The sequence below is a fragment of the Bacteroides sp. PHL 2737 genome, assembly GCF_004115325.2.
GTDB lineage: Bacteria > Bacteroidota > Bacteroidia > Bacteroidales > Bacteroidaceae > Bacteroides > Bacteroides hominis.
This window is the reverse complement of the sequence record NZ_CP040630.1, coordinates 1,557,131-1,787,816: the sequence shown is the minus strand read 5'-3', so window position 1 is coordinate 1,787,816 and position 230,686 is coordinate 1,557,131. Positions and strand designations below refer to the sequence as shown.

Annotated in this window: 174 protein-coding genes, 6 tRNA genes, 8 pseudogenes and 1 riboswitch (2 of these 189 cut by a window edge); of the genes and pseudogenes, 102 read left to right on the top strand and 86 right to left on the bottom strand. The window is 45.5% G+C overall.

The window, feature by feature from the left end; genetic code table 11:
• The 3 genes and pseudogenes from DBK98_RS07425 to DBK98_RS07415 all read right to left on the bottom strand — a co-directional run.
• On the bottom strand, window positions 1–1,028 hold the 5' portion of the coding sequence (locus tag DBK98_RS07425; protein WP_032536617.1) for a RagB/SusD family nutrient uptake outer membrane protein. The gene continues 472 nt to the left of window position 1, outside the view; only the first 1,028 of its 1,500 coding nucleotides appear in the window; its start codon is at window positions 1,026–1,028; its stop codon lies off the left edge, out of view.
• Window positions 1,029–1,060: 32 nt separating this feature from the next.
• Window positions 1,061–3,895, bottom strand: a pseudogene (locus DBK98_RS07420) (SusC/RagA family TonB-linked outer membrane protein); the annotation flags it as partial.
• Window positions 3,896–4,488: 593 nt separating this feature from the next.
• Window positions 4,489–5,670 carry a Tsr0667 family tyrosine-type DNA invertase gene (locus DBK98_RS07415; protein ID WP_005783269.1) on the bottom strand — a complete coding sequence of 394 codons (1,182 nt, stop codon included), beginning with the start codon at window positions 5,668–5,670 and terminating at the stop codon, window positions 4,489–4,491.
• Window positions 5,671–6,122: 452 nt separating this feature from the next.
• Between DBK98_RS07415 and DBK98_RS07410 the strand changes: the two genes are divergently transcribed.
• Together DBK98_RS07410 and DBK98_RS07405 are read left to right on the top strand one after the other, a co-directional pair.
• Window positions 6,123–9,305, top strand: coding sequence for a SusC/RagA family TonB-linked outer membrane protein (locus DBK98_RS07410; protein ID WP_032531709.1), 3,183 nt, complete (start codon window positions 6,123–6,125; stop codon window positions 9,303–9,305).
• Between the two features lie 11 nt (window positions 9,306–9,316).
• Window positions 9,317–10,912 carry a SusD/RagB family nutrient-binding outer membrane lipoprotein gene (locus DBK98_RS07405; protein WP_005810596.1) on the top strand — a complete coding sequence of 532 codons (1,596 nt, stop codon included), beginning with the start codon at window positions 9,317–9,319 and terminating at the stop codon, window positions 10,910–10,912.
• A gap of 109 nt (window positions 10,913–11,021) precedes the next feature.
• On the opposite strand, the gene DBK98_RS07400 is transcribed toward DBK98_RS07405, so the two are convergent.
• The 5 genes from DBK98_RS07400 to DBK98_RS07380 form a co-directional block, all read right to left on the bottom strand.
• Window positions 11,022–11,666 (bottom strand): MarC family protein, encoded by a 645-nt coding sequence (locus DBK98_RS07400; protein WP_005778522.1) that lies wholly within the window; start codon window positions 11,664–11,666, stop codon window positions 11,022–11,024.
• A 56-nt stretch (window positions 11,667–11,722) separates the two neighbouring features.
• Window positions 11,723–12,415, bottom strand: coding sequence for a YjjG family noncanonical pyrimidine nucleotidase (locus tag DBK98_RS07395; protein ID WP_032535370.1), 693 nt, complete (start codon window positions 12,413–12,415; stop codon window positions 11,723–11,725).
• Window positions 12,416–12,505: 90 nt separating this feature from the next.
• The gene (locus DBK98_RS07390) at window positions 12,506–13,363 is read right to left on the bottom strand and encodes a hypothetical protein (protein WP_005810598.1); all 858 of its coding nucleotides are present in this window, start codon (window positions 13,361–13,363) and stop codon (window positions 12,506–12,508) included.
• Window positions 13,364–13,398: 35 nt separating this feature from the next.
• Entirely contained in the window at window positions 13,399–14,073 is a 675-nt protein-coding gene (rsmI, locus tag DBK98_RS07385; protein WP_005823261.1) for a 16S rRNA (cytidine(1402)-2'-O)-methyltransferase, read from the bottom strand.
• An 18-nt stretch (window positions 14,074–14,091) separates the two neighbouring features.
• The gene (locus tag DBK98_RS07380; RefSeq protein WP_187143821.1) at window positions 14,092–14,871 is read right to left on the bottom strand and encodes a hypothetical protein; all 780 of its coding nucleotides are present in this window, start codon (window positions 14,869–14,871) and stop codon (window positions 14,092–14,094) included.
• Between the two features lie 4 nt (window positions 14,872–14,875).
• Here DBK98_RS07380 and DBK98_RS07375 point away from each other — a divergent pair, with 4 nt between their 5' ends.
• The 6 genes and pseudogenes from DBK98_RS07375 to DBK98_RS07350 all read left to right on the top strand — a co-directional run bounded on the left by DBK98_RS07375 (window position 14,876) and on the right by DBK98_RS07350 (window position 19,800).
• Window positions 14,876–15,475, top strand: coding sequence for a thymidine kinase (locus DBK98_RS07375; protein ID WP_005778531.1), 600 nt, complete (start codon window positions 14,876–14,878; stop codon window positions 15,473–15,475).
• A gap of 63 nt (window positions 15,476–15,538) precedes the next feature.
• The gene (locus tag DBK98_RS07370) at window positions 15,539–16,678 is read left to right on the top strand and encodes an AI-2E family transporter (RefSeq protein ID WP_032535368.1); all 1,140 of its coding nucleotides are present in this window, start codon (window positions 15,539–15,541) and stop codon (window positions 16,676–16,678) included.
• 94 nt (window positions 16,679–16,772) lie between these two features.
• Window positions 16,773–16,845 (top strand) — tRNA-Lys (locus DBK98_RS07365).
• Between the two features lie 132 nt (window positions 16,846–16,977).
• Window positions 16,978–17,319, top strand: a complete 342-nt coding sequence (locus tag DBK98_RS07360; RefSeq protein WP_033572485.1) for a transposase family protein — start codon at window positions 16,978–16,980, stop codon at window positions 17,317–17,319.
• 25 nt (window positions 17,320–17,344) lie between these two features.
• Window positions 17,345–18,298 (top strand): transposase, encoded by a 954-nt coding sequence (locus tag DBK98_RS07355; protein ID WP_005811090.1) that lies wholly within the window; start codon window positions 17,345–17,347, stop codon window positions 18,296–18,298.
• A 767-nt stretch (window positions 18,299–19,065) separates the two neighbouring features.
• Window positions 19,066–19,800, top strand: a pseudogene (locus DBK98_RS07350) (class I SAM-dependent methyltransferase).
• A gap of 156 nt (window positions 19,801–19,956) precedes the next feature.
• On the opposite strand, the gene DBK98_RS07345 reads toward DBK98_RS07350, so the two are convergent.
• Window positions 19,957–20,964, bottom strand: coding sequence for a helix-turn-helix transcriptional regulator (locus DBK98_RS07345; protein ID WP_005823133.1), 1,008 nt, complete (start codon window positions 20,962–20,964; stop codon window positions 19,957–19,959).
• Between the two features lie 188 nt (window positions 20,965–21,152).
• On the opposite strand from DBK98_RS07345, the gene DBK98_RS07340 reads away from it, so the two are divergent.
• From DBK98_RS07340 to DBK98_RS07325, 4 genes are all read left to right on the top strand, one after another.
• Window positions 21,153–21,968: a class I SAM-dependent methyltransferase gene (locus DBK98_RS07340; protein WP_032536861.1), complete on the top strand. Its 816-nt coding sequence runs from the start codon at window positions 21,153–21,155 to the stop codon at window positions 21,966–21,968.
• 12 nt (window positions 21,969–21,980) lie between these two features.
• Window positions 21,981–24,320, top strand: coding sequence for a TonB-dependent receptor (locus DBK98_RS07335; RefSeq protein WP_032536860.1), 2,340 nt, complete (start codon window positions 21,981–21,983; stop codon window positions 24,318–24,320).
• 33 nt (window positions 24,321–24,353) lie between these two features.
• Window positions 24,354–25,577 carry a hypothetical protein gene (locus DBK98_RS07330; RefSeq protein WP_032536859.1) on the top strand — a complete coding sequence of 408 codons (1,224 nt, stop codon included), beginning with the start codon at window positions 24,354–24,356 and terminating at the stop codon, window positions 25,575–25,577.
• A gap of 95 nt (window positions 25,578–25,672) precedes the next feature.
• Window positions 25,673–25,849 carry a DUF4250 domain-containing protein gene (locus tag DBK98_RS07325; protein WP_032536866.1) on the top strand — a complete coding sequence of 59 codons (177 nt, stop codon included), beginning with the start codon at window positions 25,673–25,675 and terminating at the stop codon, window positions 25,847–25,849.
• A gap of 248 nt (window positions 25,850–26,097) precedes the next feature.
• On the opposite strand, the gene DBK98_RS07320 is transcribed toward DBK98_RS07325, so the two are convergent.
• From DBK98_RS07320 to DBK98_RS07275, 10 genes are all read right to left on the bottom strand, one after another.
• Window positions 26,098–27,678: a glycoside hydrolase 43 family protein gene (locus tag DBK98_RS07320; RefSeq protein WP_032536865.1), complete on the bottom strand. Its 1,581-nt coding sequence runs from the start codon at window positions 27,676–27,678 to the stop codon at window positions 26,098–26,100.
• A 13-nt stretch (window positions 27,679–27,691) separates the two neighbouring features.
• Window positions 27,692–30,475, bottom strand: coding sequence for a beta-galactosidase (locus DBK98_RS07315; RefSeq protein WP_032536858.1), 2,784 nt, complete (start codon window positions 30,473–30,475; stop codon window positions 27,692–27,694).
• Between the two features lie 7 nt (window positions 30,476–30,482).
• On the bottom strand, window positions 30,483–32,543 hold the full coding sequence (locus tag DBK98_RS07310; RefSeq protein WP_032531718.1) for a DUF5054 domain-containing protein: 2,061 nt from the start codon (window positions 32,541–32,543) through the stop codon (window positions 30,483–30,485).
• Window positions 32,544–32,577: 34 nt separating this feature from the next.
• A complete protein-coding gene (locus DBK98_RS07305; RefSeq protein ID WP_032536857.1) occupies window positions 32,578–35,496 on the bottom strand; it encodes a glycoside hydrolase family 2 TIM barrel-domain containing protein in 2,919 nt (972 codons plus the stop codon).
• Window positions 35,477–37,369 carry a right-handed parallel beta-helix repeat-containing protein gene (locus DBK98_RS07300; RefSeq protein WP_032536856.1) on the bottom strand — a complete coding sequence of 631 codons (1,893 nt, stop codon included), beginning with the start codon at window positions 37,367–37,369 and terminating at the stop codon, window positions 35,477–35,479. The genes DBK98_RS07305 and DBK98_RS07300 overlap by 20 nt, the downstream gene beginning before the upstream one ends.
• Window positions 37,370–37,374: 5 nt before the next feature.
• Window positions 37,375–38,943, bottom strand: a complete 1,569-nt coding sequence (locus DBK98_RS07295; RefSeq protein WP_005810627.1) for a RagB/SusD family nutrient uptake outer membrane protein — start codon at window positions 38,941–38,943, stop codon at window positions 37,375–37,377.
• 12 nt (window positions 38,944–38,955) lie between these two features.
• A complete protein-coding gene (locus DBK98_RS07290) occupies window positions 38,956–42,237 on the bottom strand; it encodes a TonB-dependent receptor (RefSeq protein ID WP_032536855.1) in 3,282 nt (1,093 codons plus the stop codon).
• 95 nt (window positions 42,238–42,332) lie between these two features.
• Window positions 42,333–44,735 (bottom strand): glycoside hydrolase N-terminal domain-containing protein, encoded by a 2,403-nt coding sequence (locus DBK98_RS07285; RefSeq protein WP_032536854.1) that lies wholly within the window; start codon window positions 44,733–44,735, stop codon window positions 42,333–42,335.
• 211 nt (window positions 44,736–44,946) lie between these two features.
• The gene (locus DBK98_RS07280) at window positions 44,947–45,945 is read right to left on the bottom strand and encodes a FecR family protein (RefSeq protein WP_032536853.1); all 999 of its coding nucleotides are present in this window, start codon (window positions 45,943–45,945) and stop codon (window positions 44,947–44,949) included.
• A gap of 61 nt (window positions 45,946–46,006) precedes the next feature.
• Entirely contained in the window at window positions 46,007–46,594 is a 588-nt protein-coding gene (locus DBK98_RS07275; protein ID WP_005778610.1) for an RNA polymerase sigma-70 factor, read from the bottom strand.
• Window positions 46,595–46,719: 125 nt separating this feature from the next.
• On the opposite strand from DBK98_RS07275, the gene DBK98_RS07270 reads away from it, so the two are divergent.
• Window positions 46,720–46,959 carry a hypothetical protein gene (locus DBK98_RS07270; protein WP_005778611.1) on the top strand — a complete coding sequence of 80 codons (240 nt, stop codon included), beginning with the start codon at window positions 46,720–46,722 and terminating at the stop codon, window positions 46,957–46,959.
• Window positions 46,960–47,029: 70 nt separating this feature from the next.
• Here DBK98_RS07270 and DBK98_RS07265 read toward each other — a convergent pair whose 3' ends face one another.
• Window positions 47,030–47,938: a mechanosensitive ion channel family protein gene (locus tag DBK98_RS07265; protein WP_032536852.1), complete on the bottom strand. Its 909-nt coding sequence runs from the start codon at window positions 47,936–47,938 to the stop codon at window positions 47,030–47,032.
• A gap of 117 nt (window positions 47,939–48,055) precedes the next feature.
• Window positions 48,056–48,152, top strand: a riboswitch (TPP riboswitch).
• Here DBK98_RS07265 and DBK98_RS07260 point away from each other — a divergent pair.
• The 3 genes from DBK98_RS07260 (at window position 48,151) to DBK98_RS07250 (ending at window position 51,556) form a co-directional block, all read left to right on the top strand.
• Window positions 48,151–50,370, top strand: a complete 2,220-nt coding sequence (locus tag DBK98_RS07260) for a TonB-dependent receptor (RefSeq protein ID WP_032536851.1) — start codon at window positions 48,151–48,153, stop codon at window positions 50,368–50,370. (Overlaps the previous riboswitch by 2 nt.)
• A 3-nt stretch (window positions 50,371–50,373) precedes the next feature.
• Window positions 50,374–50,946, top strand: coding sequence for a nicotinamide riboside transporter PnuC (gene pnuC, locus DBK98_RS07255; protein WP_005810632.1), 573 nt, complete (start codon window positions 50,374–50,376; stop codon window positions 50,944–50,946).
• Complete coding sequence (locus DBK98_RS07250; protein WP_005810634.1) at window positions 50,933–51,556, top strand: thiamine diphosphokinase; 624 nt, start codon at window positions 50,933–50,935, stop codon at window positions 51,554–51,556. Before pnuC ends, DBK98_RS07250 begins: the two co-directional genes overlap by 14 nt.
• Here the strand turns inward: DBK98_RS07250 and DBK98_RS07245 are convergent.
• The 4 genes from DBK98_RS07245 to thrA all read right to left on the bottom strand — a co-directional run bounded on the left by DBK98_RS07245 (window position 51,510) and on the right by thrA (window position 57,882).
• Window positions 51,510–52,457: a DMT family transporter gene (locus DBK98_RS07245; RefSeq protein ID WP_032531769.1), complete on the bottom strand. Its 948-nt coding sequence runs from the start codon at window positions 52,455–52,457 to the stop codon at window positions 51,510–51,512. The two genes, DBK98_RS07250 and DBK98_RS07245, sit on opposite strands and share 47 nt — an antisense overlap.
• Before the next feature lie 316 nt (window positions 52,458–52,773).
• The gene (gene thrC / locus DBK98_RS07240) at window positions 52,774–54,075 is read right to left on the bottom strand and encodes a threonine synthase (RefSeq protein WP_005810637.1); all 1,302 of its coding nucleotides are present in this window, start codon (window positions 54,073–54,075) and stop codon (window positions 52,774–52,776) included.
• A gap of 149 nt (window positions 54,076–54,224) precedes the next feature.
• Window positions 54,225–55,436, bottom strand: a complete 1,212-nt coding sequence (locus tag DBK98_RS07235) for a cofactor-independent phosphoglycerate mutase (protein ID WP_032536849.1) — start codon at window positions 55,434–55,436, stop codon at window positions 54,225–54,227.
• A 10-nt stretch (window positions 55,437–55,446) separates the two neighbouring features.
• The gene (gene thrA, locus DBK98_RS07230; protein ID WP_005823094.1) at window positions 55,447–57,882 is read right to left on the bottom strand and encodes a bifunctional aspartate kinase/homoserine dehydrogenase I; all 2,436 of its coding nucleotides are present in this window, start codon (window positions 57,880–57,882) and stop codon (window positions 55,447–55,449) included.
• A 666-nt stretch (window positions 57,883–58,548) separates the two neighbouring features.
• On the opposite strand from thrA, the gene DBK98_RS07225 reads away from it, so the two are divergent.
• Together DBK98_RS07225 and DBK98_RS07220 are read left to right on the top strand one after the other, a co-directional pair.
• Window positions 58,549–59,502: a polysaccharide biosynthesis/export family protein gene (locus DBK98_RS07225; protein WP_080546242.1), complete on the top strand. Its 954-nt coding sequence runs from the start codon at window positions 58,549–58,551 to the stop codon at window positions 59,500–59,502.
• 18 nt (window positions 59,503–59,520) lie between these two features.
• Entirely contained in the window at window positions 59,521–61,821 is a 2,301-nt protein-coding gene (locus tag DBK98_RS07220; protein ID WP_032536848.1) for a tyrosine-protein kinase, read from the top strand.
• Between the two features lie 94 nt (window positions 61,822–61,915).
• Here the strand turns inward: DBK98_RS07220 and DBK98_RS07215 are convergent, their stop codons facing one another.
• Window positions 61,916–62,323 carry a BT0820 family HAD-type phosphatase gene (locus DBK98_RS07215; protein WP_005778632.1) on the bottom strand — a complete coding sequence of 136 codons (408 nt, stop codon included), beginning with the start codon at window positions 62,321–62,323 and terminating at the stop codon, window positions 61,916–61,918.
• A gap of 823 nt (window positions 62,324–63,146) precedes the next feature.
• Here DBK98_RS07215 and radA point away from each other — a divergent pair.
• The 5 genes from radA to DBK98_RS07190 all read left to right on the top strand — a co-directional run bounded on the left by radA (window position 63,147) and on the right by DBK98_RS07190 (window position 69,854).
• Window positions 63,147–64,514: a DNA repair protein RadA gene (gene radA / locus DBK98_RS07210; RefSeq protein ID WP_005810649.1), complete on the top strand. Its 1,368-nt coding sequence runs from the start codon at window positions 63,147–63,149 to the stop codon at window positions 64,512–64,514.
• Window positions 64,515–64,569: 55 nt separating this feature from the next.
• Window positions 64,570–64,944: a GxxExxY protein gene (locus DBK98_RS07205; protein WP_005778635.1), complete on the top strand. Its 375-nt coding sequence runs from the start codon at window positions 64,570–64,572 to the stop codon at window positions 64,942–64,944.
• 43 nt (window positions 64,945–64,987) lie between these two features.
• Window positions 64,988–66,577 (top strand): NAD(P)/FAD-dependent oxidoreductase, encoded by a 1,590-nt coding sequence (locus tag DBK98_RS07200; RefSeq protein ID WP_032536847.1) that lies wholly within the window; start codon window positions 64,988–64,990, stop codon window positions 66,575–66,577.
• A gap of 8 nt (window positions 66,578–66,585) precedes the next feature.
• The gene (locus tag DBK98_RS07195) at window positions 66,586–67,185 is read left to right on the top strand and encodes a response regulator transcription factor (protein WP_032531771.1); all 600 of its coding nucleotides are present in this window, start codon (window positions 66,586–66,588) and stop codon (window positions 67,183–67,185) included.
• A 266-nt stretch (window positions 67,186–67,451) separates the two neighbouring features.
• The gene (locus DBK98_RS07190) at window positions 67,452–69,854 is read left to right on the top strand and encodes a TonB-dependent receptor (protein WP_032536846.1); all 2,403 of its coding nucleotides are present in this window, start codon (window positions 67,452–67,454) and stop codon (window positions 69,852–69,854) included.
• A 241-nt stretch (window positions 69,855–70,095) separates the two neighbouring features.
• Here DBK98_RS07190 and DBK98_RS07185 read toward each other — a convergent pair whose 3' ends face one another.
• Genes DBK98_RS07185 through metA form a run of 3 tightly spaced genes read right to left on the bottom strand, consistent with a single transcriptional unit; the run spans window position 70,096 to window position 73,807 of the window.
• Window positions 70,096–71,070 (bottom strand): zinc ribbon domain-containing protein, encoded by a 975-nt coding sequence (locus tag DBK98_RS07185; protein ID WP_022011547.1) that lies wholly within the window; start codon window positions 71,068–71,070, stop codon window positions 70,096–70,098.
• Window positions 71,067–72,893: a U32 family peptidase gene (locus tag DBK98_RS07180; RefSeq protein ID WP_032536845.1), complete on the bottom strand. Its 1,827-nt coding sequence runs from the start codon at window positions 72,891–72,893 to the stop codon at window positions 71,067–71,069. Before DBK98_RS07180 ends, DBK98_RS07185 begins: the two co-directional genes overlap by 4 nt.
• Window positions 72,890–73,807 carry a homoserine O-succinyltransferase gene (metA, locus tag DBK98_RS07175; protein ID WP_005810659.1) on the bottom strand — a complete coding sequence of 306 codons (918 nt, stop codon included), beginning with the start codon at window positions 73,805–73,807 and terminating at the stop codon, window positions 72,890–72,892. Before metA ends, DBK98_RS07180 begins: the two co-directional genes overlap by 4 nt.
• A gap of 159 nt (window positions 73,808–73,966) precedes the next feature.
• Between metA and DBK98_RS07170 the strand changes: the two genes are divergently transcribed.
• Entirely contained in the window at window positions 73,967–74,137 is a 171-nt protein-coding gene (locus DBK98_RS07170) for a DUF362 domain-containing protein (RefSeq protein WP_005810660.1), read from the top strand.
• A gap of 160 nt (window positions 74,138–74,297) precedes the next feature.
• On the opposite strand, the gene DBK98_RS07165 is transcribed toward DBK98_RS07170, so the two are convergent.
• From DBK98_RS07165 to DBK98_RS07150, 4 genes are all read right to left on the bottom strand, one after another.
• Window positions 74,298–75,491: a pyridoxal phosphate-dependent aminotransferase gene (locus tag DBK98_RS07165; RefSeq protein WP_005823072.1), complete on the bottom strand. Its 1,194-nt coding sequence runs from the start codon at window positions 75,489–75,491 to the stop codon at window positions 74,298–74,300.
• Between the two features lie 82 nt (window positions 75,492–75,573).
• On the bottom strand, window positions 75,574–76,788 hold the full coding sequence (locus tag DBK98_RS07160) for a bifunctional 3,4-dihydroxy-2-butanone-4-phosphate synthase/GTP cyclohydrolase II (protein ID WP_005778652.1): 1,215 nt from the start codon (window positions 76,786–76,788) through the stop codon (window positions 75,574–75,576).
• 11 nt (window positions 76,789–76,799) lie between these two features.
• Entirely contained in the window at window positions 76,800–78,704 is a 1,905-nt protein-coding gene (locus DBK98_RS07155) for an LptF/LptG family permease (RefSeq protein ID WP_032536844.1), read from the bottom strand.
• 76 nt (window positions 78,705–78,780) lie between these two features.
• Window positions 78,781–79,167, bottom strand: a complete 387-nt coding sequence (locus tag DBK98_RS07150) for an START-like domain-containing protein (protein WP_005778656.1) — start codon at window positions 79,165–79,167, stop codon at window positions 78,781–78,783.
• 220 nt (window positions 79,168–79,387) lie between these two features.
• Between DBK98_RS07150 and DBK98_RS07145 the strand changes: the two genes are divergently transcribed.
• Window positions 79,388–79,464, top strand: a tRNA-Met gene (locus DBK98_RS07145).
• 436 nt (window positions 79,465–79,900) lie between these two features.
• Here the strand turns inward: DBK98_RS07145 and DBK98_RS07140 are convergent.
• The 16 genes from DBK98_RS07140 to DBK98_RS07065 form a co-directional block, all read right to left on the bottom strand.
• Window positions 79,901–81,589 (bottom strand): IS1182 family transposase, encoded by a 1,689-nt coding sequence (locus tag DBK98_RS07140; RefSeq protein WP_187143820.1) that lies wholly within the window; start codon window positions 81,587–81,589, stop codon window positions 79,901–79,903.
• Between the two features lie 286 nt (window positions 81,590–81,875).
• The gene (locus tag DBK98_RS07135) at window positions 81,876–82,631 is read right to left on the bottom strand and encodes a NigD-like protein (RefSeq protein ID WP_005778786.1); all 756 of its coding nucleotides are present in this window, start codon (window positions 82,629–82,631) and stop codon (window positions 81,876–81,878) included.
• Between the two features lie 104 nt (window positions 82,632–82,735).
• Window positions 82,736–85,684: a glycosyl hydrolase 115 family protein gene (locus DBK98_RS07130; protein ID WP_032536843.1), complete on the bottom strand. Its 2,949-nt coding sequence runs from the start codon at window positions 85,682–85,684 to the stop codon at window positions 82,736–82,738.
• A 174-nt stretch (window positions 85,685–85,858) separates the two neighbouring features.
• Window positions 85,859–88,243 (bottom strand): hypothetical protein, encoded by a 2,385-nt coding sequence (locus DBK98_RS07125; protein ID WP_370539149.1) that lies wholly within the window; start codon window positions 88,241–88,243, stop codon window positions 85,859–85,861.
• A gap of 26 nt (window positions 88,244–88,269) precedes the next feature.
• Complete coding sequence (locus DBK98_RS07120; RefSeq protein WP_050503223.1) at window positions 88,270–89,697, bottom strand: RagB/SusD family nutrient uptake outer membrane protein; 1,428 nt, start codon at window positions 89,695–89,697, stop codon at window positions 88,270–88,272.
• 68 nt (window positions 89,698–89,765) lie between these two features.
• A complete protein-coding gene (locus DBK98_RS07115) occupies window positions 89,766–93,173 on the bottom strand; it encodes a TonB-dependent receptor (protein ID WP_032536841.1) in 3,408 nt (1,135 codons plus the stop codon).
• Window positions 93,174–93,289: 116 nt separating this feature from the next.
• Window positions 93,290–94,300: a FecR family protein gene (locus DBK98_RS07110; protein ID WP_032536840.1), complete on the bottom strand. Its 1,011-nt coding sequence runs from the start codon at window positions 94,298–94,300 to the stop codon at window positions 93,290–93,292.
• Between the two features lie 53 nt (window positions 94,301–94,353).
• Window positions 94,354–94,917 carry an RNA polymerase sigma-70 factor gene (locus tag DBK98_RS07105; RefSeq protein WP_022011483.1) on the bottom strand — a complete coding sequence of 188 codons (564 nt, stop codon included), beginning with the start codon at window positions 94,915–94,917 and terminating at the stop codon, window positions 94,354–94,356.
• A 163-nt stretch (window positions 94,918–95,080) separates the two neighbouring features.
• Window positions 95,081–96,520 carry an ATP-binding protein gene (locus DBK98_RS07100; protein WP_005810680.1) on the bottom strand — a complete coding sequence of 480 codons (1,440 nt, stop codon included), beginning with the start codon at window positions 96,518–96,520 and terminating at the stop codon, window positions 95,081–95,083.
• A gap of 26 nt (window positions 96,521–96,546) precedes the next feature.
• The gene (locus DBK98_RS07095; RefSeq protein ID WP_005778793.1) at window positions 96,547–97,674 is read right to left on the bottom strand and encodes a sensor protein KdpD; all 1,128 of its coding nucleotides are present in this window, start codon (window positions 97,672–97,674) and stop codon (window positions 96,547–96,549) included.
• 94 nt (window positions 97,675–97,768) lie between these two features.
• A complete protein-coding gene (locus DBK98_RS07090) occupies window positions 97,769–98,518 on the bottom strand; it encodes a hypothetical protein (protein ID WP_005823055.1) in 750 nt (249 codons plus the stop codon).
• Window positions 98,519–98,520: 2 nt separating this feature from the next.
• Complete coding sequence (locus tag DBK98_RS07085; RefSeq protein WP_005778797.1) at window positions 98,521–99,102, bottom strand: K(+)-transporting ATPase subunit C; 582 nt, start codon at window positions 99,100–99,102, stop codon at window positions 98,521–98,523.
• An 11-nt stretch (window positions 99,103–99,113) separates the two neighbouring features.
• The gene (gene kdpB, locus DBK98_RS07080; protein ID WP_032531738.1) at window positions 99,114–101,162 is read right to left on the bottom strand and encodes a potassium-transporting ATPase subunit KdpB; all 2,049 of its coding nucleotides are present in this window, start codon (window positions 101,160–101,162) and stop codon (window positions 99,114–99,116) included.
• 21 nt (window positions 101,163–101,183) lie between these two features.
• Window positions 101,184–102,890 (bottom strand): potassium-transporting ATPase subunit KdpA, encoded by a 1,707-nt coding sequence (gene kdpA / locus DBK98_RS07075; RefSeq protein ID WP_005823051.1) that lies wholly within the window; start codon window positions 102,888–102,890, stop codon window positions 101,184–101,186.
• Between the two features lie 14 nt (window positions 102,891–102,904).
• Window positions 102,905–102,985, bottom strand: coding sequence for a K(+)-transporting ATPase subunit F (kdpF, locus tag DBK98_RS23605; RefSeq protein ID WP_080546244.1), 81 nt, complete (start codon window positions 102,983–102,985; stop codon window positions 102,905–102,907).
• A 347-nt stretch (window positions 102,986–103,332) separates the two neighbouring features.
• Complete coding sequence (locus tag DBK98_RS07065; RefSeq protein ID WP_005810686.1) at window positions 103,333–104,682, bottom strand: sigma-54 dependent transcriptional regulator; 1,350 nt, start codon at window positions 104,680–104,682, stop codon at window positions 103,333–103,335.
• Window positions 104,683–105,560: 878 nt separating this feature from the next.
• Here DBK98_RS07065 and DBK98_RS07060 point away from each other — a divergent pair.
• The 4 genes and pseudogenes from DBK98_RS07060 (at window position 105,561) to DBK98_RS07050 (ending at window position 110,016) form a co-directional block, all read left to right on the top strand.
• Window positions 105,561–106,970, top strand: a complete 1,410-nt coding sequence (locus DBK98_RS07060; protein ID WP_032536145.1) for an aspartate kinase — start codon at window positions 105,561–105,563, stop codon at window positions 106,968–106,970.
• Between the two features lie 205 nt (window positions 106,971–107,175).
• Window positions 107,176–108,847: pseudogene (locus DBK98_RS07055) on the top strand (FAD-dependent oxidoreductase); the annotation flags it as partial.
• Between the two features lie 74 nt (window positions 108,848–108,921).
• A pseudogene (locus DBK98_RS23600) lies at window positions 108,922–109,656 on the top strand (DsrE/DsrF/DrsH-like family protein); the annotation flags it as partial.
• Between the two features lie 9 nt (window positions 109,657–109,665).
• Entirely contained in the window at window positions 109,666–110,016 is a 351-nt protein-coding gene (locus DBK98_RS07050) for a MarR family winged helix-turn-helix transcriptional regulator (RefSeq protein ID WP_005810690.1), read from the top strand.
• Between the two features lie 148 nt (window positions 110,017–110,164).
• Here the strand turns inward: DBK98_RS07050 and DBK98_RS07045 are convergent, their stop codons facing one another.
• On the bottom strand, window positions 110,165–111,463 hold the full coding sequence (locus tag DBK98_RS07045; protein WP_032536160.1) for a S28 family serine protease: 1,299 nt from the start codon (window positions 111,461–111,463) through the stop codon (window positions 110,165–110,167).
• 176 nt (window positions 111,464–111,639) lie between these two features.
• Here DBK98_RS07045 and DBK98_RS07040 point away from each other — a divergent pair, with 176 nt between their 5' ends.
• Together DBK98_RS07040 and DBK98_RS07035 are read left to right on the top strand one after the other, a co-directional pair.
• Window positions 111,640–112,272 (top strand): DUF4136 domain-containing protein, encoded by a 633-nt coding sequence (locus DBK98_RS07040; protein WP_005778812.1) that lies wholly within the window; start codon window positions 111,640–111,642, stop codon window positions 112,270–112,272.
• A 17-nt stretch (window positions 112,273–112,289) separates the two neighbouring features.
• Window positions 112,290–112,916, top strand: coding sequence for a porin family protein (locus DBK98_RS07035; RefSeq protein WP_005778814.1), 627 nt, complete (start codon window positions 112,290–112,292; stop codon window positions 112,914–112,916).
• A gap of 116 nt (window positions 112,917–113,032) precedes the next feature.
• Here DBK98_RS07035 and DBK98_RS07030 read toward each other — a convergent pair whose 3' ends face one another.
• From DBK98_RS07030 to DBK98_RS07000, 7 genes are all read right to left on the bottom strand, one after another.
• A complete protein-coding gene (locus DBK98_RS07030; RefSeq protein ID WP_022011475.1) occupies window positions 113,033–114,493 on the bottom strand; it encodes an arylsulfatase in 1,461 nt (486 codons plus the stop codon).
• Between the two features lie 108 nt (window positions 114,494–114,601).
• Window positions 114,602–116,566 (bottom strand): RagB/SusD family nutrient uptake outer membrane protein, encoded by a 1,965-nt coding sequence (locus DBK98_RS07025; protein ID WP_005810692.1) that lies wholly within the window; start codon window positions 116,564–116,566, stop codon window positions 114,602–114,604.
• Between the two features lie 21 nt (window positions 116,567–116,587).
• A complete protein-coding gene (locus DBK98_RS07020; RefSeq protein WP_032536147.1) occupies window positions 116,588–119,779 on the bottom strand; it encodes a TonB-dependent receptor in 3,192 nt (1,063 codons plus the stop codon).
• A 622-nt stretch (window positions 119,780–120,401) separates the two neighbouring features.
• Complete coding sequence (locus DBK98_RS07015) at window positions 120,402–123,449, bottom strand: glycoside hydrolase family 3 N-terminal domain-containing protein (RefSeq protein WP_032536148.1); 3,048 nt, start codon at window positions 123,447–123,449, stop codon at window positions 120,402–120,404.
• A gap of 23 nt (window positions 123,450–123,472) precedes the next feature.
• The gene (locus tag DBK98_RS07010) at window positions 123,473–126,460 is read right to left on the bottom strand and encodes a glycoside hydrolase family 3 N-terminal domain-containing protein (protein WP_032536149.1); all 2,988 of its coding nucleotides are present in this window, start codon (window positions 126,458–126,460) and stop codon (window positions 123,473–123,475) included.
• Window positions 126,461–126,497: 37 nt separating this feature from the next.
• On the bottom strand, window positions 126,498–127,370 hold the full coding sequence (locus DBK98_RS07005; protein WP_032536150.1) for a bifunctional UDP-sugar hydrolase/5'-nucleotidase: 873 nt from the start codon (window positions 127,368–127,370) through the stop codon (window positions 126,498–126,500).
• A 39-nt stretch (window positions 127,371–127,409) separates the two neighbouring features.
• Window positions 127,410–128,198, bottom strand: coding sequence for a 5'-nucleotidase C-terminal domain-containing protein (locus tag DBK98_RS07000; RefSeq protein WP_032536151.1), 789 nt, complete (start codon window positions 128,196–128,198; stop codon window positions 127,410–127,412).
• A 156-nt stretch (window positions 128,199–128,354) separates the two neighbouring features.
• Here DBK98_RS07000 and rplS point away from each other — a divergent pair, with 156 nt between their 5' ends.
• Window positions 128,355–128,708: a 50S ribosomal protein L19 gene (rplS, locus tag DBK98_RS06995; protein ID WP_005778830.1), complete on the top strand. Its 354-nt coding sequence runs from the start codon at window positions 128,355–128,357 to the stop codon at window positions 128,706–128,708.
• Between the two features lie 869 nt (window positions 128,709–129,577).
• On the opposite strand, the gene DBK98_RS06990 is transcribed toward rplS, so the two are convergent.
• On the bottom strand, window positions 129,578–130,558 hold the full coding sequence (locus DBK98_RS06990) for an ROK family protein (RefSeq protein ID WP_005810700.1): 981 nt from the start codon (window positions 130,556–130,558) through the stop codon (window positions 129,578–129,580).
• A 178-nt stretch (window positions 130,559–130,736) separates the two neighbouring features.
• Here DBK98_RS06990 and DBK98_RS06985 point away from each other — a divergent pair, with 178 nt between their 5' ends.
• From DBK98_RS06985 to DBK98_RS06955, 7 genes and pseudogenes are all read left to right on the top strand, one after another.
• On the top strand, window positions 130,737–131,453 hold the full coding sequence (locus tag DBK98_RS06985; protein WP_005778836.1) for an ABC transporter ATP-binding protein: 717 nt from the start codon (window positions 130,737–130,739) through the stop codon (window positions 131,451–131,453).
• A 14-nt stretch (window positions 131,454–131,467) separates the two neighbouring features.
• Window positions 131,468–132,727: an ABC transporter permease gene (locus tag DBK98_RS06980; RefSeq protein ID WP_005778838.1), complete on the top strand. Its 1,260-nt coding sequence runs from the start codon at window positions 131,468–131,470 to the stop codon at window positions 132,725–132,727.
• 2 nt (window positions 132,728–132,729) lie between these two features.
• Entirely contained in the window at window positions 132,730–133,974 is a 1,245-nt protein-coding gene (locus DBK98_RS06975) for an ABC transporter permease (RefSeq protein ID WP_005778840.1), read from the top strand.
• A gap of 79 nt (window positions 133,975–134,053) precedes the next feature.
• Window positions 134,054–135,154 (top strand): efflux RND transporter periplasmic adaptor subunit, encoded by a 1,101-nt coding sequence (locus tag DBK98_RS06970; RefSeq protein WP_005778842.1) that lies wholly within the window; start codon window positions 134,054–134,056, stop codon window positions 135,152–135,154.
• 55 nt (window positions 135,155–135,209) lie between these two features.
• Window positions 135,210–136,532 carry a TolC family protein gene (locus DBK98_RS06965; protein WP_005778845.1) on the top strand — a complete coding sequence of 441 codons (1,323 nt, stop codon included), beginning with the start codon at window positions 135,210–135,212 and terminating at the stop codon, window positions 136,530–136,532.
• Window positions 136,533–136,874: 342 nt separating this feature from the next.
• A pseudogene (locus DBK98_RS23595) lies at window positions 136,875–137,260 on the top strand (sigma factor); the annotation flags it as partial.
• Between the two features lie 114 nt (window positions 137,261–137,374).
• Window positions 137,375–139,612: pseudogene (locus DBK98_RS06955) on the top strand (TIM-barrel domain-containing protein).
• Between the two features lie 66 nt (window positions 139,613–139,678).
• Here the strand turns inward: DBK98_RS06955 and DBK98_RS06950 are convergent.
• Window positions 139,679–140,926 (bottom strand): MutS family DNA mismatch repair protein, encoded by a 1,248-nt coding sequence (locus DBK98_RS06950; protein WP_050503191.1) that lies wholly within the window; start codon window positions 140,924–140,926, stop codon window positions 139,679–139,681.
• A gap of 163 nt (window positions 140,927–141,089) precedes the next feature.
• Here DBK98_RS06950 and DBK98_RS06945 point away from each other — a divergent pair, with 163 nt between their 5' ends.
• Both DBK98_RS06945 and DBK98_RS06940 read left to right on the top strand, forming a co-directional pair.
• On the top strand, window positions 141,090–143,012 hold the full coding sequence (locus DBK98_RS06945; protein ID WP_032536154.1) for a biosynthetic peptidoglycan transglycosylase: 1,923 nt from the start codon (window positions 141,090–141,092) through the stop codon (window positions 143,010–143,012).
• A 550-nt stretch (window positions 143,013–143,562) separates the two neighbouring features.
• Window positions 143,563–143,916, top strand: a complete 354-nt coding sequence (locus DBK98_RS06940; protein WP_005778857.1) for a hypothetical protein — start codon at window positions 143,563–143,565, stop codon at window positions 143,914–143,916.
• Window positions 143,917–144,507: 591 nt separating this feature from the next.
• On the opposite strand, the gene DBK98_RS06935 is transcribed toward DBK98_RS06940, so the two are convergent.
• The 4 genes from DBK98_RS06935 to DBK98_RS06920 form a co-directional block, all read right to left on the bottom strand.
• Window positions 144,508–145,404 carry a hypothetical protein gene (locus tag DBK98_RS06935; protein ID WP_032536156.1) on the bottom strand — a complete coding sequence of 299 codons (897 nt, stop codon included), beginning with the start codon at window positions 145,402–145,404 and terminating at the stop codon, window positions 144,508–144,510.
• Window positions 145,405–145,413: 9 nt separating this feature from the next.
• On the bottom strand, window positions 145,414–146,082 hold the full coding sequence (locus DBK98_RS06930) for a DUF4476 domain-containing protein (protein WP_032536157.1): 669 nt from the start codon (window positions 146,080–146,082) through the stop codon (window positions 145,414–145,416).
• A 14-nt stretch (window positions 146,083–146,096) separates the two neighbouring features.
• Window positions 146,097–146,726 carry a DUF4476 domain-containing protein gene (locus tag DBK98_RS06925; RefSeq protein ID WP_005778861.1) on the bottom strand — a complete coding sequence of 210 codons (630 nt, stop codon included), beginning with the start codon at window positions 146,724–146,726 and terminating at the stop codon, window positions 146,097–146,099.
• Window positions 146,727–146,828: 102 nt separating this feature from the next.
• Window positions 146,829–147,668 carry a S1 RNA-binding domain-containing protein gene (locus DBK98_RS06920; RefSeq protein WP_005778864.1) on the bottom strand — a complete coding sequence of 280 codons (840 nt, stop codon included), beginning with the start codon at window positions 147,666–147,668 and terminating at the stop codon, window positions 146,829–146,831.
• A gap of 220 nt (window positions 147,669–147,888) precedes the next feature.
• On the opposite strand from DBK98_RS06920, the gene DBK98_RS06915 reads away from it, so the two are divergent.
• Window positions 147,889–148,890: a malate dehydrogenase gene (locus DBK98_RS06915; protein ID WP_005778865.1), complete on the top strand. Its 1,002-nt coding sequence runs from the start codon at window positions 147,889–147,891 to the stop codon at window positions 148,888–148,890.
• Window positions 148,891–149,314: 424 nt separating this feature from the next.
• On the opposite strand, the gene DBK98_RS06910 is transcribed toward DBK98_RS06915, so the two are convergent.
• Window positions 149,315–150,052: a potassium channel family protein gene (locus tag DBK98_RS06910; RefSeq protein ID WP_005810725.1), complete on the bottom strand. Its 738-nt coding sequence runs from the start codon at window positions 150,050–150,052 to the stop codon at window positions 149,315–149,317.
• A gap of 218 nt (window positions 150,053–150,270) precedes the next feature.
• Between DBK98_RS06910 and gadC the strand changes: the two genes are divergently transcribed.
• From gadC to DBK98_RS06845, 13 genes are all read left to right on the top strand, one after another.
• Complete coding sequence (gadC, locus tag DBK98_RS06905; RefSeq protein ID WP_032531757.1) at window positions 150,271–151,857, top strand: putative glutamine/gamma-aminobutyrate antiporter GadC; 1,587 nt, start codon at window positions 150,271–150,273, stop codon at window positions 151,855–151,857.
• 393 nt (window positions 151,858–152,250) lie between these two features.
• Window positions 152,251–152,323, top strand: a tRNA-Phe gene (locus tag DBK98_RS06900).
• A 12-nt stretch (window positions 152,324–152,335) separates the two neighbouring features.
• Window positions 152,336–152,408, top strand: a tRNA-Pro gene (locus DBK98_RS06895).
• 364 nt (window positions 152,409–152,772) lie between these two features.
• A complete protein-coding gene (locus DBK98_RS06890) occupies window positions 152,773–153,246 on the top strand; it encodes an arginine repressor (RefSeq protein ID WP_005778877.1) in 474 nt (157 codons plus the stop codon).
• 33 nt (window positions 153,247–153,279) lie between these two features.
• Window positions 153,280–153,858, top strand: coding sequence for a GNAT family N-acetyltransferase (locus DBK98_RS06885; RefSeq protein ID WP_005778879.1), 579 nt, complete (start codon window positions 153,280–153,282; stop codon window positions 153,856–153,858).
• 13 nt (window positions 153,859–153,871) lie between these two features.
• On the top strand, window positions 153,872–155,077 hold the full coding sequence (locus tag DBK98_RS06880) for an argininosuccinate synthase (protein WP_005778881.1): 1,206 nt from the start codon (window positions 153,872–153,874) through the stop codon (window positions 155,075–155,077).
• Window positions 155,074–156,042, top strand: coding sequence for an N-acetyl-gamma-glutamyl-phosphate reductase (argC, locus tag DBK98_RS06875; RefSeq protein WP_005778883.1), 969 nt, complete (start codon window positions 155,074–155,076; stop codon window positions 156,040–156,042). Before DBK98_RS06880 ends, argC begins: the two co-directional genes overlap by 4 nt.
• Window positions 156,043–156,048: 6 nt before the next feature.
• On the top strand, window positions 156,049–157,173 hold the full coding sequence (locus DBK98_RS06870) for an aspartate aminotransferase family protein (RefSeq protein WP_005778885.1): 1,125 nt from the start codon (window positions 156,049–156,051) through the stop codon (window positions 157,171–157,173).
• 112 nt (window positions 157,174–157,285) lie between these two features.
• The gene (gene proC / locus DBK98_RS06865; RefSeq protein ID WP_005810731.1) at window positions 157,286–158,059 is read left to right on the top strand and encodes a pyrroline-5-carboxylate reductase; all 774 of its coding nucleotides are present in this window, start codon (window positions 157,286–157,288) and stop codon (window positions 158,057–158,059) included.
• 59 nt (window positions 158,060–158,118) lie between these two features.
• Window positions 158,119–158,673 carry a helix-turn-helix domain-containing protein gene (locus DBK98_RS06860; RefSeq protein ID WP_005778890.1) on the top strand — a complete coding sequence of 185 codons (555 nt, stop codon included), beginning with the start codon at window positions 158,119–158,121 and terminating at the stop codon, window positions 158,671–158,673.
• Window positions 158,674–158,690: 17 nt separating this feature from the next.
• Complete coding sequence (locus DBK98_RS06855) at window positions 158,691–160,346, top strand: AMP-binding protein (RefSeq protein ID WP_032531776.1); 1,656 nt, start codon at window positions 158,691–158,693, stop codon at window positions 160,344–160,346.
• A 155-nt stretch (window positions 160,347–160,501) separates the two neighbouring features.
• The gene (locus DBK98_RS06850; protein WP_005778894.1) at window positions 160,502–160,702 is read left to right on the top strand and encodes a DUF2007-related protein; all 201 of its coding nucleotides are present in this window, start codon (window positions 160,502–160,504) and stop codon (window positions 160,700–160,702) included.
• A gap of 126 nt (window positions 160,703–160,828) precedes the next feature.
• Complete coding sequence (locus DBK98_RS06845; RefSeq protein ID WP_032536158.1) at window positions 160,829–161,974, top strand: glycerate kinase; 1,146 nt, start codon at window positions 160,829–160,831, stop codon at window positions 161,972–161,974.
• Window positions 161,975–162,056: 82 nt separating this feature from the next.
• Here DBK98_RS06845 and DBK98_RS06840 read toward each other — a convergent pair.
• The 7 genes from DBK98_RS06840 to prmC form a co-directional block, all read right to left on the bottom strand.
• Window positions 162,057–162,140, bottom strand: a tRNA-Leu gene (locus DBK98_RS06840).
• A gap of 14 nt (window positions 162,141–162,154) precedes the next feature.
• A tRNA-Gly gene (locus tag DBK98_RS06835) sits at window positions 162,155–162,227 on the bottom strand.
• A 144-nt stretch (window positions 162,228–162,371) separates the two neighbouring features.
• Window positions 162,372–163,715, bottom strand: a complete 1,344-nt coding sequence (gene argH / locus DBK98_RS06830) for an argininosuccinate lyase (protein ID WP_032531760.1) — start codon at window positions 163,713–163,715, stop codon at window positions 162,372–162,374.
• Between the two features lie 5 nt (window positions 163,716–163,720).
• Entirely contained in the window at window positions 163,721–164,131 is a 411-nt protein-coding gene (locus DBK98_RS06825; protein ID WP_005778931.1) for an SRPBCC family protein, read from the bottom strand.
• 100 nt (window positions 164,132–164,231) lie between these two features.
• Window positions 164,232–164,870 carry an orotate phosphoribosyltransferase gene (pyrE, locus tag DBK98_RS06820; protein ID WP_005810767.1) on the bottom strand — a complete coding sequence of 213 codons (639 nt, stop codon included), beginning with the start codon at window positions 164,868–164,870 and terminating at the stop codon, window positions 164,232–164,234.
• A gap of 95 nt (window positions 164,871–164,965) precedes the next feature.
• Window positions 164,966–165,430: a regulatory protein RecX gene (locus DBK98_RS06815; RefSeq protein WP_005778936.1), complete on the bottom strand. Its 465-nt coding sequence runs from the start codon at window positions 165,428–165,430 to the stop codon at window positions 164,966–164,968.
• Window positions 165,427–166,263, bottom strand: a complete 837-nt coding sequence (gene prmC, locus DBK98_RS06810) for a peptide chain release factor N(5)-glutamine methyltransferase (RefSeq protein ID WP_022011450.1) — start codon at window positions 166,261–166,263, stop codon at window positions 165,427–165,429. Before prmC ends, DBK98_RS06815 begins: the two co-directional genes overlap by 4 nt.
• Before the next feature lie 346 nt (window positions 166,264–166,609).
• On the opposite strand from prmC, the gene DBK98_RS06805 reads away from it, so the two are divergent.
• Together DBK98_RS06805 and DBK98_RS06800 are read left to right on the top strand one after the other, a co-directional pair.
• Window positions 166,610–167,845 carry a site-specific integrase gene (locus DBK98_RS06805; RefSeq protein WP_004291422.1) on the top strand — a complete coding sequence of 412 codons (1,236 nt, stop codon included), beginning with the start codon at window positions 166,610–166,612 and terminating at the stop codon, window positions 167,843–167,845.
• A gap of 11 nt (window positions 167,846–167,856) precedes the next feature.
• A complete protein-coding gene (locus tag DBK98_RS06800) occupies window positions 167,857–168,219 on the top strand; it encodes a hypothetical protein (RefSeq protein WP_004291423.1) in 363 nt (120 codons plus the stop codon).
• A 77-nt stretch (window positions 168,220–168,296) separates the two neighbouring features.
• Here the strand turns inward: DBK98_RS06800 and DBK98_RS06795 are convergent, their stop codons facing one another.
• Window positions 168,297–168,602 carry a helix-turn-helix domain-containing protein gene (locus DBK98_RS06795; RefSeq protein ID WP_004291424.1) on the bottom strand — a complete coding sequence of 102 codons (306 nt, stop codon included), beginning with the start codon at window positions 168,600–168,602 and terminating at the stop codon, window positions 168,297–168,299.
• Window positions 168,603–168,633: 31 nt separating this feature from the next.
• Entirely contained in the window at window positions 168,634–168,933 is a 300-nt protein-coding gene (locus DBK98_RS06790; RefSeq protein WP_004291426.1) for a helix-turn-helix domain-containing protein, read from the bottom strand.
• Window positions 168,934–169,134: 201 nt separating this feature from the next.
• On the opposite strand from DBK98_RS06790, the gene DBK98_RS06785 reads away from it, so the two are divergent.
• From DBK98_RS06785 to DBK98_RS06725, 13 genes are all read left to right on the top strand, one after another.
• Window positions 169,135–169,497 carry a helix-turn-helix domain-containing protein gene (locus DBK98_RS06785; protein WP_004304264.1) on the top strand — a complete coding sequence of 121 codons (363 nt, stop codon included), beginning with the start codon at window positions 169,135–169,137 and terminating at the stop codon, window positions 169,495–169,497.
• Window positions 169,498–169,500: 3 nt separating this feature from the next.
• Window positions 169,501–169,851 carry a helix-turn-helix domain-containing protein gene (locus DBK98_RS06780; RefSeq protein ID WP_004291454.1) on the top strand — a complete coding sequence of 117 codons (351 nt, stop codon included), beginning with the start codon at window positions 169,501–169,503 and terminating at the stop codon, window positions 169,849–169,851.
• Between the two features lie 20 nt (window positions 169,852–169,871).
• Window positions 169,872–171,443 carry a DUF3945 domain-containing protein gene (locus DBK98_RS06775; RefSeq protein ID WP_004291455.1) on the top strand — a complete coding sequence of 524 codons (1,572 nt, stop codon included), beginning with the start codon at window positions 169,872–169,874 and terminating at the stop codon, window positions 171,441–171,443.
• 60 nt (window positions 171,444–171,503) lie between these two features.
• Window positions 171,504–173,591: a type IA DNA topoisomerase gene (gene topB, locus DBK98_RS06770; RefSeq protein WP_004291456.1), complete on the top strand. Its 2,088-nt coding sequence runs from the start codon at window positions 171,504–171,506 to the stop codon at window positions 173,589–173,591.
• Between the two features lie 27 nt (window positions 173,592–173,618).
• Entirely contained in the window at window positions 173,619–174,206 is a 588-nt protein-coding gene (locus DBK98_RS06765; protein ID WP_004291461.1) for a DUF1896 domain-containing protein, read from the top strand.
• Window positions 174,196–180,012: an N-6 DNA methylase gene (locus tag DBK98_RS06760; RefSeq protein ID WP_004291462.1), complete on the top strand. Its 5,817-nt coding sequence runs from the start codon at window positions 174,196–174,198 to the stop codon at window positions 180,010–180,012. Before DBK98_RS06765 ends, DBK98_RS06760 begins: the two co-directional genes overlap by 11 nt.
• Window positions 180,013–180,669: 657 nt before the next feature.
• The gene (tet(Q), locus tag DBK98_RS06755; protein WP_004291466.1) at window positions 180,670–182,595 is read left to right on the top strand and encodes a tetracycline resistance ribosomal protection protein Tet(Q); all 1,926 of its coding nucleotides are present in this window, start codon (window positions 180,670–180,672) and stop codon (window positions 182,593–182,595) included.
• Window positions 182,595–184,913 (top strand): ATP-binding protein, encoded by a 2,319-nt coding sequence (locus tag DBK98_RS06750; RefSeq protein ID WP_004291467.1) that lies wholly within the window; start codon window positions 182,595–182,597, stop codon window positions 184,911–184,913. Before tet(Q) ends, DBK98_RS06750 begins: the two co-directional genes overlap by 1 nt.
• Window positions 184,906–186,228 (top strand): sigma-54 dependent transcriptional regulator, encoded by a 1,323-nt coding sequence (locus DBK98_RS06745; RefSeq protein ID WP_004291471.1) that lies wholly within the window; start codon window positions 184,906–184,908, stop codon window positions 186,226–186,228. The genes DBK98_RS06750 and DBK98_RS06745 overlap by 8 nt, the downstream gene beginning before the upstream one ends.
• Before the next feature lie 279 nt (window positions 186,229–186,507).
• Window positions 186,508–186,930 (top strand): dihydrofolate reductase family protein, encoded by a 423-nt coding sequence (locus tag DBK98_RS06740; RefSeq protein ID WP_004291474.1) that lies wholly within the window; start codon window positions 186,508–186,510, stop codon window positions 186,928–186,930.
• A gap of 238 nt (window positions 186,931–187,168) precedes the next feature.
• Window positions 187,169–187,774 (top strand): RteC domain-containing protein, encoded by a 606-nt coding sequence (locus DBK98_RS06735; RefSeq protein ID WP_004304269.1) that lies wholly within the window; start codon window positions 187,169–187,171, stop codon window positions 187,772–187,774.
• Between the two features lie 301 nt (window positions 187,775–188,075).
• Entirely contained in the window at window positions 188,076–189,206 is a 1,131-nt protein-coding gene (locus DBK98_RS06730; RefSeq protein WP_004291480.1) for an ATP-binding protein, read from the top strand.
• 16 nt (window positions 189,207–189,222) lie between these two features.
• The gene (locus tag DBK98_RS06725; RefSeq protein ID WP_004291481.1) at window positions 189,223–192,477 is read left to right on the top strand and encodes a P-loop NTPase fold protein; all 3,255 of its coding nucleotides are present in this window, start codon (window positions 189,223–189,225) and stop codon (window positions 192,475–192,477) included.
• A 131-nt stretch (window positions 192,478–192,608) separates the two neighbouring features.
• Here DBK98_RS06725 and DBK98_RS06720 read toward each other — a convergent pair.
• The 5 genes and pseudogenes from DBK98_RS06720 to mobA form a co-directional block, all read right to left on the bottom strand.
• A pseudogene (locus DBK98_RS06720) lies at window positions 192,609–193,919 on the bottom strand (TraM recognition domain-containing protein); the annotation flags it as partial.
• A 92-nt stretch (window positions 193,920–194,011) separates the two neighbouring features.
• Complete coding sequence (gene ltrA, locus DBK98_RS06715) at window positions 194,012–195,667, bottom strand: group II intron reverse transcriptase/maturase (protein ID WP_005815604.1); 1,656 nt, start codon at window positions 195,665–195,667, stop codon at window positions 194,012–194,014.
• Between the two features lie 626 nt (window positions 195,668–196,293).
• Window positions 196,294–197,013 (bottom strand): annotated as a pseudogene (locus DBK98_RS06710) (YWFCY domain-containing protein); the annotation flags it as partial.
• A 30-nt stretch (window positions 197,014–197,043) separates the two neighbouring features.
• Complete coding sequence (mobB, locus tag DBK98_RS06705) at window positions 197,044–198,291, bottom strand: conjugal transfer protein MobB (RefSeq protein ID WP_004291483.1); 1,248 nt, start codon at window positions 198,289–198,291, stop codon at window positions 197,044–197,046.
• Window positions 198,270–198,698, bottom strand: a complete 429-nt coding sequence (mobA, locus tag DBK98_RS06700; RefSeq protein ID WP_004291488.1) for a conjugal transfer protein MobA — start codon at window positions 198,696–198,698, stop codon at window positions 198,270–198,272. Before mobA ends, mobB begins: the two co-directional genes overlap by 22 nt.
• Window positions 198,699–199,119: 421 nt before the next feature.
• Between mobA and DBK98_RS06695 the strand changes: the two genes are divergently transcribed.
• From DBK98_RS06695 to DBK98_RS23590, 19 genes are all read left to right on the top strand, one after another.
• Window positions 199,120–200,169, top strand: a complete 1,050-nt coding sequence (locus DBK98_RS06695) for a ParA family protein (protein WP_004291492.1) — start codon at window positions 199,120–199,122, stop codon at window positions 200,167–200,169.
• Between the two features lie 2 nt (window positions 200,170–200,171).
• Entirely contained in the window at window positions 200,172–200,612 is a 441-nt protein-coding gene (locus tag DBK98_RS06690; RefSeq protein WP_004291503.1) for a DUF3408 domain-containing protein, read from the top strand.
• Window positions 200,613–200,614: 2 nt separating this feature from the next.
• Entirely contained in the window at window positions 200,615–200,968 is a 354-nt protein-coding gene (locus DBK98_RS06685; protein WP_004291505.1) for a DUF3408 domain-containing protein, read from the top strand.
• Window positions 200,969–200,984: 16 nt separating this feature from the next.
• A complete protein-coding gene (locus DBK98_RS06680) occupies window positions 200,985–201,713 on the top strand; it encodes a hypothetical protein (RefSeq protein WP_004304280.1) in 729 nt (242 codons plus the stop codon).
• A 201-nt stretch (window positions 201,714–201,914) separates the two neighbouring features.
• Complete coding sequence (locus tag DBK98_RS06675) at window positions 201,915–202,232, top strand: DUF4134 domain-containing protein (RefSeq protein WP_002560983.1); 318 nt, start codon at window positions 201,915–201,917, stop codon at window positions 202,230–202,232.
• A 10-nt stretch (window positions 202,233–202,242) separates the two neighbouring features.
• Window positions 202,243–202,575 carry a DUF4133 domain-containing protein gene (locus tag DBK98_RS06670; RefSeq protein ID WP_004291514.1) on the top strand — a complete coding sequence of 111 codons (333 nt, stop codon included), beginning with the start codon at window positions 202,243–202,245 and terminating at the stop codon, window positions 202,573–202,575.
• Window positions 202,572–205,076: a TraG family conjugative transposon ATPase gene (locus tag DBK98_RS06665; protein WP_004291515.1), complete on the top strand. Its 2,505-nt coding sequence runs from the start codon at window positions 202,572–202,574 to the stop codon at window positions 205,074–205,076. The genes DBK98_RS06670 and DBK98_RS06665 overlap by 4 nt, the downstream gene beginning before the upstream one ends.
• Before the next feature lie 40 nt (window positions 205,077–205,116).
• On the top strand, window positions 205,117–205,497 hold the full coding sequence (locus DBK98_RS06660; RefSeq protein ID WP_004291516.1) for a DUF3876 domain-containing protein: 381 nt from the start codon (window positions 205,117–205,119) through the stop codon (window positions 205,495–205,497).
• Between the two features lie 23 nt (window positions 205,498–205,520).
• A complete protein-coding gene (locus DBK98_RS06655) occupies window positions 205,521–206,150 on the top strand; it encodes a DUF4141 domain-containing protein (RefSeq protein ID WP_004304283.1) in 630 nt (209 codons plus the stop codon).
• A gap of 3 nt (window positions 206,151–206,153) precedes the next feature.
• Window positions 206,154–207,158 (top strand): conjugative transposon protein TraJ, encoded by a 1,005-nt coding sequence (gene traJ / locus DBK98_RS06650; RefSeq protein WP_004291518.1) that lies wholly within the window; start codon window positions 206,154–206,156, stop codon window positions 207,156–207,158.
• 31 nt (window positions 207,159–207,189) lie between these two features.
• Window positions 207,190–207,813 (top strand): conjugative transposon protein TraK, encoded by a 624-nt coding sequence (gene traK / locus DBK98_RS06645; RefSeq protein ID WP_004291519.1) that lies wholly within the window; start codon window positions 207,190–207,192, stop codon window positions 207,811–207,813.
• 6 nt (window positions 207,814–207,819) lie between these two features.
• Window positions 207,820–208,128: a TraL conjugative transposon family protein gene (locus DBK98_RS06640; protein ID WP_004291520.1), complete on the top strand. Its 309-nt coding sequence runs from the start codon at window positions 207,820–207,822 to the stop codon at window positions 208,126–208,128.
• Window positions 208,109–209,461: a conjugative transposon protein TraM gene (gene traM, locus DBK98_RS06635; protein WP_004291521.1), complete on the top strand. Its 1,353-nt coding sequence runs from the start codon at window positions 208,109–208,111 to the stop codon at window positions 209,459–209,461. The genes DBK98_RS06640 and traM overlap by 20 nt, the downstream gene beginning before the upstream one ends.
• A gap of 34 nt (window positions 209,462–209,495) precedes the next feature.
• A complete protein-coding gene (gene traN, locus DBK98_RS06630; protein WP_004291522.1) occupies window positions 209,496–210,482 on the top strand; it encodes a conjugative transposon protein TraN in 987 nt (328 codons plus the stop codon).
• Between the two features lie 2 nt (window positions 210,483–210,484).
• Window positions 210,485–211,060 (top strand): conjugal transfer protein TraO, encoded by a 576-nt coding sequence (locus tag DBK98_RS06625; protein WP_004291523.1) that lies wholly within the window; start codon window positions 210,485–210,487, stop codon window positions 211,058–211,060.
• A gap of 7 nt (window positions 211,061–211,067) precedes the next feature.
• Window positions 211,068–211,970 (top strand): toprim domain-containing protein, encoded by a 903-nt coding sequence (locus tag DBK98_RS06620; protein WP_004291524.1) that lies wholly within the window; start codon window positions 211,068–211,070, stop codon window positions 211,968–211,970.
• Window positions 211,967–212,470, top strand: a complete 504-nt coding sequence (locus tag DBK98_RS06615; protein ID WP_004291525.1) for a DUF3872 domain-containing protein — start codon at window positions 211,967–211,969, stop codon at window positions 212,468–212,470. The genes DBK98_RS06620 and DBK98_RS06615 overlap by 4 nt, the downstream gene beginning before the upstream one ends.
• The gene (locus tag DBK98_RS06610; protein ID WP_004291526.1) at window positions 212,467–212,994 is read left to right on the top strand and encodes a hypothetical protein; all 528 of its coding nucleotides are present in this window, start codon (window positions 212,467–212,469) and stop codon (window positions 212,992–212,994) included. Before DBK98_RS06615 ends, DBK98_RS06610 begins: the two co-directional genes overlap by 4 nt.
• A gap of 64 nt (window positions 212,995–213,058) precedes the next feature.
• The gene (locus DBK98_RS23590) at window positions 213,059–213,448 is read left to right on the top strand and encodes a hypothetical protein (RefSeq protein WP_004291527.1); all 390 of its coding nucleotides are present in this window, start codon (window positions 213,059–213,061) and stop codon (window positions 213,446–213,448) included.
• A gap of 33 nt (window positions 213,449–213,481) precedes the next feature.
• On the opposite strand, the gene DBK98_RS06595 is transcribed toward DBK98_RS23590, so the two are convergent.
• The 9 genes from DBK98_RS06595 to DBK98_RS23585 form a co-directional block, all read right to left on the bottom strand.
• Window positions 213,482–213,790, bottom strand: a complete 309-nt coding sequence (locus tag DBK98_RS06595) for a hypothetical protein (protein ID WP_004304290.1) — start codon at window positions 213,788–213,790, stop codon at window positions 213,482–213,484.
• 53 nt (window positions 213,791–213,843) lie between these two features.
• Window positions 213,844–214,146, bottom strand: coding sequence for a hypothetical protein (locus DBK98_RS06590; RefSeq protein WP_005783104.1), 303 nt, complete (start codon window positions 214,144–214,146; stop codon window positions 213,844–213,846).
• Complete coding sequence (locus DBK98_RS06585) at window positions 214,086–214,319, bottom strand: DUF3873 domain-containing protein (RefSeq protein WP_004304291.1); 234 nt, start codon at window positions 214,317–214,319, stop codon at window positions 214,086–214,088. Before DBK98_RS06585 ends, DBK98_RS06590 begins: the two co-directional genes overlap by 61 nt.
• A 19-nt stretch (window positions 214,320–214,338) precedes the next feature.
• Window positions 214,339–214,596, bottom strand: coding sequence for a hypothetical protein (locus tag DBK98_RS06580; RefSeq protein WP_004291531.1), 258 nt, complete (start codon window positions 214,594–214,596; stop codon window positions 214,339–214,341).
• A 24-nt stretch (window positions 214,597–214,620) separates the two neighbouring features.
• The gene (locus DBK98_RS06575) at window positions 214,621–215,952 is read right to left on the bottom strand and encodes a PcfJ domain-containing protein (protein ID WP_004291532.1); all 1,332 of its coding nucleotides are present in this window, start codon (window positions 215,950–215,952) and stop codon (window positions 214,621–214,623) included.
• Window positions 215,949–216,365 (bottom strand): PcfK-like family protein, encoded by a 417-nt coding sequence (locus DBK98_RS06570; RefSeq protein ID WP_004291533.1) that lies wholly within the window; start codon window positions 216,363–216,365, stop codon window positions 215,949–215,951. Before DBK98_RS06570 ends, DBK98_RS06575 begins: the two co-directional genes overlap by 4 nt.
• Before the next feature lie 13 nt (window positions 216,366–216,378).
• Entirely contained in the window at window positions 216,379–216,600 is a 222-nt protein-coding gene (locus DBK98_RS06565) for a hypothetical protein (RefSeq protein ID WP_004291534.1), read from the bottom strand.
• Between the two features lie 11 nt (window positions 216,601–216,611).
• Entirely contained in the window at window positions 216,612–216,827 is a 216-nt protein-coding gene (locus tag DBK98_RS06560; protein WP_004291535.1) for a hypothetical protein, read from the bottom strand.
• A 161-nt stretch (window positions 216,828–216,988) separates the two neighbouring features.
• Window positions 216,989–217,399: a hypothetical protein gene (locus DBK98_RS23585; protein ID WP_004291538.1), complete on the bottom strand. Its 411-nt coding sequence runs from the start codon at window positions 217,397–217,399 to the stop codon at window positions 216,989–216,991.
• Window positions 217,400–217,505: 106 nt separating this feature from the next.
• On the opposite strand from DBK98_RS23585, the gene DBK98_RS23580 reads away from it, so the two are divergent.
• From DBK98_RS23580 to DBK98_RS06495, 13 genes are all read left to right on the top strand, one after another.
• Window positions 217,506–217,718: a hypothetical protein gene (locus DBK98_RS23580; protein WP_007567577.1), complete on the top strand. Its 213-nt coding sequence runs from the start codon at window positions 217,506–217,508 to the stop codon at window positions 217,716–217,718.
• Window positions 217,719–217,878: 160 nt separating this feature from the next.
• Window positions 217,879–218,919, top strand: coding sequence for a bifunctional diaminohydroxyphosphoribosylaminopyrimidine deaminase/5-amino-6-(5-phosphoribosylamino)uracil reductase RibD (gene ribD, locus DBK98_RS06550; protein WP_032535394.1), 1,041 nt, complete (start codon window positions 217,879–217,881; stop codon window positions 218,917–218,919).
• Window positions 218,920–219,057: 138 nt separating this feature from the next.
• The gene (locus DBK98_RS06545; RefSeq protein ID WP_005810773.1) at window positions 219,058–220,410 is read left to right on the top strand and encodes a DUF6242 domain-containing protein; all 1,353 of its coding nucleotides are present in this window, start codon (window positions 219,058–219,060) and stop codon (window positions 220,408–220,410) included.
• Between the two features lie 8 nt (window positions 220,411–220,418).
• Window positions 220,419–221,153, top strand: coding sequence for an isoprenyl transferase (locus DBK98_RS06540; RefSeq protein WP_005778944.1), 735 nt, complete (start codon window positions 220,419–220,421; stop codon window positions 221,151–221,153).
• 23 nt (window positions 221,154–221,176) lie between these two features.
• Window positions 221,177–223,813: an outer membrane protein assembly factor BamA gene (gene bamA / locus DBK98_RS06535; RefSeq protein WP_005778946.1), complete on the top strand. Its 2,637-nt coding sequence runs from the start codon at window positions 221,177–221,179 to the stop codon at window positions 223,811–223,813.
• A gap of 24 nt (window positions 223,814–223,837) precedes the next feature.
• On the top strand, window positions 223,838–224,353 hold the full coding sequence (locus DBK98_RS06530; protein WP_005778948.1) for an OmpH family outer membrane protein: 516 nt from the start codon (window positions 223,838–223,840) through the stop codon (window positions 224,351–224,353).
• 57 nt (window positions 224,354–224,410) lie between these two features.
• Window positions 224,411–224,920, top strand: coding sequence for an OmpH family outer membrane protein (locus DBK98_RS06525; RefSeq protein WP_005810775.1), 510 nt, complete (start codon window positions 224,411–224,413; stop codon window positions 224,918–224,920).
• 104 nt (window positions 224,921–225,024) lie between these two features.
• Window positions 225,025–225,867, top strand: coding sequence for a glutamate racemase (gene murI, locus DBK98_RS06520; RefSeq protein ID WP_005778951.1), 843 nt, complete (start codon window positions 225,025–225,027; stop codon window positions 225,865–225,867).
• A 76-nt stretch (window positions 225,868–225,943) separates the two neighbouring features.
• Window positions 225,944–226,180, top strand: coding sequence for a DUF2007-related protein (locus DBK98_RS06515; RefSeq protein WP_005778954.1), 237 nt, complete (start codon window positions 225,944–225,946; stop codon window positions 226,178–226,180).
• Window positions 226,181–226,369: 189 nt separating this feature from the next.
• Complete coding sequence (gene proB, locus DBK98_RS06510; protein ID WP_032535393.1) at window positions 226,370–227,452, top strand: glutamate 5-kinase; 1,083 nt, start codon at window positions 226,370–226,372, stop codon at window positions 227,450–227,452.
• 11 nt (window positions 227,453–227,463) lie between these two features.
• The gene (locus tag DBK98_RS06505) at window positions 227,464–228,711 is read left to right on the top strand and encodes a glutamate-5-semialdehyde dehydrogenase (protein WP_032535392.1); all 1,248 of its coding nucleotides are present in this window, start codon (window positions 227,464–227,466) and stop codon (window positions 228,709–228,711) included.
• A 490-nt stretch (window positions 228,712–229,201) separates the two neighbouring features.
• Window positions 229,202–230,224, top strand: coding sequence for a L,D-transpeptidase (locus DBK98_RS06500; protein WP_022011448.1), 1,023 nt, complete (start codon window positions 229,202–229,204; stop codon window positions 230,222–230,224).
• Between the two features lie 39 nt (window positions 230,225–230,263).
• Window positions 230,264–230,686: the 5' portion of a murein L,D-transpeptidase catalytic domain family protein gene (locus DBK98_RS06495; protein WP_032535396.1), read on the top strand. Its footprint extends 306 nt past the window's final position; 423 of the gene's 729 nt are visible here — the first part of the coding sequence; its start codon is at window positions 230,264–230,266; its stop codon lies beyond the right edge, outside the window.

Sequence of the window (230,686 nt, the reverse complement as noted above, 5' to 3'; positions counted from 1 at the left end):
TATTCTTCTTTAAGATCCTTATCATACTGAGCCGGCAATACCATACCTATACGAACATCTTTAGGATCCTGACTCAGCATATTCATAAAGTTTTTTGTTACTATTGCATCCGCATATCCGTTCTCGTTCAGCAAATAAGCAATACCATTACGGTCAGTCCAGTCATCATTACTTGCATTTATAACTTCGAAAATCATTTCGTTCGTATGTGCTCCATTGCTTTTATACCATGCATTTACATATTCTTCATTAGTCCAAAGTTTATATGGAGAGTTGGTTATAATATCTTCAGCAACTTTGAGTGCATTCTCGTTATCACCTTTAGTCAGATAGACTCTGGTAAGCAAGGCTTTTGCTGCCCATTCATTGATATATCCCTGAGTCTTATCTTTAGCAAGATATCCAGAATTAATAGCGTCAGTCAAGTCTCTGATGACTTGTGTATAAACTTCTGCTACTGTATTTCTGGAAGGCAAATCATTTCGTTCCAAAGGTTTCAAGATAACCGGGACACCCAAAGAAGCTCCGTTATCGGCTGTATAAGGCATACCATAGATTCTCACTAAGTCAAAATGAACCAATGCCCTGACAACCAATGCTTCTGAATATATTTTACCTATTTGTGCTTCTGTTGCGTCAGTCACCTTTTTTTCGTTAATTGCTTGAATCAGACGATTGGCACGGCGAACTACATTATAAGGTATATTCCACATATTAGGAGCATCATCCACAGTATAGCGCATCTCATAGCATGATGACGAACGCATACCCTGAGTTCTGGCTTGCATATCCTCAGCACGAACATCTCCATAATAAAACATACGGGCACCGTAATAGCTGGTGCTATTAGAGTTTCCCTGAATACCATCATACATACCTGTACGTGCAGTCAGAGCATCATTATAGTTTGTAATTGCATCTTCTGATGGAATTCCGTCAGCAGGTTTTCTATCCAGCCAATCATTCCCGCAGGAAGACAAACTTAGGATAGTAGCAACCAGTGTTATTGATTTATATATCTTTTTCATAAATTCTTTTTTCATAAATTGTTTCTACTTGATTAAAAACCGATTTCAATACCAAATGTAACAGTTCGAAGAGCCGGAGTCTCGAATGTACACAATCCGTCAACCGGAACTTCCGGGTCAACATACAAACTCTTTTTCTTCCAAGTTAGCAAGTTGTTTCCTGAAACATAAGCTCTTAATTTACTGATGCCTGCTTTAGACGACCAGTTTTGTGGTAAAGTGAATCCCAAAGTCATATTCTTCACACGTAAATGATCTGTAGACATCAGCCAACGCGAAGAGGCTTTATTAGTGTTACCGTATGCAAATTGTGGCAATTTGGCATTATCACCTGTTTTCTGCCAGGTATCTTCCATCTTGTAATAAGCAGGAACATTACCCACATAATTATAAGTACCTCCATTAGATTGTAGCCAGGTAGCATAATCATAAGCATGTCCGCCCAAAGAGTAAGTCAGGGTTAAATTGAAATCAATAAACTTCCAACTGATATAATTGGTCAAACCACCTTGTACTTTAGGTTCGATAGAACCGATAATCGTTTTATTAGCAGCAGCAGAATTTGTTGTTGTTTCACGGCTACCATCTTCACCGTTTATATAATACAGTTCTTTACCTGTTTGAGGATCAACACCTGCATATTCATAGGCATAGATAGAATAATATGGTTCACCCACACGGTGGATAGAAACCCCATCAATGATTTCCTGTTGTTCGCCATCCAACTTGGTCAGCTTATTCTTATTATGTCCTAAGTTCAAGGAAGTAGTCCAGAAAAGGTCCTTGTTCTGGATGTTGGTAGACTTCAATTCCAATTCAAAACCACGATTTCTCATTGAGCCAACGTTCACAAGCATATTAGCAGTACCCGCACTATTGATTACACCGACTGCAGCAGAAATCGGTTTATCCATTAAGAGATCTTTTGTCTCACGGTTATACCACTCAGCAGAAATAGTCAACCTATTGAGTAGTGTAAGGTCAATACCGATATTTGTGGCATAATTCTTTTCCCATTTCAGATTCGGATTATAGAAACGAGCTTCTGACGAACCACCATTTCCATTATAATTATATCCAAATTCATATACCCCCATATATCCGTAATAGTCTTTGGGCTGTGTACCATTTACACCGTAAGAAGCACGGATCTTAGCATCAGTAATAACATTGGATAATGATTCCATAAATGCTTCCTGTGAAAGTCTCCATGAACCTGATACAGACCAGAAATTGCCCCAACGACTATCTCTTGATAAACGCGAACTTCCATCACGACGGAAACTACCACTTACATAATATCTTCCGGCATAATCATAATTCAAACGTCCTAAATAGGAAGTCATTCGATAACTATTAATGTTACTGGCACCTCTTGAAACACCTGCATTTGTAATCTCCGGTAAGTAGGATGGATAAGTATTACCATTAGTATAGGTATAATCGTATTTGTAATCCTCCGTTTCAAATCCCAACAGTACATCGATATTATGGTGTTCTGCAAATGTCTTGTTGTAAGTTAACTGAGTTTGAGTATTCAACTTGCTTCTGTTCATCATATAGCGTTGAAATACCCCTTTTGAAGAACGACCATCATTGGAACGAGGATCCCACCATACACGATTGTTTGTCTGGTTAAAATCATAACCCAAAGTTTCTTTTATATTCAAATTATCCCAGATATTCCATGTTGCAGCCAATGTATTCAAAGTACGCACAATTGTACTACGATCATAATTATATGTTGCAGTCTGAAGAGGATTGGCACCATTCAAAGCAGGGAAACTCGTACTAAATGTACCATCTTCATTATATGGGAATGTAGAGGGAGAAGCTGTCATAGCCAGACACATGATGGGGCTTGAGAAACTAGTCCCTTCCGAGTTTACTTTTTGAGTTGAATTTGTAAACATCGTACTTGCCTCAATTGTAACGCGGTCTGCCGTATGACTCATATTTGCACGTCCGGTGATACGCTCGTATCCAGACTGTAGTGTAATGCCTTCCTGTTTGGTGTATCCAAAAGAGGTATAGAATTTAGTCCGCTCATTTCCTCCTTGAGCATTTACTTCATAATTTTGGTGAGAACCGTTTCTGAAAAGAATATCTTCCCAATCAGTATATCCACTCCAAGGTTTTGCAGCATATTTATCAATATTATTATCTGCATAGTTCGTGGCATAAGCTTCATCCTTTCCAGAATTTAAAGCATAGTTTTTAAGACCCATATATAGGATATCGCGTCTATCTTCACCATTCAGAATGGGACGATAATCAATAGCTTTGTTGGAGAATCCCCAGTCTGCCCTCACATTGAGTTTCAATTTTCCTGAAGCTCCCTTTTTAGTAGTAATTACAATAACACCGTTTGCTGCGCGTGAACCGTAAAGTGAAGCAGCCGCTGCATCTTTAATTACCGTCATTGATTCGATATCATTGCTGTTGATGGTGGACAACAAGCTATTACCTGACTGAGAATAAGTGAATTCACTTGCGTCACCAGTCATTACAGGTACTCCATCAATGACATATAACGGATCATTACCAGCATTAATTGACCCCATTCCACGAATACGTACAGATTCAACAGCACCCGGTTGTCCGGAAGTAGACGTAATCTGTACACCGGCAACAGAACCGGCTAATTTATCTTGTACGCTCAAAGAAGGAACATCCTGAAGTTTTTCCGTCGTAATACTTGATGCCGCTCCCGTAAAAGATGATTTTTTAAATGTACCATATCCTGTTACAACAACTTCGTCCAACACTTCCGTATCAGGTTTTAGCGTAATCTTCATAACAGGCTTAATTGCTACTTCAACAGTTTGCATACCGATATACGAAATTTGCAAAGTCTTTGCAGAACTACAATTATATTATAAACTATTTATTATCAGTATTTTATAAAAGATACAGAGAACTTGTGCTTATACTACGATATCAATGGTTATATGTTTGAATATCAAATATATATGATAAAAGTACTAACAATAAAATCCGAATGATTCCCATATCTATCTCCCACTATTGTACGCGTAATTCGCTTATTGCAAGTGAAATATAGATTAAAAAGTATGCGATTGAAAAAAGAATGTTATACTCAATAGTTCCAAACGAAAAAAAAGTCATAAAGCAGTCTATTATTATTTTACATAAACGGCTTAGAAATAAAAAAGGATAATTACTAATTTGATATTTATATAAAAACAGAGAATGCCAACCTAAATTTCCTCATAATAGGATTAATAAACTTATATATTTAATAAACAGCCAATTAAACCGTTCACTTTTTGCATGTAGGAAGTTAGTTTTAACATTATGTTAAAACTAACTTCCTACATGCAAAGAATTAGTGATTTTCAATCAGAAAACAAGTTCTTTATAGAAACGGTACTTGAGAACTGTGATTCGTGTTAACAATGTTAATAGCCAATACATCTACGTAAGGCACAAATCTCTGTTACATATAAGATACTTTACGATTATTTTTAGACTTTTCTAAGTCTCGTACAATAGTTATGTCCATTATATTAGTATAAACTTGAGTTGTCTTCACGCTTTTATGTCCCAATAGCTTTTGTACAGTAGTAATATTGACTCCACTGTATATTAATAATGTAGCATTGGTATGGCGAGCGGTATGGAACGAAATACGTTTATTCAACCCTGATAATTTTGCTATGATCAATAATTCCTTATTCACATTTGAATTATCTCTAAGCTTAAAAAAATCAGCAAGATTATCCTGATATTTATTCAAGACTTCTATTCCTTTTCCCTCAAATAAAAGATAAAGCGGAAGGCGCACTTCCGTATTCGTTTTCACAGATTTATAAATAAGCCAGGTTTCCTGATGCATTTTCACTATGTTTTCAGGGGATAAGTTGGTGAAGTCAGAATATCGTAATCCTGCATAACAACAAAAGAGGAAAGCATCTTTTGTCTTTTCCAGTTTCATAAACCGGCCATCCAATTCCAAACTTTCAATCTTTCCTAATTCTTCTGGAGAAAGGTGAGTATGACTGTTTTCGATACTTTTAATTTTATATTTTCTAAAGGCATATTTCTGTATCTCCATATATTCTTTATTTATGGCTACATTGATATGTCTTTTCAAATGTTTCATGTGCTTCGCAATGGTATTGGTGTGGTACCCTTTTTGTTGGAGGTAATGATCAAATGAGGATATAAATTCAAATGTCAGATCTGAGAATGACACATCTTTCTTATAGCCTCTCAATAACTCCAAAGTTGATAAATGGTTACGTTTGGTACTCTCCTTCAATGAAGATTTGGCTATTTCGTTGCGGAAGAACGCAATAAACGAAGTTCCATCATCCTGACTTTCCATTGAATTTTTTAGTGAATCCAATGAAATTTGTTTTCCCTGTTGCCACAATCCCAGTTCTTTCTTCTCTATTTCTGCCATGAACTCATAGAGCATGTGATTGATAGCATCCGCATTAGGGTGGTTTTTAACCATCCTTTTCTTGAAATCCCATTGGTCAGGACTCAAGTAAACCTTGGTAGAAAAATATTTCTTCTTCCTGTTTAAGTAAGCCTCAACCTGTACCAACGCCATCCCTTTTTTGTTCAGGCTCTTTTTTCTATTATACACTAAACTGTAAATAATTTTATCCATTTCCTCTATTTTTAATTAATACTATGGACAAATAAGACGTGCATAGACTCAATATTAGAATTGAATAAGGTTTAATATCTGCTAAAACCTGCTATTTTTATATAGAAATAACTAATTTGTATTTTTTAAAAGTGACTAATTTGTATTTATAAAAACTTCCTTGACAGAAAAACGAGCACTATTTTTGCTCATATTAAGCCTTGAATATACAAAAATAGACAAAAATGCATATTATTAGTACCTGCAACATGTTAGCAATACAAACCCCGTTTACGTTTTTTAAGGCGTATTTCTATGTTATTAGACATAAAATCGCGTATTTAGATAACGATTTGTTATATTTGCAAGGTTTTTTTATAGAAATAATTGTTCGTTTCATATTTCTTAATATATTTGCATTTTGTTAGAGTAAAGAAACAATTAATGTAAAGTTAAACTTTAAGAGAGAATTTATGAAAAGAAAATTAATGCTGTTATTGACTTGCCTTTTTATAGGTATAGGTCTAGTAACCGCCCAAACTCAGAAGGTAACAGGTGTTGTTATTTCTGAAGAAGATGGGCAACCAGTTGTTGGAGCCTCTGTATTAGCTAAGGGCACCACTGTAGGTGTTATTACTGATCTAAATGGTAAATTTACGTTATCTGGTATACCAAGTTCTGCAAAGACTTTGCAAATTTCGTATATCGGTATGCAGACTGCTGAGGTAGCAATTGCACCGATAATCAAAGTGATATTAAAGACTGATGCTAAGGCACTTGACGAAGTCGTAGTAACAGCAATGGGTATCTCAAAAGAGAAAAAAGCGTTAGGGTATGCCGTACAGGATGTGAAAGGAGATAAGCTGACTCAAGCATCAAGTAGTAACCTTTCCAGCGCTTTACAAGGTAAAGTTTCAGGAGTAGAGATCTCACCGTCATCAGGTATGCCGGGTGCCTCTTCCAAAATGACTATTCGCGGATCACGCTCGTTTACAGGAGATAACACTCCCCTGTATGTTGTGGATGGTATGCCTATCTCATCATCTACAGACTTGGATACTTTCAACTCTGTTACAGGCTCTGACTATGCAAACCGTGCGGTAGATATCGACCCGAATGACATTGAAAGCATCAACATCCTGAAAGGTCAAGCTGCTTCTGCTCTGTATGGTATGCGCGCATCAAATGGTGTGGTAGTAATCACTACCAAGAGCGGTAAAGGTGCACGTAAAGGTAAACCGGAAGTTACCATCAACACTGGTTTATCATTCGATAAGGTTTCTACTATGCCGGATTTCCAAAAAGAATTCGCACAAGGATTTAATGGTGCTTTTAGCCCATCAGATTCTCGTTCTTGGGGCCCTTTGATCTCAGAACTGGCTAACGATCCCAAATATGGTGGCAATACGGATAATACCTATACCCAGAAATACGGTAAACATCAGGGGCAATACTATGTAGACCAGCGTGCCAAAGCAGGACTGGACCCATGGGCTACTCCTCGTGCATATGACAATGCTAAAGATTTCTTTAATACAGGTGTAACGTGGAACAGCAGTGCAAACGTGGCACAAAGCCTCGATAAAGGAAGTTACTCTTTGTCTTTAGGAAGTACTACTGCAAACGGTATTGTACCTTCTACAGGTATGGATCGTTATAATGCAAAACTAACTGCACAAGCTCAATTGAACAAAAATTGGTCTACCGGTTTCAATGGAAACTTCGTTTATTCTAAAATCAAAAAGCAAACCGGTGCCAACAATGGTATCCTGGCAACTGTATATGGTGCACCGTCCAGCTACGATTTAGCCGGTATCCCATCACACATTGATGGAGATCCTTATACACAAAACACGTATCGTTCGACAGGCGGTTTCGATGGTGCTTATTGGGCCGTTGAAAATAACTCTTTTAAAGAACGTACTCAACGTTTTTTTGGAAATGCATTTGCTAAATATTCTACTGATTTCGGTACAGAAAATCATAAACTGGATGTAAAATACCAGTTAGGTACCGATGCTTATACCACTAACTATACCGATACATGGGGATATGGACACTCCAACGGAACAGGTAGCATTGAAGAGCAGAGCGTTACAAACAATGAAATAAATTCATTGTTAACTGTTACTTATGACTGGAAAATCACTCCGGAACTTGACTTAAATGTATTATATGGTAATGAATTAGTCGATAATTCTTCAAAATACAAATACAACCTCGGAAATAACTTCAATTTCCCAGGATGGAACCATATAGCTAACGCATCAATCTATTCGTCTACAGGAACCTACCATCGCGAGCGTACCGTTGGTAACTTCGGTAACATTTCATTAGCATATCGTAGCATGCTGTATTTGAATGCTACTGTTCGTAATGATATTGTTTCATCCATGCCACGCAACAACCGTTCATTCACTTACCCTTCCGTTTCTCTTGGTTTCATCTTTACCGAATTGGAAGCACTGAAGAATGATGTTCTGACTTATGGTAAAATTCGCGCTTCTTATGCAGAAGTAGGGCAGGCAGGTACTTACTATCCTTCTTACTATAAAACTCCGGTCTATGGTGGCGGATTCTCGTCAGGAACTCCTATCCAGTATCCTATTGGATCAATCAGCTCATATATTCCATATTACAAAATTTATGATCCTAACCTGAAACCTCAGAACACCAAATCATACGAAATCGGTGCAGACTTCAGTTTTTGGAACGGTTTAGTTTCATTGAACTATACATATTCACGCCAGAATGTAAAGGATCAGATATTCGAGGTGCCTTTGGCTACTTCTACCGGATATAGCGAATTGATCACAAATGGTGGATCGGTACATACAAACTCACACGAAATCACTTTGAGTGTAAATCCGATCCAAACTAAGAACTTCAACTGGGATTTTGCATTCAATTTCTCTAAAATCGACAACTATGTCGATAAATTAGCTCCGGGTGTATCAAGCATCATGTTAGGAGGTTTTGTTGATCCGCAAGTACGTCTGAGTGCCGGTGATAAATTCCCGGTTATCTATGGTACAAGCTATCAAAGAAACGAAGATGGTCAGATTGTCGTAGATGAAAACGGTATGCCGACATTAGGTGAAAACAGAGTGTTGGGAAGTGTATCTCCTGACTTCAGACTGGGCTTCAATACTACTTTTGAATTTTATAAGTTCCGCCTCTCTGCAGTACTTGACTGGAAGCAAGGTGGATGTATGTATGCCGGTACTGTGTCAACACTCGACTATTATGGTGTAACCCAGAAATCAGCAGACTATCGTAAAGCTGATTACTTCTACTTCAATAAACCGGCTGTAAAACAGTTGGCAGATGGTTCTTACGCACCTAATGACATCAAAATCAGCGGTGAGAACGCTTATAATTACTTCGACAGATTGAGTACGATCTCTGAAGCCGGAGTATACGGTTCTTCATTCCTGAAATTACGCGAAATCGCTTTAAGTTATCCGGTACTGGATAAGTCATACTTAGGCGTAACAGTAAACGTCTTTGCACGTAACTTATTGCTTTGGTCAGAAATGGATAATGGTATTGACCCTGAATCATCACAGGGAAATAACAACATGGCTGGTGCTTTCGAACGCTTCTCGCTCCCGGGAACATCAAGCTATGGTTTTGGTATTACAGTTAAATTCTAAAAAGGACAAAAATGAAATCAATATTTAATTTATCAAAAGGCATATTGTCTGTGGCATTGATTTCCGTTGCATTTGCTTCCTGTTCGGAAGATACAATGGATCGTATTAATGAAGACAAAGACCACACAACCAGTGTACCTGCCAAATTCATCTTGGCTGACGTAATCACTGCAACTGCATTTAGCAATATCGGAGGCGACTTTAATACATATTATTCTACCTACGTAGAGCATATGGTTGGAGTAGACAATCAATTGGCAAATGCGGAAAAGCGTAACGGAGAGCCTTCGGCATCTTCTACTTTTAACAATGTATGGGGTAATTTATACTCTACACTGAAGAATGCACGTATCGCAATTAACATAAGCTCAAATGAGGTTTCAGCCAATTATACAACCAAAGGTATTGCCGAAGTATTGGCCGCAATCAATGCAGGACTGATCGCAGACTCATTCGGTGACACTCCTTTCAGCCAGGCTGCCCTTCCGGAATTAGTCAATGGACAACCCCAGTTTATGACTCCGGAATTAGATAAGCAAGAAGCTATTTATACTACCATTATGGAATATTTGGATGCAGCAATCACTGATCTTCCCAAAGGTGACAAAAGCGATGAAATTGGTGAGTATGACTTCATATATAAAGGTGACGGAGAAGCATGGTTAAAACTAGCATACGGCTTGAAAGCTCGTTATACAATGCGTCTGTTAGCTCGTTCTTCTTCAAAAGAAGCTGATTTACAAAAAATTTTAGAGTACATAGAGAAATCATATACATCTATTCAGGATCAAGCTGCTTTCTCTATTTATAGTGCAACAAACTTAAACCCGTTATTTGACTTCCAGTGGAGCCGTGACGGATTGGCTGCAAGTAAAAGCTACGCTGATAAACTAATAGAACGTAAGGATCCGAGATTACGCCGTATCTTTTGCATTGGACAAGGTAAGGTAACTGGAGAAGAAAAAGCTGTGTCCATCCAAGTAACCGGTGCAGATGACCCAAGATTCCTTATGGCCGATAACGGTACGGCAGAGTCTGTTAAATATGAATATAATACTCCTATATTCGTATATTCGCAAACATGTCCAACCTTATTAATGAGCTATCATGAATTACTTTTCCTGAAAGCTGAAGCATTGGCTCGCTTGAATAAGACCAATGATGCGGCAGATGCTCTGAAAGATGCTATTGTTGCAGCCATTGCAAATGCAGAAACAGGTGTAACAGCTGCACTTAACGCTCCTACAGTAAAAAGTTACGGAGGCGTTAAAGAGACTACCAAAGCTATCACAACTGCTGAAGCAGAAGAGTATTTCACCAACAACGTAAAACCATTATTCGATGCCAATCCTGTAAAAGAGGTAATGGTACAGAAATATATTGCATTTCTTGGAGCCTTCGGTGAGACAACAGAATGCTATAATGATGTACGCCGCCTCAAAGCAATGGGTGAGGAATATATCAAACTGGACAACCCTTACAAGTTCCCACTTCGCGCACCTTACGGAGCAGATGATGTAAGTGCAAACCCGAACGTAGAATCTGCATTCGGAAACGGCCAGTATGTATATACCGATCCGGTTTGGTGGGCCGGCGGTAGCCGCTAATCAGCATAATGCTTTCTAAAGTATTTATCAAACAATAAAGAGAATGCCCGGATTTACATATAAAACGTATCCGGGCATTCTTCTTTTTCTGAACGAATCAGTATCTGATTTATAGCAACCCTTCTTTCAAGATACCTACCAATATCGGATGCAATCCACTGACAAAACATTCAACAGCAATCACCATCAAAATAAGTCCCATCAAACGCATCATCACGTTATTTCCGGTCTCCCCCAACACTTTAACTAATCGGGTAGACGCACGCAGAATCAAGAAGGTAATAAAATAGATCAAAGCAATAATGCCAATTAACGTTCCTTTCATTTCAATAGTATGGGCATCCTCCATCAAAACAATGGCATTAGCTATCGCCCCCGGACCACAAAGCATAGGTATGGCAAGTGGAGTGATCGAAATATCGTCAGCATAGGTTTTAATCTCTTCATCTTTCAATTTCATCGGAGTGTACCGTGCCTGCAACATATCAAAGCCTATCTTGAAAATAATCACTCCACCTGCAATACGAAATCCGTTGGTCGAAATACCGAAGAATTTAAAAAGGAATTGCCCTGCAAAAACAAATACCATTAAAGTGATAAACGAGACGAAAGTGGCACGGCGAACAACCGCTTGCCGCTCTTTATCAGTCATACCATGAGTCATGGTCAGAAAAACGGGCATTGTACCCAACGGATTAGTCAACGTAAAGAAAGAAGTGAAACAGAGTAAAGCAAAAGGCAAGAGAGTGTCCATAGTTGTATTTTTATGCGTTCTATATTGAACGCAAAAATACAATATATCTATAAATGTTACAACAGTTCCACCAACTCTTTCAAATCAGTCATTGAATAAGTAGGACGGAAAGGAAAATCAGTGCGTCCGGACACATTATAATAAGCCTGATGCATTCCCACTCCATGGGCGCCAACAATATCAGCTTCCCAACTATCCCCAATCATTAATGATTCATGTAGTTCGGATTGTGTAGCCGACAAAGCAAAATGAAAAATTTCCGGCCAAGGCTTCATCACTCCCAGATCTTCCGAAAGAATTATTTTATCAAAATATGTATCAATGCCTGCCGAACGCATTTTACAGGATTGCAATTCCCTGAAACCATTTGAAAGAATATACAAATTATATTTAGGTGCCAAATACGAAAGTACCTCTTCCGCATACGGCATTAGCCGCCTTTTAGTAGGAACTATCAAAAAGAAATCGTCAGAATAACGTTTTGCAAGCATTTCATCGTCAACGCCAACAGCTTTCAAAGGATATAAAAAACGCTGTCGATTCAACTCTTCTTTAGTCACCTCCCCGTTTCCATATTCTACCCACAACTCCGCATTCCTCTTTTGGTAAAGAGAATAAAAATGGGAAAACGAATCGAAATACCTTCCCAATCCATATTTATCGTAAACTTCTTCAAACGTATCATACGCATTTTGGGAAAAGGCCCAGAGAGTATCATCTAAATCAAAAAACAGGTTTCTATATTTCATATTAATATATCAGGTACATTTCAAAAAAGAGAGCACGGATTACATACTGTGTAGTCCGTGCCCTTATCAGTTACGTTTGTTTTATACTACTTATTTGACCTGGATTACCAGATATTTAGATACACTCCAGAATTCTTTCGGATTCGTGATCTTCAAAGTCAGCTGACCTTTATCATCTTTAACCAGCTCGTAAGATTTAGCCGGATGAGTAGTGAGCAAATCAGCACGTTTAGAATATAATTTAATCTCTTTAGTAGTACGGATATCGATCTGAGTAAAATAATCCTTGTTGAAATCCGCACTCTTCAGCACATCCCCTTTTTCAAGAATCTTCTGAGATTTAAGCTCCGATTTAGTACCAAACACAAACCATGCACTATTGATGGCCTTATCCTGTTCTGCTACGGTCTTTGCCTTGGCTTCATTTTCAGCAGCCAATGACTCTTTATCGGCAGTCAGTCCGGTTACTGCAGCATCCAATTCCTGAATACGGATATTCTTAGAAGCTAATTCAGCCTGAAGTTCTTCGATACGCTGAGTTTTAGCAACCAACTCCTGAGTCAAAGATTCAACGGCTTTTTTCAATTGTGCCGAATTATTCTTACTATTCTTCAGCATAGCCTGCAACTTAGCGATCTGTGCCTTGTTTTCTTCCATCTGTTTCGTGATGAATTCAATATCAGATGCTATTTGTTGTTTTGCGGTTGCAGAATTCTCAGAGATAGTGCCACGGGTCAAGTCAACACGGCTTTCAGCTGCGTTTATTCTACGAAATCCTTCCTGAACTTCGTTGAAAGTACCCATCATTTCGTCCAATTCGGCATTGCGCTGGGTCAACTCCATCAAAAGAGAATCATTTTCTGCCTTCAGGTCCTTACTTCCACCACCCAGGCCGTTACACGAAGCCAACATAGCTGCGCATACTAATAAAACTACTAACTTTTTCATACGATTACGTTTTACGTTTTTAAATGAAGTTATTATTAATCGTCTATTCCTGCAAGTACAATCACAATCTCGCCCCGGGGTTCGGTAACGGTAAAGTGTTCTATCAATTCACTCAAAGTCCCGCGAACCGTTTCCTCATGAATCTTTGAAATTTCACGGGACACAGATACCCGACGTCCGGGACCGAAATATTCGGCAAACTGTGTCAATGTTTTCAGCAAACGATGTGGGGATTCATAAAACACCATTGTTCTGTGTTCATCCACCAACGATTTCAATTTTGTCATACGCCCCTTTTTCTGAGGGAGAAAACCTTCGAAACAAAACTTTTCGTTAGGCAATCCCGATGCTACCAACGCCGGAACAAAAGCTGTTGCCCCGGGCAGGCATTGTACTTCGATACCATTGCGCACACATTCACGAACTACCAGAAAACCCGGATCAGAAATTCCCGGTGTTCCGGCATCCGAAATCAAAGCGATGGTTTCTCCTGCCTTTATTCTATTAACAACACTCTCCACCGTTTTATGTTCATTAAACTTATGGTGGGATTGCGTCGCGTTTTTAATCTCAAAATGTTTCAGCAAGATTCCGGAAGTACGGGTATCCTCCGCCAGAATCAAGTCGACCTCCTTCAGGACTTTAATAGCCCTGAATGTCATGTCCTCCAAATTCCCGACCGGCGTCGGTACCACATATAGTTTTCCCATATCCTAATAATCGCGTTTTTATATAAAGTACTTTTTGAGAAGTTCCACTAAATCAGCTTTAGCTTCATTTTCCTCTTCCACCTTTATTTTAGAAGATAAGAAAACAAGAGCCGCATCCAGTGAATGCATCTCCCCAATCTGTTGCAACACATGATTCATTTGCTCCATGCTTCCCCCAAACAGTTCACGGGAAAAGCGAAACGAATCATTCAGACTGATTGAACGGCGTAAATCTCCGGCTGTTTTAATCCGCTCGGCCAAAATAGGTGTAGAAGCCGTATTGGTTTCAATCTTCATAGATACTTCAGCCGATTGTGCCGGTTCTACGGTCACTTCAGGCAATTCCAATTGTTCAGATTCCGGCATCTCCGGAGCCTCCGGAACTATTACAGGCTCTTCATCTTTCTCTGGGTTACCCACAACTATTTCTTCTTCTTCTTCTTCTTCTTCTGCTGCTGCTGCTGACACAGGTTCCGGCATTGGATTTATAATCCGGTCAGGAAGTTCGTTTTCCGGTAGTGCTCCCCGGTCCAACTGTTCCAGTAAGATGTCCAACCGGCCACGCATTTGCACAATATTTCTCTTTGCCACTTCACGCAAAGCAGAGTCCGGTTTACGCGAAACGGCCTCCATCAGGCATTTAAGTTCCTGAATATCCAATTCTATATCGTTCAACAATGCTTGCATATCTACATCTGAATTTCTTCTTGAATGACTTCGCAAATGTAGAAATAAATAATGAAAAAACACCGAGAAGCCAATAAAACTATTACTTTTGCAACCAATTATAACATACATCAGCATGGTATTATTTTCAGAAGATCATATACAAGAGACGAGAAGAAGAGGAAGAATTGAAGTAATTTGCGGTTCCATGTTTTCAGGAAAAACCGAAGAACTGATCCGTCGCATGAAGCGGGCCAAGTTTGCCCGCCAACGCGTAGAGATATTCAAACCTGCCATTGACACACGCTATTCTGAGGGGGACGTTGTTTCACATGACAGTAATACCATTTCCTCCACCCCCATCGACTCTTCAGCCAGCATACTGCTTTTCACATCCGAAATTGATGTGGTAGGCATTGACGAGGCACAGTTCTTCGACAGTGGATTAATAGATGTATGCAATCAATTGGCAAACAACGGAGTACGTGTCATCATAGCCGGATTGGACATGGACTTCAAAGGCATACCGTTTGGTCCGATGCCGGCTTTGTGTGCCATTGCCGACGAAGTATCCAAGGTACATGCCATTTGTGTAAAATGTGGACAATTAGCCTCTTTTTCACACCGTACGGTGAAAAACGACAAACAGGTGCTATTGGGTGAAACAGCCGAATACGAACCTTTATGTCGGGAGTGTTACCAGAAAGCCCTGCAAGAGGACAAAGAAAAATCATAATGACCTCACGGTAGCAAAGCCCGGACATTTCCGGTGAGGTCGCACATCAAACGTCAGATTATTATGGAAAGGAAAAAGATTACATTTGATAGTTTCATACGTGGTTCCATCTGCTGTGCGCTCATTGTGGGATTACTGATACTTTTTAAAAGGCTCAGCGGCGTGCTGCTACCTTTTTTTGTGGCATGGCTTATCGCTTATATGATTTATCCGCTCGTCAAATTTTTCCAGTATAAATTACGCTTTAAAAGCAGGATCATTTCTATTTTCTGCGCATTGTTCAGCATTACCATAATAGGAATTGCCATTTTTTACCTTTTAGTGCCCCCAATGCTTGCCGAAATAGGACGAATGAACGATCTGTTGGTTACTTATCTGACTAATGGTGCTTATCGTTCCGGAACAGTGCCTCCTACTCTTTCGGAATTTATCCACAGACATATCGACCTTCAGGCACTGAACCGAATCTTAAGTGAAGAAAATATAATGAATACCATTAAAGAGACTGTTCCTAAACTTTGGGCACTCGTTGCGGAATCTATTAATATTCTGTTTAGCGTATTCGCTTCATTCATCATTTTATTATATGTGGTATTCATCTTGCTCGACTATGAATCCATCGCAGAAGGATGGCTTCACCTGCTACCAGGCAAATACCGTACCTTTGCATCCAATCTGGTCAATGACATACAGGATGGAATGAATCGCTATTTCCGCGGCCAGGCACTTGTTGCCTTCTGTGTCGGCATCTTGTTCAGCATTGGGTTCCTGATCATCGACTTTCCGATGGCTATTGCCTTGGGACTTTTCATCGGTGCCCTCAATATGGTTCCATATCTGCAGATTATCGGTTTCTTGCCCACCGTCATATTAGCAATCCTAAAAGCTGCTGATACCGGTGAGAATTTCTGGGTAATCCTGGCAGGTGCCCTCGTTGTTTTTATTGTTGTTCAAGCCATCCAAGATGGTTTCCTTGTCCCAAGAATCATGGGAAAGATCACAGGGCTCAACCCTGCCATCATTCTTTTATCTCTTTCCATCTGGGGATCCTTGCTCGGGATGTTAGGTATGATCATAGCACTCCCGCTCACCACCCTAATGCTCTCCTATTATCAACGTTTCATCATCAACAAAGAGAGAATAAAATACGACACACATGAAACATCTGATAATCAGAAGATAGAGGGAGATGACGAAAAATAAATAAAACTTTTTTCACCCAAAAGCTTGCAGATATAAAAAAAGTCACTACCTTTGCACCCGCAATCAGGAAATAACTGATACGCAAATAAGGATTGATTCGCTAGCTCAGCAGGTAGAGCACAACACTTTTAATGTTGGGGTCCTGGGTTCGAGCCCCAGGCGGATCACTCAAACAGCCTCAGAATCAATTCTGAGGCTGTTTGATTAATACCCCTCTCCCAGTTATCAACAAGGGATCAATGAATAACTCTGAGGGGTGAAATTATAAATTCTTATCTTTGCCTTCAAATTTATAGAAAATGGAGTTAAATGGTTATCGCCTTCTTCTTCCTGAAGGCACCTTGGATTACTTTGCTCTTGTTGATGTGAAGGAAAGCGTGAATGAGATTGTGATTTACCTTGAAGAGAAGAATCTGGTTCCTGAGCAGTATGCCGGTGAGGGCACTGAGAGCAAAGGCTTTTATGATCCAGTGGTTGTCCAGGACTTTCCCCTTCGTGGCAAGAAAGTGTATCTGAACATTCGCCGTCGTCGCTGGATATTAAAGAAGAGCAATGAGTATATCTGCCGTAACTGGCGCATGTTAGCTGAGGGTACTCGTATGACGCAGGATTTTGCGTTTTTTTTAAAAGAACTATATTGATAATTATCCGATCAGCTGCAAGTTATTGGGTACTTTATATGGCGTTGACGGGGATTTATTTGAACGTCAATACCGTAACCATTTAAGTGGCTACCTCCACTGGGAGCAGCTTGCCCACGCAGAGAACTGGCTTTTGTTTGAAAAGAACATTGGTGCCTACGTCTGCATTGATGAAGTGGCTCTCTCTCGTGGAGAACTCTATACTGTGTTGATTAATAAAGAGGCTCACGGTGGTAAAGGCAGTATTATCGCTATCATTAAAGGTACGGCTGTTTGTACAGTCACCTCTGTCCTGCTTAAACTTTCCCGTCGTCGTCGCTACCAGGTACGTGAGATAACATTGGATATGGCCCCCAATATGGCACAGATTGCCCGGACTTGCTTCCCTGCCGCCAAACGCGTTACAGATCGTTTCCATGTACAGAAATTAGCCTATGAAGCTGTTCAGGAGATGCGCGTGAAAGCTCGCTGGGAGGCTTTGGACGAAGAGTCCATACAGATTGCTTACGCAAAGGCCTGCGGAAAGATGTATCATGCGCCCGTTTTCGCTAATGGAGATACAAGAAAACAGTTGCTGGCAAGGAGTATTTATCTGCTTTACAAAAAAGAATCGCTATGGACTCAGTCACAAAGGATACGGGCCGAGATTCTATTTAAAGAATATCCCGATATAAAGAAGGGATATTATCTGGCCATGCGGTTAGGCTCAATCTATCATCAGTGTAAGTTTAAAGATATTGCTTTGACAAGGCTTGCAAGGTGGTATGATGAAGTAGACAAATCGGAGTTCCTCACCTTTGGAAGGGTAGCGCGCTCTATACAAACGCACTATCTGAATATAATAAACTTCTTTGAAAGAAGGGCTACCAATGCAGCAGCAGAATCATTTAATGCTAAAATCAAAGCGTTTAGGGCACAGTTCAGAGGAGTAAGAGATAAAGCATTTTTCTTGTACAGACTCGCCAAATTATATGCATAAAAAGAAAAGCCCTCAGATTTTTACATTGATCCATAATACAAGTTCCTTATTCACACCTGTTCATAAAACCTGTTTACTACAAAACAAACCACAGATAGCCAGATAATTATCCTGTTAATAACTTCGTTCAAAAGCTGTTCAATAAGAAAAATAAAAGGGATTCTCTCTGTAATACTCTGTAGTGAAAAGGAAGCTAAGAAGCAAGTTCTTAAATAAGATACTACCCGTTCCAAAGTGCTAAAGCATTAAATGAGAAACAGAGAAAGAAAGTAATTTAAGTTCATCTTAGCAGCCGAGATGTACATCTTGACAGCCAAGATCTATATCTTAGCGGCTAAGATGTAAATCTCAGCCGCTAAGATGAAGAAAGTCAGGTGAAGAAAGCTACTTTCCAAAGGGATGAAAAGAACTTTAGTCGAAGTGCTTCTGGATTTAGTATCTAACTTCGCTATGAGTGTATTTAAAGCCATTGACAAGTTTCCACCAACAACGAATCCAAAAAGATGTCTCAAAGCAGGCAACGACTCTCTATGAAGTTGTTCACAAAGCCTATTTAAAAAGAGATACCACCTATATATCAACAATTTACCCTGTTAATAACTTTATAGAAAATTCTCAGGATCAAAGAAAAGCAAAGTGGATATCGGCACAAAAATACGATCTATTCCGATAATCAGCAGATTATCTTTCGTACTTTTGCCCCTTCAGCGGTTAATGCATAGGTGAAATGCAGGGCAAGATGTATAAACAGAAACGATTAATAATTTATGAAGGAGAATGTTTACGATAAAGAATCCTTCTTTGAGAAATATGGCGAGATGCTACGCTCAAAAGAAGGGTTGAAAGGTGCGGGAGAATGGCCGACACTGGAAAAGATATTACCTGATTTTGAAGGGAAACGGACACTTGATTTGGGATGTGGCTATGGATGGCACTGCATATATGCAGCTTCTAAAGGAGCAAGCCATGTGGTTGGTATTGATTTGTCTGAGAAAATGCTACAAGAGGCTGAAAAAAAGAAGGAGTCCGACAAAATAGAATATCACCGGATAGGGATAGAAGACTATGATTATCCGTCGAATCGCTTTGATGTAGTTGTCAGTTCACTGGCTTTACACTACATTGAAAATTTAGAAGAGATATTCCGAAAGGTGTACCGTACATTAGCCCAAGGAGGAACATTCGTGTTTACAATGGAACATCCGATATTTACGGCACATGGAACCGAAGATTGGTTTTACAACACAGCAGGAACCGCACAGCACTGACCGGTAGATCATTATTTCACTGAAGGATACCGGGAGACTTCTTTCTTGGGAGAAACGGTAGTGAAATTCCATCATACTTTAACTTCCATATTGCAGGGACTATTGCAGGCCGGATTTACCATAACCAATGTGATAGAGCCTCAACCGACTAAAGAGATGCTGCAACAGATCAAGGATATGGAAGAGGAATTGAGACGGCCTATGATGCTGGCTGTTTCTGCCGTCAAAGTCTGAACAAGCAAAGGGAGCAAAACCTGCGCAAACTTTCACAGACCAGACTTCATATACGGATTTATCCCAATGATATTATCGTGTAAATCTGCTGATAAAGGAAGTTTTTCTCAAACGCTTTTACCATTTATTCCGTCGGACGGCAATCCCGTCGTTACCTCAGGAGGCGCCCAAACGGCTGCACCTGTATTCCAGAGGGGTCAGTCCGAACTTCCGTTTGAAGGCCGTAGAGAAATGGGCATGATATTCATAACCGACACATGCCCCGATCTCTTGTATCGTCTTACTGCTATCCAGCAGATAACGACAGGCTATCTCCATACGATAATCAAAAATATGGCCGAACACGGTGGTACCAAATACCGTTTTGAAACCTCGTTTTAAGGTACATTCGTTGGTACCTACCCGCAATGCCAACTGATGAAGCGAAGGGGGATTGAGATACTCCTGCTCAATAATGGCCTTGGCATGATGGATCTTATCACACTCTATCCCGACAGAACACGAACAATGAAGACACTCCTCTCCTCCCCGCCGTGCGAGAAAAAGCGAAAGAATTTCCCTAATCTTGGCATCCACATACATAAGTGCCATATTCCCATTCAGCTGTGAAAGCTTAATATCACTCAACGCTTTATAAATACCGGTACAAAAAGGGCGATTTGTCCGATATGCCCTGTAGAGTCTATCACAAAAAATGGTTTCGATATCTTCATTACCAAACAGGTCGGGATATTGTCCGGCAAGTTCACGGATATAATCGTTGGAAAGCATAATCTCCATCATGTGAAACGGCGTATGCTTAGGGAAACAGACGCATGAGTCTATCCCGTCACATTGCAGGAGATTGGCATCTCCTTTGTTCCACTCCTCACTCCGGGTAATAGGGTCATAAAAGCAAGTGACGTGTCCGGCTAAGGCGGCACAAAACCAAACAGCATGATATTCATCGGCCTGTGCATACATCTCAATGGACTCCTCACATGATATATGATGTTCCATAATCGAAAAAAACGGAGTACATATTTCTTCGAATGTCGCTTTCAAATACCCATTGTCAATCCGATAACTATTTCTTTCTGTCCGGCTCTCTCCCGCCAGATTCTGTACGGGCCATTCCAGCATCATTTCATGCAAATCATGTTTCATTAACCGAGTTGCCATCATTATTCCTTTAAGTTAAAGTCAAGTTCCTTTTCGCGTAAGCAGTAAAAGCCGGTAAGGCTCTACTTTTGTCTCCAATTGGAGAGTAGATACAAAATTACAATAAGCCACCTATCGGCACAATCCCCATTAATAGGTAATTCTCCACGAATAATAAACAACAACCGGAAATATAAAAGCAGAAACTAAACATGAAAGTAAATTTATCAGGAGTTCCCGAAACTCTGTTTATAACCTTGCGAATAAGGGCTATAGAAACAGTAAAACCCAACGGCGCTATCAAAGACCCTTATGCCATAGATATACTCCACCGAATCGAACTGGCAAGTTCTTCGAAAGACAAAGTTTCGGAAGGTTCGCAGGTGGGCACAATTGCCCGTACCCTCGTATTGGACGAAATCATCCTCGACTTCCTGTCGAAACACCCTAAGGGAGCTACCATCGTAAATCTGGGATGCGGACTGGATGCACGCTGCAAAAGACTTCCATTGCACAATTGCCTTTGGTTAGACATCGACGTAGAAGAATCCATCGGGTTACGAAAACTTTTCTTCAAGGAAACGGATAATTATAAAATGATCGCCCGGTCGATGTTCGATGATTCATGGATGAACTCTGTTCCCAGAGGTCTTCCTCTGCTGATCATATCGGAAGGAGTGATGATGTACTTCAAAGAAGAAGATATCAGAGAGTTAATTTACCGGATCGGGCAACGCTTCCACCATGCGGAAATGGCATTCGACGTAATTAATACATGGACAGCCCGTAACTACAAATGGCATCCGGACGTAAAGAAGTATAACGCACCATTCCGATGGGGAACAGACAACGTATATGAGATGGAAGACTGGTATCCGGGACTACACGTGATTAAGGAATACCTGTATATGGACCGCTTAAAAAAACGATGGCCTCTGTTCTTCAAAGTAATGCTCCCACTATTCCCATCTTTACGGAAATCGTCCCGGATAGTACATATGAAGTTCCAACAACAATCATCTAAATAAGGAGAACAGGATATGAGAAATAAAATCTGTGTTTTCATCATCACTCTGCTCTCACTGTGCAGCGGCCTCCCGGCCCAAACACAACCGGGCAAACTGAGCGGAGTCATCATCGACACCAATGACGAGGAAATACTCCCGGGTGCCAACATATATATAGAAGCACTGAAGAAAGGCGTCTCGGCGGATAAAAACGGGGAGTTCCTCATCGAAGCTCCTGCGGGACGTTATTCGGTCACTTTTTCGTTTATGGGATATCACACCCGGAAAGAGGAAATAACGATTCCGAATACCAAAGGTAAAAAGCTGGTTATCCGCCTGGAACCGGAAACTCAGTCACTGGGTGAAGTTGTCATCACAGCCAAAAGTGAAGCCCGCCAACTGCGCGAGCAGGCCATGCCTATGTCGGTAATCAGCATGCAACAGCTACAGGGGACGGTCAGTAATGTGCAAGATGTCTTGTCGAAAACCGTAGGTGTAACCATCCGTAACACAGGAGGTGTAGGCAGTGCGTCCCGGGTATCGGTACGCGGTCTGGAGGGGAAACGAATCGGTTTCTTCATTGACGGAAGCCCGATGAATGATAATTCGGACTTCATCGACATTAATGACATACCCGTGGAGATGATCGACCGAATTGAAATCTACAAAGGAGTGGTACCCGCAAGGTTTGGCGGATCATCCGTAGGCGGAGCTGTAAACATTGTCATCAGGGAGTATCCGCCCAAGTACCTCGATGCCAGCTACAGCATCGAAAGTTTCAATACCCACAAGCTTTCACTGGTAACCAAACGGAATATTGCTTCTAAAGGACTGGAATTCGGAGGCGGGGGATTCTATACCTATTCTGACAACAACTATAAGATGGAATCTCCCTTCGAAGAGGGGCTTGTCATTAAACGTAACCACGATAAATTTAAAAAGTTAGCTGTTGCAGGTAGTCTGAAAGCACGTAAATGGTGGTTCGACCTGATTGAGTTTGAACCTGTCTTTATGCACACTTTCAAAGAAATCCAAGGAATCGAATATAATATTGAAAAAGCCCACACTTACTCTGACGCTTTCCTCTTTGCCAACAAGTTGGAGAAAGAAAACTTTCTTGTCGAGGGGCTCGATATGGAATCGAATCTGGCCTATGCTTATACGGTATTTCATATGGTGGATACCGCCGCATATCGGTACAATTGGGACGGTACCACTTACCCCGCCGTATCCGAATATGGAGGGGAAATAGGCAAATGGGCTTCAAACGCCAGAAACGAGAAACATACAATCACCCACAAGTTACACCTGAACTACGTTATCAACAACAACCATTCTGTTAACTTCAACTCGCTGTTCAGTTATGCATCCGGACATCCTAAGGATGACCTGAAGGACAAAGTTGTCGGCTATAAAACCAACTTCAAAAGTACGATGATGAGTTGGATTGCCGGAATAGGATACGATTTCCGCACGAACAATGATATTTTCCTGAATTCACTTAACGTGAAGTATTATACATACGGCATGAATACTCACATGAGCAGTATTATGTCATCGGAAGCAGAAAAAGTAGACATGCTGAAACGAGATTTCGGTATCAGCAATGCCCTCCGTTACAGATTCACTCCGGACTTCATGGGTAAGTTTTCGGTTGGATATGACGTACGCCTGCCTGCCGAAAGTGAACTTTTGGGCGATGGATATGCAGTCGCTCCTTCCGGAAATCTGCTCACGGAACGGAACACAAGCATCAATCTGGGGTTCCTGTTCGACCGTACCGGAAAGTCTGCCAGTAATCTTCAACTGGAATTGAACACTTTTTATGGGTATCTCGAGAATATGATACGGTTTACCGGAGGTTATCTGCAATCACAATACCAGAATTTCGGAAAAATGCGCACTTTGGGAGCAGAAGTAGAGGTGAAAGCGGACCTTACCCACTGGCTTTACGGCTACTGCAACATGACCTATCAGGATTTGCGGGATGTACGAAAGTTCGAACCGAACACTCATGTCCCCAACCCGACCAAAGGTAGCCGGATGCCTAACATCCCCTATCTTCTGGCAAACGCCGGACTGGAATTTCATAAAGAAAATCTATTCGGAGGCAAAATGCAGAATACCCGCATCTTTACGGACGGTTCTTTCGTTGAAGAGTATTTCTACGACTTTGAACAAAGCCGGTTCCAAGAGCGAAGAATACCACGCACCTTCTCTGCCAACGTCGGAATAGAGCATAGCTTCATGAACGGACGGTTCATCATCACAGCACGGATAAACAATCTGACTAATGCCCGGATGATGTCCGAATTCAACCGTCCTCTACCCGGACGCAATTGGGGAGTAAGGCTGAGATATGTATTGAAATGAAACAAGATTATTTATTTAAAAACCAAGAGAACTATGAAGATTAGAAATCTGACACTGGCACTTGCCGGTACTGCACTTGTATTTTCGGCATGCGAAAAGGATCCTGACCCTAAAGTCCCGGCCGACAATGCTAACATCGCCCTGGCAACTATTCTGCCCAACCCCGATGGTATGACGGGAGCCGCTTACCTGCAGCTGATCCGTGATGAATTTCCGCAGAACACCAACAATAACAACGGAATTCCCATTCCCTACGAAGGAGCATATCCGGTTATTGAAGGAAACGACATCTTTGTATTCCCGGGATACATGGGTGACAGTAAAAACGAACTGGTGAAATACACAAGAGTCAACGGCCGGTTATCAAAAACAGGAACAATGAAATTGCCTCCCAACTCTTCGGCCACCAATATTGTTTTCGCTTCTGCTGAAAAAGCCTACCTATCTATGGCAGGACTGGGCAGGATCGCTATTTTCAACCCTATCACCATGGTCCAGAAGGGAGAGATCGATCTGTCTTCTCTCGGAGTGTCCGACAATAATCCGGACCCCTCTGCCATGTTGTTGCGCGACGGACTTTTATACGTAGGCCTCAGCCAGATGGTGGGCGGATGGGTTCCCCCACAGGACCGTCCATACAGCGACATTGCCATTATAGACACTCAAACGGATAAACTACTGAAAATGATTACAGACAAAACCAGTGGTATCTCCATGCCTACCCGTCCGATTGACCGCTATTCAATCTTCATGGATGAAAAAAAGGATATCTATATTTCGTGTGTCGGTGCCTTTGGCATGGTCAAAGGTCATAATGCCGGAATATTGCGTATCAAGGCAGGAGAGACTGAGTTCGACCCAACGTATCGCTGGACCATTACGGGAGCTGACATCAGCGGAGAAGAAAAAACTGCGGGATTTATCTCTGCCATCCGGTATGTAAACAATGGAAAAGCATATGCTTATATCAATATGCCCGGTTACTACAAGCCTGGAGAACAAGGACATACCGCCATCGCCGATCTCGCTGTAGAAATAAACCTATACGACCGGTCCATGAAAAAGATCAAGGGACTCGACCTTTCCAATGGTTTCGGAGTCATGCTTGCCCTCTACAAAGGAACTGTGCTGATAGGTAACTCTTCGACTAAAGCGAAAGGTATCTACTCTCTGAACATACAGACAGGTGAGGTGTCTAAAGAACCCATATTGACTACAGTAGGTAATCCGATATTATGCCACTATTTTGATAAATAAAGACCGATGCCTTTCATGGTTCTAATAAACAAGGGCTCTTCTTGCAGAATAAACAGAGTTACCGTATCTTTGCAGCCGTTTAAAAAAGAATGATTATGGAACTTCCAGAAGACCCGATGATGTTGTTCAGCGTCATCAACATGAAACTCCGCGATTGTTACAAATCGCTCGATGAACTATGTGACGATATGAATGTCAATAAAGAAACACTGACTGGCAAACTGGAATCGGCCGGATTTGAATACAATGCCGAACAGAATAAATTTTGGTAAAACAGGCATTCCCCTGCTTTAATTCCCGTAACCTTGTAATTCTTATATCCGGTGGATAATAAATGCTTCGGATAGTAGATCGGAATACAAGGCGGGGAAAGCATAATTCACCACAGAGTTCCACAGAACGAGCTTAATCTATCGATAGCTAATGATATTTATTTGTGTAAATCCTGTGTAACCTGTGGTGAATACGAGTTTCGATAAACCTCCTTTTATATCTCTATTCTCAATCCAATAATTGATTCTTATTTATTGGTAAAACGGAACCAGTTAAAGTCGGCATATCCGTCTTCACCGGCTTTATCTCTGGTAAAATTAAATAAAGCAAAGCGATTGGCTGTCCAGACCAGCCCAAGCCCCATATTAAGATCATTACCTATCGGAATGAATGTTTTCCCATCGAGGCTATAATAGAAAGTAGCACGGAAGTTCACATCCATCACACGGGCACGTACCCACAATTTATTTCCCGTAAAGTTGTCGATGATCTCAATATTCTTACCGTCATTACACATCACGATTCTTTTTATACCCTCCGACTGTTCCACACCGACATAGGCATAAGGAAACTCGAAAATTCCAAATCCTGCCACATTTCCATCCTTTAGTCCGGACACGTCGATTTCGACCGTTGCCTCGGACGAAGGTCCCTGCACACGCTGTGTCAATGTATTACGAGCTGTTTTCAATGAGTCGGCATATGAAGCTTTCAGCCTCATGTAGCCTTTCCGTTCCTTCAAGGACCATCGGGTATTGTCCGGATTATGATTCCACTGCCATTGCAGCCCGAGTACGGGAGTATTAAATTCGTCCGTTGTAGCAGGAGAAGCAAACGGATATGCTTTACCTACTTCCGGTTTCGGATACGTAATGGCATCTTTACCATTTCGCCCCAACATGGGCCATCCGTCTACCCACTCTACAGGAACCAGATGGGGAACACGTCCGATGGGCCCCCTGTCCTGCATAATGATAAACCACCAATCACCATTCTTAAGCTGTACCATCCCTCCCTGATGCAAACCGTTGGGAGGATAAGAGCTACAATCATTCATAATTAATTTATGTTCGTAAGGACCATAGATATTGTCGGAACGCAAACAAATCTGCCAGCCTTCGGTTCCGCCTGCCGGGCAAGTGATATAATACTTCCCGTTTATCTTATAGACGTGTGCACCTTCCATACCATATCCTCCTCCAAACTCGTGAGCGTTCTTGAACCTCTTTTCCCAGATTTTCACTTTTTCTCCTTTCACAGATTTGGCATCCGCATTCAGCTCCGTGACATAAAGCGTACCTTGTCCGTGGACGACATAAACTTTTCCGTCATCATCAAACAGTAATCCGGGATCGTACAGATATTCAGGAAAGATTGTACGCTCCCAAGGACCTTTCACATCATCGGCAATACAGATTGAGAAGTGTCCGGGACCTTCCCCCTCCCATGAAGGGGTGCAGAAGCCCACATAAAACTTACCATTGTGATGACGAATGGTAGCCGCCCACGATCCCCGAAGATAACGGTCACCCCCTTTTAAATCATAGCAGGGATGCTCATCATAACGCTCTACCGCATATCCGGCCATCTCCCAGTTTACAAGATCCTTTGAGGTAGCAATAGGGCAACCGGGAACATAGTGCATACTGGTAGAAACAAAATAAAAATCATCCCCTACTCGAATGATATCGGGATCAGGCCAGTCTCCCCACATTATAGGATTTGTAAATGTCCCGTTTCCATTATCCGGGTTCCACACCGAAGTTTGTGCACCGACACTGCAAAAAGGCAGCACCAATGCGATCATAATATAAAAAACTCTTTTCATCTTTGTACTTTTTTTATTGGATACATTCAGCATCTTCAACATAAGGAGCCACTTCTGCCCCAAACAAACGGGCACCTTTATTTTCAGATTGGCGCAATCCCAACACTATCACATTCTTTTCACCGGGACGTAGCCAGCATTCCGGAAGATAGAACTCCCGTTGCGGACCCTCCTCCCAATAGCGTCCGATGTTATGTCCGTTCAGCCACATATAACCGGTACCCATAGCATTTACTATCAACTTCCAAGGTATCCGGACAGAAGGATCATTCCGGGGCATATCAAACTCAAGACGATACCAGGTAAGCAATGCATCCCGTCCGACACCGGCTTCAAGAGTTTCTGTAATCCTTCCTTTACGGACTAAAGGATAATCTGCAGGAAGCTCTGCTACCGACCAGCCCTCCGTACTATCCGGTTCTCTGTTCCAGCCCTGACAGATTCCTCCCAGATCGGCAGAGACCTCCCAGTTTATTTTTTTAATCACTTCGAATTCCTGTTTCAGGCGGACAGCCTTAAGGAGGCCTCCTGTCCCACTCTGGTTACTCACCACAATAGCTATCTCATTGTCGCCAGGTTTGACGAATGGAGCAACATTCACTACATAAGGCTTATCCCATTCTTCGTGCGTACCCACTTCCTTACCATTCACCCACAAAGTTCCGGCATCATCGATACAGCCAAATTCCAGAACAGTCATTCCTTCCCGAATCATCTCCGGTGTCCACCTAAGGTGTGTACGATAAACTGCACTTCCGGCCTTCTCCTGCAAAATCCAGGCAGCAGGCCATTCCGGCTTTTCAAGTCCGGCTATCTGCAAAGTGGCCAGATTGTCAATGGTCCGTTGATCGAGCCGTATTCTTTCCCAGCCCGTTTCTTCGGCAAGCAAGGCAGACAGCGGTTCCTCTTTATCAATGGTTCTTACTTCCCATTCCTCTACCGGCAAAATTCCCGTCTGTTTACGACCGAAACCGGCTTGCCGGAGTCCGCTCAACTCTTCCATCGGACGGTAACCATGAGCATGTCCCCGGTTTTCGTAGATAGCAACCACTTCGTTCATTCCTTTATGCAACAATCCTGAAACGATAAAGGTGTTATCCAATTCGTCTCTCGACACCCGCTCGGCAAACTTTCCGTTCACTTGTACGTAAACCGGGTCACCAGTGAAAAGCTCGAACACCAACGAACCGTAAAGATCTACTTCCTTTTGAGTGAGGTTCACCCGGCTGCGATACATAGAATAACGGCAATCGTTCACACCCAATTCGGGAAGCGATACACCTTTGCGCAAAGGCTTCCAGTCACCACGAAAATCTTCGTCTTTTCGCCATACTTTCGTTACTGATATGGCGGCAGGAAGTGCAACCGGACGTGCCGGCAATACCTGTTCACGGGGATACCATTCGGTCGAAGTGCCTCCGGGAGAAAGTACCAGTAACTTACTGTCAAGCGCCCCCAACCGACAATCTATCCGCATCGGCTTTCCTTCTATAGTCAAGCTGACTATCTGACGGAATTCTTGCTTTTTATCACGGTTCAGTAAGAAAATAAATAAAGTTCCGTCCGTAGCCCGGCGTACCCCCATCGTCAGATTATCATTTCCTTTCATCTCAAACGGTACAGACTTGCTTCTGACAAGCCGGCTTCCAAATTTACCGACCACCTCACCGATTCCTTTCACAGCAGCATATTTCTCTCCAACGCCTCCGGTTTCTTTCAAAGGAGCTCCATAATCGTAAGTGGTAGTCATACGTCGTGCTCCCCAGCCGTCAAAATGTGTCCCACCGAAAAACATATAGTAATTCAACCCGGTAGAACCTCCTGCCATTGCCATCAATGCCATTCCCCGGGCATGCCGTCCGTCCAGATAGCTATCTTCGCTCAAGCGTCCGCCAACCGTAGAGAACCACCCTCCCTGCAACTCACACACAAAGGCAGGAGCATTGGGCTGTTCTGCTTTCAGATTTTCAATACGTGACTTGGCTTCATGCATATTCCACCATACATATTGATTATCCATATCGAATAACTGACTGATCACCGGATCGTGCGAGCCGCGAACTTCGGGAGTTACGCAAGTGAAAAGGGGAACATCGATACCATTCCGGATACAAGCATCTGACAGTACACGCAGAAATTCTTCTTTCTTCTCAGATTCCATATCAAAATAGATATATTCATTTTCAAGCTGCACCATAATGATTCCTTTCTCTCCGGGTTTCTTATGTGTAAGCTGTTCATCACAAAATACCCGGCAAACAGCATTGTACCAGTGTTCAGACCATTTCATATGTTCGGGATGGTTGCTCCGGAGCCAGAAACTGGTGTCATAACTGTCCGGGCAATATTTAGCCAACCAACGGGGATATGCCCCTCCCGCCCATTCGGCACAGATAAAAGGGCCAGGACGGACAATGGTATAAAATCCGAACTCCTCGTGTGCCATACGCAGCCATGCTTTCAGATCATCAAAGTCGAATTGTGAATAATCATCTACATTCTTAGGCATATTCCGTTCGTGCCAATTCCAGGGCACATAAGTTTCCACTGTATTAAACCCTGCTTCTTTGATCTTCCTGAAACGGTCACGCCACAACTCTTGCGGACAACGAAAATAGTGGAATGCAGCACTGAGTATAAAAATATCTTTCCCTTCGATTGTAAAGCAATCTTTGTCGTATCTCACCCGGTCGGGATGGAAAAACTGTTTCTCGGGCAACTTCTGAGCCGTTGCTGAGGAACACACTATCATCCCCAATAGGACACATAATAACCAATTCTTAGACGGTTGTTTCATCTGATTTTCAATAAAATTTAAGTTTAAAACGATATTTCATATTATCTCCAAACCATTGCGGATAATTCGTCCCCCATAGAGTATTCAATAAACAGAAATGGATACCGGCATCGGGGTCTGCAACCTTATTGTCGAATGACAATAAATCACGATTATTAAACGCCACCAAAGGAGCATCCAAAGACTCAAGACTCAATTTTCCCTTTCCACTGGAAAAGAGAACGTCTCCCGTCACTCCGTGTATCTGCCTCGCTCCGTTATAAACAACATCTTCCACATCGACACGCTCTCCCATCTTATCAACATAAACTTTCGAATCACAGGCTTTTGGAAAGAACGAAAACCAAACAGCTTCCGGAACACGATTCTTCGGTTTATCAAACCAATTGATCTCCACCTTGATATCAGGTGAGTCATACGGGAATACATATATTATTTCAACATACTCCGGTGCACCATAAACAGGTTCATTCAATTGCTGGCGAATCCGGACAGTGGTCTGTCCGACCTCCTTTTTTATCCGGATATCCGATGCCTTATAATTCCATATCCCATGGGTAACAGACAGTTTATCGAGCCCGGGCTTTCCATAATCCGCCAACATCCATCCTTCCGGATTCTTTGGACAATACCTATCAATAAAATGTGCAAAATCGGCTCCGGAATAACGTTGATAGGCAAAGTCCCCCCAACCCTGCGTATCATCTACCCAAACAATGCCCTTTTGTTTATCTTCCAGATAGCATAGTGTACCATTCTCCTGATTGAAAGCAAACCGAAAAAATGGGGTATTTATCTTTGCTTTTGAACGGTAGGAACGGAAATCAGTATCTTGATTTTTCACCGGAACCAGTTTCATGAGAGCTTGCATCGCTTCGTATTGCAAGGCCGGAGTGAGTTTGGATATAGCCTGATAAATATATTCTCTCTTTTCACTCCAGGAGCGTTCGGAATACCGGGCTTCTTCACTGTCCAAAAAGGAAGGGTAAAGATCGAACTGATATTTATCAAAATTCCTCAAATACCACTTTACATCCACTCCCCATGTATGCTCAGCCATTAACAGTAAAGGAATACAAAACTGTGTATCCATTTCACTATTAACCTTTAGCTTACCATCCTGTATCCATCGATTACGTAAACGCATTAACTGACGGAACTGAGCCACTTTCATAGGATCACTGCCAATACCATATATCCACGTATCTCCCCACTCTTGAGTAACGACCGGCAGACTGTTCTCAACTTTACTCAATTCAAGAGCTACTTCATTCAACGAAGACGGTATGATCCGGGCTGACGGATATTTTTGCTTTAAGCCGGCATAGATTCGCTTAATCTCTTTCAAGGAATGTGGTCCATGATTGTCATGAGTGAAACAAAAAACCGCAGCAGTTTTTGTTCCGGGCAGATGCACCGGTTTGCCATAGTCTGATTGATAGATTACATTAATGGCATCGCCTTTAGCATTCTTCCAGCGAAATATCTCCGGAAATCGTGCCACAGCTGCACCCGGATTTGTCCCTACATGCAACAACTGAATCCCATTCCGCTTTAAGACAGAAATAGCCCCCCTCGTGACACCGGGTACATCCGTTATTTTTGCAGCAATCGTTTTCCGACCAAAAAGCAGATCCAGTTTTTTCGAAATATTCAATGCTGCGGACAGCATGGCACTATCACACAATTCAACCTGCATTGTGAAAGGCATTGCGTGCCAGGTAAAGTCTCCCCGACCAATAGCTTCCTTCATTCGTTGTCCATTTTCATTTGAAGCCCTTTCCAAATAATTCCAGATAAGCCACGACCCACAAGTCCAGGGATAATCAATCTGTGACAACGAATCTTTCATAATTTCTTCTGACAGATTTAAAACTGCCGGAATGAAATTATAGGTATAGGTGTCAATCACTTTAGAGCCCCAATCAGTAAATCCTACATCTAAATGGGTCTTGAATATTACGTACACCTTTTGTATATCCGCATCCTTTACCGGTTCTTTCTCAGCACACAAACATTGTAGCGAAGCAAACCATCCTAAAAGAATATATAAACAAAAATTTTTCATGGTAGTAGTCTCTTTTTATATTCCAATTATCAATTTACTTATAGATTGTGACTTCAGCCAGTCCGGCTGCTCCTTCCGAACTTTTCTCAATGGTGATACGCATATATTTTAGTTCCTTACCGATCTGCACCGGCTTAAAATCCCACCCCGTACACTCACGTTCATACAGAAGTTCCCAATTTTTTCCGTCGATAGAGGTTTCCACTTTATGTGTATAAGTGGAACTATCCTTCTGAAACCGGATACGGCTTGCAAACACTTTCTCGGATTTATCCAGTTCAAGCGTTACTACTTGAGGCTGAGTTTCATTGTCAGCAATCCACCACGAAAAATCGTCTCCATCTGTAATGCATGCGGCTGTATAACGTTTCTGTTCCGAAGTGGCTTCAACCCGCACTATTTTCAACGGAGTTTTTGTACGAATTATATTTTCCCAAGCAGTTGCCTTCACAACTGCTCCTTCCTCTTCATTTCCGATATAGGAAGCATGTTGTCCCTCAGGCACATACGCTCCGTTATATCTTCGGGTCGTAATCTCCCGGCTATCTCCCTTAAGCCCATCAGCCGAAACCGAAACATGAATTTTACCCGGACGACAAGTAGTCCGTATCAGTGTGTATCCGATTCCACCCTCTACTTGCTGAGGATTAACCCCGATACGCTCTATACCATCCCCTATCAGACTCCCTTCGCCGGATACGGATATATATATCCTGACATCTGAAGTATTAACGGGAGTTCCATACGAATCACAGATCTTAAAATAGACAGGAATCATATCCGAACCATCCGCTATGGGTTGTATTCCATCTTCTTTCAACCAGATTTCAATCTGCCGGGGTTGTCCGGGAGTACGCACACTGTGAGTTGCAACCACCTTTCCGTCTACCAGTCCTTCAGCAACTAATTCACCGGCTTCATAGGTTCCGGCATCGAAGACATAACAGGGACTTCCCCCTTTCTCCACAATAGGATGATAAAACGAAGTACGCTCTATGCGCGTCTGTTTACCTATCAGTTGATGATTACGAAACAACCGGACTTCATCACAATTGGAAAATACGGTAATCTCTTTCACGGATGAGACATAACGCGGAGCTGTATTCTGTGACGCGATAAATACCATCGGTCCGTCATATAATCCGGGTTGGGATATATCCTTATCACGCATACTCTGCATCATATAATAACTGAATTTGGGATATCTATTCATATCGACCATTCCACAAAACATAGTTTCCTGCTCTGCTCCACGTGCATAATCATTATAACTCCACAAAAAATGTCCCCCCATCCGTGGATTTGCGTCAAGCATGCACCAGTCAAAGTATCCATGTCCGTTAAGCTGCTGAAAACGTCCCCGGCACTGCTTCAATTGTTCCTCTTCATTCTCCATTAGGCTCACACGAGGTTTTTCTCCTACGCCGTCACCCCACTCACGACAGAACAGTGGTTTCACCGCAATCTGGTCTTCCGGATAATTACTCATCACATCCCCATCTTTCGGGAAACGGGATACCTGTTTATAAAATACATCAAAATAATCAACCCGGTCCGTATGTCCGAAGTAGTCACCGGCAGTATACATTTGGTCGCCGGGATATTCGGTATGTGCAATGGCATGTAATTCCCGGGCCACTTCCGCCGGATAACGGCTCTCATTCAAAGCTGTTTCCCAAAGAATTACCGAAGGATGATTGCGATCCCGACGAATCATCTTTTTCCCGACTTCATAGAGACGGGAAATAAATACAGAATCTTTATTAAAATACTGCCAACCGGGAATACATTCCACAACCAATAACCCATATTTATCACAAGCAGCCAAGAAAGCAGGATCTTGTGGATAGTGAGCTGCCCTGACGGCATTACAGCCCCCGCGTTTCAAATCGATCACATCTCTTTCTTGCATGGAGTTGGAAGCGGCATCTCCAATATAGGCAAATGCCTGATGACGATTTGCTCCACGCAAATAAAGCGGTTCACCGTTTATGAAAAATCCCCCGTCACGGGTGTAAGCAATCGTACGTATACCAACTGCCTCAGCGCAATGATCTGTCACTTTATCATTTTCAATAACCGTACTTTCTAATTGATACAGATCGGGAGTATATGGATGCCACAAAAAAGGATTGTCTATCTTTAAATCTTGCTCGATATGAAGAGCCTCACCAGCCAACAAACGAAAAGAGTCTTGTTGGCAAGCTACCACTTTACCGTTTTTATCAATCATCCGGGTACGAAGCTGCGCCTTCCGGAGATATTGACCTTCATTTCTGATATGTGTTTTTACATGAGCAACAGCTCTCTCTTTTTCAACTATCGGATATGTGACGAAAACTCCGCCACCGGCAACTTCATCCTCTTCTAATGCATGAGTGATGTGAAGCGGATCGGCAATAATCATTTCCACATCCCGATAAATACCACTGTAATAATAAAAATCCATTCCTCCCTGTGGCTTACCGGGAGGTGTAAGCGGATCATACTCTGCTGAAACTCTGACAGCCAACAAATTATCTTGATTCCAATTAAGATAGGAAGTGAGATCTGCCACAAAACCAATATATCCACCTCGATGAGTATATACTTTTTGCCCGTTCAGAAATACCTCACAGGCGTTCATCACTCCTTCGAACGAGATACTGATCCTTTTATCTTTGTATTGTGACGGTACCTTAAAAGTGCGTCTGTACCAACCTATTCCATCATAGATAATATCCCCGCCACAATGTTTCTTCTCTAATTGCATAATATGAGGAAGGGTAGCGGCTATCCAGCCGGAATCATCTAAATCAGGATATTCACCATTTACAATATCCCCGCGGTGAAAGGCCCAACCAAGATTCATGTTCAGCGAAATTCTTGTCTCCACTTCCCCCGCATAAAGCAGAGAAAGTGGAAACAGAATAGCTAAACAAGAAAAAATAATCCTATAATACAATCTTTTCATCTTCACAAAAAACTTTAATCATTTGTAATCCTTTCGCTTCAAACTCAATAGGACCCGGACAATAAGTTATCTTACTCTTACGTCTTTTACCCCAGTAGTCCTCCTTTAACGACACAGGTAGTCCGCCCATTTTGTCAAAAGCTTGATTTGAAATAATTGCATATCTCAACTGTCCAACAGTAGGAATAACCCATTTTTTTTCTTTCTCCCAACTTTCGGGAACATCTATTTGTAAGTACCAGCCATCCTCACATTTCCTTATCCCAACCAGATGTTGAGTGGTATCTACTGCACACATAGTCTCATGAATGGATGGTATAGCCCCTGACCAAAACACGTTATCCTTCATTTGCACTGGCAAACGACACTGATCATAAGGAGTCAAATCTGTCCGCATGAAAATATTGTTGAAATAGGACACGTTGCCGCAAGGACAATCATGAAATCCGATAATAGATGTACCATGCGGCTCTAAATAAGGGGTCTCACGCTTATCAACGCTATCAGTAGGCCAAATCTCCCAGGCAATCAAGTTATTGACGAACGCAACTCCCTGCGAAAGTCTAATCTGCGCCAGTTCCGGAGATAAAAACAAGTTATGATCTATCAGTATGGGACCATGATTCACTTCCAAAGAAAGATCTTGTGTCTGGTTGTCATGTAACAGATTACCTTTTATCCGGGTTCCCTGTGCCATCCAATCAAGCCAAATTCCTCCTTCTGTCCGATAGATATGATTCCCGCTTATCATTACATCCACTGCAGCATGCAATTTTATTCCGGCTAATTCGTATCCCCAAAAAGTTTCCTGTAACCCGATATCATGTATGACATTCGTTTCTATTCTACTAAAAACAGCTCCAAGACTTCCGGCTATTCCAGCTTGACCACAATAGGAAATATGGTTATTCCTCACCAAATGGTTACCAATCCGCTTTTCATCCCAACCATTTTCAAGTGCCCGTTGGGTAGTTTGTATATAGCCTTCAACAGATTCGGATTTATTATCCCATTCATCTCCATATTTTCCCAGTGTAATGCCGACACACTTGGAATGGCTTATCGTATTATTTTCTATTATCCACCCCTTACTCCAATGTGTACCCACCAATCCTATCTGTTCAGCAGTCGGCGGTGCCCATGGAGTAGCGGCATGGCTCATGCGAAATCCGCGCACAACAATATAATTGACGAATGGCTTTTCCGGATAGAACACAGCTTGCCGAACATTTATTTCGGTCAATTCTTCATTCGGGTCTTTCTGACCGAAATTAGCCCACAAATAAGTTGTGTCTTTAGTAACTTTACAAAACCACAGGGCACTATCTGTCTTGTTTAATAATACATTTTCCAGTCGTGGAGCTTCCGTAAGCGCCCGATCATTCAAATAAACTTCTCCGGTATGTGCCCATTTACCTTTTTCAAGCCAGTCTCCTTTCAAAGTATCAGCATAGGGATTGAACGCAGCGAATATATTATTCGAGATTGCTACACTCCAGGTAGTATTACTCAGCCTTTTCCAGTTTTTAATTCTCTCCGAACCTTTGATTTCCACATACTCTCCTCCGGCAGCCTGATAAATAATAGGTTTATCCGCTGTTTCCCCTCCAACGGGGGGATTCACCCATTCCCGATAGACCCCCTCATGAACAGTAATGACATCTCCCGGCCGCGCAATATTGGCAGCAGCCTGTATGGTCTTTAAAGGCCGGGCTTCCTCTCCTCCATAAGAATCATTACCACGCGAAGAAGACACATGAATTTCCCTACCCGACGGGCATGATTCAACACAATTCGAGTAAACATCTGTAGTAACAAAGAGTGCAAACAATAATATTGCACTCTTTGTATATAAGTATTCAAAGTTCCCCATCCAAATCAATAATTGGGATTCTGTACAATTGCCGGAGTGGCATCGATCACTGTCTGCGGAATAGGCCACAGATAATGCTTTGCCGGATCAAATTTCCGGTTCTCAACAAAAATTCGTTCATTTGTCAATGAAAGGGCACCGGTTACAGGATCGACCGTTCCAAGTAAACAACCGTATACCTTACCGTTCAACACTTGTTCACCGATTTTCCAACGGCAAATATCGAACCACCGAAGTCCTTCCATAGCAAGTTCCACACGTCTTTCTCTTCTGAGTAATTCGCGCAACTTCTCCTGACCGGTATATCGGGTTCTGTCTACAACCGGCATTTTAGCACGGGTACGTATGTCGTCCAAAATATCGTAAACGGAATTATCAATCTGATTCAGCTCTATTTTACATTCGGCATACATCAACAGCACTTCTGCATAACGCATGACAATGGCATTCATGCCACAATCCCACATATCCGCATAATCAGACAAATCGTCCACATATTTACGAACCAAATATCCTGTTTTAGAACGTCCGTAGGGAGCATAATAATCTCCATTCGGATCTTTCACATCAATTGGGTCGTAACGTTTTCCTTCGTATAGATTTCCCGGAGCTAATACGGTAACAGCCAAACGAGGGTCTCTGTGCAAGTAAGGTTCTTTCGGATCATATACCTCAGACTCTTCGATCGTTTTTCCATCTTCACACTCAAAAGCATCTACCAGTGATTGAGTAGGATTGATAGAACACCATCCACCCACACTGGCCGGAGGCAATACTCCTAAAACCCAGTTACCATACAAGCTTTCTACATATTGTATATCCAGAATAACTTCCGAATTATTTTCATTCGCAATCTTAAACAAACCTTTATAATCGGGAAACAGTTCGTAGCCCAATCCCATTACTTCGCTACAAGTAACCATACAATCATCATACTGGTGTTCGAACAGTTCCAGACGGGCTTTCAGTGTCAAAACTGCGCCACGAGTAATACGTCCGACATCACTTCCGGAGTAAGATTCGGGAAGTTGCGGAGCGATCTCTTTCAGTTCATTCAAGATAAACTCAACCACTTTCGCTTTCTCGGTACGTGGTAAATTGGCATTTTTAATTTCAAGTACGGAAGTTACCAACGGGACATCACCATAATGTGTCACTTTCTGAAAATAATCCCACGCACGCAGAAAACGTACTTCGGCTGTCAAGCGTTTGCGTAAATCTTCATTCATTTCGGGGCGGTGGATATTCTCCAGGAAATTATTATAGCGAACCATGTTCCCATATCCCATATAACTATAACCCGGATCGGTAGGGGTCGCTGTTCCTGCGGCCTGTACCGCCCAGCCTTCCCAAGTAAAAGGATTATAAGCATTATCCGACGCACAGTCGGCATAAATCACTTCATCCATAGAAAACCAACCATTATAACATCCTGTAGCTGCGGCCATGGCATCTTTTTCAGTTCTCCAAAAGGCTTCGTTTGAGGGTTTGTCCAAAGGATTCCGATCCAGAAAATCGGTACTACATGCCGAGAACAAAGCGGCAAATAACAAACTATATATTATCTTTTTCATACGTATTATCTATCAGAAAGTTATGTTTAAACCAAATGTATTTGTTTTGACTTGAGGATAAGAGCTTCCTCCTTCGGGTGATTCCGGATCGAAGCCTTTATCAAATTTGGTAAAGGTAAGCAGATTCTGCCCGCTATAATAAACTCTGATTCTCGAAATCCCCATCACATTACACCATTCTTTGGGCAGTGTATATCCCAACTGGAAGTTCTTCAAACGTAAATATGAAGAGTTGACAATCCAGAAAGAAGAGGGATTATAGATACTGTTGTTCTGGCGATAAGAAGAGAATGCTCTCGGAAACTTGCCATTCGGATTGGTTTCAGCATCCCAACAGTCACGGTACATATAAGACGGCTTACCTTTTGCTCCGATCATTTCGCCCACTACACCGGGGCCTGCAAGATACCCTTGCACATCAGCAGCTCCCTGGAACAGGAAAGTAGCATCAAACCCTTTCCATTCAGCAAACAGATTCAGCCCGAAAGTCCACTTAGGCATTGTATTACCGATATAAACACGATCCTCTCCGTCAATTTTTCCATCATTATTGATATCGCGGTATTTGATGTCACCGGGTGCAGTTTCGGTACCGGGTATCGTAGCACTATTGGCAACCTCTTCTTCTGTTTTGAAAAGTCCTTCCGCAATGTATCCTCCGATAGAATTGATGGCATAACCTTCCTGATTAAAATATTTACCGCTCCAGATGCGTGCTCCGCCATTCTTCAGGTCAAGTACTTCATTCTTGTTATATGCAGCATTAGCCGACACCTGGAAGTTCCAGCCATGAGTATTCAGTTTATAGCCTGCAGTCATTTCAAAACCGGTATTTTTTACTTTACCTGCATTCTGGTAAGGAGCATTCAGACCGTACAAGGTGCTCACTGGCAATTTCATCAGAATGTCATAAGTCAGTTTACGGTATCCTTCAATAGACAAAGTATACTGATTGCCCAAGAATCCCATATCGAGTCCGAAGTTCAATGTTTCTGTGGTCTCCCAAACAAGGTTACGGTTAGCACCATCTACCGGAGCCACTCCCTGTACAACTGTTCCACCGAAGGAATAATTGGCTTGATCAAGTACAGATTGATAAGAATAGTAAGAAATAGCCTGATTGCCCAGAACGCCCCAACCTCCACGCAGCTTCAGATCGGACAGTACATTGCGGGTTCCTTCCATAAACGGTTCATTGATGATTCGCCATGCCCCCGAGAAAGAGGGGAACACACCCCAACGGGAGTCTTTAAAGATGCGTGAAGTTCCGTCACGACGGATATTTGCCTCTACCAAATAGCGATTGTCATAGTCGTAAGTCAGACGCCCGAAGAATGAACGCAATGCGTATTCATTGGCTGAGCCATTGGCTGTCTGTCCATCAGGTGAACCGGCATTCAATTCCCAAAGATCATTGTTCAAGAAATTTTTCCGGTATCCCTTAGTCCAGTCCTCACGGTAATATTCCTGTTCGTATCCCGCCAGTGCACCTACAGTATGTTTTCCAAACGTATTGTTATAACTGACCAGTGTCTGTAAATTCAGTTTCAGCCCATTCTTACGTTCATCAGTCTGACTGTTAGGTCCCTGATATTTTGTAGGCTCTCCTGTTTTCCAGTTATAATACTGGATATCCTTAATAAACTTCTCGTCGGAGATCGATTTATATTCATAACCCACGATTTCCTGAATCTTCAATCCCTTGACCGGTTCATAGCTCACATTTCCGATGGCTCTGGTGATGTGTTGCTTGGTGGTACGCAAGTTGCCTTCCTCGATAAAAGCCAGCGGGTTACCGTCATTGGCATATCCATAATATCCGTTTGAATATTTATAAGGAATAAAAGGGGCGATCTGGTTGATTTGTGAAAAGATATTAGACATCTCACCGGTAAAACCACTCACAGGTTCCTGTGCCTCACCATACGTGAAGGAAAGGTTCATTCCTGCTGTAAACTTTCCCATCTTGGCATTCATATTACCCCGTACCGAATAGCGATCGTATTTAGCAATATCGATAATACCGTCCTGTCCCAGATAACCGGCAGAGAACATATAAGTCATCTTATCCGTACCTCCCGAAATCTCGGCACGGTGGCTGTGTTGCAAACCGGTTTTGTAGAATAGTCCTTGCCAATCCGTATCGGGATAGTTGTCAGGATCTGAACCGTTTCTGAACTTTTCAATCTCTTCGTCCGTATAAATAGGTTTCTTACCTTCATTAACCATGGCTTTATTGTACAGCTTTGCGTATTCCCATGAATGAAGATATTCGGGAAGAGCTGTAGGTTTCTGCCAGCCCACATAGCCGTCATAACGTAGAGTAGGTGCTTTATCACCTCCCTTTTTAGTAGTAATCAGGATAACTCCATTTGCCGCACGTGAACCGTAAATAGCTGCTGAAGAAGCATCTTTCAGTACTGAGATATTCTCGATATCGCTGGGATCTACCTCATTGATACTGGATACGGGTAAACCATCCACAACATACATCGGATTAGAGTTATTTAAAGTCCCGACACCACGCACACGAATGGTTGTATTGTCACTTCCCGGCTGTCCGGTTCCGGAAATGACAGTCACACCGGGCAATAACCCTTGGATGGCATTCGATACGTTAGTCACCGGACGGTTTTGCAATGATTTGGAATCGACAGCAGCAACTGCTCCCGTCAGATTCACTTTCTTCTGAACACCGTATCCCACAACTACCACCTCTTCCAGGGTTTTGGTATCCTCCTTCAGAATGATGTTAAACGTATCCTTCCCTTTTGTCGAAACATCTTGTTGCAGATAGCCGATGTAACTGACAGTCAAAGAAGCATTCTCCGGAACTTCCAGCGTAAACTCCCCATCCAGATTTGTTATCACCCCATTGGTGCCTGCTCCTTTTTCAACAACATTGGCTCCGATGACAGGTTCCCCCATAGCGTCCTTCACCACTCCGGATACCTTCTTCTTCCGGGAACCGGGTTGTTGGTCCGTTTTCTTTTCAATAAAATAAATCTTATTATTTCTGACCTCAAAAGTAACTTTCGTTCCTGCCAATAGTTTTGTCAACGCATCCTCCAGAGTGGCATCTTTCAACTGAATGGATACTTTACGGTTTACGTTGATCAATTGATCGCTGAACACCAGCCCTAACCCTGTCTGGCTTTTTATAGAAGACAGTACCTTCTCTACCCTCTCATTATTAAAATTTAAAGAAACTTTTTGTGACCATGCCGAAACAGTAAAGCCAAATAAAAGAACTCCTAAGAGCAACAGCATTTTCGTTCTGGTTCTTGTTTTCATTTCATACAGTATTAAATTAATTATTTTTATAATTTATAAAAAGGCCTTTCTATATAGGCTAACACACCATCCCAAAGAAGGTATGAGTGTCATTTTCATTTTTCTGCAAAAAATGGTGCAGAGAAATGATAAGTCTTGCCTTCACGTAGCTGTAATCGTGTTCTCCGATCCCCATAAACTACTTCATAGGATTCGTTTTGCCGTGCATGCAGGACGGCTTCCACCAGCTGTCCGGATTTCCACGTAATATCCAATGTGTGTCCACCATACACCTGTATCCCTTTTATGCAGCCATCGGCATATTCATGAGGCCAAGCCGGCAGTAGTTCTATTTTCCCCTTTTCCGTATAAACCAGCATTTCCATCAAAAGACGCGGAAAACTCAAAACCGCATCCAGATTGTAAACCTGATGCTCGGGATCATGCGAGGTAACCAGTCCGTCATATAAATAATGGCGGCGGCAAAAGCGGTCCAGATTGGTCTTCACTTTCTCTATATCTCCCAACCGTACAGCCTGTAGTGCCACATGGATTAGTCCATGAGCCGAACCGGTATCGAAGGCAAAACGCTTGTCCAAAGCTACACTTGCCGCTTTAATAAGACGGGAATCTCCTTTTGACTTACCCAACCGGGAACCGGGAAACACCGGATATAAGTGTGAAAGATGTCTGTGGTTATACATATCCGGATAATGGGGATCAATCCATTCGGCCAATGCCCCATCGTTATTTATCCGATAAGCCGGCAAGCGTTGCAGATAATGACTCCACCGTTCCAGTTCTTTCTTATCCACACGGAACTTATGCCCCATCTCCAGAAGCAGGCCAAACACTTCTCTGGCAATGGCAACATCCATCGTAGCATCTTTGCTCAGCCAGGTATCAGTTCCGGGAGATGCGTTTTCCGGTGAAACACTCGGACAGATATGATAAAGGCTGTCACAGCCCATAATAAGATAATCTTCATAAAAACCGGCCATCTCCCGATAGAGGGGGAATACGTGTTCTTTTAGGAAGGTCTCGTTACCGGTCAGCATAGCATACTCGTAGAATGGCCGTATATTCCAGCCAGCCCCACCCGCCCAGAACATCCAGGGAAAAGATCTTCCGAAATGAGTCAGATATCCGTTTTCCGGATCATTGTAATGGGCTACAAGAAAGCCCCGGCATCCCAAGTAGTTTTTCGCATTCAGTCTCCAACCCGGCAATAGATTTTCGACATATCCAATATAAGACTCCGCACATTCATGCAAGTTGCCCATAGATGCTGCCGAAATAGCTAAATTAATATTTGAATCCCAAACAAATCCGCCAATCCATCCGGGTTTCCAGCCTCCTCCCCAAATTCCTTGTAAAGGAGGCGGATATTTGCCGGACGAAGAAATCAAGAGATAACGGCCCATTGCGTGGATCTGCTCTAAAAACAAAGGAGTAACCCCACATTCGTGAATCGTCGAAAGCATTTTCTCAGTCGGAACGGTCTTCCAGTCGGACGAACATCCCAGATCCAACTGCATACGGCGGAACATTTCCCCATGTATCCGGCTATGAGGTTTCAGCAACTTACCATAATCAAGCGGCAAACCCGACAGTTCTTTTTGTACGGACGAACGCACGGATAAACGGGCCTCCTTCAGAGGAGTGATCCTAATGAGCACCAACACCTCTTCAGCGTCCGTTATCCGTAAAGAATCTCCTTCAGCCGTCATACTTCCTCCCTTAACCGTCACACGGGCTAACCCTTCATAGCCACCGACATCATATTTATAGCCGGCACGATAGGATAACCAACCCGACACGGCTTCTGCTTTCACCGATGAGAAAGCACTGTCCAAGTTATGATCAAAGTGCATACCTTCACGCCCAGGAGTCTCTTTCAGACTCAGCACCAGATTCATCTTATTACCCTCATCGGCTTTCAAGCGGACCACATTCACATTATGCTCCCTGGACGAGAACACAGATTCCGTCACCTTCCCGTTTTCGCACCAGGAAGTGAGCACTTCTCCAGTCTCCAGGTCGAGCTGCCTTCTATACTGCTTTTCGGTTTGTAAAGGTATACCCGTATGCCGGATACACAGGTCGAAAGCCGGATGAGGAATCAAAGGCCAACGTTGGCGGGCTCCCATGGCAACCAACTGGCAATCAGCTTCGCTCGTCATCAACGCATCCGCGGCATCACTTTTTCCTGATTCCATCAGACTTCGTACTTGCGGGAGCAAAGAAGCGGTGCAAGGAACCGCCACCTTATTGCGGTCCCATCCCCTTATAAATAATTCTTCGTGGACACAGATAATCCTTTCTTCTCCCGGCTGTCCCATCACCATTGTTCCATGACTTCCATTACCGGTAACGAATGCATCCTGCCAGGATGTAGCAGGTTTTTCGGACCAAACTACCCATCGTCCGGACGAATTTAGAAAAGATGGATGGCTCTTAATCCCATGAGTAAAGGAAAACGGGAGACAGGCCATCAACAAAGTAAACAAATACTTCATATAAACACATAATCATTGTGATATCTTTATGTACAGACATCTGGTTCATACTCAAAATAAATATTCCGAAAGGCCTTTTTAGTATACATAAGCTAACACCTCACCCGAAAGAAAGTATGAGTCTTCTGTTTTAGAGTACATCTAAAAAAATAGATGCAGTCCCTTTTGTCTGGTCTGCATCTATCTATATAGGAATGATGATTCAATCCATCTATTCTTTCTTCAGGACTTCGAACACCCCGTCTTCTGTTTGTGAGAAACGTATCCATGAAACCGCCTCCAAATCACGCAATACATCATCAACGTTCACTTTGCTGGTAGACAGAGTAAACCTGTTATTCAATAAAGTAGAATCACGCACAATGAAATGAACATCATACTGCCGTTCCATCACTTTTATGATCTCTTTCAACGGAGTGAGATAAAAGTTCAGGCTATTGGAACGCCAGGAAGAGATCTGGTTCATATCTTCCGGTTCGGATATCTGGCAACGTCCGGACTTTCTGTTATATTCCGCACTTTGACCGGGTACAAGAGGATACTCCTTATGCTTCGAATCCTTTAGCAGAACTCCGCCCTCTTCCAGTGTCACCCATACATTCTGCTCTGCAGGATATGCCTTCACATTAAATTTGGTTCCGGTCACCTTCACCTCGATTCCCTTCAAATCGACAATAAACGGACGGTTCTTTTCTTTGGCTACCACAAAATAGCCTTCTCCCCACAGCTCAACACTACGATTGAACAGCCCAAATTGTTTGGGATATCGCAAACGAGTATCCGAGTTCAACTGTACGACCGTACCATCCTGCAAAACGACCTGCATCTGTTCACCGTAAGGAACCTTCAGTTCAGCATACTCCGTAGCAGAGAATACACCGGTTCTGTCGGCCAGAAACCAAAGCGACAAACTGAGAAAAAGGAAAGGGATCAACACGGCCGCCGCTATCAGTCCGCGACGATAAGATATTGTTTTTTTCTGTGGTTTGATCTCTCCCATAAAGCGTTGCCGCATCCGTTCTTCCGGCACCGGATGGTCCAGCCAATCCAAGGCCTGCTCTTCCGTCAACCGCAAAGATTCATTTTCCAGCCGTTCCGACAGATAGCGGCTACCTTCCTCTGTAGCAAACCATTCCGCCACCTTTCCGGCCTCCTCTGCAGAAGCTTCATTATTGAGCACCTTATCTATAATCGCATCATCTATTTTCATTTCTACTTTTCTTTATCTACTAATAAAAACACTTCACCAACTTAAAAGTATGAGTTGACACTCACCCTAAAAAATGAATCCACAATACATGAAGTAGTACAATCAACGATTCTATTTCCGCACGAAGTATCTTAATGGCCTGGGTATAATGTGATTTTACGGTAGGAACCGTAATATGCATCTCGTCCGCTATTTCCTGATTGGAAAGCCCTTTCTCTATTTTCAAACGGCATATTCTTTGCTTTTGAGGGGGGAGTTTGCCGATAGCGGCCCGGAGATGCTCCCTGAAGTCTTTATCCTCAAAATCTTTCAGGAAACCATCATCGGCTTCTTCGTCTTTCTGGGCCATTTCATAATGTTTCTCGAAAACAAGATTACGATGTCGTAATTCATTCAGTATGTAGTTCTTTAAAATAGTAAATAATAAACTCCGGATTCCGGACTGAAAGTCAAACCTTTCCCGCTGTTCCCACAGTTTCATAAAGGTATATTGTACGGCATCTTCGGCTTCTTCACCGGATTTGAAATACCGATAGGCCAATGCATACAACAAGCGATTGTACTGCCGGAAAACAGTAACGAAAGCATGCTCGCTACCTTTACGGAGTTCTGCATACAGTTTCTGGTCAAAGTCTAAGAACTGATTCATTATCGAATATTCCCCACTTAAAGATTTAAGGCAAAATACAGAGACCGCAAAGATAAGAAAAAACAGATTGAACCTTATCCTCTTTCAGAATGTTTTATCTGTAGAAATTTAAAACAACAACGGTTATGGAAAAATATCTTATTCACAGTAATGAGCTTCACCTGATCGATCAAGAAAGAATCCACCAGGCAGTAGAACAGATGGTAGAGTCATTGGATATGGCAGCCGGATCTACATTCAGTTTCGATCTTTACAAAGTGGTGGAAACCTATTTCAAGGATTTGGATAAGCGGAGAGAGATAAACCATCTGTTAGGCATCACAGACAACACGTATGATCCGACAGAAGATTTTGGAGTGTGTTAATCGGTTAAATATAAATCTTGAAAAAGGGTGGTTACCTCCGACGAAGTAGCCACCCTTTTTGTATGAGTTATCAGTTGGGTGCCTGATGAACTGTGAGTTGAGGGAAGGGGAAGTTAATGCCTTGTTCGTTGAATGTAGCATAAATCGCCTTGTTAATATCGAAATATACTCCCCAATAATCGGCACTGTTCACCCAGACACGGGCCACCACGTTCACACTGCTCGCATCCAGGGCATGAAGAGCTATAAAGGGAGCAGGATCATCCAGGATACGCTTATCGGCAGCCAGCACCTCACGTACCACCTTCTCAACCTTATTATAATCTTCACCATAATCCACACCAACAATCCACTCTACCCGCCGGGTTGTCTGATTGCTGTAATTAGTCACGACCCCACTGCTCAGTGCACCGTTCGGAACATAAATCAATTTATTGTCGGCAGTGGTCAGGATGGTGTGGAAGATCTGGATTTCCTTGACAGTACCGGAAACGTTCTGTGCATCTATCCAGTCGCCCACCTTATAAGGCTTGAACAGCAGGATGACCAGTCCGCCGGCAAAGTTCTGCAGATTACCCGAAAGAGCCATACCGACAGCCACACCGGCAGAAGCCAGCAGAGCGGCGAACGAAGTGGTTTCCACTCCTAATGCACCTACCACGGAAACAATCAGCAATACGGTGAGAAGGATATTAACGAGGCTCCTTACAAAAGTTTTGATACTGATATCGACATTTCTCTTATCCATAAGACGCCTTACAAGTCGGTTCAGCATCCGGATCAGAAAACGTCCGACCAGAAAGACAATCACAGCCTTCAGGATGTGACCTCCGGCCTGTATACCCGAATCGATCAACTGCTGGGTAACCAGAGCCAGTTTATCCAGCCCATCGGCCTGTGCAATGGCCTGATCGAGCTTATCGGCCGCTACCTGCAGAGAGTCTGCCACTTGTTGCGTGGCTTGAAAGAATAGTAGCATAATAGTACAATTTTAAAAGTTTTTCATTTAATAACAGCAGACAAAGCTACAATGTTTTTATCAAATAGCGAAGTGTTTCTTGCTTAACACGCCCAAAAAGCGTAAATTTGCCACCGATTCACTGAGTAGGGGTGCCTTAACATGACGGGCTGAGAACATACCCTTTGACCTGATCCGGGTAATGCCGGCGTAGAGAAAAATAAATTAGCAACATGAAAAAGATGATTTTTGCCGGCTGCCTGATAGCCGGAGCAAGCGTCTTCGCGCAAGCGGGCGAGACAGACAGCTTGAAAGTAGTAAACCTGCAAGAGGTGCAGGTAGTATCCACACGTGCCACTTCGAAGACTCCCGTAGCATTTACCAACGTGTCGAAAGAGGAACTCAAAAAGCAGAACTTCGGGCAAGATATCCCGTATCTGCTCAGTATGACACCTTCGGCACTGACCACCAGTGATGCCGGAGCAGGCATCGGCTATACCACCCTGCGTGTGCGCGGAACGGACGGGACACGTATCAACATCACCGCCAACGGCATTCCGATGAACGATGCCGAAAGCCATACGCTTTTCTGGGTGAACATGCCCGACTTTGCCTCATCGGTGAAGGATATACAGGTGCAACGCGGTGCGGGAACTTCGACCAACGGTGCCGGTGCTTTCGGTGCCAGCGTGAATATGCAGACGGAGGGGATTTCGATGAAGCCGTATGCCGAACTGAATGCTTCGTACGGAACCTTCAATGCGCACAAAGAAACGGTAAAATTCGGTACCGGACTGTTGAACGACCATTGGGCCTTCGATGCCCGCCTGTCCAACATCAGTACGGACGGATACATCGACCGGGCTTCGGTAGACCTTTATTCTTTTTATGCACAGGGGGGATATTTCGCCGACAACACTTCGGTGAAGTTCATCACTTTCGGCGGAAAAGAGAAAACGTATCATGCCTGGAATTATGCCAGCAAGGAAGAAATGGAGAAGTACGGACGACGTTTCAACTCGTGCGGCATGTACACGGATGATGACGGCAACATCCGTTTCTACAAAGACCAGACAGACAACTATCTGCAAATGAACTACCAGCTCTTACTGAACCACACTTTCTCGCCGGAATGGAACCTGAACGCAGCACTCCATTATACGAAAGGAGACGGATATTATCAGGAGTATAAGGAGGACCGGACACTGAAGGAGTATCGCCTGCCACCTTTCATGCACGATGGCAAAGAGGTGGACAAGAGCGACCTGATCCGTCAGAAGAAGATGGACAACCACTTCGGTGGCGGCGTGTTCTCGGTAAATTACCAGAACGGAAAGCTGAACGCTTCACTGGGAGGTGCGCTGAACCATTATGACGGATGGCACTTCGGACGGGTGATCTGGGTGAAAAACTACATCGGCGAACTGCTCCCCGACCACGAATACTACCGGAATAAAGCGAAGAAGACGGACGGCAACCTCTATCTGAAAGCCAACTATAACCTGGTGGCGGGGCTCAATGCGTACGCCGACCTGCAATACCGCTACATCAACTATAAGATAAACGGCGACAACGATAAGTTTGACTACAACGCGGATGCCCTGCAAAAACTGGCGGTAAACGATCACTTCAACTTTTTCAACCCGAAAGCCGGGCTGAACTGGGACATAGACGCCAACAACCGGGTTTACGCATCGTTCTCCATCGCCCAGAAGGAACCGACACGGAACAACTATACCGACGGCAACGCGGACGAGTATCCAAAGGCGGAAAAACTGCTCGACTATGAGTTGGGATATACCTACCGGAACACTTGGCTGAGCGCCGGGGCCAACTTCTACTATATGGACTACAAAGACCAGTTGGTACTGACCGGAGAGCTGAACGAGATAGGCGAGGCTATGGCGCGCAACGTGCCCGACAGTTACCGGATGGGAGTGGAACTGATGCTGGGTGTGAAGCCCTGCCAATGGTTCCAGTGGGACATCAATGGTACACTGAGCAAAAACCGGGTGAAGAACTTCACCGAAAAGCTGTATGAAGACGAATGGAAGAATCCGATCGAGGTCAGCCACGGAAATACACCGATTGCCTTCTCGCCGGACCTGATCCTGAACAACCGCTTCTCGTTCAGCTATCGGGGATTCGAGGCCGCCTTGCAATCACAATACGTCAGCAAGCAGTACATGAGCAATGCCAGACAGGCTGACCAGACGCTGGACGCCTATTTCGTGAGCAACCTCAACCTGGCTTACACCTTCAAGCTCCCTCACGTAAAGTCGGTTACGGCAGGATTCACCATCTACAACCTCTTCAATGCCGAGTACGAAAACAACGGATATGCAGGCAGCGGTTATAAGATAGTAAAAGGAGAGGTAGAGCGCTACAACTATGCCGGCTACGCCGCACAGGCCGGAACGAATGTAATGGGTAACATTTCCATCCGCTTTTAAGCCATGAACTACCTCGAAATCACAGGTACCCTGATCGGGCTGATTTATCTCTGGCTGGAATACCGTGCCAGCATTTACCTCTGGATAGCAGGCATCATCATGCCTGCCATCTACATCTTCGTCTACTACCGGGCGGGACTGTATGCCGACTTCGGAATCAACATCTACTATCTGCTGGCGGCCGTTTACGGATGGATTGTCTGGATGCGGGGTGCCGGCCGGGAGTCGAAAGCCGAACTCCCCATCACATATACTCCGCTGAAAAGGTATCTTCCGCTGACCGCGGTATTCTTAGCAGCCTTCCTCGGCATTGCCTGGATACTGATCCGGTTCACGGACAGCAACGTACCCTGGCTCGATTCGTTTACCACGGCACTGAGCATCATCGGCATGTGGATGCTGGCGCGCAAATACGTAGAACAATGGTGGGCATGGATACTGGTCGACGTGGTATGCTGCGGACTTTACATCTACAAAGAGCTTTATTTCACATCCGCCCTTTACGGACTTTACTCAATAATTGCTATCTTTGGCTACTTTAAATGGAAACAAATGATGCACTATGAAAGTAAATGATATCGATATGGATGCCGTGATACTGGGCAACGGCGAATATCCAACCCACTCCATGCCCGAAACCATGCTGATCATGGCTCCCTATGTGGTATGCTGTGACGGATCGGCCGATGAACACATCCGCCGGGGATTCATCCCGAATGCCATCATCGGTGACGGGGACTCCCTCTCGGCGGAGAATAAAGACCGTTTCAGGGAAATATTCCATCAGATAGACGACCAGGAAACGAACGATCAGACCAAAGCGGTCCATTTCCTGCTGGACCAAGGCAAGAAGGTGATCATCCTTGTAGGTGCAACCGGCAAACGGGAAGACCATACATTGGGAAACATCAGCCTGCTGGTGGATTATATGAAGGTGGGAGCACAGGTGACGATGCTGACCGATCATGGCATGTTCGTTCCCGCATCGGGACGGAACACTTTCAAATCACGCCCCGGACAACAGGTCTCTGTCTTTAACTTCGGTGCCACCGGACTCAGAGGAGAGGGATTGGTATACCCGCTCAGCGACTTCGACAACTGGTGGCAAGGGACACTGAACGAGGCGACAGGTGACGAATTCACGATCCATGCGGAGGGAGACTACCTGGTTTATCTGAATTACTGAGAGGTTTCTCCTTCGTTTCCGCCACCTCGACCAGATAGACACTGATGCATATCATGCCGATGGCAATGGTCTGCGCCCAGCTGAAGCGGTCCTGCCCGACCAACAGGGAAACGATGGTGGCCACCATCAGAATCAGATAACCATAAATGGCGACCACGGTAGTCTTCAGATATTTCAGTCCTATGGGCACCAGCAGATAACTGACGACCGTAGGGAAAATCAGGACGAACAGGAGGACAGACAACGGAAACCAATGCACTGGTCCGGAAAATACCGGTGCATGAAAACCGGTGATGGCAGAGACCAGAATGCTCGAAAAGGCTGCTCCAGCAAAGGTATACTTCAGCACCGTAAACATTCCGACCGATTTCAGGATACGGTTGCTCGCCACCAGATAGATGGCATAGGCAATCGAACTCAACAGGCACAGCACGTTCCCCGTCAGGGCGTCCGAAGCCAAGTCGTCACTCTTTTGTGCCAGGATACAGAGGATGGCCCCGCCGAGTCCGAGGGAGATGCCGGCAACCTTCAGGACACTGATTTTCTCTTTGAAAAAGACAACGGCGATGACAAACACCCAAATGGGCTGGAGACTGGTGAAAATGGAACTGGAGACGGGGGTCGTCTTACTCAGCCCCACCAGATAGAGAAACATAAAACCGTAAATGCCCAACGCACCAAGGAGGAAAAGGTAGATCTTTTCTTTGCGGGTAGAAGTCTCGGGCTTGACAAACATTCCGATGATCCAGAAAGCAACGGCGGCAAACACGCACCGGAGGGCCACTCCCGAAAGAGGGCTGACCCACACGGGAAGCAGGTATTTCAACGCATTCATATTCAATCCGCTAAAGGTTTTGGACACCACCATGCTCAGATTGGCCTCCACTTTTTTATTCTTCATCATACACGAGGGGTTAGGTTTTATTGGGGTACAACAAAAGAGGCAGCGGAAAGTTCGGGAAAAGGCCCGGAGCGGGAAGCGGATTCCAGTTATTTAGTTTTATACAAGAACCGACTTTCACCCGCATGTGGAACGAAAAAAAACCGCATGCGCGCGGAAGCGAATCCGGGGGAAAAGCCGGCGGCGGGGGAAAAAGCATATTTCACCACCGAGGGCACAGAGCGGCACAGAGTATTCACGTCAATAATCCATGACCTAAATCGTCTGCGTCACCCTGTGCCCTCATGTGTCTCCCTGTACCCTCAGGGGTGAGTTTCTACCTGCCCAGCAGGTAGCTCTTGAAATCGGCAAACTCCTTCGTCATCGGCAAGCTTTGCTTCTCACCTTTCATAAATGCCCGGAGTTTGGCAGGTATCTCGACCTCAGTACCGATGATGGCCTCAACCGTCTGCAAGAATTTTGCCGGATGGGCCGTCTCCAGGAAGACACCTGTCTCACCCGGCTGCAAGCCCTCTTCCAAGGCACGGAAGCCGCATGCACCGTGGGGATCGAGCAGATAGCCGGTCTCCTGCCATACGGTTTTCACAGTCTCACGGATCTGCCCGTCGGTATACGTCGCACCGGAAATCTCGGCTGCGACAGCCGCATGCGAGTCACCATACAGATCGAGTACACGGGCAAAGTTACTCGGATCGCCCACATCCATCGCATTGGCAATGGTAGCAACCGACGGACGAGGATTGTACCGCCCCGTCTGCAAGTATTGATAGAAAATGTCATTCCTGTTATTGGCAGCGATAAAACGCCGGATGGGCAACCCCATCTTCTTACCGAACAAGCCTGCCGTAATGTTTCCGAAGTTTCCGCTCGGCACACAGATGACGGCATTCGCTGCCCGTCCCGCCCGTTTCAACTGTGCGTAAGCGTAGAAGTAATAGAAAGCCTGCGGCAGGAAACGGGCCACATTGATGGAGTTGGCCGAAGTCAGCAACAACCGCTCGTTCAGTTCACTATCCATAAAGGCCGCTTTCACCAGCGCCTGACAGTCGTCGAAAGTGCCGTCCACTTCGAGTGCCGTGATGTTCTGCCCCAGCGTAGTGAACTGTTTTTCTTGTATCTCACTCACCTTTCCCTTCGGATAGAGCACATACACATGGATGCCTTCCACTCCCAGAAAGCCATTGGCCACGGCACTGCCCGTATCTCCGGAGGTAGCCACCAGCACATTCACCTGCTTCCTGCCTTCCTTGCGGATAAAGTAGCTCAGCAAACGGGCCATAAACCGTCCGCCCACATCCTTAAAGGCAAGCGTGGGACCGTGGAAAAGCTCCAGTGAGTAGATATTGTCCTTAACCTGTACCAGCGGAACATCAAAGTTCAATGTGTCATAAACGATCTCTTTCAATATTTCCGCCGGGACATCTTCGCCAAAAAAGGCATCCGCCACCCGATATGCGATCTCCTGAAAAGAAAGGCTGTCTATCTCGTCGTAAAACTCCTGCGGCAAACGCCGGATGGTCATGGGCATAAATAAGCCCTTATCGGAAGCAAGCCCTTTTACCACTGCTTCTTCAAGTGAAGCAAGCGGTGCCTGCTTGTTTGTGCTATAATATTTCATAGATACTTTTATAATGATTATGCGCTAAATGTTTCATTTCCGTTTCACCACAGATTACACAGATTTTCGCAGATTAATAATATAGATCGTTGATATTTAAGATTAAAAGTTCTGTGTTAATCCGTGTAATCTGTGGTGAACCGTATTCGCTAATGATTCATAAACTCTTTAATAAACTCATCCTCCTTCATCAGTCCGTAGCTGCCCTCCACGGCTGCTATCTCGTCGAAGGTCTGTACGCTGTCCGGTTCGATGCCCGGATACCAGATGAAGAACGGTACCGGTTCATTGGTATGCGTGCGCAGCTCGCAAGGAGTGGGATGGTCGGGCAATACGGCGATGGCCACCGGTTCGTCCCAATCCTTCACCGCCTCGTAGACAGGGCCTACGGCACGGCTGTCCAGGTTCTCGATGGTCCGCAACTTCAGTGCCACGTCACCTTCGTGCCCGGCTTCGTCACTGGCTTCGATGTGCAGATAGACAAAGTCATCCGTCCTCAAGGCTTCCAATGCGGCGGCCACCTTATTCTCATAGTTGGTGTCGTACAGTCCCGTCGCCCCTTCCACCGCGATGCGGCGCAGTCCGGCATAATATCCGATACCGTTGATCAGATCGACAGCCGAGATTACGGCTCCCCTCTTCACTTGCGGAAATGTATCGGACAGACGTTCCATCTGCGGACGATAACCCGGACTCCACGGCCAGATACTGTTGGCAGGGTCCTTGCCTTCGGCCATCCGCTTCAGGTTCAGCGGATGATCCTTCAGCAGTTCCTGCGACTTCAGGATCAGTTCGTTGAGCAAGCCGGCTGTCTCTTCGGCCTCCGGCACCAGCGGTTTCACCATCAGCGGACGGAAAGGCTTTAAAGGCACATCGTGCGGCGGAGTGCAGTCCAACTGCTTGTTCCCCCCTTTCACCACCAGCAAATGGCGGTATTGCACACCGGTATGAAACCGCACCCGGTCGTCACCTAACTTCTCCTGAAGATATTGAATCAACACATCCGCCTCTTCCGTGGTGATATGCCCGGCCGAATGGTTCTTCAGGATATCCCCTTCCGTACAAATCAGGTTGCAACGCATCGCCATCTCGCCCGGCTGCAGATCTACACCGATACTGGCGGCCTCGAGCGGCCCGCGCCCTTCGTACACCTGCGGAAGATTGTATCCCAGAACCGACATGTTGGCTACTTCACTTCCCGGATGAAACCCGTCGGCTACGGTCACCAACCGTCCGACCCGTCCCATGCGGGCCAGTTTATCCATATAAGGCGTTTTTGCATATTGCAGGAGCGTCTTGCCTCCCAACGATTTCACAGGCCAGTCGGCCATTCCATCGCCTAACAGGATGATGTGTTTCATAAGCTTCTTTTTATACGTTTGCAATACTCATGATGTCGGCAAACACACCGGCGGCTGTCACTCCGGCACCCGCACCGTATCCCTGAATCATCATCGGGTACTCCTTATAGCGCTCGGTAGTCAGCAGGATGATGTTGTTGCTGCCCTCCAATCCGTAGAAAGGATGGTTGCGGTCCACTTCCTGCAAGCCTACGGATGCCTTACCGTTTTCCAGCTTGGCAACGAAACGCCAATGTTTATTCTCGCTTTCGAGCACCTTGCGGCGGGCTTCGAAGTCAGCATCCAGACTGGGTACCTTCTTCCAGAAGTCTTCCAGCGAACCTTCGAAAAAGTCGTTCGGCACAAACAGGTTCTTTTCAACCTCTTCCTGCTCCAGCTTATATCCGGCTTCGCGGGCCAGGATCACCAGCTTACGGATCACATCCTTGCCACTAAGGTCGATACGCGGATCAGGTTCGGAGTAGCGTTCCTCCTGCGCCATCTTGATGGTACGGCTGAAAGGCACATCGGCACTGATCTTATTGAAGATATAGTTCAGTGTGCCCGAAAGGACGGCTTCGATTTTCAGGATCTTGTCACCGCTATGTATCAGGTCATTGATGGTATTAATAATCGGAAGTCCGGCACCCACGTTGGTTTCAAACAGATATTTCACACCACGCTGACGGGCTATCAGCTTCAGTTCGCGGTAATTCTCGTAAGCCGACGAAGCAGCGATCTTATTGGCCGCCACCACAGAGATGTTGTGTTGCAGGAAGTCCTTATACAAAGATGCGATGTCCGGACTGGCCGTACAATCCACAAATACCGAGTTGAATATGTTCATGCCGATAATCTCTTCGCGGATAGTGTCCAGCGAACTGTCGGTTCCTTTCTCTTTCAACTCCTCACGATAGTTGCCCAAGTCGAATCCGGCACGGCTGAACATCGCTTTCGTCGCATCGATGATACCCACCACATGTAGTTTCAGCCCATTCTCCATCATCAGTTTCTTCTGTTGCTGGCGTATCTGTTCGACAAGGCTTCCACCCACCGTACCCACACCGCAGATAAAGAGGTTGAGCACCTGGTATTCCGAGAGGAAGAAAGAGTCGTGGATCACGTTCAGCGATTTACGCAGTGATTTTGAATCGACCACAAACGATATATTGGTTTCGGACGCTCCCTGCGCACAGGCAATCACGTTGATACCATTCCGTCCCAGCGTGCCGAACAGCTTTCCGGCAATACCCGGTGTATGTTTCATATTCTCACCTACGATAGCCACGGTAGCCAGGTTCTTTTCTGCCTGGATAGGCGAGATCTCACCCATCTCGATCTCTTTGGCAAACTCTTCGTTCAGCACCTCACAAGCCAGATCGGCATCGGCATTACGCACACCGATAGAGGTACTGTTCTCTGAGGAAGCCTGCGAAACGAGGAACACACTGATGCCGTTCTTTGCCAACGCCTTAAAGATGCGGTAGTTTACACCGATCACCCCCACCATACCCAAACCTTGCACCGTAATCAGGCTCGTATCGTTGATAGACGAAATACCTTTGATGGCCTTGCTCTTCGTATGGTCTACATTCTGCTTGATCACCGTTCCCTGCCCATCCGGATTAAATGTGTTTTTAATCAGAATCGGTATATTCTTGTGACACACCGGATAGATGGTAGGCGGATAAACCACTTTTGCACCGAAGTTACAGAGCTCCGTCGCTTCAACATAGGTCAGTTCACTGATGGTGTAGGCCGTACTGATCACCCGCGGATCGGCAGTCATAAAGCCATCCACATCTGTCCATATCTCCAGGCTATCGGCACCGAGGGCTGCGGCAATGACGGCGGCAGTATAGTCGGAGCCACCGCGTCCCAGATTGGTCACGTCTCCCGAAACCTTATCAGAAGAAATAAATCCCGGTACGAGTGATACCTGTGGAATCTCTTTGAAAGCCTCCCGCACCAACCGATTGGTCAGTTCCGTATCCAGTGTATGCTTATTGTGTTTCTTTTCTGTCTTGATAAAAGTGCGTGAATCGAACCACACAGCCCCCTGAATCAGCCGTGACGCAATCAGTGAAGACAGGCGTTCACCATAGCTGACAATGGTATCGGATGTTTTCGGGGAAAGGTCTTTAATCAGATAAATGCCCTGAAAAATATCTTTCAGTTCATCAAGCAGTTCATTCACCTGATAGTGCAACAAAGTTTGAGTTTCTCCGGCAGGAATCACTCCCTTTACCATTTCTTCGTGACGGCGTACTATTTCCCGATATGCCCCTTCGTAAGCTGCATCGCCCGTGGCGGCCATTCGGGAAGTACTAATCAACTGGTCAGTGATCCCGCCCAATGCGGACACTACAACGATTACCGGCTCACCGGCAGACTCTACGATTTTCTTTACGCTTAAAATGCTGTTCACGGAACCTACGGACGTTCCGCCGAATTTCATTACTTTCATGCAGATACTTATTTAATGGAATGCTTTGTACGCTCCTTAAGGCATACAAAACCACTTTTGTTGATACAAATAATAAAATATAAAATTGAGTTTTGCTTACTTCCTGTAAGCGTGAATCACGTAGATACACATCATACTATATATTAACCCCTAAGGGTCATCCCCATTGTCCCCTGTGTCCCGATCATCAGGATACACATCGATGTGACTGTATGTGGATAGTAATGCATCATTGTCTCTGTTTCTACTTTTGATTTTGATAAGATGTTGCAAAAATAAGAATAATTTCATTCAATCTATCACTTTTTGCGATTATTTTGCGATAAAAATACAGATAAGCTCCGAAAGAGGATAAAAAATGTAGAATAGCAAGCTCCATGCCGTCCTCTTTCCATCTTACCGGGAACCGCTTCCTTCTTTCTATCGCCTCCTGTTTATGGCAAATTCCATAAAAGAAAAAAGTTAAACCGGACTTATGATGAAATAAAGAATCAATATTATTGCCTTTTATAAATTATTGATTATTTTTGCACTCAGTTTAAAGAGCGTTGATGTATCTTTTAAACTAAACATATTTAAGTAGTTAGAAGCGTTTACCATATTATTCTTGTCAAAGGAAATCGCCAATTTCAGAGGAGTATAAGAATAATAGGCAACAAAACGCTCATGCTCAATGTATATCCTTCAATAGTATATAGTTGGGCGTGGGCTGTTGTCTTTATTATCTATACTCAGGCGTTTGGCGATGCCTCTTTGACAGATAACAGCAACAGTTCCCACGCTTTTTTTATTTACTCAAACGCCGGTTCGGGGAATGACGGGCAGCGATATACAATGATGAAAGAAACCGTATGGACAGCGTTATTTTGGTGCATTCTCTGCACATCGTGTTCCTCAAGCAAACGAGTAGCTTATTTACAGCAGTTAGGTACGGAGCAGAACAATGCTCCTGTAGAGTTCAATGCCCGTATCATGCCGAAAGATTTGCTTACGATTTCCATTAGCTGCTCCGAACCGGAAGCGGCCCTCCCTTTCAATTTAATAGTACCCACCTCACAAAACGAACTTAATACCACCAACTCGACGAGCCAACCGATCCTGCAAAACTATCTGGTGAACAGTGAGGGAAGGATTACCTTACCCGTACTTGGAGAGTTAAAAGTAGAGAGAATGACAACCCAGGAGATTTCGGATATGATCGCCGAGAAGCTGAAACGCTATCTGAAAGAACAGCCCATTGTTACGGTGCGCCTGGTGAATTATAAAATCTCCGTAATCGGAGAAGTAAACCATCCCGGCATATATACGGTAAACAATGAACAGGTGAATCTTCTTGAAGCAATAGCAATGGCAGGTGACCTTACCATCTATGGCAAACGAAACAACGTACGCATCATCCGCAAAGAAAACAACCGGCAACGATTAATCACCGTCAACCTCAATGATGTAAACGTCATCCACTCTTCCGATTTTTATCTGCATCAGAACGACATTGTATATGTGGAACCCAATAAAGCCAAAACACAGGGAGCCAATATCGGTTCTTCCACCAATCTGCTGATTTCTATCACATCTATATTAATATCAATGGCCGGACTGATTGTGACCATATTAAGATAACAAAACAAATTACGCCCCATGGAAAACGAACAGAAACAACAAGAACAGGAAATAGACTTAATCGAACTATTCTATAAAATCATAGTACACTGGAGGTGGTTCCTGATAGCAATCGCTGTCGCACTGACAGGCGCATATATCTATGTACACATCACCACACCGGTATACCAGGCTTCAGCCTCGGTAGTGATCAAAGATTCTGAAGGAAGCGACAAAGCAATCAACGATCTGTTTAACCAAGTATCTCCGTCCAATATGGCGGCAACAAATACTCAGATAGAAGACGAACTGGAAATATTGCGTTCAAGATCCATATTATTGCAAGTCATCAACGAACTGAATATGCACACGAGCTATAGAATAAAGGAAGGACTCGGATATACGGAGACCACCACCCCTCCCATCAGCGTGACGTTGGAGAAAGCCGCAATGGATACTTTACAGGAGGCACTGCTGATACAAATAGAGAAAATGGGCGATCATTATGAAGCGCGGAGTGCCCTGCATGACATTTGCCTGACAGAATCTTTCACCACCTTTCCCGCAACCATAAAGACTCTGGCAGGATTATGTACCTTGGAGTTACTTCCCAATAGAACTTTCGACCGGACCGTCAAGGTAAATATCTGCCGGCCGACAGACGCAGTAAACCATTACTTGCAAAAGCTGACCGTTGCCACAACTTCGAAAAAGACATCCATCATCAGCCTCACTTTCAAGGATACAGATAAGAAGCGGGCAGAAGCATTTCTTATCAAACTAATAGAAGTCTACAACCGCGATGCCATGAACGACAAGAATAAGGTAACAGGAAATACATTGATCTTTCTGGAGGAAAGGCTGGACAGCATCAGCCGTGAATTGGGATTTGTAGAAAAACATCTGGAACAGTATAAAGAAAAGGAAAGACTGATCGATCTCAAAACGAACATGGATCTCGACTTGAACACCAACAACGAATACGAAAAGAAACTACTGGAAGTGGAAACCCAATTGAACATGACCACCTACATCTACGATTATCTGAAAGATGAACAGTATCACTTCTCCCTATTGCCGGTAAATACCGGGATTTCGGACATGGAATTGATGCGTCTGATTAACGAATACAATAAGGAACTACTGGAACGTGAACGCCTGTTGAATACCATGAAGCCGGACAATCCTACCATTGTAAACCAAAATATAAACATCACGGCTTTGCGAAAAAACATCTTGTCATCTGTCACGGGAGTCAAAGAGGGACTCGAGATTGCCCGCAAGGATATCATACGCAAGACGAACTATTTCAATTCACGTATTGGCAACATGCCCAAACAGGAGAGAGAGTTCAATAACATAGACCGCCAACAGCAGATCAAAGCTAACCTGTATCTGATGCTATTGGAACGGCGCGAACAGGCCACCATCTCTTTGGCGGCAACCATAAATAAAGCAAGGGTGATCGACGCACCGTTAACCGCCGATGCTCCCATTGCGCCCAAGAGTCCGATGATTTATGCAGGAAGTTTGTTTATGGCTTGCATCATGACCATAGCACTGATTCTGTTCAAAGACATGTTCCGTACCAAGATTTCATCAATATCCGAGGTAGAAGCCATACAACTTCCCATAGTAGGGACGATTCCCCTCGATAAAGAACAAATCGGTGTGACCGAAGGCAAGAACGGGCTTATGGAAGAGTCTTTCCGCCGACTGCGAAGCAACCTGCGTTTCTTGACGGAAAAAGGAGACGAGAAGTGCATACTCATTACCTCGTCCACCAGCGGAGAGGGCAAGAGCTTCATCAGTATCAACTTAGCCCTTTCCTTTGCTTTTCTCGGATGCCGGGTACTCATTGTCGGTTTAGACATCAGACGCCCCCGGTTAGCAGAGCATTTTCATATTCAGAACCGGCAAGGAATAACGAATTTCCTTGCCGGAAACGAGGTAAAACCGGAAAGTATCATTTATCCATCGGGGGTGCACGAACTGTTATCCGTGGTTCCATCGGGTCCTGTCCCTCCCAATCCGGCAGAACTGTTGGAAAGGGAAAGGCTGAAGGATGCCTTTACTTACTTCCGGAAGCACTTCGACTATATCATTGTAGACTCAGCACCTACCGGCTTAGCCAGTGATACGCTGAGCTTAAGCAAAGTGACGGATTTCACACTATACGTTTGTCGCATAAATTATACCTACAAGAATGTATTGCCTGAGATTGTGAATACGGAACGTACAGGACGGTTAAACCACATTTCACTGATTGTAAACGGTGGTAATCTGTCAGAGAAGAAATACGGATACGGATACGGTTACGGATATGGACATACCCATTAAACGTATCATCAATAATACCAACTTTTCATTTCATCTTTTCAAAAGAGAATGCTGTTATAACGGCAGACGTAAACTCTGCACAAACGGCATTCTCTTAAAACCACCCTCTCTTTTTCTTTTTCAATACATCATCTCCTGAAGCATAAATGTCCCGGTACGTTTTGTGTTCTTTTATCATCCGGTATACAATACCCCAATCGAGCAGTCCTCCCACATTACGGTCGTCAATAAAGAGATCGGCTTTCAGTTTCCTGGAGAATCCGTCATCCTGAAGTTTTTGTTCGGGGTACTCCTTGTTAACGGCATAAAACTCCACCCCTCTTTCTTTGCACCATGCCACGGCCTCGTCCAGTAGTTTGCCTTCGCGCACACTCCATAAAATAAGTCTGTGGTGCTCTTGTTGCAACAGCTTCAAGGTTTCCACCGCAAAAGGAATCTCATTACCAATGCCGGGATAGCGGTCCGTCACTATCGTTCCGTCAAAATCAACTGCAATCGTCATAGTGTCATGCTTTTATAATTATCCAAACAAAGATAATATTTACCAATCGAATTTACTCAAAACCTACAGAATAAAATAACAGCACACAGTATCCAAACAGATCCGCCGGCAATAAAAGAAGCAATTATCTTTTTGTCAAAACGATATTCCTAAGAGCTCAGAATCCATTATTCCGGGCACAGGATAAAGAATGGTTCAAAAAACGCCGTCATTTCGTTTAAGACACAATCAGATTGATACTGAAACACGTTTTTCTCAAACAAGAAGAAAGTAAAGAAACCTTTTCTGCCCGATTCAGACGGATATAGTTACCAAATACCATCTTTTCAACAGCTTCAGCCCGATCAAGATCCATAACCAACCAGCGCTACAAGAAGTACAATCTCTCCCCGGCAGAGGCTCTCTTTTCAGGAAACGAAGCCTCTGCCGGCAGGAAGTTGACACTCTACTTGCACGAAGTTAACATTGTGCCGTCACGAAGTTAACATCCTGCCGCTATGAAATTAGCATCTTACCGCAACAAAGTTAATAACCTGAAGCCCTAAAACCGAATAAACTAACGACGGAAATGCGGAATATGCAGTTATTTGGGAATATTTATTCAAGTTCCATTTCCGGAATGCAATCTTATCGCACAAAGCTTGTCAGCGAAGCCGGCCAATAGGCGACATTGAGTCAGCAATCCGTTCATTTCGCTGACAATCGGCCAGATGCTGTATCCAAAAGAATAACGGCTTCCCGGCATTCAAAAGTCAAAAGCTATATTCTGTTTGGCAGAAAAAGACGAAATGCGTAACTTTGAGACCTATTTATCAAGAGATCAATGGCAAAAGAGAAAACCGTTTATGTATGCAGTAACTGCGGACAGGAATCACCCAAATGGGTGGGCAAGTGTCCTTCGTGTGGCGAGTGGAATACTTATGTAGAAGAAATCGTACGCAAGGAGGTTCCGAATAAACGTCCGGTATCGGGCATCGAATCGCCTAAAGCCAAACCTGTCACCCTGAACGAGATCGAAGCGGACGAGGAACCCCGCATCGACATGCACGACGAGGAGTTGAACCGGGTACTGGGCGGCGGACTGGTGCCGGGATCACTGGTGCTGATCGGTGGCGAACCGGGTATCGGAAAATCGACTCTGGTACTTCAAACCGTGCTCCACATGCCCGAACGCAGGATACTCTACATCTCCGGAGAAGAGAGTGCAAGGCAACTGAAGCTCCGCGCAGACCGACTGACACAAACGTCGAGCGACTGCCTGATTGTGTGCGAAACGTCGTTGGAGCAGATCTATGTGCACATTAAGAATACACGTCCGGACCTGGTAATCATCGACTCCATACAGACCATATCCACCGAAAGCATCGAGTCTTCGCCGGGAAGTATCGCGCAAGTGCGGGAGTGCTCGGCCTCCATTCTCCGTTTTGCCAAAGAGACGCATACTCCGGTATTACTGATCGGGCATATCAACAAAGAAGGCAGCATTGCCGGTCCGAAGGTACTGGAACACATCGTAGACACCGTGCTCCAGTTTGAGGGGGACCAGCATTATATGTACCGTATCCTGCGCAGCATCAAGAACCGCTTTGGCAGTACGGCCGAACTGGGTATTTACGAGATGCGGCAAGACGGGCTTCGCCAGGTCAGCAACCCATCGGAGCTGTTGCTATCGCAAGATCACGAAGGCATGAGCGGGGTAGCCATCGCATCTGCCATCGAAGGAGTCAGGCCGTTCCTGATAGAAACACAGGCACTTGTCAGTTCCGCCGTTTACGGCAATCCGCAACGTTCGGCAACCGGATTCGATATCCGCCGCATGAACATGCTGCTGGCTGTGCTCGAGAAACGTGTCGGCTTCAAGTTAGCACAGAAAGATGTCTTTCTAAATATTGCCGGGGGGCTGAAGGTGAACGACCCTGCCATCGACCTGGCTGTTATCAGTGCCATCCTTTCATCCAATATGGATGCCGCCATCGAACCGGAAGTATGTATGGCAGGTGAAATCGGGTTGTCCGGTGAAATCCGTCCGGTGAACCGGATCGAACAACGTATCGGTGAAGCCGAGAAGCTTGGATTCAAACGGTTTATCCTGCCTAAGTATAATATGCAGGGAATCGACATGAAGAAGCTGAAGATAGAACTGGTGCCGGTGAGAAAGGTGGAAGAGGCGTTCCGGGGACTCTTCGGATGAGTTCACCACAGAGGACACAGAGGACACGGAGTTAAAAAAATAGAAAGACATAGGAATGGAAGAGATTAATATACTTACCAGCAAGGTTCTGGGATTAGCTTTCGAAGTACATACGCAACTGGGAGCGGGATTATTAGAAAGTACTTATGAGACATGCTTATTCCACGAAATTATCGAAGCTGGCATAAAAGTGGAAAGACAAAAGAAATTGCCTATCATATATAAAGGTAGTAAACTGGATACCGACTATCGGCTGGACTTACTAATTGACGACCGGCTTATTATAGAGCTAAAAAGCGTGGAAGCGCTACTTCCGGTACATTCTGCCCAAATCCTGACTTATATGAAATTGAGTAATATTAAGTACGGACTATTATTAAACTTCAACGTTGCAAGCCTCAAATACGGCATCAAACGTTTCATATTATAAACTAATTAAACTCTGTGACCTCTGCGTCCTCTGTGGTGAACCTATGATACAAGAATACCAACTACGAATCCTCCCTGAAATTGCCGCCAACGAGCAGCAACTCAAGACATACCTTTCTCAGGAGAAAGGGCTGAACCTGCGTGATGTAATCTCTCTCCGCATACTGAAACGGAGCATAGACGCCCGGCAACGCACCATCTTCGTCAACCTGAAAGTGCGGGTATACCTCAATGAAATGCCGACGGATGATGAATACGAACGTACTATATATAATAAGGTGGAAAACAAGCCACAGGTAATTGTTGTGGGCGCCGGACCCGGCGGATTGTTTGCCGCACTGCGACTGATAGAACTGGGGCTGCGTCCCGTCGTCGTAGAGCGTGGCAAAGATGTACGCGAGCGCAAGAAGGACCTGGCACAAATCAGCCGGGAGCACCGGGTAGACCCGGAGTCGAACTATAGTTTCGGTGAAGGGGGAGCAGGCGCTTACTCGGACGGGAAACTATATACCCGGAGCAAAAAGCGGGGAAACGTGGACAAGATACTGAACGTATTTTGCCAGCACGGGGCTTCCACCGCCATCCTGGTGGACGCCCATCCGCACATCGGTACGGATAAACTGCCACGGGTGATAGAGAACATGCGTCATACGATTATCGAATGTGGCGGTGAGGTGCATTTCGAAACCCGGATGGACGCACTGATCATCGAGAAGGGGGAGGTGAAAGGCATTGAAACCCAGACGGGCAAGACATTCCTCGGACCTGTCATTCTGGCGACAGGGCACTCGGCACGGGATGTATACCGATGGCTGGCGGCCAACAAGGTGCCCATCGAGGCGAAAGGCATTGCCGTCGGGGTACGCCTGGAACATCCGGCAGGACTGATAGACCAGATCCAATACCACAACCGGAACGGGAGAGGGAAATACCTGCCGGCAGCCGAATACAGTTTCGTCACACAGGTGGAAGGCCGGGGGGTATACAGCTTCTGCATGTGTCCGGGAGGATTTATCGTACCTGCCGCCAGCGGGCCGGAGCAGGTGGTGGTCAATGGAATGTCGCCCTCCAACCGTGGCTCCCGGTGGAGCAACTCGGGGATGGTGGTGGAGATACAGCCGGAAGACATCATGAACGACGAACGGTTAACGATGAACGATGAAGCAGAAGGGAGCCATCCCGAGCTGGCGGTGCTGCGCTTTCAGGAAGAGCTGGAGCGCCAGTGCTGGCTGCAAGGAGGCAGACGACAGACGGCTCCCGCCCAGCGCATGGCAGACTTCACACGCAGGAAGCTGAGTTACGACTTACCGGAATCGTCGTACAGCCCGGGGCTTATCTCTTCTCCGCTGCACTTCTGGATGCCGGAGTTCATCACCGGCCGGCTGTCACAGGGTTTCCAGCAGTTCGGACGCAGCAGCCACGGATTCCTCACCAACGAGGCGGTGATGATAGGCGTAGAGACACGGACTTCATCGCCGGTACGCATCGTGCGGGACAAGGATACATTGCAGCACATCACCCTGCGCGGACTCTTCCCGTGCGGTGAGGGGGCCGGTTATGCGGGGGGCATCGTCTCGGCAGGAATCGATGGAGAACGATGCGCAGAAGCAGTAGCACAATTTATGAATCAATAGGACTTATGATGAATCACCAACCCGAAATAGCCATCGTAGAGGCGAACACCCTCACCAGCCTGGGACTGAAAACAATCCTGGAGAGGATGATCCCCATGGCAGTCATCCGCACGTTTCCCGGTTTCGGCGAACTGATGGACGACACGCCGGACATGTACGCTCATTACTTTATCTCCGCACAGATATATGTGGAGCATAATGCTTTCTTCCTCCCCCGGAAACGGAAAACCATCGTACTGGCGGGAGACAGTCACCAATTCCAGCTTTCGGGCGTCCCGATACTCAACATCTACCAGACGGAAGAGGGGTTGGTGAAGGACATCCTGAAACTCCACCAGCACGCGCACCACGACGGTTATCCGGTGAAGGACATGCCTCCTGCCCCGCCTGCCGCCACCGGACACGAGCTTTCGGCACGCGAGATCGAGGTGCTGGTGCTGATCACCAAAGGGCTGATCAACAAAGAAATCGCCGACAAGCTGAATATCAGCCTGACTACGGTGATCACACACCGGAAGAACATCACCGAGAAGTTAGGCATCAAGTCGGTCTCCGGACTGACCATCTACGCGGTGATGAACGGATACGTGGAGGCGGACAGGATATAAACCGGGAATTCACCACAGAGGACACAGAGGGCACAGAGGGCACAGAGGATATTTTGAGTTATCGATTGCGCTGTGGGCGCTGTCCGCCTTGTCCGCTCTGTGTACCCTATATGCACTACCCTATATTCACCATATAGCTTACTCTGTGCCCTCTGTGTCCTCTGTGGTGAATCAGTGGTGAATCCGATATATCCTAATAAATGAGGATTGCCGTTTAACATTTTTTGCTGCATCTTTGCAAACGAATCAATGAAAAGATACAGTAAATGAAGAAAAACAGCATTCTTATTGCTCTTGCCCTCTTTTCGGCCAGCGGAACATGGGCCGGGGAGCTGCCGAAGGACACACTGAAGGTGATAGACGTAGAAGAAATCGTAGTCATCGCCGCTCCGAAAGAAAACCGCAAACTACGGGAACTGCCGACCGCAGTCACCATGCTCTCGCAGCAGGATATGCAGGCCAACCAGGTAAATTCCATCAAAAGCCTGACTGCCCTTGTGCCGAATATCTTCATACCGGACTATGGTTCCAAGCTGACTTCCGCCATCTATATCCGCGGAATCGGCTCACGCATCAACACGCCTTCCGTGGGGTTGTATGTGGACAACGTACCTTATATCGACAAATCGGCGTTCGACTTCAACTACGCCGACATCGAACGCATCGACGTGCTGCGCGGTCCTCAGGGGACCCTCTACGGGCGCAACACCATGGGCGGACTGATCAAGGTGCACACAAAATCGCCTTTCAGCTATCAGGGCACCGACCTCCGTCTGGGTGCCGGAAGTTACAACAATTACAACGCTTCGGTGACCCACTACCATCGTGTATCGGATCAATTCGCTTTTTCAACGGGCGGATTCTACGAATACGGCGGCGGATTTTTCAAGAATACCTACCTTAACAAAAGAATAGACAAGAGTCAGGCAGCAGGCGGACGGTTCCGCGGCATTTACCTGCCCGGCGAGAACCTGAAACTGGACCTGAACATCAGCTACGAGTACAGCCACGAAGGGGGATATCCGTACTTCTACACAGGAAGAGTGGACCCGGCGGAAAGAGAGGACGATCCGCGAAAAGAACGAATCGGCAAGATCTCGTACAACGACGAGAGCACCTACCGCCGCGGGCTGCTGAATGCGGGAGTCAACATAGAATACCAGGCGCAGAAGTTCATCCTGAGCGCCGTAACCGGATTCCAGAACCTGAACGACCGCATGTTTCTCGACCAGGACTTCACGGAGAAGAACCTGTTCAACCTGATTCAGAAGCAGAAGCTGAACACCCTCTCGGAGGAAGTGATGCTGAAATCGAAACCGGGAAGCAACTGGCAATGGACTACGGGCGCCTTCGGTTTCTATCAGTGGCTGAACACGGACGGACCGGTGATATTTAAAGAAGACGGGGTAAAAGAGGTGATAGAGGGAGGCGCCAACAAGGCCTTCGCCAACTTAGGCCCCAAAGCCCCCCGGATGGCGCTGACGGTGAACAACCCGACACTCCGCGTCAGCGGCAACTTTGACACTCCGATACTGAGCGGAGCGATCTACCACCAGTCTACATTCAACAACCTCTTCACCGAAGGGCTCTCCTTTACCGCCGGCCTGCGCCTGGACTATGAAAAGATATCGATGACGTACAACTCCGTCAGCGACCCGATGGACTTTGATTTCAGCATCAGCATGCCGCCCATGCTGAACCTGAAGGACCAGCACATGAAGGCCCCGGCATCCTTCAAAGGCAAGCTGAAGAACGATTACCTGCAATTGCTCCCCAAATTCGCCCTGCAATATGAATGGCAGAAAGGGAACAGCGTCTATGCCACGGTTTCACGCGGCTATCGTTCGGGAGGATACAACGTGCAGATGTTCTCCGACCTGGTGCAGAGCGAACTGAAGAACTCGATGAAAACCGCCATGATGGAAAGCGACGTGTTCAAGAAATACGCCGGGATGATCGGCCAGATGATGCCCGAAGAGAAGATCGACGTGAAGGCATCGACCACGTATAAGCCCGAATACTCGTGGAACTACGAAGCGGGCGCGCACCTCACCCTGTGGGAAGGCCGTCTCTGGGCCGACCTCGCCGCCTATTATATGGATACGCGCGACCAGCAGATAGCGCAGTTTGCCGAAAGCGGACTGGGACGCATCACCATCAATGCCGGCAAGAGCCGAAGTTATGGCGCCGAAGTCGCCCTACGCAGCAGCCTGACAGACGCGCTCAGCCTGAACGCTAACTACGGATATACGTATGCCACGTTCACCGATTACGTCGTCCGCCAGAAAACGGAGGACGGCAGCCTGCAAGAAAAAGAGAACTATAACGGCAACTACGTGCCTTTCGTCCCCAAACACACGCTCAACGTGGGCGCTCAATACATCTTCCGCATCGCTCCCCGCCACTGGCTGGACCGGGTACAGGTGAACTTGAACTACAACGGTGTCGGACGGATCTACTGGACGGAGCAGAACAACGTCAGCCAGTCGTTCTACGGAACCCTGAACGGACGTGTCAGCCTGGAGAAGGGAAACGGACAGATAGGATTCTGGGTACGCAACATACTGGATAAGGAATATGCCGCGTTCTATTTCGAATCAATGGGCAACGGATTCATGCAAAAAGGCCGTCCGGTGCACTTCGGGGTAGACGTGCGCTGCCGGTTCTGACGCCGAAGCCTGCGCCTCCGGAAGGACGCCCGAAGGGGGCGGAAACAACGGTGCACCGTTTTTCCGACGGCGGTGCACCGTAATTTTGGCTGCGGTGCACCGTAGTTTTCACTGTTCTCACCACAGAGGACACAGAGGACACAGAGTAGTTTTTTTCTCTCTCTTTTCTCTGTCCTCCACCCTCCAAAGGCGAGCGGAATTAAAACTCTGCGTCCTCTGTGTCCTCTGTGGTGAGAAGATCTTATTCGTTGATCGCCCCGCAATGCGGGCATACCCCCTTCTCCCGGAGTTTCTGCCCACAGTTTCCGCAGCGGTATTTATAGCCGGAATTCCTACGCACCTTCTTCACAAAAAGCCAGATGAAGCAAGCTAAAAACAGGTAACCGATATAAATGTGCGTGGTCAGGATGAAGAAGAAGTAGCAGAAGATGCAGCAAGACATCAGCCCCAGCAAATAGAAAACGGCGGCGGCAGGAGTGAGCTGGCGGAACAAATCGTCGAGCACGGCCAGCGTGACGACAATAAACAACCAGATGCTCAGCAGAAAAACCGAAAGGATGAAAGGCACCTTGAACGGCGAAAGGGTGGGATTAAAGTAGAAATGCTCCCAGGTATCGGGGACAAACACCTGCATCGTCTCGTAAACCGTAGCACTGAACGCCATCAGCAGACAGAGGAAAAGGGGATAGACGCTGTCGATATCATTGAAGTAAACCATCTGCAACTGCTTCTTCATGAAAGCACGGAGCAGATAGGCCCCGACAAAGAGGGCGAAAATGATGACGAAATACGAAGCGTGAGTATTGCTGAAAAGGTGGATAAACTGCGAAATACTATCGGTGGGCACGAAGGAGCGCACCAGATCACGGTTGCGCACCCACCCCTGGACGTCCTGCGAGTGGGCCAGCTTCACCCATACGCTGTCCACGCTGTCCTGCGGATGAATGGAGAACTCTGCCACGACCACCCGGTCACCTTTGTTCAGACTGACATAGGCATCCTTCACCGGAAGATATTCCAACCGGACGGAGTCGTCCAGCACCTCCAGATTCGTGTTCCAGGTATAATGGTACCGGAAAAGATAAGCTAAAGAGTCCTTTGTTTTCTCCCCCAGCCCCTCGGCAGTGAGATCGGGCGGTGAATAATGGCAGGCCGCCAGCAGGAAAAAGCCTATCACAGCATAACACAGACGCGCGCAGAGCCCCTTCATTTTCATAAGGCACTCACTTTCATCTGGCAGTTCCGGCAGTCAAATTCCAGGCGGAAGCGTTTGCCGTCCGTCGATACCAGATAATAAGGTTCACGATACGGAGAGCGTTCCCGTTGATGAACCGGACACCAGCCCATGCTGTAGCGCAGGCAATGTTTGCAGAACATCAGCACCGCCTTCTCCACAGGCGTCTGTTCAAAAGCAGGAGCAATGCTTGCCACGCCATGCCCGGCATAAAAAGAGGCAGCCCGCGCATTCATCACATTTCCCAGATAGGTCAACGTCGTCTGCGGAAAAGCATGAGTCGTAGGCCTAAGCACCGCCAGCTCTCTCCGGTAGTTGATACGGCGGGCGGCAATCAGTTTCTCAATCGCCTGCCGGCGGAAATCGGCCAATACCGAAGCAGGCAGAAACCAGTTCTCCGTGAAGTCGATGTCGACGCGTTCCGCTTCGAAAGGAGTGTTCCCCAACTTAGCCAGCTGCGTCTTCAGGTTCTCTTCCTGTGGCGTACGCGCCGGCTCTTTCGCACGCGGCAGCGACAGGGTCACACGATTATCATCCTCATCCGTCAGCGTCAGGGCGAATCCGAAGGCAGTGTCCGCCAGCCGGATGGCCACGGCCATCTTGCGTTCGGACGACCGGCGGGCGAGTATCTTCTCAAACTCCTGGTCGAAGTTACGGTACAACACCGTTCGGGGCTTGATGCGGGGCATCTCCTGCGGATAGAGCTTATTGCCCTCCACACGGTTGATGCGGAAACCTTGCAGTTTGCCTTGCTCGTCAATGTAGCAAACACCGTCACCGTTATTGAACGACTTCAATCCCGCCACGGTCAGATAATTCCCCCTGGCCTCTTTCATCGTCCCCATCTCCTCTCCCAGCGACTTGGGGGTGTCGAACGAAAAAACATCCCTGGTGCGCCCGTGCAGGAAATAATGCGTAAAACCACGGCTGAAACTCTTGTCCAGCTGAGGATTGAAAGCGTAACGGCAGCTGCCGGAAGAAGCACGCACATACTCCTTGCGGCGGGCAAGGATGGCATCCAGCTTCTGGCGGTAGGCGGCCGTCACGTTCTTTACATACGAAACGTCCTTCAACCGGCCTTCTATCTTGAAAGAAGAGGCACCGGCATCGAGCAGAGCCTCCAGCTCCTCACTTTGGTTGAGATCCTTGAGTGAAAGAAGATGTTTGTCCTTCGCAATCACCCGGTCGTTCGAATCGACCAGGCTGAACGGCAAACGACAGAACTGGGCACACTCACCCCGGTTGGCACTACGCCCGAAACAAGCCTGGCTGACGTAGCACTGCCCGCTATAACTTACACAGAGCGCTCCGTGCACAAAGATTTCCAGAGGCACGTCGGGACAAGCCTCGTGTATCTTGCCGATCTCCCGCAACGAAAGTTCACGCGCCAACACCACTTGGCGGAAGCCCGCATCGGCCAGAAATCTCACTTTCTCTGCCGTACGGTTATCCATCTGCGTGCTCGCATGCAACGGAATGGGCGGCAACTCCAGACCGGCGATTCCCATATCCTGCACAATAAGCGCATCCACTCCGACACGGTACAGGGCCCGGATCATCTCCTCCGTCTCCTTCAGTTCTTCATCTTTCAGGATCGTATTGACCGTAACATAAATCCGCACATTATACAAATGGGCATACTCCACCAAAGCGGCTATATCTTCCAATGAATTGACCGCTGCCGCACGGGCACCGAACTTCGGCGCACCGATATATACGGCATCCGCCCCATGATCGATGGCAGCCATGCCGCATTCCAGGTTTTTGGCCGGAGCCAGCAATTCTATCTTACGTTGTTTTATCATCTGATATCTTCAATATTATAAGGAGTCTCCTGATAGACGAAATAGTTCAGCCAGTTGGAGAACAACAGGTTGGCATGTCCGCGCCAACGCACCAGCGGCCCCTTGTCCGGATCATCATCTACATAATAATTGCGAGGAACCTCGATAGGCAGACCTTTCGACACATCCCGGCGGTATTCCGTATCCAGTGTCAACGGCGAATATTCCGAGTGCCCCGTCACAAAGAACTCACGCCCACCGCGAGCCACCACCATATACACTCCCGAATCGTCCGACTCCGAAAGCAATGTCAGTTCAGGCACCTTTAGTATATCTTCTTTCCGCACTTCCGTATGCCGGCTATGGGGAACATAAAATTCATCATCGAACCCGCGGAAGATGGGATGCAACGGAAGCAACGTGCGATGTTTAAAAATGCCGAACATCTTCTTGTCCAGTGCATACTTGGGCACACCGTAATGATGGTACAGACCGGCCTGCGCGGCCCAGCATATATAGAGCGTAGAGGTGACATGGGTACGTGCCCAGTCAAATATCTCCGTTATTTCGTTCCAATAATTCACCTCCTCGAAATCCATCTGCTCTACCGGCGCACCGGTAATGATCATACCGTCGTACTTATCGTCCCTCATCTTGTCGAAGTCGGTATAAAATGTCTTCATGTGTTCTATCGGCGTGTTCTTCGAAGTGTGGCTCTTTATCTTCATAAAAGATATCTCCACCTGAAGCGGAGTGTTCGAGAGCAGACGCACCAAGTCTGTTTCTGTCGTAATCTTCAACGGCATCAGGTTGAGGATGACAATGCGTAGCGGGCGGATGTCCTGTTGTGTTGCGCGGGAGTTATCTATCACAAAGATATTCTCCTCTTTCAATAGTTCTATCGCAGGAAGCTTATCGGGTAAATTTAAAGGCATAATTGCATACGTATTTAATAATCAATGCAAAAATAGTGTTTTCCTTATTTAGAAGATATACAAATTAAAACATTTTAATCAAAATCGATACCAACTAATGATTAAAAACTCTATTTTTGTACCTACAAATTAGTACTAATAATTAAAATATCAAACAAAATGGCTTACGTAATTAGTGATGATTGTATTGCTTGCGGAACTTGTATTGACGAGTGTCCGGTTGGCGCTATCTCTGAAGGTGATATTTATTCAATTGATCCTGAGCAGTGTACAGACTGTGGTACTTGCGCAGATGTATGTCCTTCTGAAGCAATTCACCCAGCTGAATAATACAATCCCCCAAAACAAGATAAAGGCTGCTTTCCTGATGGAAAGCGGCCTTTATTGATTTTTACCCCTACCCGGGTATTGAAACCGGATACTCTTAAAAATAAAGAAGGATGCATCTTTTCACCGATACATCCTTCTCCTTTATCTGATTGGCAGAGTCTTATTTCAGCTTAGCCAATGCTTCTTTGATGCGACGGATCGCTTCAACTATATTTTCATCGCTGGTGGCATAGCTCATACGGATGCATTCCGGAGCACCGAACGAAGTACCGCCTACGCAAGCTACATGAGCATCCTCAAGCAGATACATCGCCAGATCATCCGAATTCTCAATCTTACGATCCCCAACAGATTTGCCAAAGAAAGAACTGCATTTAGGGAACAGGTAGAAAGCGCCTTCCGGCACATTCACCTCAAATCCCGGAACTTCTTTCGCCAACTTCACAATCAGGTTACGACGACGTTCGAAAGCCTTACGCATCTCTTCCACCGGAGCCTGAGAACCTGTATAAGCAGCCTCAGCAGCCTTCTGAGAAACTGAGCAAGGACCCGAAGTATACTGTCCCTGAAGTTTATTGCAGGCTTTCACAATCCATTCCGGACCGGCAATGAAACCAATTCTCCATCCGGTCATCGCATATGCTTTTGACACACCGTTTACAATCACCGTACGTTCTTTCATCTCGGGGAACTGAGCGATACTCTGGTGTTTTCCGATATAATTGATGTGCTCATAAATCTCGTCGGCAATGACGATAACCTGCGGATACTTAGCCAATACGGCTGCCAGACCGGCCAACTCTTCTTTGCTGTAGACAGAACCGGTCGGATTAGACGGTGAGCAGAGAATCAAAGCTTTGGTCTTCGGAGTGATGGCAGCTTCCAGTTGGGCAGGAGTGATTTTGAAATCCTGTTCGATACCGGCAGTAACAATCACTGGAGTACCTTCGGCCAGTTTCACCATTTCCGGATAGCTTACCCAGTAAGGAGCAGGCACAATCACCTCATCACCCGGATTTACCAACACCATGATGGTGTTACATACAGATTGTTTTGCACCATTTGCACAAGAAATCTGAGCGGCTGTATATTCCAGACCGTTTTCTTTCTTCAGTTTCTCTACGATTGCATTGCGCAAAGCCGGGTAGCCCGGAACCGGAGAGTAGCGAGAGAAGTTGTCATCTACCGCTTTCTTGGCAGCTTCTTTGATGTGATCGGGAGTATTGAAGTCGGGTTCTCCCACACTGAGGTTAATTACATCAACACCCTGAGCTTTCAGCTCAGCGCTTTTTTGCGACATAGCAAGAGTCGCCGAAGGCGACAAGCTGTTCAAACGGTCTGATAGTTGGTTCATTTCGTATCTATTTTATTGTTGTTGAGTGAATTTGATTGCAAAATAAACTATAATATTTGATATATGAAAGCAAATAGACAGTTTACTTATTAAAATGAAGCGTGTGCCCCATCCGCTCTTTCTTTGTCTTCAGATAACGTACATTATAAGGATTCGGCTTAACCTCTATTCCCACGTTCTCGGTAATCTCTAACCCATAGGCTTCCAGACCGATACGTTTCACCGGATTATTCGTCATCAACTTCATCTTTTTCACTCCGATCTCACGCAAAATCTGCGCACCGACCCCATAATCACGTTCGTCGGCATCAAAACCCAAATGGAGATTGGCATCTACCGTATCATATCCTTCTTCCTGGAGTTTATAAGCGGCAATCTTGTTCATCAAACCAATACCACGACCTTCTTGATTCATATAGACAATTACCCCTTTTCCGGCAGCCTCGATCATCTGCATAGCTTTATGAAGCTGCTCACCACATTCACAACGGCATGAACCGAAAATATCACCAGTCATACACGAAGAGTGCACACGTACCAGAATCGGTTCGTCTTTGTCCCACGTTCCTTTTATTAATGCAATGTGCTCCATCCCGTTCGATTTCTGACGGAAAGGTATCAGACGGAAATGTCCGAACTGCGTAGGCATATCCACTTCCACTCCTCTATCAACAATCGACTCCATCTGAAGACGGTATGCGATCAGGTCTTTGATGGAGATTATTTTCAATCCGAAACGACGGGCCACTTCCACCAATTGGGGCAGACGAGCCATGGTTCCGTCTTCATTGATGATTTCAATCAACGCGGCAGCAGGATACAAACCGGCAAGTTTAGCCAAATCGACACTCGCCTCGGTATGTCCAGCGCGACGAAGGACTCCACGCGAACGGGCACGCAGAGGATTGACATGCCCCGGACGTCCCAAATCGGAAGGTTTTGTCTTCGGATCGGCCAAAGCACGGATAGTCATAGCACGGTCGTGCATGGAAACTCCCGTCGTGCATCCCTCAAGTAAATCGACAGTAACCGTAAAGGGAGTCTCGTAAATTGAAGTATTGGATGACACCTGCATATCCAGTTCCAACTCGGCACAGCGTTCTTCCGTTATAGGAGCACAAAGTACGCCACGGCCATGAGTCAGCATGAAATTCACTTTTTCCGGAGTAATCTTTTCGGCAGCAATAATGAAATCACCTTCGTTTTCACGATCTTCATCATCTACCACAATTACGAAATTACCCTCTTTGAAGTCGGCTATCGCCTCTTCGATGGTATTCAGTCTTATTGGTTCCATACTCTTATATCTTAATTTTTGTTATTAATATCCTTTATTGTAAGTTCTACATCCCGGTTCAATGCAATTATCCGTTCCATATCCTTATTCAGGCGTATACGGAAAGCCCAGATACGGAAATAGAAAAATAAACCGATAGGCATCAAAATTCCAATTGCCATATTAAGCCAATAATTATGGAACGGACGCACATGTGCGTTTACAGGGATAATCGGATATTTCTCCAGCTTCTGAAGCAATATCAACGAACGGGTATTGGACATCTCATCTACCAATGACTCCATGCGGTTGTTAATCGCAATGATCTCCTGATCCTGACCGGCAGTCATCCACAAACTAAAATAATTAGGAGCTTTAGACAACCGGTTCTTTTCCATATAGTTTTTACACTCCTCCGAAAGTGCATCCAGATCAGAGGGAAGGCGCCGATAATCTGGATCATGAATAATCACCTCCTTCTTTGACAGATGGCGGACACTGCGCACACCGAATACTCGCTTAAACCAAGCAATATAAACATCAGTATTCAATACCACAGAATCTTTATTCGATTTATAAGTCAGGAAATATCCCAGCGGAGCCAGAATGGCGGAACTCATCCACATCCCCATCCATACAATCCACTTCCCGTCGCGAGCCATTTTATAGCCTGTATTATCAATAATATAATAAATGATAAAGGTAAACACGGAAACAATAACCGGCATACCCAATCCACCTTTGCGGATAATGCCTCCCAAAGGTGCGCCAATAAAGAAAAATAAGAGACAGGAAAGAGAAATTGTGATTTTCCGATGCCATTCTATTTTATGTCTTCGTATGCTAAGATCATTCTGAGCCATTGTAAAGCTCTTAAACCCCCAATCACTCGACAGATTCTCCGTACGGCCAACGGCTGAAGCTATGATCTTCTGCTTATTCATCAAGGTAGCAACTTTAAACAGACTATCCACATTGTAATCGCCAATGCGCGCTTCCTCCATCTTCAGGGTATCTTCCTTGGTCAGTCCGGCCGCAGTGCGATACGGCCCCTTACTTGCTTCAATGTAATACTGCCTGCCGATACTATCGGCCAATACAGTCATCGAGTCGATGGAAGTCTGTATTTTTATCATATCTTTGGTGGTAGACTGATTGCTCATAATACTGGCATCAGCCATATTAAAGTCCGAATCGAACTGAATGATCGTATGTTTCTCCCGGAAAGATTCCCGGCGATAAGGAACATTCTTCGAACTCATGCTCTGTGCCTTCAGATTCTCAAACATCTCACCGCTGTACAGATGTAGATAAAGATGCTGCTTATCGGCTGTCATCTCCAGACGTCCCGAATCGGCTACAATAATACGTGCATTATCAAAGTTATTGGAGAAATCATAAATAATTACATCGTAGAGCATGCCCGTCTTACGGTCTTTTCTTTGCACTTTCAAATTATACCCATCAATTTCATCATAAAAAACTCCTTCGGGAATATCTACCTCAGGAGATTTCTGCTTCATCGAAATGAGCAAAGTGCCCAACTTGGCTTGTGCCCGCGGCCCTATGACATTTTGGAAATAGAAGGATACACAACAAATGGCGAAGACAAGGACAATGAGCGGACGCATAATTTTAAGCAGCGAAATGCCTGCTGCCTTCATGGCGAGCAACTCAAAACGCTCGCCAAAATTACCAAACGTAATTAAAGAAGCCAACAACACTGCCAAAGGCAGAGACATCGGTACCAGACTCAACGCAGAATAAAAGAAGAATTGAGCCAGTACACTCATTTCTAACCCTTTTCCCACCAATTCGTCTACATACTTCCACAAAAACTGCATCATGAAGATGAAGAGGCAGATGAAAAATGTACCGACAAAGAGTAATAAGAAACTCTTTATTATAAAAATATCTAATCTTTTTATGCGTAGCATCTTAATAGTTTCATGCAATTAAGATACAAAATTAGCACAAAAAAAGGAGTGCAAAAAATTTTTGGTTGAAAGTTAACTAAAAACCGCATGTTCTACGTAACTTACTCACTTGGGAATCCCACAATTCCTTCAAATCATCAACCTCTTCCGGATCAGAAAAGTCACTAATTTCAAGCACATAATCGCCCGTCAATTCATTATTACTCATTTTTATTTCAAAATACTCCCTTTCATTTTCGTCATCAAGCCAATGGAAACGAATAAACGAATAGGCCCGAATGGCAACAATAGTTGCCTGACGCTGTTCGGTTTTACCCCAACAAAAAGTCACTGTTTTATCATCTGATACTACTTTGTCTGCAAACCAGTCCTCCAAACCGGTAGGTGTGCTTATTGCTGACCAAAGAATATTTTTAGAAGTCGCATTCAGAAGATATTCCAAATGTATTTTCTCCTTTTTCATAGCTTTATTATTGATTGTGTGTGCCAAGATAAATACTTTTTTCTAAATACAAGGCATAATTAATTCACTTTCTTCATTACATCTCTTCTTTCAGAGTCAGAAATAGCCTGTTCATCATACTTTCAGAGATGTTTTTTTTAAGTTAAACACAAAAAAGATAGAAAATGTTTTGGAGATTAAAAAAAAGGCTCTATCTTTGCACCCGCAATCGAGAAACAATGGCGGGATAGCTCAGCTGGTTAGAGCGCATGATTCATAATCATGAGGTCCCCGGTTCAATCCCGGGTCCCGCTACCAAAAGAAAATTAGCGTTTAGGAGGCTTCCACTCTTGGGCGCTTTTTTATTGCCCGACACGCTGCTCCCCTCATACATTCCACTCAGTTATCAACAAGGTTATTAACAGGTATCCACTAAAGTTATCAACAGGATAACAAAATAAGCTTCAATTGATTACAAGTTTACATTCATTCTATTAACCATTACTTCAAACAGGCTATCAACAAGGAAAAATGATAATGCTTCAACTATGTAAGTCTATTTACTGAAACGAGGTAAATACAGGAAGTCTGAACAAACAATCTTATCGAAAGGTTTAACCACCTACTTTTTTTTTATCAAAGCACATATACTTATTAAAATAACAAATATCCCCGCTAAACCTTATAGGAGAAAATTGGGGAGTAAAAGTTCTGACATTACTCCATAAGATTAAAAATCAAGTAATTATAAGCATTAGTTACATTCCTGCAAAAGAGGGTGTCCGAAAAGGGTACCCTCTAACTTTTTTCTTTTTTTGTGATTTATCCAACAACTTATAAAAATGCCCCTCATGAAACTCAATTTTCTCCCTTTATCAGTCTTATAATCCTTTCCATCCCTCCCTTTCTTAGCCTTTTTCTGCTTGCAGATCATTTTTCCGATGTTAAATGCAATAGCCAATATTCCAAAGTCCATGACAATCTTCTCCAAGCCTTTATGCCTGAACCTCTTGTACTCTTTATTCCATTTTATTTGCCCGAAGACCGCTTCCACCTCCACCGGTCTTTTGCTCCTATGTTCAAGCCCTTTTGATGAAGTGAGTTTCTCACGTGCCAGTTGCTTGTACCGCCTTAATTTATGATTCACCTTGATCTCCCTGTTTCCTCTCCCTTTGTGACATTTATTTTGTAGGGGACATCCCTGACAGTTCTTAGCACGGTAAACACTTATTTCACTTTCATATCCATTATCATTGACAGCCTTTATCGTGTAGGCAAATTTCATATACTGTCCCATCGGACATACAAAGTAATCTTCCGGTTCGTTATAATACAAATTATCTTGTTTGGAGATGTCACATTTCCATTTTTTTGTTTGTTCCATATGAAAATAATTATATTTCACATAAGCGCTTATACCGAAGCGTTCCATAAACTCATAATTTTCCTCACTTCCATATCCGGCATCCGCACAAACCTCTTTCATGAACCGGCAGTATCTCATCCGGCCATACAATAGAAATGAAATCAACGTCAACGTATCACCCGGATTGTGATAGAAAGCATAGTTTGTTATGAACTGGTTTTCCGTGGATATCTGTAGATTATATCCCGGTTTAAGCTGACCGTTCCTCATGTGGTCTTCTTTCATGCGCATAAAAGTCGCATCAGGATCTGTTTTGGAATAGCTGTTTCTTTCCCCCATTATTTCCAAGTGTTTCTCATATTCCTGCAGCTTAGGTAAGTACTCCTCATTAAGCTTTTTAATCTGACGAAGTTCACGTTTATTGCGGTTCTCCAGATTAATGGCATCTATTTTTTCTTTCAGAGCATGGCTGTCAATAGGAAGAGTTGATTCTCCAGGAGCGGTGTTGTCACCGAGAATACCCTCATCAATTTGAGAAAGTATACATTGAATCTTATTTTCCAGACGATCCTTATACTTTTCCACACTTTTGCGCCAGACGAAAGTATAACGGTTGGCTGCCGACTCCATCTTGGTCCCGTCGATATATTGTTTTTCCAGGCTGATATATCCCAACTCAACAAGCATGAGCACAATCTGAGTGAACAAACTGTGGATACAACTCTTCAAACGCTTGCTGCGGAAATCATTGATGGTACGGAAGTCGGGAGTGGACTTGCCCGAAAGCCACATGTAAAGGATGTTCTCCTGAAGTAGACGTGCTATCTTACGACAAGAGTACACATTGTTCAGGTAGGCGAAGAACAACACTTTCAAAAGCATGCGGGGATAATAAGCAGGACAACCACCACCCTTATAAGTAGATAACAACGGACTGATGTCAAGCTTATCAACAATCTGGTTGACAAGCCGGACCGGAGCATCCGAAGAAATATTTTCATCAAGACGGCAAGGAAATAAGGAATCCATACCTTGAGAATACTCCTTAAATTGTATATTTGCACTATCGATTAACATGCTCTAAGATAAACATTTTAGAGCAAATTAAAAAGTCCGAGCTTGGGAAAGTTCGGACTTTTACATAAAAAAAGAGGGTACCCTTTTCGGACACCCTCTTTTGATAATAAAGAAGAAGTCTTTTGTGCACAAAAGACTTCTTCTCTGCAAATAGAAAAAAACGTTCTGAAAAAGGCATTAACAATGTTAATAGAAAAGGGCTACGCTCCTATCTATTTTCAGATCCCGGCAAGCCGTATGCTCCAATCAAGATTCACAGAAACGTAACCTTTTGGGGCTTGAGAAGTTATTTTAAGTTCAAATTACTCCTTACCGATGTGATTGCTGCATTAACTGGTGTAACGGACTTTTGAGTGCAATAATCAAACTCTGCAGATTTATCGCCGGTAAATGATTTCCATTTTAGTTTTAATTTGACTGTTTTACCATTTGTATCCGGCAGGCCATCCAGTTTAAAAGCGACCAGACCATCTCCCATCGTACCATATGTGTCTCCGTACGCATGATGACGGAATTCTACCTCATAAGGATTCTCCGGATTCTGGCTTAACAATAAATTTACGAAATGGGCTTTATGATAGTCTCCCCACGTTGTTCTGAAACGTAGAGTCAAATAACCATCTTCTGCAATAGTCACCCAGTCATTCACAATTTCGACTGGATCCGTGCCATATACAACATCATTTTCCGTCCCCCGATCAGGTGCAATCGATTTGGTCAGAATACTATCTATCCAGTTCACCTGTATGGCCTTATCATATTTTCCACCTGATTCATCCAATTCATCATAATTCACCAATGCCCTTACTTCTTTCTCGCCAAAAGGAGAAGAGGTCATATTAGTAGGCAATAATGTCGTGCTATCATTCAACTGTAAAAAGCATGAACCATCAGTCGCGTTTTTCACTGTTACAAGAGCATTAGGAAATCCTCCTACATAATAGTACTTATCATTGTCATCCAGACAAGACTGTAAACCGGCAGAACAAACAACCGCCATCGCAATTATAACTCCTTTATTCAAGAATGAACAGACTTTCATAATAGATTTCATTTTCATTAGACATTCAAAATAGGTTCTCTCTATTTATAGAAATAAAACAATTCCGAAAAGCCTGCATCCAAGAATGTTAATTAAAAATAATATCAACGGTAAAGAGTACTTTCAGGTCCCAAATATGATCTTTTGAGACCGCCCATATCAATTACTATTTTCTGAATCACTGTTCCGGGATCTCCACAACGAATCTGCAAGGTATGCTTGCCGGGAGCTTTTACATAAAGGGTTGATTTGTTCACCCTGCAATTCTTCAATACACTATCATACCAGATCTGCGAGTACTCTATGGCCGAAGTAGATGGGGTGGAAATAGAGCCATCGTCAATACGGACACTGTATTTTGTATCCGAATTGGTATGCTCCGGTAGTTTGTAATCCCGCTCAGCATGTAAAGGAAAAGTTGGTAGTACATAGGTATACACATCAACTATCCCTGCATTGAAAGTATAGAAATCATATTCTACCCTGGGGACCTCACCCGATCGGTACATCTGTAACGGAGCTGTCGGACTGCCTATTTGCAAGGCAGAGCCTTCGAAACCCAATCCTGGCAGTATGTGCATCTTAATGTCATTACTCTCAAATTTACGGTGAAAGTCAGTAGCAGGCAGAGATACATAACCATTTTCTTCCACAAAAAGTCCCTGTAACTCATCCCGTGCCGGAACCATCGGATTGAATACAGATACAAACACACGCTCTTTCTGCATCCCGGTAGAGAACTCTATCCCTCCTGTGACCTTCTCCCCTACGGGGACTTTATCCCAGTCGATAGATACCCGGATCCGATCCTCCGTAGAAGTAATGCCCGATTGACAGGACAAAACAATCCATTCGTCAGAGGCTACCGATTTCCAAGCCAATTTTCCACCTCCTTGATTATAAATATCGATCCAGTGACTTTTACGGGAATACGTGTTGAACGTAGGTAAAACATGACAACTGAAACCTCCCCGGTCCAGTTGTTCGCTTTCGGCCTGAACAGCTAATTTCGGATCACCTGCCGGCATATAGCATTCCTCCATCAAGGGAAGCATAAAATAAGAACTACTTCCATCATAATTTTGTCTTAGAGACATCATGTATTTCCACTTACCATTCAAGAGAGAATTATACCTATCGGTAATAACCTCTAAACTATCGTGACAACATTCTACTTCGCTTTTCAGATTATTGGCAGCGGCACGTTTCTGACGCACATACTGTCGGTACAGTTGCCCTGTCATATTCATTCGATTCATCAATTCAGCGCCTTTTACCGGATAATACAGCAGTTGGTACAGTGCGGGTCTGGCCGCCTCTTCTAATGTAACCAGCATATCTTCTGCCTTTTTACCGATACGCCGGTACTCTGCCAGACGTTTCCCAGCCTCTTCATAATTCGTAAAAGAAAATTCTGTATCAGTACGTTTTTCTCCTCCACCCCAATAATTATTCCAATATCCCCAACCCATATATTCAGGTTTTCTGGAAAAAGCCAGGTTTATATGCGAACAGGTAATATCCTCCAACGTATTGTAATATTGTTCTCCAAACATCTTTGCCAACCAACGGGCAGGATAGGTATGCACATTTTTTTCGTTAAACTGCTCAATATCATAAGCCATATCGAGAAAAAACGAAACTTGTACCTCGGAACCTTTCAGGTCTCCGCAATTCGCCAACCAAATACAATCAGCTGTAGTATCATACGCTTTGCGAAGTTCTTCATACATCAATGCCGGAGGAGTGGTGCTAAACCATAAATAGCTATGGGGTACTCCAAGGTAGGAAAGGTGATAATATACCCCCGCACGTCCCGCACGCTTTTGTTCCTGCGGGCCACTCAGCCGTTTCATGTAACCAAAGTTATCATCTGCCCAAATAATAGTGACATCTTCCGGCAGCTCCAGACCATTCGAATAAATATCCAATACCTCTTTATAGGGAGTAAATGCCTGGGGAATGGTTTCGACAGGCTTATTAATATGTTGGGCTATCAGATTCCGCTGATCCTTCAATGCACTCTCCAGCATCTTTACCTTCTCTTTCATCGGCACATTGCCACCTCCCATGGCGGCGTCATGTAATCCCCTTAAAGCTAATGTATATACATTCTCGTAAGTGCAAATTTCCTTCACACGATTGCTTAATATTTCGTTAATCTTATTCTTGTTAGCGTTATAATCCCACGGCCCCATCGTCTCACTATGCCACTCACTGGCTGTATTTAACAATAGAGGTTCACAATGACTGGACCCCATGACAATGGCGAATGTATCGGCTACCAGTTTATTCTCAGGAATCCGGTAAAATGCCGTGGATACAGGATGCATGGCTGGAGCCAGGTGGTTAGCTTTCAAACGCAGCAACAACTCGCAAATCTTCGCGTAGGTACGGGGACCTATATTACCACGTTCTTTCTCAAAGGTTTTAGCTGCCCAGGGCTTCAACCCCCAGTCTTCATCATTCAAGAAAATACCTCTATATTTCACCGAAGGAGTTTTAGAGTAAGTGGCCGGAGCATCAATATACAGTGCTTCATGCTTTTTTATTGGAACATCGGCCCACCAATACCAAGGAGACACCCCTATCATCTCGGAGATGGAAAACAAACCATAAGCAGCTCCCCTCCGATCACTCCCGGCTATGACCAGGGCTTTATCCACCCCCGGATAAGGTTTGTCGATCGTTTGAATCAGATATCGTTCCCAAGCCCCTTGCAACGGGCGTATATCGATTTTCCCCTTTTGCGCCAACTCCTGAATCCATTTATTCTTTTCAATAGTTCCGACAATAACCAGGAAGTTCGCTCTTTCACGCTTTTGGATTAACTCAGGCTTTCGGCCGGTCACTCTTTCAACGTCAAAAGCAAATAACTCTGCCGATTTTTTGATGACAAGTTCATCATTTACATCATAATAAATTTTGGCTTGTAACTCAGGAGTAGTCAAAACAAAGCTGGTCTCCCCCTCCGAAAGTCGCTCTTGCACACGAATCTGTGCGTAAGAAGTGCAGGCATACAAAAGCACTGCCAATAAAAATAAATGTCTCATTTTGTGTTTCTGTTAGTGTTATTTCATTCTATGCAAAGATAAGTATTCCTATGAGTAAGCCAAAGTTTCTCATAAAAACAGTTTCTTCAAAAAACATCCCCTATATTCATAAAACGAAACATATCACACATCTCGTTTTATGAATACAGGGGATCAATGAAAGTTATCGAATAATTAATAACCGGATTGCCCAAAGGCCCAATCACAGTATCCTTTGGGTAAAGAGCGGGATTTGCCACCAAAAGTCACAGAGAACGGTTGTTTCAAGTTACAATGCAGATTCACGATTTGTTTTTCATCTGCCTTTACTGTCAGTGTATTACCTTTTCCGGATACACGACAATTATATCCAACCACCTCACCATTTGGACGTTCTATCACAAAAGCATTAGTCAGTACCGTCTCACCAATACACTTAAACAGTTCGTGCACATCATTATCCTGAGAGTTAATCGTCTGCCAGTCACTAATCATATTAACATATTGTTCGCCAATAATTAATTTCCGAGTATCATATAAACGCGGCTGAGGATTACCAAAACTTAACGAATCGGCCGTAAAACGCGTATCATGGCTACACGCCTGAACAGCTTGTACATAAGGGTCTACCACAAAAGCCCAGCGTAAATCACCATTTTTATAGTCTATCAAATTAGAAAAGGCACCCATTGCATTGAATGTCTGTTTCAACCACTCTTCATCCCCGGTCAACAAATAAGCATAATAAGTAGCATAACCTCTCCAACCACTCCAACCATGAGGAGAGTTAAACATATTAGGTAGCATTTCCACATCATATTGAGCTTCCCAATAGCGCATAGTCCCCCCACGACGACGCCCATCAGGAACTCGAAGTTGAGTTAAACATGAATGACTTTTCAGAATCTCAAGCATAGCATCTGCATAATATTTTCGTAATGTTTCGTCTTTCTGCATCAATGCTAACATACCGATTTGAAGCGCAGAACAAGAAATCATGCCATCTTCAAAAGTCATTTCACCTTCAGTCTGAAAGTCACCACGTGAATGAACTAACTGATCAATAGCACATTTGGCTGAATTATAATGTCTTTCAGCAGCTGACTTCCAGCGACTATCTTTCTCCGCAAGTTTCTGCTCTGCTAAAGTTAGCTCTAAAATACTTTTAGCAACATAAATAACGCTTGTATATACTGTATGCCTGTTAACATAAGCTCCATCTTCACGCTGCCAATGGTCAATCAGCCAATCAGCCAACAAAGAAGCCTTCTCTAAATCTTCCATTTTTCCTTCAGCTTCATACTTATCAACTAACATTCCAATCGTAGTAGAAGTATTCTGAATACGAGAACCATAATACAATGGCTTCACCTCCTTTTTATCATGTAGTAAATCGTACAGAAAGTCAAATCGTTTAGCCACAGCCTCATCTATACTTGAATCAGGAAAATATCTACCGGCAATAAAAGCTGAATAAAATCCATACCAACTTTCCGCATGTGAGGTTGCTTTCTGATGGTATTTCATTGTCGCTTTACGTGCTTGTTCCAAGGTCCAACGCCAAGTGGCATGAGCCGTCAAAACTGCCTCAGATTCCTTATCACCATCAATCACAGTAGCCTGATACAAGCCAACAGTAGGTAGTACAACTTTAGCCAAATAACGTCCAACTGCCTTTTTTGTCAAAGTTACAAGAACCTGGTTTCCTTTATCATCCGTAACCTTAACTATTGGTTTTTCTCCTATCACTTCAAACTGGGCCTCTTCTCCAGGCCTATAAGCAGTTTGTTCCATCTGAATCAATGGAATACGAGCTACTTTATTAAGTGCAGTTTCCAAATTATCCAACGTACGAATATTAACAAAAGCAATTGTCCATGTCTTAGATTCACCTTGTTTCAACTGCCACAGATTCTGTGGATTCCTTTCGGGTAAAGGCAGGGCATTAATTAAATCCAGATTAAGTGATTCAATACGATGTCCCATAAACCAAAATGGTTTAGGATCCATATACCCTAAATTATAATCTACACTCCACGAAGCTATTGGATGAGGAGATACCAATGCCAATGTATGCTCTTTCGGAGTTTGCAGATATCCATAAAAATGTGTTTTCTCGTTACGCATTAATGTCGGAAAATATTTTCCAAACCAATCGGGGTATTTATCCATATAAGTATCAATGCCCAGCTTAAGTCCAGCTCTATCAGGCTGAAAAGGAACATTACCGTTATTGATCATAGTTACCGTCATAGCTGGCTGGTGGTTCCAGACATGATACAATATACGACATTCTACACCGTCGATAGCCGTACGGAAAGTATATTGTTCACCATCAGGTATCCACTTTCCACGTGTATCTTGTCCATCCATTCTGATATAAAAACATGGGCCATCATTTTTTTGGTTTTTAAAAAACGGAATCGTATCGCTACCTCCTTTCTCTTTAAAAATAAGCTTATCTGTATAACCATCTTGAGTGATATGCCATTCCCAATTGGAATTTTTCACTACGGTTTGCGCTGATAAAGGTAAAAAGCCGGCAAATAGAAGAGCCTGCAAAAGTTTTTTCATATAAATCATAATGTATGCAATTATCTCTATTATTAATACCCGGGGTTCTGAATAATCTTTCCTTTCCCCTCGTTAATTACTGATTGCGGTAATGGCATTAAAGTCATATAATCTTCAGCTGTTTGTGAATCTTTATACTTACGCGCAAATTCAATGTATTTACCATGGCGTATCAAGTCCGTACGACGAAGACCTTCAAACCAAAATTCATGTCCCCGTTCCAACAGCCATTTATCTAAGAAATCTTGTACATCTGTAAAATCACTCAGTACATATAATTTTAATCCGGCGCGTTCACGCACGGTATTCAATAAATCAACAGCTTCTTGTGTAACAGCATTATTTTTACGAACAATAATTTCAGAAAGCGAAGTCAAAACATCAGCATAACGATAAACGATCCAGTCAATCTGACTCTCAGCCCCAGTAGCAATCGGATCTTCTCCATATTTAATGGGAAGAGCACCTTTTAATAAAACAGTTCCTCTATTTTCTTTATTATAATGTACTCCATCTAACCCGATGAAATCGGCAGTCACTTTTTCTAAACGTTTATCAATAGGCTCGAATGTATCATAAAACGACCAAGTCATACGAAAGCCACCCCATTTCTGAATATTAGGATTCGTTGTCGGTACCTCACTTGAAAGAACATGTGCCAGCCACATCTGTGTATTCACTGCAGGATCGCATTGGCAAGCCCAAATCGTTTCTGCATTTTTTTCATTTTCTAACGTGAAAATGTCTTTATATTGTGGTACTAATTTATAGCCATATTCAGGTTTCATTAACTCACGTGCGCAAACTTCCGCCTTATCCCAATCTTTCTCGTGCATATACAACTTCATCAAAATAGTATATGCTAATCCTCGGGTAAAACGTCCATAATTAGGGTCACTGGGCACATAACTCGCAGGTAGCTCCAAAGCTGCTCTCAACTCTGTTTCAATAAATAAAACCGTTTCTTCTTTTGTCTTCCTGGGAATAATAATTTCAGTTCCAGTATTTTCCAATTCTTCCAAAGAAGCAATTTGGATAGGTCCATACAAATCGTACAACAAGTAAGCCAACCAACCACGAGCACAATGTAATTCAGCATTCAATTGCACCTTCTTTTCATCATTCATTGAAATATCCGCAATACGGTCTAACGTCAATGTCATTTTACTAATATCACGAACATACTTATAGTATTGGTTCAACCCAGAAGAGTTAGCCGTAAAGTTTACATTTAGAATATCCGGCCAATAAGAATCATTCCATTGGCAATCACCGATATCTGTTGTCATGTCAGTGGTAATCTGTACTCCGGTCCATGCGACATAAAAAAGATGGTAAGAATTAAAAGGAGTATATGCCGCCGAAGTCACCAAAGCTTCTGCATCTTCTTCTGTTTTAGGAAAGATATTCGGATTAATTACATTGTACATCTCTGATTCGAGATTCGTACACGAAACCATTATCCAAAAAGCTACCAAGCTATATATTAATTTCTCATTTTATCAGAATTATAATGTTTCACAATAGATTAAAATGTAATATCAATACCGATACTGTAACTTCTCACATTGGGATAAGCCCAAGTTGAGTTATCTGTTTCAGGATCTAAACCACCATATGGAGTGATAACAAACGGATTATTTACATCTGCGTATACACGCAAATTGGACAACACATTCTTCTTAATTGGTAGATTGTATCCCAACGTTATGTTGCGACAGCGGATAAACCAGCTTTTCTGCTTATAGTAATCACCAATCCCCCAAGTACTCCTATCCTGGAAAAAGCCGGGACGAGTAGCATCTTGATTATCATGTGACCATACCTCCGATGCGGATTTAGGCATATTATAGCCCCGGTAGATGTTCACAATTCCTGTCATACCACTGGAACCCGTTAACCATAAGTCTTTATACGAACCATAATTTACCTTATCAAACTGACCATACATATAAATATTGAGGTCAAATCGTTTATAACGTAATGTATTATTAAATCCGAACAAATAGCCAGGATCGTCCGAACCATAGAAAACCTTATCTGCGTCATTCAGCTTACCATCCGGCTTTCCGCTTTTCTGTGGTTTGCCATCCTTATCCACTTTAATTGAGCCATCCTCATTATATATAAAGCCATCGATATCTTTAATCTTTACCTGCCCCGGAAGTGCACCCGGCATATGTGAAATACTTTCCCCTACCTGAACTAATCCGTCTGATAAAAATCCATAACTACCTCTCAAAGGCGCATGATAAATAGAATAAGCCGATGGTTTCCAACTTGAGTCACGTTCTTTCCACTTATCACGATAGAAAGAGAAAGTTAAATCCGTTGTCCAACTAAAATCACGTGTATTAATATTATTTGTATTTATCGTCAACTCTAATCCAGAACTTTGTGTTTTACCAATATTAGCAGCTATTTTATCAACTTCCTGATATGAAAGTAAAGTACGTTCACTCAACAAATCGGATATTACTTTATAAAAATACTCAGCCGTTACATTAATCTTTCCATTAAGAAAGCCTAAATCCAAACCCACATTCAATTCACGTGAAGTCTCCCACTTGATATCAGGATTACCAAGTTGACTCAGATATACTCCATTATATTCAGTTTCTGTATCTCCAAACATATAGTTATTACCTACCTGATAATAACTGATTGCCCTGTTACCGATATTGGAATTACCAGTTTCACCATAACTAACACGAAATTTACCATTTGATAGTACATTGTTCAATGGTGTCATAAAAGATTCTTCAACAAAACGCCAACCCAAAGCTACTGAAGGAAAATAGCCCCAACGATGTTCCTTTGCAAAATTTGAAGCACCATCCGCACGTAATGTAGCTGTCAACAGATAACGGCCTTTAAAAGAATAGTTAAAACGTCCAAAGAAAGAAGCCATTTCATTACGTGAAGCAGAAGACCCCACACCCGGTTTAGGAGCATTACCTGCACCCAAATTATGATATAAGAAACCATCAATCAGAAAACGATTATTCGAACCGTCTAAAGATTCATCACTAAAAGACTGGAAAGAATACCCGGCAATTGCCCCAAAATCATGATCACCGATTTTTTTATTATATGAAGCTGTTAATTCCATCAGAAGGTCCAACTTATCATAGTGAGACACAGCCGCACTTCCTCCCTCTTTTTGTCCATACAAAGTAGTTTTTGGCAAATAGGTTTGACGTTTCATGTAATTGAGATCCATACCGAAATTTGCTTTCAACTTTAAAGCTTTTATAGGCTCTGCCTCAACAAAAGCAGTCGCCAACAAACGGTCTTTCAAACTTTTATCCGTAATTTCAAGTAACGACACTGGATTAGGAAGAAAAGAAGCTGCACTATTAAGTACGTAGTCTCCATCTTCATCTTTAATTGGTAACAAAGGATTAAATTGTGCAGCTGAAACCATAATAGAAGCATTCTCATTCTGTCCGGCCCCCAACGGAACATTATCATACTCATTACGGGACATTGTCAAATTCACTCCCATCTTAATAAATTTACTGAGCTCTTGATCCAGATTGATTCGGAATGTATATCGATTCATCTCATTCTTTTTCACAACTCCCTTTTGCTTAAAGAAATTACCTGAAACCAAATATTTCGTCTTTTCTGAACCACCGGTTATCGATATATTATGAGAAGTTTGAAAACCCATACGGGTGATTTTATCAAACCAATTAGTATCATTTGTTGGACTACTAATCTGATTGGGTGAATAAAGATCTTGGTAAGGAGTATTTGCTTCACTTTCTAATTTACCTCCATAAATACCAATTTTATTGGTCCGCATCCACTCTTCTTTCTGATAACGGTTAGACTGAATCATAAAGTCAGATGCACTCAACATATCATAGGTTTTAGCCATACTCTGAACAGAAGCCGTACCAGAATATTGTACTTTAGGCGTACCACTTTTCCCTCGTTTTGTAGTAACAATAATTACACCATTTCCAGCACGTGCACCATAAATGGCTGTCGAGCTTGCATCTTTCAGGACCTCTATCGACTCAATGTCATTCGGATTGATAGAGCCAAGTATATTATCCTTATTTCCGTCTTCATAACGTCCGGTTGATAAACTTCCCGGGTCACTCACAGGAAAACCGTCTATAATAATCAGGGGATCATTTCCTGCAGCAGTTGAAGATGCAGCTCCACGAATACGAAATGTTGTACCCCCACCCGGCTGGGCACTAACTGTGTTTACTTGCAATCCAGCAGCCTTACCTGCCAATGCATGACTTACCGTAGAGATTGTACTTAAGGGAGTATCATCCATCTTCACTGATGCTACAGCTCCGGTCAGGTCCTTTTTCTTCATAGTACCATAACCTACGACAACAACTTCATCTAAAGTTTTAGTATCTTCCTTCAGCGAGATAGTTAATTGATTCCGGTTTTTTACAGCTATATCCTGCTGTACATATCCAATATATGTAACCTGTAATACTGCGTTATCCGGCACTTCTAACTCAAAATCTCCATTGAGATTGGTAATTACTCCTGTTGTCGTACCTTTTACTAATACATTTGCTCCGATAATCGCCTCGCCACTGGCATCTTTTACAACTCCTTTCACTTTCTTTACCTTTGAAGCAGGCTTTTGCTCCACCGGCACAATAACGATGTAGTTGCCGTTCTTTTTGTATGTATAACCCGTATCTTTCAGGATGGTTGCCAATATCTCCAAGACTTCAGTTTCTTTCTGGTTTAACGAAACCTTACGGGAGACGTTCAGGTGTGAATCATTATAAGCGATTTTATACTTCGAAGATGCTTCGATCTTCTCAAACGCTTGTTTCAATGATACTGTTCCATCCCGAAACGTAACTTTCTGGGCATGTACTTGCAGAGAACCCGCCAACATCAAACCAAGGCAAAAGGTTGCCACTCGGATTGACCGATTTTTGTTCATAATATTATTTTTTTTAGTTAAACAATAGCCGTCCTTTGGCGACTTTTACAATAGGACAGTCTGTTATTTAACTACACCCAACGACAAAACGTTAACAAAAGCTAATATTTAAAATCTTATTCGATATAAATATCTTTCCCCTCTATCTGATATTCAAGTCCCGGAATCATTTCTTTGATCAGCATCATTACATTTTCTATCGACTCATTAGGATAAAAATGAATAGTTAGATTATTGGATTGATAAATAGAAGTCTGTAAATGTACCTGAACCGAATAGGCGCGTTCTAAGGTCTGTATCACTTCTTTAAACGGACTACTACTAAAATATAAACCTCCATCTCTCCAATCAGAATAATCAGAAGCTTTTACCCGTTTTCGCTCTATATGTCCGGTAGACGGGATATAAACGATTTGATCATCAGGCTCCAGTAAATAGGATGAATTGGAACGATTCAGCAACATACGAATGGATCCTTCTTCCAAAGTTGTCACGACCTTATCGATATTAGGATAAGCATTTATATTAAACTCCGTACCAAGTACACTGATTGAAATAGAGTTCGTTTTCACAATGAAAGGACATTCTTTATTTTTCGTTACTGAGAAATAACCTTCACCGGCCAGATAAACTTCACGTTCATCTCCAATGAACGAAGATGGATAAACCAACAGAGAACCGGAATTGAGCCAAACTTTCGATTGATCGGGTAAGATAATTTGTTCCCTCTTCCCATTATTAACATAGTATTGGATGAAGGTCACATTACTGAGTTCATTCTTGATAGTAAGAGTTTCTGTATATAAATAAGCAGAACCGAATAAAAGCAATAGAGGGATGATGATAGATGCAGCAACCCAAGTCCACCGGGGAATACGGAAACGCGGAGAGTCCGGTTCCAACTTCACAGAGCTTCCTCCAATCTGTTGTTCCAGCTTCTCAAACGCTCTTAATGTTTCGTGTTCATCCCCTTCCGGAAAACCGATCTGTTCCCAAATACCAGACAAAGCCTCCTCTTTCTCTTGCTTGCTGTTTGTGTCGGTTAATCGTTTATACACTCTCCCCGCCACCTCTTCCGATGCCGGATGATGGAAAAAGTAAGTGATTATATTTTTTAAATAACTCATTCTATTAGTAATTTATAATAGGACGTATAAATCCGAGTTTATCCCTAACCGTATTAACATAAATAGAGAAAAATAAAGAGTAACAAAGCATTTTTCAGTTCTTTCAATGCCAGGTTAAGATGGTTCTCAACTGTTTTTTTACTTATCTGCAACTTTTCCGCTATTTCTGCATTGGTAAGCCCAGCCTCCCGGTTTAACCGGAAAATCGTTTGCCGTTGAGGAGGCATGTTCTCTACCACCATATCAATCAATAATTGCAAATCTTTGGCAACTAACTCTTCGTAAGGTGTAGTATCCGTAGACTCTTCCACTGAATCAGCCCTTTGATCATCCTGACGATTCTGCCTGGAACGCAAATAATTGAAAGTTGTATTTTTAGTCAAAACATACAGATAAGTACCAAAGACTTCCACTTCACGAAATCGTTCCCGATGGGTCCACAGCTTAAGAAAAACCTCTTGTGCCAAATCTTCCGTTTCACTCTCTGATTTAACCAATCCCATAATAAAAGAGCGCACCTTTGGATAATAACGCACAAACAATGTCTTAAACGCTATATGGTTTCCTTGTGAGAATTGGACGACCAGCAATTTTTCATCTGCGATTTCAGAATGCATTATTATACCTCGCTTAAAAGATTAACTTAGACAAGTATCAGATTATATATCAATACGCTGACAAAAATAACAAAAAAAGCTTAATATAAAGATGTTATAAGTTGTTTTTTCCGGAAAATGCCCTACAGAGCCACAAGTTCACCTCTGTCATTTACAATCATCATCAAGCCTTCAGTCTCATCACGAAGCAGCTCCCCTTACCCAATTCGCTCTGTACGGTCAACGTACCTCCATGTGCTTCTACAAAGTCTTTTGAGATAGACAATCCTAAACCACTCCCCTGCACCTTGGTGCCCGGCACACGGAAATAACGATCAAAAATACTTTGGTGATATCGCGGATCAATACCCTTCCCAAAGTCCTGGACATAGAGTTCGATATACTCTTCTTCACGCCGTGCACCAATCACCACCCGTCCATTCTCTTTAGAATAGCGGATTGCATTGCTCAAAAGATTAGTAAGCACCCAAGCTATCTTTTCACTATCCACAAATAACTTAGGTATCTTCTCTTCAGGGTACTCCACTTCTATCTGTATATTGAATTTATCGGCCTGTACCTGATTGGCCTTAATGGCATATTCAATCAGTTCGATAGGTTTTGTAATTTTCGGCATCATCTGAAGTTTACCGGCTTCCACCTGAGTCATATTCAGTAATTCTCCGGTAATATCAAGCAAACGTTGGCTGTTATCCTTTATATTCTTTGACAGCTGTTCTTGTTCTCCATTCAGAACTCCTACCCTCTTGTCCTCCAATAGCTGAAGGCTCATCATAATGGCAGAAATGGGGGTCTTCAGTTCGTGAGAAATAGTGGAAATGAAGGTTGTTTTTGCCGAATCGAGTTCCTTAAATTCTGTGATATTTTTCAGCAAAATGACGTCTCCCAAATTACGGGCTTCTCCTTTTTCTGCCTCTGCATTCTCAATCGGGATATAAGAAGCCTGGAAATAACTTTCTTTATTATCCGCATAGATTTTCAAGGGTTCATTCTTTTCGCCGGGAGTCACCAGTTCACGTATCAGTCTGCGCAGCAGATCATTCTTCAAAGAAAGTTCCTCAGCCGAGTGTCTAATCACATTCTCACGCTTCATATTGAGCACATTCAGTGCTTCATTATTAATAAAAAGAATTTCCCGTTCGGTATTCAGCCCGATAATCGGTTCATGGATACTATTGACTACAGCCTCAAGAAATTTTTTTGCAGAAAGAATATCAGCTAACGTACTGTCACGATATTCTGTCAGTTTCTCTGCCATACGATTAAAACTATCGGAAACCTCCCTGAATTCTTCATACCCCTTCATATCCAATCTCTTTTCATAATTATGATTGGCTATTTCCAGAATTCCACGAGTCAGTTCCTTTACCGGTCTATTAATGGAGCGGGGTAGCCAAATAAGCAGAACCAACCCCGTCAAGATACAAATACCACCCGTTATGGAAATCCATAAAAGAGCACGTTCCAGAGCAGGCATAGCAACCGGACTGTCAGGTTCCGTAGCCGTCAAAATCTGAAGATTAACCACTGAAAGTGTTACCAGTAAAATGATCATTCCGGCCAATATTCCAATGCCGAAAAGTAATTTGGTTTTTATATTCATAATCGATAATGAGACTAAATCATTTTTTATGCAAGTATAATCAAATCTACGTTCGCTTGTGCCAGATTATTTAAAAATCTGCGATATTTCAATATTCCGCACACAGCGCCGGGCAATCGGAGGAAAGGGGATCCCATACAAACAGTGGATATTTGTTTTTCTTTGCAAACCTGTACAATGCTCTGCAATACATCTCTCGACTGCACCTGAACCACTTCTCCCCCCAACTCTGTCACCAGTTTGAAATGATTCAGCAAATGACGCTGACTGGCCAGATCGATACGCTCCATGCTCTCTTTGGGAGTCTGTACATAGAGTGCTACAAACGAGGTGTTGTACCGGGTAGCCAAACGGGCTGCTTTCCGTATAATACGCCGGGGAGCCTTTTCCTGACTACTGATGCAAGCCATAAATTTTTCATGACGAACCCCAAGGCCAATGCTCATCACAACTTCATTTTCCACTTTCTTCTCTACTCGCAATGCGACCTCTTTCAAGGCCAATTCACGGAGTTGCAAAATGTTTTCAGTCTTAAAAAAGTTATTGAGTGCGGTCTGAATCTTCTCCGCTTTATATATCTTCCCCGCTTTAAGCCTGGTAATCAGTTCTTCGGCTGTGAGGTCAATATTCACGACCTCGTCAGCCTCTTGAAGTACGCTATCGGGGATACGTTCCCGAACTTCAATGCCTGCTATATCCTGCACTTCTTCGTTTACACTCTCAATGTGCTGGATATTGACTGCCGAAATCACATTAATGCCTTCATCGAGCAATGTCATCACATCCTGCCAACGTTTCTCATTTAGACTTCCTTCCACATTAGTATGTGCCAGCTCGTCCACTATCACAATTTCGGGATGAATACGGATAATCGCCTCCAAGTCCATCTCCTCAAGCTCTTTCCCTTTATAAAACAGTTTCCTACGCGGAATAACCGGCAAGCCTTCCAATACGGCCTCCGTTCCGGCACGCCCGTGTGTCTCAATATATCCTATCCGGACATCTACTCCACTATCAATCAAATCGTGTGCTTCCTGAAGCATCCGGTAAGACTTGCCTACACCGGCAATCATACCGATGTAAACCTTGAACTTACCACGACGTGATCTCTTTATCAAATCGAGGAAATGCTGTACACTCTCTTCTCTATCCATATTTATTCATTTTTTATACTGCATAACCCGTAACAGTATCACTACTGCTACGGGCCGGCTAACAACTTCATGAGTTTTTAAGTTATATCTGATTTCACGGTTTTAAAGTGATACCAAACACCAAATGTGCATCTTCCATACGAGGATTCCAAACAGCCTGTGCAAATATAGGCAAAGCAAACGTATCATTGAATCTGATCCGGGTAGTTCCTTTCAAAGCAACATTGGTCACAGCAAATCCATCACAATTGTACTGAGGAGCCGCATAAGGGACAATACCGCAAGTTGCGTTCAGATCTACCATCTTTACACAGAAAGGATAATTAAACTCGACATAAGACGAGTAATTCTGTTTGCCTTCCGCATTCTTATCTTGTCCGGCAAACATGGTATACCATGCTATAGATAAAGGAAACTTTTCAGACTGGACGGCATAAGTAAGTCCTGCTTCAAAATGGTGAGCGGTTTCATGACTTTTAAAATTAAAGTATTTACGCGCTCCCTGTCCTGCCCACCATAAATCTGCAACTGAAAAAGTCAATCCGGAATTACCTAAAGTATAGGCAGCAGTCAAATCTATCTCTTTGGCAGCAGCTCCGGCCGAAGCGGAAGTCCCGTCAAAATCTGTAGATCCCCATGCCGTCAGCGAAAAGCCTCCGGCACTGAAACCCAGAGTCGGCTGAATACTGACCCCTGTCTGATACATTCCACGCCAAATGTAAGAGCTTACCAGATCGCCCTGAACATTGAACTGTTGAGCATTTGCATTTATGCCTCCCCAAAAACACATAGCCACAAGTGCCAGTGATGTTAAAATCGTGTTTTTATTTATAATATTTCTCATATTCATTTCCTGTTTACTTTTGTCTCTTCAAGAGCTATATTCAATTTTAATACATTTACTTTTTCGGTTCCGAATACCCCTAACAATGGTTTTTCCACTGCCTTATCTACAATCCTTCTGACTTCCTCTACATCCATTCCTCGTGCTTGAGCGACCCTTTTTACCTGCACATAAGCACTCTGAGGAGTGATATCGGGGTCCAGTCCCGAACCACTGGCCGTCACCATTTCGGCAGGCACATCTTTACGGGACAAGTATGGATGGTGAACCAGGAAAGTGTCGATACGGGATTTCACTTCTGCCAGATATTCCGGATTGGTAGGCCCTTTATTACTACCAGATGAACTGGTTGCATCATAACCGTCACCTGCACATGAAGGGCGTCCCCAAAAGTAAATATCCTCCGTAAATTTTTGTCCGACATTGGCGGCACCGACCACTTTACCGTTCAATGTCACCACCTCCGCATTACCCTGATTGGGACCGGCTACCCGAGCAAACAACCATAACACGAGAATATAGAACACTGAGAAGAATACACAAAACACAAGCGTTATCTTGATAGATTTTAATAATGTTTTCATTGTTTGAATATTTAGAAGAATAAACTGACTACCAAATCGATTAACTTGATTCCGACAAAGGGAACTATCACCCCTCCTAACCCATAAATCAGCAGGTTACGACGAAGTAGTGCCGATGCTCCGATCGGTTTATACTGTACTCCTTTCAAAGCCAATGGAATTAAGATCGGAATAATAATAGCATTGAAGATAACAGCCGAAAGGATCGCACTTTCCGGACTGTGCAGATTCATGACATTAAGTGCACCGAGTTCTGGAATAGCCACCATAAACAGGGCAGGCACAATAGCAAAGTATTTGGCCACATCGTTTGCAATAGAGAAAGTTGTTAACGTACCGCGAGTCATCAGCAGTTGCTTTCCGATTTCCACAATCTCTATCAACTTCGTCGGATCGTTATCAAGGTCGACCATATTACCGGCTTCCTTGGCCGCCTGGGTACCACTGTTCATTGCCACACCGACATTAGCCTGTGCCAGCGCAGGAGCATCATTCGTTCCGTCGCCCATCATAGCCACCAACTTACCTGACTGTTGTTCCTTACGGATATATTCCATCTTATCTTCGGGTTTTGCCTCGGCGATGAAATCATCTACTCCTGCCTTCTCTGCAATGTATTTAGCGGTCAGGGGATTGTCACCGGTCACCATCACCGTTTTCACTCCCATCTTTCTCAAGCGCTCAAAACGCTCCTGAATTCCCGGTTTGATGATATCCTGCAACTCAATAACCCCTGTTACCTTCTGGTCGACACACACTACCAGCGGTGTACCGCCATTACCCGAAATTTCAGCTATCACTTCTTCTATTTCTTTCGGAAATTTATTTCCTGCAGCCTCCGTTATTTTACGGATTGCATCGAAAGCCCCTTTACGGATTTGTGTACCATCGGACAAATCAACCCCCGAACATTTGGTTTCGGCAGTGAACTGAATCATGCGTGCACCGGTCGTATTAAGACTCCGCATGCGTACCCCCGATTCACGTCCTAACTCTACGATGGACTTACCTTCAGGCGTTTCATCCGAGAGGGAAGCCAGCAGACAGGTCGTAATAAACTCACGCGGACCGACTCCCGGTGCCGAATGGAATTTTGTCGCTCTACGATTACCAATCGTAATGGTACCCGTTTTATCTAACAGCAGAGTATCAATGTCACCTGCCGTCTCAACAGCCTTGCCCGATTTCGTAATCACATTGGCACGCAGTGCACGATCCATACCGGCAATACCGATTGCAGAAAGCAGTCCCCCGATAGTAGTCGGAATCAAACAGACAAACAGAGAAAGAATAGCTGCGATCGAGATGGCCGTTCCAGGATGCTCAAGACTGGTATAATCAGCAAACGGAATCAGAGTGACGCAAACGATGACAAACACAAGTGTAAAACCGGCCAACAGAATGGTCAAAGCTATCTCGTTCGGTGTCTTTTGTCGGCTGGCACCTTCTACCAAAGCAATCATTTTGTCGAGAAAACTTTCACCGGGCTGTTGTGTCACCAATACCTTGATGTGATCCGAAAGCACTTTAGTTCCACCGGTCACCGAACTCTTATCTCCACCTGCTTCACGAATCACAGGAGCAGATTCACCGGTAATGGCACTTTCATCAATCGAAGCCAATCCTTCGATAATCTCTCCATCGGCAGGAATCGTATCGCCTGCCTCACACACAAAAATATCTCCCTTTTTCAGCATTGAACTGCTCACCGTCTGAATCTTGTCACCCATCACCAGTCTGGCAGGAGTTTCCTCACGTGTCTTACGCAGGCTATCCGCTTGTGCTTTGCCACGGGCTTCGGCTATCGCTTCGGCAAAATTGGCAAACAACAAAGTGATAAACAAAATCAGGAATACACACAAATTATATCCGAAAGCACCATACTCCGGAGTGAACAGAGAGAACACCGTCACCACCAACATAATAAAGGTAACTATCTCTACTGTAAACATGATCGGATTCTTTACCATCATTCGCGGATTTAACTTCACAAACGATTGCTTGATACTTTCCATTACTTGCTCCTTTTGAAACATAGAAGCTGACATTTTATTTTTCATAACTATATTATCCTGCTATTCTTATAAACTTAAATGTTCGGCAATCGTACTTAATGCATGCACAGGGAAGAAAGACAAGGCTGCAACGATAAAGATAACAGCAAAAGTCATCATGGCAAAAGTCGCAGTATCCGTTTTCAATGTACCGGCACTTTCGGGAATAAACTTTTTCTGTGCCAAAAGTCCCGCAATGGCTACCTGACCGATAATTGGAATAAAACGGCTCAGGATAAGCACAATCCCACATGTCCAGTTCCAAAAGTAAGTATTATCACCCAACCCCTCAAAACCGGAACCATTGTTGGCTGCCGAAGAGGTATATTCATAGAGTTGTTCGCTGAGCCCGTGGAAACCGAGGTTATTCAACCAGCCTCCTTCACTCTCTACAAAATCGGGATGATGTGTATAAACGTAACTTGAAATAGCAGTAAACACAAGGATAACAAACGGATGGAGCAAAGCAACGAGAGTTGCAATCTTCATCTCCCGGGCTTCTACCTTCTTTCCCAGAAACTCAGGTGTACGTCCCACCATCAAGCCACTGATAAACACGGCCATAATAATGAAAGTATAATAATTCATCCATCCGACACCGACACCACCAAACCAAGTGTTAATCTGCATATTCAGCATTTCGACCATTCCACTGAGCGGCATAGTCGAATCGTGCATGCCATTGACTGATCCGTTAGAGGTAACCGTTGTAGTAACACTCCACAATGCTGTGGCTCCGGCCCCAAGCCTTACCTCCTTGCCTTCCATCGCACCATGATCCTGAGCAACTCCCATCTCATCGATACGTGGATTACCTCCCATTTCCTGCTGAACATTAATGAAAACTCCGGCCAGATAAGCAAACAGCATCACTCCAAAGATGCTATATCCCAACTTTCTGCGATTGGTATAGAAGCCCAAAGCCAACGCCATTGCCATCGGAATGATCAAGATTGACCAGCATTCAACCATATTAGTCAGATAAGTAGGGTTCTCCAGCGGATGTGAAGAATTAACCCCGAAGTAACCGCCACCATTGGTTCCCAGTTGTTTAATAGGGATAATTGCAGCCGCAGGTCCTTGCGATACCATCTGCTCCTGTCCCTCCAGGGTAGTCACCTTCATCTTACCATCAAATCCCATCGGTGTTCCCTGCAAAATCAGGACGAAACCGACAATCAACGAAAGAGGTAATAAAATACGTGTACAGCTTATTACCAGGAAATGCCAGAAGTTACCTATTGTTCTGGTGGATTTGGCAGCCATACTTTTCATGATACCGGCCATAGCGGCCATCCCTGTAGCAGCAGTGATAAATTGGAACAGCATAATAACGAACAGCTGGGTAAAATAAGTCAATCCGCTCTCACCACTATAATGTTGCAAATTGCAGTTTACCATGAAACTGATGCAGGTATTGAATGCTTGATCGGGTGTCTGAGGTCCGTTACCATCGGGATTGAGTGGCAGCCAACCTTGTGATACCAGCAGTACCATTCCCCATACAAACCAGAAGGCATTCAAAATCAACAAGGCTTTGAGAAACTGTTTCCAATTCATCTCCTCTTGCGGATTTATACCGCATATCTTATAAATCACTCGCTCTACAGGAGCCATAAAGTCCGACCAAGTCTTCTCTCCCTTATAAACCCGGGCTATGTAACGTCCCAACGGATAAGCTAAGACCACCATTAGGACGATTTGCACCGCCACTCCTAAAATTTCTGTATTCATTGCTTTACTTCCAATTAAAACTTCTCAGGCCGAATGAGCACATACGCCAAATAGCCGAAAAGTGTAATACTTATTACAAATAGTGTTGTGTACATAAACTTAATTCTCCTCTCTCTTTAAATTGTTTCAAACCAATCGACACATTTCCAAAACAGCCAGAAGCAGACGATGCCGCTCAACAGGCAGAAAATAAATGAAACTGTTATTCCCATGTTCTTTACCTTTTAATTAGAATGTTTATATTTCTATTTTACCTGAAACAATTAATGCCAAATGTGTGCCAAAAATGAAGAGAGTTAGCATAATCAACTAACATACAGACAGATAAAACAAATAGGGTATCCTCGTCAGTGCAAGGATACCCTATCATTTTGAAAAGGTATGTTTTATTTTGAAAGGGAGAAAAGCATAAACCCGGACAAGCAAGTATATTCCTGTCCGCTTAACTGCCAAGTTTATATTCTTCTATTTTCCGATATAAGGTAGTTAATCCGATTTTCAGCAAACGCGCCGCTTCAGTCTTATTCCCTTTGGTATGCTCCAATACCCTGGCAATATGCCTGCGTTCCATGGCTGAAAGTTCAAAGCTGCCCGGCATTCCTTCATCAGATTTCTCATAATGGCTGTTCTGTATTTCAAGCGGAAGGTCGTCTACATCCAGACAATCACCCTCACAGACAATCAGACTTCGTTCGATGGCATTACGCAATTCGCGGATATTGCCTTTCCACGGTTGTTGACATAAAGCCTCAAGATAAGCAGGCGTAATAGTACCCACCGGATGTGAAAGCTTCTCCGAGAAAGAACGGACAAACGATTCAGCCAGAATCTTAATATCCCCCGTACGTTCACGCAGAGGCGGAAGATGTACCTGAAATACAGAAAGGCGATAGAACAAGTCCTCACGGAAGCGTCCGGCTGCTATCTCAGCAGGTAAATCCCGATTCGTAGCAGCAATGATGCGTACATTGATGCGGGTAGGCTTCGTATCTCCTATCTTGATATATTCACCGGTTTCGAGGATGCGCAATAGTTTGGCCTGCAATTCAAAAGCCATCTCACCAATCTCATCCAAAAAGATTGTTCCATTGTTGGCTTCCTCAAAAAGCCCCTTCTTATCTTTCAACGCACCGGTAAACGAACCCGCCTTATGCCCAAACATTTCACTCTCCAGCAACTCTTTACTGAATGAAGAGCAATTGACCGCTACAAAATTCTGCTGCGACCGCTTGCTGTTATAATGTATCGACTGGGCAAAGACCTCCTTTCCGGTCCCTGTTTCACCTGTCAGCAACACAGGGACATCAGTCACTGATACTTTACGTGCCAGTGACACCGCTTCTTTCAGTGCCTTCGATTCGCCAAGTATAGTGTCAAACGAATACATCAGTCCGACTTTTTTCTCAAGCTTATCCAAACGGATATTCATTCGCACTTTCTCTACAGCACGACTAATGAGAGGAATGATCTTATTATTATCATCTCCTTTTGTAATGTAATCGAAAGCTCCGTTCTTAATGGCCTGCACACCGTCGGGTATGTTACCATGAGCCGTCAGCAGGATGATTTCTACTCCGGGTGCTTTTTTCTTTATTTCCGTCACCAGGTCTACCCCGTTTCCATCCGGAAGAAATACGTCACACAAAGCCACGTCGGGCATTTGAAGTTCCAATTGTCTGAGCGCTGCCTTGCAATCGCCGGCCTGGCACACTTCATAACCTTCAAGTTCCATCATACGGGCCAGCAGACCACGAATCTGAACTTCGTCATCTATAATCAGAATTTTACTCATGTCTGATAAGTTAAAATGTGAACGGTAAAAAACAGGGTGTGCAAATATAATGGTTTTCTACTACAATGCAAATGATCGGACTGTGGAAAAAAACAACCTTCAATGCACGGCTCTTTCATTTAACAACCGTCTTCCTCTCATACAAAAAACGCGTTTCGATCTTCCATCTTCCACCTTTTAGAGTGCATATAGTTGATTGTGAGATGTATAGATTGGTGGAAGATGCGGTTTTTATGCCATTTATCTTCCACCCCTATCTTCCATCTTCCACCCGCTGTTTTAGGGGATATTTCAGCAGTAAAGGTTTGGAAAACAAATGGATATATCCAATTTCTTATCCGTTAATCTCTCTAAAAGCATTTCATTTCACTTACTCTCTTTAGTGCAAATGGTCGGATCTTTATCTCAGCCCGGGCATGCGGGCTCATCGGCCCGGGCATGCGGGCTCATCGGCCCAGGTATGCGGGCTCATCAGCCCGGGTATGCGGGCCGGGATAAAGAGTTGTATGACAATGGTTAATCTACTACACTTCTCCGGTAATAGCCGGCCGGATTCTTTCTTAAAAAAGAAACAACGAAGCGCTGCTTCCGCATCGCTGTGTGCGAATGGAAGGTTTTGTGGGGGGGGGGACAAGGGAGGAAGGCGGTTATTAAATGAAAGAGCCGTGCCTTCAATGGCATATACTTTGATCTTTCATTCATGACATAGTCCCTGAAAATTCGTCTAATCTGCCTTACAAATACTACAGCAGCGCTTTCAATGGGCAAGATACAGCCGGAACAGGTACTTATATTCCCTCCCATTTTGATAAAAACAACCTAAAATGGAAAGGGGTAACGAACAAAGAAAATATATCGTATAACTCAAAAACAAAAAAATGAAGATCTACAAATTCGGTAATATTCCCACTGGTTCAATCCGGGGAATGCAGGAAATGCTCCAACTGGTCAACGACAGTACACCCAAAATAATCGTTCTATCTGCCCCTACAGAAACTACGGAGCATCTAACGAAAATAGCAGCACATCTTTTCAGCAGAGATACAGAACGGGCGCATGACGAAATAAGCAAACTGGAATTCAGATTCATTGATTTCGCTAACGAACTATTCAACGACGAGTCGATCAAACAACAAGCTGTTGACTCCATCATCGACCGCTTCCGTACCTTATGGAACTTTACCCGGCAACGTTTTACATCGGTCGATGAAAAAGACATATTGTCGCAAGGAGAATTCATAAGCAGCATGCTGTCAGGCCTTTATCTGAAAGAACGGGGAATCAATAATCTATTGCTTAACAGTCTTGACTTTATGCGACTGACTCCGGAAAGAGAACCTGACTTGGAATACATCAGTAAAAAACTGCACACATCCATGGAAGCCAACAAACACATCAACGTGTTTCTTACCCAAGGACACCTCTGCCGGAATGCTTATGGCGAAACCTGTTTTCTCAAGCCGGGTGGAGACGATGCTTCTGCCACATTAATCGGAGCTGCCCTACGGGCCGAAGAAATACGGCTATGGATAGGTGGTAATGGCATACACAGTTGTGATCCGCATTTCGTGAAACATCCGGCTATGGTTACACAACTCAGTTTCGACGAAGCCGAACGATTCGCCCATTGCGGAGGAACGGGATTCGATCCCTGCTGCATTTTCCCGGCAAGAGAAAACAATATACCGATACGCCTGTTCTGTTCAATGGATCCCACGGAAAAGGGTACTCTGATTTCACACATACAGAGCGGAGAAAGTATAAAAACCATTACTGCCAGAGACGGTATTTGTTACATCAGATTCCAGTCGAACCGGACATTGCGTCCCTACTTGTTCATCAGCAAGATATTCGATGTTTTTGCAAAATACCACACTCCCCTGTGCCTTTTTACTTCGTCCGGCTCGGATGTATCCGTCGCCATCAACGATAAAGAACATCTACCAAATATCCTGCATGAGCTTTCGCGATACGCAACTACGGTAGTAAAGGACCGTATGTGCATCCTGTCGGTCATTGGAAACATACAATGGCAATATACCGGATTGGAGACCCGAATCCTAAACGCTCTGACAGCCATCCCGATTCGGATGATTTCTTATGGTAGTAATAATAACGACGTTTCTCTTGTTATCAAAGCAGAAGATAAGAAAGAAGCATTGCAACTACTGAACGATACCCTGTTTAAGCCTTCAGCTACAATGGTCTCTCATACATGTGCCCCGACATTAAACCGCAGTAAGTGGAACAACACGGACAAACCATCTTTTCTTCTAAAGAAAAGTTGACTAATATAGGGATATTGAGAATACGAATATCCTCATGTCTGTCCACAGATAATAACGAGATAAAAGAGCCGTCTTTTAAATCAACCGTATCTCAGTAAGATAAAAAAGCGGATGCCGGATAATTTCCTGTACGTTCCATGAACCTTTTGAAGCCTACAAACGTTTATTTCCAAAGGAAACTATTTTAAAACGGAAATATATTCAAATGAAGATTATTATTATTGGAGGCGTAGCAGGAGGAGCTACTACTGCGGCCCGCATCAGACGTTCGGATGAAACAGCAGAAATCATCTTACTGGAAAAAGGTAAATATATATCTTATGCCAACTGCGGACTACCCTATTATATAGGTGACGTTATTGAAGACCGCGAGAAGTTATTCGTGCAGACTCCTGAGGCTTTCGGAGTACGTTTCAGAGTGGATGTACGTACCGAAAATGAAGTTATTTTTATAGATCGGAAAAAAAAGACAGTGACCGTCCGCCTTAAGAGTGAAGACACTTACGAGGAGAGTTATGACAAACTGTTAATATCCACCGGTGCATCTCCTGTACGCCCACCATTACCGGGCATTGACTCAAGCGGTATCTTTACTTTGCGGAATGTAGCAGACACCGACCGCATTAAAGCATACGTCAACAGTCGGCCTCCCCGCCGGGCTGTCGTGATCGGAGCCGGATTCATCGGACTGGAAATGGCAGAAAACCTGCATGCATTAGGAGCACAAGTATCTATTGTCGAGATGGGCAACCAGGTGATGGCACCCATCGACTTCTCAATGGCAGCACTGGTTCATCAGCATTTGATGGAGAAAGGTGTAAACTTATATCTGGAACAGGCTGTGGCTTCGTTCGAACAAGCAGGCAAAGAGGTGAAAGTGATCTTCAAAAACGGACAGTCTATTCCGGCGGATATTGTGATCCTCTCCATCGGTGTACGTCCGGAAACTACACTGGCACGGGCTGCCGGGCTTACAATCGGCGAAGCGGGTGGCATCGCAGTGAACGACAATTTGCAGACTTCCGATGAATCGATTTATGCCATCGGTGATGCCATTGAATTCCGCCATCCCATTACGGGCAAACCCTGGCTGAACTATCTTGCCGGACCGGCTAATCGTCAGGGACGTATCGTTGCCGACAATCTGCTGGGAGCGAAAATCTCTTATGAAGGAGCCATCGGTACATCCATCGCAAAAGTATTTGACATGACGGTAGCCTCTACCGGCCTTCCCGGCAAGCGGCTGAGACAAGCGGGCATCTCATACGCTTCTTCAACAACACATCCGGCTTCACATGCAGGATACTATCCGAACGCTATGCCGATGAGTATCAAGATAACTTTCGATCCTCAAACAGGCAAGTTGTATGGCGGGCAAATTGTGGGATACGATGGTGTGGACAAGCGAATCGACGAACTCTCACTCGTCATCAAGCACGGGGGAACGATCTATGACCTGATGAAAGTGGAACAGGCATATGCCCCTCCTTTCTCTTCGGCAAAAGATCCCGTGGCTATTGCCGGTTATGTAGCCGAAAACATCATCCTTGGCAAAGTGAAACCCATATACTGGCGTGACCTGAGAGACATCGAACTGAAAAACGTATTCTTGCTGGACGTGCGTACACCGGATGAATTCGCACTGGGTTCGCTGCCGGGAGCGGTCAATATCCCGTTGGATGAAATACGCGACCGTATGGACGAAATACCTTCTGAGAAACCCATTTATACTTTCTGTGCCGTAGGGTTGAGAGGGTATCTCGCTTACCGTATCCTGATTCAGCATGGTTTCAAAGATGTATATAATCTTTCCGGCGGACTGAAAACATACCGTGCAGCTACTGCTCCTATCGTCCTGCACGAAGATGAAGCAACGAAAAACATGTCTATTACTCAAGAAAGTCAGGTAAAGCAGCCTGCCTCTGCTGAAAAGATGCAGGCTGCACCCGTTGCAATGTCTAAAACCATCCGAGTGGATGCCTGCGGATTACAATGTCCGGGCCCAATCTTGAAAATGAAGAAAACAATGGATACACTCGCCCCGGGAGAACGAGTGGAAATTGTAGCTACAGACCCGGGATTCTCACGAGATGCCGCAGCATGGTGCAACTCGACCGGAAATAATTTCATCTCAAAAGAGAGTGCAGACGGAAAGTCGGTAGTAATTATTGAAAAAGGAGAGCCCAAAGCCTGTAGTCTCACTACAACGTGTGACAGCAAAGGAAAAACATTGATTATGTTCAGCGACGATCTGGATAAGGCGCTTGCTACTTTCATCCTGGCCAACGGTGCGGCTGCGACCGGACAGAAAGTGACTATCTTCTTTACCTTCTGGGGACTGAATGTAATTAAAAAACTTCATAAACGGAAGGTAGAGAAAGACGCTTTCGGCAAGATGTTCGGAATGATGTTACCATCGAGTTCACTGAAACTGAAGCTGTCGAAAATGAATATGGGAGGCATGGGCGGAAAGATGATGCGATACATCATGCACCGCAAGGGCATCGACTCACTGGAATCCCTGCGGCAACAGGCATTGGAAAACGGTGTGGAATTCATAGCCTGCCAGATGTCGATGGATGTCATGGGAGTGAAACGTGAAGAACTGCTCGATGAGGTTACAGTAGGTGGAGTGGCCACTTACATGGAGCGTGCCGATAATGCTAACATCAATTTGTTTATTTAATAAAGAAGTATGAATACAATATGTAAAATGCGCGATATCTACAAAGCTCTCTCTGTATTCGAAACAGCATTTGAGGAGATGTATGCGATATCGCTTAACGAAGCAATGGTGCTATGTGCGTTACGTGAAGCCGGAAAAGAGATTACATCGACCGCCATATCCGAACGAACGGAAATGGCTCCATCACATACGTCGAAAGTCATCCGTGCAGTGGAGGATAAAGGACTTATCCGCCGCTCATTGGGTGAAGTAGATAAACGTCAAATGTATTTCAGCCTGACAGAAGCGGGAAAGAAGCGTTTAGACGAGCTGGACCTGGACAAAGTAGAGGTGCCGGAGATATTGAAACCGCTGATGTAAGTTTGTAACATCAGAGATCACCACAGATTACACTGATTATCTGTATGGGCAATAATCCAGTTGCTTTTCATCTGTATAAATTTGTGTAATCTGTGGTGAAAACACCCCTGTAACTTTTCTATTCATTTACAGAAGGGTAAGAATGGAATCACTCTTCCAACCATTCTTTTATCAACTCGATAGCCTCCTCTTTCTCTTTTTGAGGTAAAGTGCCGATACGGGCCAAATGACTTCCGTTTGGTTGCACAAAGACATGAATATTCTTTTTTCCTTTCAGCCAAGTGACACCTGCTGCCGTCCATGGATCATTCTGCCCATAGATAAAGATCATCCTCGGATCATTTTTCTTTAGGAAATGAATTATTTTTCGGCTCAGAGTCTTATCAAACTTCATATTGCCGAGTTCTTCAGGAAGCATCAAACGCTTCAAGTAATCTTCACTGGTTTTAATGGTAAGATATTTTTTGAATGGACGGATATCATACCCATAATACCCCAACTCGCGGGCAGCTTGGACAAAGAAGGAAGTATTGGCACCCTCTTCCTCAAAATAAGACGGTTCGCTAATTGCAAGCAAATGTTTAAAGAGTTCGTCATCCGAGGCTGTAATTGCAGGAATCTGATCGACCGGAGTCCCCCATTGCCAGATAGAGAACGAATATTCGAGTACTGAATAATCATAAATCTCTTCTACAGGAACGCGGAATTTATATTTCTTTCCGGTACAATACTTCTCAAAACGAGGTAGCAAAGTAGGTTTACGCTTCAACACTTCCAACTGAAAATTTTCAATTTTCTCACGAGCCTCAGGAGTAGATACCATCTTTAAAAATGGTTCGTGACGCCCGTCTTCGACTCCATAGCAGAGTGGAGCCACATACGGAACAGAGATATCCACATCTTCGGGAAAGAAAGTCCGATAAAGCATCGCTGTCTGTCCTCCCTTACTGATGCCGGTAGCAATCCACTTACCGGGATAGATGGAGCGGAAAGCCTCGCGCACGGCATGTAAATCTTCAGCAGAGTTCTCGGCTGTCAGATATTGCCAATCTTTAGGAGTAGGAGTCGATTCGAGGAAATAGCGATACTCCACAAATATCATATTGGTATTAAATAGTTTTGATAGCTCTTCCCGGTAATTGATTCCCAAAGCATAAGAAGCGCCATAACCTTCGGTAACCATCACAGTAGGACGATCGAATCCGACATGGGAAACAATAACACGCTGACTGAAAGAGCCCTTCTCTGGATGATGATGATCTAACGGCTGGGTGAAATAAGCCACATATTTCTCAACAAACTCTGTAGATTCCAAGGGTTGGGTCTTGGTGATTTCGGTAATCTTACCCAACTTATCCAATAAAGTTGTTTGGGCAGATAGAGACAAAGATGTAGCAAGCAAAACGAGCCAAAGAGAAAATGTCTGGCAGATGCGTAGGTTCTTCATATTTATTTCGGTTTTAATTTTGTACAAAGATAGATCTTTCACCAAAGGCTCCAAGTAATCATACTGCATTTTAACATTATTCTTTGCGAACCTTTTAACAAGAGTCTTGTTATTTTCTGCAAACGCCTTAAGGTACCAGGGCAAGATTTTTTTAATAACCTAAACATTATAAAGATATGAAGAGATTAATTCCCATCTTATTGGCGGTCTTTGCATTCGCAGCTTGCGAAAAAGACCCTGACATGGACAAATTGGACAATGACTATTTGGTTTATACCAACTACGACAAGAAAGCTGACTTTAAACAGTTCAGCACGTACTACATCCCTGACAGCGTTCTCGTAATAGGAGATAAAAAAGATCCGGAATACTGGAAAGGTGAAGCAGCAGCAGCCATTATCAATGCATACAAAGATAACCTGAACAGCAAAGGTTTTGCTTATACTGACAATAAAGATGCTGCCGATCTGGGCGTGCAGATTAGTTACGTTCAGAGTACTTATTACTTTACCGACTACGGACAACCTGAATGGTGGTGGAACTATCCCGGCTATTGGGATGCACCTTACTGGGGTAACTGGGGCGGTTGGTACTATCCGTATGTTGTGAACTATAGCATTACAACCAACTCATTCCTGACTGAAATCATGAACCTGAAGGCTCCCGAAGGTGATAATCAGAAACTTCCGGTTCTGTGGAGCAGCTTCCTGAGCGGTCCTGCAAGCTATTCCGGCAAAGTGAACCAGACTCTGGTTGTTCGCGCAATCAATCAGTCGTTTGCACAGTCACCTTATCTCACTAACAAATAATTTAATTAAGAACCGTTATGAAAACAATGAAATATATTTCTCTTAGAGTACTGGCCATAGCGGCCCTTGCTCTGGCCTTTGCCATGCCGGCCAAGGCACAGTTATCAGATAATGGATACGCTAACGTGGACTGGCAGTTCAACGTGCCATTGAAAAATCACTTTGCCGATAAAGCCAGTGGATGGGGTATGAACTTCGAAGGCGGTTATTTTGTAACCCCTAACCTCGGACTGGGTCTCTTTATGAACTATAGCAGCAATCACGAATACTTCCCACGCGCAACTTTCCCTGTGGGCGAAGGAACCGTGAATACTGACCAGCAGCATACCATCTTCCAGTTACCTTTTGGTGCCGCCGCACGCTATCAGTTGAATCGTGGGGGAGCATGGCAGCCTTACTTTGGTGTCAAACTGGGTGCCAACTATGCGAAAGTACGTTCTAACTACAATATGTTCGAAACCCGCGACAATACTTGGGGATTTTACGTATCACCGGAACTCGGTCTGAACGTTTACCCTTGGGCATATGGCCCGGGCCTGCACATCGCTGTTTATTACAGCTATGCTACCAACAAAGCCAATGTGTTGACTTACAATGTAGACAAACTGAACAACTTCGGCTTCAGGGTAGGTCTTGCTTTCTAAAAAGAGCAGAGGTACCTGACTATATATATAAAGGGGCTGTTATATCACATAACAGCCCCTTCCTTTTAAAGCAATACATGCTTGCCTTTCATTTTGACAACTTTATCAATCACTATTTATCGAAATAAAGGCCAATTAGGATCTTCTGTATGAGCTTCTTTCATAATTGTCTTCAGCTCATCCGCTTTCTTGGGGAACAGGTTCAGCACGTTGTGTTTCTCTGACGGATCCGAAGCTAAATTATACAATTCGTAGTAGGGTTTGTTTCCACGTATATTCATATGAACGAGTTTCCAATCGCCTTTGCGGACAGCCTGGCGTCCGTTCATCTCAAGAAATTCAAAATAAAGATATTCGTGCTCTTTCTGTCCTTTGCGGTTTTGCAACAAAGGAAGTATGCTGACACCATCCATATTCCGAGTATCCACTTTCGGATCCAATACTTCCCTGAAAGTAGGCATCAAATCCCAGAATGAACACATGAAATCGGTTTCCGTATTTGGCTGTACACGTCCAGGCCACGATATAATCATAGGTACACGAATACCACCTTCATATACATCACGCTTGTATCCGCGCCAGATACCATTACTGTTAAAGAAATCCGGATCGGCACCGCCCTCCATGTGAGGACCATTATCACTTGAGAAAATAATAATGGTATTATCGTATACTCCCATATCTTTGAGTTTCTGTACAATCTGCCCTACGTACACATCCAACCGGTAAACCATTGCAGCAAAAGTAGCATGCGGATAGAACTGGGTACAATATCCCCCTTTACGAAAACCGGGACTGCCGGGCTCTGCTCCACGATAGGGTTTCTCCGGGTATTTCCCCCTGAACTTCTTGATAATACTATCTTCCGGTACTATCAGTTCGGCATGCGGGATAATAGTAGGATACCACATAAAGAACGGTTTATCTTTATCCTTAGCAGCTTCATCCAAGAAAGCTAATGCTTTAGAATGAATCAGATCCTGCGAATAAGTTCCCTTTCCGTATTGCACGTTTAAATTATTATCCGGCAAATCGACACGTTTATCATTATCCCACAAATGGTCGGGATAATAACTATGGGCGAGCAACTGGCAGTTATATCCGTAAAATTGATCGATTCCCTGTTTGTTAGGATCACCCGCCGAACCGATGTAGCCAAGCCCCCATTTGCCAAAGGCACCTGTACGATAACCTGCATTACGAAAATCATTAAAGATGGTCTGTGAGTTTTCCGGTAATGGGAATTGTCCTTCCGGAGCAAGCTCTTTGTTCCCGCGAATAGCTGTGTGCCCGCTATGGGTTCCGGTTATCAGGCACGAACGCGAGGGAGCACTAACCGTTGTTCCCGAGTAACATTGGGTGAAACGCATGCCATTCTGTGCCAATCGGTCGATATTAGGGGTTTCGAACTTCTCTTGCCCATAGCAACCCAAATCTCCGTACCCCAGGTCATCAGCCAGTATAAAAACAACGTTAGGGCGGGTTTGCCCCTGTGCTTTCTTTTTCTGTGCCAACGTTTGTTGTGTAGAAACCATCCCTACGAGCAATGCACTTCCGAGTAATAATTTCTGATTCATGATATGTATTTAAAGTTTTCAAAACAGAAGGAAGAGGGCGCTACTAAAGCCAGTTTCGCCACTCTTCTTCTCTCATTGTTTAATTTAAAAGAACGGATAAAGATCTTTCTATTCCCAGCCCGGGTTTTGAGTCAGATTAGGATTAAGCGCTATTTCTTCCAACGGGACTTGATAGAGATAATATTTTTCAAGCCAGCCTTTTCCTTCTTTCAACGGATCGTTGAACAGATAGATATAACCTTCGGTCATAGATCCATTTGCCCCATCCGATGTTCCGGTCATTTCGTTAAGCAGTGTCAGTGAGCTGAGTTCGCTCTTCGAAATCCACATACCTTTCTGCTGCATATTCACAAACCAAGGAGCCATTCTCCAACGACGTACATCGTAGAAACCGAATCCTTCTCCCATCAGTTCAATAATACGTTCACGACGGATCTCCCACAATACCGGATCAACGAGAATTCCATTATCATTTCCCTTCGGATAATATTTTCCACGATTCGGATCAAAATTAGCATCAATCTGCGCCACTACCATATCGGCCACACCGGCACGTTTACGCAATTTATTGATTGTCTCGTCAGCAATTGTCTGTGTGAACTGGTTGGTCTCAAACATAGCCTCGGCATAGTTCAGCAAAACCTCTTCAATTTTAAAGACAGGTTTATCGGCAGTGTTCACTTGGGCATTGTTATAATTTTCTTCCCAGTTATCCCAGTTTTTCCATACATAATATCCCGAACGGCAAGCAACATAAGCATGTGGTCCGTATTTCTTTCCTTCAATCGTATATTGTGCGCCTCCCTGCAAATTCGGAACGCGGCGTACCAATGAAGCACTCCAGTTCTGTCCCGGTAAACGTTTCATACCGATACCCGGATTGCTACACGACTCATTCGCTCCCATGATGTCGATATATTCACGGTCGGCGGGATCACTGGTATAAGACCATGTAGCATAATCTCCCTTACCGTCTTTCACTTTATAAGGAGGCATGATGGTATGATACATACGCGGGTCACGGTTGCGGAAAGTAGAATAAATATCTTTGTCTCCCTTATACAAATCTGAGTGAGAAATAGTTTTTCCATCTTTACACAAATACAGGTCCACTGTTCCCTGATGCATTTCTATGTCGTGCGAAGAAGTATGTTCATAATAGCACGAGTGTCCCGGTTTTATTGTTTCCAGCCACTGCTGATACAGAATAACGCCTTGTACCTTACTCAGGTCCTCTGTGGTCCACATCTCACCATATCCGGCTGCCGGTTGTCCGTCAGTTCCATAATATAATGTCGGATAGTCTGCCATCAACAGTTTGGATACACGGATACACTCAGTGAAATACTTATCATAACTTCCCAGTTCATGATATTTACGCCAGGTAGCTTCACGCAGCGTGAAACGTGAAAGAGCTGCACGCACACAGTCGCGATTGATGGTATTCGAACCGTCTTTTTTCTCGTAAACCGATGCATCACCGATATTCTCTTCAGCCCATTGTAAACGCTCCAGCACTTTATCGGCTACTTCAAAGCGTGGCATGCGGGTACCATAAGCCTCTTCTGAGGTTTCATCCAGTGGTTTATCAATCCAAGGCACATCACCGAAACGATCGATAAGCTCCATATACCAGAATGAATGAAAGAAATATCCGACGGCTTTCCAGTGATTCTTTTCAGCTTCCGTCATATCAGAAGCATCCACATGTGAAAGCATCAGGTTAATACGGCGGATAAAGGTGGAAAAATTCCATCCATTACCTGATGTAGCATTAGTCACCGTTTGGAACGCATATTTATTCTGGCTGCTGGCTCCGCGCTGATTCAGATATCCGGCATACACATCACCCAAGTAATGAGAATTACGCCCGATTGCAGTGGTAGAAGTAGCAATGTTCGTATTAGAAAACATTTCATAACATGGCCACATAAAGGCCTTAAAATTGTCATAAGATTTGAAGGCATTTTCTTCCGTCAGGCTGGTTACAGGATATTTCTCCAGGAAACTATCGTTGCATCCCGACAGCATCATCCCCGCGAAAAGGGTTAAAAACAATAATATCTTTTTCATATTCGTGTATCAGATTAGAGTTTATAATGTGACATTTATACCGAATGAAACCGTGCGGAATGCCGGATAGTTCCATTCTATTCTTTCCGGGTCGATACCCGAAGGCAGAGAGGTGAAAGTAGCTACGTTTTCAACACTGACAAACGCTTTCATTTGTGACAGGAAGATCTGAGACAGCCACTTTTTGGGCAGGTTATAGGACAGAGTAATGTTCTTGATACGGAGGTAAGAAGCATCGGACAAATATTTGTCGCTTTGACGAAGATTTGATCCTGAATTACCACGGTTACCATACAGACGGGGATACTTAGCATTCGGATTAACTGCTGTCCAGTCACCGTTATCCGGGTCTTTCGGCTTCCAATAGTCATCCAGCCCATCGAATAGAGGAATAAAGTTATCACCGTTCATCGGGAAAGTCAGAACATTCGAGATCCAGTAATCACGTTTTCCAGTTCCCTGCAAAATAACATTCAGGTCGAAACCGGCATAGTTGGCTCCCAGATTAATACCATACTGATAACGCGGAGTCGTATTACCAATCACTTTGCGGTCACCCGGATTATCGAATGTGTTGTCACCGCTTGTAATAACATTAGTAGAACTTTCATCATCACGAAGATTTTTGAATTTCACATCACCCGGGCGGACGTTATAACCATTAATCGAAGTTATGCCTTCCTTCAGTTTCCAGGACGAAGTATCTTCAAAATCATCTACTGTATAATAGCCGTCTGCTACATAACCCCATATTTCACCCATCACCTGTCCGGGATAGAAACTGCTTAACAGTTTAGTGGCCGCATTGTCATCGTATTTGGTAATTTTCGACTTATAATCAGAGAGGTTAAAACCAAGACGATATCCTACTTTACCGATCTGGTCGCGCCAGTTCAGGCTCAGTTCCCAACCTCGGGTACGCATATCGGCCGTATTTTGGTAAGGAGCACTGGCACCTACAACAGCAGGCAACTGTACGCCCGGAGCAAGCATACCGTTAGTATTACGCTGATACCATTCAAATACACCATTCAGGCGATTATTGAATAGATTCACGTCCAGTCCGACATTGACCGTACCTACTTTTTCCCAGGTAAAATTCTGGCTTACCAATGCAGGCAACGAGCTGATAGAGGTAACATACGTATTATCGATAATCCAGGAGGTAGACTTATTGCTGACACTCATGGTCGGAGTGAATGTATATGGATTCACATTCTGGTTACCAATAACACCATATGATGCACGGACTTTCAACCCATCCAACCAGTTACGTGTAGACTCCATAAACTTCTCCTGTGCTATCTGCCAGCCGGCTGACACTGAAGGGAAGAAGCCAAAACGGGAACTCTTCGGGAATTTGGAAGAACCGTCATAGCGCCCGTTTACTTCCAGCAAATATTTGTCCTGATAGTTATAGTTAACCCTGAAAAAGCCACCACGTACAGCATACTCACTATATGAGTCAGTAGTCTTGATGGTTCCGGTTCCGGAGCCCATTGCCGGCACATCAATCACAGCTTGATTGTATGAGTAGGCATCCAAAGTCTCTTGATAGCTCGATTCCTGATTGAATCCGGCCATTACTTTAAAATTATGACTGCCAAAGTTCTTACTATACGTAGCATACACGTTGATAGCATTATAATTCGTATGCTGTTTGTATTTTCTCAGATAATCGTCTACAAAAGATTTAGAGCTTCCTCCCTGGATAGTGGTATAATCATACTGCCCTGTATACCAATGATAATCATAAATGTTTTTATCGAACGTATACTCAAATACTGCTTCCAGCCCTTTAAGCGGTTTCAGAATGGATTTCAAGAAGATACGTGGATTATCATTATTGTTGTTTACCGGGTTCGACAGTAAAATCTGATTCCGCGGGGTAAACAAAGGAAGGTCTTCGTTTGCCAAAGTATTAACCGATGCCGGCAAATCTCCTTCGGGATAGTATGAAATCAAACGGGTGTTATACACACCACCCATTCCACCGGGTGAAGTTTGCAAACTGTGAGCATAGCTCATTGTCACTTCCTGAGTAAACCAATTAGTCACATCGGCCGAAATAAAGGTGTTGATGTTCATACGCTCAAACTTATCACGATCGGATATCAACACACCATCGTTTGAAGTATATCCTCCCGAAATACGATAACGGAGCTTGTCCGTACCTCCGGAGGCCGAAATATTATGGGTCATCTGGAAGCTGGTCTCCATAAAGTTTTTATAGAGGTCTTTCTCATTCAGATAATAAGGTACACCGGATTCATCCACATAGATACCATCACCTACCGTATTGAAAGCAGACGGATTTTTCTGGTATTCACTGAGATACTCCATCCATTTACTGACACTTGGCGAACCGAGCGACCAATAAGCATCCGAATATCCGCAATCCAGATAAGCTTGCAGATAATCCATCAACGGAGCTTGCTTAGGCAGGTTGACAGCTGTTCCGAAAGCAAAGTTATTATTGTAATTCAATGAGAATTTAGCGGCACCTTTGGGACGTTTGGTTGTGACAACAATTACACCACCGGCAGCACGTGCACCATAGATTGCCGCAGAAGCAGCATCTTTCAATACACTGATTGACTCGATATCTTCCGGATTGACCATGTCAAGATCACCTTCCACATTATCGATCAGTACCAGTGGCTTAATGGTATTACCATATGAACCGTCCGAGTTCTTGACGCCGACAGAATAGGCACCACGAATCTGGAAAGATTTACTTGTTCCGGGAGCATTACCTCCATTAGAAACAAACAATCCCGGGACAGCTCCCTGAAGAGCATCGGATGCATTCAAGATAGGACGGTCACCTAATACCTCATCCATTTTGACTGAAGATACGGCACCGGTCAGATTCGCTTTCTTCTGAGAGCCATAGCCTACCACTACCACTTCTTCCAGTGCTTGGGTATCATCCATCAATATCACTTTGAGTGAGCTCTGATTGGTTATCTTAATATTTTGCGTTATGTATCCTATATACGAAATACTGATTACGGCATTGCCCGAAACAGAAAGAGAGAATTTACCATTAATATCGGTAATTGTACCATTGGAAGCATTACCCTTTTCCAAGACAGTAGCACCAATGACCGGTTCACCGGCAGCATCGGTTACAGTACCGGTAATCTTCCTTGCTTGCTGAATGGCAGCAACAGACTGGTTCTCATAAGTCTCTAAAGACGTAGCGAACACATGGTTCGGAGAGAGTAGGCCGGCAGAAATGCCAAGTCCTATCAGAACTTAAAACAATATGTAATCATCCATTTTCATTTTATATTACTTTTTGATTCATATTGGGGAAACATTCACTCCAACAGGGGACTTCTTTTATATTATTTTTTAGTATTGTTTATTGTATTTATAAAAAATAGAGTTAACTTTGTCTGCGAAAGTTAAATCTAATACAGGTAGAAAAATAGGATTAGGATAGTAAACAAACATATATTTAACCGATTCCAAACAGATCCTATATTGCTATCTCAAAACCAATTAAATATTAATACTTATGAGAAAATGTTCCCCAATTTCCCCTAACTCCTTTCGGAAAGTTCTGATAGAACTTAGAAGAGAATGCTCTTTTTACTATTGATTTTAATACTTTTCTCTATCCCACACCCATCTCAGGCTAAATTATTTACATTAAAAGAATGCTATTCACATTTGTCAGAAGCTATCACGGTGGAGTTATAGTACTAAATAAAAATATCAAAGCACAAAACATCATGAATCATAAAGCATTATAAATCAAATCTCAGTGAGATACCTCCTCACCAAGAGTTGACTTATAATACGCTGGCATATGTAATGATTAATTCTACTTCATCGCCTCATAAATGGTTTCCTGAATTTTTTCCCGTATTGCCATTTTAGATAATTTGTTAACCCAAGCATCGGGATAGGTACGATTGCTCAGAAACACATAAACCAAACCATTATCCGGATCTACCCAGGCACAGGTTCCTGTAAATCCGGTATGCCCATATACAGAAGCAGGAGCAGAAACAGCACACGGGCTTTTACTTTCATTCACCACATCCGGTTTATCAAAGCCCAGACCACGGCGGCTGATTTTAGATTTATCGGTAGTGAACAAAGCACAAGTCTCTTTACTTAAATAACGCCGTCCATCCAGCTCACCACCATTAAGTAACATCTGATAGACCTTACCAACCTCACGAGCTGTAGAAAAAAGTCCGGCGTTTCCTGAAATACCTCCCTGAAATGCGGCCGACTCATCATGTACAAAACCTTGCAAAGTGGTCTTACGGAGGAAACGGTCTACAGCAGAAGGTACAATCTCTTTCTTTTCGAAGTAGCGCAATGGCAAATATGCAGTACGCTCCAGCCCCATCGGTTTGTAGAACTCCTGCCACAGATATTCATCCAATGGTTTACCACTTAACTCTTCTGCAAGCATCTGCAACAAGATAAATCCGATATCACTGTAACGGTAATTCTTATCCTTTAACGGTACTTCTGCAATTTTTCTCTGCATCTCTTCCCTGAACGACTGATTCAACCATAGACTATCGCAAACCTGAAGGATACAGTCTCCGCTTTTCGTCTCGGCTGCCATCCCTTTATTGAACCGGAACCTCGGATTTCCCCAAGTACGAGCACCTAACCGTACCGTATGCAAAGCATCCTTTGACTGCTTGAACAACGAACCTTTATAACTTTTCTTATCAATAGCTTCCTGATAGAAGACTAATCCGGAAGGTAACCCCGATTGGTGCAAGAGTAGTTCACGAATGGTCAGATTCTCCTTATTCGTCTTACGCAAGAAAGGCAGATAATCAGACACTTTATCAGTCAGATTAAAGCACCCTTTATCATAGAGCTTCATTACAGCCAACAATGTACCTGTTGTTTTTGACAGTGAAGCCAGATCATAAAGATCGGTCGGTTTCACTTTTTCACTATGCTTATCTGTATGGTGCCCGAAACATCGGTCATATAAAGTCTTGCCATCCTTCATTACCAGTATCTGGCAACCGGGATAAGCTCCTTCTTTAATACCTTCCAAAGCAATTGAATCGATGCGACTTAGCACTTCCGATTTCAGACCATATTCTTCGGGTACAAAATGGAAAGGCGTATGCGGCGTGATCGTCACTCCCGAACTGGCTGAAAACAATCCACCTACACTGGCAGATAGCCTTCCGTCTGCTGTCGCTTTGCCAAAAAGTATATCAGCCACACGTTCCTGAACATCATCATGAGGAGCATGAGCCAGTACCACAGCCTCAGCCGCCGATACAGCCCGCTGGATCTGCAACATGGATTTAGCCGGAGTATAGAATACATAAATTGCAGGAGCTTCCGGAGCAAACCGGGCAAAAAATGATTGGTAAGGAGCAAGGCGCTGCTCGGTAACAGTAACAATAACGCGGCGATAAGCAGCAAGAGAATCACGCAGTTTCTGCTGTTCGGCCTCCGGCAAATCTTTACGCAATTGAAAACGCGCAAATGGAATATACTTCTTTATTTCGCGGTCAAAAGGTTCTGTTTTCCCGCCATCACCGACATTCAATATAGCTACCTCTTTCAGGTCGGGATGCAGAGGCAATACACCTCCTTTATTATTCAACACTGTAATTGCAGCCAGATTTAGCCTGCGAATCAAATCACGTGTCTGAGGCGTATTAATACGAGCCCCCAACCCCGATAGTCTCACAAAAGGTTTATCCTTTAGACCTAAAATGTATTTATAAGTGAGTATTTTCCGACATTTTGCATCAATTTCCTCTTCCGGAAGTTCTCCTTTTTCCACCGCTGCCAATACAGCATCTATCTCTTCCTTTAGCCTGCGGGGAGCCAATACCATATCATTTCCGGCTTTCAAGGCTTGCAGACAGACACTCTGATTACCGGAAACCCCTTTCATAGCAAGCGCATCCGTAAAAATAAGTCCCTTAAAAGCCAATTCCTCGGTCAGCAAACCATAAACCACATTGCGCGATAAAGATGAGGGCAATCCACCGATTGGTTCGATTACAGGAACCTGTAAGTGCCCCACCATCATACCACTGACTCCGGCACGGATAGCCTCTTTAAACGGATATAGTTCTACACTGTCCAGACGTTCACGTGTAAAAGGCAATACGGGCAATGCTTTGTGTGAGTCCACGTCCGTATCACCATGTCCCGGGAAATGCTTGCAAACCGAAAGGACTTTTCCACTCTCCAGCCCCGAAGCATAAGCAATCACCTTGTCGGCTACCTGCATCGGACCTTCACCGAACGAACGGGTGTTGATAACCGGATTATCCGGATTGATATTTACGTCAGCCACCGGAGCAAAATTCACTTGTACTCCCAGTTCACGACACTGGCGAGCCATTTCCCGTCCATACTCATAGATCAGCCGATTATCCTGAATACATCCTAATACCATATTTCTCGGAAAAACAGGAGTACCGCGCAAACGCATGGAAAGTCCCCACTCACCATCGAAGGTTATCAGCAACGGACAGCGTGCCATCCGTTGCGCTTCGTTGGTCAGTGTAGCTTGATTCTGTATCTTTCCACCGGAAAAGAGTAATCCACCGACTTTATAGGTATGAACGGCATCACGCAACAACTGCATATTCCGTTTGGTCTGCACAGGTGCAATGGTATAAATGAACAATTGGCCAACCTTTTCTTTCAAACTCATCCGCTTGTAAACAGAATCGACCCAGTGACGGCATTTTTCGTCCTGAGAGGCCTGATAAAGCAATAAAGGTTCTATAGGAGCAGATACACCGGGAGGAGCATGAAAGTTCTCACCAATAGGAGTATCTTTTAAAGTAGGAGTTTTCGCCCCTACCACAAAAAACGCTGATACGACTAAACCAGCAAATAAATATCTTCTTTTCATTCTATATTGTAAAAAGCCATTAGCTATTCTGTTGTATATAATGACTGATAAATCACTTCCTGTATCCCTTGCCTAATCTTCATGCTATTCAACTTTCCATTCCAGGAATCGGGACAGAGACGGTTACTCAGAAAGATATAAACCAAGTCATTTTCCGGATCCACCCAAGCACAAGTACCGGTAAATCCAGTATGTCCGTAAACAGAGGCCGGTGCCGAAGGTGCACAGGCATTTGCTTTCGGATCATTCAAGTTAGGCTTGTCATATCCTAATCCACGATGGCTGACAGCAGATTTTCCCATAGTAAATGCACGGCAGGTTTCCGATCTGAGATAACGCTTCCCGTCCAGTTCGCCTTCATTGAGAATCATCTGATAGATCTTTCCAAGTTCGCAGGCTGTCGAAAATAATCCGGCATTGCCACTCACGCCTCCCATAAAGGCAGCCGCTTCATCATGCACATATCCGCAAAGGTTCTGCCGACGCAAATAATCATTGGTAGCAGTCGGCATTACTTCTGTTTTCTTATAACGGTTTAACGGTTGGAACAACGTACGTTCTAACCCCATAGGTCGATAAAACTCAGCAGCCAAATAAGCATCGAGCGTTTGACCGGTTATGGATTCTACCACCTGCTGTAACAGAATAAAGCCGATATCACTATACACAAAACGTTTACGATCCAGTTCCGACTGAACAATACTCTTCATCATTGCGACTTTAAACTTTCTGTGCAGCCACATTCCATCAGCTATTTTCAACGTATGTTCCGGCGTTTTTGTTGCAGAGACGAGCCCTCTCCTGAACTTGAAATCCGAACAGGCATAAGTATATTCCCCCATACGGGTATGATGCCATTCATCCACAAACCCTTGTGTAAAAGGACCGGTTACTGAATATTCATCGATTGCGTTGCGATAAAAACGGATATAGGGAACCAAGCCGGATTCATGCAACAATAACTCCCGGATGGTAATATTCTTTTTGTTCGTATTCCGTAAAGCAGGCAAATATTTAGAAGCAGGATCAGTCAATTTCAACTGTCCCTGATCATAAAGTTTCATCACAGCCAATAGTGTAGCGCTTGTCTTGGTCAAAGAGGCAAGGTCAAAAAGATCGGTCGGACGTACCGGGGTACTATCCGTATCGGAATGAATGCCGAAGCATTTATCATAAACAGGCTGTCCATGTCGCAATACCAGTACCTGACACCCGGGAAATGCTTTGGCAGCCAATCCGGCAGATACTACAGAGTCTATACGATGAAGTCGGTACGATTTCAATCCATAATCTTCAGGAGCCGTACCGGCAGTCATGCCGGGCACTATATCTACACCTGAACCGGCAGCAAACGTCTCTCCGATACGCATAGACAAACGCCCTGTCGCCGAAGCTTTACCCAATACCACATCCGCTACATAACGTTGCAAATCCGCTTCATCGGAATGTGCCAGTACAACAGCAGCCGAACGGGCAACAGCCTCTTCAAGTGTCACCAGGGTCCGGTACGAAGTAAAGAAAGCATAAACTACAGGAGCCTGAAGATTGAGGTCTGTAAAGAACGGACGATATTCTTCCGCTTCTTTATCTTTTATTGTCATACTCACAATGACCCTCCGATGTTTTCCAAGTTCTTTTGCTATCCGTTTGCGTTCTTCCTCTCCCGTATCTTTATCCATTCGGAATGTTTTCAATGACAGCCTGGTGCGTAACTCTTCAATGAACAAAGCATCACTACCTTCACCACCTACCGTCAATACAGCTATTTCATCTTTAGTAACAAGAGGTAGAATCCGGAAATAGTTCCCCAGTACGGTCACTGCTGACGTGCGGAGTTTTGTCAGTAAAGCCCGTGCCTCAGGAGTGCTGATACGATCACTCAACCCATCTACTGAAATCACAGGACGCTTATTTAATCCCAAACGGTACTTATAAGTTAAGATCCTGCGACATTTTGCATTTACTTCTTCCATACTGAGCCGTCCTTCCTTAATGGCTTGCAGAACATCCTGCTGTGCTTTCTCTATATTTTGTTGCACCAATACCATATCATTGCCCGCCTTCAGAGCCTTCACCGTCACATCCGGTTCGCTTGCTACTCCTTTCATGGCAAGCGCATCAGTAAAGACCAAGCCATTGAATCCCAGCTCTCCTCGCAGCACATCTGTCACAATGCTACGCGACAATGAAGAAGGAGTTATACGATCAGGTTCCAGAGCCGGAACCTGCAAATGCCCTACCATGATACCACCTAAACCAGCCCGAATGGCCTGTTTAAAAGGATATAGTTCCACACTGTCCAGACGTGCCCGATTGTAATAGACCGCAGGCAGCGCCTTATGAGAGTCTACGTCCGTATCACCATGTCCGGGAAAATGTTTGGAAACAGACAAGATACCACCACTCTCCAATCCACGCCCATAAGCTATCACTTTCTCAGCCACCGCTTCCGGGTTTTCACCAAACGAACGCACATGGATCACCGGATTGTCAGGATTGGTATTGACATCCGCATCCGGAGCAAAATTAACATGTACACCCATCTCCCGGAATTCACGTGCCACTTCCTGCCCGTAGGCTTCAATCAGTGCATTATCACTGATGCAACCCAATGCCGCATTACGCGGAAACACAGGCGTATTCTCCAATCGCATGGATAGTCCCCACTCACCATCAAAAGTAATCATTAACGGAATTTTCGACCGGCTTTGTGCCCGGTTGGTCAATTTCGCCTGACCTTCTACCGTTCCTTCGGAATACAGGAAAGCACCCACTTTCAACTTACGGGTCAGTTTATCCACTAATTTTTCAGTATCTTTGTCTGTCCGTGGAGCCAGGGTATAAACAAATAATTGCCCTACCTTATCCTTCAGTTTCATGCGGGAGAGCGTTTGCTCTACCCATTCATTGCAATGTACATCTTCCTGTACAGGTAAGAGTCCTGCTGTTTGCTGAGCCCAAAGAGCACCCGCACCCAGCAGCAACGCAGCGATTAGCAGTTGTTTTAGCATAGTTTGTTTGGGGGTATTTCAAGAGGGATAATCCCTCTTATTTCTTATTTTCAAGTGTCAAGTCCATCTGTCCTACATAGATGCCGCTCTTACCGGTATGCATCAATGATACATTTTTGCCATCCATATTAAGAAGAGTTTTCGATCCTTTCATAAAGGTATGCGAGTGCCCTCCGAGAACAACATCTATATTACGGGTTTTAGGAACCAACCGGTTTTCATCATATTGCACACCCAAGTGAGAAAGACAAACAACCACATCACAACCCTCTTTTTCTTTCAGGACAGCAGCCACTTCATTTGCCGTAGCTATAGGATCATTATAAACGACTCCCACGCATTTATTGGCCTGAACCATGCCTTCAAGTTGGCAGCCCAATCCCAAAACACCAATCTTAACTCCGTTTCTCTCGATGATTATATATGGTTTCACCAAGTCTTTAAGCACTGTGGCACTCACATCGTAGTTGGCACATACCACCGGAAAGTCGGCCATCCGGAACAAACGTGCCATATTATCCAGATCGAAATCAAATTCATGGTTGCCAATAGTCATGGCATCATATTTCATTTCGTTCATCATCTTCACTTCTACCTCACCCTGAAACATATTATAATAAGGGGTCCCCTGTGATATGTCTCCGCAGTCGAACAATAACATATCAGGATGTCCCTTACGGAACTCTTTCACAAATGTAGCGCGACGTACAAATCCTCCCTTATCATAATTCCGGTCACCTTCCTGATTGATAGGTTCCAAACGGCTATGCACATCACTGGTCTGCAACAGGATCAGTTTTTTATCCTGTTGGGCAAATGCTGAAAAAGAAAAAAAGAAAATGAAAAAGAAAGCCAGAAAATTCTTTTCCATAAAACTAAGAATATATTTATTATTGGTTGGGGATATCATAATTCACTGAATTTTATCATTTTACATTCTATTATACCTTTACTTCACGGTGATTCTACCATCCAGTGCCGAAGTTATCTTCTTTCCGGCAGCTGTTTGTTGTCTCACATAGTCAAGAAAGAGTCCGCGTAATGTTGCTCCTTCCGGACATACACGTTTCTCCGCTTGCAAGAAAGCTTCCATGCTTCCGTTACCGTCAGCCAGATAATCAATGGTCGCCACCGTATAAAGTTTGTTGTCATCAATCGGCCGGCCGCCCACTGTAGCGTTCAGTAATTTTCCATCCTTAGTGATTTCCATCCGGATACCACTCACTCCTTCTCCCTTCAGCGAAGCAATACTTGTGAGCAATGCTTTCAGGTGTGTTCCCTTCATCGTCATTACGCAAAGTGAATTTTCGAATGGCAATATCTCATATACCGTTCCCACCGTAATATCCCCGGCAGGCAAAATATTACGCAATCCGCCCATATTCACCAATCCCATGTCAGCCGGCTTATCCTGTACTTTCACCGCAGCCTGGCGCAATACTTCCGCAACAAGATTGGAAAGCAGACTTTCGGGATGACCTTTGTCCATCTTCTGCTCGCTGGTGCCGATTACCTCATACATCATGTTGTCTATCTTCTCTTTGTAAGGCTTTAATATTGCCACGGCATCTGCATCGGGATGAGCATCCCATTTAGCGTCAATGTCAATCATCCTTCCTTCTACCTTGGCAACCCGATAATCGGCTTTTGCCATTTCGTGCGTCGACTGGCAAGAAGTAAATGTCAGCAACCCCGCCAGAATTACTCCTGAAATAATCTTTGCGTAATTTTGTTTCATATCCTTAAGTACTTAATAATGCTACAAATATACAAAAACATTTGGCTATCCGGCAAATAATTCGTTACTTTGCACCGCTTTCGCGCAATCGCTGTCAGGAGAGAGTTGCCTGGTATGTTGCGTTGTAACGATAAAACAATTTAATAATAAACAACAATGGATTTAATTAAAATTGCAGAAGAAGCATTCGCTACCGGAAAACAGCACCCGAGCTTCAAAGCAGGCGACACTGTAACAGTAGCATATCGTATTATCGAAGGTAACAAAGAACGTGTACAGTTGTACCGTGGTGTTGTTATCAAAATTGCAGGTCACGGAGAAAAGAAACGTTTTACTGTACGTAAAATGTCAGGAACTGTAGGCGTAGAAAGAATTTTCCCAATCGAATCACCGGCTATCGACAGCATCGAAGTGAACAAGGTTGGTAAAGTACGTCGCGCTAAACTGTACTACCTGCGTGCTCTTACTGGTAAGAAAGCAAGAATCAAAGAAAAAAGAGTTAACGGCTAATCAGCCTTACTTTTCGATTCGAAATAAAAAAGAGGGAATCTTCTGGCAAGATTTCCTCTTTTTTATTTCGTAACACAATTATCATTCCTACCTTTCGCGGCACAAGCACTTATACAGCATAATCACCGAAAAGCTTCCGATAGTCTTCATGTGTGGAAATCCAAAAGAAACAAATAGCCCCCCTTACAGCATTGGAAGATGATAAAAAAGGAATCTGGCAAAAAGATGCTAAATCTTATAAAATGGAATCATTATACTCTCTTTTCAATCGATTTGCTAACCACCCCTTTCTTAAACAAAGAGCTTCTGTAGATCTTTCTTGCATAAAAAAGAATAAAAAAAGAGTATTCATGCAGAACTTGATCACTTTGAGAGTATATATACGGAAAAAGACGAAAGAGATTATTAATTTCGTCCAAGTCTTTTGTTAATAACGTCCGAGTCTTTTATTAATAAAGTCGAAACAAATCATTAACTTCTTCCAAAGAGGTTATTAATAGTCTAAAATCAAAGTCATTTTTCACTTATTAGCTCCGGTTGGAGTGAGGTATCCCAAGTACCATTTCGAAGTTAGACTACAAGATTCGCTATCATACAAAACAGAATAAAAGAACTTTTCTTTCTTCCGGCGAGGATTAAGCTCAATAAGATATCTTTTTAACCTTCCGGGAGTCTGCTAAAATTCATTTTTCCCACCGGTTCCCAACAAAGATCGGAATATGCCCGCCCTGAATCGATAGAAAATACAAAATGACATTTCTGACAAAACGATATTGGAGTACATCCCGAAGTTCCTGCCCACACACAGACAAAAAAAGCTCCGGAATTGCTTCCGGAGCTTTCAGCTAAATAATCGCTTTCATTCGCTCTTAGTCTCTCAGGTCTTTCAACTCCCAAGCCAATGCACTGGCACCCAGTACGGCAGCATCGGAGTCTTTCAACTCAGAAACGAGCAATTTTGTTTTGCCTTTGTAAATGTTCAGAAGATTATTTTCCATGGCTTTTGTAATCGGCTTCATGATATAGTCGCCCGATTTTGCCAAACCACCGAACAAGATAATAGCTTCGGGACTTGAGAAAGCAATAGCGTCAGCCAATGCCTCACCCAGAATATTACCTGTAAATTCGAAAATCTCCTGAGCCAGCTTATCTCCCTGTACGGCAGCATCGTATACATCTTTCGATACAATGCTCTCTGCCGGGATATTGCGCAACAAGCTGGCATCGGTACGTGCAGCGAGGAATTCGCGTGCAGTGCGTGCCACACCTGTAGCCGAACAGTATGTTTCCAGACATCCTTTACGTCCGCAACCACAGATACGTCCGTCACGACGAACGATCACGTGACCGAGTTCTCCGGCAAAGCCGTCATGTCCGTAAACCACTTGTCCGTTGATAACAATACCACTACCGACACCTGTTCCCAGAGTAATCATGATAAAATCTTTCATACCGCGAGCAGCCCCGTAAGTCATTTCACCCACAGCGGCAGCATTAGCATCGTTTGTCAAGGCTGTCGGAATGCCCAGACGTTCCTCGAACATAGAAGCCAACGGCAATACACCTTTCCAAGGCAGGTTAGGAGCAAACTCAATGGTTCCGGTATAATAGTTTCCATTAGGAGCGCCAATGCCGATACCCTTTATTTTATCCACCCCGCCATTTGCAATGATCAACGGCAGAAGATTTTTGCATACTTCATCTGCATATTCTTCTACTGTAGGATATACCTGAGTTTTCACTGCACCGCTTGCTATAATAGTTCCGCGCGCGTCAACAATTCCAAAGACAGTGTTTGTTCCGCCAATGTCAATACCCACTACGTAGGGTTTCTCCATGCTTGAATTCATGATACTCTTATTTAAAGGGTTAGTTAATATTAAATGTTTATTGCACACAAATTACGTAAAGAAGATTGAGTCTACAAAATCTTTTTTTAAAAAAGTTCACTTCGTTTGCAACTTTTCGTATCAACCGTGCGTCTAATAGAACAAATCATAAGAAAATTGAAACTAAATAGATGAAACTGTGATACACTTAAAAGACATTAACAAAACCTACAACAACGGGGCCCCCCTCCACGTACTCAAAGGCATCAATCTCGATATCGAGCGGGGTGAATTCGTTTCCATTATGGGAGCATCAGGTTCCGGCAAATCTACTTTACTTAATATATTAGGTATACTGGATAATTACGATGACGGAGAGTATTACCTCAACAATGTGTTGATTAAAAACCTGAGCGAAACTAAATCCGCGGAGTACCGCAACCGGATGATCGGTTTCATCTTCCAGTCGTTTAACCTGATTTCATTCAAAAACGCAGTAGAAAACGTTGCGCTACCTCTATTTTACCAAGGAGTAAGCCGGAAAAAGCGGAACGCAATGGCTATGGAATACCTCGACAAACTGGGGCTCAAAGACTGGGCACATCACATGCCCAACGAAATGAGCGGCGGTCAGAAACAGCGTGTAGCCATCGCCCGTGCCCTGATTACACAGCCTCAGATTATTCTGGCCGACGAACCTACCGGTGCACTGGACAGCAAAACTTCAGTAGAAGTCATGCAAATCCTGAAAGACCTGCACAAGACCGGAATGACCATTGTCGTAGTAACCCACGAAAGCGGAGTTGCCAACCAGACGGACAAGATTATTCACATCAAAGACGGTATTATCGAACGGATTGAAGAGAACCAGAATCATGATGCCTCACCATTCGGCAAGGATGGATATATGAAATAAAAACAAATACAAATATGATTGACATTTGGCAAGAAATATATGGCACCATCAAACGGAACAAACTTCGTACGTTCCTGACCGGATTTGCCGTAGCATGGGGAATTTTCATGCTGATAGTGCTATTGGGAGCCGGTAACGGGCTGATCCATGCTTTTGAAAAGTCATCCTCCGCACGAGCACTGAACTCCATCAAAATCTATCCGGGATGGACCGGAAAGCCCTACGACGGACTGAAAGAGGGACGCCGCATTCAACTGGATAACAAAGACTTGAATGCTACCATGGAACATTTCAGTGACAACATCATCAGCGTAGGTGCCAGTCAATGGCAGAGCAATGTGAATCTGAGTTACGGACAGGAGTACGTTAACCTTTCATTGGAAGGGGTATATCCGAACTTTACAGAAGTGGAATCCGTAAAATCGACAGAGGGACGGTTCATTAATGATATCGACCTCAAAGAACGGCGAAAAGTAATTGTACTACATACCAAAACGGCTGAGATCCTTTTCGGAAAAAGCCGAACAGAGCCTATCGGAAAATTCGTAAATGCCGGTGGAGTTTCTTATCAGGTAGTAGGACTTTACACCGATCCGGGTGACCAGGGAAGCAGTGAAGCATATATTCCCTTCTCAACCCTACAGGTGATTTACAATAAAGGCGATAAACTAAACAACCTGACTTTCACGACCAAAGGGCTCACCACGATGGAATCGAATGAGGCATTTGAAGCAGCCTATCGTAAAGTGATGGGTGCCAAACATCGTTTCGATCCTTCGGACAACAGTGCACTATGGATATGGAACCGCTTTACCAACTATCTGCAATCTCAGAATGCCATGGGTATCCTGCGCACGGCCATCTGGGTGATCGGTGTCTTTACACTGCTGAGTGGCATTGTGGGTGTATCAAATATCATGCTGATCACAGTGAAAGAGAGAACACGCGAATTTGGGATCCGCAAGGCATTGGGTGCCAAGCCATTCTCCATCCTGTGGCTGATTATCGTAGAGAGTGTAACCATTACGACCCTCTTTGGATATATCGGCATGGTAGCGGGAATCGCAGCTACCGAATGGATGAATAAGGTGGCCGGAGAACAAACCGTAGATGTGGGAATGTTCTCGGAAACGGTATTCCTGAATCCGACGGTAGATATCAGTATTGCCATACAGGCCACATTAACCCTGGTAATCGCAGGCACATTGGCAGGATTCTTCCCGGCCAAAAAAGCAGTAAGTATCAGACCTATTGAAGCACTTAGAGCAGATTGATTATGAGAGTAGATATAGACACGTGTGAGGAAATCCTCGTCACGATAACAAGAAACAAAACACGAAGCCTGCTGACGGCTTTCGGAGTATTCTGGGGTATCTTCATGTTGATAGCCCTGATGGGGGGCGGACAAGGGATGCAGGACATGATGCAAGCCGAATTCGAAGGATTTGCCACCAACTCGGGATTCATGGGCTCCCAGAAAACAGGGGAAGCTTACAAAGGATTCCGTAAAGGACGTTACTGGGATATCGAGAACTCGGATGTAGAACAAATCCGTGAGAAAGTAAAAGATATCGATGTTATTACCCCATCGATAGCCCGCTGGGGCTCGACGGCCATTTTCGGAGAAAAAAAGTATGATTGCAGCGTAAAGGGGCTCTATCCGGACTACGCCAAGATTGAAAATCAGGATATGGCTTACGGAAGATTCATTAATGATGTGGACGTACGCGAAGGACGCAAAGTCTGCGTGATCGGCAAACGCGTTTACGAAAGCCTTTTCAATCCGGGCGAAGATCCTTGTGGAAAGTATGTACGGGTAGACGGAATCTATTACCAGGTGATCGGTATGTGTGTATCCGAAGGAAACATAAATATTCAGGGACGGGCTTCGGAAGCTGTTGTATTACCTTTTAGTACCATGCAACAAGCCTACAATATGGGAAAACGTATCGATGTGATATGCTATACCGTGAAACCCGGGAAAAAAGTAAGCGATCTGGAACCGGAAATAGAAAGCATCCTAAAAGAAGCACACTATATAGCACCGGACGATAAGCAGGCAGTCATGAAACTGAATGCGGAAGCCATGTTCTCGATGATGGATAATTTGTTTACCGGTATCCATGTACTGATCTGGATGGTGGGCCTGGGTACTTTGCTGGCCGGCGCCATCGGTGTATCGAACATCATGATGGTAACGGTAAAGGAACGAACCACGGAAATAGGTATACGACGTGCCATCGGTGCCCGTCCGAAAGATATTCTGCAACAGATCTTATCGGAAAGTATGGTACTGACTACCATAGCAGGCATGGCCGGCATCTCTTTTGGAGTATTGATCCTGCAATTGATGGAAATAGGCGTTAACTCCGGTAAAGACCATTATTCTCACTTCCAGGTCTCCTTTGGCATGGCTATCGGAACCTGCCTGTTACTCGTGACACTGGGATTACTGGCCGGGCTGGCACCGGCTTACAGAGCAATGGCCATCCGTCCGATAGAGGCTATCAGAGATGAATAAAGTACAGCCTCTCCCCCACAAAAAGCAGAAAAGAGACACAGTCAAGTATAGAAAATAACAATTCAAAATATAAAACAAGATGAAAAAGTATCTGAAAATCACATTACTGGTAGTGGTAGCCGCCATCTTCATTGGGACATTCATATTCCTGTACCAGAAGTCGAAACCCCAAACAACTGTATATGAAACTGTCACCCCGGAAGTTGCCGACCTGGAAAAGACTACAGTGGCCACCGGTAAAGTAGAACCACGAGATGAAGTACTTATTAAACCACAAATATCCGGTATCATATCCGAGGTATATAAGGAGGCCGGACAAACCATCAGACAAGGTGAAGTGATCGCAAAAGTGAAAGTTATTCCGGAACTGGGCCAGTTAAACTCAGCCGAAAGCCGTGTGCGTGTAGCAGAAATCAGTGCAGCTCAGGCAGAGACCGACTTCGGACGTATCAAGAAGCTTTATAATGACAAGCTAATCAGCAAAGAGGAGTTCGAGAAGAGTGAAGTGGATATAAAGAAGGCACGCGAAGAATTGCAGACTGCAAAAGATGCATTGGAAATCATCAAAGAGGGTATCACCAAAAACAGTGCATCGTTCAGTAGCACACTGATCCGTTCGACCATCGACGGACTGATTCTGGATGTACCTATCAAAGTAGGTAACTCCGTTATTATGAGCAATACGTTCAATGACGGTACGACTATCGCCACGGTAGCTAACATGAATGACCTGATTTTCAAAGGTAAAATCGACGAAACAGAGGTTGGACGTATCCATGAAGGTATGCCGGTGAAACTGACGATCGGTGCTTTGCAGAATCTTACATTTGATGCCGAACTGGAATACATTTCTCCGAAAGGTGTGGAAGAAAACGGAGCCAATCAGTTTGAGATTAAAGCGGCCGTTCACGCACCGGATTCAGTACAGATCCGTTCCGGATATTCTGCCAACGCAGAAATCGTGCTGCAACGCGCACAGAAAGTTTTGGCAGTTCCCGAGGGCGTAATCGAATTCAGCGGTGACAGCACGTTCGTATGGGTAATGACCGATAGCATTCCCGAACAGAAGTTCGAACGTCGCCAAATAAAAACCGGTATGAGCGATGGTATCAAACTGGAAATCAAAGAAGGTCTGACCGGAAAAGAAAAAGTGAGAGCTTCGGAAAAGAAAGGTAAATAAGCCTTTATATATAAAAGAGGTATAAAGAAAATACGAATCACCAACAACGCATAATATGGGAAACAAAATATTAATTAATTTACTGATACTGACCGGACTGTCCACTTACGCTGCACAGGCACAGGAAGGATGGACTCTACGTCAGTGTATCGATTATGCCATTGAGCATAACATCAGTGTACAGCAAACAGCAAATTCAGCCGAACAAAGCAAGGTGGATGTAAACACAGCCAAATGGGCACGCCTGCCCAACCTCAGCGGTAGCGCTTCGCAAAACTGGAGCTGGGGGCGCACGGCATCACCCGTAGACAATACCTACAACGACATTAACAGCGGTAGCAGCAGCTTTAGCCTGGGTACGAACATTCCCTTATTCACCGGTCTGGAACTACCCAATCAGTACGAGCTTACGAAGCTCAACCTGAAAGCTGCAATAGAAGACTTGAATAAAGCGAAAGAGGATCTGGCCATCAATGTCACTTCTGCTTATCTGCAAGTACTCTTTAATCTGGAACTAAGTAAAGTGGCCCAGAGCCAGGTAGGCCTCAGTAAAGAGCAACTGAACCGTATCACCCGCTTGCATGAAGTAGGAAAAGCCTCTCCTGCCGAGGTTGCTGAAGCCAAAGCACGTGTTGCACAAGACGAAATGAGCGCTGTGCAGGCAGATAACAATTACCGGTTGGCTTTGCTCGACCTAAGCCAATTGCTTGAACTGCCAACTCCGGAGAACTTCGCATTGGCTGCCCCGGATACTGAGTTGGAGTTTTCTCCACTTACTTCACCGGACGATATTTATAATCAGGCCATGTTATACAAGCCCGGTATCAAAGCAGCCCAATACCGCCTTGAAGGTAGTGAGAAAAACATCCGTATAGCTAAAAGCAGCTACTATCCTCAGTTATCCTTCTCAGCCGGATTAGGTACGAATTTCTATACAGTAAACGGTAGTGCCGGTTCAAGTTTTGGTAATCAAATGAAGAACAACCTGAATAAATATGCCGGATTCAGTTTGAATATACCTATATTCAATCGTCTGGCTACCCGCAACCGCGTACGTACGGCACGCCTGCAACAGACCAATCTGGCACTGCAATTGGACAACAGCAAGAAAGCACTGTACAAAGAAATCCAACAAGCATGGTACAATGCTGTAGCCGCCGAAAGCAAGTTTAAGTCAAGCGAATCAGCCGTAGAGGCCAACCGGGAATCTTTCCGTCTGATGAGTGAGAAATTCGATAATGGAAAAGCAACTTCGGTTGAATACAATGAATCTAAGCTGAATCTCACCAAAGCATTGTCCGACCAGATTCAAGCCAAATATGATTATCTGTTCCGTACAAAGATACTGGACTTCTATAAAGGACAGCCCATTGATTAAGAAAAGAGGTTATTATTATTGTAAGTGATAGGGGGATGTGTCATTATTCACCACAGAGTAACACAGGTTTGCACAGATAAATATCCTTAGCTATCAACAGATTAAGTTCTCTCTATGGAACTCTGTGTTACTCTGTGGTGAATAATGACACACCCCCTATCTTTTTTACCCTGTTGCCCGCACAAAATAAAGGGCGAAATTCACATTCCACCCTTTATCAATCAAAATTACAATCTAAGAGTAAGTTACACCACGACCGGACAACTCACCCGTTTATCCCTGTACAAGTAATGTGCCAAGTATACAACTATCTAATTATCAGCATATATATAAAACAAAGAGATGTTCAGCAACGGACATATCACTTCCATTAGCGGACATTTTATATCAGAAAAAAGGAAAACACACACCTTTTAATCCTCTTTTGCTTTTTTTTTCATACCTTGCAGCGCATTTAGATAATACAGAAAAATACCCAGGTACGGAATATTAGGATGGACGACTTAAATATCAACAGTTTTAATGCTCTCCATACTCTCTACTACAGAAAGTCTTTCTTGTTTGCCAGATCGTATGTACACGACGAACAGGCAGCAGAAGACATCGCTGCCGAAGCCCTGATAAAGCTATGGGAGAAGCTGAAATCTGATATTATAAATTCTCCCCAAGCTATGTTACTCACTATCCTGAAGAACAAATCACTGGATTACCTGCGTCTGGAACAGAATCCATAAAAGGAGAATCTTATTGAAGCTGCTTCGTCCGGGTATGCGAGGGTTCCTCGTATGAAATGAAAATACAGATACAGCCTGAACAGTTCAATTAACGAAAATAAAAACGACATGAGAAACATCCAACGAACCATTCTCCGGATAGCCGGGCTACTCTTCTGCCTGCCGTCCTTCTGTTCAAATCCGGTAGTTATAGGCAACAGCCGGTTCACGTTCATCACCGACCATCTGGTGCGTATGGAGTACGCACAGCAGGGACAGTTCCTGAATGACTCTACACTCTTCGCTGTCGACCGCACTCCCAGATGTACCGACGTAAAAGTGGAGAGAAAAGAGGGCAACCGTTACGTAATGACCACCCCCGTCCTGCGCATCGAGTACTACAACGACGGATTCCCCTTCGGGCAAACCAACCTGTTTGTCTACTTCAGAAACGGAAACGCACCCAAAGAGACGCGTTGGTACATAGCCAGCCGCCAAAGCCGGAACCTGCTGGGACCGGTGACCACGCTCGACGATGTAGACGGCCCCATCGACCGACAGGAAGGATTATTGAGCCGCGATGGATGGTACCTGATTAACGACACCGACAAAGAAATCCTGAAAAACGGATGGGTCACCGAACGCGACCGCAGCCATGTACAGGATTTGTATCTGTTTGTTTACGGCAATGACTACAAGGCAGCCCTGAAATCGCTTCAGGCAGTCAGCGGTCCGTCACCGATGACCCGCAAATATGTACACGGTTCCTGGTATTGCCGCTGGTGGAATTATACGGACGAAGACTACCGTCAACTGGTACGTGAATATCGCGAACACGACTTCCCACTCGACATCATGGTGTTCGACATGGGATGGCATACGCAAAACGCCAAAGTGGGAACCGGACATGCCGGCACACGCGGCTGGACGGGTTACAGCTGGAACCGGAAACTGATTCCGGAACCGGAGAAGCTGATAAGCGACTTCAAAGACGACCATATTTACGTGGTACTGAACGAACATCCGCACGACGGTATCCGCCCGCACGAGGACAGCTACAAAGCATTCATACGTGACCTGGGAGCAGATACGCTGAAAACCGGCGTACCCTTGTTTGACGCAGGCGACCGCAATTATATGAATGCCTTCATGAGACATGCCCATCAGGAAAGCGACTCCATGGGTGTAGCATTCTGGTGACTCGACTGGCAACAAGATTATCTGTATCCGCTGGTACGGGGTACAAACATGAAACACCTTCCCTGGCTGAACCACATTTATTATAACTACTCGGCCGGTAACCGCCTCCGCGGCGCAGGATTCAGCCGTTGGGCAGGTTGGGGAGACCATCGCCATCCGATCCAGTTCTCCGGAGATGCCGTGGGCAACTGGGACTTGCTCCGCTTTGAGGTTGACCTGACGACTACCAGCGGCAATGCGGGCTGTTTCTTCTGGGCACACGATCTCGGTGGATTCTATGACGGAACCGATCCGGAACTCTATACCCGCTGGACACAATTCGGACTGCTGAACTCTTCACTCCGCATCCACTCGGTATATGACAAGAAACTCGACTGCCGCCCCTGGCTTTGGGGGACAGAGGCAGAAAAGGCCATGCACAGGATTTATCACCTGCGCTCGCAGCTGATGCCCTACATTTACTCCTCCGTCCGCCAGTGCCATACGGATATGTTGCCGCTCAACCGGGGCATGTACATCGAATATCCGGAAGAAGAAAAAGCCTATCAATATCCGGGACAATTCCTGTTCGGAGATCTCTTACTGGGTGCCCCCATCACTACAAAAGGCAAAGGAGAGAAGAAAACAGCCACACAAGAAGTCTGGCTGCCGGGCGGAACAAGCTGGTATAACTTCTTCACCGGCGAGAAACAAGAGGGTGGACAAGTCATAAAGACAGAAAGCCCACTGGACGAATTCCCCTTGTTTATCAAAGGAGGCCATCCGCTGCCGATGCAGCCATATACGGAAAGAATGTGCTCCACCCCGCTCACCGAACTGACCGTGCGTTGCTATCCGGGAGAAGAGGGAGCGGACAACACTTACACCCTGTACGAGGATGACGGACTGACGCAGGATTATCTGGCCGGCAAGTATGCCACCACCCGCCTCAACTATCAGAAGACCGGAGAACAAACAATCATCACCGTGTCGCCGGCAGAAGGAACCTATGAAGGGCAGCCCCGGAAACGTGCTTACCGGATTGAACTGCCGGGAGTCACGACACAAGCCCGCATACAGGTGAACGGTAAAAAGGTAAGAGCCACTCCGGATAAGGAATTAAACGGAATTGTAGTGCAAGTCAAGGTTACGGACATCCGTAAACCGATTGTAATCAAGATACAGTAATAACACGAGGATGTGCCGGGAACCCGTCAGGCTGTGGCAGGCTCCAGGCACACCCTCTATATCCGATTACTGCATTCCGGCAAGTTCTCTCTTCACAATCCAGTATCCGACCCTGGACTCCGAAATACCCGGCTTCACTTTATGGTTACATACCAGTTCGTCATCTGTTATGGCAGATTCCAGGTAATAAAAGCAACAAGAATCGTCTCCATCCAGCCTCCGGGCCAGTTCTATGATATGCGTGGATATCAGGAAACGGCTGTGAACCTTCTCCCTGAGCACTTCGGTCACGGCTACCGATGCTTCAAAAGCATCCCGTGCATTGGTCCCCCTGAACAATTCGTCGAACAGCACAAAACAATGGTTACCTTCATTAATCTGTTGCAACACCTCTTTCACCCGGAGTACTTCCGCATAAAAATGACTGCGCCCATCCCTTAACGAATCCGGAAGATTGATAGAAGTAAAGATACCATCAAACACCGGACAGACCATAGAAGAAGCGGGCACCGGAAATCCGGCATGAGCCAGCCATACGGCGGACGCTATCGCTTTCAAGGTCGTGGATTTACCGGCCATATTTGATCCTGTAAAAATACAGATATTCCCATGCTCCATATCCCAGTCGTTCTTCACCGCATCTTTCACCTGAGGATGGTAAAAGTCACGAAGCACAAATTTGCCATCGGTCGTAAACGTAGGAAAACACCATCCTTTCGCAACAGCCGTACGGTGCATGGTACGGATGGCATCCAATTGATATACAATCGAAAGAAGATCAGCAATGGTATGGTTGCGCCGATAGCGGAAAATATAATCCAGCCGGTCGGTCCGGTAAAAACCGTCCTCCTGTCCGCAGGATTCTACCATTTTGCCCAACTCCGTAGCCTGATAAGTCTCCAGGACAGTAGCTACCATGCTGCGGATTAACCGGGGAGAAAGTTCGGTCACATGATCCGCAAAAATCTTCAGTTCCAGCAAGACGTTTTCAAGCAACTTTGTTCCTCTCTGAATGATATAGCGTTCGGGAGTGCTTCTGAACACCCTGAAAGCACGTGATAAAACAGATTCCAGATAAGTAACCCTTGTCGGACGGTCTCCCTGACTAAGATAAAACTCTATAAAATCCAGCTCTTCCCGACAAATACGTATTTCGGGGAAGTCCGGACACCGGATTGCCTCCTGCCTTTCATGCAGCATCTGCCAATCGGATATGGGATGGGTTGCCCAATCTTCCAGACACCTCTTTCCTCCGTCACTTTCCGTCATGTCAAAGAGCGAGAAAAGAGTTTTCTCGCCATACGTACTCTCCATCACTCCTAAGTCATTGAGAGTCTGTCTATCTGTTCGTAGTTGTTTCACGGTATCTCATATGATCGATTTCTCAAAGATAGAATATTTTTCCGGAAAGAGCATCATCCATCCTCCCGGAATTGTATAACTTTGCAGCCGATAAATCCGTAGTTTACATATCATAATGGGAAAATATCGTACGAAAGGGAGCATCGCTCTCATCATTACAGGAAGTGTCCTGATCCTTGTTCTGACAGGTTTATATTGGGGACGCAACGGAATTCTCTGCCGAATGGTTGGCAAGCGGATACTGCGCACCGAACAAAAATACGGATTATCCATCCGCTACGATGCCTTGCGAATGAAAGGGCTGAACGAAATCGAGCTGAGCAATCTTTCCGTAGTCCCTGACAAGCGGGACACCCTCCTCACCCTGCATGCCCTGAACATGCGCCTCAGCTTCTGGAAACTGCTACGCGGAAAGATCGAAGTACGCAACGTAACCGCCGACCGGCTGAAAGTTTCATTCATCAAAGCAGACAGCACAGCAAATTATGACTTCCTCTTCCTGAAAAAGGAACAGGAGGTACCGGCCGGTTCGGCACAAGCCGACTATGCCCACAGAGTGAACAGGATACTGAACCTGCTCTATGGTCTCTTACCCGAAAACGGAACACTGCGTCAAGTCGACGTCAGCGAACGGAAAGACCGTAACTTCGTAGCTATCCGCATCCCGCAATTAAGCATACGGCAAAACCATTTCAACTCCGATATCGAAGTACAGGAAGATTCGGTAAGCCAACATTGGACCACCTGTGGAGAGGTAAACCGAAGCCACCACACGCTAAAAGCCGAACTTTATGCACAGCATAAGGAAAAAATCGCCCTCCCCTATCTCAAACGCCGTTTCGGTGCGGACATTCGCTTGGATACCCTTACCTATAGCCTGACTGAATCGGAAGGAAACAGCGGTCAGATTATACTGACAGGACAAGCAGCAGTCAACGGACTTGAAGTGTATCACAAAGCTCTTTCCCCTCAAACAGTCAATCTGGACCGCGGACAAATATCCTACCGGGTGCTTGTGGGTAAAGAGTTCGCCGAACTGGACAGCACAACCTTGGTGCAATTCAACCAGATGCAGCTTCATCCTTATCTGAAAGCTGAGAAGAGAGAACACCAATGGCACTTCACAGCAGCTTTAAACAAGTCCTGGTTTCCGGCAAACGAACTTTTCGGCTCACTCCCCAAAGGACTATTCAGCAATCTGGAAGGGATAAAGACGGACGGCGAACTGTCCTATCATTTCTTGCTGGATGTGGACTTTGCCCTACCGGACAGCCTGAAGCTGGAATCGAAACTAAAAGAGAGAAACTTCCGCATCGTGAAATACGGAGCCACAGACCTTGGTAAAATGTCGGAAGAGTTTATCTATACGGCTTACGAAAACGGACAGCCGGTACGCACTTTCCCCATAGGCCCCTCTTGGGAACATTTCACGCCACTGGACAGCATCTCTCCACTATTGCAAATGTCTGTGATGCAAAGTGAAGACGGAGCTTTCTACTATCACCGGGGCTTTCTTCCCGATGCCATGCGTGAAGCATTGATACAAGACCTGAAAGTGAAACGTTTTGCCCGTGGGGGAAGTACCATCACCATGCAGCTGGTAAAAAACGTATTCCTGAACCGGAACAAAAACATCGCCCGGAAACTGGAAGAAGCCCTGATCGTCTGGCTGATAGAAACGGAACGTCTCACTTCCAAAGACAGGATGTACGAAGTATATCTGAACATAGTGGAATGGGGGCCGCTTGTCTACGGAGCACAGGAGGCTGCTGCCTACTACTTTAAAAAACGCCCGTCTCAACTGACAGCCGAGGAGTCCATCTTCCTGGCATCCATCATTCCGAAGCCCAAGCATTTCCGAAATTCGTTCACCGGTGACATGAAACTGAAAGAAAACCTGGAAGGCTATTATCGATTGATAGCCGAACGACTGGCAAAAAAGGGAGTTATCAGCGAAGCGGCGGCGGACAGTATCCGCCCGGAGATAAATGTGACCGGCGAAGCAAGGAAAGACTTGGAGAGAGACAGCATACAGTAATTTATCAGATACCAAAAGCAGAATAGGGGGGAAAGTCACCACAGAGGACACAGAGGACACAGAGTGAATTTTAAGTCATTGATTAGTAAAGTTGTTAATCTGTGATAATCTATGTGTGAAAAGGCTTTTGACACATCCCCATCCTAATTGATTTATCTGCTAAGAGAGCATTTACCGACACAGAACCGTTATTTCTTTGTTAAGTCCCCCTATACAAAGGGTATTCAGCAAACAATTCCACCGCAAAAAGTGTTTCATTGTACATTTTTTAGCCGTTTGCTATGGTAATTCAAAAATTATCACCATCTTTGTGGTGAACTATTATCAATTTTTTGTTGGCGAAACTAAGAGATACATCTCTTTGTTTTAAACTGGCTACGGGCGTATTACATGTATATGTCCGTAGCTTCAGGATAAAGACGGCTCTGCCCCCGTGTCTAATTCCGTAATGGGTTAGCATATGTTATTTCTTTGTTTCGCATCGAAATTGATATAGTTCAGCGGGTCAGCAGGGCCGTTCATTTTTCCCTGCCCGATATACGTTTGAGCTATGGGCAAACAATCTACTATCAAAATCTTGTCTTTCCACCGGCGCAGAACCAACGCAAACGGTTGGTATCGGTTGGATTTTATTTTTCAGCGAGGTAAAAAGATTCTGCATTATACACTCTCTACCCGGGATTACGAATATGCAGAGTGTTTCTGTTCACCTTCCCATATAGAACGTGCAGACATGATTGTCTTTGTAGCCGAACTTCTTTTAGAAATTCATAAAGTGAAATATTCGTGCCTGAAACGTACACCAAGCCAGGCGTATGCCACTTCCAAATATATATCCCGGATCAATCAAATATGCAAAAAGAACCATTATCACAAAACGCCTGTCATTATAGACGGGCTATAGTACTTTGATCTTTCATAATAAATTCTCTTTTATAATTGACTTTAAATCTAAATCCGACTCACCAAACCAGTTAACTCGTCGAACCGCTGCCACTCTACCCCCCGGAGGACAGCGGTTCTTTTTCTTTCATTTAACCAGTTCACATGAATCGTTTCTCTATTCTATTTCATATTTAATCATCTAATTATCAATATTTAATCATCCATGTCGGTATCTTTATCTCGTCCCGTATACCCGGGCTTATAAGCCCGGGTATACGGACTCATGGGCACGTGTACCCGGGCTCATGGGCACGCCTGCCCGGAACCGGATGCAGATTGCACCATTTCCGGTTAAACAACAAGGGAAAACGAAATGCTTTAAGAGGTGTATTTGCTTAAGCAAGGCGTATCTTTCGGCTGATGACCAGCATTTTACGCCTTATTTTTGCCTTAAAACAGTAGGTGGAAGATGGAAGATACGGGTGGAAGATAAAGGGCTGAAAAATGCGATCTTCCACCCGGATATTTCTTTGATTATTAGAGTAATAAACGCAAAAAGGTGGAAGATGGAAGATCGAAATGCAGACAAATAAAATTCGTCGAACTGACGTTATTTATCCCGGCTCCCTCTTTCCGACGAGCGGGAAGAAGAACTACGGCTACTGCCTGAAGAAGAATTTCCATTGCTGCGTCTGCTTGAAGAAGAACGCTCAGAGACTGAACTTCGGGTGCCATTATTACTCTTCACCCTCTCCTGGCTCCGGCTACTACTGCGTCTGCTATCCGTACGTTCAGGAGTCACCCTATTGGGAGTTGCCGAACTCCTCGGAGTCACCCTGTTTTTATCTCGTGAGGCAGAACTTTCCCTCCGCACATCATTCCTCCGCACATCATCTCTCCGTGCCGAATTAGGACGTATAGTTACCGTACCGAAATCGGAACGACGGTGCGTGTTATAATTCCGGTGATCTCTTATGCTGTGGGAACCGGAATAGAAATCATGCCGGTAACGTCCGCGATAATAGCTGTTATGATAGTGCGTACGATAGTGTCCGCCGCAATAACTGCTATAGTGGTAAGGCTTACCGAAATAGAAGTGGTTATGGTTTGTATACCGGATATAGACCCGGAAGCTCCAGCCTCCGCCATTGGCGTAAATCGGGCGATAGAAATAATCCACCCCTATAAAACGCCGATACTGTGAAGCAGTCAGCACCCATCGTAAGTCATCGTTACGAATATCCAACGTGCGATAGTATTTATCGAGCGCCCACTCTTCTCCCCGCATCACATCGTCCATCAGATAACGGATGGAGTAAACAAAATCATAATTGATTTCGTATACATCATTATATTGTCCCGTACTCAGGTTCAATTCATAGGCCATCTTGTCGGTAAGGAAACGAGTCTCCTTACGAATGCGGCTATTGCTCATGGCAGCCATGCTCACACTACTTACAGCAGTGATTCCGATGGCCAGAAAGAATATCAGTACTCGTTTCTTCATATCTCAAGTCTATTTAGTTCTATTATAATTCTTCACAAAATCCTTCACAGTACTCCGATTCGACAGGAAGTCCAGTTCATCTACTGCTATGGAGAAGTTATCTTTATCCACTACACTCGGGTAAAGTATCTTCAGCACCTTAGTGCGGTCATCATCAAAGCTATAAAGTTTTATCAGTCTACGGCATTGCTCTGAAGTAAACCCGGTAGAACTCGCTGCTTTTTCGATAAAGTCCGTCCTGTCCGAGTCGAATGTTTTACTCTTTGCATCATTCAGGAAGCGGGCAAATTCATCATTTCTCATTGCCCTGTAGCTATAGGAATGCCCCACTTCCGAAGCGGAAACTGTACCGCCAATACCTAAAGAGAAAGATGGAGCGGGAGGAACAGTGGGTGCACCGTCCTTGAACGAATCCAGCCCTATGACACGGTTGTCTATAAAGTTAACGCAAATCACCGAAGGCCCTGCTTTGGAAAGGTACCCGCGATATTCCCACTCTTCCATGCCACCATCAAAGCGTCTGTAGTTCGGTTCTCCAAGAATGGTTTTCACCTCTTGTTGCGTCATTCCTTTCTGAATACCCATCAGTTGGCTGTTCCTGAAATCTGCCAACAGGCTGGCACAACTACTCATGACAACGAGCAAGAGTAGTATTGCTGAAACATGTATCTTTTTCATAATTTATATAGGTTTTAGTTACGTTGACTATGGTATTTTCTCACAAATTCGTTCATCTTATTCTTATCGGACTGAAAGGTCAGACTCTCAATAACCAGATAAAAATTCGGTTTATCAACAATCCGCGGATACATGGCCTGCATCAGCTTTATTTTTTCACTGTCGAAACTGAACAACTTAACCAACTGGAGGCATTGATCGGAAGTAAAGCCGGTAGAGACAAGCGTAGTCTCGATCAGTTTATTGCGGTCAGAATCGAAAGGCTTATCTTTCACTGTTCTCAGAAAGCGGTCGAACTCTGCACGGTTCATCACCACATCATATCCGTATCCGGGACGCCCCTCTCTACCTACCCGGATATCCCGTATGTTCATACCGGGATTTGACACCCATTCCTGAAACAACAAATCTCCTTTTACACTCTGTCCGGTGCGCGGGATATAGCGCGCGGCATATACCTCTATGCGGTGTCTGCCCGAATAGTTGGCTATGAAGCAAGTCTCTGTCGGCGTGCATATCTGTTCGCCATCCATAAAGACAAGAATCGCCTCACCTGCACTCTGGATATTTATTCCGCTGATTCTTCCGGCTTGTGCCATAAATGCAGCGAACAAGAAACAAAGGGTTATGATTACTTTTCGCATATCGTTTAGTTTTTATTGTTTTTAATATCACAAAAATAGGGTGAGGAAACTCCCCACCCTAATGATTCTGTCTATTCATACGTAGGGTTTTCCCTATTCAGTTTAGGGACGAACCAACTCGATTCCGTCTTCGTGGAGCAGGATCAGACGTTTCTTATATAAGTCGCCAACGGCTTTCTTGAATGTCTTCTTACTGACGCCAAAAACATCGTAAATCTCTTCGGCGGGGCTCTTGTCATTCAATCCGATCCGTCCGCCGTGGTCTGCAATATAGCGGTAAAGTGTTTTTGAGAAATCATCAACTTTCTCAAAACCCGGTTTCTGGAGAATCAGGTCTATCTTGCCGTCTTCGCGTACCTGCTTAATATATGCTTTCAGCGTATCGCCCGTATGTAAGGTCTGAAAGATCTCACTATCATACAGCAAACCACTGTACATATTCTCAATGATCGCCTTAAACCCAAGATCCGTCTTCTGCCAGATAAGTATGTTCACCTCTTCGCCCGGCTGATAAGGAGCTTTCTCTTTGGACAAATAGCGGTCTACCTTGGCTGAAGCTACGATGCGGAAACTTTCATCGTCAATGTAGGCATGAATGACGTATTTATTCCCTACCTGCATCTTCATCTTCTGCTCACTGAAAGGGACAAACAGGTCCTTCATCAGTCCCCAATTGAGGAAAGCTCCGAACTGATTGACCCAGGATACCTCCAGACACGCAAACTCGCCTACTTGTACCAAAGGTGTCAGCGTAGTGGCTATCAACCGTTCTTCATTATCCAGATAGAGGAAGACGTTCAACCAGTCTCCCACCTTACAATCTTCGGGCACATAACGGGTAGGCAGCAGAATTTCGCCTTCTTCTCCGCCATCCAGATACATACCGAAATCTACCTGCTTGACTACCTCAAGCTGGTTGAATTTTCCTAATTCAATACTCATAATCTTCATTCAGTTTGTGACAAAGATAAATAAAAAACAGACGTAAGAATAATAAGCCGTCGAAAAACATATCGCTGCATCTGTTTGTTATCATCCGCAGACGATAACTTTTCATTATAGCGCAAAACTTTTTTCGATAAACAACCTGCGTTTAAACGAGTTATCTTTGCACCGGAAACAAGAAACAAAGCAATTGTCGAATTAAAAAAAGATATAAATTATGGAATTCTTAACCAACGAAAAACTTACGATCGTAGGAGCTGCCGGAATGATTGGCTCTAACATGGCACAGACTGCCCTGATGATGAAACTGACTCCGAACATTTGTCTGTATGATCCTTATGCACCAGCTTTGGAAGGTGTAGCCGAGGAGCTGTACCACTGTGCGTTCGAAGGCGTAAACCTGACTTACACTTCAGATATCAAAGAAGCTTTATCAGGTGCGAAGTACATTGTGTCATCCGGTGGTGCTGCCCGTAAAGCAGGCATGACCCGTGAAGACTTGTTGAAAGGTAACGCAGAAATCGCAGCCCAGTTTGGTAAAGATATCCGCCAGTATTGCCCGGATGTGAAACATGTGGTCGTAGTGTTCAATCCTGCCGATATCACCGGACTGATTGTACTGCTCTATGCCGGCTTGAAACCGTCACAGGTATCCACACTGGCCGCTCTGGACAGCACCCGCCTGCAAAACGAACTGGTGAAGTACCTCCATATCCCCGCATCCGAAATTGTAAACTGCCGTACATATGGCGGCCACGGAGAACAGATGGCCGTATTTGCTTCTACCACTAAAGTACAAGGTGAAGCGCTGACCAAGATTATCGATACTCCACGCATGCCTATGCAGGATTGGGAAGATCTGAAAGTACGCGTTATTCAAGGTGGAAAACACATCATTGATCTGCGCGGACGCTCTTCATTCCAAAGCCCGGCTTATCTGTCTATCGAAATGATCGCGGCAGCCATGGGCGGACAACCTTTCCGCTGGCCGGCAGGCACTTATGTATCTGACAAGAAGTTCGACCACATCCTGATGGCAATGGAAACTTCCATCACCAAAGAAGGCGTTAGCTATAAAGAAGTACAAGGTACTCCTGAAGAGCAGAAAGAAATGGAAGAGAGCTACGCTCACTTATGCAAACTGCGTGATGAAGTGATAGCTATGGGTATCCTTCCGGAAATCAATAAATGGCACGAGCTGAACAAGCATATAAATTGATGACATCATACAAAGTTTAATTAGTTGGAATACTGCCTGTCTGCCATATGTGGATGGGCAGTATTTTTAGTTTTATCCGGAAAACATCGACTTGGGCGACCGCCTCAGTAACACTGATAACCAGCAGATTATATTTACCTGAATTTCCCCTTTCTATGTAAAACCATTTACCCCGGCATGTAAAAGCATTTACCTCGGTATGTAAAAGCATTTACCTCGGTATGTAAAAGCATTTACCTCGGTATGTAAAGCCATTTACCCCGGTACGTAAAAGCATTTACCCCGGTATGTAAACGGAACCGGCATTCGACGTGACAGATGCCCTCCCATAGGGTACGCACTCCAATGACGCATTCTCCGGATAGAGTTATTTCCCTCTCTCTATATCAACTCCCGTCCCTGCGGGACAGAGAGCTGAAAAGCCTTACTTTTGTTTACTGTCATCGGCCGCCTCCAACTGCTTGTAATATTCTTCTTTCTCTTTATTCTTCTTCTGAATCAGACTGGTGACATAAACAGTAAAGATCGGGAACATCATCATACCCAGTGCAGCCAGCAGCACCGAGAGTACACGTCCCGTCACGGTGACGGCAATGATGTTGGAACCAACCGTAGTCACATCCATAAATGCCCACCAGAGCGCATCTCCGTAACCGGTCACCAGCGGGTTGACTTTATGCTCAAGCACAAAGAAAGCCAGACTGGAAAAATAGACAGTGGCAAGCAGCATAGTCAAATAAGAGACAAACAGACCGGAAGCCTTATTATAAGTGAGCCAACCTACCACAATGGCCATCGCATACCCACCCCGTACTAAGGGAACGAAACGAATCATATAAGTCACTTCGGGAGAGAAAGTCCATCCCATATACGATATAATATTCTGGTAGGGTATCGCCACCAGCAGGAAAATGAAGTGTGTACTGAGATAGTGCCATTTGTTTTTCGAAAGAAACAATTCGAGAATAAAGTCGAACAGGAACAAGACACAAATCCACAACTGGACTTTCATATATACCGACTGAGTATAAAAAGGGATGCCCTTGAATGTATCAATCGAAATACTGATGACCAGAAAAAGAGAAAGCAGCAGGATGATGACATGCAGAATGCCGTAGATCCCTTTCTTCCGTAAAGAAAAATCAGAAAGAGCCATTTTCATAAGCACTGATATTTTATGGGTTATTTTTAATTATGCAAAAGGAACAAGAGTCATACACGATTTGTTTGATATCGAATCAAGATCAGGAGAAAAACCGGTTTTCTCACTCTTGGCCGATGTTAATTAACCAAGTTTGACGTTAGTAAACTGAAACATCTTACGTTAAACGTTGTTATAGACACTGACTTAAAAATATTTTTCACTTAAAACCTTAACTTATGGCAAATATTAAACAAGCAGTGAAACTGGGGGTATTCACCCTGGCGATCATGAACGTAACGGCAGTAGTATCCCTACGTGGACTTCCTGCCGAGGCCGTATATGGAATGAGTTCGGCCTTCTATTATCTTTTCGCAGCTATCGTATTCCTTATTCCGACATCACTCGTTGCGGCGGAATTGGCTGCCATGTTCCAAGACAAACAAGGTGGTGTGTTCCGTTGGGTAGGCGAAGCATACGGAAAAAAATTAGGATTCCTTGCCATCTGGGTACAATGGATTGAAAGTACGATCTGGTATCCGACTGTATTGACATTCGGTGCCGTATCCATCGCTTTCATCGGAACAAATGACGCACATGACATGACACTGGCCAGCAATAAATACTACACACTGGCCGTTGTGCTTATCATCTACTGGCTGGCTACCTTCATCTCACTGAAAGGTATGGGATGGGTAGGTAAAGTAGCTAAAGTAGGTGGTATGGTCGGAACAATTATTCCGGCTGCCCTGCTGATTATTCTGGGTATTGCCTACCTGGCATCCGGAGGTCATTCCAACCTCGACTTCCACAGCAGTTTCTTCCCCGACCTGACCAACTTTGATAACGTGGTGTTAGCAGCCAGTATCTTCCTCTTTTATGCCGGTATGGAAATGGGCGGTATCCATGTAAAGGATATGGAAAACCCGTCAAAAAACTATCCGAAAGCTGTATTTATCGGTGCATTTATCACCGTAATCATTTTCGTATTGGGTACATTCTCACTGGGTATCATTATTCCGGCCAAGGACATCAGCTTGACACAGAGCTTACTTGTAGGTTTCGATAATTACTTCAGATATATCCATGCCTCCTGGTTATCACCAATCATCGCCATCGCCCTTGCATTTGGTGTGTTGGCAGGTGTATTGACATGGGTTGCCGGTCCGTCAAAAGGTATCTTTGCCGTAGGTAAGGCCGGTTATATGCCTCCGTTCTTCCAGAAGACCAACAAACTGGGTGTACAGAAAAACATTCTGTTCGTTCAGGGTGGTGCTGTTACCGTATTGAGCCTTTTGTTTGTGGTTATGCCTTCCGTACAGAGTTTCTATCAGATTTTGTCACAGTTGACAGTTATTCTTTATCTGGTGATGTACTTGCTTATGTTCTCCGGCGCCATCTATCTGCGCTATAACATGAAGAAGGCCAACCGCCCGTTCCGTATCGGTAAGAAGGGTAATGGTTTAATGTGGATTGTAGGCGGCCTGGGCTTCCTTGGCTCATTGCTGGCATTCATCCTCAGCTTCATTCCGCCCAGCCAGATCTCTACCGGCAGCAACACTGTATGGTTCTCAGTATTGATCATCGGCGCACTGGTTGTAGTCATTGCTCCGTTCATCATCTACGCAGCAAAGAAACCATCATGGGCCGACCCCAACAGTACTTTTGAACCCTTCCACTGGGAAGCACAAGCCAAACCGCAAGCAGCTCCTGTTACTGCAACAGTATCCGGCCCGGCTGTAAGCGGTGCTAACACTTCTACCAATACTACTTCTGCACCGTCAGCAGGTTCTGCTCCTTCTGATAAGGACACTCCGCAAAAGTAAAGTTAAAAGGAAATATCTATCTACCTGAATGAAAGAGGTTGTATCCGGAGATTTAATCTAAATTCTACCGGATACAACCTCTTATTTCTTTGGAGAAACCATTCAGGATGTCAAAGGAAGAGTAAACCTTTATTTTACTAAAAATGACTACATTTAAAAAAACCTTTCCTCCTAATAATACAGATGGCAAGTTATGTCCCCAATTAACGCCCTGTCCTATGTATAGAAACGTATCAATTAATGTCATTTTCATCAGAAATGTATATTATATCCATCTTAAAATCCGGAAGAGAAAGATGCTCTTCACCTCGTTTGAGCAAATATTTTATATTTTCTTTGCCAAACTATTGCAGTATTAAAAATTATACCTATCTTTGCACCCGCAATCACAAAGGTGCCATAGCTCAGTTGGTAGAGCAAAGGACTGAAAATCCTTGTGTCCCCGGTTCGATTCCTGGTGGCACCACTTTGCAGATAGCGGAATGTAGCGCAGTTGGTAGCGCACTACGTTCGGGACGTAGGGGTCGGGCGTTCGAGTCGCCTCATTCCGACATTCGCATAGACAAGCCGTTCAAATTGAGCGGCTTGTCTGTTTTTTTTAGAGGAATAATTGAATTATATTAAAAACAACAGTTTTCCTAATCTTCCTTTCCATACAACTATCCACCTCCCAATCAGTTCTGATTCCATAGAAATATATCTTCACCTTATTTATATATCGCTTCTAATCAGAATTCAGCAATTCATAAAAACTACATAACCATTCAAGCATAGATATATTCATGCTACTATTTCTGCATATTTCCACAACATATGCTATGTTTATGTATAAAAAGAGTAAAAAAACAGCCTTTTATGCATACTATTTCCAAATTATTGCATACTTTTGCGCCATTCTTAGAATAATTATACAAGATGAAGAAGAAAGCAAACCGGTTAGATGCCATAAAAATGATTATCTCCAGTAAAGAAGTAGGTTCACAAGAAGAACTCTTGCAAGAATTAGGACAGGAAGGATTCGAACTGACACAAGCCACTCTTTCACGTGACCTGAAACAACTGAAAGTAGCCAAAGCTGCCAGCATGAATGGCAAATATGTATATGTATTGCCCAATGACATCATGTACAAACGGGTTGGCGACCAAAGTGCCAGTGAAATGTTAATGAATAATGGATTTATCTCCCTTCAGTTCTCCGGAAATATTGCAGTAATCAAAACCCGCCCCGGATACGCGAGCAGCATGGCTTACGACATTGATAACCGTGAGTCGGATACCATTCTGGGAACGATTGCCGGAGACGATACCATCATGCTGGTGTTGCGCGAAGGAGTGACTCCCACTGCCGTACGAAGTTTCTTGTCTCTCATTATTCCGAATATCAACTAACTAACAACAATTATACTCTACACTAAATCAAAAATGGACACTCAACAAATAGATGTTATGGTAGCCGACGCCTCGCATGAGGTTTACGTTGACACTATTTTGGAGACAATCAGAAACGCAGCAAAAGTACGCGGAACCGGAATAGCAGAACGTACACATGAGTACGTAGCCACCAAAATGAAAGAAGGAAAAGCAATCATAGCCCTCAGTGGAGATGTGTTTGCCGGATTTACTTATATTGAATCATGGGGAAACAAACAATACGTTGCTACATCGGGATTGATTGTACATCCCGACTTCCGGGGATTAGGATTGGCCAAACGTATCAAACAGGCCTCTTTTCAGTTGGCTCGTTTACGATGGCCGAGAGCTAAAATATTCAGTTTGACCAGTGGTGCGGCCGTGATGAAAATGAACACGGAACTGGGATATGTACCGGTCACATTTAATGAACTGACCGATGACGAAGCTTTCTGGAAAGGATGTGAAGGTTGCACTAACCATGAAATCCTGGTGGCAAAGAATCGTAAATTCTGTATTTGCACCGCCATGCTATATGATCCGGCAGATCCGCATAACATTAAAAAGGAACAAGAAAGAAATAACATTTAAAAAATACAGCACTATGGAACAGAAAAAGAAAGTAGTGGTTGCATTCAGCGGAGGTCTCGATACCTCGTTCACTGTAATGTACCTGGCTAAGGAAAAAGGATATGAAGTGTACGCTGCATGCGCCAACACAGGCGGTTTCAGCGAAGAACAACTGAAGCAGAACGAAGAGAATGCCTACAAACTGGGTGCTGTGAAATATGTCACCCTCGATGTCACTCAGGAATACTACGAAAAGAGTTTGAAATACATGATATTCGGCAACGTACTGCGTAATGGCACTTACCCGATTTCTGTTAGCTCCGAACGCATCTTCCAGGCACTGGCCATTGCACGTTATGCCAAGGAGATTGGTGCAGAAGCCATTGCACATGGTTCTACCGGAGCAGGAAACGACCAGATTCGCTTTGACATGACTTTCCTTGTCATGACTCCAGGTGTAGAAATCATTACGCTGACTCGTGATATGGCCCTAAGTCGTCAGGAGGAAATCGATTACCTGAACAAAAATGGTTTCGAAGCCGACTTTACGAAGCTGAAATACTCTTATAACGTCGGATTATGGGGTACTTCCATCTGTGGAGGAGAAATTCTGGACAGCGCACAGGGATTGCCCGAAACAGCTTATCTGAAACAAGTCACCAAAGAAGGTAGCGAACTACTGCGTCTTGAATTTAAAAACGGTGAGCTTCATGCTGTAAACGGTGAAGTCTTTGAAGACAAGATTGCAGCCATCCAGAAGGTGGAAGAAATAGGTGCAGCTTACGGTATTGGTCGTGATATGCACGTAGGAGATACCATCATCGGCATTAAGGGACGTGTTGGATTTGAAGCAGCTGCCCCGATGCTTATCATCGGCGCACACCGGTTCCTCGAAAAATATACGCTGAGCAAATGGCAACAATATTGGAAAGACCAAGTAGCCAACTGGTATGGCATGTTCCTTCACGAAAGCCAGTATCTGGAACCGGTAATGCGTGATATTGAAGCAATGCTACAGGAATCTCAGCGCAATGTAAACGGTACTGCAATCCTTGAACTCCGCCCCTTGTCATTCTCCACCGTTGGTGTAGAGTCACAAGACGATCTGGTAAAAACCAAATTTGGTGAATATGGAGAAATGCAAAAGGGTTGGACAGCCGAAGACGCTAAAGGCTTCATCAAAGTAACTTCTACCCCGCTACGTGTTTACTATGCTAACCATAAAGACGAAGAAGTATGATAAAAGCAGGAATAATTGGCGGAGCAGGATACACGGCAGGCGAACTTATCCGCCTGCTTATCAACCATCCCGAAACCGAAATCATATTCGTTAACAGTACCAGTAATGCCGGAAACAAAATTACCGATGTGCATGAAGGACTTTACGGAGAGTGCGATCTGGTCTTTACCGACGAACTCCCGTTAGAAGACATCGATGTGCTTTTCTTCTGTACCGCCCATGGAGATACAAAGAAATTTATAGAAAGTCACAACATTCCGGAGGATCTGAAAATCATTGATTTATCAATGGACTACCGCATTGCTTCACCGGATCATGACTTTATTTATGGCCTGCCGGAATTAAATCGCCGTGCAACCTGCACAGCAAAACATGTAGCCAATCCGGGATGCTTTGCTACTTGTATCCAATTAGGATTACTTCCATTGGCAAAACATCTGATGCTAAACGGAGATGTAATGGTAAACGCTATTACAGGAAGCACAGGAGCAGGAGTAAAACCTGGAGCCACCAGTCATTTCAGTTGGCGAAACAATAATATGAGCGTGTACAAAGCTTTTGAACACCAACACGTTCCCGAAATCAGGCAATCGCTGAAACAATTACAGAATAGTTTTGATTCAGAAATTGACTTCATCCCTTACCGGGGTGATTTTCCCCGCGGTATTTTTGCTACTTTAGTCGTAAAAACAAAGGTAGCATTAGAGGAAATTGTACGCATGTATGAGGAATATTATTCCAAAGACTCGTTTGTACACATCGTAGACAAAAACATAGACCTGAAACAGGTAGTAAATACCAATAAATGTCTGATTCACCTGGAAAAACACGGTGATAAACTATTGATCATTTCTTGTATTGACAATCTGTTGAAAGGTGCATCCGGGCAGGCAGTCCATAACATGAACCTGATGTTTAATCTGGAGGAGACGGTAGGCCTGCGCCTTAAACCCTCTGCATTCTAAAAAGCAATGAACCTATTTGACGTATATCCCCTTTTTGATATAAACATAGTAAAAGGAAAAGGTTGTCACGTTTGGGATGAAAACGGCACGGAATATCTGGATCTCTACGGAGGACATGCTGTCATCTCGATCGGACATGCTCACCCGCATTATGTTGACATGATTAGCAAGCAAGTGGCAACACTGGGCTTCTATTCAAATTCTGTAATCAACAAGTTACAGCAACAGGTAGCCGAACGTCTTGGAAAACTATCCGGATATGAAGATTACTCCCTATTCCTGATCAACAGTGGTGCCGAAGCAAATGAAAATGCACTGAAATTGGCCTCGTTCCATAACGGACGGACCAAAGTAATATCTTTCGGCAAAGCTTTTCACGGGCGTACTTCGCTGGCGGTAGAAGCTACAGATAATCCTAAGATTATAGCTCCGATCAATGCCAACGGGCATATAACCTACCTTCCGCTAAACGATACGGAGGCGATGAAAGCCGAACTGGCAAAAGGAGATGTTTGTGCTGTCATTATTGAAGGCATACAAGGAGTAGGCGGTATCAAAATACCAACAACCGAATTCCTGCAGGAACTTCGTAAAGCCTGCACTGACAACGGCACAATCCTGATCTTGGACGAGATACAAAGCGGTTACGGACGTAGTGGCAAATTCTTTGCCCACCAGTATGCCGGAATCAAACCTGACATAATCACTGTTGCCAAAGGTATTGGAAACGGATTTCCCATGGCAGGAGTACTGATCAGCCCGATATTCACACCGGTATATGGCATGCTCGGGACTACTTTTGGTGGCAATCATCTGGCTTGCTCCGCTGCACTGGCGGTGATGGATGTCATTGAACAGGAAAAGTTGGTAGAAAATGCAGCCGACATCGGTACCTATCTGTTAGAAGAATTGAAAAAATTCAGAGAAATCAAAGAAGTTCGCGGATGCGGACTTATGATCGGAATGGAGTTCGACCAACCGGTAAAGGAAATCCGCAACCGCTTGATTCACGAACAAAAAGTATTTACCGGTGCCAGTGGTACGAATGTAATCCGTTTGCTACCTCCTCTCTGCCTCAGCAAGGCAGAAGCCGATGAATTCCTTGTCCGGCTAAGAAAAGTACTCGGTTAATAATCAGCATCCTTATAAGGAAAGTGAAAAAGTGAAAATACCTGCCACGTTTGCTCGTATTTTCACTTTTTACTTATACCTTTGTCAGAAACAGACTAAATAATTATAAAATATGAAAGTAGCTATCATTGGTGCAGGAAATATGGGAGGCTCCATTGCCTGCGGACTGGCAAAAGGCAAGCTGATCTCGGCTTCCGATATTATAGTGTCCAACCCCAGTGCCGGAAAACTGGAAGCGTTGAAAAAAGAATTCCCTTCTATCACTACCACTCGCAATAATGCAGAAGCTGCTATCGGTGCTGATATTGTGATTTTGACCGTGAAACCCTGGCTAATCAGAAGTGTGCTCCGCGAAATGAAACTAAAAAGCAAACAGATTCTCGTTTCCGTTGCAGCCGGAATCAGCTTCGAACAATTGGCGCATGATGTCGTTGAACCAGAGATGCCCATGTTCCGTATTGTCCCCAATACAGCTATCAGCGAACTACAAAGTATGACACTGATAGCTTCACGAAATGCCGGACACGATCTGGAAACACTGATGGTCAACCTCTTCAGTGAGATGGGGATGGCTATGATTTTGCCTGAGGACAAGCTGGAAGCAGCTACTGCTCTAACCTCTTGTGGCATTGCTTATGTACTGAAATATATTCAGGCTGCTATGCAAGCAGGTATTGAAATGGGAATCCGTCCGTCGGATGCCATGGATATGATTGCGCAATCTGTAAAAGGGGCTGCCGAACTGATACTGAACAACGATACCCATCCGAGTGTAGAGATTGACAAAGTGACTACTCCCGGCGGAATTACAATCAAAGGTATCAATGAGTTAGAGCATAATGGATTTACCTCTGCCATTATTAAAGCAATGAAAGCATCAAGATAGTGATTATCTAATTTTAATCACAAAAAACAAAAACATTAATCACTAAACACTAAATTTATATGGACGACCAAATTAAACAAATAGCAGAACGTCTGCGTGGACTACGTGACGTACTTGAACTGACAGCTGAAGACATCGCCCGTGATTGTGAGATTTCAGCGGAAGAATATCGTCTTGCAGAAACCGGAGATTACGACATCTCAGTAAGTATGCTGCAAAAAATCGCACGTAAATACGGCATAGCTCTTGATGCTCTGATGTTCGGAGAAGAGCCTAAGATGAGCAGCTATTTCCTGACACGTGCAGGTAAAGGAACCAGTATAGAGCGTACCAAGGCGTATAAATACCAATCATTAGCGGCGGGCTTTATGAACCGAAACGCCGACCCGTTTATCGTAACTGTCGAACCAAAACCGGACAACGAACCGATACACTATAATAGCCATGGCGGCCAGGAGTTCAACTTGGTACTTGAAGGTCGCATGATGATCAGCATAGATGGAAAAGACCTGATACTAAACGAAGGAGACAGCTTGTACTTCAACTCAAAACTGCCCCATGGAATGAAAGCACTGGATGGAAAAACAGTGCGCTTTCTGGCAGTAATCATGTAATTATTTAAATGAAGAAAATGATAGATAGATTTTTATCGCAAACTTCCTTCAGTTCACAGGAAGATTTTGTCAAGAACTTAAAGATAAATGTTCCGGAAAACTTCAACTTCGGATACGATATAGTAGATGCCTGGGCTGCTGAACAGCCAGACAAACCGGCTTTGTTATGGACCAATGATAAAGGTGAACAACGCCAGTTCTCTTTTGCGGATATAAAACAATATACAGATCAGACAGCATCCTACTTTCAAAGTCTGGGCATCGGACATGGTGATATGGTCATGCTGATATTGAAACGACGTTACGAATTTTGGTTCAGCATCATCGCTTTGCATAAGCTGGGAGCCGTTGTTATCCCTGCCACCCACCTGCTAACCAAGAAAGACATCGTATATCGCTGCAATGCAGCCGATATAAAGATGATCGTAGCAGCCGGAGAAGAGGTTATTACTAAACATATCATAGATGCCATGCCGGACTCTCCTACAGTGAAACATTTGGTAAGTGTTGGCCCTGAAATAGCAGAAGGATTCGAAGATTTTCATCAAGGCATTAAAGATGCAGCCCCTTTCGCTAAACCGGAACATCCAAACTCCAACGATGATATCTCTTTGATGTACTTCACCAGCGGAACGACCGGTGAGCCCAAAATGGTTGCACATGATTTCACCTATCCGTTGGGACATATTGTCACCGGTAGTTTCTGGCACAATCTGAAAGAGAACAGCCTTCATCTCACCATCGCCGATACAGGTTGGGGAAAAGCTGTATGGGGAAAGCTGTACGGACAATGGATAGCCGGAGCTAATGTTTTCGTCTACGACCACGAGAAGTTTACTCCAGCCGACATATTGGAGAAAATACAAAACTACCATGTTACTTCACTTTGTGCCCCTCCCACAATCTTCCGTTTTCTGATTCACGAAGATCTGACCAAATACGATCTTTCTTCCTTGGAATATTGCACGATTGCCGGTGAAGCATTAAATCCGGCAGTATTCGATACATTTAAGAAACTGACAGGCATCAAACTGATGGAAGGGTTCGGCCAAACGGAAACAACACTAACAGTTGCCACCTTCCCCTGGATGGAACCGAAACCGGGAAGCATGGGAGTCCCTAACCCCCAATATGATGTTGACCTGATAGACTATGAAGGCCGTTCGGTAGAGGCTGGCGAACAAGGACAGATTGTTATTCGGACTACTAACGGTAAACCGTTGGGACTGTTCAAAGAGTATTATCGCGACGCTGCGCGTACACACGAAGCATGGCATGACGGCATCTATTATACAGGTGATGTGGCCTGGAAAGATGAAGACGGCTATCTTTGGTTTGTAGGGCGTGCCGATGACGTAATAAAAAGCTCCGGTTACCGTATCGGACCGTTTGAAGTAGAAAGTGCGCTGATGACCCACCCTGCTGTAGTGGAGTGTGCCATCACTGGTGTACCCGATGAAATTCGAGGGCAAGTGGTAAAAGCAACTATTGTGCTGGCAAAAGATTATAAAGAACGTGCAGGTGAAGAATTGATAAAAGAACTCCAGAACCATGTGAAAAAAGTAACGGCTCCTTATAAGTATCCACGTGTCATTGAATTTGTAGATGAATTACCCAAAACTATCAGTGGCAAAATCCGGCGGGTGGAAATCCGTAAGAATGATGAGAAATAGCCCAATTATACAAAATTCGTACATAAAATATTGACCAAACCAACAAATCAGCAAACGTTTGCAACATAAGTGCTATAATATGAACTAAAATTGCTCTTCTGAAAGAAAACAACCTGCTATATTTGCAACATATTCATTTAATAACTAAAAAGCAAATGGTAGTAAGTAGAAAGATTTCTCAGGTTGAAGTATTCGCTGGTAGCCCATGGGAAGTGGCAAGTGTGAGAACCCTTCTAAAGGCTGCATCTATCGAAGTGGTGATGAAGGACAAAGGAATAGATTGCATACTGCTTTCTGTCCCCTGTGAATATTACACTGCAGCAATGCGGGTTATCAGCAACAGAATAGCTTCATAGGTTTGTTAGATTAGGTTTGATTAGGGACAAAAGCCGGAATGATTCGTGTTACATTCCGGCTTTTTATTTTCAACGCTTCTTATGATTATTATCACATCTTCTAAATAAAAACAATTTTCTCCAAGCATGAAAAAGATAATCATTGCATCCGACTCGTTTAAGGGTTCCCTGTCATCCGCAGAGGTAGCTGTATCTTGTGAAAAAGGTATTCGAAAAGTATTTCCGAAATGCGAAATCATAAAACTCCCTATAGCGGACGGCGGAGAAGGAACAATTGAAGCACTGGTCAGTGCAACAAATGGGCGGATACATTCGTGTCACGTACACGATCCATTAATGCGGTTAATAGAAGCCCGGTATGGCGTTTTGGGAGATGGAGAAACTGCTGTCATCGAAATGGCAGCCGCGAGTGGACTGACATTGATTGAACCCCATCTGAGAAATCCGATGAAAACAACCACTTATGGTACAGGCGAATTAATACAGGATGCCTTGGAACACGGTTGCAGGAAATTTCTGATAGGAATCGGAGGTAGTGCCACCAATGATGCAGGCACGGGAATGTTGCAGGCATTAGGCATGAAGTTCCGGGATATAGCCGGGAATTTATTAGGGTATGGAGGAGAAATACTTCAAAAGATAGAGATGATTGATAGCAACGATTTCCCGGAAGATAAACTGGCAAAGTGTACATTCACCATCGCATGCGATGTAAACAACCCATTTTCCGGACCACAAGGAGCCGCATTTATTTTTGCTCCCCAAAAAGGAGCCGATGCAAAACAAATACGCATATTAGACACAGGACTGAAGCATTTTGCACAGTTGATTGCCCAAACCCTATATAAGGATATTGATGCTATCCCTGGAGCAGGAGCAGCCGGAGGCATGGGTGGCAGTTTTATTGCCTTCTTCAACGCTCGGTTATCCCGGGGAATTGACACTGTATTGGATGCTCTCCATTTTAATGAAAAACTACAAGGAGCCGATCTTGTGATTACAGGCGAAGGGAAAATGGATGCCCAAACTATAATGGGAAAAGCCCCTATGGGAGTTCTCAAAGCAGCCCAACGAAAAAATATTCCTGTAATTGGTATTGCCGGATGTGTGGATGAAACCGAATTGCTGAATAATGCAGGTTTTCTGGCTGTATATCCTATTGTAGAAGGTCCGGTCTCTCAAGAGCAAGCTATGGAAAAATCAAGGACCTGCAGCAACATAGAGAGAACTGTCCATCAATGCATGCGAATGTTATCCTTATTGCATAACTAACGGCATATAGATAACATCTCCATGAATAAAGTAAAAGCTCCATAAGTAATGAACTTATGGAGCTTTTAGGATGCAACTATAGTACTCGAAGCGGGACTTGAACCCGCACAGCCGCAATGGCCAAAGGATTTTAAGTCCTTCGTGTCTACCATTCCACCATTCGAGCATCCTTTCAAAGAGAGCGGAAAACGAGACTCGAACTCGCGACCCTAACCTTGGCAAGGTTATGCTCTACCAACTGAGCTATTTCCGCGTTTTTTCAACGGGTGCAAAGATAAGTAGTTTCCTGCTTTCTGCCAAACTTTTTCCAAAGAAAAAATTCTCAAAGAAACGGAAAACTATTTTTATCATAAAAGCTATGTAAAGATAGAAGTTATCTTCACATAGCAATAATCTATCAAACACGCCCTAACAAGGTCTTTTCAGCCTGTTCCATGCCGTAGAAATTAAAGCCTTCCACTACATTTTGCATCAAAGCGGATATCTCATCATTACAAAGATTACCAATACTTCCTTCATGAGTATGATGCACCTTCTTATTATGCGAGAAGTTACCAGCTTCAATATCCAAGCCTACTTTTTTATAAGCATCCCGAAAAGGCATACCTTCACGTGCAAGGCGATTCACTTCTTCTACACTAAAGATAAAAAGATATTTATCATCATCAAGAATATGTTCATTCACCTTAATTTCATTCATGATGTATGTAGTCATCTGCAAGCAATCTTTCAGTTCTTGAAAAGCCGGCAAGAAAACCTCCTTGATAATTTGCAGATCACGAAAATATCCGGAAGGCAGGTTATTGGCAATCATCATAATTTGCTGTGGGAGAGATTGCAACTTATTACATTTAGCTCGTGTTAATTCAAACACATCCGGATTCTTCTTATGCGGCATGATACTGGAACCGGTAGTACATTCATCCGGCAGTTTCACAAAACCAAAATTCTGGCTATTGAACATACAGGCATCGAAAGCCAATTTTGAAATGGTTCCTGCAATTGTTGCCAGTGCAAAAGCGACGTTACGCTCCATCTTGCCACGTCCCATTTGAGCATAAACTACATTATAGTTCAAAGAGTCAAAACCAAGCAACTGGGTAGTCATCGTACGATTCAAAGGAAATGAAGAACCATATCCCGCAGCCGATCCCAAAGGATTACGGTTACACATCCTAAATGCAGCTTGCAAAAAGAGCATATCGTCCACCAAACTTTCGGCATATGCCCCGAACCAAAGGCCAAATGACGAGGGCATCGCAATCTGCAAATGAGTATACCCGGGCATTAATACATCTTTATATTGTTCACTCTGACGAATTAAAACATGAAAGAGTTGCTCCACCGCCTCTGCCACTTCTTTTATCTGTGTGCGGGTAAAAAGCTTTAAGTCAAGTAATACCTGGTCATTACGTGAACGACCACTATGAATTTTCTTACCCACATCTCCCAACCGACGAGTCAACATCAACTCCACCTGAGAGTGAACGTCCTCAACTCCTTCTTCTATTACAAATTCTCCTTTCTCGGCAGAAACATAAATATCTTTCAATTCGGCTAACAATAAAGATAATTCATCTTTTGTCAATAAACCTATGCTCTCAAGCATAGTGATATGTGCCATTGAACCAAGTACATCATGTTTAGCAAGATAAAGATCCATCTCACGGTCACGACCAACGGTAAAGCGTTCTATATCCTTGTTTACCTCAACAGATTTCTCCCAAAGTTTCTGTGCCATATTCTTTAATATTGTATCATGGATAACATATCAGCCATCTTCTCCAGTCCTTCCTGTAAAGGCTTCTGTACCATTGCTTTCATAAATGGATTAATATCCAACCCAATGGTTATTTTAAGTTTACATTCTTCATCGGCTGAAGATACAATCTGAATCCACATATTAAAAGGCAGAGGAGAATTAATCGTCTCAAATTTAATACACTTACAGGGCTCACGTTCAATAATCTTAAGGGTTAGCTGTCCCACCGGATCTACATTGAAACTAAGTGTATCCGTATCAAAACTCATATCTTTCACTTTGTCTTGTGGTAAACGGTCCTTTATGGATTCCAGGTTACTAAGGTCCGCAAGTTTATCGTACACACGTTCCTGGCTATAAGGTATTACCTTGACACTACTCTCAAATTTAGTCATCTTATTCTATCTTACTTATAAAGAAAAAAGAAGAACAATCCGAACAAACTCTGTCCGAATGGCCCTTCTTTCTATATTTTAATCATCAAAAAAATCAGTCTTATTTTCCGGTTTCCCAATGAGCTGGATCCTTGCGCCATTCGTTTAACGTTGCAATATCTTCTTCTTCAATGTAACCGGTACGCAATGCAACATCCAACACTGCTTCATAATTAGTCAACGTTACCAAAGGTACTTTAGCATCTTTAAAAGCCTGTTCGGCAACCGGGAATCCGTAAGTATAGGCAGCTACCATACCAATTACTTCACAACCATCCCGACGGATAGCCTCTACGGCTTTCAAACTGCTTCCACCGGTAGAGATTAAATCTTCTACTACAACGACTTTCATACCCGGACGAAGTTCGCCTTCGATAAGATTCTCCAAACCATGGTCTTTAGGGGTAGAACGGACATACACGAACGGAAGATTCAATGCATCAGCTACCAAAGCACCTTGAGGAATAGCACCTGTTGCAACTCCGGCAATGGCATCTACCTGTCCGAAACGTTCCAGAATCAGACGTGTAATTTCGAACTTAACAAAACTACGAAGAGAAGGATAAGAAAGGGTTTTACGGTTGTCGCAGTAAAACGGTGATTTCCATCCGGAAGCCCATGTAAACGGATTTGCCGGTTGAAGCTTAATAGCTTTAATCTTCAACAACTTCTCGGCGAATAATCTCTCTAAATTTTTCATAACTAAACTAACTATGATAATTACAGGATGCAAAAATACGGAAATGGAACGAGACTAAAAAGAAGAAGCCGTATTATTTTTTTGTTATTTGTCACTTACTCTTCTTCCACTTGCACACAACGGCGGATATCATCCATTTCAAATCCTCTGCTCATAGCAAAACGGATCAACTTCCCATTCAACTCGAATTCATCTTTAGCGTGTATACTTTTACGTTTAGCAGCCATCAAATCTCCCAAAATAGCAAGATACTCTTCCTGATCAATGTCATTCAGGTATTTATAAGACACTTCACGAGATATCTTTTTCATGTAAAGTGCTTGAGCAATCTTCATTTTACCCCATTTGGCAAAACGAAACTTATCATTGACAAATGCCCTACAGTAACGTTCTTCATCTATAAACTTCTCAACCACAAGCCGATCAATAATCCGATTGACCGCTTCATAAGGCAAGCCCCACTTCTGTAGTTTTTCACTCACTTCAGCTTTACAATGCTCGGCTGCAGAGCAATAGCCAGCCATGCGGTTTAACGCATCTTCCTCTGTTATTATATTCATCGTTTAGCAGTTACAATTCGATCATTACCCGATATGTCTTTTATCAAACGAAGGTCTCTATATCCCTTTCCGCCAAGCATTTGCAAAACTTCTTCACCATACGCCCGATTTATCTCAAAATAGAGTTTACCATGCAGACTTAGCATCTCTCTCCCCAAAGAGGCAATACGCCGGTAAAATAATAAAGGATCATTATCCGGAACAAACAGAGCCAGACCGGGCTCCCAATCCAAGACGTTAGGTTCCATTTCATTTTTTTCGCTCTCTGTCACATAAGGAGGGTTACTTACAATAATATCATATCGTCTGTCTCCAGAAAACTCCGTAGAAAAGACATCCACTTTCTCAAAATTCACTTTAGTTTTCAGTTCCTGATTGTTTTGCCTGGCAATGGCAAGTGCATTTTCCGACACATCCCACGCCGTAACCTCCGCTCCAGGAATATGCTTAGACAAACTTATAGCAATACACCCACTTCCGGTTCCTATATCAAGCAGACGGACACCTGTAGCAGACTCTTTTACTATTAAATCCACCAGTTCTTCAGTTTCGGGACGAGGGATCAGGACTCCCGGAGCTACCCGGAACATGGATCCGTAGAAATTTGCCCTTCCCTGAATATACTGAATTGGCTCGTTTTTCTTCAACCGTTCAACAATGCTTTCTAAATCACGCTGTTCGTTTGCAGATAAAATTATATCTTTGCCCAAATAATAGTCAATAGCATCCTGCCCCAGCAGATCACAACAAATCATTTTTGTGAGGCTCCTGAGTTCTCCCGGTGGATAAATATGGTGTAAAGACTGGCGGATATAAGTGGTGACGCAGTTCATTCTCATTATTTTGGGGTGCAAAGTTACTACAAAAAAGTGAAATGCGGAAAGATATAGTGATAGAATTGAGTTACAAGGGTTTTGGTTGAAGTGGCGATAATCCGTGAAGCCATTACAATCCCTGCCGAAGCCAAATCCTGACGCCGCTACGTTACTTGTTCGTAACCATGCCCGAAAATGCGACAAACGGGTACGAATAGCGAAACAAGGCTCTAAGGAATAGTGAGTTATCCATAACTCATGCGAAAAATCAGGTTACGGAAAAAGATTGCGCCGTTCCTCCCCGTTTTGCGTACCAACACCGGACTCTTCACCAACTAATTTTGAAACCCAAAAATTAAGGACAATGAAGAGTACATTTTCAGTAATCTACTACCTCAAGCGTCAGGTAGTGAAAAAGGACGGGACAGTTCCCGTCATGGGACGCATCACGGTGGACGGCAGCCAGACACAGTTCAGCTGCAAACTGACTGTCGATCCGAAACTGTGGGACACCAAAGGTGGACGTGTCACGGGCAGAAGCACGGCGGCACTCGAAACGAACCGTATGCTTGACAAGATGCGGGTACGCATCAACAGGCATTATCAGGAAATCATGGAGCGTGACAACTTCGTCACGGCGGAGAAGGTGAAGAACGCCTTTCTCGGACTGGAACACCGCTACCACACGCTGATGCAGGTGTTCCGCCAGCACAACGAGGACTACGAGAAGCAGGTGGAGGCAGGCATGAAAGCCAAAGGCACGCTGCTGAAGTACCGCACCGTTTACAAGCACATGCAAGAGTTCCTCGACATCCGCTACCATGTGAAGGACATCGCCCTAAAAGAGCTTACCCCGGCTTTCATCTCCGACTTCGAGATGTTCCTGCGCACGGACAAGCACTGCTGCACCAATACCGTGTGGCTGTACGTCTGCCCGTTACGGACGATGGTATTCATCGCCATCAACAACGAGTGGCTGACGCGCGACCCGTTCCGCGAGTATGAAATCAAGAAGGAGGAAACAACACGCAGTTTCCTGACCAAAGATGAGATCCGCCTGCTGATGGAGGGGAAACTGAAAAACGCCAAACAGGAATTGTACCGCGACCTCTACCTGTTCTGCGCCTTCACGGGGCTGTCGTTCGCGGATATGCGCAACCTTACGGAAGAGAATATCCGCACCTACTTCGACGAACACGAGTGGATAAACATCAACCGCCAGAAAACGGGCGTGGTGTCCAACATCCGCCTGCTCGACATCGCCAACCGCATAATCGGCAAATACCGGGGACTGTGCGGGGACGGCAGGATATTTCCCGTTCCGCATTATAACACGTGCCTTGCCGGTATCCGTGCCGTCGCCAAGCGTTGCGGCATCACCAAGCATATCACGTGGCATCAGAGCCGCCACACGGCAGCCACGACGATATTCCTCTCCAACGGTGTTCCCATCGAAACGGTCAGCTCCATGCTCGGACACAAGAGCATAAAGACGACGCAGATTTACGCAAAGATAACCAAAGAGAAGCTCAATCAGGACATGGAGAACCTTGCCGCAAGATTGAACGGCGTCGAGGAATTTGCAGGTTGCACCATCTAAAAAGAAAAGCCATGAAACGTGACACAATCATCATCGAGGACAAGGCAGTCAGCGTAACCGGTAACGACGTGTGGATGACCGCCACCGAAATAGCCGGATTGTTCCATACGACCGTCCCGGCAGTGAACGCCGCCATCAGAGCCGTCCGCAAGTCGGACGTGCTGAACGACTACGAGGTGTGCCGCTACATGCAGCTTGAAAACGGGCTGCACGCGGACGTGTACGCCCTTGAAATCATCATCCCGGTCGCTTTCAGGGTGAATACCTACAACACCCACCTGTTCCGCACATGGCTGGTGGGAAAGGCACTCTCACAAGAGAAACGGCAGACATACGTGATGTTCATACAGAACGGAAAAGCCGGGTATTGCTGATTGCACATACCCCATAAGACAAGTAAACGGGTAGCACCACAAAAGGTGTCACCCGTTTACTTTTTCATGAAACCGCCTCACTCCAGCGGCTTGCGGTAGTTCGCTTCCAGTACCCCGCGCAGCCCCGTTTCCGGGTAAAGCACCTTCCCTCCCAAAAGTATGAAGGGCAACACGCGGTTGTTGCGGTATTCCTGCAAGGTGCGCCGGCTCACACGGAGCAGTTCCGACACCTCGCCGTCCGTCAGGTAACGTTCCCCGTCCAGCGGAGGACGGTAGCTTTCCAGAAATGCGGACAGCCATTTCGAGCCTTTGCGCATATCCTGCACCACAGAGGCTATCGGCTCGTCTTCCATCGTAAAAACATCGTTGTTCTCGTTCATCATAACTTCGGATTCAGTGGGTGAATAAATCAAATCATCTGCCGTGCGGATAGAGCGTGCCGACAAGCGGTATCAGCCGCTTCACCTCCTCTGGCTTGTAATAGAACCTGCGGTTTATCTGCGAGTAGCCGATAAGCCGCCTGTCACGCAGCGTCTGCAACGTGCGCGGGCTTATTCTCAACTGCCCGCAGACCTCCTCGCCCGTGAGCCATCTTTCCATGCGCCCCGTGTCGCTTTTGCGCCTCAGGGCGGCGACCTTCTCCGAGAGTGCGCCGAATGCCGCCACCATCATCTCGAAAGTCTTTTTCTCGATAGATACTATTTCCATATTCATGTCATTTAGAGTTTGCCGCAAAGGTAACGAAACGGCATACAAGACGTATCGTTTTCCGCTGAAAGGCTGCCTGTTGCGCCGTTTGACCGGGTTACGGAGCCATCTTCCGCAAAAATCTTACGTGAGTCACGTAGTGAGTTGTTAAAGCCCCTTTTGTTTATTGCCGAATTTTGTCGCAGAAACAAAAAGAAAGGACTGAACATGAAAGTGATAACAATGGAAAGTTCCGCCTACAAGGAGATGATGGCGCAGATTGCGAACATCGCAGGGTACATCCGCGAGGCAAGGGACGAGAAGAAACGGAAGCGGGAAACCGAAGACAAGCTGCTTGACACGGCACAGGCGGCGAAGATGCTCAACGTGAGCAAGCGCACCATGCAGCGTATGCGCACCGACCACCGTATCGAGTATGTGGTGGTACGCGGAAGCTGCCGCTACCGCCTTTCCGAGATACTGCGGCTATTGGAGGACAACACAGTAAGGAACGAGGAAGGGACAATAGACACCCTGTTCCACAACCACACGCTGCGCACGGGCGGCAAACCAAAAGGAAGGAGGACATAGGTCATGGAACTGCTCACACGAAACAACTTCGAGGGCTGGATGCAGAAGCTGATGGAACGGCTCGACCGTCAGGACGAACTGCTGCTGGCGATGAAGGCTGAGGGGAAACAGCCCACTATCACGGAAAGCATCCGCCTTTTCGACAATCAGGATTTGTGCATGTTGCTCCAGATAAGCAAACGCACCCTCCAACGCTACCGCAGCGTAGGCGCATTGCCCTACAAGACGCTGGGCAAGAAGACCTATTACAGCGAGGAGGACGTGCTGACATTCCTTTCCAACCATATCAAGGACTTCAAAAAGGAAGATATAGCCTTCTACAAGGCTCGTATCCATAATTTCTTTCATAAATAACCCATTAAAACATTTTTCAGATGGCAAAGAAAAAAGACGAAAAGGACGTGCTGGTAGTCCGTGACGAGAAGACAGGCGAGATCAGCGTGGTAGCCGGGCTGAACGCGGACGGCACACCCAAGCGCACCCCCGCAAAAGCGGAGAACGCGCAGAGTTTCCTGCAATTCGACCGACATGGCGACGTGCTGGACAACTTCTTCAAGAACTTCTTCCGGCAGTGCAAGGAGCCCAGCCGCTTCGGTTTCTACCGCATTGCGGCAGACCAAGCTGAAAATCTCTTAGAGGTGATGAAGCAACTGCTGAAAGACCCCGAAGCGAACAAGGAGCTGCTCGCCCCTCACAAGGTGGACACCTCCGACTATGAGAAGAAGGTGCAGGAAGAGATGGCAGCACAACAGACAGAGAAACAAGAACCTCAAAAACAGGAGAACATGGAACAACGGAAAGAACAGCAACAGGACAAATCCGAACAGATGCAGGGCAAACGTGGCTACCAGCCCATCGACGAGAGTAAAATCAACTGGCAGGAGCTGGAGGACAGATGGGGCGTAAAGCGGGACAACCTTGAAAAGTCCGGCGACCTTACGAAGATGCTCAACTATGGCAAGTCCGACTTGGTAAAGGTCAAACCGACCTTCGGCGGCGAATCATTCGAGCTGGACGCCCGCCTCTCCTTCAAGAAGGACGGTGAGGGAAACATCAGCCTCGTGCCGCACTTCATCCGCAAGGAGCAGAAGCTGGATGAGTACAAGGAACACAAATTCTCCGACAATGACCGGAAGAACCTCCGCGAAACGGGCAATCTCGGTAGGGTCGTGGACATTGTGGACAGGGAAACGGGCGAGATCATCCCCTCCTACATCAGCATCGACCGCAAGACGAATGAAATCACGGACATTCCGGCAAGCAGGGTGCGCATCCCGGAGCGCATCGGCAAGACGGAAATCACCACGCAGGAGCGGGACATGCTCCGCGCCGGACTGCCCGTACGCGACAAGCTCATCGAGCGCAACGACGGCAGAAAGTTCGTCACCACCCTGCAAGTGAACGTGGAGCAGCGCGGCGTGGAGTTCGTGCCGGGAACCGGCAAGTCGCCCCGTACCGCACAGACACAGGAAACCAAAGGCGACACATCGAAAAGTCAGGCGCAGGGCGGGGAAAATGCCGCACAGACCAAGAAGGAGCAACGCCGCAACACGTGGACGAACGAGGACGGCAGCATCCGCCCCATCAGCAAATGGAGCGGCGTGAGCTTCACCGACCAGCAGAAAGCCGACTATGTGGCGGGTAAAGCCGTGAAGCTGGAGAACGTGACCGACAAGCAGGGCTTCCATGCCACGATGTATATCAAGTTCAACCCGGAGAAGGGACGCCCGTACCGCTACGACACGAACCCTGACAATGCACAGCAGGTTGCTCCGTCCAACGAGAGCCGCACGCAGGTGGCGGTGAACAACGATGGCAAGACCAACGAGGCTACAAAGAATCTGAGAGAGCCGTTGCAGAAAGGTCAGACCAACCCGAAGGACGCCCGCCAGCAACAGCAGCAGGAGAAGCCGCAGAAGAAAACGGGCAAGGGCATGAAAATGTAATCCCGTGTCCGCCACTGAATCCAAAATAAAATCCAAAGTATCAACAAAAAAGAAGAAGACATGAAGACAATCATTGCAGAAAAGCCCTCCGTGGCACGTGAAATCGCCCGCATCGTGGGCGCGACAAAGAGAGAGGAAGGATATTTCGAGGGAGGCGGTTATGCCGTGACATGGGCATTCGGACACCTCGTTCAGCTTGCCATGCCCGACGGCTACGGCGTGCGCGGATTTGTCCGTGACAACCTCCCGATTATTCCCGACACATTCACGCTCGTCCCCCGTCAGGTCAGGACGGAGAAAGGTTACAAGCCCGACAGCGGCGTGGTGTCGCAGATAAAAGTCATCAAAAGACTGTTCGACACAAGCGAACATATCATCGTGGCGACCGATGCCGGACGCGAGGGAGAGCTTATCTTCCGCTACCTCTACCACTATACGGGTTGCACCACTCCTTTCGTGCGCCTGTGGATCAGCTCTCTCACCGACAAAGCTATCCGCGAGGGACTGCGGAAACTCGAAGACGGCAGCAAATACGACAACCTCTACCTCGCCGCCAAAGCGCGGAGCGAATCCGACTGGCTCGTGGGCATCAACGGCACACAGGCGTTATCCATCGCCGCCGGACACGGCACGTATTCCGTGGGGCGGGTGCAGACACCAACGTTGGCTATGGTATGTGAACGCTACTGGGAGAACCGCCGCTTTACGTCCGAAGCATTCTGGCAGCTCCATATCGCAACGGACGGTTGCGACGGCGAAGTCGTGAAATTCTCATCCTCCGAGAAATGGAAAGAGAAAGAACCGGCGATGGAACTATATAATAAGGTAAAGGCGGCAGGTTGCGCCACTGTCACGAAAGCCGAGCGCAAGGAGAAGACGGAGGAAACTCCCTTGCTCTACGACCTGACCACGCTCCAGAAAGAAGCCAACGCCAAGCACGGCTTCACGGCGGAACAGACGCTTGAAATCGCGCAGAAACTCTACGAAAAGAAGTTGATAACCTATCCGAGAACGGGAAGCCGCTACATCCCCGAAGACGTGTTTGCCGAAATTCCCAAACTGCTCGCTTTCATCGGCACACAGCCCGAATGGAAAGACAAGGTGCGGGCAAAAGCCGCCCCGACACGCCGCAGCGTGGACGACGGCAAGGTGACAGACCACCATGCCCTGCTCGTCACGGGTGAGAAACCGCTCTTCCTCTCCAAAGAGGACAATACCATCTATCAGATGATTGCCGGGCGCATGGTCGAGGCATTCTCTGAGAAATGCGTCAAGGATGTGACCACTGTCACGGCGGAATGTGCCGGAGTGGAGTTTACCGTAAAAGGCAGCGTCGTGAAGCAAACCGGATGGCGTGCCGTCTATGGCGAGGAAAAAGAGGAAATTACCATCCCCGGCTGGCAGGAAGGCGACACGCTGACACCGAAAGGCTCGTCCATTACCGAAGGAAAGACCAAACCCAAGCCGCTGCATACCGAAGCCACCCTGCTCTCGGCAATGGAAACGGCGGGCAAGGAAATTGAGGACGACGCACTGCGGCAGGCGATGAAGGACTGTGGCATCGGTACTCCCGCCACACGCGCCTCCATCATCGAAACGCTTTTCAAGCGCGGTTACATGGAACGCTGCAAGAAGTCGCTTGTTCCCACCGAAAAAGGACTTGCCCTCAATTCCGTCGTCAAGACGATGCGCATCGCCGATGTTGCCATGACGGGCGAATGGGAAAAGGAGCTGGCGCGTATCGAGCGCGGGGAACTGTCCGACGACACCTTCCGCAAGGAGATAGAGGCGTACACACGTGAGATAACCTCCGAACTGATCTCGTGCGACAAGCTCTTCGGCAGCCGTGACTCCGGCTGCGCGTGTCCCAAGTGTGGCACGGGCAGGATGCGGTTCTACGGCAAGGTGGTACGCTGCGACAACACGGAGTGCGGACTGCCCGTGTTCCGGCTGAAAGCGGGACGCACCCTGTCCGACGATGAAATCAAAGACCTGCTCACCGAAGGGCATACCAAGCTGCTCAAAGGGTTCAAGAGCAAACAGGGCAAGAGTTTCGATGCTGTTGTCGCCTTTGACGGGGAATATAACACGACTTTTGTGTTCCCGGAGGCTAAAAAGGACAAGAAATTTTCAGGACGGAAGAAATAGTATTAACTTTGCCACTTGTTCAGAGTAATGAATTGTTCTTCGATACCGGATTACACTCATACTTTGGATTTAGTGGTGGCACTCGGAGGGATACCGAGTGCCTTTTTCTTCCTTTTTCCAACCGATTATCCCGTTAATTATCAATCCGCTAAATCCAAAGTAATGAACAACAAGAAGAAAAACGAGGGTCAGACCGACTTTTCCTATTACGGTCTGTACCTGCTGGACTATCTCCGCACGAACAAGTTTGAACAGGCTGACGACACCGCTTTCATACGGGAACGGGCCGACCGTGCCGCCGAAACGTATGAGAGGGCACGGCTTGAAGGCTATCCCGCCGATGGTGCGCAGGAACTGGCGATGGACACGCTGCTGCGCGGGCTGCATTATTCCCGTTACGCCATCCTCCGCGAAGTCGTGGAAAACGAGTTTGCCGATGAAGTGCCGGAAGAGAAGCGTGAAGCCTTTGTCCTGAAACTGCTGCCGCTTGTCGGCAACGTGTTCTCCGTCTATGACCTCTCGGATGACAATTTCGCCCTGTCTTCCGATTACGACCTGCTCTACACGGAGCTGACGGGAGCAACCGTCCTTTACTTAGACGAATATGGCGTTTAACCGCAAACAGAAACTGCGGGACAACATCGAGGCGATACGGACGGCATTCATCCTTGACAGGGAAAATAGGACAGCGACAACCGAAGAGCGTGCCATACTTCAAAGGTACTGCGGTTTCGGCGGTCTGAAATGTATCCTCAACCCTGCAAAGGAACTGACGGATGCCGTCCGGTGGGCGAAATCCGACCTCGAACTGTTCGCCCCGACGGTGGAGCTGCACAGGCTTATCCGTGAGAACAGCAAGGACGAAACAGAGTACAAGCGGTTTGTGGATTCGCTGAAAGCGTCCGTGCTGACCGCTTTCTACACCCCCAAAGAGATAACCGACACCATCGCGGACGTGCTGGCAGATTACAGCGTCCGCCCCGCCCGTATGCTCGAACCGTCGGCAGGTGTCGGCGTGTTCGTGGATTCCATGCTGCGGCACAGCCCCAATGCGGATGTGATGGCTTTCGAGAAGGATCTGCTCACGGGTACAATCTTGAGGCATCTCTATCCCGACCAGAAAATGCGCACCTGCGGTTTTGAGAAAATCGAAAGACCGTTCAACAATTATTTCGACTTGGCGGTGTCCAACATTCCGTTCGGTGACATTGCCGTGTTCGACGCGGAGTTTCAGCGGAGCGACTCTTTCGGCAGACGCTCCGCCCAGAAAACCATCCACAACTATTTCTTTCTCAAAGGACTGGATGCCGTGCGTGACGGCGGTATCGTGGCGTTCATCACCTCGCAAGGGGTATTGAATAGCACCAAGACCTCCGTGCGTAACGAGCTGTTCAGTCAGGCCAATCTGGTATCCGCGATACGCCTGCCCAACAACCTGTTCACGGACAACGCGGGCACGGAGGTGGGCAGTGACCTGATTGTCCTGCAAAAGAACCTCAGCAAGAAGGAAATGTCGCAGGACGAGCGGCTGATGACCGTGATACAGACGGACACGAAAACCGCCCTGACCGACAACGCCTATTTCATCCACCACCCGGAACGCATCGTGCATACGATGGCGAAACTTGACACAGACCCCTACGGGAAGCCCGCTATGGTTTATCTGCACGAGGGCAAGGCAGCAGGCATCGCCGGGGATTTGCGCCGTATGCTCGACGAGGATTTCCATTACAGGCTTGCCATGCGCTTGTATTCGGGTTCAATCCGGCAGGCAGGAACGGAAGAAAAAGTTGCCGTTCAAAATAAAGTAGAGCGTCCTGCCATAAAATTGGAAACAGTATCCTCGGCGCAGACGGTGGAAACTCCGACAGAAAAGCCGCAACCCGCAGATGAAAAGCCGGAGATAGAACCGCGCCCGCAATATTCCGCAGGCGTGCAGCTCACCCTGCTTGACCTCTGGGGGATGACGGAAGAGGTCAGCCAACCGAAAACCTCCAAAAAGAAAAAGACGGTGAAAAAGGCAGTTACGGCAAAGTCCACTCCGCCCAAACCGAAAGTCACGGTTACACCGACAGCTCCAACTGCAAAACCCGCAATGGAGAATAAGGAGGTGAAAGCGGAGAACACCGCCAAGCCTGCCGACCCGGACGACATCTATGCCACACTGGACTGGGATACCAATCCTCCCATCAACGGTTTCTATGAAATGATGATGGGTTTGACGCCGGAGCGTAGGAAAGAACTTCGGGAACTGGCAAGGCAGCATAACGAGAAACAAGTGGCGGAAAAGACGGAAGTGAAAGCCGTGCCGGAAACTTCCCGTGAGCAGCCACGACAGGAGGAAACACAGCCGGAGGCAGTCGCCGCACCTGCCGTTACAGATACCCCATCGGAAGCGGTGGGGACTTTCCTTTTCCCCGACATCGAAGCGGAAAAGCCGAAGGAGGAAGTCGTGGACCTTTCTCCGCGTGCCTACCACCGCACGCCGGAGATGCACCTGCGCGAAGGGTCGCTGGTGGCTGACCGGGGGCGTCATAACATCGGCTACCTGAAAGACATCACGCCATACGGGGCGACATTCCAGCCGCTCGACCTGAAAGGATACCAGAAGGAAAAGGCGTTGTTGTATGTGTCGCTGCGTGACGCCTACGAGCGTCTGTACCGTTATGAATCGCTCCGGCGCGAGGCAAATGTTCCGTGGCGAGAGCATCTGAATACCTGTTACGATGAGTTTGTCATGCGCTACGGCAACCTCAACGCCAAGCAGAACGTGAAGTTAGTGATGATGGATGCGGGCGGGCGCGACATCCTTTCGCTGGAACGGATGGAAAACGGAAAGTTCGTCAAGGCGGACATCTTCGAGCATCCTGTTTCCTTCGCGGTGGAGAGCCATGCCAACGTAGGCTCTCCCGAAGAAGCCCTGTCTGCGTCGCTCAACAAATATGGTACGGTCAATCTCGACTATATGCGGGAGATAACCGACAGCACGGCGGAGGATTTGCTCACTGCCCTGCAAGGGCGCATCTACTACAATCCGCTCGTGACCGGTTACGAAATCAAAGACCGTTTCATCGCCGGAAATGTCATAGAGAAAGCGGAACGCATAGAGGCATGGATGGGTGACAATCCCGAAAATGAGCGTATGCCGGAGGTGAAGCAGGCGTTGGAGGCTCTGAAAGATGCCGAGCCGCAGCGCATCGCCTTCGAGGATCTGGACTTCAATTTCGGGGAACGCTGGATTCCGACGGGTGTCTATGCCGCCTACATGAGCCGGCTGTTCGACACGGAGGTGAAAATCGCCTATTCCGCAAGCATGGACGAGTTTTCGGTGGTGTGCGGCTACCGCACCATGAAAATCACGGACGAGTTTCTGGTGAAGGGGTATTACCGGAACTATGACGGTATGCACCTCCTAAAACACGCCCTGCACAACACCTGCCCTGACATGATGAAGTCCATCGGCAAGGACGAGCATGGCAACGACATCAAGATGCGCGACAGCGAGGGAATACAACTCGCCAACGCCAAGATTGACGAGATACGAAACGGCTTCTCCGAATGGCTCGAAGAGCAGTCGCCGCAGTTCAAGGAGCGGCTTGTGACGATGTATAACCGCAAGTTCAACTGTTTCGTGCGCCCGCGCTACGACGGCTCCCATCAGACCTTTCCCGACCTCAACCTGAAAGGGCTGGCAAGCCGGGGTATCAAGAGCGTCTATCCCTCACAGATGGATTGCGTCTGGATGTTGAAACAGAACGGCGGCGGAATTTGCGACCACGAGGTGGGAACCGGTAAGACGCTGATAATGTGCATCGCCGCGCATGAGATGAAGCGTCTGAATTTGGCACACAAGCCGATGATTATCGGGCTGAAAGCCAACGTTGCGGAGATTGCAGCCACCTATCAGGCGGCATATCCCAACGCACGTATTCTGTACGCTTCGGAGAAGGACTTTTCGACCGCCAACCGTGTGCGCTTCTTCAATAATATAAAGAACAACGACTACGATTGCGTCATCATGTCGCACGACCAGTTCGGCAAGATACCGCAGTCGCCGGAATTGCAGCAGCGCATCCTGCAAGCAGAGCTTGACACGGTGGAGGAAAACCTCGAAGTGCTACGGCAGCAGGGAAAGAACGTGTCGCGGGCGATGCTGAAAGGATTGGAGAAGCGCAAGCACAACCTTGAAGCGAAGCTGGAGAAGGTGGAACACGCCATAAAGTCACGCACGGACGACGTGGTGGATTTCAAGCAGATGGGCATCGACCACATCTTCATAGATGAGAGCCACCAGTTCAAGAATCTGACTTTCAACACGCGCCACGACCGTGTGGCGGGATTGGGAAACAGCGAGGGAAGCCAGAAGGCACTTAACATGCTCTTTGCCATACGCACCATACAGGAGCGCACAGGAAAAGACTTGGGTGCGACCTTCCTCTCCGGCACGACTATCAGCAACTCACTGACTGAATTGTACCTGCTGTTCAAGTACCTGCGCCCGAAGGAGCTGGAACGGCAGGACATAAGGTGTTTCGACGCTTGGGCGGCGATATTTGCCAAGAAGACGACGGATTTTGAATTTAACGTGACGAACAATGTGGTCCAGAAGGAGCGTTTCCGCTACTTCATCAAAGTGCCGGAGCTTGCCGCCTTCTATAATGAAATCACGGACTACCGCACGGCGGAGGATGTGGGCGTTGACCGTCCTGCCAAGAACGAGATACTGCACCATATACCGCCCACGCCGGAACAGGAGGACTTCATACAGAAACTGATGCAGTTCGCCAAGACGGGCGATGCCACCTTGTTGGGCAGGCTGCCGCTTTCGGAAACGGAAGAAAAGGCGAAGATGCTCATCGCCACGGACTATGCCCGGAAAATGGCACTCGACATGCGCATGATAGACCCGAATTACGAAGATCATCCCGACAACAAAGCGAGTCACTGTGCCAAGATGATCGCGGAGTATTATCAAAAATACGACGCCCAGAAAGGCACGCAGTTCGTTTTCTCTGATTTGGGGACATACCAGCCGGGCGACGGGTGGAACGTCTATTCGGAAATCAAGCGCAAACTGACGGAGGACTACGGTATACCGCCAAGCGAGGTGCGCTTCATTCAGGAGTGCAAGACCGACAAGGCGCGGAAGGCGGTGATAGACGCCATGAACGCCGGGACGGTGCGTGTGCTGTTCGGCTCTACCTCTATGCTCGGAACGGGTGTGAACGCCCAGAAACGGTGTGTGGCTATCCATCATCTCGATACGCCGTGGCGACCGTCCGACTTGCAACAGCGTGACGGACGCGGAGTTAGGGCAGGTAATGAGATTGCCAAACATTTCGCCGGGAACAACGTGGATGTAATCATCTACGCGGTGGAGAAGTCACTGGACAGCTACAAGTTCAACCTCCTGCACTGCAAGCAGACTTTCATAAGCCAGCTCAAAAGCGGTGCGATGGGTGCGCGTACCATCGACGAGGGGGCAATGGACGAAAAATCGGGCATGAATTTCTCGGAATACATGGCGTTGCTCTCCGGCAATACCGACCTGTTGGACAAGGCGAAACTGGAAAAGCGGATCGCATCGCTCGAAGGGGAACGCAAGTCGTTCAACAAGGGCAAGCGTGATTCGGAGTTCAAGCTGGAGTCAAAGACCGGCGAGTTGCGCAACAACACGGCTTTCATAGATGCCATGACGGAGGACTGGAACCGCTTCCTGTCGGTGGTGCAGACCGACAAGGAGGGCAACCGCCTTAATATAATAAAGGTGGACGGAGTGGATTCCGCCGATGAGAAGGTCATCGGAAAGCGTTTGCAGGAGATAGCCAAGAATGCCACGACCGGAGGGTTGTACACGCAGGTCGGTGAACTTTACGGTTTTCCGATAAAGGTGGTGAGCGAAAGGATACTCAAAGAGGGATTGGAGTTCACCGACAACCGCTTCGTGGTCGAGGGGAACTACAAGTACACCTACAACAACGGGCATCTGGCGATGGCTGACCCGTTGGCCGCCGCCCGCAACTTCCTCAACGCGATGGAGAGGATACCCTCCATCATCGACCAGTACAAGGCGAAGAACGAGGTGCTGGAGATGGAGATACCGCAGTTACAGGAGATAGCGGGTAAGGTGTGGAAGAAGGAGGACGAGCTGAAGCAGTTGAAGTCCGAACTTGCCGCCCTTGACCGAAAAATTCAGCTGGAGCTTGCGCCACCCACGCCCGAAGTCGCAGAAAAGGAGAATGAAGGGCAACAGCTCAAGCCGGAAGCGGAAGATGTGAGGAACAGGCAGGCGCAATATCCCGAAAATGCACCGCCGCAGATACGCAGTCCGGCGGATAGTATCGTTGCCAACCATGTCATAATCGGGCGTCCGGGACTGTATGCCAAGGAGGAAACCCGGTCCAAAGGATTGAAAATATAACCTAAGGAATTTTATCTGAAGTATTAATAAGGGCTATCCCAAAAGGTCTAAAAGTAAATTTTATCCTTTCTGCAAGTATCTATAGGATGGCAACTGCATTTTTTTCTTTTTGGGCAGCCCTTATTAAAATTTATTCTTATTTTAGGTTATATACATTCATGTCCATTTATGTAAAAAATTCCTGCTGACCTTGTTTATGTCTTGTCAGTCACCATTTGCAAAACCATATTTGACCCTCAAAGAGGCTGAATTTGATAAGTAACTTGCTACATACTCATAATAAGGAGCTAAATAGAACACGAATGGGAAATACACAAATGCTAAACTAAAGAAGATATTGGCCAAAATAAACGCTATACCGAGAGAGAAACTTGATTTTTCAACTTCCTAAAACGGTGTTGTTCAAACATTTCTACTTATTTGTACTTGCCAGTTGAACCTACGCTTCCCTAATAAAATGTCTATGGTAAAAAGTTAAAAAATCCTCCCACTTTTGTTAGATATATTTTTTTGTGTAATTTTGTAATCGTTATGCGGCAGTAATAATATACATATTAATACGAGTTAGTAATCCTGTAGTTCTCATATGCTACGAGGAGGTATTAAAAGGTGCGTTTCGACAATGCATCTACTGTAGTATATTATTGCTTAATCCAAATGAATATTATAAATTTAGGAATTCTTGCTCACATTGATGCAGGAAAAACTTCCGTAACCGAGAATCTGCTGTTTGCCAGTGGAGCAACGGAAAAGTGCGGCCGTGTGGATAATGGTGACACCATAACGGACTCTATGGATATAGAGAAACGTAGAGGAATTACTGTCCGGGCTTCTACGACATCTATTATCTGGAATGGAGTGAAATGCAATATCATTGACACTCCGGGACACATGGATTTTATTGCGGAAGTGGAGCGGACATTCAAAATGCTTGATGGAGCAGTCCTCATCTTATCCGCAAAGGAAGGCATACAAGCGCAGACAAAGTTGCTGTTCAGTACTTTACAAAAGCTGCAAATCCCGACAATTATATTTATCAATAAGATTGACCGTGCCGGTGTGAATTTGGAGCGTTTGTATATGGATATAAAAACAAATCTGTCGCAAGATGTCCTGTTTATGCAAACTGTTGTCGATGGATCGGTTTATCCGGTTTGCTCCCAAACATATATAAAGGAAGAATACAAAGAATTTGTATGCAACCATGACGACGATATATTAGAACGATATTTGGCGGATAGCGAAATTTCACCGGCTGATTATTGGAATACGATAATCGCTCTTGTGGCAAAAGCCAAAGTCTATCCGGTGCTACATGGATCAGCAATGTTCAATATCGGTATCAATGAGTTGTTGGACGCCATTTCTTCTTTTATACTTCCTCCGGCATCAGTCTCAAACAGACTTTCAGCTTATCTCTATAAGATAGAGCATGACCCCAAAGGGCATAAAAGAAGTTTTCTTAAAATAATTGACGGAAGTCTGAGACTTCGAGACGTTGTAAGAATCAACGATTCGGAAAAATTCATCAAGATTAAAAATCTAAAGACTATTTATCAGGGCAGAGAGATAAATGTTGATGAAGTGGGTGCCAATGATATCGCGATTGTAGAAGATATAGAAGATTTTCGAATCGGAGATTATTTAGGTGCTAAACCTTGTTTGATTCAAGGATTATCTCATCAGCATCCCGCTCTCAAATCCTCCGTCCGGCCAAATAAGCCCGAAGAGAGAAGCAAGGTGATATCCGCTCTGAATACATTGTGGATTGAAGACCCGTCTTTGTCCTTTTCCATAAACTCATATAGTGATGAATTGGAAATCTCGTTATATGGTTTGACCCAAAAGGAAATCATACAGACATTGCTGGAAGAACGATTTTCCGTAAAGGTCCATTTTGATGAGATCAAGACTATCTACAAAGAACGACCTATAAAAAAGGTCAATAAGATTATTCAGATCGAAGTACCACCCAACCCTTACTGGGCCACAATAGGGCTGACTCTTGAACCCTTACCGTTAGGGGCAGGGTTGCAAATCGAAAGTGACATCTCCTATGGTTATCTGAACCATTCTTTTCAAAATGCCGTTTTTGAAGGGATTCGTATGTCTTGCCAATCTGGTTTACATGGATGGGAAGTGACAGATCTGAAAGTAACTTTTACTCAAGCCGAGTATTATAGCCCGGTAAGTACACCTGCTGATTTCAGACAGCTGACCCCTTATGTCTTCAGGCTGGCTTTGCAACAGTCAGGTGTGGACATTCTCGAACCGATGCTCTGTTTTGAGTTGCAGATACCCCAAGTAGCGAGTTCCAAAGCTATTACAGATTTGCAAAAACTGATGTCTGAGATTGAAGACATCAGTTGTAATAATGAGTGGTGTCATATTAAAGGGAAAGTTCCATTAAATACAAGTAAAGACTATGCCTCAGAAGTAAGTTCGTACACTAAGGGCTTAGGCATTTTTATGGTTAAGCCATGTGGGTATCAAATAACAAAAGACGGTTATTCTGATAATATCCGCATGAACGAAAAAGATAAACTTTTATTCATGTTCCAAAAATCAATGTCATTAAAATAATGGAGCGGTCAGGAAATTTCTATAAGGCAATACGGTTGGGATATATACTTATCTCCATTCTTATCGGATGTATGGCATATAATAGCCTCTATGAATGGCAGGAGATAGAAGCATTAGAACTTGGCAATAAAAAAATAGACGAGCTCCGAAAAGAAATAAACAATATCAATATTCAAATGATAAAATTTTCTCTATTGGGTGAAACAATACTGGAATGGAACGATAAAGATATCGAGCATTACCATGCACGGCGTATGGCAATGGACAGTATGCTCTGCCGTTTCAAGGCCACCTATCCAGCAGAGCGCATCGATAGTGTGCGCAGTCTTTTAGAGGATAAGGAACGACAGATGTTCCAGATAGTCCGGTTAATGGATGAACAACAATCTATTAACAAGAAGATAGCCAATCAAATTCCGGTTATTGTACAGAAAAGTGTGCAGGAACAGTCCAAAAAGCCAAAACGAAAAGGTTTCTTAGGCATATTCGGCAAAAAAAAGGAAGTAACTCCAGCAGTATCAACCACTATCCTTCATTCGGTCAATAGAAACGTAATCAGCGAACAGAAAGTGCAGGATCGCCAATTGTCGGAACAAGCCGACAGCCTTGCAGCTCGTAATGCAGAACTTAACAGACAACTGCAAGAATTGATTTGCCAAATAGAAGAAAAGGTACAAACCGAACTGCAAAGCCGGGAAAACGAAATAGTTGCCATGCGTGAAAAGTCATTTATGCAAGTAGGCGGTTTAATGGGATTCGTTCTTCTATTGTTGTTAATTTCCTACATCATCATACATCGTGATGCAAAAAGCATTAAACAATACAAGCACAAGACAACTGATTTGATAAGGCAACTGGAACAATCCGTACAACGGAACGAGGCACTGATAACGTCAAGGAAGAAGGCGGTACATACTATCACCCATGAACTGCGCACACCGCTGACAGCAATAACAGGCTATGCCGGACTGATACGGAAAGAACAGTGTGAGGATAAGTCCGGGCAGTATATCCAAAACATACTGCAATCCTCCGACCGTATGCGGGATATGCTTAACACTTTGCTTGACTTCTTCCGCCTGGACAACGGCAAGGAACAGCCCCGTCTGTCACCCTGCCGGATTTCAGCAATCACGCACACACTTGAAACGGAGTTCATGCCTGTTGCCGTGAACAAAGGGCTGTCCTTGTCCGTGAAGACTGGACACGATGCCATTGTATTGACCGACAAAGAGCGAATAATACAAATCGGGAATAACCTGCTGTCAAACGCTGTCAAGTTCACAGAAGAAGGCGGTGTTTCTTTGATTACTGAATATGATAATGGAGTTCTGACACTGGTCGTTGAAGATACAGGTACAGGCATGACAGAAGAGGAACAGAAACAAGCGTTCGGTGCGTTTGAACGTCTATCAAATGCCGCCGCAAAGGAGGGTTTCGGGCTTGGGCTTGCCATAATGCGTAATATTGTGTCGATGCTTGGCGGAACAATCCGTTTAGACAGCAAGAAAGGGAAAGGCAGTCGTTTCACAGTTGAAATTTCTATGCAGGAAGCTGAAGAACAGCTTGGATATACAAGCAATACACCTGTTTATCATAACAATAAATTCCATGATGTTGTCGCCATTGACAATGATGAGGTATTACTTCTGATGCTGAAAGAGATGTATTCCCAAGAAGGAATACACTGCGACACTTGCACCGATGCTGCGGCACTGATGGAAATGATACGCCAGAAAGAATACAGCCTGTTGCTGACAGACTTGAATATGCCCGATATAAACGGTTTCGAATTGCTGGAACTGTTGCGTTCGTCCAACGTGGGCAATTCACCAACAATCCCGGTGGTTGTGGCAACCGCTTCGGGCAGTTGTAACAAAGGGGAACTATTGGCAAAAGGCTTTGCCGGATGCCTGTTCAAACCGTTCTCCATATCGGAACTGATGGAGGTTTCCGACAGGTGTGCCATAAAAGCGACACCGGACGGGAAACCGGACTTTTCCGCCTTATTGTCCTATGGCAATGAAGCCGTCATGCTGGAAAAGTTGATAACTGAAACAGAAAAGGAAATGCAGGCGGTACGGGATGCAGCAAAAGAAAAAGACCTGCAAAAGCTGGATTCCCTGATCCACCACCTGCGCAGTTCGTGGGAGGTGCTCCGTGCCGACCAACCGCTGAATGTACTTTACGGATTGCTTCGTGGCGATGCTCTCCCGGATGGTGAAGCGTTAAGCCATGCCGTGACTGCCGTGCTGGATAAGGGAGTGGAAATAATACGGTTGGCAGAAGAGGAAAGGAGAAAATACGAAGATGAATAAGACAAAAATAATTGTGGTGGAAGACAACATCGTGTATTGCGAATATGTCTGCAATATGCTGTCACGGGAGGGCTACCGCAATATGAAGGCTTACCACCTCTCAACCGCGAAGAAACATCTGCAACAGGCAACAGATAATGATATCGTGGTTGCCGACCTGCGTCTGCCTGACGGCAGTGGCATAGACCTTTTGTGCTGGATGCGAAAGGAGGGAAAGATGCAGCCCTTCATCATTATGACCGACTACGCCGAAGTTAATACCGCCGTGGAAAGCATGAAACTCGGCTCGATAGACTATATTCCCAAACAGCTTGTGGAGGATAAACTTGTCCCCCTGATCCGTTCCATACTGAAAGAACGTCAGGCAGGACAACGCCGTATGCCTATATTCGCCCGTGAAGGTTCCGCCTTTCAGAAAATCATGCACCGCATAAGGCTGGTAGCCGCCACCGATATGAGCGTGATGATATTTGGTGAGAACGGCACGGGCAAGGAGCATATTGCCCACCTGTTGCATGACAAGAGCAAACGTGCAGGCAAGCCATTTGTGGCGGTGGACTGCGGTTCACTCTCCAAAGAGCTTGCACCGTCGGCTTTCTTCGGACACGTCAAAGGTGCATTTACAGGTGCGGACAATGCCAAGAAAGGATATTTCCATGAGGCGGAAGGCGGCACGTTGTTTCTGGACGAGGTAGGAAACCTCGCGTTGGAAACCCAACAGATGTTGCTCCGTGCCATACAGGAGAGGCGGTATCGCCCGGTCGGAGACAAGGCAGACCGGAATTTCAATGTCCGCATCATCGCTGCTACCAATGAAGATTTGGAGGTATCGGTGAATGAAAAGCGTTTTCGGCAGGATCTTCTGTACCGCCTGCACGACTTCGGGATAACCGTTCCTCCGTTGCGTGACTGTCAAGAAGACATTATGCCGCTGGCAGAGTTCTTCCGTGATATGGCAAACAGAGAGCTGGAGTGTAGCGTGAGCGGGTTCAGTTCCGAAGCACGTAAAGCGTTGCTGACACACGCATGGCCGGGCAACGTGCGGGAACTTCGGCAGAAAGTTATGGGTGCTGTATTGCAGGCGCAGGAAGGTGTTGTCATGAAAGAGCATCTGGAACTTGCCGTGACGAAACCGACCTCTACTGTCAGCTTCGCCTTGCGCAATGACGCGGAGGATAAGGAGCGGATATTGCGTGCGTTGAAACAGGCAAACGGCAACCGGAGTGTCGCCGCAGAACTGCTCGGCATAGGCAGGACAACACTATACAGCAAACTTGAAGAGTATGGACTTAAATATAAATTCAAGCAATCATAGCCCGTAATTCACTGAATTTGGCTATCTTTGCATAACATTTGAGAAAAACGGCGATTGGCAGGAGCTTTTCGCCGCCAACATATAGGATAAGACCGCAAGGCGTTTCAAGCGAAAATCTGGTAAATTGGAACTACGGAGACGATTGCGTGATGCTTATGCTATGCTTACGCATAGCGTGCATTCACGTACTCTCCGTAAAGGCTTTACCAGAGCCATCGCTTGAAGGTAGTGTGAATTGCACGCTACTTTTTTACCCTTGCCTAACGAAAGGAAACGATTATGGGTAAAGTTCAGATTCTCGCCGTACTGACGATGGACGGATGTCTTTCTTCAGAGTTATATGATAAAGCACATCAGGATTTGTGCCTTGACCGTTGCGGTCTTGATGAAATCAGGAAGAAAGCCTTTTACCGTGTGACACCGGACTATTCCATTTCAATGCTGCACGAATGGAGAAAAGACTGCACAAACATCCGTTACCTCGCGGAAGCCACACCGGACACGGCAGACTATATAAACGGACTGCTGCGGATGCACGCTGTGGATGAAATCATACTATACACCGTTCCTTTCATATCCGGAAGCGGACGACATTTTTTTAAGTCGGCTCTGCCAGAGCAACACTGGACGCTTTCCTCTTTGAAAAGCTATCCCAACGGTGTATGTCGCATTATCTATATCCTTGATAAAAAAGCAAGATAGCCAAAATGTGCGGCAAGCATACATTTCTATTTTCAGGAATAGAATAAATGTTCCGATTACAAACAATTTAAGTCGGAGATAATTTGTCCTTGTGAAAAAATACTGAATTTTATACCTCTGAAATCCAGCACTTTGTAAAATTGAGTGTTGGATTTTTTATTTTCTGCCGCGTTTTTTGCCAATTATATTCATGTGCGCACGCAGAAAACAAAGTGTAATTTTCAAAATTGACAGAACCATGAATTATTTCTTGCTGGCGGAAACCGACTTTTTCCGCCTGATAAACGAAGCCGGCGACTGCAATATGGAAACGGCATACACGGCTTTCGCCACCCAAGTGATCGAACTGTGCAACGGCGGCATGGACATGAACCTTACCGTCATCGCGCTTGCCTACATCGAAATCGAGTTGCAGCACCATCCCGTACGTAATCTGTCAGAAGAAAAAAGAGAGATTGCCGCCTACGTCAGCAAGGCTCTGTCTTTCGTAAGAAAGATGCAGAAATTCCTTGCCACGCCCCAAGTGCCACCACTAATATCCGCCAACAACGCAACAGAAACCACCGCCAGCCTTCTTCAATGGACGGGCAATGCCATCGACCTCGTGGAACTTATCTACGGCATAGACGTGATGGGCTGCATCAACAACGGCAATATGCCGCTCAAACAGCTCGCCCCACTTCTCTATAAGATATTCGGGGTTGATTCTAAAGACTGCTACCGCTTCTACACTGATATCAAACGCCGGAAGAACGAAAGCCGCACCTATTTCATTGACAGGATGCAGGAAAAACTGAACGAGAGAATGTTGCGTGATGAGGAGTTGGAGCGGATGAGAAAATAAAAAAATATCCATTACATATGAGAAGACAGGAATACTCGTATCCTGTCTTTTTATTTTCATTTAATTATATATTAATTAGCACAATATATGTGAGTTTTTCATTCCTATAAGGACAAATTTCAGAAACGTATGTCTGGTAAATTATTGAGTCATCATAGTATGAACATATATCATTACTAAAAACAATGAAACAACTTCCATAAGATTGTGGTTGTAAAAATCGCCATTTAATAGCCCGTTTTTTTTGTAAAATTCGCCAATTAAAAAAATATGATTATCTTTGCATTATATTTTATAAGGTATGGAAACAGTAAATAGAATACTTCAAGAGAAGATTACAGCACGAATCGCGCCCAATAAAGCAGTACTGATTTTTGGTGCTCGCCGTGTTGGTAAAACGGTAATGATGCGTAAAATTGTGGACAACTATTCAGGTAGGACGATGATGCTCAACGGCGAAGACTACGACACATTAGCACTATTGGAGAATCGCTCAATAGCCAATTATCGGCATTTATTGGATGGTATTGATTTGCTGGCTATTGATGAGGCACAGAACATACCACAAATCGGTAGTATTCTGAAGTTGATAGTTGATGAAATACCGGGAATAAGTGTCTTGGCAAGTGGTTCTTCGTCATTCGATTTGCTGAATAAGACTGGTGAACCGTTGGTCGGCCGCAGTACGCAATTTCTCCTTACACCATTCTCGCAACGGGAAATCGCACAGACGGAAACGGCACTTGAAACCCGCCAGAACCTCGAAGCGCGCTTGATTTACGGTTCCTATCCCGAAGTAGTAATGATGGAGAACTATGAACGTAAAACAGACTACCTACGTGATATTGTCGGTGCATACCTGCTTAAAGATATCTTAGCAATTGACGGCTTAAAAAATTCGAGCAAGATGCGCGATCTACTGCGATTGATAGCTTTTCAGTTGGGCAGCGAAGTTTCTTACGAAGAGTTAGGTAAACAACTCGGCATGAGCAAGACGACCGTTGAAAAATACCTCGACCTATTGGAAAAGGTCTTCGTTATCTATCGTCTGGGGGCTTATTCGCGTAACCTACGCAAGGAGGTTACAAAAGCTGGCAAGTGGTACTTCTACGACAACGGCATTCGCAATGCCATTATCGGGGCTTTCTCACCGCTGGCCATTCGGCAGGATGTCGGTGCGCTGTGGGAGAACTACATCATCGGAGAGCGGCGCAAAGCGAACTTCAATGAGGGACTGCACAGGGAGTTCTATTTCTGGCGCACCTACGACAAACAGGAAATCGACCTGATTGAGGAGAGTGCCGACAGTCTTACCGCCTTGGAGTTCAAGTGGGGAAATAAAATGCCGGCCGCACCGAAAGCCTTCCAAGAAGCCTATCCCTATGCCGAGTTTCATGTGGTAAATCGGGAGAATTATTTGGAGTTCGTATAATCAATAAATTACGTATATGGAAACAAAACTACAATCCAAACAGCAATATCCGCGGTTTATCCAAAATAAACCGTGTGGTATTGACAAATTCGATGGAGGTTCGCAAGAAAGGTTGGCAAAAACTATTGCTCGCCATTTTTGTCAGAATGATTCATTGGATGAGGAATGTACTTTACCTCGAATTATCGGCATCGAAGGTATTTGGGGATCTGGAAAATCCAACGTGGTTAAAATGTTGGAACGTGAATTATCAGACGACTATTACTTTTTTGAGTATGACGCATGGGGACATCAAGAGGACTTGCAACGCCGCTCTATATTGGAATTGCTTACAAGCAAACTTATTGATGATGGTATCCTATCTGGAAATGCAACAATAAAAGTCAAAGGTGGAGGTACGAAAACCGTATCATGGTCTGAAAAGCTGAAATATTTATTAGCCCGTAAAACGGAGACCGTAACCGAAAAATATCCCCTTATCAGTAATGGTATGGTTGCGGCATTTTTGGTTGCAGTTTTAACTCCGATATTTACATTTATTGCGTATGCAGTAAAACCTACACCCACAACATGGTGGTTTTCTTTATTGTCTATTATCATAGCTGCACTGCCAGTTCTTATTGCATTGTGCGTTTGGAAATGGGCATATAGCAAAGATCATAAATATGGATGGAGTTATATGTTAGCTATTTATCAAGATAAAGTCGAAAAGGACGTTTGCTATGAGACTTTGAGCGAAGACGAACCAACGGTTTACGAGTTCAAAACATGGATGCAAGACATTTCTGATTTTATCAAGGAAAAAGGACAACGTAAATTAGTCCTTGTTTTTGACAACATGGATCGTCTCCCCGCTGAAAAAGTAAAAGAATTATGGTCTTCTATCCATACGTTCTTCGCCGATAGCGGTTTTGAAAATGTTTGGGCTGTTATTCCTTTCGATGAAACACATTTAGCTTGTGCATTCGGAGATGAGACCGACGAACAAACGAAACAACTGACCAAGTATTTTATCAATAAAACTTTCCCTATTGTTTATCGTGTTGCTCCTCCTGTTATTACCGACTATCGAAGTATATTCAACAAACTGTTTGTTGAAGCATTTGGAGAAACAGAAAATGAAGCGAAAGAAACTATAAATCGGATATTCAGATTGGTAAATCCTAATGCCAATGTTAGGGAAATTATATCATATATCAATGAGATGGTCGCTCTTAAACAAGAGTGGTGTAACGAAATTTTGATGATAAACATAGCATTGTTCTGTTTGAAGAAGACGGATATTCTGGCAAATCCAGTAGAACAAATATTGTCCGGCGACTATCTGAATGGCATTCAAACAATAATTAACAATGATCTGCAAACACAACGCGAAATTGCAGCTTTGGTATATGGTGTCGATGTTGAAGATGCTCGACAAATTCCATTGAAAAAATATATTGAAGGCTGCATCAACGGAGAAGAAGACCACGACATAAATCAATATGCAGAGACTAATAAACAATTTGACACTGTATTAGAAGAAGTTATACAATGTATGGACAATGCGCTTATCGATAAGATTATACATTGTTTGCATAAATTAACTCGAAAGAGCGATGTTATTCTGCGTGTATGGCAAAGAATAGCACAATTGAAATTAAAAGAATCCATAGAGAAGCAGGTGTTCCCTGTCGAATACCAAGAACTGCTGTTGCATTTAGACACGGAAAGCCAAAACCATGTGATTGCTCAATTATATAAGAAGATAGTTCGGTTCAATGACTTCAATGGCGGCGACTATTTCAAAACGTTAGATGCAATAGACAGGTTTATTGCGCAAAATAAGTTGGCGTGCGATTTTACGTCATTGATTGAAGCAAAAACAGTCAAGCCAAATACATTTATCGATTATATTCAAGCTGCAAATGCAACAGATGCTGCCTATCGGGATAACGCGACAACTAAAGCATATAAATATTATCAAGTAGCAACAAATTCGGAGGCGCTCGATAATTATTTGGCAAACTTACTACCCGATAATTTCGACCATGCAGATATTGTAAAAACGTTAAAAGATAATTCTACCTATACGTTTCCAACGCTTTTGCAAGCGATCACGAATTGCATTGATGAACAGAATGTAAATAAAGATAATATAGGGGCTATATTTACAACCTATCGTTTATTGGCATCTGACGAAGAAAGACCTTTACCTGTAACGTTAGATTCAACCTACATAAATCAGTTGCATTCTGAATTAGAAACTGATGGCCGAAACATTAAAGAGTCTGGATATTACGATTTAGTCGCCATGCAATTGGCACATGGTCATTCCGTTTCCTTAATAGAGGGTGGAGATATAAAATATGTTGCAGAACTCATGGACTATTATGTGGATCATGGAGACTTATTAGTAAATAGTGTGGGATGGAATATACCGCTATTAAATGAAACACTACAATACATGGTAAATCATAAACTTGGCTATAAATTATTGCTCTCAGACATATTGCCCCAATTTGAAGATATTAAGAACAGAATAGGTGTAACGGATGAGGTATTTATCGAGCATTTAGCAGAGTGGAATACCGATTTGGATAAGTATATCACTAAGAACAATATTAAAGATGTAATTCCTGACGCATCTTTTTACGATTTGACCACTAAAATAAGCAATGTCCTGACCGATCATATCAATAAAATAGCGTTCGAAGCGTTGTCTGAAATAAGTGTTGATACATTATACGCCCAAAGAACAGCACATACATCATATTATTGGTTTGTCGCAATAAAACATTTACTGGCTAAAATCAAATCCTTGCCAGATAACTTGACTGAATTTGGCAAAAAGATTCTGATGGATATTGCTTCTGGAACTCAAAGTTTGAATCCTTTCCCTAATTGTTTCAAGAATATAGTTGAAAGATTGGATAAACGAAAAATTAAATCGACAGTTACCGATATAAGAAATGATTTCTGCATCGGTAAAAAGACTATCAATGCAATAAAGTTTCAATTTTTCGAAACATGGCTTAGATCGCATGGTAATTTGAAAAGTCAAGCTGGAGACGTTATTGATAAAATAGTGAAACCTGTAATTTCCGATGGGGCATGCCGTTCATTGATTCTGCAAAACAAAGATTTTTATATGGATTTAATAAATACAGCAGGGGATGATGCTTATGAATTGAAAAAGAGTCTCCGAAACCTCATACAAAAAGATTCAGATCCGCAATTGGTTAAATTTGTCAATTCGATAGATTCAGTACCTGAGGTTGAAACCGCGTAAGTATTTGTCTAACAAGTCCGAATTTTACGATTTTACCCGTCAGAACTGAAGTGCCCCCCAAAAAAATTGTATCCAACTTTTGGGGGTCACTTCAAACTTCGATAGGGATAATTTTCAATTTTGGGGACTTGTTAGACAGTCTCATTATCTGGTAGCAGTTTACACAGCACCGGATCGTTTTTGATACGCTCCAGTTCCTCCTGCACAATCTGCTTCACCTCTTCCTTGATGCGCCGGTAGTTCGCCTGCACCGTTTCCTTCATGCGGTCGTTGCCGTCCTCGTCCGTGAAGTTTGTAATGACGGGAATTTTCTTGTAGGCACTTTCTTCCCGTTTCACCTTTTCGGCATCCACCACAATCTCGCAATGAAAAATCTTCTGCTCGATACGCTCGTTGAAGTTGTCGGATACAGAACCGACAAACATTCCCTGCGTAAGCCCGGAAATCTTACTCGGTGGAATGAGCGCGTCCATCTGCGTGTTGATGGAGGTGGAAACATCCTGCCGGTTGATGGAGATGGACTGCCGTTTCTGCAACACCTTACCGAACCGCTCGGAGAGCGTCTTGGCTGTTTCCCCCACCACCTGACCGGAGAAAATATTGCCGACAGTGTTCATCACCACTTTCGCCTCTTTGTCCCCGTAGTCACGCACTAACTGGCTGAAATCCTGAAAGCCCAGACACACGGCAACCTTGTTGCTTCGGGCGGTAGCTATAAGATTGTCCAACCCTTTGAAGTATATTGTGGGCAACTCGTCGATGATGACCGATGACTTCAGCATCCCCTTCTTGTTGATGAGCTTCACGATACGGGAATTATACAGACCGAGTGCCGCACCGTAGATATTCTGACGGTCGGGATTGTTACCCACGCAGAGGATTTTCGGCTCTTCGGGATTGTTGATGTCCAGCGTAAACTCGCTGTCTGACATCACCCAGTAGAGCTGCGGTGAAATCATCCTCGAAAGCGGGATTTTTGCCGACGCTATCTGACCCATGAGCTGCTCCGCAGCCCCTCCAAGCCACGCATCCATGAACGGCGAAAGGTAGTTCTCCAGCTCCGGATAAGAGGTCAGTATCGGAAATATATCCTCGTAACGGCGGTTCAGAAACTCGATAGCATGGGGAAACGTGCAAAACTTCCCGTTCTGATAGATTTTGAGATACCAGATAATACTGGCAAACAGAATGATAGGTGACTCCACGAAGAAGTCGCCCTGCTTTTGCACCCACGTTTTATTGAGGTTGAGCATTATTGTGTAGGCACTCTCATAGGCATCCGTAATATCTTCCATAAAATCCGGGTGAATGGGATTGCACCGATGAGAGCGTCGCGGGTCGTCGAAGTTGATCACATAGAACTTCGGCTTTACCTTGTAGCCGTCCGGGTGGTTCAGCAAATGGTTGTAGGCAATAGTAGATAGGTCGGGATCGGGTAGGTCGGCACCCTTACGGGCGCTTTCCCCCCTAAGAACCGTACATGATAGTTTCCCATCATACGGCTCAAGCAATTCAATACTTCTATGAAGCACGCTCATGAAAGTCCTCCTTTCTTGTTAAGAGATTTACAACATGTTTCATGTGCAAGATGCAGTTTGGATATACCATCCACGTTCAGCATCACCGTGCGCCACGGTGTGTCTTTGGTTATGGGTTCTCCACATAATGGACAGCATTGGTTCTGTCTTTCCCACATGAATATGAGGGATTTCCTTCCTTTCAAACTTTCTTTCATACGAATAAGATTTCTGTCAAGGAAGTAATCATACCATTCCGCATCATACGGATTTGCATCCCCTTTTATTTGGGGATATTTTGTAATCTTGGTATCAAACAGACGAGTTAGAAGGATATGTGTATTTCCCTTAGGACTGTCTTTTGCGATACCAAAACACCAATCACGATTATTCACACGATGAAAATACCGATTTTTAATCCATCCAAGAGATTTGTTTGAATGGCGTCTGAGACACCATCTCCAAATCATATTGAATATCTTTTGGTCGGTTTTCCTAAAAGTTTCTGAGGCTGCGCAATACCGATAGTACATTGACCATCCCGTCAATATTGGATTCAGCATCATAAGTATTTCCTCTTGTTTTACTGCTCTGTGCGATTTCAATAGAACCTTCACCTTTTCGGTGAGTTTCTTTACACTTTTCTTTGACGGTTTTGTCAGTAGTGTACCATTATATTTGCGAACATTGAATCCGAGAAAATCAAAACCTTCCGAAACATGGGTTATAACTGTTTTTTCTTCTGACAGTTCCAGCCCTCTTTCTTGGAAGAATTCGACTAGAATAGGTTTTACCTCGTTTTCCAAGATTTCTTTAGATGCACCTGTAATGATAAAATCATCGGCATATCGTATTAAACTCACTTTGGGATTATATGCAACACCATTACGGGTTGTTTGCTTGAATCCCGAAAGAGCCTTTTCGATACCGTTCAGAGCGATGTTAGCAAGAGTTGGCGATATGATTCCACCTTGTGGTGTACCTTCTTCCGTTGGGAAAACCTCTCCTTTGAAGACAAATCCGCATTTCAACCACTTACGGAGTATTTCTTTATCCATAGGGACATTGTTTAGAAGCCAATCATGGCTGATGTGGTCAAAGCATCCCTTTATATCTCCCTCTAAAACCCACTCGGGTGAGTAAGAACGAGATAAGAGGGTATGACAACGAATCATGGCATCTGCACAACAGCGATTCTTTCTGAATCCAAATGAATATTTGTCCGAAATGGTTTCTGCTACAGGGTCAAGTGCCATTAGGTACAATGCCTGCATTGCGCGGTCTGTCATTGTAGGAATGCCCAAAGGGCGAAGTTTACCATTACTCTTTTTGATATTGACTCTCTTTAACGGTTGAGGTTTGTAGCCTCTTCTCTTAAGTGTAGCAATGGCTCTGTATTTTCTTTCAGGTGTTGTCCATAATGTTTTGTCCACCCCCGAAGTTTTTGAGCCACTGTTAGAGGTCACTCGTTTAACTGCCAATGCCTTGGCATAAAACGAGTGGGTAAGTGTCCATTGCAAAGCTTTCACTTTACCATACTTACCTTCTTTCTGAGCTTTTACAATACGCGCTTGAAGCTTCTTGACCGTTTCCTCCGCCTTGTTCCAGTCTATACTGGTCCAACTTTGGTTTCGGTCAGAAGGCGCACACTTAATATTTCTATTTTCGTTCATTTGCTTTCCTCCTTTAAGAAGTTCTTTAAGTTATCTTGTAAAAGAATTACCTAGTGGAAGTCTGCCCACTTTCGTGGAGGATGATGTTGTCAATGACACACGTGACATTGGCTTAATCCTTATCCATTCCGTTACAGAATGGCATTCGCTTTTTCCACAATCTTATACCTACATACCATTCGGCATTCCTTGCGGTCTGCTTACCCTTTGTGGGAGATATATAGGCTTACCGAGTTCCATGTTGATGCCAAACCAATGGGTTAGGTTCTGTCTCTCAGCCGGCGGTTCTGATGTTCGTGCATTCCCAAAATTCACAGAAATGTCCAACCGCTTTACCTTTTGGTTCAAGCCTATCAGCGTTGTTTGGCTTGTTCGACTTAACGACCTTTAAATAACAGTTCGCTTGCGCTAACCATACCATTGAGCCAAGCCCCCAGACTGCATAACGCTTGCGGTCGTTGAAATTCCCTCACGGTTCATTCTTCCCCTTTCGGGAGGGTTACCTTTTCAGAGCAGCTTAGCACAACTGATGTCGCACCTGCTCTTAGGCTACTATTGACGAAACAATAGGTTTAATCAGAGTTTAACTCAGTTAAACAGCCATCAACATGACTTGCTCGTCACACATACTTGAAATCGTAGATGTATTGACTAAAGCCCTTTTCAATCTGTTGCTTGATAAAATTGTTTACCACGGCATAGGACTTGCCGCTGCCCGGCGTACCCAACACGATGGACGCACGGAAGGGATTAACTACATTGATCCAACCGTTGTTCCAGCGTTTCCTGTAATAGAAACGTGTCGGCAGATTGACCGAATACTCGCTTTCGATAAGCCTCGTTTCCTGCATGAAACTCTCGTTCTCGTTGTTGAAAACATCCTCCATCAAATTGTGTTTCAACAGGCGGCTCATCCACAGACCACCCATCAACAGGCAGACATAGCCCGTTCCAATGGTAAGGACATACAGTCCCGTCACCGCTTCAAGCGGCAGCGGCAGGGGCAGCAACCACCAGTTCAGGAAAAACAGCACGAACCCGACGGCAAATGCTGTCCAGATTCTCCCCCAAGTGATTTTCTCACCCTTGACACCCTTCGTACCCAGACAGGACAAGGCAAGCAAAAGGACGGAAAACAGCTTCGTGTAGAGAATGGAATGGAACAGCCCCGCCGTGCGGTCGAAGTTCAGAAGGATTTTGTCCACCACGCCGATGTTCACGCCCCACAGCCGGATGGCTTCGTAGCAGAACCAGTACACGTTCATGACCACTAAAATGATACTCACGGCACGCAGAAAATCCATGATTTTCGCCAATGCCCTCAAATCGTCTTCTTGTTGTGACATACATTGATTTTTTAATTGTTGATACTCTGATTACATACCCAAGCCCTTGCGTTTTTTCTTCTTTTTGCGCTTCATCGCCCGGATGAAAGCCTCTTCCTCGGCATCTACCGCCGGACCTTCGGGAGTGAGCAAGCCCATACCGCCCGATATATCTTCACTGTCGTAGGCGGTCTGCCCGTGTGCCTTGTCCGCAGCATCCACAGGGATGGATAGCGGTATCGGCGGTTGTCCGGCGTATGGCAGGGTGAAGTGTTCCTGCAAGGCATTCGCCGAAAGCTCCTTACCCATGCGCGAACCGTTCAGCACGCATCCCGTGCGGTGGTCGATGAAGGTAGCCCCATAGATGCGCCCTTCCTCTGTGTAGCGCAGTACGGTGTCGATGCCCTTCTCTTTGAGTTGGGATACAAATTTGTCCTTGTCATAAGTGCCTTGCAGCACGGAAAGGACGGTGCGTTTCGTCATGTCTGCCAGTTTCCTATCCTTGATTTCCGATTTGGAACGGACAAACTTCTTCTGTACGGCTTCATAGCCTGCGGACTTCCCGAAAAGCGAGGATTTGAACGGGTTGCCCACCTTGTTACCCTTGTCGTCCGTGACGGAATAGACCAGCCCGTGATACTCCCGTCCGCGCACGTTGCCCCTCGCTTCCTCCACCGTCATATTATATAAGGAAAGGAGCGCACGGTATTCGCCCATCGTCTGGAAACGGTACTGCCCATTCAGAGCCTTCACGGTGTTGCCTACCTGCTTCTTCACATCACCTGCCGATGCGGCCACCTTGCGCAACGGATTATCCAATCTCTGATTTTTACGTTCTGCCGGATGCAATCCGTACTTCTGTTCCAGTTCCCTGCGGATACGGTCGCTGCGGCGGTAGAGAAAATCCCGGTTGAGCCTTTTCCCGTTCTCGTCCACGTTGACCGTCACGATGTGCAGGTGGTGGCGGTCGATGTCCTCGTGCTTGAATACAAGATAAGGCTGGTTTCCGAAACCGAGTTTTTCCAGATACTCGCGGGCGATATTCTGCAACTCAATATCGGTCAGCACATCCTCCGGGTGCGGGTTGAGAGAGATATGCACCACCGGCTTCTCGATCTTCATCTGCGGTGGCAGGAAGGTGAGAAAACCCTCCATCGCCTTGCCTATGTCCACCGTTCCCGAACCGTCATTGTAGATGCGGTTGGTGGTGAGAAGCCGCCCCTGCGCCTCGTTAATCTTCTCCCCGTTGTAGGCAATCGCGCCGTACAACGAACTTCCTACACTGATTTTTGCGACCATTTTGCCTCCATTTCCCTTGAAAGTTCCACAATCCGGCGGCTCAGTTTCACGAGTTCGACGGTGTGTTGCTCTAATTTGTAGAGCAACGCCATCGCCTTTTTCTCTGAAAAATGCAGCCTCAGTTCCTTCACGACTTGGTTGTAATTCGTACCCACGGCACGGAATTGTGCATGAAAATCCGACAGTTTGGTGTAATAGTCCACCAACGTCTTGTCCACCTTCAGCACCTTGAACGGTTGCCCGAAGAAGTGCGCTTTGAGGAAAACAGACCGTGCATAGACACCCGATTTTCCGAACATGGCGAGGAAACGGTTGTGTTCCTCCTCGTTGAAACGGACGGTGTACCGGTACACCGCCGGATCAAGTTTGGGATTTCTCCCTGATTTGCTTTTCCTTTTCTCTTTCATATTACTTTGGATTTAGCGGATTGACGGCATAAGCCGCCGCTTCGGATTACAGCACCGCAGTTCTGAAAGGCTTCCCGACTTCGGAGGGAAAGCCCGCCCCCTGCAAGGGCAAGTGCTTTTCGTGGCTGCTCAAAATATTTTGAGCGGCTGAAAAGACATCTTGCTATGTTCAGGTGAACATAAAAATCCGTCAGGGGACGGATTGGGAAAATACCTTTCAGGACTCCGGGCCGCGCGTCATCGGCGAACCCTGCTGTCCGGGTGCAAAGTTACGCCCTTAAAGCGGTATCGGACAGATGCTTGACCCGGTCAATGACTGCCAACCGGCGCAACGTGCCGCCACTTGCCGGAGAAGTGATACAGGTTCCAAAATATACTTGTTTATTTGCAGCATGATTCAAGAAACGAACGATTTGAAGATATGATAAACGGAACATTCAAATACCCGGAAATCCGCTTCTTCGGATACTTGCCGAAACGGATACCCGAACCGTCGGAAACCCGGTTCTCCGACAATTCGGTGACGTATGGATTCAATGACTTCATGACGCAATGTCGTCAATCACCATTTGTCCGACGCACCGCTTCACCACAGAACCGGATACGCGACGACCCGCCTGCGTGTGTAGTCACGGAAGCGGATGGTGCGACAGCCAAATCCGTATGGAAACAGAAAAACAAATCATCAACAATTAAAATAAATGGAACTATGAGTAAGGAAATCTTCGTTGCATTCGCAACACAGAAAGGTGGCATCGGCAAATCCACTGTCACGGCACTTGCCGCCAGCTACCTGCACAACGTGAAAGGCTACAATGTCGCCGTCGTGGACTGCGACGACCCGCAGCACAGCATCCACGGGCTGCGCGAACACGAAATGGGGCTTATCGACAGCAGCACCTACTTCAAGGCTCTCGCTTGCGACCATTTCCGCCGGATCAAAAAGAACGCCTACACCATCGTCAAAAGCAATGCGGTGAACGCCCTCGACGATGCCGAGAGGATGATTGCCACTGAGGACGTGAAACCCGACGTGGTGTTCTTCGACATGCCCGGCACACTCCGAAGCAACGGCGTGATAAAGACGCTCTCGCAGATGGACTACATTTTCACTCCGCTGAGTGCCGACCGCTTTGTCGTGGAGAGTACCCTGAAATTCGTCACGATGTTCCGCGACAGGCTGATGACTACCGGACAGGCGAAAACAAAGGGGCTGCATCTGTTCTGGACGATGGTGGACGGCAGGGAGAGGAACGACTTGTACGGCATCTACGAGGAAGTGATAGCCGAAATGGGCTTTCCGGTACTTTCCACCCGCTTGCCCGACAGCAAGAAGTTCCGCCGTGACCTTTCGGAAGAGCGCAAGAGCGTTTTCCGCTCCACCATCTTCCCGATGGACACGGCACTGCTGAAAGGGAGTGGCATCCGGGAGTTTTCCGAAGAGATAAGCGACATCATCAGACCGCAGTGAGCATGGGCAGCAGGAAAGTGAACACGGAAGGCATCGACGAGGAACTGCTGTTAGCCTCCATCGGGCGGCGCACACAGGACGGGACACTGCGCCCCGCACAGGAAGTACCCGCAGCTGCACCGACCGAAGAGGACACCGCCGCACCGGAACCATCTCCTGTGCAACCCGTAACACGGGAAAAAGCGCAGAGGGAAAGTGGACGCCGGAAAAGGCAGGACGAGGACTACAACGAGCTATTCCTGCGCCGCAACGAGATAAAGACCCGCCAATGTGTCTATATCAGCCGTGACGTCCACGGCAAGATCCTCAGAATCGTGAACGACATCGCCGGAGGGGAAATCTCAGTAGGCGGATATGTGGATACCGTGCTGCGCCAGCATCTGGAACAGCACAAGGAGAGAATCAACGAACTGTACAAGAAACAACGTGAAGATCTGATTTGAAAATGGAAAAAGAAATGACACCGAATGAAAAAAGACCACAGCAAGACTGCGGAGGTATGTTTACCCAAGTGCAGGCGAGTGTGGAAATACTGTCGCCTGTCCCGGTAAGCGGCAAATGCAGTGAGAAGGACTATGAACGCCTGTTCATCCGCGACCCGGAAGTAAAGGCACGTGAGGGGAAGATGGCGTATGTGCGCCCGGAGTACCACGAGCGTATCATGCGTATCACCCGTGTAATCGGGCATGACCGGCTTACGCTGTCCGCTTACATCGACCATGTGCTGACGCACCACTTCAACCAGTGCGAAGATGCGATAAAGAGCCTTTATGCCCGAAATTACAATTCAGTATTCTAACCAAAAACGGAAGGATATGAATTACACAATCAGCATGACAGACATTCTGCTGGCGGTATCGGTCGGCTGCAACCTCTGGTTCCTGTTCCTGCTCCTTTACGAGCGCATCATGGACACGCGGATTGTCCGCTTCTTCAAGGGCATTGTCGGATTATGGCGGTCACTGGACGGGAATGAGGCTAAACGCATAGCGGCACACGAGGAAGTCCCTGCGGAAAAGGCGGACATCATCGGCAAGAGCCGTTTCAGGATGGCATCCACCCGGACAACCGCTGCCATACCGACGCAAGAAGCCGCCACTATTGAAAAAGGCATTGAGCTGTCGGAGGAAGAGGCTACTTTTGACGACGGAAAAACGGGAAACGCATCCCGCCCGGCACAAGTCCCGGAGGAAAAACTCGATGAGACCTTCACGAGCATACCGCCGGAGGAACTGGGATACGGGGACGACGAACCGGAAGAGGACGCCTCGGACACGCCACGGGCTTCGGGCAGCAGCTTTGACGAGATTGACGACGCCTGCAAGACCGCCAAAAACCCGGACGCGACACAGGCGGAACGTGAAAAGGCGGCTAAGGTGTTCACCGACATGGAGGGCACGGAGTTGTACGAGAAAATGATGGAAGGCTCTTCGGAGATAGGCATCCGCATCAAGGGGCTTATCGAGATTCGGCTGAAGAAATCTGAAAAGGAGTTCGTCGTGCCGGACAACATCGAGGAGTTCGACATTCGCAACTATGTATGACAACAATAAAAGAAATGAACATGAAAGAATGACATCAACCCACGCGGCGAGGAAACGCAAGGCGCATCCCCATCCGCAACGGACACGCCCACGTCCGTGGAAACAAACGGGCATCCACTAAAACCAAAGTAAAGAAACAAAGTATCAACCGCCCGACAAAGGACCATCCACCCTTTTGACGGCAAAAAACAAGAACAGTTTATGAACAAGAACATCTTGAAAAACAGAAAAGCAATCCTCTCCGCGGCACTTGTCATCGCCGCAACCGCCTCCGCTTTCGCGCAGGGAAACGGCATCGCGGGCATCAACGAAGCCACCTCTATGGTGAGTTCTTATTTCGACCCCGGAACTAAACTGATATACGCCATCGGTGCAGTCGTCGGGCTTATCGGGGGCGTAAAAGTGTACGGCAAGTTTTCATCGGGCGACCCCGACACCAGCAAGACAGCCGCCTCGTGGTTCGGCGCGTGCATCTTCCTGATTGTTGCCGCCACCATCCTGCGCTCATTCTTCCTTTAATAAATAATGTATGGCTGAATACCCAATCAACAAGGGTATCGGCCGTCCGGTAGAGTTCAAGGGCTTGAAGGCACAGTACCTCTTCATCTTCTGCGGAGGTCTGCTGGCTCTCTTCGTCCTGTTCGTCATCCTCTACATGGTCGGTATCGACCAGTGGATATGTATCGGCTTCGGCGCGGCATCGTCCTCCCTCCTTGTATGGCAGACCTTCGCGCTGAACGCCCGGTACGGTGAACACGGGCTGATGAAATTAGGAGCGGCACGGAGCCATCCCCGATACCTTATCAACCGGCGGCGGATAACCCGTCTGTTCAAACGACAACGAAAGGAAGAAAGACAATGAGGAATACATCGAAAATGACAACACTGGAAAACAGGTTCCCACTTTTAGCGGTGGAGCATGGCTGCATCATCTCAAAGGACGCCGACATCACGGTGGCTTTCGAGGTGGAACTACCGGAACTTTACACCGTGACGGGTGCGGAGTACGAGGCGATACACAGTTGCTGGTGCAAGGCTATCAAGGTGCTGCCGGACTACTCCGTCGTCCACAAACAGGACTGGTTCATCAAGGAACGCTACAAACCGGAGCTTCAGAAGGACGACATGAGCTTTTTAAGCCGCTCTTTCGAGCGTCACTTCAACGAGCGTCCGTACCTGAAACACACCTGCTACCTCTACCTGACCAAGACAACAAAGGAGCGTAACCGGATGCAGAGCAATTTCAGCACGCTGTGCCGGGGACATATCATCCCGAAGGAGCTGGACAGGGAAACCACGACCAAGTTCTTGGAAGCCTGCGAACAGTTCGAGCGCATCATGAACGACAGCGGGCTTGTCAGGCTGCGCCGCCTCTCCACCGATGAGATTGTGGGTACTGAGGGAAAGACGGGACTTATTGAACGCTACTTCTCGCTCATGCCGGAAGGTGACACCACCTTGCAGGACATCGAGCTTTCGGCAAGGGAGATGCGCATCGGCGACAACCGCCTGTGTCTGCACACCCTCTCCGACGCGGAAGACCTGCCGGGCAAGGTGGCTACCGACACCCGTTACGAGAAGCTCTCCACCGACCGGAGTGACTGCCGACTGTCATTCGCCTCCCCGGTGGGGCTTCTGCTCTCCTGCAACCATATCTACAACCAGTATGTGCTGATAGACAACAGTGAGGAAACCTTGCAGAAGTTCGAGAAGTCCGCCCGTAACATGCAGTCGCTATCTCGCTATTCAAGGAGCAACAGCATCAACCGCGAGTGGATAGACCAATACCTGAACGAAGCCCATTCCTACGGACTGACCTCGGTACGGGCACACTTCAACGTCATGGCGTGGAGCGACGATGCGGAGGAACTGAAGCATATCAAGAACGACGTGGGCAGCCAGTTGGCAAGCATGGAATGCGTGCCGCGCCACAACACCATCGACTGCCCGACACTCTACTGGGCGGCGATACCCGGCAATGCGGCGGACTTCCCGGCGGAAGAGAGTTTCCACACCTTCATCGAACAGGCGGTGTGCCTGTTCACAGAGGAAACCAACTACCGCAGCTCGCTCTCGCCCTTCGGCATCAAGATGGTGGACAGGCTCACGGGAAAACCGCTGCACCTTGACATCTCCGACCTGCCCATGAAGCGAGGTATCACGACCAACCGCAACAAGTTCGTGCTGGGTCCTTCGGGCAGCGGCAAGTCTTTCTTCATGAACCACCTCGTGCGCCAATATTATGAGCAAGGCGCACATGTGGTATTGGTGGACACGGGAAACTCCTATCAGGGCTTGTGCGGCATGATCCGACGCAAGACAGGCGGAGCGGACGGTGTGTATTTCACCTACACGGAAGATAAGCCCATCAGCTTCAACCCGTTCTACACCGACGATTACATCTTCGACGTGGAGAAGAAGGACAGCATCAAGACCCTGTTGCTGACGCTCTGGAAGTCGGAGGACGACAAGGTGACAAAGACGGAGAGCGGCGAGCTGGGCAGTGCCGTGAGTGCCTATATTGAGCGCATCCAATCCGACCGTAGCATCGTGCCGTCGTTCAACACCTTCTACGAGTATATGCGTGACGACTACCGCAAGGAACTGGCACAGCGTGACATCAAGGTGGAGAAGTCCGACTTCAACATCGACAACATGCTCACCACCATGCGGCAGTATTACCGGGGCGGGCGTTACGATTTCCTGCTCAACTCCACGGAGAACATCGACCTGCTCGGCAAGCGGTTCATCGTCTTCGAGATAGATTCGATTAAAGAAAACCGCGAACTGTTCCCCGTCGTGACCATCATCATCATGGAAGCCTTCATCAACAAGATGCGGCGGCTGAAAGGCGTGCGGAAACAGCTTATCGTGGAAGAGGCTTGGAAGGCCCTCTCATCGGCGAACATGGCTGAATATCTGCGCTATATGTATAAGACGGTCAGAAAATATTACGGCGAGGCAATCGTGGTGACGCAGGAGGTGGACGACATTATCAGTTCTCCGGTGGTCAAAGAGAGCATTATCAACAACTCGGATTGTAAAATCCTGCTTGACCAAAGGAAATATATGAACAAGTTCGACCAGATACAGGCGTTGCTCGGACTGACGGAAAAGGAGAAGTCGCAGATACTCTCCATCAACATGGCGAACAACCCTTCACGGCTCTACAAGGAGGTGTGGATAGGCTTGGGCGGCACGCAGTCGGCGGTCTATGCCACGGAGGTCAGCGCGGAAGAGTATCTGGCGTACACCACCGAGGAAACGGAAAAAGTGGAGGTTTACCGTCTGGCGGAGAAGCTGGGCGACGACATCGAAGCCGCCATCCGGCAGCTTGCCGAAAGGCGGAGAAACAAGGAATAACTAAAAAACAGAATGTATCAACCAAAAAAGAAAAACGCGTATGAATTTACCAAAAGTGAAAATGCTGCAAGTCAGCAAGTGCCTTATCGGATTGGCGGTCATGATGCTGCAATCCTGCGACGTGGCCGACAACCGCCGCGACATGCTGTGCGGGAACTGGGAGAGCGTGGAGGGAAAACCTGACGTGCTTATCTACAAGGAGGGCGAAGCCTACAAAGTGACGGTGTTCCGTCGTAGCGGTCTGCGCCGCAAGCTCAAGCCGGAAACCTATCTCTTGCAGGAGGAGAACGGCAACCTGTTCATGAACACCGGCTTCCGCATCGACGTGTCCTACAACGAGGCCACGGATGTGCTGACTTTCTCGCCAAACGGGGACTATGTGCGGGTGAAGCCGCAGCCGGGACATCCGACCGAAGAATAACAACCACTAAAATCCAAAGTAACATGAGAACAAGAATAACAATGATTATCTGCCTGTGCCTGCTTTTCGCGGGCAGGGCAAGCGCACAGTGGGTCGTAAGCGATCCGGGCAATCTAGCGCAGGGCATCATCAATGCCTCCAAAAACATCATCCATACCTCCAAGACCGCCACGAACATGGTGAGCAACTTTCAGGAGACGGTGAAAATCTATCAGCAGGGCAAGAAGTATTACGATGCCCTCAAATCGGTGAACAATCTGGTCAAGGACGCCCGCAAGGTGCAGCAGACCATCCTGATGGTGGGCGACATCACAGACATCTATGTGAACAGTTTCCAACGGATGCTCCGTGACGGGAATTTCAGACCCGAAGAGCTTTCCGCAATCGCTTTCGGCTACACGAAACTGCTGGAGGAAAGCAACGAAGTGTTGACGGAACTCAGGAACGTGGTGAACATCACCACGCTCTCCATGACCGACAAGGAGCGCATGGACGTGGTGGAACGCTGCCACTCGAAGATGAAGCGTTACCGCAACCTCGTGAGCTACTACACGAACAAGAACATCTCCGTGAGTTACCTGCGTGCGAAAAAGAAGAACGACCTCGACCGCATCATGGGGCTGTACGGGAACATGAACGAAAGATACTGGTAGCCTATGAAGTTCGACAACCTTCATCAGATTTTACGTTCACTTTATGAGCAGATGATGCCGCTGTGTGGGGACATGGCTGGTGTGGCGAAAGGCATCGCCGGGCTGGGTGCGCTGTTCTACGTCGCCTACCGGGTATGGCAGTCGCTGGCGAGAGCTGAACCGATAGACGTATTCCCGATGCTCCGTCCTTTTGCCATCGGTCTGTGCATCATGTTCTTCCCGACTGTGGTGCTGGGCACGATAAACAGCATCCTCTCACCCGTCGTACAGGGCACGGCAAAGATGCTGGAGGCGGAAACGCTGGACATGAACCGATACCGGGAGCAGAAGGACAAACTGGAATACGAGGCGATGGTACGCAACCCCGAAACCGCCTACCTCGTGTCCAACGAGGAATTTGACAAGCAACTGGAGGAACTCGGCTGGTCGCCCTCCGACATGGTGACGATGGCGGGAATGTATATCGACCGGGGAATGTACAACATGAAGAAGAGCATCCGCGACTTCTTCCGCGAGATACTCGAACTGCTGTTCCAAGCCGCCGCCCTCGTGATAGACACCGTCCGCACCTTCTTTCTCGTGGTGCTGGCGATTCTCGGTCCGATAGCCTTCGCCCTGTCGGTATGGGACGGTTTCCAAAACACGCTCACGCAGTGGATATGCCGCTATATACAGGTCTATCTGTGGCTACCGGTATCGGACATGTTCAGCACCATACTGGCGAAGATACAGGTTCTGATGCTGCAAAACGACATCGAGCGGATGCAGGCAGACCCGAACTTCTCGCTGGATTCGAGCGACGGGGTGTATATCGTATTCCTCTGCATCGGCATCATCGGCTACTTTACCATTCCCACCGTTGCGGGCTGGATTATCCAAGCCGGAGGCATGGGCGGTTACGGTCGCAACGTGAACCAGATGGCGGGACGAGCCGGAAGCATGGCGGGCAGCGTGGCGGGTGCAGCCGCAGGAAACGCAGTCGGACGTGTCGGCAAATTGCTGAAATAATCAATGTGCAATCATAAATTGGAAAATATAAATGGAATTCAAATCACTTAGAAACATCGAATCGTCGTTCAGGCAGATACGCCTGTTCGGTATCGTCTTCCTCTCGCTGTGCGCCGTGGTGACGGTGTGGAGCGTGTGGAACTCCTACCGTTTCGCAGAGAAGCAACGGGAGAAAATCTATGTGCTGGACAACGGCAAGAGCCTGATGCTCGCCTTGTCTCAGGATTTGTCGCAGAACCGCCCGGCGGAGGCACGGGAACATGTGCGCCGTTTCCACGAGATGTTCTTCACGCTATCACCTGAAAAAAGCGCGATTGAACACAACGTGAAACGTGCCTTGCTGCTGGCGGACAAGAGCGTGTACCACTATTATTCGGACTTCGCGGAGAAGGGGTACTACAACCGCATCATCGCCGGGAACATCAACCAAGTGCTGAAGGTGGACAGCGTGGTGTGCGACTTCAACGCCTATCCCTACCGTGCCGTGACCTACGCCACACAGAAAATCATCCGGCAGAGCAACGTCACCGAGCGCAGCCTCGTGACCACCTGCCGCCTGCTGAACGCATCGCGGTCGGATGACAACCCGAACGGTTTTACCATCGAGGGTTTCACCATCATTGAGAACAAGGATTTACAGACTATCAAACGGTAACAGGACATGAAAAGTATCAGAAAATCAATGTGGGGCATGTATTGGAAACTCCACGACAAACGGAAACGCTTGGCGGCAAGTCTCAAAGGGTATCTGGACGGCTTGCCGCCGGAAACACGCCGCCGCATCGTGCTGGGGATGTTCGCCGCCTTCGCGGTGCTTGCCCTTTACACCTTCGGCAGAGCCGTCTATGACATCGGCAGGAACGACGGCTCACATATGGAAACGGGACACGCCGGACGGGTGGAACTGCCGACCCCGGCGGAAACAGGCAATCACTTAACACCTTATTTATATGGAACAGACAAAGAATGAACCGACGAAAGAGAACAAAGCTGCTCCCGAAACGGGGAAACCGAAAAAGGAGCGCGAACCGCTGACAGAGGCGCAACGGCTGAAACGGCAGAAGATGATCGTGCTGCCCGCTATGGTGTTGGTGTTCATCGGGGCGATGTGGCTGATATTCGCCCCGTCCTCCGGCAAGGAGCAACCGCCGGGAACGGACGGATACAACACCGAGATGCCCGACGCTGACAAGGCGAACCGGCAGATTATCGGCGACAAGCTGAAAGCCTACGAGCATGGGGAGATGGAAGAGCGTCAGGAGAGCCGCAACCGTGCCATCGGGCAGCTGGGCGACATGTTCGACCGCGAGATAGCGGGAACGGAGAACGGAGTGGACTTCGACCTCGCCAATCCGGGCGGCAAGGAAGAAAGGGCAAAGCCAGCCACGCCGCAGACCATCCAGTCCTCCGCAGCCGCCTACCGTGACCTGAACGCCACGCTCGGAAACTTCTACGACCAGCCGAAAAACGACAATGCGGAGATGGACGAATTGTTGGAGCGCATCGCATCGCTGGAGTCGGAACTGGAAAGCGAGAGGGGCAAGGCTTCCTCTATGGACGAGCAGGTGGCTCTTATGGAGAAGTCCTACGAGCTGGCGGCAAAGTACATGGGCGGTCAGAACGGAGGACAGCCATCGGCGGAACAGAGGGCAGAGCCAACTACCGTGCAGAAAGGGAAGAAGAACAAGGCAATGCCTATCAGACAGGTGGAGCATCAAGTAGTTTCTTCACTCTCACAGCCTATGAGTAACGCGGAGTTTGTCGCCGCCTTATCGCAGGAACGCAACCGGGGTTTCAACACGGCTGTCGGCACGGCGGAGGTATTGGACAGGAACACCATACCGGCGTGCGTGCATGGGGCGCAGAGCGTGACGGACGGGCAGACGGTAAGGCTGCGCCTGCTGGAGCCTATGGCGGTGGCAGGCAGGACAATACCCCGGGGTGCGGTGGTGGTCGGCACGGGCAAGATACAGGGTGAGCGGCTCGACATCGAGATTACCTCGCTGGAATACGACGGCACGATTATCCCCGTGGAGCTTGCGGTCTATGACACGGACGGACAGCCCGGCATCTTCATCCCGAACTCGATGGAGATGAACGCCGTCCGGGAGGTCGCCGCCAACATGGGCGGCTCGCTGGGAAGCAGCATCAACATCTCCACCAATGCCGGGGCGCAGCTCGCCTCCGACTTGGGCAAGGGGCTGATACAAGGCACGAGCCAGTACATCGCCAAAAAGATGCGAACCGTCAAGGTGCATCTGAAAGCCGGGTACAGGGTCATGCTTTACCAAGAAAAATATTGAAAACAATAAAAATTACCACTAAAATCCAAAAGTAATGAGAAAAGTAATCATCATGTTTGCCCTCGCTATGGGCATCATAACTGCCAACGCGCAGGAGAATGTAACCGTTGAAACGACCAACGGAAGTGAACAACCGACCTTGACGAAGGAGGTCTATCCGCAGAAGGAGGCGGACGGCGACCTATATCACGGGCTGTCACGCAAGCTGACCTTCGACCGCATGATACCGCCGCACGGTCTGGAAGTGACCTACGACAAGACCGTCCACGTCATTTTTCCGGCGGAGGTGCGCTATGTCGATTTAGGCTCGCCCGACCTGATTGCCGGGAAAGCCGACGGAGCGGAGAACATCATCCGTGTGAAGGCTACCGTAAGGAATTTTCCCAACGAAACGAATATGTCCGTCATCACGGAGGACGGCAGTTTCTACACCTTCAACGTGAAGTACGCCGCCGAACCGCTGTTGCTCAACGTGGAGATGTGCGACTTCATCCATGACGGCAGCACGGTGAACCGCCCGAACAACGCGCAGGAAATCTATCTGAAAGAGCTGGGCAGCGAAAGCCCGATGCTGGTGCGCCTTATCATGAAGTCCATCCACAAACAGAACAAGCGCGAGGTGAAGCATATCGGCTGCAAGCGTTTCGGCATCCAATACCTGTTGAAAGGCATCTACACGCACAACGGCTTGCTTTATTTCCACACGGAGATAAAGAACCAGAGCAACGTGCCTTTCGATGTGGACTACATCACTTGGAAAATCGTGGACAAGAAGGTTGCGAAGCGTACTGCCGTGCAGGAGCAGATTATTCTGCCGCTCCGCGCGCAGAACTACGCCACCCTCGTGCCGGGCAAAAAGAGCGAGCGCACGGTCTTCACGATGGCGAAGTTCACCATCCCCGATGACAAGTGCCTCGTGGTGGAATTGAACGAGAAGAACGGCGGCCGTCACCAGTCCTTCGTGATTGAGAACGAGGATTTGGTACGCGCGGGTACCATCAACGAACTTCAAGTACGCTGACCATGAGAAAGTACATCGCAATAATCATCGCGTCGCTTGCCCTTTTTACAGGGCAGGCGCACGCCCAGCGGTGTCTGCCGAAGATGCAGGGCATCGAGGTGAGGGCGGACATGGCGGACGGCTTCAATCTCGGCGGCAAGGACGGCGGGTACAGCTTCGGGGCGGCTCTCTCCACCTACACGAAGAAGGGGAACAAGTGGGTGTTCGGTGGCGAATACCTGTTGAAGAACAATCCCTACAAGGACACCAAGATACCCGTGGCGCAGTTCACGGCGGAGGGCGGCTATTACTTCAAGATACTGTCGGACGCCCGAAAGATTGTTTTCGTCTATGCCGGGGCTTCGGCTCTCGCCGGATATGAGGCGGTAAATTGGGGGAAGAAGGTGCTGCATGACGGCTCCACGCTGCACGACCGGGACGCCTTCATCTACGGCGGTGCGCTGACGCTCGATGTGGAGTGTTACGTGGCAGACCGTATCGCCCTGCTTGCCAACCTGCGGGAGCGTTGCCTTTGGGGTGGCGACACACGGAAGTTCCACACGCAGTTCGGGGTCGGTATCAAGTTCATCATCAACTGACACGGGCATGGAAAGGACGGAAATAGATGCTGTCAGAAGGATGCCGCTTGCGGATTTTCTCGCACGGCTGGGGCATGAGCCTGTCAGAAGGAGCGGTAACGAGCTGTGGTATCTTGCCCCGTACAGGGGCGAGCGCACATCCTCTTTCCGTGTGAACGTGGCGAAACAGCTCTGGTACGACTTCGGTTTGGGCAAGGGCGGCGACATCTTCACGCTTGCCGGGGAGTTTCTGCAAAGCGATGACTTCATGAAGCAAGCGAAGTTCATAGCGGAAGCCGCCAATATGACGGTTGCCGGATGGGAAAAGCCCGTCTATCTCTCGAAGCCGACCGAATCCGTTTTTGAGGATGTGGAGGTCGCTCCGCTGCTCCGCTCACTGCTGACGGAGTATTTAGAGGAACGGGGCATCCCTTACGCCATCGCATCCCGTCACTGCTGCCGCTTGAACTACGGTGTGCGTGGGAAACGGTATTTTGCCGTTGGCTTTCCGAACATGGCAGGTGGCTATGAAGTCAGAAGCCGATATTTCAAGGGTTGCATACCTCCGAAGTCTGTATCACTGGTAAAGGCGAATGACATCCCGGCTGACGAGTGCCTCGTGTTCGAGGGCTTCATGGACTTTCTCTCTGCCGTGACGCTTGGTGTAACCGGTAACGCTGACTGTCTTGTGCTGAACTCAGTCGCCAACGTGGAGAAGGCGGCGGGATTGCTGGACGGATACGGGCGCATCGGCTGCTTCCTCGACCGTGACGAAGCCGGACGGCGGACGCTTGCCGCACTTACCATGCGATACGGGGAACGTGTCACCGACCGTTCCTCCCTCTATGACGGTTGCAAGGACTTGAACGAGTACCTGCAACTGACAACGAAAAAACAGAAAAACAACCATCTAAAAATCGAAGAACAATGAACATACTGAACAACAGAAACAAGAGAACATCAATATTCAAGGCAGTGGCGTTATGCCTGATAGCCGCCATGTCATTCACCCTCGTGTCATGTGACGATGACATGGACATCCAGCAGTCCTATCCCTTCACGGTGGAGGTCATGCCCGTGCCGAACAAGGTAGTAAAGGGGCAGACAGTGGAAATCCGCTGTGAACTGAAAAAGGAGGGCGACTTTTCGGGTACGCTCTATACCATCCGCTATTTCCAGTTCGAGGGGGAAGGCTCGCTCAAAATGGATAACGGCATCACCTTCCTGCCTAACGACCGCTACCTGCTGGAGAACGAAAAATTCCGCCTGTACTACACGGCGGCGGGTGATGAGGCGCATAATTTCATCGTGGTGGTGGAGGATAACTTTAGCAACTCCTACGAACTGGAATTTGACTTCAACAACAGGAATGTAAAGGACGACGATCTTACCATCGTTCCCATCGGCAACTTCAGCCCCTTGTTGAAATGATGCGTGTATTCATGACAATGCTCTGTTCACTTCTGACGGTCTGTTCTGTGTCCGCGCAGATCAGCCGCCAAGAGGGAACGGACGGGCAGGCGGCAATCTACCGACTGCCGCTTATGGAACGTGCTTTTTTATGCTGCCGCTACTTTGAAGGCTGGCACTCAGAAAAACACTACCCATACGTCGGTTGGGGTCACAAACTTTTGCCAAACGAGAAGTATTCGGCACGAACCATGACAAAACGGGATGCGGATGAACTTTTGCGGAAAGACCTGCGCAAATTTGTCGCCATGTTCCGTAAATTCGGGGTTGATTCGATTTTGCTTGGCACGTTAGCTTACAATGTGGGACCGGCGAAGCTGTTAGGCAGCAAAACAATCCCCAAAAGCACCTTAATCAAGAAGCTGGAAGCTGGTGACAGGAACATCTACCGTGAGTATATAGCCTTCTGCAACTACAAAGGAAAACGCCACGCCATGCTGCTCAAACGGAGAAAGGCGGAGTTTGCGCTGTTGTATATCCCATAAAAGGACTGACAAAACTGGCAAAAGACGTGCCATATTTAACTTGGCACGTCTTTTGCTCTATCACTTGATAGATTATCGTAGGATTTTCTCGTTAATTGACATCGTTGAGCCATTTTTGCCTATCGGTTTCCAAATAACACTTCAAGTTGTAAGTGTTGTGAGAGCAATACAAAACATAGTTATTAACCATAAAAAGTATAGCGAAATTATGAAGAAAGTATTTAGGAAAATTCAGAAAGGAACAACAAAAATGATTGAACGTATCAAATCGTTGGGGGAAATGGAGACGAAGCAGAAATGTGTAGTTCAACGGTTCGAGATTATCATTCCCCTCCACCAAAAAATAACGACCCAATATATAGCCTCCGCAAGTTTTACTTGCGGATTTTTTAGTTATCGCAGATTGGACAAAGGTTTCTTTGCTACTTTCTTTGTCCGCCATCATGCTCACTGAAAGAAAGTAGGGCGGCTCTCGCCGCCCCGCCACTCAAAAGCGTGTGTAAAGTCCCGTCACCATCGTGAACATTTCCTCCAGCATATCAAAATAGATACCCTCGTGTACGGCAATGTCCTTTGTCTTGCACTCAAAGGTCTTTTTGCTGAACGTCCTGCGGTAGAAGCGCATATTGTAGAGGTCTGCCCCTTCGTCATAGATGATGTCAAGGCGGTTGGCACTTGTTTTGTTCCTTGCAAGGCTCATCCGTAAGCCGTTGCCCATATCTATGAAATCACGGCTACCTGTCATGGCGGTGAAGCGTTTTCCGCCTATCTGCTGTAATATCGTCTTGGCTATCATATCTTTTGTTTTTAGGGTTTTAAGTATTGGCGGTGCGGACACCGCCATCCCGTTCAAAATTCTCGCATTTCGGAAATGGGGGTCTGCCGTTGTAGCCACTCTTTCACACATTCCATATTGTACTCGCTCGTGATGACTGCCGTATGGCTGTCGGTGGCGGTGAAACGTGTGCTTTCGTAATCATCTATCCACCCCTTGAGGGTGTCCGTTCCCCACGCTCCGGTATCGTCAAAGATACCGTCCAATGCCGTGATAGGTTCGCTGAACTTGACTATCAGCGTTTGATAGGTCGTGTTCATAGTCTGTCCTCCTTTCCCTTCTTTGCGTTCAGCCACTTGTCCCGTGCGGCTCGGCACTCGTCCAACGTGGGTTTGACACAAGAGAACAATTCTCTGTCTATGGGGTGGCGGTAGTCGTACTGCACAAGTGTCCGCCTGCGTCTTCCGATACCCGATTGGAAACGCTCGTATTTCTCCGTACCTGCTTCCGCGCAGGTGCTTACTCCGTTGATGGTCATTCGTGTTGTCATAATGTTGCTTTTTAGATGGTTAAAAATGTACTGACAGAACTCTGTTCTTCATCACCATTTCGGGGTTGCTTGTGTAGCGTTGGTGCAGGTAGAAATGGTGTGAGCCGAAGCCGTAAAGGAAAAACTTGTCAAGTTCGTGCTTCTCGGCAAACTCCTTTACGCTCTTTCTCAATTCCCCCTCACTCGTTGTGAGAGTGAGGAGGTTCACAAATTCAAGGAACATCGTGGGGATTGCATCATCCCACACACAAATCATACTTTCAATTCTTACTTCCATATCAATGTTGTTTTAGGGGTTATGCTATGCCGCTTTCATCCGCTCACGGATAAGGTTGGCGTTCTTGTTCACAAGGTCTATGATGCGCTCGTGATATTCGGTGTCCTGGTTGTGCTTGCCGTGGCACTGCACCACTTCGAGGGTTCGCAAGTCCACCTCTACGGTTTCAATAATCTCATCGCCAATCCTTGCCGATAGTATGAGGGTGTCGGCTTTCTTGTAGTATCCACTGCCAAACACGCAGATGCCCTGCGTCTTGCCCTCGTTGTAATACTCGTCTATGCTTTCAAGCACCTTGACGATTATTTCCTCGTCCGTGATTACCAAGCCGAAGAATTTGGATTTGTTGGCGATGAAATCCTCCGCATCTTTCTTTCGTTGGAGTTGTCGCTGTTGCTCACGCTCACGCCTTTCAATCTCCCAACGGCGTTGCTCTGCGGCTCTTTCCTTCTCGTGTATGGCTTCAATTTTTCGGGTTGCGTTGTCGTGTGCCGCCATGAAATCTTCGGGACAGATGTTCTTCGGGTTACGGAGGTCTTGACCGAGTTTTTTGAGCATACGCAGATAGTCGCACCACATTGAGAGGTTGTCTATCTGATACTTGTGACGCTTGGCAATCAGATATGATGCCCAACATTCATCGGCAGTACGGGTATTGAAAAGAAAGTGTTTCATGACCTCAATCTCACCGCCTTTCATAAGGGTTTCAATTCTTGGGTCTGAAAGCAAGGCTTTGAAAAGACGCACGGGGGAGATGCCGTGGAAATCGCCCTTGAAGCCGTTACGTCTGAGTTGGGGCAATATCCTCATCTTTGGATATGCACAGCTTCTTGCCACCACATCATCGTATAGGCTGTTGTGCGGTCTTACCTCCATATCGCTGCCTAATGCCCACACATCGCAATAGCAGAAAAGGAAGCCACGGAGCAACGCCATGTCCGTAACCTTGCCGTCGGGTGAAATCCAACGCTGCACGACCTCGTGGCAGTAGAAACGCATCGGTTCGCCTTTCCTGCTCTCGCATCTGACCTGCGCCACGCGGATTACCTGATACCCTTTGCAGGTGGTTATCACGCTGAAATTCTGCGTTTCCTTGTAGATGCGTCTGCGTGTGTCCTGCACTTTGAGTTCGGCATGGCATTTGGGGCAGGTGCAGCCTTCAAGGGTGTCGCATAGTCCGCTGTCGCTGTGCCACTCGTGACCGCAGTCGGAACAGGTGATGTTCCCTTTCTTGGTGCGGTAGCCGATATGCTCAACGCAGTGGCGGTATGCCCAATCTATTTGTGTCGCTGATATGGGGCGAAGGTTGGCGGAAAGTCTTGCCACCTCTTTCTGTATCTTGGTCTTCGGTTTCATAAGCCTAAATCAAATAATGAGGGTTGGGGTTGGTTTTCTTTTCTCGCTGACGGTCTGTGGCGGTTCTGCAACTTGCGGAGTTCCTCCTCTTGGTATTTGCGGACAGCGTTCTGACGTGCCTCCGCCTTTTCCTCTGCCGTGAGTTTCACAACGTGGTTCACAACCACTTGGCAGTCCATCGGTTTGCCCACCTCTATCTCGTTTTCCTCATAGTAGTGGATGGCTTGCCCGAATATCTCTCCGTCCGTGAAACCGTTGCAACCGCTTTTCTGCACATAGTTCAGAATGTGGGTCACGCACTCGTCCATGTTCTTGGCAGGGTTGCGGTACTTCTTTGCAAATAGCGCATCTTCCTCCGCACGCTGTTCCAAGTACATATATATCGTTCTCTTGAAATGGTCTGTTCCTTTCATATCGCTGTCATTTTTAGATTATCTGTTTCAGTATCTCTCTCCAATAGGTCGGCTCTACCTCGCTGAGAAGGAAGTCCATGAAATCCCTCCGTGCGTCCTTGTTCAGTTCGTGGTACAATCTTCGGAAAGTTTCAAAATTGCCGTTGATGTACGTTTCCACCATATACACGAAGATGTTGTCCACCTCGTAATATCTGCACTGCTGCGCTGCCGTCTTGCTGTTTCTTTTTGCCATGTCGGTAAGGGTTAAAGGGTGAATAACCAAAGGATGAAGCCAAAGAAGGCAATGGTGGAAAGGATAGCCACGATTACACCTATCGCCACTCGGAACACTCCGTTTACAATCTCTCTGATGATGCCCCAAAGGATGCCGAACACCCCGAAGGCGGTGCGCATCATCAAGCCGCATATCGCCAACCCGATGTGTTGCGCCATTTGTCTGAAATTTGCCGTTGCCGTCATATCTTCGCTGTTTTTGATTTTTTTGTTTTTAATGCGGATTCAAGAGCTGAGGGAGTTGAGTTTCAAACTATCTTATCTGCCTCTCGTTTATCCGACATTTTTTTTATGCGTCTTTCTGTCGCATCGGTCGTTTTCGTTTCGGGTGCTTGAAAAGGTAGGGATTAGGGAATGCAAGGTTTTTCGGTCAAAATACTACCCGCAGGGCTGGAGATTTTTACCGAAAACAGGAGGCTTGACCTTGCTTTCCCGTCCAATCCCGGAATTACCTTTGCGCCCAGAACGAAAATGACTGACTGATGCGGCTTACTGAAAGGCGCAAAATGGAGGTAAACGAAAACAGAGGCAGATTGTGTAGAAAAAAACTTCAGGGGAAAATCCGTAAAAAAAAGAATCACCAAAAGGAAAAAGACATCACCGGAAGCGTGAAAAGGGCAAACCACAACAAAGGAAGTATGATTGTTTCCGATCCGACGGAACTTGTTCAGCCGGGTGGCAACAATCATTCTTCCCGGTTTGTCCGGCTGTGTGTGGGCGCCTGTTTCATTCATGGGGCAGGCTGACACACTCTGCATTCACTTTCCGCTTCCGGCAAAAGAGACAGCGAAAAAAGAAAAATCATTTGAAAACCCGTAAAAGCACCTCTTGGCATAGGCGCAAAAGAAAGGGGCATTGCTTCATCTGTCTAAACATCGTTTAGGCGTGAGGCAATGCCCTTTTCTCCAGCTATGCGGTAGTCGGCACACGTTTGTTCCAAACTCGTTTTGGGCAATGGTGTGCCGACGGACAATACCGCTTTTACGGAAAATTCTTATGAATGAGGGGATAAAAAACGGGAGTTTATATCAAAATCTCGAATTAAATAGCTACTTTTGCATACGAAGAGTTCTTTGAAGGTTACGCAACGCGCAGAAGGATAATGCAGTAGATAACTAACTAAATCGTAACCTATTACTATCAAGAGCAATTAACCTACGCTCATTTCCAATAAATTACACTCTTTTCGTAACTTCGGCATGCAAAAATACAAATAATATAGCTATAAGCCTAAAAGATGGAAGAAGAAAAATACATGAGACGTTGCATCCAATTGGCAAGAAACGGTCTTTGCAACGTATCTCCCAACCCAATGGTGGGGGCCGTCATCGTATGTGATGAACAAATCATCGGCGAAGGTTATCATGTCCGTTGTGGAGAAGCCCATGCCGAAGTCAACGCTATCCGTTCTGTTAAAGACTCCTCTTTACTGAAACGCAGTACTATATACGTAAGCCTTGAGCCTTGTTCCCATCATGGAAAGACACCTCCCTGTGCTGACCTAATCATAGAAAAGCAAATTCCCAAAATCGTAATCGGTTGCCAGGACCCATTTTCCAAAGTTGCGGGTAAAGGCATCCAAAAATTACGGAATGCCGGACGTGAGGTCATAGTGGGAGTCCTGGAAAAGGAGTGCCGCGAACTTATACGGAAATTCATCACCTTCCACACCCTTCATCGCCCTTATATTGTTTTAAAATGGGCAGAATCGGCTGATGGCTTCATCGACTTAGAGCGTACAGAAGGACATCCTGTGCTATTATCCACTCCCCTCACTTCCATGTTGGTACATAAAAAAAGAGCAGAATCGGATGCTATCATGGTAGGTACCCGAACAGCATTATTAGACGATCCGGCATTAACTGTACGTCACTGGTACGGGCATAACCCGGCACGCATAGCTCTGGACCGTAATCATTCGCTTCCTCAGACTTCACACCTTTTAGATGGCAGTGTGCCTACACTCATTTTTACGGAATGCCACCGCCCCGGTAAAAAGAATCTGGAATATATCCCCTTGGACTATCAAACAGATATTCTGCCACAAATACTGGCAACCCTCTATCAGCGTAATCTACAATCCTTGATGGTCGAAGGAGGCAAGATATTGCTGGAATCATTTATCTGCTCCGGAATATGGGATGAAATTATTATAGAAAGAAGCGACAAACGGCTTTATTCCGGTGTTAAAGCACCTGAAATAAGCGATAAAATTAGTTATTCAGAAGAAAAACATTTCGCTACAACCTTCAGGCATTACTTAAAGAGAAATACTTAAATTCGCAGCATTCAGGGAGTTTTATATCGACAAAATCGAGCAGATTATCTATAATTTTATATAAAACTTCCCTTCAATGTTCAATATAGAGAAAAATGTTCCTATTTTTGCAACTTGTAAATAAACACAATCTTTCAAATGAGAATAAAGTTTTTATCAGTAATTGTAAGTTTCTTCCTTGTATCGTTTGCCGTTACTTCGTGCCTTGACACTGAAGAAATTGAATACAGCCCGGATGCTACCATACATGCATTTGCACTTGATACCGTACATGGGGTAAACTATAAATTTACAATAGATCAATTTGGGCCTGACGGAGTTGGACTTATTTATAACCAGGATTCACTGCCTGTGGGCTCCGATACAATTATTGACCGTATTCTTATAAAACTAACCACAGCGTCTGGAATAGTCACGGCTAAAAACGCAGAGGGTCAGGACACCTTGTTTAATTACTCCGACTCTATAGACCTCAGGGGCACTATGGAAAAGCCCATGAGAATAAAGGTATGGGCCGCGGATATGCAATATACCAAAGAGTACACCATTTCAGTGCGCGTACACCGACAGGATCCGGACTCCATGAACTGGACTAAAATGACAGATAACTTTGCTAACTACAGTGGGTATCAGAAGTCCGTAATTCTGGGTGAAGACATTCTTGTGTATACATCAAACACTACTGCCTACAAATCATCAGGAGACGTAATCAACAAAGGAAGAAGTTGGACACAGGTATCTGTTACCGGTCTTCCGGAAAACATAAAACTCTCTTCCCTCATTGCTTTTGGTGAAAAATTGTATGCCACAAACGGTGAGAAAGTATATGTTTCTTCAGATGGGGCATCATGGAGTCTTGCAACCGATTTGAATAAAAACGGTAAAGTAGAGATGCTGATCGCCCCTTTCCCCAAGAATGAGGGCAATCTGCTGGATATCTCCGGAATTGCCGGTATTATTAATAATGGTAGTCAATCTACATTTGCGATAAGCAATTCTGAAGCAACCACATGGAATATCAGTCCAGAAGAAGTCGGATCTGACTTCCCGCTGGATAATTTGTCAGCAACTTCTTATCTCAATGCTACAGGAATACAGACGATAGCCGTAATGGGCAATAATCGCAATGCAAGCGATACAACTTCGGTGGCCTGGAGTTCACAGGACGGTTTACTTTGGATTCCTTTAAAAACGTCATCGACCACTGCCTATTGTCCGAAGCTCGACAAACCGTCTTTCTTCTATTATGGCAACGCTTTCTGGGCATTCGGAGGAAAGTTCGAAACGATCTACACATCGGAAGCAGGACTTGCCTGGTATAAAGCCGATAAGAAAATCTTCTTACCGACTGAATTCAAAGACAGAGGGAACAACTACTCTACTGTAGTGGACAAAGATAACTTTATCTGGGTAATATGGAGTAACGGCGATGCCAACGAAGTATGGCGTGGACGACTTAATAAATTTGGTTTTGCCAGACAGAACAAATAATTAAAGAAATGTCCTATAAAGAACAAATAGATTTAAACCGGATACCTAAGCATGTAGCCATTATCATGGACGGTAACGGACGATGGGCCAAACAACGCGGACGCGAACGTAGTTTTGGACATCAGGCCGGAGCCGAAACTGTGCATATCATCACTGAAGAGGCAGCCAGGTTAGGAGTCAAATTCCTTACCTTATATACCTTTTCAACCGAAAACTGGAACCGGCCATCGGACGAAGTCGCTGCATTGATGAGCCTCCTATTCGACTCTATCGAAGAGGAAACATTTATGAAAAACAATATAAGTTTCCGTATCATCGGAGACATCAACAAACTACCCGAAAATGTACGGAAGCGCTTGAATGCCTGTGTCGAACGTACTTCCAAAAACACAGGAATGTGTCTGGTACTTGCTCTCAGTTATTCTGCCAGATGGGAAATAACCGAGGCCGCACGGCAGATTGCCACATTGGTTCAGAAAGGAGAAATGACTCCTGAAGAAATTACTTCGGAAAGCATCCAGACGCATCTGACAACCAATTTCATGCCCGATCCGGACCTCTTAATCCGTACAGGCGGAGAGATTCGTTTAAGCAACTATCTACTTTGGCAATGTGCTTATTCGGAGCTTTATTTTTGTGAAACCTTCTGGCCAGACTTTAAGGAAGAAGAATTGCACAAAGCTATCTGTGACTACCAGAGACGCGAACGCAGATTCGGAAAGACCAGCGAACAAATCAGTTAACTCAAAACTTAATTATAACATAAATGCATTATCGTATTTCCTTCATATTCGTAACGTTTATCAGCCTGTTTTGCTTTGCATTGCCGGGCGTAGCACAAGATGCTAACACTGACGAATCAAAACCCGTTATCATGTATTCCGGGACACCGAAAAAATATGAAATAGCCGACATCAAGGTCGAAGGTGTCAAGAACTACGAAGATTATGTTCTTATCGGACTGTCCGGACTTTCTGTAGGACAAACTATTACCGTACCGGGTGATGAGATCACGGGGGCAATCAAACGCTACTGGCGTCACGGTCTGTTCTCCAACGTGTCAATCACAGCCGAAAAGATAGAAGGCAATAAAATCTGGCTGAAGATCAGTCTGACTCAACGTCCGCGCATTTCAGACATACGCTATCACGGTGTGAAAAAGTCGGAGCGTGAAGACCTACAGACCAAACTGGGTATGATAAAAGGCAGTCAGATCACTCCTAATCTGGTGGACCGTGCAAAGGTTTTAAGTAAACGCTATTTCGACGATAAAGGATTTAAGAATGCAGAAATAACCATCACTCAAAGAGATGATCCTGCAAATGAAAATCAAGTATTGGTCGACATAGATATCGATAAGAAAGAAAAGGTAAAAGTCCATGCCATTACTTTTGCCGGTAACCATGCTATCAAAACATCGAAGCTGAAACGTGTGATGAAGAAAACAAACGAAAAGGGAAAACTGCTGAACTTGTTCCGCACCAAGAAGTTTGTTAATGAGAAGTATGAAGAGGACAAGCAACTGATTATTGATAAGTACAACGAACTGGGTTATCGCGATGCACGTATCGTGAAAGACAGCGTATCCAAATTTGACGATAAAACGGTAGATGTATACATTGAATTGGAGGAAGGCGATAAATACTACCTTCGCAACGTAACATGGGTGGGTAACACTCTTTATCCCTCAGAACAACTGAACTTTATGCTCCGCATGAAGAAAGGAGATGTATACAACCAGAAATTGCTGAATGAACGTTTGTCAACCGATGAAGACGCTATCGGTAACCTCTATTACAACAATGGTTATCTGTTCTACACGTTAGATCCGGTAGAAGTGAATATCGACAACGACTCTATCGACTTGGAGATGAGAATCTACGAAGGCCGGCAAGCCAGCATCAATAAGATCAAGATCAATGGTAATGACCGTTTGTACGAAAACGTTGTTCGCCGTGAACTCCGTACCCGCCCGGGCGAGTTGTTCAGCCGTGAGGACCTGATGCGTTCTATGCGTGAGATCCAACAAATGGGACACTTTGACCCGGAAAACATCAAACCGGATATTCAGCCGGACCAAGTGAACGGAACGGTAGATATTGCCTATGATCTGGTATCCAAAGCAAATGACCAGGTAGAGTTCTCTGCCGGTTGGGGACAGACGGGTGTTATCGGTAAATTAAGTTTGAAATTTACGAACTTCTCTTTGGCAAACCTATTGCACCCGGGAGAAAACTATCGTGGTATCCTGCCTCAGGGTGACGGACAGACACTGACCATCAGCGGACAGACCAATGCACAATACTATCAGCAGTATAGCATTTCGTTCTTTGATCCCTGGTTCGGAGGTAAACGTCCGAATTCATTCTCCCTGTCGGCATTCTTCTCAGTTCAGACTGATATCAGCAGCCGTTACTATAACTCAAGCTACTATAACAATTACTACAACAGTTATTACAGCGGCTTAGGCGGTTACGGTATGTACAATTATGGTAACTATAACAACTACGAAAACTATTATGACCCTGACAAGTCAATCAAAATGTGGGGTCTGTCAGCAGGTTGGGGAAAACGCTTGAACTGGCCGGATGACTACTTCCAGCTTTCAGCCGAGCTTTCTTATCAAAGATATATCTTGAAAGACTGGCAGTACTTCCCGGTAACTAACGGTAAATGTAACGACTTAAGCATCGGCTTGACATTGGCACGTGCTTCTTACGATAACCCGATTTATCCGCGTAGTGGTTCAGACTTCTCTCTGTCTGTACAGTTCACACCGCCTTACTCACTGTTCGACGGAGTAGACTACAGTAAATATAACGAGTACAACCAGAACGATATGAACAAAATGCACAAATGGGTAGAATACCATAAGTGGAAGTTCAAAGCAAAAACATATATTCCGTTGCTGAACCCGACAACCGTGAAAAAGACTCCGGTGCTGATGACACGTGTGGAATTCGGTATATTGGGCCACTACAACAAATATAAGAAATCTCCGTTCGGTACATTTGACGTCGGTGGTGACGGTATGACCGGATATTCAAGCTATGCAACCGAGAGTGTCGCCCTTCGTGGTTACGAAAACAGTTCGTTAACTCCGTACCGTGGACAGGAAGGATATGCCTACACTCGTATCGGATTTGAATTAAGATATCCGCTGATGCTGGAAACAAGTACCAATATTTATGCGTTAACATTCCTGGAAGCCGGTAATGCATGGCATGATGTGAAGAACTTCAATCCGTTCGACCTGAAACGTTCGGCCGGTGTAGGTGTCCGCATCTTCCTCCCGATGATCGGTATGATGGGTATCGACTGGGCATACGGTTTCGACAAAGTACTTGGCGACAAGAGCGCAGGCGGAAGCAGATTCCACTTCGTATTGGGTCAGGAATTCTAATTGTTTCATTAAAAACTAAGCGTTATGAAAAAGTCTGTTCTATTTATCATCTTGCTGTTTGCCGTAGGTATGACAGCTCAAGCACAAAAGTTTGCTCTGATCGATATGGAGTATATCCTGAAGAACATTCCGGCTTACGAACGTGCCAACGAACAATTGAACCAAGCCACCAAACAATGGCAGGGTGAAGTCGAAGTATTGGCAAAGGAAGCACAAACCATGTTTAAAGAATATCAAGCTGCATCTGCAAAGCTGACGGCTGCGCAGAAAACTCAAAAAGAAGATGCCATCGTAGAAAAAGAAAAGGCTGCCTCAGAGTTGAAACGGAAGTACTTTGGTCCCGAAGGCGAGCTTTTTAAGAAGAGAGAAGAACTGATGAAGCCCATTCAGGATGAAATATACAATGCAGTAAAAGTAGTAGCCGAAGAAAACGGCTACGCTGTAGTAGTGGACAGAGCCTCAGCTTCGAGCATTATTTTTGCCACTCCGCGCATTGATGTGAGCAATGAAGTGCTGGCGAAATTAGGATATTCAAATTAATTTCATACATTTGCAGCCGATAACTAAAAAGTAATCATTCAAATAAATAATAGAACTATGCTTAAAAAAATTGCACTTTTAATGATGCTGGTACTCCCGATGGGCGTATTCGCACAAAATCTTAAATTCGGTCACATCAATGCAATGGAAATTGTTTCGGCTATGCCGGAATACACCAAAGCACAATCTGAATTGCAGGCATTGAACAAACAACTCGGACAGGACCTTCAGAGAACTCAAGAAGAATTCAACAAAAAATATCAGGAGTTCATGCAGCAGAAAGACTCTCTTCCTACTGTGATTGCAGAAAGAAGACAAAAAGAGCTGGAAGACATGATGCAGAGACAAGAACAATTCCAGGCTAAGGCGCAACAGGATATGGAGAAAGCCAATAACGACCTGATGGCTCCGGTATACAAGAAGCTGGACGATGCTATCAAAGCAGTAGGCGCAGCAGAAGGTGTTATCTACATTTTCGACATGGCACGTACTCCGATACCTTACGTTAACGAAAATCAGAGCATCAACCTGACTCCGAAAGTAAAGACCCAATTGGGCATTAAATAAGAGTCGGAAGCTATAAAGTTACGAGCTACAAGCTACAAGTACTATGCGGAAAATACGCTACGACTTGTCACTTGTAGCTCGTAACATTTTAACCCATCTCCGTTATGAAACAATCCCTTTCCCAGAAACCCGGTCCTATCGGAGTATTCGACTCCGGATATGGCGGACTGACCATCCTGAGTAAAATCCGGGAGGCTCTTCCGGATTATGACTATATCTACCTGGGCGACAACGCCCGTACCCCTTACGGTACCCGTTCTTTTGAAATCGTATATGAATTTACCCTGCAGGCGGTTAACAAACTGTTTGAGATGGGTTGCCACTTAGTGATACTTGCCTGCAATACAGCTTCGGCCAAGGCATTAAGAACCATACAAATGAACAACCTTCCGGATATCGATCCCAGCCGAAGAGTCCTGGGAGTCATTCGTCCAACGGTAGAGTGCATCGGCAGCATAACCCAAACCCGCCATGTCGGAGTACTGGCCACAGCCGGCACCATCAAATCGGAATCGTATCCGCTCGAAATACATAAACTCTTTCCGGACATAAAAGTAAGTGGAGAAGCTTGCCCAATGTGGGTACCTCTGGTCGAAAACAACGAAGCCAATGGTGAGGGAACCGACTTTTTCATCCGTAAATACATCCACAACCTGCTTGCCAAAGACGGACAGATAGACACTATCATTTTGGGATGTACCCACTACCCGCTGCTGCTGCCCAAGATACAACAGTTCGTGCCCCAAAGTATGAAAGTGGTTGCACAGGGAGAATATGTAGCCGCCAGCCTGAAAGATTATCTCTACAGGCACCCCGAAATGGACCGGAAATGCACTCGGGGAGGCAGTTGCAGCTTTTGTACCACAGAAGCCGAAGATAAATTTATTGAATCGGCCTCAACATTCCTCAACCAAGACATTACGGTACAACGGATATCTTTGGAATAATCTATATGTAAAACAACATTATCCAGGTTCTTTTTGTTATATTTGTAGGAGATAACCACATAATATCCCTACCATTATGAAAGAAGATAAAGACACCCGCTTAGTAGAAGTCTTCACCGGTTCGCCTTGGGAAGCAGAGTTTACCAAAGGATTACTTGAAAGCAATGGAATAGAATCCATTCTGAAAGACGGAGGCGGCCTTGCGGCTCTGGCACCTTACTACATCGGACAGGAAATAGCCGTCCTCGTCAATGAAGACGATTACGAGCAGGCTATGGAAATAGTGAGAAACCGGGAAAAGGCGAACGAATAAATCACCAAACATTTTTTCTCCTCCCACGCAGACATGTCCGTCAGGCATACCCACGTGGGAGAGGTATGTACTACCGGCACCTAATCCCTCTCTTTAGGCAGCCGGATGATAAGACCTTTCATTTAATGTACCCCTTAGGTTACATTTCGACAAAAATCCATATATTTGTGCTTTCAAATCGTTAGCATAATGAAAAAGGAGTTTACACGAATAGCTGTAAAGGTGGGAAGTAACGTACTTACCCGGCAAGACGGAACGCTGGATGTCACCCGGATGTCTGCCCTAACCGACCAGATAGCTGCCCTGCATAAAGCCGGAATGGAAATCATTCTTATCTCTTCGGGGGCTGTCGCCTCAGGACGAAGTGAAATACGCACCCTCAGGAAACTCGACAGCGTTGACCAACGCCAGTTATTTTCTGCTGTAGGACAAGCCAAACTCATCAACCGATATTACGAATTGTTCCGTGATCACGGCATCGCCGTAGGCCAGGTACTCACCACCAAAGAGAATTTCGGTACCCGCCGGCATTACCTCAACCAGAAAAATTGCATGACGGTAATGCTCGAGAACGGAGTCATCCCCATTGTCAACGAAAACGATACCATCTCCGTCACCGAACTGATGTTCACGGACAACGACGAATTATCGGGACTCATCGCCTCAATGATGGATGCGCAGGCTCTTATCATCCTAAGCAATATTGACGGCATATACAACGGTTCTCCTGCCGATCCGGCTTCATCCGTGATACGGGAAATTGGGCAAGGGAAAGACCTGACAAACTATATCCAGACCAGCAAATCGAGTTTTGGGAGGGGTGGTATGCTGACTAAAACCAACATTGCCCGCAAAGTGGCAGACGAAGGTATTACCGTAATCATTGCCAACGGCAAACGTGACAATATACTCATCAACCTGACGGAACATCCGGAAGAAACCATTTGCACCCGTTTCATCCCCGCCCCACAGTCGGTGTCGAGTATCAAGAAATGGATAGCCCACAGCGAAGGTTTCGCCAAAGGAGAGATACACATCAATGAACAAGCCTCCGAAGTTTTGAACTCGGACAAGGCAGTCAGCATCCTTCCCATCGGAATCACCCGCATCGAAGGGGAGTTTGAGAAAGATGACATCGTGCGGATCATCGATAACCGGGGCGTTCCCATAGGTGTGGGCAAAGCCAACTGTGACTCGACACAAGCACGGGACGCCATCGGAAAGCATGGAAAAAAAGCAGTGGTCCATTATGACTATCTGTACATCGAATAAACGAATTGCGTATGAACCTGAATGATACATTTGCTGCCGTACAAGCAGCCAGCCGTCGTTTGGCATTATTGCCCGACGAACAAATAAACCGGATATTGAACGCCGTAGCGGATGCTGCTTTGGCACAAACGCCGTATATCCTTTCCGAAAACCGGAAAGACCTGGATCGGATGTCACCCGACAATCCGAAATACGACCGGCTGAAACTGACCGAAGAACGGTTGAAAGGAATTTCCTCCGACATACGGAACGTAGCGACACTCCCCTCACCGCTGGGCAGGGTCCTGAAAGAAAGCATCCGGCCCAACGGAATGAAGCTGACAAAAGTAAGTGTGCCCTTCGGAGTTATCGGTATCATCTACGAAGCACGTCCTAACGTCAGTTTCGATGTCTTTTCGCTTTGCCTGAAAAGTGGTAACGCCTGTATTTTAAAAGGCGGTAGCGATGCCGACTTTTCGAATCGCGCCATCGTAGAAGTGATACATAATGTGCTCCGGCTGTTTGATGCAGACACCCACACCGTCGAGTTGCTGCCGGCTGACCGCGAAGCGACCAACGAACTTTTGCATGCCGCCGGATATGTAGATCTGCTTATTCCCCGCGGTAGCAGCAGCCTGATCAACTTCGTGCGGCAGAATGCCACCATACCGGTGATAGAAACAGGTGCAGGCATCTGCCATACATATTTTGACGAATACGGAGACACTACTAAGGGAGCAGCCATCATTCACAACGCCAAAACACGCCGTGTCAGCGTCTGCAACGCACTCGATTGTGTGATCATTCATAAGAGCAGATTGTCCGACCTGCCTGCGCTATGCGAGAAGCTCAAAGCAAGCAATGTGATTATCTACGCTGATCCGTTGGCTTATCAGGCACTTGAAGGACATTATCCTGCCAAAGGATTGAAACCGGCTACACCCGAAAGTTTCGGAACAGAGTTCCTGGACTATAAAATGGCGATCAAGACAGTCTGTAGTTTTGAAGACGCACTCGGACATATTCAAGAGTACACTTCCCGCCACAGCGAGAGCATCGTCACTGAAAGTCGGGAACGCGCCGCCCTTTTCACCCGGATGGTAGATGCAGCATGTGTATATACCAATGTATCTACGGCGTTTACCGACGGAGCACAATTTGGGTTGGGAGCAGAGATCGGCATCAGTACACAGAAGTTGCACGCCCGTGGCCCGATGGGACTGGAAGAGATCACTTCCTATAAATGGATCATCGAAGGTGACGGACAAACGCGCCGATGATCTTTATTCAGGCGAAATCCGCAAAATAATCGGTTCAAAACTTGACTTTGCCCCCGGATTATGCTATCTTTGTAAATACAATCATACATTACATTCTATTTAGAATGCGATAAAAGGGAGAGGCCGCTGCCTCCCCCTTTCTTTTTTTCAAAGGCTGCATTTCCGAAAGACAGAGCCGGTGTTTCCCCTCAACAGAGCCGGTATTCCGTGCCGGAAGAGCCGGTGTTCCGGCCCAAAGACGGTTGCTTCCGGAGACGGAGACGGCATCTTCACCTTATTATCGCGGTTACATCCGGCATAACTCCTCCGCGCAAAATCCGAAAAGTATAAATAGTTTAATCCGGCAAGACCTCACGTTAAAGAAGTGTAAACTTGCTCTTGACAAAACAAAGGGCAAATATGCAAATTATTAATAATACGAAAACAAAACGCTTTGCTATTCCTTATAAAAAATATTATATTTGTAAATAAACCCTTAACCCATCCCATTATGAAGCAAACAGCCCATATATACTTGTTCTCCCTCCTCTTCCTTTTCTGCGCATGCAACAGAGAAAACAAAACAAATCCGCTACAGCCCGAAACGGTTACTGTAGCAGATTCACTGGAACAAACACCTCCCGAAGAGAAGCCCAAGGCTATCTCGGCAGAGCAGATAGAGATTGTGAAAGACCTGCTCTACGACAAATATACCCTTGAAGATACTTACCCGTACAAAGATACCACCCGCAGTTTCCAGTGGGATAAGATCAAAGAACGTCTGGCTCTGCTCGAGAATATCCAGCAAGAGCCCTCTCGATGGGGTATCCTGCAAAACTATAAGAATCGGAACGGTGAAGCCCCATTGGTGCGCCACTACAAACGGAATGCTTACAAACGCATTGCCGACACCCTGGGCATAGAGCGTTACCAGTCCGTTCCGCTCTATCTGCTCACCGATACACTGGTACCCGAACGTTATGGAGAAGACGGTTCGCTGGTACGTTTTCTGGCAGACGGAGAAAAGTTCGTCAAGGTATCTCCCATCTACATAGGCGAAGAGTGGTATGTACCCAAGAAATACGTCAAAGTACTCCCGGATACGACCCGTTTCACCAAAGCAATCATGATAGACCGGAGAGACCAGAACATAGCAACACTGGAACAAACCGGCGAGGCCCGATGGGCTGTACGCAGCATGAACCCCGCCACCACCGGACGACACCGCCCGCCGTATGCACAGGAAACCCCGTTAGGCATCTTCGTATTGCAGGAGAAAAAGGCACGTATGATATTCCTCAAAGACGGTTCTACCGCTACCGGAGGCTTTGCACCTTACGCAAGCCGGTTCTCGGACGGAGGATACATTCACGGAGTCCCGGTAAACGAGCCACGCAAAGCACTCATCGAGTACAGTCCGTCACTGGGCACCACCCCCCGTTCGCACATGTGTGTACGGAATGCCACCTCACATTCGAAGTTTATTTTCGATTGGGCACCTGTAAATGAGACAATTATTTTTGTTTTGGAATAGAAATCCGTATCTTTGCGCCGTTATTTTTCTCTGTTTCCTATGCAAAAAGTATTTCTATTTCTCCTGTTGTTTCTTCTTCCTTTGGCAGAAACACCCAGCCGTGTACCGGTCAGTGAACCTGTATCCGTTGCCTCCACTCCCGAAACGGACGAAGTGGATCAACTGTTCGACGATATGCACCTGGATGGTATCGTAAGCTATACAGCCTTCCGTCAGGCAGTCACCGGCTACCGGAAAATCGAGCAGAAAAGCAAGTCTATCATGACGCTGATAGACTTTTCTAAACCATCTACCCAGAAGCGCCTCTATGTGCTCGATATGAAGAATAAGAAATTGCTTTATACCTCTGTCGTATCACATGGCAGAAACAGCGGAGAGAACTATGCAACTTCTTTCTCCAATAAAAACGGTTCATACAAAAGTTCACTTGGCTTTTACCTGACAGAAAATACATATCAGGGG

Coding starts and splice junctions, on each gene's coding strand:
- murI (WP_005778951.1), top strand. CDS start 225,025: ATGAAACAATCCCTTTCCCAGAAACCCGGTCCTATCGGAGTATTCGAC.
- DBK98_RS07130 (WP_032536843.1), bottom strand. CDS start 85,684: ATGAGACATTTATTTTTATTGGCAGTGCTTTTGTATGCCTGCACTTCT.
- DBK98_RS06915 (WP_005778865.1), top strand. CDS start 147,889: ATGGAATTCTTAACCAACGAAAAACTTACGATCGTAGGAGCTGCCGGA.
- DBK98_RS06615 (WP_004291525.1), top strand. CDS start 211,967: ATGAACATACTGAACAACAGAAACAAGAGAACATCAATATTCAAGGCA.
- DBK98_RS06990 (WP_005810700.1), bottom strand. CDS start 130,558: ATGAATTCAAGCATGGAGAAACCCTACGTAGTGGGTATTGACATTGGC.
- DBK98_RS06845 (WP_032536158.1), top strand. CDS start 160,829: ATGAAAAAGATAATCATTGCATCCGACTCGTTTAAGGGTTCCCTGTCA.
- DBK98_RS07155 (WP_032536844.1), bottom strand. CDS start 78,704: ATGCTACGCATAAAAAGATTAGATATTTTTATAATAAAGAGTTTCTTA.
- mobB (WP_004291483.1), bottom strand. CDS start 198,291: ATGGTCGCAAAAATCAGTGTAGGAAGTTCGTTGTACGGCGCGATTGCC.
- DBK98_RS06880 (WP_005778881.1), top strand. CDS start 153,872: ATGGAACAGAAAAAGAAAGTAGTGGTTGCATTCAGCGGAGGTCTCGAT.
- DBK98_RS06855 (WP_032531776.1), top strand. CDS start 158,691: ATGATAGATAGATTTTTATCGCAAACTTCCTTCAGTTCACAGGAAGAT.
- DBK98_RS06800 (WP_004291423.1), top strand. CDS start 167,857: ATGAAACGTGACACAATCATCATCGAGGACAAGGCAGTCAGCGTAACC.
- DBK98_RS07225 (WP_080546242.1), top strand. CDS start 58,549: ATGCTCAATGTATATCCTTCAATAGTATATAGTTGGGCGTGGGCTGTT.
- DBK98_RS06940 (WP_005778857.1), top strand. CDS start 143,563: ATGGGCAAACAATCTACTATCAAAATCTTGTCTTTCCACCGGCGCAGA.
- DBK98_RS07335 (WP_032536860.1), top strand. CDS start 21,981: ATGAGAAATAAAATCTGTGTTTTCATCATCACTCTGCTCTCACTGTGC.
- DBK98_RS07120 (WP_050503223.1), bottom strand. CDS start 89,697: ATGGTTTCGTGTACGAATCTCGAATCAGAGATGTACAATGTAATTAAT.
- DBK98_RS06890 (WP_005778877.1), top strand. CDS start 152,773: ATGAAGAAGAAAGCAAACCGGTTAGATGCCATAAAAATGATTATCTCC.
- DBK98_RS07085 (WP_005778797.1), bottom strand. CDS start 99,102: ATGAAAACATTATTAAAATCTATCAAGATAACGCTTGTGTTTTGTGTA.
- DBK98_RS06585 (WP_004304291.1), bottom strand. CDS start 214,319: ATGACAACACGAATGACCATCAACGGAGTAAGCACCTGCGCGGAAGCA.
- DBK98_RS06730 (WP_004291480.1), top strand. CDS start 188,076: ATGGAAACAGTAAATAGAATACTTCAAGAGAAGATTACAGCACGAATC.
- argH (WP_032531760.1), bottom strand. CDS start 163,715: ATGGCACAGAAACTTTGGGAGAAATCTGTTGAGGTAAACAAGGATATA.
- DBK98_RS07180 (WP_032536845.1), bottom strand. CDS start 72,893: ATGATAAAACAACGTAAGATAGAATTGCTGGCTCCGGCCAAAAACCTG.
- DBK98_RS06735 (WP_004304269.1), top strand. CDS start 187,169: ATGAATTATTTCTTGCTGGCGGAAACCGACTTTTTCCGCCTGATAAAC.
- thrA (WP_005823094.1), bottom strand. CDS start 57,882: ATGAAAGTAATGAAATTCGGCGGAACGTCCGTAGGTTCCGTGAACAGC.
- DBK98_RS07265 (WP_032536852.1), bottom strand. CDS start 47,938: ATGCTACTATTCTTTCAAGCCACGCAACAAGTGGCAGACTCTCTGCAG.
- DBK98_RS06975 (WP_005778840.1), top strand. CDS start 132,730: ATGAGAGTAGATATAGACACGTGTGAGGAAATCCTCGTCACGATAACA.
- traM (WP_004291521.1), top strand. CDS start 208,109: ATGGAACAGACAAAGAATGAACCGACGAAAGAGAACAAAGCTGCTCCC.
- DBK98_RS07065 (WP_005810686.1), bottom strand. CDS start 104,682: ATGAGTAAAATTCTGATTATAGATGACGAAGTTCAGATTCGTGGTCTG.
- DBK98_RS06970 (WP_005778842.1), top strand. CDS start 134,054: ATGAAAAAGTATCTGAAAATCACATTACTGGTAGTGGTAGCCGCCATC.
- DBK98_RS07285 (WP_032536854.1), bottom strand. CDS start 44,735: ATGAAGTATTTGTTTACTTTGTTGATGGCCTGTCTCCCGTTTTCCTTT.
- DBK98_RS07250 (WP_005810634.1), top strand. CDS start 50,933: ATGAAAGTAAATGATATCGATATGGATGCCGTGATACTGGGCAACGGC.
- DBK98_RS06620 (WP_004291524.1), top strand. CDS start 211,068: ATGGAAAGGACGGAAATAGATGCTGTCAGAAGGATGCCGCTTGCGGAT.
- DBK98_RS07310 (WP_032531718.1), bottom strand. CDS start 32,543: ATGAAAAATTTTTGTTTATATATTCTTTTAGGATGGTTTGCTTCGCTA.
- DBK98_RS06740 (WP_004291474.1), top strand. CDS start 186,508: ATGGGTAAAGTTCAGATTCTCGCCGTACTGACGATGGACGGATGTCTT.
- DBK98_RS06815 (WP_005778936.1), bottom strand. CDS start 165,430: ATGAATATAATAACAGAGGAAGATGCGTTAAACCGCATGGCTGGCTAT.
- DBK98_RS07290 (WP_032536855.1), bottom strand. CDS start 42,237: ATGAAAACAAGAACCAGAACGAAAATGCTGTTGCTCTTAGGAGTTCTT.
- thrC (WP_005810637.1), bottom strand. CDS start 54,075: ATGAAATATTATAGCACAAACAAGCAGGCACCGCTTGCTTCACTTGAA.
- DBK98_RS07215 (WP_005778632.1), bottom strand. CDS start 62,323: ATGACGATTGCAGTTGATTTTGACGGAACGATAGTGACGGACCGCTAT.
- DBK98_RS07010 (WP_032536149.1), bottom strand. CDS start 126,460: ATGCTAAAACAACTGCTAATCGCTGCGTTGCTGCTGGGTGCGGGTGCT.
- DBK98_RS07235 (WP_032536849.1), bottom strand. CDS start 55,436: ATGAAACACATCATCCTGTTAGGCGATGGAATGGCCGACTGGCCTGTG.
- DBK98_RS06965 (WP_005778845.1), top strand. CDS start 135,210: ATGGGAAACAAAATATTAATTAATTTACTGATACTGACCGGACTGTCC.
- DBK98_RS07115 (WP_032536841.1), bottom strand. CDS start 93,173: ATGAACAAAAATCGGTCAATCCGAGTGGCAACCTTTTGCCTTGGTTTG.
- DBK98_RS07025 (WP_005810692.1), bottom strand. CDS start 116,566: ATGAAAAAGATATTATTGTTTTTAACCCTTTTCGCGGGGATGATGCTG.
- DBK98_RS07410 (WP_032531709.1), top strand. CDS start 6,123: ATGAAAAGAAAATTAATGCTGTTATTGACTTGCCTTTTTATAGGTATA.
- DBK98_RS07195 (WP_032531771.1), top strand. CDS start 66,586: ATGAATCACCAACCCGAAATAGCCATCGTAGAGGCGAACACCCTCACC.
- DBK98_RS06640 (WP_004291520.1), top strand. CDS start 207,820: ATGAAAAGTATCAGAAAATCAATGTGGGGCATGTATTGGAAACTCCAC.
- DBK98_RS06610 (WP_004291526.1), top strand. CDS start 212,467: ATGATGCGTGTATTCATGACAATGCTCTGTTCACTTCTGACGGTCTGT.
- DBK98_RS06860 (WP_005778890.1), top strand. CDS start 158,119: ATGGACGACCAAATTAAACAAATAGCAGAACGTCTGCGTGGACTACGT.
- kdpA (WP_005823051.1), bottom strand. CDS start 102,890: ATGAATACAGAAATTTTAGGAGTGGCGGTGCAAATCGTCCTAATGGTG.
- DBK98_RS07275 (WP_005778610.1), bottom strand. CDS start 46,594: ATGAATCAGTTCTTAGACTTTGACCAGAAACTGTATGCAGAACTCCGT.
- metA (WP_005810659.1), bottom strand. CDS start 73,807: ATGCCTTTAAATTTACCCGATAAGCTTCCTGCGATAGAACTATTGAAA.
- DBK98_RS07185 (WP_022011547.1), bottom strand. CDS start 71,070: ATGAAAATGAAGGGGCTCTGCGCGCGTCTGTGTTATGCTGTGATAGGC.
- DBK98_RS06565 (WP_004291534.1), bottom strand. CDS start 216,600: ATGGCAAAAAGAAACAGCAAGACGGCAGCGCAGCAGTGCAGATATTAC.
- DBK98_RS07245 (WP_032531769.1), bottom strand. CDS start 52,457: ATGAAGAATAAAAAAGTGGAGGCCAATCTGAGCATGGTGGTGTCCAAA.
- DBK98_RS23585 (WP_004291538.1), bottom strand. CDS start 217,399: ATGCAGAGTGTGTCAGCCTGCCCCATGAATGAAACAGGCGCCCACACA.
- DBK98_RS06685 (WP_004291505.1), top strand. CDS start 200,615: ATGGAAAAAGAAATGACACCGAATGAAAAAAGACCACAGCAAGACTGC.
- radA (WP_005810649.1), top strand. CDS start 63,147: ATGGCAAAAGAGAAAACCGTTTATGTATGCAGTAACTGCGGACAGGAA.
- DBK98_RS07305 (WP_032536857.1), bottom strand. CDS start 35,496: ATGAAAAGATTGTATTATAGGATTATTTTTTCTTGTTTAGCTATTCTG.
- DBK98_RS06690 (WP_004291503.1), top strand. CDS start 200,172: ATGGGCAGCAGGAAAGTGAACACGGAAGGCATCGACGAGGAACTGCTG.
- DBK98_RS06825 (WP_005778931.1), bottom strand. CDS start 164,131: ATGACTAAATTTGAGAGTAGTGTCAAGGTAATACCTTATAGCCAGGAA.
- DBK98_RS06505 (WP_032535392.1), top strand. CDS start 227,464: ATGAACCTGAATGATACATTTGCTGCCGTACAAGCAGCCAGCCGTCGT.
- DBK98_RS06795 (WP_004291424.1), bottom strand. CDS start 168,602: ATGATGAACGAGAACAACGATGTTTTTACGATGGAAGACGAGCCGATA.
- DBK98_RS06785 (WP_004304264.1), top strand. CDS start 169,135: ATGAAAGTGATAACAATGGAAAGTTCCGCCTACAAGGAGATGATGGCG.
- DBK98_RS07340 (WP_032536861.1), top strand. CDS start 21,153: ATGAAAGTAAATTTATCAGGAGTTCCCGAAACTCTGTTTATAACCTTG.
- DBK98_RS06530 (WP_005778948.1), top strand. CDS start 223,838: ATGAAAAAGTCTGTTCTATTTATCATCTTGCTGTTTGCCGTAGGTATG.
- DBK98_RS07110 (WP_032536840.1), bottom strand. CDS start 94,300: ATGAGTTATTTAAAAAATATAATCACTTACTTTTTCCATCATCCGGCA.
- DBK98_RS07260 (WP_032536851.1), top strand. CDS start 48,151: ATGAAAAAGATGATTTTTGCCGGCTGCCTGATAGCCGGAGCAAGCGTC.
- DBK98_RS06775 (WP_004291455.1), top strand. CDS start 169,872: ATGGCAAAGAAAAAAGACGAAAAGGACGTGCTGGTAGTCCGTGACGAG.
- DBK98_RS06745 (WP_004291471.1), top strand. CDS start 184,906: ATGAATAAGACAAAAATAATTGTGGTGGAAGACAACATCGTGTATTGC.
- DBK98_RS06805 (WP_004291422.1), top strand. CDS start 166,610: ATGAAGAGTACATTTTCAGTAATCTACTACCTCAAGCGTCAGGTAGTG.
- DBK98_RS06680 (WP_004304280.1), top strand. CDS start 200,985: ATGAATTACACAATCAGCATGACAGACATTCTGCTGGCGGTATCGGTC.
- DBK98_RS07035 (WP_005778814.1), top strand. CDS start 112,290: ATGAAAACAATGAAATATATTTCTCTTAGAGTACTGGCCATAGCGGCC.
- DBK98_RS07405 (WP_005810596.1), top strand. CDS start 9,317: ATGAAATCAATATTTAATTTATCAAAAGGCATATTGTCTGTGGCATTG.
- DBK98_RS07325 (WP_032536866.1), top strand. CDS start 25,673: ATGGAACTTCCAGAAGACCCGATGATGTTGTTCAGCGTCATCAACATG.
- DBK98_RS07345 (WP_005823133.1), bottom strand. CDS start 20,964: ATGATGGCAACTCGGTTAATGAAACATGATTTGCATGAAATGATGCTG.
- ribD (WP_032535394.1), top strand. CDS start 217,879: ATGGAAGAAGAAAAATACATGAGACGTTGCATCCAATTGGCAAGAAAC.
- DBK98_RS07375 (WP_005778531.1), top strand. CDS start 14,876: ATGGTATTATTTTCAGAAGATCATATACAAGAGACGAGAAGAAGAGGA.
- DBK98_RS07000 (WP_032536151.1), bottom strand. CDS start 128,198: ATGAAACAAAATTACGCAAAGATTATTTCAGGAGTAATTCTGGCGGGG.
- DBK98_RS06765 (WP_004291461.1), top strand. CDS start 173,619: ATGAATTGTTCTTCGATACCGGATTACACTCATACTTTGGATTTAGTG.
- DBK98_RS06575 (WP_004291532.1), bottom strand. CDS start 215,952: ATGAAACCGAAGACCAAGATACAGAAAGAGGTGGCAAGACTTTCCGCC.
- DBK98_RS06540 (WP_005778944.1), top strand. CDS start 220,419: ATGTCCTATAAAGAACAAATAGATTTAAACCGGATACCTAAGCATGTA.
- DBK98_RS07165 (WP_005823072.1), bottom strand. CDS start 75,491: ATGAACCAACTATCAGACCGTTTGAACAGCTTGTCGCCTTCGGCGACT.
- DBK98_RS07100 (WP_005810680.1), bottom strand. CDS start 96,520: ATGAATATAAAAACCAAATTACTTTTCGGCATTGGAATATTGGCCGGA.
- DBK98_RS06655 (WP_004304283.1), top strand. CDS start 205,521: ATGAGAACAAGAATAACAATGATTATCTGCCTGTGCCTGCTTTTCGCG.
- DBK98_RS07360 (WP_033572485.1), top strand. CDS start 16,978: ATGGAGTTAAATGGTTATCGCCTTCTTCTTCCTGAAGGCACCTTGGAT.
- mobA (WP_004291488.1), bottom strand. CDS start 198,698: ATGAAAGAGAAAAGGAAAAGCAAATCAGGGAGAAATCCCAAACTTGAT.
- DBK98_RS06695 (WP_004291492.1), top strand. CDS start 199,120: ATGATAAACGGAACATTCAAATACCCGGAAATCCGCTTCTTCGGATAC.
- DBK98_RS06625 (WP_004291523.1), top strand. CDS start 210,485: ATGAGAAAGTACATCGCAATAATCATCGCGTCGCTTGCCCTTTTTACA.
- pnuC (WP_005810632.1), top strand. CDS start 50,374: ATGAACTACCTCGAAATCACAGGTACCCTGATCGGGCTGATTTATCTC.
- DBK98_RS07095 (WP_005778793.1), bottom strand. CDS start 97,674: ATGGATAGAGAAGAGAGTGTACAGCATTTCCTCGATTTGATAAAGAGA.
- DBK98_RS06950 (WP_050503191.1), bottom strand. CDS start 140,926: ATGGAGAGTACGTATGGCGAGAAAACTCTTTTCTCGCTCTTTGACATG.
- argC (WP_005778883.1), top strand. CDS start 155,074: ATGATAAAAGCAGGAATAATTGGCGGAGCAGGATACACGGCAGGCGAA.
- topB (WP_004291456.1), top strand. CDS start 171,504: ATGAAGACAATCATTGCAGAAAAGCCCTCCGTGGCACGTGAAATCGCC.
- DBK98_RS06595 (WP_004304290.1), bottom strand. CDS start 213,790: ATGATAGCCAAGACGATATTACAGCAGATAGGCGGAAAACGCTTCACC.
- DBK98_RS07415 (WP_005783269.1), bottom strand. CDS start 5,670: ATGGATAAAATTATTTACAGTTTAGTGTATAATAGAAAAAAGAGCCTG.
- kdpF (WP_080546244.1), bottom strand. CDS start 102,985: ATGTACACAACACTATTTGTAATAAGTATTACACTTTTCGGCTATTTG.
- bamA (WP_005778946.1), top strand. CDS start 221,177: ATGCATTATCGTATTTCCTTCATATTCGTAACGTTTATCAGCCTGTTT.
- DBK98_RS06790 (WP_004291426.1), bottom strand. CDS start 168,933: ATGAATATGGAAATAGTATCTATCGAGAAAAAGACTTTCGAGATGATG.
- DBK98_RS07295 (WP_005810627.1), bottom strand. CDS start 38,943: ATGAAAAAGATAATATATAGTTTGTTATTTGCCGCTTTGTTCTCGGCA.
- DBK98_RS06545 (WP_005810773.1), top strand. CDS start 219,058: ATGAGAATAAAGTTTTTATCAGTAATTGTAAGTTTCTTCCTTGTATCG.
- DBK98_RS06750 (WP_004291467.1), top strand. CDS start 182,595: ATGGAGCGGTCAGGAAATTTCTATAAGGCAATACGGTTGGGATATATA.
- DBK98_RS06515 (WP_005778954.1), top strand. CDS start 225,944: ATGAAAGAAGATAAAGACACCCGCTTAGTAGAAGTCTTCACCGGTTCG.
- DBK98_RS06885 (WP_005778879.1), top strand. CDS start 153,280: ATGGACACTCAACAAATAGATGTTATGGTAGCCGACGCCTCGCATGAG.
- DBK98_RS07330 (WP_032536859.1), top strand. CDS start 24,354: ATGAAGATTAGAAATCTGACACTGGCACTTGCCGGTACTGCACTTGTA.
- DBK98_RS07190 (WP_032536846.1), top strand. CDS start 67,452: ATGAAGAAAAACAGCATTCTTATTGCTCTTGCCCTCTTTTCGGCCAGC.
- rsmI (WP_005823261.1), bottom strand. CDS start 14,073: ATGGGAAAACTATATGTGGTACCGACGCCGGTCGGGAATTTGGAGGAC.
- DBK98_RS06660 (WP_004291516.1), top strand. CDS start 205,117: ATGAATTTACCAAAAGTGAAAATGCTGCAAGTCAGCAAGTGCCTTATC.
- kdpB (WP_032531738.1), bottom strand. CDS start 101,162: ATGAAAAATAAAATGTCAGCTTCTATGTTTCAAAAGGAGCAAGTAATG.
- DBK98_RS07040 (WP_005778812.1), top strand. CDS start 111,640: ATGAAGAGATTAATTCCCATCTTATTGGCGGTCTTTGCATTCGCAGCT.
- DBK98_RS07200 (WP_032536847.1), top strand. CDS start 64,988: ATGATACAAGAATACCAACTACGAATCCTCCCTGAAATTGCCGCCAAC.
- DBK98_RS07280 (WP_032536853.1), bottom strand. CDS start 45,945: ATGAAAATAGATGATGCGATTATAGATAAGGTGCTCAATAATGAAGCT.
- DBK98_RS07395 (WP_032535370.1), bottom strand. CDS start 12,415: ATGAAATATAGAAACCTGTTTTTTGATTTAGATGATACTCTCTGGGCC.
- DBK98_RS07050 (WP_005810690.1), top strand. CDS start 109,666: ATGAATACAATATGTAAAATGCGCGATATCTACAAAGCTCTCTCTGTA.
- DBK98_RS07400 (WP_005778522.1), bottom strand. CDS start 11,666: ATGGACACTCTCTTGCCTTTTGCTTTACTCTGTTTCACTTCTTTCTTT.
- DBK98_RS07390 (WP_005810598.1), bottom strand. CDS start 13,363: ATGAAAAAGTTAGTAGTTTTATTAGTATGCGCAGCTATGTTGGCTTCG.
- DBK98_RS07090 (WP_005823055.1), bottom strand. CDS start 98,518: ATGAGAAATATTATAAATAAAAACACGATTTTAACATCACTGGCACTT.
- DBK98_RS06525 (WP_005810775.1), top strand. CDS start 224,411: ATGCTTAAAAAAATTGCACTTTTAATGATGCTGGTACTCCCGATGGGC.
- DBK98_RS07105 (WP_022011483.1), bottom strand. CDS start 94,917: ATGCATTCTGAAATCGCAGATGAAAAATTGCTGGTCGTCCAATTCTCA.
- DBK98_RS06935 (WP_032536156.1), bottom strand. CDS start 145,404: ATGAAGAAACGAGTACTGATATTCTTTCTGGCCATCGGAATCACTGCT.
- DBK98_RS06560 (WP_004291535.1), bottom strand. CDS start 216,827: ATGACGGCAACGGCAAATTTCAGACAAATGGCGCAACACATCGGGTTG.
- DBK98_RS06870 (WP_005778885.1), top strand. CDS start 156,049: ATGAACCTATTTGACGTATATCCCCTTTTTGATATAAACATAGTAAAA.
- DBK98_RS07045 (WP_032536160.1), bottom strand. CDS start 111,463: ATGAAGAACCTACGCATCTGCCAGACATTTTCTCTTTGGCTCGTTTTG.
- DBK98_RS06665 (WP_004291515.1), top strand. CDS start 202,572: ATGAGGAATACATCGAAAATGACAACACTGGAAAACAGGTTCCCACTT.
- DBK98_RS07220 (WP_032536848.1), top strand. CDS start 59,521: ATGGAAAACGAACAGAAACAACAAGAACAGGAAATAGACTTAATCGAA.
- DBK98_RS06760 (WP_004291462.1), top strand. CDS start 174,196: ATGGCGTTTAACCGCAAACAGAAACTGCGGGACAACATCGAGGCGATA.
- DBK98_RS07135 (WP_005778786.1), bottom strand. CDS start 82,631: ATGAAAGTCTGTTCATTCTTGAATAAAGGAGTTATAATTGCGATGGCG.
- DBK98_RS06725 (WP_004291481.1), top strand. CDS start 189,223: ATGGAAACAAAACTACAATCCAAACAGCAATATCCGCGGTTTATCCAA.
- DBK98_RS06670 (WP_004291514.1), top strand. CDS start 202,243: ATGGCTGAATACCCAATCAACAAGGGTATCGGCCGTCCGGTAGAGTTC.
- DBK98_RS06780 (WP_004291454.1), top strand. CDS start 169,501: ATGGAACTGCTCACACGAAACAACTTCGAGGGCTGGATGCAGAAGCTG.
- DBK98_RS06925 (WP_005778861.1), bottom strand. CDS start 146,726: ATGCGAAAAGTAATCATAACCCTTTGTTTCTTGTTCGCTGCATTTATG.
- gadC (WP_032531757.1), top strand. CDS start 150,271: ATGGCAAATATTAAACAAGCAGTGAAACTGGGGGTATTCACCCTGGCG.
- DBK98_RS06580 (WP_004291531.1), bottom strand. CDS start 214,596: ATGGAAGTAAGAATTGAAAGTATGATTTGTGTGTGGGATGATGCAATC.
- prmC (WP_022011450.1), bottom strand. CDS start 166,263: ATGAACTGCGTCACCACTTATATCCGCCAGTCTTTACACCATATTTAT.
- ltrA (WP_005815604.1), bottom strand. CDS start 195,667: ATGAACGAAAATAGAAATATTAAGTGTGCGCCTTCTGACCGAAACCAA.
- DBK98_RS07300 (WP_032536856.1), bottom strand. CDS start 37,369: ATGGGGAACTTTGAATACTTATATACAAAGAGTGCAATATTATTGTTT.
- DBK98_RS06500 (WP_022011448.1), top strand. CDS start 229,202: ATGAAGCAAACAGCCCATATATACTTGTTCTCCCTCCTCTTCCTTTTC.
- DBK98_RS07170 (WP_005810660.1), top strand. CDS start 73,967: ATGGCTTACGTAATTAGTGATGATTGTATTGCTTGCGGAACTTGTATT.
- DBK98_RS06930 (WP_032536157.1), bottom strand. CDS start 146,082: ATGAAAAAGATACATGTTTCAGCAATACTACTCTTGCTCGTTGTCATG.
- DBK98_RS07380 (WP_187143821.1), bottom strand. CDS start 14,871: ATGTATGTTATAATTGGTTGCAAAAGTAATAGTTTTATTGGCTTCTCG.
- DBK98_RS06945 (WP_032536154.1), top strand. CDS start 141,090: ATGGGAAAATATCGTACGAAAGGGAGCATCGCTCTCATCATTACAGGA.
- traJ (WP_004291518.1), top strand. CDS start 206,154: ATGAAGTTCGACAACCTTCATCAGATTTTACGTTCACTTTATGAGCAG.
- DBK98_RS07015 (WP_032536148.1), bottom strand. CDS start 123,449: ATGAAAAGAAGATATTTATTTGCTGGTTTAGTCGTATCAGCGTTTTTT.
- traK (WP_004291519.1), top strand. CDS start 207,190: ATGGAATTCAAATCACTTAGAAACATCGAATCGTCGTTCAGGCAGATA.
- DBK98_RS07140 (WP_187143820.1), bottom strand. CDS start 81,589: ATGTTAATCGATAGTGCAAATATACAATTTAAGGAGTATTCTCAAGGT.
- pyrE (WP_005810767.1), bottom strand. CDS start 164,870: ATGAAAAATTTAGAGAGATTATTCGCCGAGAAGTTGTTGAAGATTAAA.
- rplS (WP_005778830.1), top strand. CDS start 128,355: ATGGATTTAATTAAAATTGCAGAAGAAGCATTCGCTACCGGAAAACAG.
- DBK98_RS07205 (WP_005778635.1), top strand. CDS start 64,570: ATGGAAGAGATTAATATACTTACCAGCAAGGTTCTGGGATTAGCTTTC.
- DBK98_RS06675 (WP_002560983.1), top strand. CDS start 201,915: ATGAACAAGAACATCTTGAAAAACAGAAAAGCAATCCTCTCCGCGGCA.
- DBK98_RS07005 (WP_032536150.1), bottom strand. CDS start 127,370: ATGATATCCCCAACCAATAATAAATATATTCTTAGTTTTATGGAAAAG.
- DBK98_RS06570 (WP_004291533.1), bottom strand. CDS start 216,365: ATGAAAGGAACAGACCATTTCAAGAGAACGATATATATGTACTTGGAA.
- DBK98_RS07370 (WP_032535368.1), top strand. CDS start 15,539: ATGGAAAGGAAAAAGATTACATTTGATAGTTTCATACGTGGTTCCATC.
- DBK98_RS07160 (WP_005778652.1), bottom strand. CDS start 76,788: ATGGAACCAATAAGACTGAATACCATCGAAGAGGCGATAGCCGACTTC.
- DBK98_RS07320 (WP_032536865.1), bottom strand. CDS start 27,678: ATGAAAAGAGTTTTTTATATTATGATCGCATTGGTGCTGCCTTTTTGC.
- proC (WP_005810731.1), top strand. CDS start 157,286: ATGAAAGTAGCTATCATTGGTGCAGGAAATATGGGAGGCTCCATTGCC.
- DBK98_RS07030 (WP_022011475.1), bottom strand. CDS start 114,493: ATGAATCAGAAATTATTACTCGGAAGTGCATTGCTCGTAGGGATGGTT.
- DBK98_RS07150 (WP_005778656.1), bottom strand. CDS start 79,167: ATGAAAAAGGAGAAAATACATTTGGAATATCTTCTGAATGCGACTTCT.
- DBK98_RS07270 (WP_005778611.1), top strand. CDS start 46,720: ATGGAAAAATATCTTATTCACAGTAATGAGCTTCACCTGATCGATCAA.
- proB (WP_032535393.1), top strand. CDS start 226,370: ATGAAAAAGGAGTTTACACGAATAGCTGTAAAGGTGGGAAGTAACGTA.
- DBK98_RS06980 (WP_005778838.1), top strand. CDS start 131,468: ATGATTGACATTTGGCAAGAAATATATGGCACCATCAAACGGAACAAA.
- traN (WP_004291522.1), top strand. CDS start 209,496: ATGAGAAAAGTAATCATCATGTTTGCCCTCGCTATGGGCATCATAACT.
- DBK98_RS06850 (WP_005778894.1), top strand. CDS start 160,502: ATGGTAGTAAGTAGAAAGATTTCTCAGGTTGAAGTATTCGCTGGTAGC.
- DBK98_RS07060 (WP_032536145.1), top strand. CDS start 105,561: ATGAAGATCTACAAATTCGGTAATATTCCCACTGGTTCAATCCGGGGA.
- DBK98_RS06910 (WP_005810725.1), bottom strand. CDS start 150,052: ATGAAAATGGCTCTTTCTGATTTTTCTTTACGGAAGAAAGGGATCTAC.
- DBK98_RS06920 (WP_005778864.1), bottom strand. CDS start 147,668: ATGAGTATTGAATTAGGAAAATTCAACCAGCTTGAGGTAGTCAAGCAG.
- DBK98_RS07315 (WP_032536858.1), bottom strand. CDS start 30,475: ATGAAACAACCGTCTAAGAATTGGTTATTATGTGTCCTATTGGGGATG.